We start from the raw sequence: 223,065 nt of genomic DNA, 5'->3' as shown, positions 1-223,065 counted from the left end.
CGGCGAGGCGCGCGGTGTGCCCTTTGCGACTGTGGACGCCGTCCTCGCGGACGGAGAGTACGGTCCTGATCTCGGCGACCAGCGTACGCGCTATTTCGAGGCTTCCTTCTTCAAACGGTTCCACCGCGACAACACCGATGCGGCGGCGCTCGATGCATTCCAGCAGGATGTTTACCATGGCGTGATAGGCGTCCACCGCCGTAAGCACATGACCGGATTCGATCGGCTATGCGCCGTGATGGATCATGCCTCGCTTATGCCGGCGGCCATCGGGGGCAAGCTCGCACGGGTGCCCGTCCGACAAGGCGTGTGTCACCACCTCGCCAACGAGGGGACGATGAAGTGGATGCCATGAGGCTCGACGGGTTCGGCCGGCTCTACAACTCGCTGCTAGAGACGGGTATCCGCGCGGTGGTCGTCCTTGAGCATTTGCGGCCGGTGGGGGCCGACCTACCTGAGATGATCCTGTTCGACCATGTCGTCGTCCACACGGGGGACCACGGCGGTCCCGAAAGCCTCCACCCTCCAGTACCGGAGCGGCAAGGAGAACTGCTCATACGCCGACGCCTGATCCAGCAGAGCCTGCAGCTAATGCAACAATGTCATCTCGTCGGAGAGACCCATGATGCCGATGGGATCTCGTATCATGCTACCGACGAGGCCGCCGCTTACGTCGAGCTCCTTGAGACGCCCTATTCGGAACACCTGAAGCGCTGCTCCGCGTGGATCCGCGACGAGGTGGATCGCCACAGCAAGGACGGGTTCAAGGATCGGCTGCGCGAACGGATCGGTCATTGGGCCGAGGCGTTCGGCGCGGTCGAGGGACCGGCGCAGCGAGCCTGATTATGTCCTCTCGCCGGTTCCTCCTGCGCCGGATGGCCTTCACCGGCAGCGCCGTCCCCGTGTCGGATCTCGACTTCGTGCCTGGGATCAACCTCGTTTGGGGTGCCTCAAGCGCCGGCAAGTCCTTCGTCCTGGCGGCCCTCGATTTCATGCTGGGCGCCGGATCCCTGCCCGAGATCCGATTCCTCAATGGTTACGAGCGCGGTTGGCTCACCCTCGATTTGCCGACCAGCGGCCGCGTTACGCTCGCGCGCGCGGTCTCCGGCGGCCATTTCGACCTGTACGATGGTGACGTTGACCCGCGAGATCCGGGGCAGCCTATTCGAACCCTTTCGGCAGATCATAAGGCCACGAGGAACCTCAGCATATCCGCTTTCCTGCTCGGCGAGCTTGGCATCGGGGACAAGCTGATTGACCGGACCCTCAACGCCGAGAAGAACACCTTCACCTTTCGCCACTTCGCTCCCTACGTCCTGACGGACGAGACAAGCATGATGGCCGAACGAAGCCCCACCGAGATCGACCCGCGTGCCGGCGATACGTTCAACAAGAACGTCTTCAAGTTCCTTCTCACCGGGATCGACGGTTCCTCGACGGTGACGATGGAGAAGTCCGAAACTCAGCGGAGGGGAAACGCCGGCAAGCTCGAACTCATCGTGGAGCTTCTGGCGGCCGCGGAGGAGGAATTGGCACAGGGGTGGCCCGACGCATCGAGCCTTGAGGGACAGGAAGAGCGTATCGAGGAGGCGATCAAGGCAGTCTCGGCGGAGGCGGCTACCAGGCAGGATAGACTCGACTCGCTCCGATCCGAACGGCGGGAGGCCATGGAAGCGGTCGCCAGCCTGGAAGATAGGCTTACCGAGATCACGCTGACGCTCGGACGCTTCGACCTGCTTGCCGCGGTCTACGCAAGCGACGTCGCCCGGCTGGCTTCCCTCGCCGAGGGCGGGGCGGCGCTGCTCGCTGGCTCCCGTCGCCCGTGCCCGCACTGCGGCGCCGATCCAGAGCATCAGCGCCATAGCCACGGCCTTGACGAGATTGGGCGGACGCACGTGGCCGTCGAGGCGGAGATCGCGAAGATCAGGTCGGAGCAGGACGAACTCCGGCGCACGGTCGCGGACCTGCTCGGGAGGCAAGATACTCTCGGCGCGTCCCTTTCGGGGTGGAATGCCGAGGTTGGAAAGATCGATAGGGCCATCGAGGCCGAGCTGCCTCTGGAGAGCTCGATCCGTTTCTCCTACGAGCGACACGATCGAGAGCGAGAACGGATCCGTCGTGGATTGTCCGTGCAGCGTCGCATCGACGACCTTCAGGCACGCAAGAGGGAGATCGAGGCCTTCAAGCCAACCAGCCTGCCTCGCGGAAGCGTCGTACCGGGGGTCAGCGGGAGCGTCGGCGACGAGTTCGCGGCTGATGTGCAGACCATCCTTAGGGCTTGGCAGTTTCCTGGGCCGCCGAGGGTGTCATTCGACAGCAAGAAGCACGACATCCTGCTCAACGGCGAGAACCGCCGCGGGAACGGCAAGGGGGTTCGCGGCCTGATGCAGGCGGCGTTCAAGATCGGGGTCCTAGTCTACTGCCGTCGGCACGGCCTTCCTCATCCGGGCATCATCGCGCTCGACAGCCCCCTGTTGAGCTTCCGGGATCCCCACACGTCGAAATACGGGGAGCTGTCTGAGGACGAGCGGGTGCTCAGCGAGACGCAGCTCAAGCATCGTTTCTACGACTACCTGATCCGTACGGCCGGCAGCGTCCAGTACGTCATCATCGAGAATGACGCCCCCCCTATCGATCTGGGACCCGATGCGAGGATCACGATCTTCGCCGGCGAAAGGGGTGTGGGAGACCGGAAGGGCTTCTTCCGCGTATAGGCCAGGCAATGGACTGTCGGGTCCCTGTCGTGGCCGATCCGGAGGGATCGGGGCAAGCTCCTCTCCACGAACGAAGGGGATGACCGATGAGCGAGACGGACACCGACCAAATCGACCGCTTGCTGACCAGCCGTGAGATCGGGGCCGTCGTCGCGGCCCTTCGCGACGACCGCGGCTGGACGCAGGAGACGCTGGCGGAAATCGCCAGGGTGACCGTCCGCACGGTGCAGAGGGTCGAACGCGGTGAACCGAGCAGCACCGACACGCGGAGGGCGTTGGCGGGCGCGCTCGAATTCCAGGACCTCGACGCATTCAACATGCCCTGGCCCTTGCCGAACTACGAACGGATCAGGGCGGAGCACGAGCGTCTCCTGCGTGAGACGGTCGAGGTCGAGATCAAGCCCGTCGCCAACGGGCGTCACCTACGGGAGTTCGCTGAGGCGGCCGAAGGCTGGCAGCACTCTCAACTCGTCGACATGACACCCTCCGCGGATGCCGCGCTGGCGACGCTGCGGGACTATTTCCAGGACTACGGCGATGTCCACGACTGCTACAGCGAAACCCAGAAGCTCGGCGTCAACGCCGATTTTCAGGAGCTGATCGATACCTTGGCCGCCGAAGGCATCGGTCTTTGTGCCGGGACGCGTCGGGTCCGCATCGGCGGCTTCGCCGACGACGGCGCGATCCTGGCAACATTTGTTCACCTTGTGGCGAGCTCGCTCGACGATCTGCCGAAGGCAATCCGGGTGCAACGCCACATGTCGACGAAGTGGTAGCCCTTGGTAGGTCCAGGCAAGGGCATAAATGTACGCCGATCCTTTCGACGAGGGGCCTCAAACGTACACTCGCGACTATGACGGCGCTTCTGATCGGCTACGCCCGCTGCTCGACCGACAAGCAGGACCTCGCGGCCCAGCGCACCGCGCTGAAGGCGCTCGGCGTCGCGCCTGAGCGCATCTAAACCGACCATGGATTGAGCGGGACCAATCGCGCGCGGCCGGGTATCGACCAAGCCCTGGCGGCCGCCCGCGCCGGCGACACGCTAGGGCGTCTCTGCAAAGGGTTCACAGGCCGCGGGATCGGCCCCATGTGGGCCTGATGCGACGCTTTGAACTGACTGACGCGCAGTGGGAGCAGATCGCCCCGCTGCTGCCTCCGCAGAAGCCGCGCACGGGCCGGCCCGCCGAGGATCACCGCCAAGTGCTCAACGGCATGCTCTGGATCCTGCGTACCGGTGCTCCCTGGGAGGACCTGCCGGCCCGCTACGGGGCGGTCGGAACCGTGTCGAGCCGGTTCTACCGCTGGCGCAAGGCCGGCGTGTTCGACCGGGTGCTGCAGCGCCTGCAGGCGCAGGCGGACGCCCGCGGCGCCCTGGACTGGGATCTGCACCTCGTGGACGCCACGGTGGTGCGCGCCCACCAGCACGCCGCCGGGGCACGCCGGTCCGGCGCCATCGGGGGGTGAGGCGACCGTCGAGGGCGTGGGCGAAGCGCTCGGGCGCAGCCAGGGCGGGTTCTCCACCAAGCTGCATCTGCGCGCCGAGGGCGGCGGCAAGCCGATCGCGGCGGTGCTGACGGCCGGCGAAAGGCACGAGCAGTTCGCACTGGACGCCTTGATGGACAAGGGCGCGGTGCCGCGCTCAGGGCGAGGCCGCCCGCGCCTGCGGCCCCGTAGGACGGCAGGGGACCGGGGTTACTCCAGTCCGCCGGCGCGTTGTCGCCTCAGGCAGCGTCGGATCGAGCCGGTCATCCCGACCCGCAAGGACCAGCCGCGTCAGCCCGACTTTGACAAGGCCGCGTACCGCGAGCGCAACAAGGTCGAGCGGCTGATCAACCGAACGACCCGACCGCCGGGAACCCCGTATTCACGCGGGCTTGCCTCGGGGCCCGGGCGGACTCAGACTCCCGGGCATGCCGATGAGCGTTCACGATGCCCTGGAGGCCTGGAGCGAGGGCCGCCTCTCCACGGAGCGGACCCTGGAGCTGACTGGGTGCGCCGACGTCGACGAGCTCCTGCGTGCGTGCGATTCCAGCGACGTCCCGCGCCCCCGCGACGAGACCGCCATCGAGGCGAAGGCCGTCGCGGCGTGCCGGGACCCCTCCGCCGCCCGCTGGAGCGTCGAAGACGGTACGGGCTGCTCCAGCCGCGTCGAGCTTCGCGTCAGCGTCCTCGTGGGCACGCAGCGGTCCACGATCATCGTGGCCGACCCGATCACCGGGCGCGCCCATTTCCACGAGGTCGTCCCGCATGGGAGCGAGACCGCCACCGCCGCCGAGGCCGTCCGGGCCCTGATCGGGGCCCGCGTGGATCTCAAGCCAGCGCTGGAACCGGGGGGCGTCCCCGAACCGCTTGGAGAGCGCGGCAAGTAGCTCCGGAGAGGGGGCGGGGCGGGTCACGCCGCCCTCCTGCCGACAGGCTGGCCCAACGATCTGCCGACGTAGAACAAGCCGGTAATCGCCATGACGGAGGGGTAGTCTTCCAGCTTCCATGGCCCGCTTCGCTTGGCGGGGTCCAACACGGTCCCATCGCCCAGCATGACCACGAGGTGGCCACCAGGACCGCCGGCATCCACGAGACACAGATGAACCGGTGCCCATGGGCGCGGGGGCCACGCCGATCGCGGCTGGTTCGTCAGCTGGTCGGTTCTGTAGGCATGCTGGACCGCGTATCCCTGTAGGGCCAGGAATTCGGCCCATACGTCCGAGGTCAGCCCCCTGCCGACGTCGCCGATCTCGGACCTGACGTCCTCGTACGAGCGGCCAAGGACCGTGGCTAAGCACGCCACGGCGCACCCGAAGCGATCCTCCTGCTGGACCGCCTTGACCTCGCGCATCATCCAGAGGTGCCTTGCGCGCCTGTTCATCGCAGTCCTCTCCTCTTGGCCTCGATCGCCCGCCGGCACACCACGGAGCATTCCCGGATCCCGGCGATCCGGTCCTGGCAGTCGTCCAGGCAGCGGCTGTAAGTCTCCAGGATCCGGGCGAACGTCGGCGCGTCGGGGTCCTGCGGCAGGTACGGCTCGACGGATTCGCGGGCCCGGGCGGGCGCGGGGACGTGGCGGCGGGTCACGCAGGCCTCCGCGATCCGAACAGGGGGCCGCCCAGACCACGACGCGGCTGGACCGGCGCCGCCTTTGCCGCCATAACGCGACGGCCCTCCGCGTAGGCGTGCTCGATCATGCCCAGGTCGTACGGGCAGTGCGGATTGAGGTCGCGCCAAGCCGGACGTCCAGAGACGCGACGGCGACCGGCTTCGTAGTGGGCCCGGGCCGCCGCTTCGTGCTCGGGGGAGTCGGCAATCGGGAAGGCAGCCTCGCTCATCGTCCCCCTCCGTCGGCCATCACGTCGGCCAGGGCCACGATCCTCGCGGCGATCTCGTCGAGGGCGATCTGCTTGAAGGCCTGGTCACCCACCTCGGCCCTGAGACGCCGAAGCTCCTTGCTCTGCTCGCCCAGGATCACCGTGGCGCGCACGGATTCGGTGTAGTCCCGCGGGGCGAGGAGCCGGCCGATCCACGGGTGCACCGTGCCGTTGAGGATCGCCGTCATGCGGAGGGTCCGCTCGTCGTCCTGCGTGAGGAGGTAGCGCTGGCGCGGGGTCACGACCTGGACGTCCCGTCCATGGCCGCCTGGGCCGCACTGGCCACACGCGTCATGGCGAGCGCCGCCTCGGCCAGTCTTTCTCCGAGCGGGCATCGCGAGAACGTCGCGATGGCTTCCTCGTCCTCAACCCCGTCGAATACCTCGACGAGGTGGCAGACCTCGGCATCCTGATCCTTGAGCTGAGTCCAGTTGGTCAGACGGTAGGCCACGGGGTCTCTCCTCACTCTGCGCCGGGATGCGCATGGACCTGGCCCCCGCCATCGGCGAGGGCGTTCACCTGATGCCCGCGGGTCCCAGCCTCGCGCAGGCCCGATGCCGACAGCCGAACCCGCAGCGGCCCGGCGCTCTCGACGAGGAGCAGGGTGCAGAGGCGAAGCCACGTATCGGTGTTGAAGGGCAGCCGCCGGCCGGAGGCGATCACGGCACCGGTGCTGTCGACCGCGCCCTCGCCGCCGGCGTCGCGCAGGGCCCTGATCGCGGCCCGCTGGGAGTCCGTGAGCGTCACGGTCAGGCCTGCCGGGCCGGCGCCGCCATTTCGCCAGTCTCCAGGGCGTGCTCGATTGCCCTCTTCAGACTGTCGAAATTTGGCTTGCCCTCAGGGGACGCCACTTCCACGGTGATGACCGGGAGGCGATCGGACGGGGCGTCTTCGAGCGCCGCGTTGGCAGCCTCGATGAAGGCCTTCGCAGCCTCACGGGCGCTGGCCAGCAACAACGTCACGAGACTGTTTACGGACTCAGCCCGGTCTGTGCCGTCGCAGTCCATGCTGTCGTGCACTTCGATGCGCTGCCGTTGTCCGCTCATGGTGCCGACTGTGGCAATTGCCGACGAAAGCACCTTATGATCGTAGTACCCCTCGTCGCGCTGAACGACGCACGGTCCTGGGGCGACCTCGATCAGGAACCACCTGAATTCTTGCCTCATGAATCCCTCCGTCATTTGGAGGTATTCAACACCCTCAGCACGCGATACCGATGATGCAAGCTCGCAACACTATGCCGACACCGTGGGATTTCTTTTCCACAGGGTGGACCTATAGGCAGGATGGCTTAGTTTGATTGGCACGCCCCGCCGTGAGGCCGGGGATGAGCCGTCATCGAAGACGACATGGTGAAAGCCTAAGAGCCTGGGCCGCAAGGCCTGGGATGACCCGCTCGCTCGCGAGCGTTGACTGCCCGTAATCACCCCCGGCCCTCGTGCCGAGGATGGACCGCCCCGGCGCTTCGACGCCAACGAAGCTTACCCGCCCCGCCAACGCGGGGATCACCCATCTTAGTCCTCGTGCATACCCCGTGTTGAGTGCCTCGCCCCGGCGGGGATGACCCGTACAACCGCAGGGTCTCACCCTGTGATGGACGCCTCGCACGTTCGCGGGGATGACCCATCGGTCTCGTGAACCCCTGCGTTCACGCACGTTCCCCGCCCCGGCGGGGATTACCCATCAGGACTTCCGGTTTCGAACGGTAGCCACGGCCCCGCCCATGCGTGGGGGATGACCCGAGGGACGACTCCGGGTTGGCCAACCGCATACGGCCCCGCACCATCGCGGGGATGACCCATCGTCCAGCGTGGACTTGCGCAGGACCTGCCAACCCCGCCCATGCGTCGGGGATGCCCTTCGGGGCTCCGGCTTCGGCAGCCGGTGTTTCCTCCCTATACTGAGCGGGCCTCGACAGTCGTCGGGGCCCGCTTTTTGTCACCTGCAGGTTACATTTGTCCGTCCAAGCGGACTTTTGTAACCCACAGGTGACTCGTGTCCGTTTTATCCGACATTCCGTCCAGGGAAATCTTCACCATCCCGGCGATCTGCTATTGCCTGGGCGACGGCAAGGACTCAGTATCCGGTCCATGACCCAGCGCCTCTTGAAACGCGTAGCCCGAAAAGCCTGAGCCCCGCCGCTCGGCAGCCTTCGCTCGCTCCGTTTCCAGACCGCTGAGACCTTCCCATGCCGATCACCGCCGACCAGCGCATCGCCGTCGCGCGCGCCCTGCTGCACAAGCCGACCCGCGTCACGGGCCCCCAGGAGCCCACGCATCCGCTCCCGCTGAGCTGCCTCCTCGCCGGCGGCGAGTGGAAGGGGTGGGACGTCCGCGTCGACGTCCCGGAGCGCGCCCGCCTGTTCCTGGAGGGCTCCCACGTGTCGACGCGCTCCCGGAAGCGCGTCGAGGCGCTGCTGAAGAACGTGGACATCAAGAGCCTCAAGGCGGCCGAATCCGCGCTGATGGCCGACCACACGCATACCGATCGGATCCCCACGTGGCACGCCCTCGAATGCAGGGACCTGGCGCGGGTGCTCGTCCTCGCCCGGGCGGAACTCGGCGACCCGCAGGCCTGCGCCGAGGCTTCTGGGCTCGCGCTGAATTACGCCAGGGACAAGATCGTTATGCGCGACCCGGGGGCGTGGTTTTTCATCCGGTCGGCGCTGTGGTGGGCCTACGGGAGCCGGAGCGACGCGGCCGATATCGAGTACGTCCCGGCCCCACGGTACGCCGATCTCTCCGCGGACTCCGAGCTTCTCCGGCCGCTCGCCGAGCTGCTCGGCGACATGCATGCGGCCCAGCAGCAAGTCGATACCGAGGAGGACCTCCTGCGCGGGGGCGCTGGCGCGCAGGGCGGCTCCGATCTGCCGCCCGCGCAGCCGGGTGACCCCTTCGATCCGCTCGACCTCGGTGACTGGGGAGGCGTGCCGGCCCCGGCACCCGGGCCGACGCTCACAGTGTTCCCGCGGCTCGACCACCTGCCCAAGCCATCATCCGGCGCTCGCGACCGTGGGGACTCCCCTCGCGCCCTCGTCGAGGACCTGGCGGGGCGGCCCCTGCCGCTCGTCCCCGCGCCTGACCCCTCGGCGTTCCGGCGTGCGTTCCTGGACGCCGTCCCGTGGGCCGACGAAATCGCGGACATCTACGCTAACGACCTCGTCGGGGCGCGGTTCGCGGCGTTCCGCCCCCGCATCCTCCTCGGGCCGCCGGGCCAGGGCAAGACGGCCGGGGCGAAGCTGCTCGTTCGCCTCGTGGGGCTGGAGGCCACGGTCTTCTCTGGCGCCGGCGTCACGGACGGAGGGGCTTTCGCGGGTACGTCCCGGCAATGGGGGACGTGGCGCCTGTCCACGCCCGCCCAAGCAATCCTGAGAGCCAAGAAGGCGAACGCGGGGATCATCGTCGATGAAATCGAGAAGTCGACCGATATTCGTCGGTGGGGCAGGCTCGATGAAACGCTCCTGCCTTTCCTTGAGCATCACACGGCTAAGGCGATGCACGACCCCGCGCTGGAGGCTCCGGTCGATTGTTCCGCGGTCAGCTACATCCTCACCGCGAACGGCCTCGATGGCGTCTCGCCTCCGCTCGTAGACCGCTGCCAGATCGTCCGCTGGCAGGGCCCCCGGCGGGACGATCTGCCGTTCCTGGCCCGCGCCTTCATCCGGGAGATCCGGGCGGAGCGGGGGCTCGACGAGAGCTGGATTCCCGATCTCGACGGGGGCGAACTCGATGCCCTGGACTGGTGGCGGGGCGGGTCGATGAGGCCGCTGCGCCGCGCCGTCGAGGCGGTCCTCGCCTCCCGTGATGCCTACACCCCCAGCCACTGAGGACCACCCCCATGTCACGCATCGAGGATGAATTCCTGCTCGTGGCCAAGGGCGCCCTGAGGCAGCGGGAAGGGTACGAGAGCATCCGCGTTACCGCGATCCGGCCGTCAAGGAATGGTCCGGTCGTCGCCTATCAGCATGATCCGATCGGTCCCCCGCCGCCCACGAGTTCGGGCGAGCCCTCGCAGGAGCCGCCGGCCGACACGATCCTCGATGGCGTCGCGCGCGTGCTCCAGGTCCGGTGGCGCGGCGGCCCGCCGATCACGATGAAGGCGGAGGACGAGGCGTGGCGGGCGCCGCTGCACCGCGTCTTTCCAAGACTCTTCGATGTCGGCGGCCCCCATAGCTGGTCCGGCTGGAGGTTCATTTGGCTTGCCGCCGCCGAGTGGATTACCGATATCGGGGTTCCTGCGGACTGGGAGTGCGGTCAGACGAAGGAAAAGTTTGGATCGCTGCGATGGTATGTCTACGGAAATCTCACCCGCAGACACCAAAACGTCATTAGGACTGCCGAAATTATCTCTGGACATACTTGTGAATATTGCGGTGCGCCCGGTAGACTACGCAAGGGTGGGTGGGCCAAGGTTTGCTGCGACACGCATGCCAAGGGGCGGGGGGAGGTTTCCTGTGACTGACATCTACCGCAACCTCACCCACCGTTGCTGGTCCGTCCGCGAGGGCGGCCGCGTCGTCGCGCACGTCTCGGCCGCGGCCCTCGCGGAGGTCACGCTGCACGCTTCCGAGCCGTCGCGCCTCCGGTTCCTCCGTACGGGTCACCGGACGGTCCACGCTTGGGCGCGTGGCGTCCTCGTCGATGCCGCCGGCCCCGTCGATGCGGTCCGCCTCCACTACCGGCCGGCCACCGCGCCCGGCTTCCGCACGCCCTCCGGGGCCCTCGTCCGAAAATCGCGCCTCATGCGCTTCGAGTCGGACGGCACGGCATGGGCAGCGGGAGGTTGGGATGACACGGATTTGGATACTCAGCGACATCCATGAGGACGTCTATCCGTTCGTGTGGCCGACGCCGCCCGAGCATGATGTCCTCGTCGTCGCCGGCGACTACTGCGAGAAGCTCCCCCAGGCACTAGCCAGGATCCGGGACACGGCGCCGACGGACCGACCGATCGTCTACACGCCCGGCAATCATGATTGCTGGCGCACGAAGTGGCCCCGCGATCTGGGGCCAGCCCGGGTCCAGGCGGAGTTTCGCGGCATCCATCTGCTGGCCGAGGGCGAGAGCATCGAGCTCGACGGGACGCGGATCATCGGGGCGACGCTCTGGACGGACTTCGCAGTCGAACCGCGGCTGACCGCGCTCGCCCGCTCCGACTACGACCAGGGCCTCATGAGGGACCGCCAGCGGATCACGAGCACGCATGGCGGGTACGGTCGATGGCTGTCCCGCGACGCGATCACGGAGCACCGGAAGCACAGGGCCGCGATCAGGGACCGACTCGCGGTCCCCTTCGACGGGCCGACCGTCGTCGTCACGCATCATGCCCCCCATCCGCACAGCCTGCGGGGCGGGGGCTGGTCGGAGCCGCTCGACGGCGCCTACGCCTCGGACCTTTCGGACCTATTCGCCGGGGCCGACGCGCCGGCGCTGTGGGTGCATGGCCACGTCCACGAGAGCCGGGATTACCGGAGTGGCGGGACCCGGATCGTGTGCAACCCGCGCGGCTACGGGACCGAAAATACGGAGTTCGACGCGCGCCTGACGGTGACGCTGTGAAAGGCGCGGGTCTCGCCCTGGCGATCGCAGCGGCCGGTGTCGCCTCCACCCCGGGGATGGGCCCCGGCAAGTGGCTTGCCGTCGTCCGGCAGGTCGCCCCGGACGGGGCTGTCACCGGCCGCCTCACGTTCGAGCGGACACCGGCAGGCACGCGCTGGTCGCTCCGCTGCTACGATACCCGCGGCGGCCGGGCCGACGTGCACGCCTACGATGGCGTCGCGCCGGCCGAAGACGAATGGGTCATGGGGACGACCGCGGGAGGCCATTTCACCTTGGCCCTGAGGGGCGAGCCCCTGTTCGCGGCTTGGCTCGACGGCTGCCCGGGGATGGCCGAACCCGAGGCGATCGTCCGCGCGCCGGGCTCTCGGTGACCCTGTTGAACATAAGGGCCCCGATCAGGGCCCAAACCGTTATATCTTGAACATAAGGCCCCGGCCGCGACGCTATCTTGCACGAGAGAACCGGAATCACGCGCTATCTTGAACGAGTGGCGTCAGGCGGCCTTCACGACCGGCATCGTGGCCGCATCGTACGCCTTCAGGATCCGGATCGTCTCGGGGCTCCGGAGCCTGCCGTCCAGGAACGTCCCCGCGTCGATCGCGTCGAGCAGGATGGCGCACGTCGCCCGGATGTGGGCGAGATGGCTCACGCCGCTCTGCTCGTCCGCGTCCTCGCCGGCAGCCCACAGGGTCAGGTGCCGCTCGATGGCGCCGACGTACGTCTCGGCGTCGATCGGGTCCTTGCGCCAGTTGTGGCGTCCGTAGGCCTTGGCCGGGCAATCCGCCCCGAGACCGAGGACGGCCGCCTCCTGCACGAGGGCCACACGCGGGATCAATTCCAGCGGCAGCTTGCGCATGCCGGCGGTGCGCTTGGGGTTCTCACTTGGCATAGAACGCCCCAATCATGTCCTCTCCGGAGAGCCAGCCGCGGGTGCGATACCGATCCTCAGCCAGCTTCTCGGGGCAGCCCTGGCTAGCGATGTCCTCCAGGGTCGTCTCGCCGGCGTACGGATCGACGCGCTCGGCCTGCATGCAGGCCTCCAGCATGAAGTCCTGGTGGTAGAGCGTGAAGGCCGTCCAGCCCTCCGGGGGGCCGGCCTCCATGCTCGCGATCAGGTAGGAGCCCGGGGTGTGCTGGCCGATCGGCTGGACATACCACACGGGGATCTTGGCCTCGTGAGCCCAGGCGATCTCCTGGCGGATCCCGCGGGACTTCTCCCATCCCGGCAGCATCATCACGACGACGTGCTGGCAGGCCAGCAGCATGGCCCGGTCCCGCTCCATCCACTCGGCGTGGGTGAGCTTGGACCCGCCGACGGCCTCCATGCCGTAGGTGTCCGCGATCGGCGAGTAGACCGCCATGACCGTGGCCGCCTGGAGGGCCGAGGCCGCCCGGCAGGCGTCACGCCAAGCCGCTTCCTTCGTCGGGTACACCGTGAAGGGGGAGGCCATGTAGATCCGGTGGCCCGGGAACTTGGGCAGGGCGTCCCGCAGGACGGCGTTGTCGAAGCGGATCATCAGGCGTGCCCCTCGGGCTGCGCGTCGAGGATGGCCTCGCGGGCGCGCGAAACCTCCCCGTACGACCGGTGGTAGGTGATCGTCTGGAGCGAGCGCCCAGACAGGAATCCGGCCCCGTGGTGCCACGCATCCTGCGCGACCGGGGCCTGGTGCGATTCGGCCACCACCGCGCCGGCCTCGAAGCCGAGGAGGCGCTTGTGGTGGATGTGGAACCCGTGGGCGTAGCGGAACCGGGTCAGCCCCCAGTCCTCGGACCGGCGGGCGGCCATGACGCCCGGCAGGTCCTGGAGCTTCGTCTCGTGGCCGTGCGTCGCGGCCAGCATGACGCGGCCGAACCGGGCGTACCAGAACAGGCTCGGGTCCAGGTCGACGGCGACGCGCGGTTCGTTGCGGTACCAGGCGTAGAGGAAGTGGGCGATCGCGACGGCGCAGTGCTCGTCATGGTTGCCCTTCAGGATTCGGACCACGACCCGCTGGTGCCGGCGCAGCATGGCGTCGACCGTGCGGACCGTGAGGCGGCTCGCGACGTCGAACACCTTTGGGTAGCGCCCGTCCACGTCGAGCTGGTTGCCCGAGCGCGCCGTGCGGTTGTCCTGGTTGTCGGCGTGCATGAGGTCGCCGCCGCCCAGCACCACGCCGAGGTCCGAGGCCGGGGACCGCTCCACGACGTTCTCGACGGCGCGGCCGATGACCTCCTCGGCGATCTTCAGGTCCCAGTCCGTGCCGGTCTCGCGGCCCCAGGAGTGGGCCCCGATATGCCAGTCCGCGAGGGGCAGCAGGGTCAGCAGGTCGGCCGACGCGGCCGCCCGCGCCGGGATCGGCTCGTGGCGGGTCTGGTAGCCCTCGAACGCGCCCTTGATCGCCTCGACGACGTCGAGCGGATTCACGCCCTCGCGGGTCTTCACCCACTCCTGCGTGACCCGCCCGGATGCGTCCCGGAGCTGGGACACGCCCTTGACCACGTGGCCGGCCGGGATCTCGCCCTTGGCCCCGGGGGCCTTGGCCTGGGTCACGTATTCTCGGACGACCTCGCCCTCCTTGCCGTAGACCGCCGTGGTGCGTTTGATCGCGTACCCCGGCAGGACCGGCTCGGTGCCGAGAAGCCCCCGCTCGGAAGCGAAAGCCAGTTGGGTATCATTTACCCGCACGCCATCTGTGAGCTTCTTGAACCGCTCGCCGATCGAGGATCGGGCCATCCCGAGGGCCCTGGCGGCGGCCCCAACGTTGCCGGCGGACCGGACGGCGGCGAGGATCTCGGCATCGGTGACCTTGGCGGCGGGCATCAGGCGGCCTTCCGTGCGGGCTTGGACCAGGTCTCGCCGGCGGCCTTCATGCGGCGGCCCTCGTCGGCGACCCGGTGAATGAAGAGGCGGCCGATCCCGGTGTACCGGCGCAGGGCCACGCCCACGCCGTCGCGATCGACGAGGTCGGCGACCTTCCGGGGATCCACCTCGGTCAGGATCTCCGCGTAGCGGGTGGCTGGCTTGGCCATCAGAACCTCCAGACGGGCATGGGGCCCCAGACTTCCTTGGCGAGCTCGGCCCCGAGCATCGGGATCCCGGCGGCCATGGCCCACCACCAGACGGTGAGGCGGATCGGTGTCAGCGGATCCATGCGGGCTTCCCCTTGGCGGCGGGCGTCTCGACCCGGGGGGCCGGCCCCTCGGACGGCAGCGGATCGCGGGTCGGGCAGGTGAAGCCCGGGACGAGCTGGCCGCCCCCGAACGCCAGGGACAGGCAGACCCGCACGGCGATCGGGAGGGCGGCGGGCATCAGGTGCGCCTCCGCTGGACGGGGCGGTCGATCGTGGAGATCGCCAGGCGGCTGCCGACGGTGCGGATCGCCTCGGCGAGGTCCTCCGGCGAGTACCGGGGGGCGACCTTCTTTGTGGGCGACCTGGACCGCAGGAGCGCGATCTGGGCGCGGTAGAGGTCCTGGTCGACGACGGCGGTCATTTGCCCCGCTCCACGGAGAAGATTGCTCCGTCGAGGCGATCGAGCCGCTTCTCCACACGGTTCTCGAACCGCTCGATCCTGCTGCGGATCAGGTCGTTGTCCCGCTGCGCTCCGGTCAGGAGGCCGCTGACTTCCTGGCGGGGGACCACCGCGGTCTTCAGTTCGCGGATGTCCTCCTGCTGGCGCGCCATGGTGGCCGCGAGGGGGGCCTGCCAAGCGGTGCCGACGTAGGCCGTGAGCGTCACCATCAGGCCGACGAGCCCGAGGAGGAGCTGCCATTGAGGCTGCCCCGCCTTGTCGAGCTTCGAGCTGAGGCGGTCGACGGCGGTTACGACGTGGCCGATGGACTGCTCCAGCCCGTCGACGCGCTCGTCGAGCCGGGCGAGCCTCTCCTCGGTCCTGGGGGCGGTGGCGGTCACGAGAGCCTCACGGTCGGTACGCAGGCCGCAGGTGCCGTGGGCCGGATGACGGTGCCGTAGACGACCAGCGAGAGGCCGAGGGCGGCGAGGAGGACGGGGGCGAGGAAGCCGCGCTGGCGAGTCACGTCGGCGAGCTCGCGCCGGCGCCACTTGGCGCGGCGGTATTCGAGGTCGGCGATGAGGCGTTCGCGCTCGCGCAGCTGTTCGATCACGACGCGGGTGTCTCCGCGGCGGGGAGCTCGGCCGGGGCCACCGGCGGGGCCGGCTGCGGCTCGGACAGGCAGGCCCGGACGGTGTCGAGCTTGCGCCGGCAGTCCTCGCCGGCCTGCGCCAGGTCGACGACGTAGGGGGCCACGGCCTTCATCTTGGCCGTCGGGGCGGGCGGGGCCGGCTCGGGCGAGCAGGACAGGAGGCTCGGGGCGATCGCCGGGCGCACGAACTGGACGCGGTCGACGTAGACCGTGTCCGTCTGGCAGCCGGCGAGGCAGGCCCCGAGGGCGATGAGGGCGGCGAGGCGGATCACTTGCGCTTCCTCGTGTGCTTGGCGCCGAGGGACTCCAGCGCGGCCCGCAGGCTCGCCGGCTGCCCCGCGTCGTCGCCGAGCGGCTCGCCGCGCAGCACCCGGTGGACGGAGTCGTTGACCAGGGGGGCGGACTCGCCGGGCTTGGCCGCCAGCTCCCTGCGGAGGTCGGCGAGCTCGGCCTGGGCGGCGAGGCGGCCCTGCTCGGCGGCCTGGCGGGCAAGCTCGAACCGGTCGGCGTCGTCGCGGGAACGCTCGGCGTCGGCGGCGTAGGCGAGCGCCTGCGCCTCGTTGTCGGCCGCGAGCTGCTTCGCGGTCTTGGCGTTGACCTGCGCGGTGGCCGCGACGTGTTTGGTCTCGTCCTCGGCGCGGTTGGCCCGCTCGACGGCGACCGAGGCCTCGGACCGGTCGTACCGGATTCCCGCGCCGAAGATGGCCGCCAAGACCGCGAACAGCACGAAGCCGCCCGAGAAGTAGCAACCGACCGGCCCGAGGGCGACCTTGATGAAGGCGCCCATGGTCAGGCCTCCTTCTTGAGGAAGGCGGCGTACAGGACGACGGCCCCGGCAGCTTGCGAGACGGTCGTGCAGATCGCGTTGAGGAGCCCCGGTGCCGGCCCGCACGCCAGGGAGATCAGGAAGGCCGCCACCGACACGCGGAGGGCACGATCGATGAGGGTGCGGTCGCCAGACCCGAAGAGCATCCAGCCGGCGATGCAGATCAGCGCGGCGATCTGGGAGTAGTCCATCACGAGTGCACTCCGGCGAGGGCGGCCGGGAGGGCCACCAGGTGGGAGGGGGCCGACGGCAGCTCGTCGTGGAAGGCGAACGGGTCGGACGGGTCGAGCTTGAGGGGCTCCGGGGCCGGGGCAACGGGATCCGGCTCAGGCGCGTCTGCAACCGGGGCCGCCTCCGTGGCAAGTACGGTTTCGGCGACCTGCGGGGCGACCTCCGCGGCCGGCTCGACCGCCGCCGGCTGGATCTTCAAGCCGGCTGGAACCTCGACGATGGTCGCCTGGGGCTCGTCAGCCGCCGGGATCGTGGCGGGCGCCACGAACGCCGCCGGGTGCGCGTCGAGGGCGTCGGCGAGTTGCTTGGCCTTGCGGGTCGCCCACCACCGGTAGGCGAAGCCGCCGGCCGCCGCGAGGCCGCCCACGGCCGTGACCACGCCGACGAACGTCCCCACCGACGGCAAGGTGTTGGCCAGCGGGTTGAGGGCCGTGGTGACCTGGTCGACGAGGGTGGCGAACACGCCGCCGCCGGTGACCGCGTCGGCGACCGCCGGGGACGGTGCGGACTTGGCATCCGAGATGTGCGCCCGGACGTCCATGCCGGCGAAGTAGGTCGGCTGGTTCGCGTAGGCGCCGGCGACGTGCTCAATGGCGAGCTTCTGGAGCTGGTCGACGCGCGAGTACCAGCCGCGGCCGTAGCGGCGGAAGCGCTTGAGTGCCGCCAGGAAGGCCTTGCGCCGCGCCAGGGTGTCTACGATCAGCTGCTCCTGATCCGGATAGGCCCGGATCGCGGCAACCGTGGCGGCGCCCATGACGCCGTCGACCCGGACGGTGCCGAGTGCGCGCTGGACCCACTTGATCGACTGGACGGGGCCCGAGTGGACCGAGCCGTCGAACAGGACGAAGTCGATGCCGGACGGCAGGTCGTCGCCGCGCACCTTGTCCCAATACTGGGTGTCGTAGATCGCGCTCCGCTCGGCCGGGGCGATGGCGAACACGTCGCACAGCGGCAGGCCGTGGCTGAGGCGCCAGCCGTCGTAGACGTGCTGGGTCACCCCGTAGGCGGTGCGGCCGCCGGGATCCTTCGGATCGTCGACCTTCCCGCCCTCGAAGACGAGGACCTTCGCGAGGGCAAGCTCGAAATCGGTCTTCATTGCGGCCTCTGCGAAACGGGGGGCGTGAAGTGCGGGTAGCCGGCGACGATCCGGGCGGCGTCCTCGGTCGAGAGGAGCCGGGTCACGGGACCGGCCGACGGGACCGGCACGGGATTGAAGGGGGCCTGCCGGCGGCGCGCGGCGAGTTTTCGGTCGCTCAGGGCGCCGAGCGCGAGGAGGGCCAGCAGGCCGAGGGCGGAGAGGGCGCGCATCAGTCGTGCGCCCTGATGTGGGCCTCGTTCAGGGCCCGGAGCCTGTCCCGGGCCGAACGGAGAAGGGCGAGCCTGGCGCGCTGGTAGGCGCCGGCGAAGTTCTCGGTGGCCGTGAAGGTCTCGATGACCTCGGCCGCCATGAACATCATGTAGAGTCGATCGCCATCGACCTGTGCGGCGTGGACGGTGGCGACGAGGGTGCACTTGCCGCCCTCGCCGAACCGGGGCTCCTCCTCGCGGATCTGGCCTAGGCTGAAATCGAGGCGCATCAGGACGCGAGCCTCCCGTTGTGCGGGGGCTCGAAGGCCATCGCGAGGTAGGGGTCGACCCGCAGGCCGGAGCAGAACACCAGGAGGCGGCGCAGGGTCAGCGCCTCATGTTTGCCCTAGCGAATCGAGGATACGTCGAGGCGGGTGTGCTTGGCCCTTACCTCGCTGTCGCCGATGGCGACGCGGATCTGCTCGTTGGTCCGATGGCGGGCCTTCAGCTCGCACCGGAGGGCGTAGACGAGCCTCCGGCACATCTCGCCCTCGTGGGGCGTCATGCGGTACTTGCCGCGCGCTCCACGGCCCAGCTTGGGCGGGGCGGCAGAATCAACGTCGATGTGCGGATCCAGTTCCATGTCAAGGATGGAACCGTTGCACTAGGATTCGCGCAAGCGGGCGCCCCCCGGATTAGTCCGGCCTATGTCGCTTTGTCCCAAATCGAGGGGGCATTCGAAGGTGGACTAGGCCGCCGGCCTACCGGCCCGCCAAGTCCACAGGCTACCGTTTGTATGTGTCGTCCCCGGGTGGCAGCATCATGCCCAATACCCGCGCGCACGGATTCGTCCGGACGAAAGACGGGGTCTTCGCAGTGCCCTTGAAACACCACTGAACCCCGAATCCACTCTGGCAGGGATCCATGATCGACAAAGCCGATCCTTTCGTCGTCGCTATCCAGACAACCTTCCAGGACCGCTTCCCGGGTGCGACCATCGCCCCCCAGGAGGACGAGCGCGTCGTCGAGAGGCGGCTGCAGGACCTGCCCGTCGCCCGGGCGCCATGGTCGTCCTCGGCGCTCCGGGTCCACCGCCTCGGCTGGACCGTCTTCCCCCAGACCCGCGACGAGCGCCGCGCGCCCGGTAGCCCCTACGGCCACATGGTCAGGCACGGCGTCTGGCAGGAGCGCAAGCAGACGCTGACCGACGTCGCGGACATGCTCGGGGATTCGCGGATCGCCAACCACAACGTGGCGATCGCGCTGGGCGAGATCCCCGGGGTCTTCGTCCTCGACCTCGACATCACGGACCCCGCGATCTCGGGGGCCTTCCTCACCTTCGCGCTGCGCCGCCTCGGACAGGGATTCGTGCGCAGCTACTGGCAGAACTCGGGCAAGCTCGGCCTGATCTACAGGATGGATCCGGGCGACCCGATCCGAGAGAGCCGCCGCCTGCCGGTCCTCGATCCCGACGGAGGGGCGACGAAGCACGTCGTCGAGGTCCTGGCCAAGGGCAAGGCCTACACCATCCTCGGGACCCACTACCGCGCCGGCTCGGTCTTCCGGTACCGCAACATCACCCCGGCGGCCAACGGCCCCGAATACGCCGCGATGGTCTCGGCCGCGCAGCTCCAGGCCTTCCTGGAGGACGCGGCGCAGGAGGTCTGCCTCCTCGGGGCGCTCAAGCGCTACGGCGGCCGCGACGTCGTGTTCCACGAGGGCGCCATCGAGGCCCTCGTGGTCGAGGCCGGCAACCTGGTGGTGCCCGGTAGCGTCACCCAGGTCCGGAACGTGACCTTCAATGCGGAGGGCAAGGTCGTCGACGGCCGCGAGGCCTTCCTGACGAGCCGCGCCTTCGCCTACTGCATCAGGAATCCCGGTCTGGCCGCGACCCCGCAGGGACGCCACGCGCTCGCCGGGCGCCTCGCGCAGGAGGCCCACGATCGCTGGGACGGCCTTGGCGACCACCATCGCACCTGGCACGGCGGCCACGGCGACACGGACGTCCTGTGCTGCGCGCGGGCCCGCATCGAGTCCGCGGCTCGCACCGCCGCGAACCGCCCCGATTTCGTCCAGCGGGTCGGCCGGGACGAGACCGGTCGCCTGTCCCTGGTCCAGCGGGCCGCGATCGCGGCCCCGAAGGACGTGGGCGACCTGGCGTGGCTGACCGACGACGAGAAGTCCTCGGTCCTGCTGCGCGGGGTGTCGGTGGACGGGCAGGCCGAGAAGCGGCTCGCCCGGGCGATCGTCACCGACCAGCGGATCCGCGACCGCGAGCAGGAACGGGTGTCCGCCACGAACCGCATGGCGATCGACCGATTCGTCGGCCAGACCCGCGAGCGCCACGCCGACCCGTCGGCCGACGTCCCCGCCGTCATCCTGCTCAAGGCCCCGACCGGCGCCGGCAAGACCTCGCTGGCCGTCGAGGTGATCGCCGAGGACGTCGCGCGCCATGGCGCCTGCGGGCCGCGCCTGTTCCTCCTGCCCTCCTACAACAACATCGACGAGGTCGAGCGCCGGGCCCGCAAGGGGCGCAAGGCGGCCCCGGGCGCCGATTACGCCGCCATGGCCCAGGCCGCCGCCAACGAGGCGCGGCGCCACGGCCTGAAGGTCGAGGTCCTCACGGGCAAGGAGCGCGGCGGCTGCAGGATGGCGGCGCAGCTGTCCTTCCTGCGGGCGCAGGGCCAGCCGGCCTCAGCCCTGTGCCACCACAAGGAGCGCCTCCACGTCCCGCTCGCCGACAAGGACGCCGACCCGGTCTACGACGAGACCTGGTGCACCCACCATCCGGACGCCGGCGGCGATTGCCCGGTGATCCTCGCCCGCCGCCGGCTCGCCGACGCCGACCTGATCTTCGCACCGACCGTGTTCCTGACGAACCAGCTCCCCGAGGGTCTCGCGAAGGTCGTCACCGGTCTGGTGGTCGACGAGCGCTGCGCCTTCGAGATGATCCGGTACGCGGTCATGCCCCTGTCCGCCTTGGACCCGGGCAACAGGGGCGCGCCCATCCTGACGGCGAAGGAGAAGGCGGAGGGCGTCGACGCCGAGGGCATGGCGATCGAGCGCGACCACGTCGCCATCGAGGCCCGGCGCATCCTCCTGGCTGGGGGCGACGTCGCGCAGGCGTTCCACGGGGACGAGAAGCTGTCCGGGATGGTCGAGTCGGCGATCACGGTGTGCGGCCGCGGCCAGCGGTCGACCGGGATCAAGCCGAACGTCACGGTCGAGCAGCTCAAGGAGATCTTCACCGTGCCGGAGCGGGCCGGGATCCGCGAGGAGCACCGGTTCTGGAGCCTTGTCCGCGACAGGATCCAGGCCCTGCGGGACGACGCCCGCGGCCGCGAGCTCGTCGAGGCGAAGCTCCTGCCGGCCGAGGGGCGGACCTGGCGCGCCAAGGGGGCCCGTGACCACCGGGTGCAGATCCTCGACAAGGACGCCGTGGCGGGGATCGACGATCATGTGGTCCGCCTGTCCTGGATGGACGAGCCGAATTTGAAGGGCCATCCCACGCTGCTCCTGGATGCCTCCGCCGATCCGGAGATCATCGGCAAGTGCTGGAGCGGGCGCCCCGTCGAGGAGATCCGGGTCGACGCCTACCTCCACATGCGCACCGTGGTCTGCCTCGACGGCGAGTACGCCTCGACCGGCCTGGACGTCGGGCTGGCGCGCGACGACGAGAGGGCCGGGCGCATCGCCCACCAGATCGATCGGGTCCGACGGGTCGAGACGGCGCTGGCCGGCATCTACGGCGCGGGGCGCATCGCCACCTTCGCGGCCAAGCGCGTGCGGCGGGCCATGAGGCTGGCGCACGGCGAGGGCGAGAACGTCGATCAGGGCCATTTCGGCGCGGTCCGCGGCCTCGACTTCGCGAAGGACCACAAGGCGATTCTGACCGTGGGGCGCCTCGAATTCCCGAGCTGGGTCTACGACGCATGGGCGGCGGCCCTGACCTACGACGACGACGTGCCCGAGGAGCCGTTCGACCGGTGGGGCAACGGCCTGGCGACCGAGGGTGGCAAGATCGAGATGCCGACCGTGAAGCGGACCCTCCCGCTGCGCGACGGCCGGGACCTGACCTACGATGTCCGGGAGCTGCCGGGACGTTGGGGAAGGGCCGTCCAAAAGCAGATGCGGGAGGAGGAGCTGCTGCAATGCGCGGGGCGCCTGCGCCCGGTCTACCGCGACGGCGAGCCCCCGGTCTGGGTGGCCATGTCGAGCATCGTCCCCGAGGGGATCGTGGTCGACGCCGTGACGACGGGGGCGACCCTCGCCGACCTCAAGGGCGCCGCGAAGGTGCACGAGGCGGTCCGCCGCGTCGGCATCCTCGACAAGGACCTGATCCGGAACGCGGCCCCGGACCTCGCCGGCGACCTGTCGCGGGCCCTTGGCCTGTCCGGCATCGCCCTGGAGGGGAACCGGGCAGCGGCCGGCCTGGGCCTCGACCTGTACAGCGTGACGGTCGACGGGGAGACCCGGGAGATCTACGTCCCGGCGTCGTCGCCCGATCCGATCTCGACGGCGGTGGAGGCCTACGATCGGGCGGGCAAGCGCGTCGCCTCGATCCGGCTGGTGGCCAAGGGCGCGACCCCGGTCCCGTCGCAGCGGCGGGCCCCCGACGGTATCGACGAGGAGATCGGCCACCGGGACGAGCGGCGGGCGGCCGAGGACGCGGCGCGGGCCGCGGCGAGGGCCCTGTCGCCGGCGGAGCTCTCCCAGGACCCGGCGGAGATCTTCGCGAATTGCCCGCCCGAGCGGCTCCCCCCGAGGAAGCCGGTCTACCGGGACATCGGCACCGACGTGGTCCTGATCGGGGCCGGCTTCACGCCCGAGAAGGCGAACGAGATCGGCCGGCGCGAGGCCGCCGCGCGCGCGGAGCTTCGAGCGCGGCCACGGTCCCGGCCAGGTCCAGATCCTGTCCGAGCAGGGTCTCGGCCAGCCTGACCCGGCGGCGGCGGGCCCTCTCCTCCAGAGGGAGCCTGCCGCGGGATTGCCTCTGCCTCGGCTGCGCGGCCATCCGCGCGACGACGACCTTCACCGCCGTGGCCTCGCCACGGCGGTTGCGCAATAGCGCGCCGTCCCACCGGATTCCCGCCGTCGCCAGGTCCGTCGCGACGGCCTTGACCACGGAGGCCTCCAGGACCGCCGGCCAAGGCGCGTCGTGGACGCCCAGCGCCATGGGGGCCTGTTCGATGGGGATGTCCATGGCCAGGGCCCCCGTGCGGGTCCCATGGGCATTCCAGGCCTCGGGCAGCCTCTCCGGTGCGGCGAGCCAGGCGCAGGCCCGGAGGTAGGCCAAAGGGGCGTAGCGCCCCCTCATCCGCGAGACGGCCTCGCTGTCCCACCAGACGACCTCGTTCGACGAATCGGTGCCCGCGTCGCCGTAGACGTGGGCGGCGTAGGCGAGCCGGGCCTCCACGAGGACCTTGGTCGACATCGAGGACAGGGTCCTCCACCCCGAGTAACCTGTGGTCCGCATGAGGTCCGGGACCGGTGCCCAGCCGGCCACGCAGGCCTTCAGCTGGGCGGCCCGGGACAGGGCCCCGAACATCTCGGGCCCCGACATGCAGAGGTCCTCGCGCAGGGCGGGCCACGAGAGGTGGATCGCCTCCATCTGGCTGCCGGCGCCGGCGAGCTCGTCGAAGGCGAGGCGGTCGCAGCGGCGCGCGAAGGCCTCCTCGGGATCGTCGGCGATCGCCGCGAAGCGGGATAGGACGCCGAGCAACAGGTGCACGGCGCCGGAGGTCACGTCGCGGCTGCCGCGGGGGCCTATCGGGAGGGCGAGACGGGTCGCGATCTCGCGGGAAATCGGGAGGATCCTAGGCATGGATCCATGAAACACCCCGGGAACGATAACATCAAACGCTGGAACAACGACTTACCCGGATCGGCTCACCAATTTGAGGGGGGACTATAGGGGGGAGCCATATCCTATGGAGATATCAGGGGGGTCCTAGGGGTTTCCAGGGCTACCGTCGCGCCGCGCAAGCGCGACGCTCCGTCCGCGAAAGCCGAGCTAGCCGTGGGAAGGGTTGTCGTAGGGCGCTTCGCGCTGAAGGAATAGGGGCAGGTGGCCGACGGCCCCGCCGACGCCCCCGGGAACCCCGGATTCCTGCCCGCCTGGGCCGGTCGATGGGTTCGGCGCTGTCCTGGGACCTCCGGGCCGCAAGACGCGGCTGTACGGGGCGCTAATGCGGTCGGGCCGGATTTGAGGTTTTCATCCCCGGGGCGGATCCTGCGTATCGACACGGAGGATTACCCATGGCCGAGGACCTGCTGCCCCTGACCAAGGCCGAGCGCGACGCCAAGGCGGCGCGTGCCGGTGCCCTGCGCTGCGCCAAGTGGCGCCGGCGCGTGAAGGAGCGGTCCGCCGTGGACGAGGCGCTGGTCGACGCCTTTCTCGCACTGCACCGGGAGCGCCGGCAGGGGACCGAGACCGCGCCGATCACCCTGGGGGACGTGATGCGCCGGGGCCGCAGCCGGCTCGTGGCCTTCGGCGCGGATCCCACCGCCGCGGTCGCGGCCATCGCCCGTCGCCTTCAACCGGAAAATCCGATCGCCGCGGCCTCGGATCAGCTTGACGGCGTTTGCGGTAATCGTTCCGGGGCCCTAAACTGATTCGTACCAGACCTTGGACTGTCGGTCGTTCGCGAGCGTGGTGTCTTCGGCTTGGGCAATGCGAAACTGGCCCGTCGTCGAGTCATCAGGCTCCGACGGGCCGCCTTTTCGTGAGAGGCGGCCATGCCCGGTTTCAACGTCAAGCTCGACCTGGAGAAGGCGGTCAGGGATGCCGCCGAGGCCTTCGAGACCCTGGGGTCCGGCGGGGCCTTCGCCCGCGCCGTGGCGTACTCCCTGAACGGCGTCGTCATGGACGGCGTGGGCCGCTTCCGCGATCACATGCCCCAGATCTGGAAGTACGCGAACGCCTTCACCAAGCGCGGCCTCTGGTACGACATCGACCCGAACCTCCTCGACCGGATCCAGAACGCCGGCGAGGCATCGGCCTCGGTCCTCATCCTGCCCCAGCAATCGATCTGGCTGAAGTACAGCTTCGGTGAGGGCCCCAACGTCCGCGAGCCCGGCGACGTCGGCATCGAGGCGTGGTTCGGCGACCAGACGACGGTGAAGATCCCGGTCGTCCAGAACATCCAGCACACGGTCGGCGGCCACATCCTGCCGGGCGGAAAGCTCGCCCCGGAAGACGCGCGGCGGATCGCCCAGCTCGCCGCGGCCGGCTACTCGCGTAACACCAGCATGTCGACGCGCGGCTCGGCGAGCTGGGGGGCCTTCGAGCTCAAGGACGGCGACCCGCAGGCGAATCGGTCGTTCTATCGCGGCCCCGGCATCTACGCCCGCCCGCCCCGCGGCCGCGCGGACCAGGCGCGCAAGCGGACCGTCAAGGCGATGAAGGAGGGGCGGCGCGGCAAGCCCACGACCCAGTTCCAGGACGCGTCCGGCCGCAACCGCACCGTGCCGAAGGTGGTCAACCTGGACACTCCGAGGTTGCTGTTCCTCAGCAAGCCGGACGCCACATACGAATCCGTCGCGACCCCGTCCTGGGACGCGGACATGAAGGCGGCGGCCGAGACCATGTCCGATCGGATGATGGTGGAGCTGGCCAAGCAGATCGACCACGCGCTGGGGAAGATCCGATGACCATGCGATCCGCCGTGGACAGGATCCCGGACCCGATCTACCCGGCCACGCCGATGATCGTCGAGCACACCACCCTCGATGAGCTCTCCCGCGTGTTCCTCGCGCACGTCCGCGCCGCTGGCCTGTTGGAGTCGAGCGAGACGGTCCGGGCTGCCCATGGCGAGCTCATGGAGATCGCCACCCTGACGAAGCTCTCCACGTGGGGCGAGGTCCTCCGCCTGGACGGCGCGGAGATCCTGCTCGCCCGGGCGCTCCAGGACCTGGGGATCGCCGGGGTGAGCCTGCCCGACGACCGCGTGCTCCACTGAAACGGCGCGACCGCGACGACGACTTCGTGCAGGTCACCCTGCTGCTCGCCCTCGCGGTCGTTGTGGTGCTGATGGTGGCGATGGTCCGCCAGGCGCACGCGGATGTGGGCCCCGATCAGGGCCCAACCGTCACTCGTCCCGGATCCCCAGGAGCTTCTTGAGCCCGGACTGAATCTCGACCGTGGCCGTGGTGCTGCCGCGGTCGAATCCAGATTTCCACGCGCCGATCGCGATCTCGACCTCTCGCCTGCTGGCATTGGGCGGCATGACGACCAAAGGTCGGGAATGGTATATGAGGGCCTCTTTGTCGTAGACCGCGACGCAGGCGACCCGCTCCGCGATCGTCGATCCCGACCTGATCACCGCCCAGATCTTGAAGCCCGGAATATCGCCGATCTCGCGCACCGCGGCGCGGATCATGCCGTGTTCCTGGGTCTTCGCGAGCTCCTTGCGGTAATGCTCGATCGTGGTCGGAATCCGCGCGCGCCGCGCGCGTCGAGGTCTCGGTGTGGGGCTGGGGCCGGTTCGGGGAATGCTGGCTGATCGGCCACTTCGTCCTCGACCAGCACATCCCGTTCTCGCCCCAGAGCCGGTCCGCGCTGAAGGCCATCATCAAGCGACCGTGGCGGAAGCGGAGCGGGAAGGTCCTCCACTCGGGGGCGGCCTTCTTCGACGCCGGCGACGGCAACATGATCAACGAGGTCATCGACTTCTGCGCCGACCCGGACCTCGCCCGCTGGAACGTCTTCCCGGTGCGCGGCGCGCCCGAAATGACCGGCAAGCGCAAGCCGGTGCTGGGCGAGCGGGACGGCCTGACCAAGGACGGTAAGAAGTTCCTCTGGATCGGCACCCAGGGCGTGAAGGACACCCTCGACCGGTCCCTGCGCACGAGCGAGCCGGGACCGGGATTCGTGCATTTCCCGCACGCGATGGCCGAGAACCCGGTGCTCGCCCGCTATTTCGATGACATGCTGGCGGAGGCCCCGAAGAAGGACCCCCGCACCGGCCTGTACCACTGGGTACGCAAGAGCACGGTGTTCACCGGCGAGGCGTGGGACTGCTTCGTCTACGCCTACGCCGCCCTGGAATGGGTCAAGCGCCGGTACCCGAGCGTCGCGCTGGAGCTGATCCGCAGGACACCCGAGGACGCGCCGCCGCGGCTGCGCTACGATGGCCGGGACCTCTCGGCCATGTCCGACCTCAGCCAGGAGCTCGGCATCATCTCGCGCCCCGGACAGGCCCTGGAGCATCGCCAGCCGATCATGCCGCGCCCCGCGGCGCCGGTCGCGCCCCGGCCCGCGGCGCCTCGCCCCATGATCTCGACGCGCAGCACCTTCGGCGGGGCGCGCTAGGCGCTTTGCCCGTGGCATTGGCCCGCGCGAGGGGCGGCAATGGGGCTCTCCGCGGAGTTGCCCTGTGCCAATCCCCTACGGCTACACGCGAGGCAACACGGCTGCCCGCATCGCCTACCTCAAGGAATCGATCGAGGCGATCGAGGACGGCTATACGGCCGGCTCCGACGTCATCGAGTACCCGAACGCGGGCCGCCTTGAGCAGCTGAAGCGCGCCGATGCCGAGGGCCGGCTGCGCCAGCTCTACACGCAGTACGCCAAGCTCATCGGCGACAAGGACCTGCTCGCCGAGGTCCAGACCGGTCCCCGATTCGTTCGGGTCGTCGGGACCCCGAACTACGTCCCCGGCTTCTATAGCCCATTCGGGTTCGGCTGGGGGCGGTGCCGCTGATGGCCCGTCGCCAGGCCCCCCGCAGCGCGGCTCCCGCGCCCGTCGACACCAAGAAGTCGATGATCACCCGGGCGGTGGACACCCTGTTCAAGGGGGCCCGCCAGGGGATCGCGCAGGCGCGCGCCAGCTTCCCTTGGGCCGGCCGCTACGCCACGCCCGTCGAGGCGCTCGACCCCAAGTTCAAGATGCCGGCGGTCGGCTCGATGGGGCCGCTGGAGAACGCCCGCTACGCCCGCCAGACCATCAACCTGGCGCGCCACGCCTACAAGAACGATGCGAACATCGCGCGCGGCTTGGCGCTGGTCCTGTCCACGATCATCGGGACGGGGCCCCTACCGACCTCGAAGTTCCCGGAGCTGCAGCGGATCATCCGCCAGCACCTGCCCGACATCCACAACCGCGGATCCATGTCGTGGGGCGGCCTCATGCTGGCCGCCGCCACCATGGAGAAGGTGGACGGAGAGGCGTTCTTCCAGGTCCGGCCGCGCGCCCTCTCGGACGGCCTGACGCTCCCGTTCCAGCTGGAGCTGATCGAGGCCGAGCAGGTCGACCACACCAAGACCCTGATCGGCGAGAACGGCAACCGGATCTTCACCGGCATCGAGGTGAACGGGATCGACGTCCCGACGGCCTACTGGAAGTATCCGGTCCACCCACTCGACGGCATGGCGCTCTCGCTGAACGGCGGCGCCAACATCCCGACCCCGGTCCCGGCGAGCAAGATCTTCCACCTCAGGAAGCCGGTCCGTCCGAACTCGATGCGCGGCGACTCGGCGCTCGCGCCGGTGCTGGTGCGGCTGTTCCAGCTGCACAATTACGAGTTCGCAGAGGCGACCCGCAAGCACGTCTCGACCCTCGTCACGGGCTGGATCACCCGCCCCGCCGGCGAGGAGGGACAGGCCTGGCCGGGCGAGTACCAGAACCCGGATGCTGCTGCGATCGCCGCCTCGCAGCAGGCCGCCAAGAGCGAGATCCAGCTTGAGGCCGGCATCCTCACCGAGCTTCCGGCCGGCACCGAGATCAAGTGGAACAACCCGCCGGACACGGGCCAGAGCTACGAGCCCTACGTCCGGTTCGCCCTCCAGTACATCGCCGCCGCCGTCGGCGCGACCTACGAGGATTTCACGGGCGACTGGAGGGGCACCACCGACCGCACCTGGCGCGCCGCGCAGGTCGCCCTGCGCCAGTTCGCCGACACCGAACGCGACCGGATCGAGACGCAGCTCCTGCGCCCGCTCTACCGCATGATGGTGGACATGGTGGTGTCCCTGAAGCTGTGGACGCCCCCGGCCGGCACCAAGGACTGGGAGCTCTACGAGCACCGCTGGCGCTGGGTCGCCGCCAAAAACCCGAACCAGTACCAGGAGGGCAACGCCCTCCTGCTTCAGGTCCAGGCTGGCCTCATGTCGCGCGACGCGGCGATCGAGGCGATGGGCGAGGATCCGGTCGAGGTCGACGCGCAGAACGCGGAGTCGAAGGCGCGCTCCGAGGCGATGAATCTCTACTACTCGGCCTTCCTGCCGCCGCCCCCCGGCGGCGCGGCGGGCCTCGGTCCCTTCCTCACCGGCATCATCGGCGGGATCGTCGAGGCGCAGGTCAAGGAGCGCCTGGAGCAGCAGCTCAAGGACGTCGGCGGCACGGCCATGCCGAATCCCGAGCCCGAAAACCCCGACACGCCCGGGTCGCCGACCGCGACCCGGTCCCGATCCGCCTCGACGGCGTCCTGATCGACACCACCCCGGACGGCTATCCGCTCCGGGCGGTGGTCCGCGAGGAGACCGTCCAGGAAGAGGTCGCCAAGCGGATCGACTGGGTGACCAAGACGGTGGTGACCTACGCGGTCGCGGACCTGCCAAGGGCCCCGAAGCGCGGCGACCACGTGTTCCTCGACGGCGTCGAGCTGGCGGTGGCGATCGCGTTCGAATACCGCGCCGGCAACGTCGACTGCTACCTCGCCGCGACCAGGAACGGCTGATCCGCCCGGTCGCTTTGCCCGTGGCATTGGCCCGCCCCGGAGGGGACGCTCGCTCCATCGAGGAGTGAGATCCCCTTGCACGACCGGCAGGCGATCAGGAATGCGGTGGCGGACCGCCTGCGCTCGCAGGTGGGTTCGCTCGTGCCCGGCGGCATCCATGCCGGCCGGGCGGCGGGCATCGTCGCCGACGGCGAGCTCGCCGCGATCTTCGTCGACGTGATGCGGTCGAAGGGCGAGCTCTTCTCCGAGCAGGCCAGCTCGCTGCTCCGCAGCTACTTCGTCCACGTCATCATCGTCGGGGACGGCCCCGAGCCGGACCTCGCCGATCCCGGCGAGCCGTCCTGCTGCGACGCGCTCGACGACCTCGCGGTCGCCGTCGAGGGCGCCCTGAAGCGCAACGACGTGCTCGGGCCCCGGCCGGTCCTCGGGCTGCGCCCGGCCGAATTCGGATTCGTCGACGACACCCTGACCGCCCTGCCGGGCGGCAAGGGCGCGATCGCCCACCTCACCCTCCGCTTCATCATCACGCTCGTCCAGGAGGACGGCGCACCCGTCAGGAGCTGACCATGCCCGCCGTTTTCCGCGCAGCATCCGCGAACCTCAAGAAGCTTCTCTCCGGCCAGGCGCTGTTCCAGCCCCAGGGCCAGAACGCCGCCCGCAACCTCGGCGACTGCGAATTCCAGCGCAACGTCAAGACCGAGCACGTCGACCTGACCTCGAACGAGGTGCCGGAGAAGCCGATCCTGGCCCGCGTCACCACCTCGGTGAACGAGGACTTCAAGCTCACCTGCATGAGCTTCGGCCCCGTCGTCCAGGCCCTGTCGTACATGGCCCCCGTCGGCGAGACCTATACCCAGGCCGCGGTCAACGCCGGCGTGGTCAACATCCCGGCCACCGCGAAGTCCGGCGACATCTTCGACTGCGTGGATCCGAACACGGGCGCCAAGGTCTACGGCGTGATCTTCACGAACGTCGACTACAGCCACTACAACTACGACCCGCTGTCCGGCCGCGTCGAGGTCCTCGTGTCCCCGGGTGCCGCGGACCAGGTCGACTTCACGGCCCCCGCCGTCACGGCCGACATGGGCCGCGCCTTCTTCCGCGTGCTCCAGTTTCGCGAGATCCGCGGCAAGCTGATCATCCGCGAGAACAACCTCTGGGGTCCGAACCAGGACCACGTCTACCCGCTCGTGTCGTTCCGGATGAACGGTTCGCAGAACCTCATCGACAACGGCAAGGAGCCGACCAAGGTCGAGATCGACGGCCTCATCGAGTTCGACGTCACGCAGCCCGTCGGCAAGGAGCGCGGCTACGTCGTCGACCTGCCGACCGCCTGACCGAATCCGGGGGTGGCGCAGGCCGCCCCCTCACGCCTTCATCCACCGTAGCGGAGGGGAACCGCTTCCATGTCCGACAAGCTCACCAAGGCCCAGGCCGAAGACCTGTATTCGTACGTCGACGAGCTCGACTACGAGCCCTTCGAACTCATGCCCGCCCGGGGCGACCAGCCCGCCAAGGTGGTCCAGTTCCGCGGCGCCACCGCCGGCGAATATTTCCAGGGCATCGTCAAGCGGTTCCCGGTCGTCGAGGCCGAGTACGTCGACGGCATCAAGCTCGGCGTGAGCCAGGCCAAGGCCGCCGCCGAGAAGGAGGCGCGCGAGATCGCCGCCGGCCGCGGCAAGATCGGGTACCGGCCCCCGGCCGACCCGGTGGCCCCGGAGTCCGGTCTCATGCAGTTCGACCTCGTGGCGTTCGCCGAGAGGGAGATCGCCCACGGCGTCGAGGTGAAGGCCGCCCTCATCGCGATCTGCGTCGACCGGGCCGGCGACCGCGCCTTCGAGGCGCACATCGTCAAGCACCCGCGCTTCGCCGCGTTCGCCGGGGCCTGCGACCGCAAGACGAAGGGGGCGCGCCCTTTGGATTTTTCCGGCGCCGTGACGGAGATCTTCCTGGGCGAGATGGGTCCGGTGAGCCCCGACGACGAGCCGACGGAGACGACTTCGGCCTCGACCGAAACCTCCTCGTCGCAATCGTAAAGGCCGTCAGGCTCCTGAAGATCCTCGGCTACGCCGGGGATCCCTGGAAGCTGACGATCAACAAGCTGTTCTTCGACCTGATGCTCCTCCGGGAGGACCGGAGGCGGGAGAGGGTCAGCGACACGGTCGCGATGCGGTGGGCGACCCTGGAGGGGGTCAAGCCGGAAGAGTTCCAGGAATTCCTGGACACCATGCCCTGATAGGAGTCCCCGCCGGTGGCGATGCGCCGCGAGATAGCCGACCTGAGGACGACCTTCTCGGTCGGCGGCGTGGGGGACGTCGTCGCCGGCGCGAAGGCGGCCGTCGCCGGCATCCTGTCGATGGTCGATGCGCAGGGGAAGCTCGGGCGCTCCGCGTCCGGCGTCGCCGCTGCGCAGGCCGCGGCCCAGGCCGAGATCGAGCGCTCCGCCCGCGCCGCCGAGGCCGCCCGGGGCCGCCTGGACAAGGCCCGCGTCTTCAACGAGCAGGTGGTCAAGGTCGGTCGCCAGGCCGAGTCCGAGGCCGCCTCCCGCGGCGCCGCGCGCGTCGCGCAGGTTCGCGAGGAAGGCCCCGCCCGCCTGCAGGCGTTCCGCGAGGCGATCAAGAAGGCCCGCGAGGAGCGCGGCGCCGTCGCCCGGGCCACCGCCACCTTCCTGCGCGAGACCGAGGCGCTGAAGCGCAACCCCACGGTCTTCGCAGCCCGCGAGAAGGCCCGCGCCGACGAGCAGGCCTCGATCGAGGCGGTCAAGTTCGCCGAGGAGGCCTACTGGAAGGAGAAGGAGATCCAGCGCCGGCGGGTCGAGGACGCCAAGCGCGCCGCGGCCGACCGGGTCAGGATCGTCAAGGACCAGACCGCCACCGACGCGGCCGAGGGCAAGCGCCGCCTCCAGGACGAGGAGCGGGCCGAGAAGGCGCGCGTCGCCCGCGAGGCGGTGTCCGCCAAGTCCCAGATCGACGCCCTGAACCGGGTCGAGCAGGCCCGGACCCGCGCCGACGCCATGGGCCGCGATAACGGCGACGTGGGCCGGTTCGACCGCAACGTCCGCGCCGCCCAGCGCGACCCCGAGCGGTTCGAGGCCCTGGTGGCCCGCCGCCGCGCCGCCCACCGCCAGGCCATCGAGGAGATGCGCCGCACCTCCGAGCAGGCGCTGATCAACATCGCCCGCGCATCGGCCGACGAGGTCCGGTCCGTGCAGGCCTCCGAGGAGCAGCGCGTCCGCGCCGCCGAGGCCGCGGCCCAGCGGATGGGCCACGCCGCCGACGAGGTCGCCCGCGCCTGGATCAAGGCCGAGCGCCTCATCCAGCGCGCCGCGGGTCAGACCGAGAAGGAGCGCGAGCGCGCCGCCGCGGCGGAGATGCGGGTCCAGCAGGACTACGCGCGCCTCGTCATGCGGTTCGAGCGCGACCGCGAGCGCGAGGCCACCCGGACCGCCAACCTCCAGGCCCGGGCCGCCGATCGCGCCGCGCGGGAATCCGTCCGGGCCGCGCAGCGGCGGGCCCGGGCCGAGGAGCGCGCCGGCCGCGAGGCCGTGCGCATGGCCGAGCTGGCGCAGCGGGCGAACGAGCGCGCCGCGCGGGCCTCCGAGCAGGCCTGGGAGCGCAACATGCGGGCCCTGTCCGCCTTCCAGCGGAACCTGCCCAAGCTCGGCCTGCCCGGCATCGGCAACCTGGCGAAGGCCCTGTCGACCAAGGGCATCCTGCCCATCCTCGGGAACGCGCTCGGCGTGCCATTCCGGTTCGCCCTCGGGGTGGCCGGCGTGCCGGTGCTGCGCTCGTTCGCGGTCGAGATGGGCCGCATGACCCGCCGCCTGGCGGGCGGGGCGGCGCACATCGCCATCGCGCCCCTGAAGGGCATCGCCCGGGTCGTCGGGCACGTCGGTGGTGGCCTTGTGCGGCTCGGCCTGGGGGCCGTGCGCGTCGGGTACAGGATCACCCGCTGGCTCGGCTCGCACGCGATCTCGGTCCTGCACCGGCTCGGTTCGGCCGCCGTCTCCACGGCGCGCAAGGTGGCCGGCATCGCGAAGAACCATGAGCGACGACTCACCCCTGGGCGGAGGCCCGATGGAGCAGGCCGCCGCGATCCAGGCGGCGAACCGGACGCGCCCCGGGATCGAGCCGCGGCTGGGCTCCGGCTTCAACCTCGACGGTCCCGCCAGGCCGCTGCAGTCCATCGACGGGAACCAGGCCGCGAACCCGGGCCAGCTCGTCAACTACAGCTATTCCCCGCCGCTGCCCAAGCTCGGAGCGCTGAACCCCGACAACTCTTCGACGAACCCGGCGCAACCGTACCACGACGGCTTCCAGCAGCTCCTCATGATCGGCCAGGTGCAGATCGGCTGGAAGTGGCAGACGTCGTCCGGCGGCGGCTCCGGGGGCCCGACGTTCAATTCGACGCCGAAGGACTCGAAGACCGGCACGCTGCTGGGCGGCGTCGATCCGAACTCCCCGAACAACAACCCGCCCGTCCACTTCGTCGACGACCTCCCCGCAGGCTTCGCAGGATAACCCGCCGTGCTGCCCCCCATCACCCTCCTCGCCAACAAGGGCGCGCCGCTTACGGCCCAGGAAGCCGACGGCAACATCGCCAACCTCGACTCGCGCGTCACCACGATCGAGCAGGAAGGCCTCACCGCGACCGGGATCCAGGTCATCACCTTCGATCCGGTCGCGAACACCCTGCTCGTGACCCTGACCGACGGCACGACCTACGGCCCCTACGCGCTGCCCTCGGCACCGTTCACGGCGCGCGGGGACTGGGTCGCCGGCACCGCCTACCGGGCCAACGACCTCGTCTCGTTCAATGGCGGCTCGTACCTCGCGATGATCGCCCACACCGCCGGCACGGACTTCCCGACCGACAAGGCCGCGGGCAAGTGGATGACGATCGCGCTCCAGGGCCAGCCGGGGAAGGACTTCTTCACCTTCCAGGGCCCCTACGACGACACGGTCCAGTACAACGTCGGCGACGGCGTGCTGTGGACCGACCCCGCCTACACGTACGCCGGGCCGCAGCTCTACCGGCTGAACGTCGCGATGCCGGCCGGCACGAAGCCGAACGCAACGGGGCCCAGCTCGGTCCCCGGTTATGCGGGCACGCCGTATTGGTTCATGGTCAGCGTGCCGCCCCAGACCGTCGAGGTGAATTTCTACAGCGCAATCGTCCTCGCCAACGTCCCGCCCGGCGCGATCCTGTTCCGGCGGCGGTTCGCCAGGGCCACGCGGTTCCTGCAGAGCTTCAGCGGCTACGCCGTCCTCGACACCGCGCCCAAGAACGACCTCACCCTGCAGGTCTTCCAGAACACGACGCAGATCGGCATCGCCTTCTGGGCGGCCGGGTCGAAGGTGGGGTCGATCGGCCTGTTCAACGCGACGCCGATCATCTTCGCGAAGAACGACCTCCTCCTGATCGCCACGCCGCCCTCCGGGAGCTCGGGGACGGCCGCGGACCCCAACGCCACGGGGCCGGATATCGGGATCGTCGGCTCCCTCGCGTAGCGCGTGCGCACGTCGTGCGCTCTGCGCACATTTTCCGGAGAAACGCGATTCATTCCCTGGACCGCGTTACCTCTCCGCGTGTCGACACGGCCCCGCGGCGGCGACACCGTGTCGAACATTTTCGAGAAACGCGATGCGATGGATAGGAGTAACGGGGGGAGCGCCCAGGCCCTCTCGGACATCCCTGCGTAGCGATCCGTTAACCCCGTCCACAGGCGGCGCTTGACCGGGATTCCCGCGTCCGAATCAATGGGGTCCACGGGTAACGCGAACTCGCGGAGCGGGACATGGGCATCGGGATGGATCTGGCGGTCGACCTGGGCCGCACCGCAACCCGGGGCGCCGCGATGATGGAGGCTCTCCGGGCCGGCGTGGAGGCCTCCGCGGCGCGTCGCGAGGAGCGTCGCCAGGCCGGCGTCGTGTCGGTGCAGGTCCTCGCCGCCTGCCTGAAGGATGCCCGGAAGACCGAGGGCCAGGCCATCGCCGCCGCCCAGACCCTGGAGGCCGAGAACGCGGAGCTCCGCGCCGAGCTCCAGGCGATGTGGGAGGCCCTGCAGACCTCCAGCGACCGCGCCGCCCGGGCCGAGGCCGCGGTGATCGAGGCCGCCAAGATCGCCCGGGCCCGCCGCCTCCACGCATAGAAAAGGCCCCGGGTCGCCCCGGGGCCTGACGGATTCCCGAGCCCCGGTCCCGCGGTCACATCCGCATGGCCGGGGCTTCGTGCACGTAGGCCTCGGGCGGCACCGCGTACCGCCGCGCCAGCGAGACGCCCAGGGCCTCGTCGGCCCTCTCCGCCTCGCGCCGGTCCCCGCGCTTGCGCGCCGCCGCGGCCTGCGCCTCGCACATCGCGTCGATCCTCAGCTCCCTAAGGGCGGTCTCCAGGGGCAGGCCCTCCTGTGCGTACCGCGCCTGGACCTCATCGCGCGAGTAGATCCGCGGCACGCCCGGGATCATCCGGTCGTTGCGGAAGTGCGCTTCCAGCTGCCCGACCGAGAACCGCGCCAGGCCCTGCCGATCGTCCTCGCTCATGTCGGCGAGCCAGAAGCGAACGGAGTCGGGCAGCTTCGCCTCCCGCTCCCCGATCCGCCCGGCGATCAGGTCGAGCATCCTCTCCGAGACGAACGGCGCCCGCTTGAAGGACGGCTTGGCCTCGGGGGCCTTCGGCACGATCGGGCCGGTATCGGCCGCCACGGCGGCGTCGGCGATGTCGCCCGGCCCCGGGGCCCGCGCACCCAGCAATCCCGCGACGGCGGCGCCGGGGACGGCCGCGACGTGCTCGGCCACGTCGATCGCATCGTGGGCGACCTCCAGGGCCCCCTCGTAGACGTCCTCCGCGACCTCGGCCGCGGCGGCGGCGCCGCCCTTGAGCCGCTGGGCCAACCGCTTCAGCGACCGGGCCATCCTCCGGAACGCCCGGGCGAGAAATTTCCAAAAAGCACCCACGACACCCTCCACCGAACCGGGGCGACGGCGCCGCCCCCGATGGATCGATTGAAGGACTCGCGGACGCAATCGACAAACGCCGGGATTCGCCACGGACGCGAATGTCCGGACCAAACCCGGGAGTGCCAAAGTCGCGCAAGCGTGTGCGGAGTGGTGCGACATTCAGGTGCGACCACGGTAATTTACACGCGCGGAGAGATTGGCAGAAGCCTCGGTGATTGCAGGGGAATTTCCGTTTTCCGACACGACCGAAAATAGCGAGAAACGCGTTACCTCAGCGACTTAGCGCAAGATTTTCGCGGAAAGCTCGATTCGCCGACTGGCCAAACCCTCCGGTCGTTGTATCCTCACGCTCGGAATAACGAGACGAAGATCACCGTCACGTTACGAGTGTCTGAGGGTTTCCAGTGGCCTGCCAAATCCCCGAATCGGTCCTGCGCGCGGCGCTCGCCGGCGGCGCCACGTACGCCGCGATCGCCCGTGCGCACGGCGAGGATCCAGCCGCGGTCCGGGCCCGGGCCATCGCCCTGAAACTGTCGAGGAGCCGTACGCAGGGCCGGCTGCCCCCGGAGCCGATCCTGCGGATCGCCCTCGGCATGGACGGCGTCTCGCAGGCGCGCCTCGCCCGCGCGTGGGGCGTCCACCCGGACTCGGTCTCCCGCGCCGCCCGCCGCCTCAAGGCATCCGAGGGCGGCCGGTGAGCAAGCGCCCCATCCCCCGATCGGAGGTCATCATCCGCATCCGGGCCGCCTGCGTGGCGGCCGGCGGCCAGTCGCGCTTCGCGGCGGCCTGCGGGGTGAAGGCTCCGTACCTCTCCGAGGTCCTCTCGGGCGTGAAGCCCCCGGGGCCCGCGGTGCTCGCCGCTATCGGCCTGCGCAAGGCCGATCAGCCCCCCGTCTACATCCCCGTCGAGAGGGAAGGGACTCGCAATGCCCAAAAAACGTGACCGCGACAGCGTGGACGAAAAGGTCCTCGCCCCGCTCAACCCAGTGAAATTGTACCGCCTGTCCGTCAGCCACTCCTTCGACGCGGTGTGCGAGCTCCACGCCATGCGGAGCCGCGACGTCCTGTCAAAGGCCGTGACCGAGGGGCGCCGCATCGTGAAGGGCAGTCCCACGGTGCGGTCGCGCCGCTCCGCCGAGGAGATCGCCGCCATCGTCGGCGCCGTCTTCCGCGAGGGCGGCATCACCGACGCGGCCCGCGCCCTCGGGCTCACCATCACCCAAGTCAGCCGGGCGCTCCAGGTGGCCGGCGTCACCGACTACCCGCGCGTCGGCCGGGCCGAATCCGCCCGGCGCCTGCGCGCCGTCCAGCGCCGCAACGCCTTCGAGAGGGGGAACCCGTGAAGAACGTAAAGACCATCATCGCCGGCATCGCCGGAACACCGGCCCGCGCCTTCACGAGCGGCATCGGCCTCGTGGCCGCGACCATCGCCTTCTCGGGCTATGGCCTGCCGATGGCCTACGGCCTCATGGCCCTGGCGATCTGCTGCGTCACGGGTTTCGTGGTCGCCGCCTTCCTCTTCATCATCGCCTCGATCTGCGGTGCGACGGACCCCGAGTACAGCCTCAACGCCAACGCCCAGGAAGGGAAGGACCAGCCGTGAGCCAAGCCGACATGCTCCCCCCGGGTCCGGACCCGCAGTCCCCCTCCGAGGCCGTCGAACGGATGGGGCGCGAGATGCTGCGCCTCAACGCCGTAGACGCCTACTACCACACGCTCTGTGCCGCCCAGAGCGCCATCGGTGAGTATCGCCAGACCCTGGAGGACACGCTCCTCCCCGAGGTCACGGATCGCCTCCTCAACGCGCCGCGCGAGCAGCTCTACGGCACGTCGCTCTACGCCGTGCTGCTGGAGACCGCGACCGGTACGCAGATCAATCTTGAGGCGTACCCGCACCTGCGCGACCTGCGGCACATCGTCGACGACGGGGTGTCATTCGTCGTCCTCGACTGCGAGACGACCGGCCTCCACCCGCTCAACGGCGACCGGATCGTCTCGATAACCGGCCGGGCCTACCGGGCCGGCAAGCGCGACGGGAAGGTCTTCGTCGAGCCGACCGGCCACTCGGCGAGCTTCATCGTCGACCCCGGCCGCGCCTCGACACCGCAGGCCCTGGCGGTCCACCGCCTCGGCCCGAACGAGCTGCGCGGCAAGCCGCGGTTCGAGGACATCTGCACGCCCTTCCGCCGCTTCCTCATCGGGGCGGGGTGGTACGAGCATCGCCACATGGACGGGACGCCGGCGATCTTCGCCCACAACGCGCCCTTCGACATGGCCTTCCTCGACATGGAGTGCGAGCGCGCCGGCGGGTCCAGGCCGTCGTTTCAGCACGGCACGTTCGACACGAAGGCCCTGTCGAAGCTCCTCTGGCCGGGGGCGCCATCGAGCCTGGACGCCCTGTGCGAGCGGTTCGGCGTCGATCGCGGCGACCGCGATGCGAGGCACGAATCCGGCCACGACGTCGAGCTCCTCGCCAAGGTCCTGCCCCACCTCCTGGAGGAGGCCCTGCGGCGGGAGCCGGACGGCCTCAACGACTGGGGGTATCCGATCACCTGCGTCGTAATTTAACGACCGGACACTTGAACGCGCCTCCTACGGTGGTACATTCCACACCGTTGGAGGGCGTACACATGACGATTCGAAAGCGGCCGGCGAGGCACGACCCTGACAATCCCCTGGTCACGCTCGTCAGCCTGTCCAAGGCACTGGAGATGCCGCAGGTCATGGACCTGCTGAAGAAGGTGCTTCCTCAGCCGGACTACGACGTCGCCGGCATGATCGAGACCCTGAACCGGATCTCCAATGTTGTCGGGTCGGACAGGGAGCTGGAGGCGAGGTTCTGGCCCAAGCACGTGGAGATTGATGACATGGCCAGCGCGCCGAATCCCGAGAACGTCAAGCCGATACCGCTTCGCGAGCTGGTCTCCGACGAGGAGCGTCGCCGCCGCCGCGACATGGTCGTGAAGGTTGGGAGATGTCTCTACGGCGAGGCGTGGCAGACCCCGCTCGCCCGGGCCCTGTCCGAGGCGGGCGGCCGGCCCATGACGCAGAACAGGATTGCCCATTGGCTTCACGACGGCGTGCAGGCACGCCCGGTCCCCGGCTGGATCATGCCGGCGCTCCGGGCCGTCGCCGAGGCCCGCATCGAGGAGCTGCTGCGCAACGTCGCCGAGGTCCGCGAGCTCTACGCCGCCGAGGACAGGGGTGAGGTGTCCGCCGCCTAGCGCGGCGACTTCCCCCGGGCCCGGAGCCGCTCCTCCGGCTCGGCCTTCTCCTGGCCGCACCGGTGGAGGATCTGCGCCAGCGAGACCGGCGCCATCCCCCACGAATCGACGCCCACGTCGCAGCTCTGCGTCGTCCCCGGCAGCAGGCCGTGGGTGTGGCCGAAGAGCTGGATCGTGTCGCCGAAGGACCCGCGCCATGCCCTGAGGGGGTAGTGGCAAAGGACCAGGGACACCCCGTGGTCCGAGATCTCGACCAGCTTCTCGACCTGGGCCCACGGCAGCGCGAGCGTCGCCGGGCCGTCGTGGTTGCCCTTCACGAGCCGCTTCGTCCCGTTGAGCCGCTCGAAGATCGCGGCGAGCCGCTCGCGCTTCGGCCCCATCGCGAAGTCGCCCAGATGCCAGACCGTATCGCTCGGCTGGACCCTGGCGTTCCATGACTTAATGAGCGCCTCATCCATCTCGGCCGCGTCGGCGTAGGGGCGCTCGCACATCCGAATGATGCCGCGGTGGCCGAAGTGCGTGTCGGCCGTAAAGAACATAGCCATGGTGGTGGTCCGGAAATCGAGCGCGGCCGCGGGTCTCCCGGCGGCGGGTGGCTGGCCGGTCAGGCCGGCAAGCGTTTCGATTTGCGGAGGGTCTTCATGGGCGGGATTCTGCCCGCGGCGCCGAATCAGCGCAAGGCGTGATCCGTCAAAGGGTTAAGGGCTTTGCGTTGTATCCCCGTTGTATCCACCCATTTTCGGGGTGCGTCGGGGCGGGTGAGGATGCCGCCGTAAGCCGTTGCGCTGTAAGGGGAAAGCTTTGGAGCGGGCGATCGGGATCGAACCGACGACATTCAGCTTGGGAAGCTGACGTTCTACCACTGAACTACGCCCGCCGACATGGTCTGCACGGAAACGGTCTGTCGCGGAGCGCGAACTCCGAACGGCGCCGTGCGCCCATGTACGGCCATGGTCTAGCAGTTCGACGGCGACGGCGTCAAACGGGTCCGTCGTCCCCGGCCCCGATCCGCGGACGGTCGGACCGGGACCTGGCGCAGCGCCGTGGCCGGATCGGCGGAACGCCGCGGCGCGCGGGCCGTTTCGCTCGACGGAGCGTGCGTCGCGCCCGACCGAGACCCTGCTGACATCATGTGTGGAATCTGCGGCGAGATCTGTTTCGACAGGCCGGCGGACCCCGCCGCCGTCGACGCGATGATGGGATGCCTGCAACCGCGCGGGCCGGACGCCGCGGGGCTTCTCGGTTCCGGCCGGGTCGTCTTCGGCCATCGCAGGCTCAAGATCATCGACCTGTCCGAGGCCGGCCAGCAACCCATGGTCGATCCGGCGCTCGGGCTCGCGATCGTGTTCAACGGCTGCATCTACAATTTCCGCGCGCTGCGCGCCGAACTCGAGGCGGCGGGCTACAGCTTCTTCTCGGCCAGCGACACAGAGGTGGTGCTCAAGGCCTATCATGCCTGGGGCCGTGCCTGCGTCGAGCGCTTCGCCGGCATGTTCGCGTTCGCCATCCTGGAGCGGGAATCCGGGCGGGTCGTGCTGGCGCGCGACCGGCTGGGCGTGAAGCCGCTCTACTACAGCGAGACGAAAACCCGGTTCCGCTTCGCCTCGTCGCTCCCGGCCCTGCTCGCGGCCGGCGACGTCGATACCGCGATCGATCCGGTCGCCCTCCACCATTACATGAGCTGGCACGCGGGCGTGCCGGCCCCGCTCACCATTCTCAAGGGTGTGCGCAAGCTGGCACCGGCGACGATCCTGACGATCGAGCAGGACGGGACGCAGCACGCGTCGACCTACTGGACACTCGCGATCGGACCCCGCGAGGCCGACCGCGGCCGGACCGAGGCGGACTGGCGCGAGGCCGTTCTCGATGCCCTGGGCACCGCCGTCGAGCGCAGGCAGGTCGCCGACGTCCCGACGGGCGTCCTGCTCTCGGGTGGCCTGGACAGCTCGCTGCTCGTGGCCCTGCTCGCGCGGAGCGGGCAGCAGGGCCTGAAGACCTTCTCGGTAGGCTTCGACGCGGTGAACGGCGTCGAGGGCGACGAGTTCAAGTACTCGGATATCGTCGCCGAGACCTTCGCCACGGACCACACGAAGCTGGCGGTCGACGGCTCCCGGACGCTGGAAGCGCTGCCCGCGGCGATCGCGGCGATGTCGGAACCGCAGATGAGCCACGACGCGGTGGCCTTCCTCCTGCTCTCGCAGGAGGTCGCCAAGCACGTGACGGTGATCCAGAGCGGGCAGGGCGCCGACGAGGTGTTCGGCGGCTATCACTGGTACCCCAAGCTGATGGGCTCGACCGACCCGGTCGCCGATTACGCGAAAGCGTATTTCGACCGCGACCACGCCGAGATGCGCGAGGCTCTGACGCCCGACATGCTGGGGGGCGATCACAGCACCGACTACATCGCCGCCTTCTTCGCGAAGTCGCGGAGCGCCAGCGCCATCGACAAGACGCTGCAGCTCGACCAGGAGGTCATGATGGTCGACGACCCGGTCAAGCGGGTCGACAACATGACGATGGCCTGCGGCCTCGAGGCGCGGGTGCCGTTCCTCGACCACGACCTCGTCGAGCTGGCGGCCCGCATCCCGGCGGAGCTCAAGGTCCGGGACGGCGGCAAGTACATCCTGAAGGAAGCCGCGCGGGCGGTTGTCCCGGCCGAGGTGATCGACCGCAAGAAGGGGTATTTCCCCGTGCCCGCCCTGAAGCACATCCGCGGCCCGTTCCTCGACTACGTCCGCGAGATCCTCGACCGGCCCGAGGCGCGCGCGCGCGGCATCTTCAACCGCGCCTACGTCGATCACCTGCTCGCCGATCCCGACGGCACGCTGACGCCCAAGGGCAACTCGAAGCTCTGGCAGGTGGCCCTTCTGGAGAGCTGGCTCCAGACCCACGGCGTCTGAGACGGGCCGCGGCACGGCTTTCGCGACAGATCGTGATCGACCGCGCGCTCAAGGTGCCGCGCTTTGTCCACGATCGTCCCGGATCAGCCGGCCGACAGACACCCGGAGAAGCCCGTCGATGTGCCGCTGGATCGCCTATGCGGGACGCACCATCCCGCTGGAGCACTACGTCACCGAGCCGTCCCACAGCCTCGTCTCGCAGAGCATCGCGGCGCTCGAATCGACCGCGGCGACCAACGGCGACGGGTTCGGCCTCGGCTGGTACGGCGATCACCCGGAGCCGGGCCGGTACCGCGAGGTCCAGCCCGCCTGGTCGGACGACAACCTCCGCTACCTGTGCCGGCACCTGCGTTCGCACCTGTTCTTCGCGCACGTGCGCGCCGCGACCGGGACGCCGATCACCCGGCCGAACTGTCATCCCTTCGCTTGCGGCCCGTGGCTGTTCGTGCACAACGGCTATATCGGCGACTGGAGCCGCCTGCGGCGGCCGGTCGAGGCGCTGATCCCCGACGAGCTCTACCCGTCGCGCGCCGGCACCACCGATTCCGAGGCGATCTTCCTGGGATTGCTGGGCTGCGGCCTGATGGGCCCGGGGTCGCGCCGCGATCCGGTCGACGCGACGGCGCGCGCGCTCGCGCGGCTCACGGACCTCGCCGGAGCGCATCCGTTCCGGTTCACGGCGGCGCTGGCGGACGGCCGCGATCTCTACGCGTTCCGGTTCGCCGCGAACGACAAGGCGAACTCGCTCTATTACCGCGCCTCGGAGGACGGCGTGGTGGTCGCCTCGGAGCCGCTCGACCGGGACCACGGCGCCTGGACGACGGTCGCCGAGAACAGCGTCCTCGTCGCGCGGCGGGACGCGCCGGTGGAGATCCTGTCGCTGGCGCAGTTCGGCCTGGCCGCGCCGCCGGTCGAAGACTCGGTCCGCCGGCTGCGCGCCTGAGCGACGGCCCTCAGGCGACGCGGGAGAGGCTGCTGCTCTGCGAACCCTCCGCGCTGCGGGCGGAATCGTAGGCACGATTGCGCAGGGCGGTCTCGCTCGGGAGCTGGTCGATCACGTTGCCGGACGACGGATCGACCACCTGGAACACGATCGAGCTCGTGTCCGGGTCCTGGATGTAGCGCGCCTTGCCGCCGTTCGTGCCGATGTCGAGCTTCACCGCGGGCTCGAGCGGCTTGGCGGGGGTCTTGGGCTCGGGCGCCTGCTGGGTCACGGCGGCGGCGGCCGTCGCTCCGAGCGCGTCGAGGCCCTGCGGCCCCGGCGTCGTGGATGTCAGCGTTCGGATCTCCATCGCCGGTCTCCTGCGATCCTGTGATCGAAGGATTGAGGCGCGGTCCTGCCTAATCGTTCCTTAATGGCGCCTGCCGGTCCACCGGATGCTGGCGCGCGATCGGAGACGCGATGAACATCGCGTTACCGCCGCGACACAAATCCGTGCTGCTTTTTCACTGACGCCGACTCGGCCGCTGTCCCGCTCGTCTTCCGGGGACGGGGCCGCGATCCGAACAGCGCTACGTGGAGCACGCCCTGTCCAGGATGCCGGCGATGCTCGTCCTGGCGGGGACGGCGGCGCTCGGCGCGCCGGGCGATCCGGGAACGCCCGCGCAGTTCATCCGCGCGCACCGCTGCGCGATCGCGGCGCGGCTCGTCGCGATCCACGGACGCGGGCCGATCAAGGTCTCCCGCGACCGCTTCATCGTCGTCGCGCTGCGCGGGCAGTCGCAGCGCCCGGTCCAGTGCATCGTCCAGGATCGGGATACGCGGATGCTGTGCGAGGCCGCGTCGACCGCCTACTGGCCGCCCGAGGGGAGCCACTTGAGGCTGGATGCGCCCGCCCGGGCGACATGCTCGGTATCGAGGTCCCGTACGGCGGCACGCCCGGGTCCTGAGTGGACCGGGCGTGCCGTCACCTCACTCGGCGGCGTCGACGTAGAGCTTGCCGCCCTCGGCCAGGAACTCCTGCGACTTCGCCCGCATGCCGGCTTCGGCCTCGGCCTTCGACATCGCGGGCGCCGCGCCCACGACCTCGCCGGCCTCCTCCATCGCCAGCACCTCGGCGCGCAGGTCCTGCGTGATCTTCATCGAGCAGAATTTCGGCCCGCACATCGAGCAGAAATGCGCGACCTTGTGGGCATCCTTCGGCAGGGTCTCGTCGTGGAAGCGCCGCGCCGTATCCGGGTCGAGGCCCAGGTTGAACTGGTCCTCCCAGCGGAAGTCGAACCGGGCGCGGCTGAGCGCGTCGTCCCGGAGCTGCGCGGCGGGATGCCCCTTGGCGAGGTCGGCGGCGTGGGCGGCGATCTTGTAGGTGATGACGCCGGTCTTCACGTCGTCCCGGTCGGGCAGGCCGAGATGCTCCTTCGGCGTGACGTAGCAGAGCATCGCGGTGCCGAACCAGCCGATCATCGCGGCGCCGATGCCCGAGGTGATGTGGTCGTAGCCGGGCGCGATGTCGGTGGTCAGCGGGCCGAGGGTGTAGAACGGCGCCTCGCCGCACTCCTTCAGCTGCTTCTCCATGTTGACCTTGATCTTGTGCATCGGCACGTGGCCGGGGCCCTCGATCATCACCTGGCAGCCCTTGTCCCAGGCGACTTTGGTCAGCTCGCCCAGCGTCTCCAGCTCGCCGAACTGGGCGGCGTCGTTGGCGTCGGCGATCGAGCCCGGGCGCAGGCCGTCGCCCAGCGAGAACGAGACGTCGTAGGCCCGCATGATGTCGCAGATCTCGTCGAACCGCTCGTAGAGGAACGATTCCCGGTGCCCGGCGAGGCACCAGCGGGCCATGATCGAGCCGCCGCGCGAGACGATGCCGGTGACGCGCCGGGCGGTCAGCGGCACGTGGGCGAGCCGCACGCCGGCATGGATGGTGAAGTAGTCGATGCCCTGCTCGGCCTGCTCGATCAGCGTGTCCTTGAAGACCTCCCAGTCGAGCTTCAGCGGGTCGCCGCCGACCTTCTCCAGCGCCTGGTAGATCGGCACCGTGCCGATCGGAACCGGGCTGTTGCGGATGATCCACGAGCGGATATTGTGGATGTTGCGGCCGGTGGACAGGTCCATGACCGTGTCGGCGCCCCAGCGGATCGACCAGACGAGCTTCTCGACCTCGTCGGCCGCCGAGGAGGTCACGGCCGAGTTGCCGATATTGGCGTTGATCTTGACCAGGAAGTTCCGGCCGATCGCCATCGGCTCCAGCTCGGTGTGGTTGATGTTGGCCGGGATGATCGCCCGGCCGCGGGCGATCTCGTCGCGCACGAATTCCGGGGTGATGAAGGGCGGGACCGAGGCCCCGAAGCTCTGGCCGTCGGCGAGCGCGGCCTCGGCGCCCGCGAGCATCGCCTCGCGGCAGACGTTCTCGCGATGGGCGACGTAGATCATCTCCTCGGTGATGATCCCCGCGCGGGCGAACTCGTACTGGGTCACCATCTGGCCCGGGGCCGCCTTGCGGACGGTCCGCTCGGCCGGGCAGGGGGCCACGAGCTTGTCGCCCGCGAAACCGTTATCCTCGGGCTTCACCGCGCGCGGGGCGACGGACGCGTAGCCGCGCGCCGCGATCCAGGGCTCGCGCACGCCGGGGAGGCCGGCATTGAGGTCGATGCGGGCATCGGTCTCCGTGTAGGGGCCCGACGGGTCGTAGACCCGCACCGGTTCCTCCTTCGGATCGGAGAGGACGATCTCGCGGTAGGGTACGCGGATGTCCGGCCGCCCGGCCGGGCTCGCGTAGGCCTTGCGCGATCCGGTCACCGGACCCGTGGTCACGGTCTCGGGGCTGCCTTTCACGTCCTTCGGGAGAACGGGTGCGTTCATCGTGGGCCTCTCCTCGTGCTGGAGCGGTCCGGTCCACGCGATGGCCGAGATGAGATGAGGTCGCGCGAGAGGCGACCGCAGGTTCCCGTCCCTCCGCCGGTATGAGCCGGATCAGGTTCAAGGGTCAGGGCAGCGTGCCCAATCTCAGCCCTCTGCAGGGCCCCCCTCGGAACGGTTCCAGACTCGGGCTCGCGGACGGCTTTGTCAATGCTGACCCGTCGCCCTAGAAAACACATCCCGGAAACCGTTCGTCCGAACGCCCTCGCTCTCCCAGACCGCATGCGCCTCCTCGCCGGCCTCCTGCTCGCCGCGCTCCTGCTCTGCGGCCTGGCCTGCGCCGCGCTCGCGCTCGGGCAGCGGCGGTTCCTCTACCCGGGCGCCTTCGGTCCGCAGAACCCGTGGACGAACCCGCCCGGCCTCGCGACGATCACGGTCGCGACCCCCGACGGCGAGAGCCTGCACGGTCTGTGGCGGCCGCCGCGGCCGGGCTGCGGCGTCGTCGTCAGCTTCCACGGCAACGGGTCGCGCCCCGAGCCGCACGCGGCGCGATTCGCCGCGGGGCCCTGGCGGGCGGGCGGCTGGGGTGTGCTCTCCGTGGCCTATCGCGGCTATCCCGGCTCGACCGGGAGTCCGAGCGAGGACGGGCTGATCCGCGACGGGCTGGCGGCCGTCGAGGCCGCGCGGGCGCGGGCGCCCGGCGCGCCGATCCTGCTCCACGGCCATTCCCTCGGGGCCGCCGTGGCCGTGGCCGTCGCCGAGCGGGTGCCGGCGATCGGGCTGTACCTGGAGGCGCCCTTCGACTCGATGACCCACACCGTGCGGCTGCATGTCCCGCTAGCCCCGATCTGGCTCCTGCGCGACACGTACCGCTCGGACCTGCGCATCCGCGGTGGGACGGCGCCCGTGTTGATCGTGCAGGGCCGCGACGACACGGTCGTGCCGGCCAAGCTGGCGCGGAACCTCGCCGAGGCGGCCGGCCCCCGGGCCCAAATCGACGTGGTCCCGGGGGACCACGTCTCCATCCTCGGGATCCGGGATCGCGAGGCCGAGGCGCTGTTCGGGTCGCGCGTCGGTCCGGCCTGCCCGCAGCCGGCGGACCAGCAGGGGTAGGAGAGGGAGGCTCGCGTGGTCGGACGGCGCTCGCAGCGCTGGAGCGCCGAGGATCCGGACGCGCCGGGCGTTCCGGGCCCGCCGGACCCGGTCTGTCCCCTCTGCGAGCGCCCGATCCCGCGCCGCGCCCGCTCCAGCCTCCATCACCTCACGCCGAAGCTCAAGGGCGGGACCCATCGCGGAACGGTCCGGCTGCACCAGATCTGCCACTCGGCGATCCACGCCCGCTACAGCGAGGCGGAGATCGCCAAGCGCCTCGCGGACGTCGAGGCGCTGCGCGCCGATCCGGAGATCGCGCGCTTCCTCGTCTGGGTCCGCGGCAAGCCCGACGATTTCCACGCGGCGACGCGCATGACCCGCGCGCGGCGGTCGGCGCGGCGCAGCAACTGACCGGCCGGCGTTTACCGCGCGTTCGTCCTATCCGCAGGTGGCCGCCGCCCCGTTCCTTGCCGTCAACCCGAACCGGTCCAGGATCACCCCGATCGCGAGGGGTGGGTCGATGGCCGGGGTCGGTGATACGGGAGATCGGCTCGCCTGGGTCGATATCGCCAAGGGGATCTGCATCCTCCTGGTCGTCATGATGCATTCGGTCGTCGGCACCGGCGAGGCCATGGGCGGCGAGGGCTTCCTCCACCCGGTCGTCGCCTTCGCGAAGCCGTTCCGGATCCCGGACTTCTTCCTGCTCTCCGGCCTGTTCGTCGGACGGGTGATCGACCGCGACTGGCGGCTGTTCTCCGACCGCCGGGTCGTCCACTTCGCCTATTTCTACCTGCTCTGGCTGGTGATCCAGTCGGTTGCCAGATGCGGCAAGATCGTCGGGGATGCCGGGCCCGCGGCCTTCGCGGCGCACCTCGCCCACGCGCTGATCGAGCCCTATTCCAGCCTCTGGTTCATCTACCTGCTGGCGGTGTTCTCGGTGGTCACCAAGGCCCTGCGTCGCGTGCCCGGCGGCGTGCTCCTCGCCGGCGCCGCCCTGCTGCAGATCGCCGACATCCGCAGCGAGTCGACCCTGATCGAGGAATTCTGCGCCCGTTACGTCTTCTTCGTCGCGGGTTACCTGTTCGCCGGCCGGATCTTCGCGCTCGCCGACGCGGCGCGCCGCCGCGTCCCGCTCGCCCTGTGCGGACTCGCCGCCTGGGCATTCCTCGAGGGCTGGCTCGCGCTGACCCCGTCGGGCCTGCCGGACCATCCGACCCTCGCCAGCCTGCCGCTGGTGAGCCTCGCCCTCGGCGCCGCCGGTGCCCTCGCGATCGTGGTGGCGGCCTCCCTGATCGGCCGCGCCGGCGGCCCGGTCGCGGAGGCTGTCCGGACCTGCGGCCAGCGCTCGATCGTGATCTACCTCGCCTTCTCGCTGCCCATGGCCGCGACCCGGGAGGTCCTCGTGCGCACCGGCGCGATCGGCGATATCGGCCTCGCGAGCCTCGCGGTCATGACGATGGCGGTCGTTCTGCCCTTGGCACTGGAGCGGCTGGTCCGCGGGACGGCGCTCGACCTGCTGTTCGTGCGGCCGCGCCGGTTCCGGCTGGTGGCGTCCGGACCCCGCCCGCGCCCGGCCCTGCAGGCGACCTGAGAGGGGCTCAGCCGTCGAAGGCGATGCCGATCCGCCGGCTGCGTCGCCACGCCACGGTGGCCGGGCGCGGTTCGGCGCCGGCGCTGACCCGCAGTGGGAAGCGGTCCGGCACGGCCTGATCGTCCTCGACCTCGATCTGCGCACCCACGTTCGTGGCGTCCCAGACCAGGCAGCTCACCTCGCCGCCGTCGAGCAGCACCGCGCCGAAGGTGAAAGCGTTCTTCCGGAAAGCGCCGCGGCGATTCTCCGTCATCAGCTCCTCCGTCCGGTCCCGCGGCTCCGCGGATAGGGCTCCGCGGAGTCGGACGATGCCGGATGGCGGTTAACAGGGCAAATACGTTCCCGCGTCTGCCCTGCTCGACCGAGATCAATACTCGTCCGGATCGCCGCGGTAGCGGCGCGGGCCCGGACCGTAATCGTCGTCGTAGGGGCGGCGCACCGGCGGGCGGTCGTAGTCGCGGCGGTCGCGGTAGGCGTCGCGTCGGTCATCGTACCCGTCGTTGCGGTAGCCGCCGCCGTAGCCCCCGCCGCCGTAGCCCCCGCCGCCGTAGCCCCCGCCGCCGTAGCCCCCGCCGCCGTAGCCCCCGCCGCCGTAGCCTCCGCCGCCGCCGTAGCCGCCACCGCCGCCCGCGTTGATGCGCGGGGCGTACCAGCAGCTCTTCGCCTGGCCCGGTGCCGGATCGCCGAAGGTCTGGGTGTTGCAAGGCACGACGCCGCCCTGCGGGAAGGGCCGGCCGTTCGTCCGGCCGGGCACGCCGTAATAGACATTGGTGGGGTAGGGCATCCGGCAGACGCCGCCCTCCTGCGCACAACCGACCAGGTTCACCGTGTCGAGCTGATAGGCCTGGGCCGGGGCGGGCGCGAGCGCGCCGCCTCCCAGGGTGATGGCCCCGAAGGCCAGAGCGATCCGAATCTGCACGTCCCCGATTCCCCCCGTGGTTCGCGGTCCGCGTGCCGAATAATCCGGTCGGCGGCTTCCGGCCAGCGGCCGCGCTCGCTATGGCGTCGCACGAGGACGCGCGCGGGCCGGTCCGCGGCCGGCGCGTCGGTGATCGGGCGGAACGCCCCGTCTCGGACGGGAGAGGGCGCCCCGGGAGGCCTTGATGAGGGATGCGTCCGCGCAGGAGCTTCTGCTGCTCAGCGCGTTGCAGGAATGCCGGATCCAGCTCGACGCGGCGCGCAGGGACGAGGCGGCCCGCGCCGCCGTCCGGGACGAGCTCCAGGCCGCGCTCAGCCGCGAGGCCGCTCTCGCGGCGGCGATCGTGGAGGAGCGCGAGCGGACGGAGGCCGTCCGCCTCGTGCTTCAGGCGCTGCTGATGAGCGTCCGACGGTTCGGCCTGCGCCGGCGCCTGTTCCGGGCGCGCATCGCGCGGCTCGGCCGCGAGACGCCGGATGCCGGTCCGCAGGCTGCCCGCCACCCCGTGTTGCTCGCCGAGGCCCGCCGGGTGCTCGGCAAGCCGGCCGCCGAGCCCTCGGCCGAGCCGTGACGCCGGTCGCCGCCTGACCGCCGCGCGGGGCGGCTCCTCACGGGACGGCGCCCGCGTCGGCGGGCGCCGCGGACGCGACGATCAGGACTACGAGAACGCCGAGTGGCAGGACGATGCTGCCGAAGGCGAGATGCGCGATCCCGTAGGCTCCGCAGAGCGCGCCCGCGGCGAAGGCCGCGATCGCCGGGAGCACGCGCAGGAACCGCTTCCGGGTCTGCTCGCGCTGTTCGCCGCTGCCCAGGGCGAGGTCCGTCGCGTCGATGACGGCCTGGCTGACGCTGACGGTCATGACCGTCGTGGGCGCGAGATGGCCGAGGGACAGGCGTCCGACGGCGTTCTGCAGGCCCATGGCCGCGACCGCGAGCATGCCGACGGTGATGGAGGCGGCGCCGTCCGCCGCGCCGAGGGGTGACCAAACGGTGCCGCACAGGCCGAACCCCGCGAGCAGGGCCACCTCGACGGCGAGGAGCCAGGGCAGGGGATCGACTCCCCGCCGCTCCAGCACCAGGGCCAGAACCCGGGCTCCCGCCACCGCCCCGACGAAGACGGGCAGCGCCAGGAGCTTGGCCACCACGCCGCTCGAGCTCGCGACGAGCTCGGCGCCGATCAGGACGAAGTTACCGGTGACGTGGGCGGTGAACAGGCCGGTCAGGGCGATGAAGGCGGCCGCGTCGACGAAGCCTGCGACGAACGCCAGGGCGGCGCCCGCCGTGGGTCCGCTCCCCGGATTCTGCGACCGCGCGGGACGGGTCATCGTCTCAGTCGGCGAAGGGTGCCGCCATCGTGCCGACCGGCATCCGCGGGTTGGCGAAGTAGTCCGGCCAGCGGTCGCAGAGGTACAGGATCACGACCAGCACGGTGGCGGTCGCCAGCAGGGAGGCGAGCACCTCCGTGACCTGTACGGCCCACCGTCCGAGTGTCGGAATCGCCACGAGGCCGCCGACGAAGAGTGTGGTCACGATCACGGGTGCGGACATCGAACGAGGCTCCGCGGCGCGGCCCGGGGACGGGTCCATCTCGAACCCTAACGCCGCGCGAGCCCGCGGCGTTACCGATATCGGTTATCGTGAACCATGATAGGCAACCTGAACATCGAGCTGCTGCGCTCGTTCCTGGCGGTCGTCGAGAGCAGCAGCTTCACGGCCGCGGCCCAGGCGCTCGGCCTCCGGCAATCCACCGTGAGCGGGCACATCACGCGGCTGGAGCAGGCTCTCGGTCGGCCGCTCCTGACGCGGGACACGCACCGGGTCGCTCCGACGCCGGACGGCCAGGCCATGATCGGCTTCGCCCGCGAGGTGGTGGACGCGCAGGACCGGCTGCGCGCCTTCTTCTCGCCGGGCGGCCTGCGCGGCCGCATCCGTCTCGGCGTCTCCGAGGACTACACCCTGTCGACCCTGGCGCAGGTGCTGGCCCGCTTCGCCGGTCGGCACGACGCGGTCGATCTCCAGATCACGGTCGGGCTGAGCCGCACCCTCTACCAGGGCTACGACGCGGGCGAGCTCGACGTGATCTTCTGCAAGCGCCGGCGCGGCGATCCGCGCGGAACCTTGGCCTGGACCGAGGACCTGATCTGGACGGGCCGGCCCGGCTTCGTCCCGGATCCGGCCAAGCCCTTGCCCCTTGTGCTCTACCCGCCGCCCTCGATGACCCGCACGCTGGCGCTCGACGCCCTCGAGAGGTGGGCCGGTCCTGGCGGGTGGTATGCACGAGCGGCAGCCTGATGGGCTTGCGGGCCGCCGTCGAGGCCGGCCTGGGCATCGCGCCGCACTCGGCCAAGGTCATGCCGCCAGGTCTCGCGGCGATCCCCGAGGCGGTCGGCCTGCCTCCGCTCGGCGCGGTCGAGTTCGTCGTATTGGGCCCGGGGCGCCAGCACGCGGCGGCGACCGCGCTGCAGGAGACGATCCTGGCGAGCACGGGCGAGCTTCAGGGCGCCGCGCACTAGCTGCGCGCCGCGGCGCGGCGCGGCGTCCGGCTTCGATCCGGCCGGTCCGGCGCGGTCCTTAACGGAATGGCCAGCCTTTTTCCGCACCGTACCGCGAAGCGGTCACTAACGGTTTCGACAAGGACGGCCGGCGGCGCCGGCCTCCGTGTCGTTTCCGGACGGGGCGCGAAACCGCCGCATTTGGCGTGCGGAGACCGTCCTGCGGTGCGCCGGACAGACGCGCGTCGTCGCGGAACATTCGAAGACGGGATGCATGGCCAAGGGTCGGGGCAGGATTGAGCCGAACTTCGACGTGCCCGAGGGGCGCGCGCGGGATCGCGGCGAACTCGACCTGCGCCTGACTCGGGAAGACCGGCCGGGAGCAGGAGACGGCGTGGCGAAGCGATCGGGCGGCGGAGCGCGGCAGCCGAACAAGGCGCCGGCGCGGACCACGGGGCGGGCGAAGGCCTCGGGTCGCGGACGACGTCGGCGTTCCTGGCTCGGCCGCATCGTCTACGGCACCGTCGTCCTCGGCCTCTGGGGGGTGATCGGGCTCGCCGGGCTCATCGCCTACCACGCGTCGCAACTGCCGCCGATCGACCAGCTCGCGGTGCCGAAGCGGCCGCCCAACATCGCCATCCTGGCGAGCGACGGCTCGCTGCTCGCCAATCGCGGCGAGACCGGCGGCCGTGTGGTGTCGATCAAGGAGCTGCCGCCCTACCTGCCGCGCGCCTTCGTGGCGATCGAGGATCGGCGCTTCTACCAGCATTTCGGCGTGGATCCCGTCGGCATCGTCCGGGCCATCGGCCAGAACCTGACCCGTCGCGGCGTGGCGCAGGGCGGCTCGACCCTGACCCAGCAGCTCGCCAAGAACCTGTTCCTGACCCCGGAGCGCTCGGCCTCGCGCAAGATCCAGGAGGCGATCCTCGCGCTCTGGCTCGAGCACAAGTACACCAAGGACGAGATCCTCGAACTCTACCTGAACCGCGTCTATTTCGGCGCCGGCGCCTACGGCGTCGAGGCGGCGGCGCAGCGCTATTTCGGCAAGCCCGCCAAGGAGGTGAGCCTCGCGCAGGCCGCGATGCTCGGCGGGCTCGTGCAGGCGCCCTCGCGCCTCGCCCCGAACCGCAACCTGCCGGCCGCCCAGGCCCGCGCCGCCCAGGTCCTCGCCGCCATGCAGGAGCTGGGCTTCGCGTCGGCGCAGGACGTCAAGGTGGCGCTCGCCCAGCCGGCGAAGCCCGCCAACGCCCGCGGCGGCGGGTCGGCCAACTACGTCGCCGACCTCGTGATGGACGTGCTCGACGATTACGTCGGCAAGTTCGACACCGACATCACGGTCCAGACCACCGTCGATCCCAGCCTCCAGGCGGCGGCCGAGAAGGCGCTGACCGACGAGCTCAACGCGAAGGGGACGCGCTACAACGTCAGCCAGGGCGCCCTGGTCTCGATGCGGCCCGACGGCGCCATCCGCGCCCTGATCGGCGGCCGCGACTACGCGCAGAGCCAGTTCAACCGGGCCACGACCGCCAAGCGTCAGCCCGGCTCCTCGTTCAAGCCGTTCGTCTACCTCGCGGCCGTGGAGCACGGCGCCACGCCCGACACGGTCCGGGAGGACGCGCCGATCCGGATCGGCAACTGGGCGCCGGAGAACTACTCCCACCGCTACGAGGGCCCCGTCACGCTGCGGACGGCGCTCGCCCAGTCGCTCAACACGGTCGCGGTGCGCCTCGGCCAGGAGGTCGGGCCGAAGACCGTGGTCCAGACCGCCCAGCGCCTCGGCATCACCTCGCCGCTCCAGGCCAACGGGTCCATCGCCCTCGGTACGTCCGAGGTCACGCTCCTGGAGATGGTCGGCGCCTACGGGGCCTTCGCCAACGGCGGCATCGGCGTGATCCCGTACGTCGTCACCGCCGTGAAGAGCCAGGACGGGAAGGTGCTCTACAAGCGCTCCGACAACGGTCTGGGCCGGGTCATCGACGCCAACGCCGACGGCATGATGAACGCCATGATGCACGAGACCTTCGTGAGCGGCACCGGCAAGAAGGCCGACATCCCCGGCTGGGACCTCGCGGGGAAGAGCGGCACCACGCAGGATTACCGCGACGCGTGGTTCATGGGCTTCTCGGGCAGCCTCGTGACCGGGGTCTGGCTCGGCAACGACGACGGCGAGCTCACCAAGAAGGTCACCGGCGGCAACCTGCCGGCGGAGATCTGGAAGACCTACATGACCCAGGCGCTGAAGGGGCAGACGCCGGTCCCGCTCCCGGGCCTGAATCGCTGGCGCCGGCAGCCGGAGACGACCGCCTCGGTGGCGAGCGCCGCCCCGGCCGGCCCGGGCGGGCTCCTCGGTCAGATCCTCGGCGAGCCGGAGGCGCCGGCGCCGCGCCAGGCCGCGCCGGCACGGCGCGCCCAGAAGGATGACCGCAACTTCATCGAGAAGCTGTTCGGCATCGGGGACTGACGCGCCGCGCCTGGCCAGGATCGCGCAAGGGCGCGCGTCGCGGGCGGGTGGCCGCCCGCGACGCGCGCCGTCCTGTATCGACCCGACGACGGCGGAGTTCCGAACCGCGGCGCGCGCGCCGCGCCGGCACTGACAGGGGTACGGGCCTCTATTTGTATAGGCAGCGATTTGGCGCTTCTTAATGCTGCTAATAACCGCTTTTTCAATCTTCGCGGACGTAAGATCGGGTCAACAGTAAGTCCGTGAACCGCAATGGCGCGGCCGGCGGCAGCCCGAACGAGTCCATGCTCCTGCGCGCGACCGCCACAGCGATCCGAGCCCATCTCGACGATCGCGCCTCGCGCCTGATCGCGGTGGGCGGCACGTGCCTGCTGGTCTGCCTGGCCCTGCTCGGCGTCTATCTCTGCCTCGATCTGCGCGACGTCGCCTGGCACAACGCGCGCCGCAACGCGTCGAACCTGCTGGCGGTCATCGAGGAGGGCGTCGGCCACAGCCTGCGGGTCTACGATCTCTCCCTGCAGAACTCCGCGCGCCTCGCGAGCCGCACCGACATCGGGGCCCTGGAGCCGGAGATCCGGCGCTTGGCGCTGTTCGACACGGCGGTGGCGGGGTCCGGGCTCGGTCCGATCGCCGTCACGGACGCGGCCGGCGATGTCCGTCTGACCAGTGATCCGTCCGTTCACGCCCGGCCCAACCTGCGCGCGCTGCCGGAATTCGAGTTCCACCGGTCGAACCCCGATGGCGGCCTGATCCTGTCCGGCCCGACCGTGTCGCGGCTGACCGGGGAGCCGATCATCCGCATGACCCGCCGGATCCGGACGCCGGACGGTTCGTTCGCCGGGATCGTCTCGGGATCGATCAAGCTCGCGCATTTCCAGGCCTTGTTCGAGCGTCTGCACTTCGACGACGGCATCGCCCTGAACGTCTTCCACCGGGACGGAACGCTCCTGATCCGGGCGCCGGCCCTCCCGCAGGCGCTCGGCCTGAGCATCAGCGCGAGCACGGGCTACAAGATGTACCGGGCCACGCCGCGCGGCGAGTTCCAGGGGCGCTCGTTCCTGGACGGCGTCGAGCGGGTCTACAGCTTCGCCGACCTCGGCGACCTGCGGCTGATCGTGACCGTGGCGACGGATGTCGACAGCATCCGCGGCGTCTGGATCTACAAGGCCGCGATCGTCGGCGTCCTGATCCTGTGCCTCTGCGGCCTGTCCTTCGGCCTGACGGTCCTGCTGCACCGGGAGGTGGGGCGCCATGTGGCCGCCGAGGCCTCCACCCGCGAGGCGAACGCCGCGCTCGCCGTGCTCGCGCGGACCGACGGCCTGACCGGCCTGCCGAACCGGCGCAGCTACGACGAGCACTTCGCCGTGGAGTGGAAGCGGGCCGTCCAGCTCCGGACACCCCTGGCGCTGATGATCGTCGATGCCGACCACTTCAAGCAGTTCAACGACCGCTTCGGCCACCAGCGCGGCGACGAGGTGCTGAGGGCGGTGGCGGACTGCCTGCAGCGGACCCTCGATACCGCCGGGCTCAGCTTCCGGATCGGCGGCGAGGAGTTCGTCGCCCTGCTGCCGGGCCTCGACGCGACGGCCGCCAGCGTCGCGGCGGAGCGCATCCGCCGCGCCGTGGTGAACCTCCGCATCCCCCACGCCCCGGAGGTCGGGGGCAGCGCCACGGTGAGCATCGGCGTCGCCAGCGCAGATCCCGGCGGCGGCGATCCGCCCGAGGGCCTGTTCCCGGCGGCGGACGCGGCCCTCTACGCGGCCAAGAAGGCCGGCCGCAACCGCGTCCGGGCCGCCGCGCCGGCCGATCCCGTGACCCTGGCGCTGCGGGCCTGAGCCGGCCCGCTCTCAGAGCATCGGCAGCATCCGGGGGCGCGGACCCCGTGGGAAATGCGCGTCGATCAGGGCGATCTCGGCCGCGCCGAGGTGCAGGTCCGCCGCGCCGGCATTCGCAACGGCCCGGTCCGGGCGACCGGTCTTGGGGATCGTGAACGTGCCCGGCAGCCGGGTCAGGTAGGCGAGGGCCACCGCGTAGGGCGTCGTGCCGTGGTTCTGCGCGATGCCCGCCAGCACGCGGCCGCCGGCGCTGGCCGGATCGGGGAAATCGCCGCTGCCGAAGGGCGAGTAGCCCACCATCGCGACGCCGTGCTTCTCGCACCAGGGATGCACGGCGTGCTCGATGGCCCGCTCGTTCAGGTGGTAGAGGACCTGATTGCACGCGATCCGGTCCGGCCCCGCGATGGCGAGGGCGCGGTCGAGATCCTCGACGTCGAAGTTGCTGACGCCCCAGGACAGGATCTTGCCCGCCCGGCGCAGGTCCTCGAAGCCGGCGATCGTCTCCTCGAGCGGGTGCTGGCCCGGCCAGTGCAGCAGGTAGCAGTCCAGCCGGTCCGTCCGCAGACGCCGGAGCGACGCCTCGCAGGCCCGCGCGACGCCCCGGCGCGTCGCGTTGCCCGGCACCACCTTCGAGACGAGGAACACCTCCTCGCGGCAATCCGCGACGGCGGCGGCGACGATCGCCTCCGCGTCGCCGTACATCTCCGCGGTGTCGATATGGGTCATGCCGGCGTCGATCCCGGCCCGCAGTGCCCGGATCGCGTCCGCGCGATCCGAACTGTCGATGTGCCACGTGCCCTGGCCGATGACCGGCACAGAGACGCGCGTCGCGCCGAAGCTCCTGGCGTACATGGCAGCGCTCCCTCTTCGCTGTCACAGGGGTTGCAGGCGGCGGTCCGGTCGTGTCCCGGGCCGCCGGCGTATCACGGCTCGGCCGTGCAACAACCCGGCACGCCTTACTCGCGCCATCTTGGGGCGTTGAGCAATGGCATGCGGCCTCCCGCGGCGCTAAACTTTGGGCCCATACCCGAAGTCCGGCGGCGCGGGCTTGCCGAGCCTGCGCTGCCCCGCGCAGCGCCGCCGCGCAGGGCCACGCGACACCCGGACCCGCGCACGGTCCGTCGGCTGGCCCTGCTGGAGATGCGTCGATGCTGCCGGCCCACCGGATATTCTGGGGTCTGATCCTGCTGGCGGCGGCCGGCGCGGGGTTGCTCTACAACATCATCTTCGCGGCCGGAGCCTCGCCGCTCGCCGGATTCACCTACGGCCTCTGCATGGGCGCCACGGTGCTGGCCTTCGACCGCGGGCTGATCCTGGCCGGGCTGCAGGCGCGGATCCGCCGGCTGCCGGCCTGGCTCTACGTGCTGGCCGCGGAACTCGCCTACGTGCTGATGATCATGGCGGGCAACGCGCTGGGCGGCCTGGTCGTCTGGGCGTTCGCCCTGACACCGGACGACCTCACGACCGCGACCCGCATGACGGCGCGGGTCCTGGCCTACGCCCTGGCGGTGTCGGGCCTGCTGGTCTTCGTCATCCGGATGCGCGACCTGATCGGCGGCGAGGTGTTCGTGAACTTCATGATCGGCCGCTACCACAAGCCGGTGGCGGAGGAGCGGGTCTTCCTGTTCCTCGACGTCGTCGGCTCCACGGCCTTCGCGGAGACTCACGGCGACCTCCGCGCGCAGGAATATCTCAGCGCGGTGTTCGCGACGCTCGCCGAGCCGGTGCGGCGCAACGGCGGCTCGGTGGACGACTACGTCGGCGATCTCGCCATGGTGACGTGGCCGATGGCCCGCGGCCTGAAGGACGCGCGCTGCGTGACCTGCGTGTTCGAGGTGCTCGACCGGATCGAGGCGGACGCCGCGGCCTGGCAAGCCCGGTTCGGCACGGTGCCGCGGCTGCGGGCGGCCCTGCACGGCGGCTCGGTGGTCACGGCCGAAGTCGGGGTCGACCGCCACAAGATCGCGTATTTCGGCGACGCCGTGAACGTGACCTCGCGCATCGAGGCCCTGTGCCGCCCCCTCGGCGTCGGCATCCTGATCTCGCAGGATCTCCTCAACCGCCTGCCGCGCCTGCCGGCCGGGGTGCGGGCGCGGTCCCTCGGCGCCCACGCGCTCCGCGGCCGCGGTGCGCCGCTGTCCGTCGCGACGCTGGAGCGCGGGCCCGCCGAGACCGCACCGGTGGCGGACCTGCCGCCCCGGCGCGCCGCGGTCGCCCGCTGATGTCCGGGTCGAGCACCGCGCGGGCGAACGCCCTGATCGCCGTGAAGATGGCGCTGCGCTTCGGGCTGCCGCTGATCGGACTCGTCGTCTTCGGCCGCGCCATCGTGCTGTCGGTGGGCGGCGATATCGAGCACGGGCAGTTCGCCCTGGGCGTGCTCCTCATCCTGGCAGGCTTCACCTCGAAGCTGGTACCCCGCCCATGAGTGTCGCACCGCGCCCGCCGATCTACCTCGACGCCGACGCCTGCCCGGTCAAGGACGAGACCTACCGGGTCGCCGAACGCTACGGCCTGACCGTCCACGTCGTCGCCAACAGCGTGCTGAACCTTCCGCGCGAGCCCTGGATCGAGCGGGTGGTCGTCGGCCCGGAACTCGATGCCGCCGACGACTGGATCGCCGCGCGGGCCGGGCCCGGGAGCATCGTGCTCACCGCCGACGTCCCGCTGGCCGCGCGCTGCGTGAAGGCCGGGGCCACGGTCCTGGCGTTCACCGGCAAGCCGTTCAGCGAGGCCGGGATCGGTCTCGCCCTCGCCACCCGCGACTTGATGCAATCGTTGCGCGAAGCCGGCACCATCACGGGCGGGCCGAAGCCCTTCTCGCGCGCCGATCGGTCGGCCTTCCTGTCAGCCCTCGACCGGGCGGTGAACCGGATCCTTCGCGAGCGGCCGAAGCCGGTCTGAGCGCCTGTTCCGGGATCGAGGGCTTCCTGGCCCGACGGCCTTCAGGCCTCGGCCGCCGGGACGAGGGCCTTGAGCGCCTCGTTGATGCGGTCCTGCCAGCCCGGCCCGTCCTTCTGGAAATGGGCGAGCACGGCGCTGTCGAGGCGCAGGCTCACCACTTCCCGCGAGCCCGGGATCGCAGCCGGCCGCGGCGCCGCCTGCGGCGGCGGGGCGGCGGGCTTCGGACTGGTGGCGGCCCGGAACGCCGCCTCGGCTGCCGCGCGCGGGTCGCTGAAGCGGCGGCGATTGCGGTCTTCGGCCATCGACCTCTAGCCCTTCGCGGTCGTCTTCTTCGGCGCGGCCTTCTTCGCGCTGCCCTTGGCGGCCGCCTTGGCTTCCTTCTCGGCCGCCTTGGCCTGCGCGTCCGCGGCCTCCTTGGCGAGCCGGAGCGAGCGCAGCCGCACGGTCCGCTCGTCCATCGCCTTGATGGCCGCGTGGTGCTCCGCCATCGCCTGGGCGCCCTCACGAGCCATGCGCTCCGCCCGTTCCGCGCGCTCGGCGCGGTTCTCGGCGCGGGTCTTGGCTTCCGCCTCCGCGTCGCGGGTGGCATTCACCTCGTCGAGGTCGTACTCAGTGTCGTCGCTCATCCTGTCCCTTTCACCCCGGCTCGACGGATCCGACCCGGCGCAGCCTGCGCGGGACGGGGTCTGAGCGGGTCCGGCCTGTTCGAGGGGCGGAGGGCAAGGCCGGATCGGCGCCCTCCCGCATCGCCGTCAGGCGCGCGGGGAGGGCAGGTTGACGAAGGCTTTAGCATGCCCGCGCGGCCGATGGCGAATCCGGATCGCCGGCCGGGACGGACGGCGCACACTATTCGTACGCGTCCGCTGGACGATCCGGACCGCGCCCATGTTCAGCCGAGTGGAATCGGGCCCGATCGTCGCCCGATCAACGCACGCGGAAGTTGAGCGGAATGGAGATCGAGAGGCTCGACTGCGTCACGCCCGCGGGTGCGGCCGGCATGGAGCCGCGCACCGCCGCGAGGGCGGCGCTGTCGATCTGGCCGATCCCGCTGGAGCGGGCCACGCCCGCTCCCGTCACCTGACCCGAGCGCATCACGGTGAACCGCACCACCGCGGTCCCGCCGCCGGAGCCGACGGCCGCGTTCACGTTCATCCGGCTGTGGATCGTCGCGCTGATCGCGCCCTGCCACTGCCGCATGGCGCTCGGATCGTTGCCCGCGGCGGCCCGGCCGGCCGCGTTCTCGCGCGAGGCCGACGCCGAACTCCGCTCGGCGCCCGCCCGGGCCTTGGCCTCGCGGGCCTTGGCCTCGCGCGCGGCCTTGGCCTTCGCCTCGCGGATCTCCTCCAGGCGCTCCTGCCGGGCCTCCTCGCGCTTCTGCTCGCGGAGCTTCTCCTCCCGGATCTTGCGCAGCTTGGCTTCCCGTTCCGCCTTCAGCTTGGCCGGATCGGGCGTCGGCTTCGGCGGCTCCACGGACTTCGCGACCTCCGTGGGCGGCGGTGCCAGCGGCTCGGCGGCCTCGGACGCGGAGGTGATGACCTGGCTCTGCGCCTCGACGGGCTGAGCCTCCTGCGGCATCTCGACCGCCTGGGTGTCCTCCGGCTTCACCTCGGTCATCTCGGTCGGCGGCGGCTGGACGGCCTCGTCCGGCGGCGCGTCCACCGGCTTCGTCTCCGGAGGGGCCTCCTGGCTCATCTGCTGCTCCGCCGGCGCCTCGGTGGCCGCGTCGGTCATGAGCGGCGCGAGGTCGACGGTGATCTGCTGCTCGCCGGGCGGTGCGGGCGGGGAGAGCCGCAGGAACATCACCGCGGCGAGCACGCAGGCGTGCAGGCCCAGGGCAACCAGGAAGGCGGCGAGCAGCCCGGACGGGCGGCGCTCGCCGAGACCGGCCGGCATATCCGTCGACGTGTAGGTGCTCATCGGGTCAGCGCGCGGTCCCTGCGGGGGCGGCGGCGGGCGAGGCCGGAGCGGCGCCGCCGGGCGACTGCGCGATCAGCGACACCTTGGTGAAGCCGGCCTGCCCGACGAGGCCCATGACCTCCATGACCTTGCCGTAGGGCACGTCGCGGTCGCCGCGCACGAGGATGACCTGGTCCTTGTCGGCGGCGGCCATCTCGCGCAGGCGCGGCACGATGCTCTCCATCGTGAACACCTCCTTGGCGATGGACGGGTTGCCGTCCTTGTCGACCGTCACCTCGGCGGGCTTCTTCGACTGCGCGACCTTGGGGGCCGCGGTCTTCGGCAGCTGGACCGGAACGCCGGTGGTCATCAGCGGCGCGGCGACCATGAAGATGATCAGCAGCACGAGCATCACGTCGACCATCGGGGTGACGTTGATGTCGGACATCGGCACGTCGTCGAGGTCGTCGTCGTCGTTCGCGCGAATGGATCCCATCGCCATGGGGCGTCTCCGGTACCTTTACGTTCGGCTCTCTGGGGGCGGGCGCCGGTCGCTCTACTCGGCGGCCGCGCGGTGGGCGCCGGCGCGGTCGCGCGCGAGGCGGTTGCCCAGGACCGAGATGTAGGACGAGAAGGTGCTCTGGATGCCGCTCACGTCGCTCGCGAGCTTGTTGTAGGCCATCACCGCCGGGATCGCGACGACGAGACCGATCGCGGTCGCGAACAGGGCTTCCGCGATGCCCGGCGCCACCACGGCGAGCGAGGTGTCCTGGCTGCGGGCGATGGACGAGAACGAGTTCATGATGCCCCAGACGGTGCCGAACAGCCCGACGAACGGGGCCGTGGAGCCCGAGGTCGCCAGCAGCGACAGGCCGGTGCGCAGGCGCTTCACCTCGATGGTGAGGGCGCCCTTCATCGCCCGCTCGATGCGGTCGCGGCGCTCGGCCCGGGTCTCGGAGGAATCCTGATCGCGCCACGCGTCGATCGCCGCCTTCACCACGTGGCCGGCGATGCCGCGATGCTCGCCGTCGAGGCTGCCGCCGGAGCGGACCAAGTTCGCGAAGGCCTTGGCCTGGCGCCGCGCGGCGGCGAGCCGGATCACCTTCTCGAACACCACCGTCCAGCAGGCGATCGAGGCGATCACCAGCAGGATCATCACGCCCTTCACGATCGGGTCGGCCTGCAGGAACAGGCCGAGGAACGAGAAGTCGTGGGCCGCCTCGATCGGGGCTTGTGTCGGGTCCATCGCGGGCTCCTGGCGTCCTGGTCTCACGCGGCCTTGCGCCGCCATCGTCTCGGGGTGCGGCGAAAGCCGCAGGCCGCCCGGCGGCCCTCGCCGCCGGGCGGTTTGGTCTCGTCGACCGTCACACCACCTGCATCAGCGGTCGAACGGGAGGCCGGCCTTGCTGTCGGTCTCGGTCCGCTCGAGGCAGGCCTCGCGGCCGGCGTCGCCGCCGTCGCAGGTCAGAACGTCGTTCAGGAGGACGCGACCGACCTTGTTGCAGGCGATGCCGGGGAAATCGAAGATCTTCACGGTGGTCTTCTTCGGCGGCAGCGGACCGAGCTCGACGGCCACCCGCTTCTGCGCGACGCCCTCGGGGTCGAACGCGAAGAGATCCACCTTGTAGGACTTGAGGCCGGACCCCTTGTTGTCGATCACCATGGTGATCCGGCAGGCCTCGCCCGCGGTCTCGACCTTGTTGAGCTGCAGCTTGATCGGCGCCTTCTCGGACGCGTCCTGCGCCAGGGCCGACACGACGAAGAGCGCCGAGAGCGCGAAGCAGGCCGCCGTGTCGAGGGCGATGCGCCCGATCCGACGGCGGTACAGGGGAGCGCGCAGGGCAAGCACCGTGACCAAATCCTCTTCGAGTTTGCGCCGGCCGCCGGCTTTCGCCGCGCGGACCGGGTTGGCGGGGAGCGGGATCAGTGCAGCACCGTTCCGGCGGGGCAGGTGGCCGGGGCGAGGCGCTCGGCCGCCGCGTCCAGCGGCCCGACCGCGGCGCGGACCGCCGCCACGAGGCGCGGCGCCGCGTCCTGGCCGGTGATCTCGGCCGCGGCCGCCTCGAGATCCGCCCAGAGTCGCTGGCGGCCCCGGTTGATCAGCTTCACCAGCGCGCATTCGTGGCCGGTCACGCGGCAGCAGCTCGCCGGCATGAATGACCAGTCGCCGTCGCGCTCCGCGCGCAGCGCCCGGATGATCGCGACCACGCAGGCGACGAAGCGGCAGCCCTCCGTCGGGCCGAGCAGCTGCTCGGCACCGTCGAAGGCCGCATTCCAGCAGGCGACGTCGCTGGTCATGTAGCCGGCCGCCACGAAACGGGCCACCGACAGGGCCAGGATATCGGCCTCGTCGCCGCACACGTCGGCGACGCGCCGCATCGCCGCATGGTCCGACGGGGTCATGGGCGTGCTCACGGCTCCGGTGCCTCGCGTCGCGTAAAAAGATCGCGGCGATCAATCTCGGAAGCCGGATCGTCGCCTGTCGCGGCAGTATCCAGGCCCGCTGTCCGGATCAAGGCCCGAAGAGAAAATCAGAGCAGTTCCAAACTGTTAGAAGAAAGCGTGGCTGTTCGGGCCTTTGCCTATCGATCCCGCAAATTTTTGCCTAAACATCCCGGATATACGCGCTGCACAGGCGTCCGGCGAAACCGGCCTCCTCCCTTGATGGCCCGGAAGGCCTTGGCCATATCTCCGTGTTGCCGGCGTCGTCGCGTCCGGCGGAGCGCTGCCTCGAGCGGGCTCCTGTCGACGAGGTGCTCAGGCATCCCGGGATTGCGGCAGATCCCGGGGTCGGAGGCTTCGCTTTCTGGATGATGGCCGCGATGACCCGATCCTCGCCCTTCGGGCACCCGTTCCTGCTCGGCTTCGACGAGATCGAGCAGGCCCTCGACCGGGTCTCCAAGGCCGCCAACGACGGCTACCCGCCCTACAACATCGAGCGTCTGCCCCGCACCGAGAGCGAGCCCGAGCGCCTCCGGATCACCCTGGCGGTGGCCGGCTTCACCCGCGATCAGCTGGACGTGATGCTGGAGGAGAGCCAGCTCGTCGTGCGCGGCCGGCAGGTGGACGAGCGCGAGCGGCACTTCCTCCACCGCGGCATCGCGGCGCGCCAGTTCCAGCGGGCCTTCCTGCTCGCGGACGGCATGGAGGTCCTCGGCGCCGACCTCGCCAACGGCCTCCTGTCGATCGACCTGGTCCGGCCGGAGCCGGACCGCATCGTGCGCAAGATCGATATCGGGGCCCGCGGCTGAGGCCGACCGATTGATTGGCCGGCGCGGATCCCCACATCAGGGTCGAGCCGCCGGTGCCTTCAGGATCGGCGGTGGACGCTCTGCCACCCCAGGAGGGCTTGATGACCGTTCTGAACCCGTCTCCCCTGACCCCCGCCGATCTCGACCCGGCGGAGTTCCAGCCCGCCGATCTCGCGGCGCTGGGCGAGGGGCACATCGCCTACGTCCGGCCGATCCGGTCCGACGAGGTCCGCCGCTTCTTCCCGCAGGCTCCCGAGCTGACGCCCGGCCTCGACCTGTTCGCCCTGCTGTCGGCGAGCGGCGCCCCGATCATGCTCGCCGATTCGCGGGATGTCGTCCTGGCCAACGCCGCGGCGCACGACCTGCAGCCCGTCAGCCTGCACTGACCGGCCCGACCCGGGGCCCGGTCAGGCGATCTCGGCCACCGCCGCCACGAGCCGCGCGATATCCCGCGGCCGCGACAGGCGGTGGTCGCCGTCGGCGATCAGCGTCAGCACCGTCCCCTCGGCCGGCAGGCGGTCGACTGTCTTCAAGGCGTGGGTGTAGGGGACGTCGGTGTCCCGCATGCCCTGGAGGATATGCACCGGGCAGGCCGGGTCCACCGGGCCGCCCAGCATGCAGTGACGGCGGCCGTCGTCGATGAGGGCCCGCGTGATCGGGTCCGGCTCCGGCGCGTAGTCGCTGGGCTTCCTGAGGACGCCGTCCCGGATCAGCATCGCGCGGGCCGCCGCGCTGAGACGGTTCCAGATCAGCTCCTCCGTGAAGTCCAGGGCCGGCGCGATCAGCACCAGCCCCGCCGTCGCCTGCCCGCGGGCAACACGGTCGCGGGCCGCCAGGCAGGCGATCCAGCCGCCCATCGACGAGCCGACGAGGACCGGTGCCTCCGTCACGTAGGCCGCGAGGACGGCCTGCGCGTCCTCGAGCCAGGACGAGATGGTGCAGTCCGTGAAGGTCCCACCCGAGGCGCCGTGCGCGGCGTAGTCGAACCGGATGAGCGTCCGGCCCGTCCGCGCCGCCCAGGCATCCAGGGCCGTCGCCTTGGTGGCGGTCATGTCGGAGCGAAACCCGCCGAGCCAGACCACGGGCGGCCCGCCGCCCGCGCGCACCCGCACGGCGATGCGGCGGGCCGCGTCGCCCGTGCCGACGGTGAGGAACTCGGGGGCGGTATCCGTCATCGATCTCTCCGATATCCCTGTCTGAACGTGGAAGAAGTCCGGTCCTGAACGGTTCGGCTTCAACTCTCGTTTACCGGACCGTAAAGCCCGGCGGCGATGCTGGATCAATGGCAGCGAGCATTTGGCAGATACCGGTCGGGGGCCTTCGCGTCCTCGCCGAGGGCCCGCGAACGGGCGACGGAACCCACGCCCTGTCGGGCTTCCCGGCGGAAGTCGGGGCGCTGGCGGGGGCACGCATCCTGCAGATCATCCCCGAACTCGACGCGGGGGGCGCGGAGCGCACCGCGGTCGATGTCGCGGGCGGCCTCGCCGCCGTGGGCGCTCGCGCCCTGGTGGCGACGGAGGGCGGACGTCTCGTCGGCGAGTTGCAAGCCAAGGGTGGGCACTGGCTGCGCTTCCCGGCCGCGTCGAAGAATCCGGCCTCGATGGCGGTGAACGTCCTGCGGCTGATGGCGCTCTGCCGCCGCGAGAAGGTGCAGATCATCCACGCTCGCTCCCGCGCGCCCGCCTGGGTCGCCCTCGGGGCGGCGCGCCGGCTCGGGCTGCCATTCGTGACCACCTATCACGGCAGCTATTCCGGCCGGACCGGCGTGAAGGTGCTCTACAACTCGGTGATGGCCCGCGGCGACGTGGTCATCGCGAACTCGCACTACACCGCGGACCTGATCCACCGGCTGCATGCCGAGCAGGCCGGCGACCGCGTGCGGGTCATCCACCGGGGCACGGACCTCGCGGTGTTCAACCCGGTGGCGGTCGGCGCCGCCCGGGTGGAGGCGCTGCGCCGGAGCTGGGGCGTCGCGCCCCACGAGCGCGTGATCCTGCTGGCCGCCCGCCTCACGGCCTGGAAGGGCCATCGCGTGCTGATCGAGGCCGCCGCGCAGATGCGCGACCGCGGCGTTCCCGACCTGGCCGTGGTGCTGGCGGGGGATCCGCAGGGCCGCGCCGCCTACGAGCGCGAGCTCGACGCGCTGATCGCCGCGCGCGGCCTCGGGGGCATCGTCCGCCGGGTCGGGCACTGCACCGACATGCCGGCGGCCTTCCGCGCGGCCTCGGTGGTGGCGGTGCCGTCCGTGGAGCCCGAGGCCTTCGGGCGCTCGGCCGTGGAGGCGCAGGCGCTCGGCGCCCCGGTGGTCGTCTCGGACCTCGGCGCCGTGCCGGAAACGGTGCTGGCACCGCCCGAGACCCCCGCGGGCCAGCGCACCGGATGGCGCGTGCCGCCCGGCGACGCGGCCGCGCTCGCCGCCGCCCTCACCGAGGCGCTCTCCCTCGGCGCGAGCGCCCGCGACGCCCTCGGGCGGCGGAGCCGCGCGCATGTCGAGGCGCACTTCTCCCTCGAGCGGATGGTCGGCGACACGCTGGCGGTCTATGCCGGGCTGCTCGGTCGGTCGGCCTGACGGCGGCACCGGTCCCGGCCTCGAATCGCGACGCGGCGGCCGAATATTTGCGCCGCCGCGCGGCTGGGCGGTTGACTCTGGGCGCTGTTCCACCAACGTTGTATGTCCGGATGAAACCGGGACGGCAGGCGGTCAGGAGATCCTCCTGGGGATCCGCCGTTTCGCCGTTGCAGCAGGAGACCTAAGCCATTCGTAGACCGATGAGAGCCATGCCGGCCCCGCAGAAGGACGGGCCGCGCGCGAACCGCGACATTCGCGGTGTGCGGGAAGTGCAGCTGATCGACGATACCGGGCAGAACCGCGGCGTCGTCCCCTTCTTCGACGCCCTGAACCTGGCCGAGGAAGTCGGTCTCGATCTCGTGGAGATCGCGCCGAATTCCGTGCCGCCCGTCTGCAAGCTGCTCGATTACGGGCGCTTCCGCTTCAACGAGCAGAAGAAGCAGAACGAGGCCCGCAAGCGGCAGAAGACCGTCGAGGTGAAGGAGATCAAGCTCCGTCCCGGCATCGACAAGCACGACTACGACACCAAGATGAAGTCGGTTCACCGCTTCTTCGAGGAGGGCGACAAGGTCAAGGTGACCCTGCGCTTCCGCGGTCGTGAGATGGCTCACCAGGATATCGGTCTGCGCCTCCTGGAGCGCGTGAAGAGCGAGACCGCCGAGATCGCCAAGGTCGAGAGCGAGCCGATGCTCGAAGGCCGGCAGATGATCATGATCCTCGCGCCGCGCTGAGCGGCCCGGATCCAGGGACGCGAGACTTGCGCCGCCTCCTCACAGGGGCGGCGTTGTCTTTTCAGCGCTTCCGATCGGCGCCGCCGCGGATTATGGGCAGGTTATGGCCCTCGCCCCCGACGAGATCGAACGCTACGCCCGCCACCTCGTCCTGGCCGAGGTCGGCGGTCCCGGTCAGGCCCGGATCAAGGCCGCCCGGATCCTCGTCGTCGGGGCGGGCGGGCTCGGCGCGCCGCTGATCCAGTACCTCGCCGCCGCGGGGATCGGCACGATCGGCCTCGTCGACGACGACACGGTCTCCCTGTCGAACCTGCAGCGGCAGGTGATCCACGGGACGCCGGATCTCGGCCGGCCGAAGGTCGAGAGCGCGGCCGACGCGGTGGCGCGCCTCAACCCGCACGTGACGGTCGTCCGGCACCCGTTCCGGATCGACGCGGGCAACGCCGTCGACCTCATCGCCGGCTACGACCTCGTGGCCGACGGATCCGACAACTTCGCCACGCGCTACGCGGTGTCGGACGCCTGCTTCCGGGCGGGGCGCCCGCTGGTGACGGCGGCGCTGGGCCGCTTCGACGGCACGCTGACCACGATCCGCGCGCACGAGACCGGGGCCGACGGGACTCCGAACCCGACCTATCGCTGCCTCTTCCCGAACCCGCCTCCGCCCGGCAGCGTGCCCGCCTGTGCGGAGGCCGGCGTGCTCGGCGCGCTCGCCGGCGTCATGGGCTCGCTGATGGCCATGGAGGTGATCCGCGCCGTGGCGGGCTTCGGCGAGCCGCTGGTCGGGCGCCTCCTCATGGTCGACGCCCGCGCGATGCGGTTCGAGACCCTGACCTACGGCTGGGATCCCGAGAACCCGCTCAGCGGCAGCGGCGCCTCAGCCGCCTAGCGGCTCCGGCGGCATCCACGGTCCCTCCGCCTCCGCCTTGCCGAGGCAGCACTTCTTGAACTTCTTCCCCGAGCCGCACGGGCAGGGGTCGTTGCGGCCGACATCCTTGAACGGGTTGCGCTGCGGCTCGCCCGCACCCTCCTCGGCCCAGTCGAGCGCTTCGACCGGATCGTCGAGGTAGCCGTACTGGTAGGGGCCGAGCCGGTCGCGGTCGTCCGGCTTGGTCTCCGCCTTGCGCAGGGCCTCCTTGAACCACCCGGCGTCGCTGACCTCGTCGGTGAGCCGTCCGTCGGCGCGGGCCGCGGCCGCGCGCGGCGCGAGGTCCCGGAAGCCGAGATGCGCGATCGTCTCTTCCCAGCCGACCCAGGCGGGACCGTCCTCCACGGCGGCCTGCGCGTCGTCGAACCGGACCAGCAGGTCGTGCATCGCCGTCCGGTCGATCCGCCCCTCCAGGGTCAGGAAGGTGCAGGCGCACATCAGCGCCATGCGCGCGTAATCGTCGACCGTGCTGTCCAGGATCAGCCGGAACAGCGGCTGCGGATCGCCGTCGAACAGGCTCGCCACGACACGGGCGAGGGTGGCCGTGACGGCATCGCCCAGCACGGCGTCGAGGGTCTCCTCGTCGTGCCGGAGCAGCCTGAGGAGCGGCGCCAGGGCGCGCGTGTCCCGGGCATGGGCCATGACGTGCAGGCCCCAGAACAGGAGGTTCGTCTCCTCCGGCGCCAGCTCGCGCCCGTCGGCGGCCGCCTCCAGCAGCGGCAGGGTCGCCTCCGCGACGGCGGCCGGGTAGTTGAGGGCCTCCCGCAGCGCCGCCTTCGGCCGGTACTCGGCCGCCGCGAGGTCGTCGATGAGCATCGCGATCCGGTCCATGGCGGCGCCTCAGGCCCGGAGGGTCGCGCCCGTCTTGCGGGAGACCTCGGCGACGATCCTGGCGCTCACCGCCTCGATCTCCGCGTCGGTCAGGGTCCGCTCGACGGGCTGGAGGCGCACCGCGATCGCCACCGACTTGGCGCCGTCCGGCACGCCCGGCCCCTCGTAGAGGTCGAACACGTCGACGCCGGTCACGAGCTTGCGCTCGGCGTTCTGGGCGGCCTTGACGATGTCGCCCGCCGGGACGTCGCGGCCGACCACGAAGGCGAAGTCCCGCGACAGCGGCTGGAATTCCGACAGCGCCAGGGCGGCCTTGGCCTTGGTCGGCTTGAGCTTGGGCAGGGGCAGGGCGTCGAGGACGATCTCGAAGGCGACGAGGGTCCCCTTCAGGTCCAGCGCCTGCAGCGTCCGCGGATGCACCTCGCCGAACCAGCCGATCTCGGTCTTCGGGCCGAAGCGCAGCGTGCCCGAGCGGCCGGGATGCAGCCAGGACGGGCCGCCCGCCGTGATCTGGAGGCCGCCCGTCGGCACGCCGAGGCTGCCGAGCAGGGCGAGGGCGTCCGCCTTGGCGTCGAAGGCGTCGACGGTCGCGGCCTTGCCGTCCCAGTGCCGCCCGGCGCCGGCCAGGGTCGCCCCGCCGCGGCGGACCGCCGCCGCGCGGATGGTCTGGCCCTCCGGCTCGTCCGAGGCGAAGCACTGGCCGACCTCGAACAGGGCGGCGTCCGGGTAGCCGCGGTCGGCGTTGCGCTGGGCCGCGCGCAGGAGGCCCGGCACCAGGCTCGGCCGCATGTCGGACAGCTCCGAGGCGATCGGGTTGGCCAGGATCAGGTCGGCGCCGCCGCCGCCGAACAGGACGGCGTCGTCGTGCGGGACAAACGACCACGTGACCGCCTCCATGAGGCCGCGGCTCGCCAGGGCGCGCTTGGCCAGGCGGGTCCGCTTCTGCATGACGGTGAGCAGAGGCCGGCCCATCCCGGCGAGGGGCGGCAGGGGCTCGGCCTCGATCCGGTCGAGCCCGGCGATGCGGACGACCTCCTCGACGAGGTCGGCCTTGCCCTCGACGTCGGGCCGCCAGGACGGCGGCCGCACTGTCACCCGGTCCCCGGCGCCGGAGACGTGGAAGCCCAGCGTCTCGAGGATCTGCTGCATCTCGGCGCGCGGGACGTCGAGGCCGGCGAGGCGGCGGACCTCGGTCCAGGGGAAGTCGATGACGTGCTCGGATTCGGGCGGCGCCCCGGCGACCCGCGCCTCGGTCGGCGTGCCGCCGCAGAGATCGACCACGAGCCGGGTCGCGAGGTCGAGGCCGGGGAGCGTGAAGGCCGGATCGACGCCCCGCTCGAAGCGGTAGCGCGCGTCGGTGATGATGCCGAGGCGGCGGCCCGACTGGGCGATGTTGGTCGGGTCCCACAGGGCCGACTCGATCAGCACGTCCGTGGTGCCGGCGTCGCAGCCCGACGCCTCGCCGCCCATGATGCCGGCGATGGATTCGACGCCGTTCGCGTCGGCGATCACCACCGTATCGTCGGTGAGGGCGTGGGTCCGGCCGTCCAGGGCGCGCAGGCTCTCGCCCTCCCGCGCCCGCCGGACGGTCAGCGCGCCGGCGACCTTGGCGGCGTCGAAGACATGGAGCGGCCGGCCGCGGTCGAACGTGACGTAGTTGGTGATGTCGACGAGGCTGTTGATCGGCCGCAGGCCGATAGCGCGCAGGCGCGCCTGCATCCAGGCCGGCGACGGGCCGTTCCTGACGCCGCGCACCAGCCGCAGGGCGAACAGCGGGGCGAGGTGGCGGTCGGCCGGATCGAGGGCCAGCGCGACCTCGACCGGGCAGGGGCCCTCGCCGCGCACGCCCGGCAGGGTCTCGCGCTTGAGCGTGCCGATGCCGGCGGCGGCGAGGTCGCGGGCGATGCCGTGGACCGAGGCGCAGTCCGGCCGGTTCGGCGTCAGGTTGATCTCGATGACCGGATCGTCGAGCCCGGCATAGAGCGCGTAGGCCTGTCCGACCGGCGCGTCAGTCGGGAGCTCCATGATGCCGTCGTGGTCGTCGCCGAGGCCGAGCTCGGCGCCCGAGCACAGCATCCCGCGGCTCTCGACGCCGCGGATCGTGCCCACCGACAGGGTGATGTTCTTGCCCGGGACGTAGGTGCCCGGCGGCGCGAAGACCGAGACGAGGTCGGCCCGGGCGTTCGGGGCGCCGCAGACCACCTGCACAGGCGCGCCCGCGCCGGTATCGACGGTGCAGACCCGGAGCCGGTCGGCGTTCGGGTGCTGCTCGGCCTTCAGGATCCGGGCGATCACGTAGGGCTTGAGCGCGGCGGCCTTGTCCTCGATGCCCTCCACCTCCAGGCCGATCCGCGTGAGCGTCTCGGCGACGGTGTCGAGGGAAGCCTCGGTGTCGAGGTGGTCCTTGAGCCAGGCGAGGGTGAATTTCATGATGGACCTTCGAGAGCCCGGTATCGGCTCGACCGTCGGAGGAACAGGATCGCGGGGCCGTCACCGGGGCCGGAGGGCCGCGGCTCGGCCGGGGCGGCTCAGGCCGTGAGGCCGCCCACGAGGCTCGGCACGTCGAGCGGGCGGAAGCCGTAATGGTCGAGCCAGCGGACGTCGGCCTCGAAGAACGGCCGCAGGTCCGGCATGCCGTATTTGAGCATGGCGATTCGGTCGATCCCGACGCCGAAGGCGAAGCCCTGCACGGCGTCCGGGTCGAGCCCGCAATTGCGCAGCACGTTCGGGTGGACCATCCCGCAGCCCAGGATCTCCAGCCAGTCGTCGCCCTCGCCGAAGCGGATCTCGCCGCCCTTGCGCGAGCACTGGATGTCGACCTCCGCGGAGGGCTCGGTGAAGGGGAAGAAGGACGGGCGGAAGCGCATCTTCACGCCGTCCACCTCGAAGAACGCCTTGCAGAACTCCTCCAGCACCCATTTCAGGTTGGCGATGTTGGCGCTCGTGTCGATCACCAGCCCCTCGACCTGATGGAACATCGGCGTGTGGGTCTGGTCGGAATCGTGCCGGTAGGTCCGGCCCGGGATGATCACGCGGATCGGCGGCGTCTGCGCCCGCATGGTCCGCACCTGCACGGGCGAGGTGTGGGTGCGCAGCACCTTGCGCTTCCCGTCGCGGTCCGGCGCCAGGAAGAAGGTGTCGTGCATCTCGCGGGCCGGGTGGCCGGGCGGAAAGTTGAGCGCCGTGAAGTTCAGCTCGTCCGTCTCGATGTCCGGACCCTCGGCGACCGCGAAGCCCATGTCGGCGAAGATCGCGGTGATCTCGTCGATCACCTGGGAGATCGGGTGGATCCGGCCGCGCACCTCGGGGGCCTCGCGGACCGGCAGGGTCACGTCGACCCGCTCGGAGGCGAGCCGGGCCTCCAGGGCGGCCTCAGCCAGCTCGGTCTTGCGCGCGGTGACGGCGCCCTGGACCCGGTCGCGCAGGCCGTTGATCAGGGGCCCGCGCTCCTTCCGCTCCTCCGGCGTCATCGCGCCGAGCGTCTTCAGCAGGTCCGAGACGCTGCCCTTCTTGCCCAACGCGGCGACGCGGACCGCGTCGAGGGCCGCCTCGTCGGACGCCGCGCCCACCTGGGCCAGGAGATCGCGTTCGAGGGTGTCGAGATCGGTCATCGCTGTCTTCGAGCAGGGTTGGCGGAGTCGGCCGTCGGGCCGTGCTCTCGCGCGTTGCGGGCGCCGGCGCAAGCGCGGGGCGCGGGACCTCGTAAACGACGAAGGCGCGGCTCCTCAGGGGAACCGCGCCTTCCGTCCGTCTCGCCTCAGGCCTGGATCAGGCGGCCTTGGCGGTGTTCTGCGGCAGCGCGGCCTTCGCCTTCTCGACGACGGCGGCGAAGCTCGCCGGCTCGTGGATCGCCAGCTCCGACAGCGCCTTGCGGTCGACGACGATGCCGGACTTGGCCAGGCCGTCGATGAAGCGCGAGTAGGTCAGGCCGTGCTCGCGGACCGCCGCGTTGAGGCGCTGGATCCAGAGGGCGCGGAACGTGCGCTTCTTGTTCTTGCGGTCGCGGTAGGCATACTGCATGCCCTTCTCGACCGCCTGCTTGGCGATGCGGATCGTATTCTTGCGCCGGCCGTAGTAGCCCTTGGCGGCCTTCAGAACCTTCTTGTGCTTCGCGTGACTGGTCACGCCGCGCTTGACGCGGGCCATCGGTTATCTCCTGGATTCGACGAAAGACAGTGGCAACGGGTGTTGAAGGACTTACCGCGCGTTCGGCAGGAAGTACTTCTTCACGTTGGCGGCATCGCCCTCGAACAGGGTCGTGGTGCCGCGCAGGTTGCGGATCTGCTTGGTCGTCCGCTTGATCATCCCGTGGCGCTTGCCGGCCTGGGCGTACATCACCTTGCCGGTGCCGGTGATCTTGAAGCGCTTCTTCGCGCCCGATTTCGTCTTCAACTTGGGCATTTGGCTCTCCGTTGCGCGAAATGATCTCGGACCGATCCGGGAGGATCGGATGAGGTTCGCGCGCTGATGCTTCTGGTGGAGCAGCACGAGCCGCCACGGCAGCCCTATCGGCCGGGCGGTTCGACGCGGGGCGGCTTATGACAGAAAGCTGACGCGGCGGCAACGCCCGCGGATCGGAGCACGAGATCGAGATCAGACGGAACGCGTCGCCGGGCTTCGGCGTATCGAGCCCGGAGACCGAGCTTCTCTGCAGGACACCCGCTCCGGCGAATCGGCGACGGCGGGGCAGCGGCCGTTTCACCCGTGCTGATTCGGGGGAATTCGGGGACGGCTTGCGCGCCGCACAAAACGGCGGGGGACAGCAGGTGCGCCAGGAACCATAACCTTAGCCGTCGGTTTCATTCATGTCCCGCTCAGGCCGGCAGGGTTAGACCCCCCGTCAAATTGGCCAACCAGGAGACACTTCGTGCGCATTGCCCAGATCGCTCCGTTGTCGGAGGCCGTCCCTCCGAAGTTCTACGGCGGCACCGAGCGCGTCGTCAGCTGGATTACAGAGGAACTGGTTCGCCAGGGCCACGAAGTCACGCTGTTCGCGAGCGGTGACTCCGAGACGACTGCCAAGCTCGCGGCCTGCACGCCCGAGGGCCTGCGCCTTCTCGGCTACCGGGATCACACGGCCAGCCACCTGGCGATGCTGCATCAGGTGCACCGCCGCGCGCACGAGTTCGACATCCTGCACTTCCACATCGACCTGCTTCAGTACCCGATGTTCGAGGATCTGAACCACAAGTGCATCACCACGATGCACGGTCGCCTCGACGTGCCGGACTTCATGCCGGTCTACCGCACCTTCACGGGCATGCCGCTGGTCTCGATCTCCGACAACCAGCGCCTGCCCATGCCGCCGACCTCCAACTGGCTGGCGACGATCCATCACGGCCTGCCGGCCGAGAACTGCCCGTACTACCCGGAGGCCAAGGGCGGCTACCTCGCCTTCCTCGGCCGGATCTCGCCCGAGAAGCGGCCCGACCGCGCGATCGAGATGGCGATCCGCTCCGGCACGCCCCTCAAGATCGCCGCCAAGGTCGACAAGGCCGATCAGGATTACTGGGACGAGGTCATCGAGCCGATGATCCACCACCCGCTGATCGAGTACATCGGCGAGATCAACGAGGAGCAGAAGAAGGACTTCCTCGGCAACGCCCTGGCTCTCGCCTTCCCGATCGACTGGCCGGAGCCCTTCGGCCTCGTGATGATCGAGGCGATGTCGGCCGGCACCCCGGTGATCGCGTTCCGGAACGGCTCCGTGCCGGAGGTCATCAAGGACGGCGTCGGCGGCGTGCTCTGCGATAACATGGACGACGCCGTGGCCGCTGTCGCCAAGGTGAAGGCGATGAGCCGCGCCGGCGTGCGCCGCCACTTTGAGAGCGCCTTCACCGCCGAGTGCATGGTCAAGAAGTACGTGGCCGCCTACGAGGAGCTGCTCGCCCACGGCGCGGACGTGATCAAGCTGCCGAAGTCCGGGTTCATGCCGCAGTACGGCGAGGTCAACGGTTCCGCGCGGCCGGCGATCCCGGTCGCCGCCATGCCGGCCTGAAAACCGGCACCGGGCTTGCGAGGCGGGTCCGGCTCGGCCTAGCGTCTTAAAGGCGACTCATCCGTAGGGTGAACAAGGGCTGCTGCATCGAAGGGATGCAGCAGCCCTCTCGATTCGCACCCCTCACTTGCACCCGGAGATGCCCTGCATGGCGGCGGACAACACGGCAGCGGCCCACGATGCGAAGGCCCGGACCGCGGCGAGCGCCGGAAGCGTGGCGCACGGATTCCAAGACGCGGACGACGTCCTCCCGACCTACCACATCGAGGCGCAGACCTCCCTGGTCGAGCGGCCGCTGCGCTCGCTGAAGTTCGGCGAGGCCTTCGGCGTCCTCGATTCCTACGGCGACATCGGCGTCCAGCCCGGGCCGGAAGGCCTCTATTTCCAAGACACGCGCTACCTCTCGCGCCTGGAGGTGACGGTCGAGGGCCAGCGCCCGCTGATGCTCTCCTCAGTGATGCAGGACGATAACGGCGCGCTCAGCGTCGACATGACGACGCCCGACATCCGCATCGACGCCCACGACGAGACCTCGATCCCCCGCGAGACGATCGCGATCGAGCGCACCAAGTTCCTGTTCCGCGGCGCTTGCTACGACCGGATCGGCCTGCGCTCGTACGATTCGAAGCACCGGCGCCTGCGCATCGCCGTCACCTTCGACGCAGATTTCCGCGACCTCTTCGAGGTCCGCGGGACCGACCGTCAGGAGCGCGGCAAGCGCGGCGTCCTGGTGGCGAGCGACCGCGAGGTGCAGTTCCGCTACGTCGGCCTGGACGAGATCGTCCGGACGACGTCCCTGCATTTCGGCCCGAAGCCCGATTCGATCGAGCCCGGCAAGGTGGCGTTCGACGTGTCACTCCCGCCGGGCGGCCGGACCTCCCTTTTCATCCGGGTGACCTTCGAGGCGCACCGGGCCTTCACCAAGCCGCCGACCGACACGATGGTCGGCGAGGACGCGGCCGCCCGGCTCACGCTGGCGGCCAATGCCGGCGGCGCCCGGCGCGAGCCGAAGGATCTCGGTGAGGGGACGATCTTCGCGCGCGCCTACCGCGATTCGCGGCGCGACCTGCGCGCGCTGACCGCCGGCATCACCACAATCATCTCGTCGAACGACCAGTTCAACGAGGGCCTGTGCCGGGCAACCGCCGACCTCTACATGCTCGCGAGCCGCACCCCGGAGGGCATCTACCCGTTCGCCGGCATCCCCTGGTACTCCACGGTGTTCGGGCGCGACGGCATCATCACCGCGATGATGGCCCTGTGGATCGACCCGAAATTCGCCCGGGGGGTCCTGCGCTACCTCGCCTCGACGCAGGCCAAGGCGGTCGATCCGGCCGCCGACGCCCAGCCCGGCAAGGTCCTGCACGAGACCCGCCGCGGCGAGATGGCGATGCTCGGCGAGGTGCCGTTCCGGCACTATTACGGCACCATCGACGGCACGCCGCTCTTCGTGATGCTGGCCTGGGAGTACTACGCGGTCACGGGCGACCTCGAGACCGTGCGGGCGATCTGGCCGGCCCTCGAACTGGCGCTCGAATGGATGGACCGCTACGGCGACCGCGACGGTGATGGGTTCGTCGAGTACGCCCGCGACACCGACAAGGGCCTCGAGAACCAGGGCTGGAAGGACAGCCACGACTCGATCTTCCACGCCGACGGCCACCTGGCCAAGGGCCCGATCGCTCTCTGCGAGGTACAGGGCTACGTCTACGCGGCCAAGAACGGCATGGCGAAGCTCGCGGCGCTCCTCGGCCACGACCCGATGGCCCAGCGGCTCACCCAGGAGGCCGCGAGCCTGCGCGAGCGGTTCGACGCGGCTTTCTGGAACGAGGAGATCGGCACCTACGCGCTGGCGCTCGACGGCGCGAAGAAGCAGTGCGCGGTCCGCTCCTCCAATGCCGGCCACGCCCTGTTCACCGGCATCGCCAAGCCGGAGCGGGCGGCGCGGGTCGCCGAGACGCTGCTGTGCAAGGACGGCTTCAACGGCTGGGGCGTGCGCACGATCGCCAAGGGCGAGGCGCGCTACAACCCGATGTCCTACCACAACGGCTCGATCTGGCCGCACGACAACGCGCTGATCGCGATGGGTCTCGCGCGCTACGACCGCAAGCACGAGGCCGCGCGCATCTTCCAGGGGATGTTCGACACCTCGCTCTACCAGGACCAGAAGCGGCTGCCGGAGCTGTTCTGCGGCTTCATGCGCCGCAAGCAGCGCGGCCCGGTCTCGTACCCGGTCGCCTGCAGCCCGCAGGCCTGGGCGGCGGCGGCGCCGTTCGCGTTCCTGGCGGCCTGCCTCGGCCTCGAACTGGACCACGAGCGCAACCGCGTCCGGCTCAAGAACCCGATCCTGCCGGGCTTCCTCGACGGGGTGACGCTCTACAACGTGAAGCTCGGCGGCTCGCGCCTGGACATCCGCTTCCAGCGCTACGACGACGACGTCACCGTCTCGGTGCAGCGCCGCCACGGCGACGTGCAGGTCGTGGTCACCAAGTAGGGCCCGGGTCGGGAGTTCCGGGGCGGCCCGCTTCGGGTTAAGCGGGCCGCGCGGCACCTCGCGCCGCCGAGGACGGGTTCATGCCGGCTGACCATCACGCCCCCGACGCGGCCCTGCGCCTCGCGCAGGACCTGATCCGCTGCCCGTCCGTGACACCGGAAGATCGGGGCGCCCTCGACGTGGTCGCCGACGCGCTCCGGCCGGCCGGCTTCGCGATCGAGCGGCCGGTCTTCGCGGAGCCCGGCTATCCCGATACGCCGAACCTCTACGCCCGCATCGGGCAGAACGGTCCGTGCCTCGTCTTTGCCGGCCACACCGACGTCGTGCCGGAGGGCGAGGGCGCCTGGCGCCACGATCCCTTCGCGGGCGCCGTGGCCGACGGGATGCTGTACGGCCGGGGCGCGGCCGACATGAAGGGCGGCGTCGCCTGCATGCTCGCGGCGACCCTCGCCTTCCTCGACCGGCGCGGGGCCGATTTCGGCGGCTCCATCGCGTTCCTGATCACCGGCGACGAGGAGGGACCCGCGGTCAACGGCACCGTGAAGCTCCTCGACTGGGCGCGGCGCCGGGGCGAGCGGTTCGACCACTGCGTCCTCGGGGAGCCGACCAACCCAGGCCGGCTCGGCGAGATGATCAAGATCGGCCGGCGCGGGTCGCTGACCGGCAAGCTCACTGTGCTCGGACGGCAGGGCCACGTCGCCTACCCGCACAAGGCCGAGAACCCGATTCCCGGCCTGCTGCGCCTCGCCTCGGCGCTGATCGCCGAGCCTCTGGATCGTGGGACCGCGCATTTCGACGCCTCGAACCTCGAATTCACCACGGTCGACGTCGGCAATCCAGCCACCAACGTGATCCCGTCGACCGCCCGGGCAACCTTCAACGTCCGCTTCAACGACGACTGGACGGCCGAGAGCCTGGGCGCCGAGATCCGCCGGCGCCTGGAGCAGGCGGCCGGGAACGCGGTCCGCTTCACCCTCGACCTCCAGCCCTCGAACGCGCCGGCCTTCCTGACGCGGCCGGACGCCTTCGTGACGCTCGTCGCCGAGGCGATCCGGGCCGAGACCGGTCTGACGCCGACGCTCTCCACCACCGGCGGCACGTCGGACGCGCGCTTCATCAAGGATGCCTGCCCGGTGATCGAGTTCGGCCTCGTCGGCGAGACGATGCACCAGGTCGACGAATGCGTGGCGGTCGCCGACCTCGAGCGGCTGACCGCGATCTACGGGCGCGTGCTCGACGCCTATTTCCCGGGATCGTAGTCGACGCCCACGAAGGTCAGCCCCGCGGCCGGGGCCAGCGGCCCGCAGCGGCTTTTGTCGCCCGAGGCGAGGATCTCGGCCACGTCGTCCGCGGCGAGGCGACGGCAGCCGGCGAGCATCAGCGTGCCGACCATCGCCCGCACCTGATGGTGCAGGAAGGAGCGCGCCGCGGTCGCCACCACGATCTCGTCGTGGAGCGCCATCGGCGCGCGGGCGACGTCGAGCTGCTCCAGCGTGCGGATCGGGCTGTTCGCCTGGCATTCAGCGGCCCGGAAGGCCGAGAAGTCGTGGCGGCCGACGAGGCGCTGGGCGGCGTCGTGCATCAGGTCCGCGTCGAGGGGCCACGGCACGTGCCAGACATGGGCCCGCGTCAGCGCCGCGGGGCTGCGCCGGTTGAGGATGCGGTAGCGATAGTGCCGGCGGATCGCCGAGTGGCGGGCGTCGAAGCTGTCCGGCACGGTCTCGGCGGACAGGATCGCCACCGGCTGCGGCCGCAGATGGGCGTTCAGGGCGTCCCGGACCGTGTCGGTCCGCCAGTCCTTGGCGAGGTCGAGATGGGCGACCTGATGGATCGCGTGCACGCCGGCATCGGTCCGGCCCGCGCAGGTGAGCCGGACATTCTCGCCGGAGAAGCGCGTGACGGCCGCCTCGATCGCGCCCTGAACCGTGGGATCGTCGGCCTGCCGCTGCCAGCCGCAGAAGGGGCCGCCGTCGTACTCGATGACGAGCTTGTAGCGGGGCATCAGCCGAGGCGGGCGCCGGGCGTCAGCCGGGCGCCGCGGACGAACTCGGCCCCCGTCGCGCTGCCGCCCTTGCCGGCGCGGCGCAGCTCCATGAGGCGCACCGCGCCGCTGCCGCAGGCGACTGTGCCCTCGGTATCGCGCAGCGTGCCCGGCGCGCCCGCGCCCGAACCTGCGCTCTCGGCGAGGGCGGCGCGCAGCACTTTCACCCGCTCGGGTCCCTTGCCGAGATCGATCTCGCAGAACGCTCCGGGGAAGGGCGACAGCCCGTTGATCCGGTTCGCGACCTCAGCCGCCGGTCGGGACCAGTCGATCCGCGCCTCGTCGTTGGTAATCTTGTGCGCGTAGACGACGCCGTCCTCCGGCTGCGGCGTGAAGGTCAGCGTGCCCGCGTCGAGCGCCGCGAGGGCCCGCGCCATCAGGTCGGCGCCGAGCGGCATCAGGGCGTCGTGCAGCGCGCCCGCCGTCATGCCCGGCGCGATCGGCAGCCGGGCCTCCAGCGCCACCGGGCCGGTGTCGAGGCCCGCCTCCATCCGCATCACGCCGACGCCGCTCTCGGCATCGCCCGCCATCACGGCGCGCTGGATCGGCGCCGCCCCGCGCCAGCGCGGCAGCAGGGAGCCGTGCAGGTTGAGGCAGCCGTGCTTCGGCGCGTCGAGGATCGCCTGCGGCAGCAGCATCCCGTAGGCCACCACCACGGCGACGTCGGCCCGGTGCGCCGCGAAGGTCTCGGCGGCTTCGGGCGTGCGGAGCGTCGCGGGTGTCAGGACCGGAGCGCCGAGCGTGTCGGCCAGCGCGTGGACCGGCGAGGGGCGCAGGCTCATGCCGCGGCCGGCCCGGGCGGGCGCGCGGGTATAGACCGCCGCGATGTCGTGCCCGTCCTGCGCGAGCCGGGCGAGCGTCGGCACCGCGAAGTCCGGCGTGCCCATGAAGACGACGCGCATGGCCGGATCAGGCCGCGTCGCGCTTGGCCGCCTTGGTGAACTTCTTGATCACCCGGTCGCGCTTCAGCTTCGACAGGTGGTCGATGAACAGCACGCCGTTCAGGTGGTCGATCTCGTGCTGGATGCAGGTCGAGAGCAGGCCGTCGGCCTCGATCTCCCGCTCCGTGCCGTCGAGGTCGCGGAACTTCACCCGCACCCGGTCCGGCCGCTCGACCTCGGCGTAGTAGTCCGGGATCGACAGGCAGCCCTCGTCGTAGACCCGCTTCTCCTCCGAGGACCAGACGATCTCGGGATTGATGAACACCCGCGCGTCGCGGACGCCTTCCTCCTTCGACGTGTCGATCGTGACGACGCGCTTCGGCACGCCGATCTGGATCGCCGCGAGCCCGACGCCGGGGGCGTCGTACATCGTCTCGAACATGTCGGCGACGAGGGTGCGGATCTCGGCGGTGATCGGCCCGACCGGCTCGGAGCCCAGGCGCAGGACAGGATCGGGAAGGATGACGAGCGGGCGGATGGTCATGGCAGGAACCGGCAGGGAAGGCGCCGGGACGGGTCCGGGCTCTCCGTCGAATAGGATGCGGCCGTGGACCGGTCAAATACCGGTTGGTGCCCCGTCGCCGACCCTCAGAACGCCGTCCGGCTGCGGATCGCCGCCGACAGCGTGCCCTCGTCGAGGTAGTCGAGCTCGCCGCCGACCGGCACGCCGTGGGCGAGGCGCGTGACCTTCACGTCGCAGTGCCGGATCGACTCCGTGACGTAGTGGGCGGTGGTCTGGCCGTCGACCGTGGCGTTGAGCGCCAAGATGACCTCGGTGACCTCGGGCCGGGCCACGCGCTCCACGAGACTCGCGAGGTTCAGGTGCTCCGGCCGGACGCCGTCCAGCGCCGAGAGGACGCCGCCGAGCACGTGGTAGCGCGCCTTCACGGCCCCGGAGCGCTCCAGGGCCCAGAGGTCGGACACGTCCTCCACCACCACGAGCGTCGTCGGATCGCGCTCGGCGTCGCGGCAGATCGTGCACGGGTCCGAGGTGTCGACGTTCCCGCAGCTCGTGCACACGACGATGCGGTCGGCCGCCACCCGCATCGCGTCGGCGAGGGGCCCGAGCAAAGTGTCGCGCTTCTTGATGAGCTGGAGGGCGGCCCGCCGCGCCGAGCGCGGTCCGAGGCCCGGCATGCGGGCGAGGAGCTGGATCAGGCGCTCGATCTCGGGGCCGGCGACGGCTTGGGGCATCGTGCCTCTGGGGCGAGGAAGGGGCTTCGGATCCGGACGGGCATAGACGGCGGCGGGCGCCGCGCAAGGGTCCGGGGACGGGTGAGTACCCGCTTGTGTGGTATATGGGTATTCCGAAGCCGCTCCGCCGGTGGCATTATGCTGCCCGACGAACGGAACTGCTTACAGACTTGGGTTCCTGAGTCCACGACTGTGGTCTAACCTGTTTGTACACGTTGCGGGCTCCCGGCGGGGCCCCTTATGACAGCGAAGCTTCGCCACCTACTCGAGAGTGGGGAGGCGAGCGGCCGGGAACGGAGATCCTGCGTGCGGCGGTCCTGTACGACCGCACGGACGTCTCCCGGGCAAGCCCGGACGGCGGTGCCGTCCGGTTCAGTCGCGTCGACGGTCGAACAGGGGCCCGGGAGATACGATCTTGACCAACATCGGTGATCACAACGCGGCCCACGGCGCCGAGGCGGCCGGCTTCCGCGACCTCAAGGCCGTCCACTGGAACTTCGAGGCCCCGCGCCTCTACGAGGAGGCCCTGTCCCGCAAGGAGGCGCAGCTCGCCCGCGGGGGCGCGATCGTCGCCACCACCGGCAGCCATACCGGCCGCTCGCCCAAGGACAAGTTCGTGGTCCGCGACGCCGGCACCGAGAACGAGGTCTGGTGGGACAACAACGGCGCCATCACGCCCGAGCAGTTCGAGACCCTGCGCCAGGACTTCCTGAAGCACGCCGAGGGCAGGGAGCTGTTCGCCCAGGACCTCTACGGCGGTGCCGATCCGGCCTACCGGGTGAAGGCGCGGGTGTTCACCGAGTTCGCGTGGCACTCGCTGTTCATCCGCAACCTGCTCATCCGGCCGGACCGCTCCGAGATCGCGTCCTACGTGCCGGACATGACGATCATCGACCTGCCGAGCTTCCAGGCGGATCCCGCCCGGCACGGCTGCCGGTCGAAGACCGTGATCGCCATCGACTTCTCGAAGAAGCTCGTGCTGATCGGCGGCTCCGCCTACGCGGGCGAGATGAAGAAGTCGGTCTTCACCTACCTGAACTACATCCTGCCGGGGCAGGGCGTGATGCCGATGCACTGCTCGGCCAACGCGGCGCTCGACGCCGAGGGCGGCTCGGCGATCTTCTTCGGCCTGTCCGGGACCGGCAAGACGACGCTGTCGAACGATTCCTCCCGCCAGCTGCTCGGCGACGACGAGCACGGCTGGTCGAATTCCGGGATCTTCAACTTCGAGGGCGGCTGCTACGCCAAGACGATCCGTCTCTCGCGCAACGCCGAGCCGGAGATCTACGCCACCACCGAGCGCTTCGGCACGGTGATGGAGAACGTGATCATCGACCCGGTCACCCGCGTGCCGGACTTCGACGACGCGTCGCTCACCGAGAACACACGCTGCGCCTACCCGCTGGACTTCATCGCCAACGCGAGCGCCACGGGCCGGGCCGGGCATCCGAAGAACATCGTGATGCTGACCTGCGACGCCTTCGGGGTGATGCCGCCGATCGCCAAGCTCACCGGCGCCGAGGCGATGTACCACTTCCTCTCGGGCTACACCGCCAAGGTGGCCGGCACCGAGCGCGGCCTGACCGGGCCGGAGGCGACCTTCTCGACCTGCTTCGGCGCGCCGTTCATGCCGCGGCACCCGAGCACCTACGGCAACCTGCTGCGCGACCTCATCGCCAAGCACAGCGTCGATTGCTGGCTGGTCAACACCGGCTGGACCGGCGGCGGCGTCGGCACCGGCCGGCGGATGCCGATCCGCGTGACGCGCCGCCTGCTGAGCGCCGCCCTCGACGGCTCGCTGGCGCAGGCCGAGTTCCGGCGTGACCCGTATTTCGGCTTCGCAGTGCCGGTCTCGGTTCCGGGCGTCGAGCCGCACATCCTGACCCCGGTGAAGACCTGGGCCAACAAGGGTGCCTTCGTGGAGACGGCCGCGCGGCTGGTGAAGATGTTCGACGACAACTTCAAGCGGTTCGAGGACCATGTCGACGCCGACGTGCGCTCTGCCGGGCCGACCGCGCAGGCGATCGCGGCCTGAAGATCGGACGGGCGGCTCGCAGGGCCGCCCGTTCTTCCCCGTCCTCGCGAGCGCGACGAAGCAGTCCAGGGCAGTGCGTCCTCGACGAGCGCGGCGCTGCCGGATCGCTCCGCCGCACTCGCGAAGACGACGGTTTCGATCGTTCCGTCGGACCTGCAGATTAGAAGGGCAGCTTCATGCCCGGCGGCAGCGGCAGGCCCTTCGTCAGCTCGGCCATGCGCTCCTGCATGGTCGCCTCGGCCTTGCCGCGGGCGTCGTTGCAGGCGGCCACGATCAGGTCCTCCAGGATCTCGCGCTCGTCCGCCACCATCAGCGACGGGTCGATGCTGACGCCCTTCATCTGGCCCTTGGCGGTCATGGTGACCCGGACGGAGCCGCCGCCGGAGGCGCCGCTCACCTCGATCTCATCCATCTCGGACTGCAGGTTGGCCATCTTCTCCTGCATGGCCTGAGCCTGCTTCATGATGCCCATCAGGTCGCGCATGCGGCTCTCTTTCCGTTTCCTCGTCTGATCTGGGTATGGCCCGGCCCGGGCGCCACCGTGCGCCGCGTCAGGCGTCGTCGTCCTCGACCTCGCCGACCCGCGCGGCATCGCCTTCCCCGAGGATCTCCTGCTCGGCGGAGGGCAGGGCCTCGGGCGCGGTCTCGCGCACGTCGACGATCTCGGCCCCGGGGAAGCGCGTCAGCACCTCGCGCACGAAGGGGTCGGCGGCGGCATTCTCCCGGCGGGTCTCGGTGGCGGCCCGGGCCGCCGCGTCGAGGGTCGGGGCGCCCTCGTCCTTCGACAGGGCCACCACCCAGCGCCGCCCGGTCCACCGCTCGATGGCGGCGGCGATGTCGTTGGCGAGGCTCGACCGGCCGCCGGAGGCGAGGCGGAACTCCATCCGCCCCTCCTCGAAGTGCACCAGGTGGACGTCGCGCTCGAGGGCGGTCCGCAGCAGGATGTCCCGGTTGGCGTCCGCCAGCGCGATCAGGTCCTCGAACCGTCCGAGGCGCGGCGTCGGCGGTGCCACGGGCGCCGGTCTCGGCGCCGGCGCAGCGACGGGCGCGCTCATGGCGACGCTCGCGGTCGCGTTCACGGCGACGGGCGCGGCCACGGGTGCCGTGACCGGGGCGGTGTCCGCGGCTGCCGTGCGGGGTGCCGCGGCGAGCGCGGCGGAGCCGCCGCCGCGCAGGTCGGGGATCGGCGGAAGCGGCGGCCGGGCCGACACGGCCGGGGCCTCGTCCGCGGGGGCCGCGGCCGCCTCGGCCCTGAGCTGGCGCAGCGCCTCGTCGGGGGTCGGCAGATCGGCCGCGTAGGCGAGGCGCACGATCGCCATCTCGGCCGCCGCGAGCGGCCGGGGCGCGGCCTGGACCTCGGGAATCGCCTTCAGCAGGATCTGCCACGCCCGCGACAGGGCGCGGATCGAGAGCTTGTCGGCGAACGCGGCCCCGCGGACGCGCTCCGTCTCGCTGAGCGTCGGGTCCGCGGCCGCCTCCGGCACCACCTTGAGCCGGGTGACGAGATGCGTGAAGGCCGCTAGATCCGAGAGCACCACCGACGGGTCCGCGCCGGAATCGTACTGCGCCCGCAGTTCCGCGAAGGCGGCCGGGACCGACCCGCGCATCACCGCCTCGAACAGGTCGAGGATCCGGGCGCGATCGGCGAGGCCCAGCATGTCGCGGACGCTCTGCGCGGTGATCGTGCCGGCGCCGTGGGCGATCGCCTGGTCGAGCAACGAGAGCGCGTCGCGCACGGACCCTTCCGCGGCCCGCACGATGGCCCCCAGCGCCTCGTCCTCGACGATGACCCCCTCGGCCGCGCAGACCTTCGCGAGATGGGCGTGCAGGGTCGGCGCCTCGACGCGGCGCAGGTCGAATCGCTGGCAGCGGGACAGGATCGTCACCGGGACCTTGCGGATCTCCGTGGTGGCGAACACGAACTTCGCGTGCGGCGGCGGCTCCTCCAGCGTCTTCAGGAAGGCGTTGAACGCCTTCTCGGAGAGCATGTGGACCTCGTCGACGATGTAGACCTTGTAGCGCGCCGAGACCGGCCCGTAGCGGATGCCGTCGATGATCGCCCGGACGTCGTCGATACCGGTATGCGAGGCGGCGTCCATCTCCAGCACGTCCATGTGCCGGGATTCCATGATCGCCGCGCAGTGGAGGCCGAGTTCCGGCATCGACACGGTCGGGCCGGTGTCGGGCTGTCCGGCGCGGGCGTAGTTGAGGCCGCGGGCCAGGATGCGCGCCGTCGTGGTCTTGCCGACGCCGCGAACGCCGGTGAGCATCCAGGCCTGCGGGATGCGGTTGGCCGCGAACCCGTTGGCGAGGGTCCGCACCATCGCGTCCTGGCCGATCAGGTCGCCGAAATTGGTCGGGCGATACTTTCGGGCGAGCACCCGGTAGGGCGTCGCCGCGGCGGGGGGCGCTGGAAACCCGGGCAGGCCCGGCTCGTCGTCAGGCGTGCCGGTCGTAGCGTCCATGCCGTGTCTGGGTCTGGCTGCCGCGCGCCGTGGAATGAGGTGGGAGGCTGGACGAAGACCCGCTCGGTCTCGTTAGGGCTGCTTCCTTCCGGACCTGACCCGGTTGGCGAGTGAAACGTCCCTCGCCAACCCCCCGCCGGCTATATGGCCGGGCCTCGCTCTGAACGCAAGCGCTGCCTCTCGGCGCCGCCTACTCGGCCTTGCGCTTGACGATCGCCAGGGTCTTCGGATCGAGCTTCAGGTCGAACTGCTTGCCGCTCGCGTCGATCGCGTCGTCGACCTCGATCATGCCGTCGTCGAGCTCGATCTCCTTCCACTTGGTGAAGCCCTCCTGCTTGAGCATGGCTTCGACCTTCGCCTGCTGGTCCGGCGGGAGCTTCTCGTCGGCGCGGGCGGCGAGGCTGCTGCCGGCGATCAGGGTCAGGGCGAGAAGGGTCGTGGTCAGGCGCATGGCTGTCTCCGATCCGGCCATTGTGTCCGGCTGTGAACAGGCCGGCGGCAGCGGAGTTCCATGGCGGCGATGCCCTTGAGCCGCTCCCGGATCTGCCGCACATCTGGGCCGTACCGGAACGCGGCGGCGAGGACTTGGCACCGATGGTCACCCGCGTCGCCACCGTGGCCTTCGAGGGCATCGAGGCGCGGGCGGTGGACGTGCAGGTCCAGATCGTCCCGGGCTCTGTGGTCTTCACCGTCGTCGGTCTGCCCGACAAGGCGGTGGCGGAATCGCGCGAGCGGGTCCGCGGCGCGCTGATCGCCTCCGGACTGGCACTGCCCGCCAAGCGCATCACGGTGAATCTCGCTCCGGCGGATCTTCCCAAGGAAGGCTCGCACTTCGACCTGCCGATCGCGCTGGGCGTCATGGCGGCGATCGGCGCGATCCCGGCCGACGCGCTCGCCGGCTACTGCGTCCTCGGCGAACTCGCCCTCGACGGCAGCATCACGGCGGTCAGCGGCGTGCTGCCGGCCGCCGTGGCGGCCGGTGCCCGGGGGCTCGGGCTCATCTGCCCGGCCGCCACCGGGCCGGAGGCGGCCTGGGCCGGGGGCGACCTCGACGTGCTCGCGCCGCGCTCGCTGATCCAGCTCGCCAACCACTTCAAGGGCAGCCAGGTCATGGCGCGGCCGGAGCCCGCCGTCGCCGCGCCGACCGGGCCGCTTCCGGACCTCGCCGACATCCGGGGGCAGGAGGGTGCCAAGCGCGCCCTCGAGATCGCGGCGGCCGGCGGCCACAACCTGCTGATGAACGGTCCGCCGGGCTCGGGCAAATCCATGCTCGCGGCCCGTCTGCCGTCGATCCTGCCGCCGCTCACGCCGCGCGAGCTGCTCGACATCTCCATGATCCAGTCGGTGGCGGGCGCGCTGAAGGGCGGCGCCCTCTCCAGCCGCCGCCCGTTCCGGCAGCCGCACCATTCCGCCTCGATGGCGGCGCTCGTGGGTGGCGGGCTCGGCGCCCGGCCCGGGGAGGTCTCCCTCGCCCATGGCGGGGTGCTGTTCCTGGACGAGCTGCCCGAATTCGCCCCGCAGGTGCTCGACAGCCTGCGCCAGCCGATGGAATCCGGGGCGGTGATGATCGCCCGGGCCAACCACCGGGTCACCTACCCGGCGCGCTTCCAGCTGGTCGCGGCGATGAACCCGTGCCGCTGCGGCCAGGGACTCGAACCGGGCTACGCCTGCCGGCGCGGGCCGAACGCGCGCTGCATGGCGCAGTACCAGTCGCGGATCTCCGGACCGTTGCTCGACCGCATCGACCTGCGCGTCGAGGTGCCGGCGGTCACGGCCGCCGACCTAATCCTGCCGGCGCCGGCCGAGGGCTCCCGCGAGGCGGCCGCGCGCGTGTCGGCCGCCCGCGCCCTCCAGGGCGCGCGCTACGCCGCGCGCGGTCTGCCGGATTCCACCACCAACGCGACCTGTCCGGCGACGCTGATCTCGGACGTCGCGAGCCCCGACGCCGACGGGACGGCGCTGATCCGTCAGGCGGCCGAGAGCATGCGCCTCTCCGCCCGCGGCTTCCACCGGACGCTGCGCGTCGCCCGGACCCTCGCCGATCTCGACGGCGAGGCCCAGGTCCGCCGGCTCCACCTCGCGGAGGCCCTGTCGTACCGGGGCCGCGGCGACGGCGCGGCGGCCGCCGCGTGAGTGCCGTCTCGGACGGTCCGGCCGACCTGACGGTCACGATCGGCCAGCACAGCAGCGCCGGCCGCAAGGCGGCCAACCAGGACTTCAACGGCGCCCTGGTCCCGGTCCAGCCGGCCCTCGGCCTGAAGGGCATCGCGGTGGCCCTCGCCGACGGGATCAGCAGCAGCGCCGCCGGGGCCGCGGCGAGCGAGACCGCGGTCAAGAGCTTCCTCAGCGACTACTACGCCACGCCCGACACGTGGTCGGTGAAGACCTCGGCGCAGCGCGTGATCGCGGCGACCAATTCCTGGCTCTTCGCCGAGACCCGGCGCGGCGCCGACCCGAACGACCTCGACCGGGGTCACGTCACGACCTTCGACGCCCTCGTGCTGAAATCGCGCGCGGCCCACCTCTTCCACGTCGGTGATGGCCGGATCTGGCGCGTCTCCGGCAGGTCCCTCGAGCAGCTCACCGAGGACCACCGCGTGGTGGTCTCCCCCGCGGAATCCTATCTCGGCCGGGCGCTCGGGGCGCAGGCCCGCCTGGAGATCGACTACCACGCCGTCGGCATCGCGGCGGGCGACACCTTCGTGCTGACGACCGACGGCGTGCACGAGCATGTCCGGCCCCGCGACATCGTGGCGGCGATCGCGGCGGCCGAGACCCTGGACGCCGCCGCGCGGACGATCGTGGAGATGGCCCTGGCGGCCGGCAGCCCGGACAACCTGACGATCCAGATCGTGCGGGTCGAGACGGTGCCGGCCGGCGAGCCGGCGGACCTGCTCGGCGAGGCCGAGGGGCTGGACCCGGCGCCGCTGCTCGATCCGCCCGCGGAGCTCGACGGCTTCCGGCTGCTGCGGATCCTGCACTCCGGTCCGCGCAGCCGCGTCTACCTCGCGGTGGACGCCGAGACCGGCGCCCAGGTCGCCCTGAAGGTGCTGTCCCTCGACCTGCGGGACGACCCGGCGCAGCGGAAGCGCTTCGTGATGGAGGAGTGGATCGCGCGCCGGATCGACAGTCCTCACGTGCTCAAGGCCCATTCCCGGGCCGGCCAGCGCAGCCACCTCTACACGGTGATGCGCTACGTCGAGGGCCAGACGCTGACCCAGTGGATGCGCGACCACGCGGCGCCAGAACTGGAGGCGGTGCGGGCGCTCGTCGAGCAGCTCGCCCGGGGCGTGCAGGCCTTCCACCGGCGGGAGATGCTCCACCAGGACCTGCGGCCCGACAACGTCCTGATCGACGCGGCGGGGACCGTCCAGGTCATCGATTTCGGCGCGACGCAGGTCGCCGGCGTGGTCGAGGGCGACCCGCGGATCGACCCGTCGGAGATCCTGGGCACGGTGCAGTACACGGCGCCCGAGTGCTTCCTCGGCGCCCCGGCGACCGTCCGGTCGGACGTCTTCGCGGTCGGCGTGATCACCTACCAGATGCTGACGGGGCGGCTGCCCTACGGCGACGCGGTGCCCCGGGCGCGGACGCGCGCGGCGCAGCGGCGGCTGCGCTACGCGTCGGCGCTCACCGTACGCCCGCTGCTGCCCGTCTGGGTCGACGAAGCGCTGCGCAGGGCCGTTCATCCCGATCCGGAACGGCGCTACACGGCCCTGTCGGCCTTCGTCCACGACCTGCGCCACCCCAACCCGGCCTTCACGGACGGCCGGCGGGCGTCGCTTCTGGAGCGCGACCCGCTGCTGTTCTGGCGCCTGCTGTCGCTGGTGCTCGGGCTCATCGCGCTGGCGCTCGCGGCGATCCTGGTCGCCGGCCCGCGTCGGTGAGCCCCGGCGCGCGCCTCAGGGATCCAGTTCGGGATAGCGGCGGAAGATGCCGTCCTCGTTGAACGGGATCCGGCGCTCGCTGGCGAGGTAGGCGGCGAGCCGCGGGCGGCGCGCCACGGTCTCGTGGAGCGCCGCCACCTGCGGCGTCCTCCGAAGGGCCGCGGCGGTGGCCCTGGGGAAGGCGTAGAGCAGGCCGTCGACGAGCTGGAACAGCGACAGGTCGGCGTAGCAGAGATTCGCGCCGACGAGCCGGCCGCCGCCGTTCGCCGCCAGCACGCGCTCGAAATAGCCGAGGTATTTCGGGATGCGCTCGTCCCGGAACTCGGCCGCCCGGCGCAGCGCCTCGGGCTTCTGATCCGCGTAGTACAGGCCGACGCCGACGGGATGGTGGGTGTCGTGCGCCTCGTCGACCGCGTCCGCGACGGTGAGCTGGAGCTGGTGGGTCCAGATCCGGTCGCTCTCCGAAGCGCCCACGAGGCCGAGGCGCGGCCCCAGATAGAGCAGGATCGCGGCGCTCTGCCCGACGACGACGTCGCCGTCGCGCAGGAAGGGCGGAGCCAGGGGCGGCCGCGGATCGGCCGGGTCGGACAGGCGGTCGAGCATCGGTCCGATGCCGCCCGAATCGTCGTCCTGGCGGGCCACGTCGACGTAGTCGGCGCCGGCTTCCTCGAGCGCGAGGCGGACGAACTCGCCGCGCCCCTGGATCATCGGCCAGTAATGGAGTTCGTAGGGCATCGCCGCCTCCGGGTCGGGGAAGGCGCGGCGGGCCCGGTCGGTTCCCGCTCAGTTGTTCTCGGCCGGCTCCTCGGCCGAGGCCTTCTCGACCGGCGGCTCGGCGCTGGCGACGGCCTTGCGCGCGAACATCGGCTGGAGGCGCTCGGCGAGCTGCTGGTCCAGGTGCTTGACGTAGGCACCCTTGAAGTAGCGCTCGCCGGTCTTCGCCCCGTAGAGGCTGTCGTGGGCCTGGATCATCGCGGCGACCTCCGGGCGGCAGAGGAAGCCGGTGATGCCGACGGCCTCGTACCAGCGGCCGGCGCGCGCCTCGGCGGTGGCCTTCGGGTTCGACAGCACCGTCTCGGCGAAGCACGCGGTGGCGGCCTGCCGCAGCGGCCCCAGCACCTTCTCGGCCTCGGCGGCGTTCACCTTCGGGGCGGCCGGGTGCCGGTGAGGCCGCGCCTCGGCAGCCGAGACGAGCGCGAGGACGGCGAAGGTGGCGAGGATCGAAGTCTTCATACGGGCGGCCTCGTCGGGTGTCCGAACCGTGTTCAGCTCTCGCTCATGATTGCGTCGGGATCGGGGCTGGCGGCTCGGTCCGGACGCCCGATTCCGGGCAAGATCCGGGCTGTTTCGCGACGGCCACAGCCGGGCTCAGCCGCGCCGCTCCGCGTTCCAGTGTCCCCGGCAGGCGAGGGCTCCGGACGCGACCCAGGTTCCGGCACCGAACCCGTCCGAGCCCAGCCGCCCCCGCACGTCGGCGGTCGCGGCGCCGTTCGAGATCGTGCCGCGGATCGCGCCGTTCCGGGCGACGCCGCCCTCGACCGTGAAGGCGGTCCCGATGAAGCGGGCCCGCCCGCGCTCGATCCGCACCGGGTAGCGATAGGCGCGGTCGCAGGTCCCCGCCTCGGTGATGATCTCGACGCTCCACGTGCCGTCGAAACGGTCGGGCTGGGCGGCCGGGCGCGGGGCGGCCGCGGCGGGCAGCGTGCCAACGAGGAGCAGGGCGACGGCGAGGCGGGGCGTCATGCGAGTCCGGGGTGCCGAGGGCTTCGGAGAGGCCGGCGCCCCGTCAGCGCGACGTCTGCGGCGCCGGTGTCCGCATGGCCGCGCGGAGCGCCGCGTTGAGGAGGGCGAGCAGGTCGCAGCCGACATGCAGGAAGGCGGCCACGCCCGCCTGCTTCAGCGGCTCGGCCAGGTCCGTCGGCTTCCCGGCGAGGTAGACCGGTCCGGCGCCGGCCTCGGCGAGCGCCTTCGCCGTCTCGACCGCGCGCTCGGCGTAGATCCCGTCGGTGGAGCAGATGCAGGCGAGGCTGGCGCCGGACTCCCGGAACGCCGCCGCCGCCGACTCGGCGTCGGGGAAGCCCTCGTTCGAGAGGGACTCGAGTCCGCCGGCCGCGAAGGCGTTGGCCGCGAAGGTCGCCCGGGCGTTGAAGGCCGCCACCGGGCCGAGATTGGCCAGGAACACGACCGGTCTGCGCCCGGTCTTGGCGAGGAAGGCGTCCGAGGCGTCCCGGAGGGCCTCGTAGGGCTCCGCGAGGCGCTGGGACGGCAGCGCGTCGCAGGCGACCGCGGAACCCGCACCGAAGTTGGAGCCGCGCCCCGCCGCCACGGGCGGCACGTCGAGAACCGTGACCTGCTTCTCGGGGAGGTTCGGGAACTCGCTCGCACCCGTGAGCGGCTCGCGGCGGGTCGCCACCGCCTTGGCGCGGGCCTCGCGGGTCACCTCGATCCGCCGCTGGAGCTTGCCGACGCTGAGCGAGGCCACGATGCCGCCCTCGGCCTCGATCGCCTGGAACGCCGCCCAGCCCGCGTCGGCGAGCTCGGCCGTCAGGGCCTCGAAACCGCCGGCGCCCGCGGCGGGGTCGCTGACGCGCGCGAGATGCGACTCCTCGATGAGCACGATCTGGCTGTTGCGCGCCACGCGCCGGGCGAAGGCGTCGGGCAGGCCGAGCGCCTGCGTGTAGGGCAGGACCGCGACGCTGTCGGCGCCGCCCATGCCGGCCGAGGCCGCCGCCATGCCGGTGCGGAGGATGTTCACGAACGGGTCGCGCTTGGTCATCATCCGCCACGCCGTCTCGGCGTGGAGCCGCAGCGGCTTCGGGTCCAGGCCGCAGGCCTGCTCCACCCGCGCCCAGAGGCGCCGCACGGCGCGGAACTTGGCGACGGTGACGAACTCGTCGGCATCGGCCGCCAGCAGCATCGCGACGCGGTCGCGGGCGCTCGCGAGATCGTGACCGGAGGCCTCCAGGGCGCGCAGGTAGGCGACGGCGGTGGCGAGCACAGCACCGAGCTCTGCCGCCTCGCCCGCGCCGCCCTCGTGGTAGGGCCGGCCGTCGGCCAGGAAAGCTCGGCCGCGGAAACCCGCGGCCTCCAGCTCGGCCACGGTCTCGGCGAGGCGGGGGGCGATGTCCGTCCAGACGGCCCCGAGGCTGCCGGTGGCCGCCAGGACGCCCACGGGATCGAGCCCGAGATCCAGATCGTAGGTCGAGAGATCCTCGCCGCGGCGCTCCGCCAGCGCCTTGACCAGCCGGGCCACCTCCAGGCCGCGGCCCCCGGCGTCGATCCGCAGGGCGATCAGCGGCAGCATCACGCCCTTCAGCGCGGCGTCGAGCTCCTCGACGCTCGCCGCCGTCAGACCGTAGCCGCGGGCGCCCGGCGCGCCCGCGAAGGCGAGCACGAGGGCATCGGCCCCGCCTTCGAGGTCGGTGAGCGCCTGCGCGTTGGCGGTGCCGAGGTCGGGATGGTCGACACGCTGGGCGATCCGCCAGGGCCCGGGCTCGCGCACCGGCTGCGCCGCCGGCTCGGCCGGTCCGTAGAGGGGTTCGATCCGCAGGCCGTCTGCCGTGCGCGACACCAGCCGCTTCTCGAAATCGGCCCCCTTCAGGACGCCTTCGACGAGGCCGAGCCAGCGGGCTCGGTCCGCGGGCTCGAAGAGGTCGGCGAGCGGTCTGTCTTCCATCGGTACGTCCCAGGGCGCGGCGTCTTCTGCACCGCTTTCATGCGTTTGCCTCGCACGCCGCCCCGCCGCTGGCAATCGCCCGATGGTTGAGGAAAGCTCAAGCCGCCGATCACCGATTTTTGAGGGCGGCGGCCGAGGCGAAGCGAGGAGCGCCCGTCAATCCGGATCGTCGCGCCGGGGCGCCGCCGGCGAGGCGGATGGGCCGTCGCGTGTACAGGGGCGCGGCGCCCCCGCGTCAGCCGAGGATGATCAGGCCGGCGAAGCCGAGGGCGCCGACGATGATCCGCCACCACGCGAACAGCCAGAAGCCGTGACGGGAGACGTAGTCGAGGAGAAATCGCACCACGAACAGCGCCGAGACGAACGACACGATGAAGCCGATCACGATCAGGCCGACATCGTTGCCCGAAAGGTACTTGTAGTTGTCGAGCAGGTCCTTGGCAAAGGCGCCCGCCATGGTTGGCATCGCGAGGTAGAACGAGAACTCGGTAGCCGAGCGCTTGTCGGCGCCCATCAGCATCGCGCCCACGATCGTGGCGCCCGAGCGCGAGACGCCGGGGATCATCGCCAGGCACTGGAAGATGCCGATCTTCAGGTCCATCGGCAGCGTGAAGTCGTAGACGTCGGTCTTCTTCACCTCGAGGTCGGTGTCGTCGATGACGAGGAGAACCAGGCCGCCGGCCACGAGGGTCGCGCAGACGATCCACGGGTTGAACAGGTAGGCCTTGATCAGCTTCGAGAAGAGACCGCCGATGATCGCCGCCGGCAGGAACGCCACCAGGATGCCGAGCACGAAGCGACGGGCCTTCGGATCGGACGGGAGGGCGGTGGCGATCCCGAGGAGGCGGCGGAAATACACCAGCAGGATCGCCAGGATGGCGCCGAGCTGGATCAGCACCTCGAAGGTGTTGTTGGGCGAGTGGAAGCCGATGAAGTGCCCCACCAGCAGCTGGTGGCCGGTGGAGGAGACCGGGATGAACTCGGTCGCCCCCTCCACCAGGGCGAGCAGCACTGCCTTGCCGATGCTTGCGGGATCCATCGCGACGCCTTGATGCCGCGCGCGCGGCGGCCCCCGTCGGGCCGCCGCCTGCCACGCGAAATGGTTGTACCCGAGGCTTCGCCGATCAGGGTTGACGGGCAGTTACCGGGCCGGGCCGCGCGTGTTAAGGGCTCGGCAACGGTCGGGCAATAACGCTCGGTCCGAAGTCCTGCGCGCCGAAGACCTGCGCATCAGGACCCACGACGAGCGCGGGACCGGCCGCGCTGGCAGACCGAACGTCCCGCACGGCCTCGATGGCGACCCTCTACCATTTCCCCTTCTGCGCGAATTCCCGATTCATCCGTCTCGTGCTCGCCGAGATGGGCATGGAGCCGACGCTGTTCGAAGAACGGCCCTGGGAACGGCGCGACGACTTCCTGCTGATCAACCCGGCGGGCGTCACGCCCGTGCTGCTGGAGCAGAACGGGCTCGTGGTCCCCGGTGCGGGCGTCATCGCCGAGTACCTCGACGAGACCCGCGGCCTCGGCCTCTCCGGCCGGCGGATGCTGCCGGAGGACACGGTCGAGCGCGTCGAGGTCCGGCGGCTGCTCGACTGGTTCCTGGTGAAGTTCGAGTCCGAGGTGACCGCCTACCTCGTGAACGAGAAGATCTCGAAGCGCTTCATGTCGGCCAACGAGGGCGGCGGCCCGCCCGACATGAACGCGATCCGCGCGGCGCGCTCCAACGTGCGCTACCACCTCAAATACATCGGCTACCTGATCGCGCGGCGGCGCTGGATCGCCGGCGACAACCTGACCTATGCGGATCTCGCGGCGGCGGCCCATCTCTCCTGCGTCGACTACCTGGGCGACGTGCCCTGGGACGAGGACGAGATGGCGCGAAACTGGTACGCCCGGGTCAAGTCGCGGCCCTCGTTCCGCGCCCTGCTCGCCGACCGTGTGCCCGGCATGGCGCCGGCAGCCCACTACGCGGATCTGGATTTCTGAACGCGCGACGGACTTATCACGGCGCCGACCTGCGCCGCCTCGTCGAGGCCCGGGCCCGGACGCTCGGGTTCTGCGGCCTGCGCGTGACCCGTCCCGACCGGCTCCCCGACCTGCCGGGCCGCCTGTCCGCCTGGCTCGCCGAGGGCGCGCAGGGCACCATGGACTGGATGGCGGAGCGGGCCGACCAGCGGGCCAGCCCGATCGCGCTCTGGCCGGGGGTGCGCAGCATCCTGGTCCTGGCGATGAGCTACCGGCCGGAGCACGATCCCCTCGACCTCGTGGGACGCCGCGACCGCGGTGCCGTCGCCGCCTACGCGCAGCGGCGGGATTATCACGAGGTTTTGAAGGGGCGCCTGAAAGAGTTGGGCGGGTACCTGTCGGCCAAGGGCGACGTGCGGGTGAAGGTGTTCTGCGACACCGCCCCCGTCATGGAGAAGACCCTCGCGGAGGCGGCCGGCCTCGGCTGGCAGGGCAAGCACACGGTGCTGATCTCCCGCGGGCACGGCAACTGGCTGCTCCTCGGCGCGATCTACACGAGCGCGGAGTTCGAGCCCGATGCGCCGGAGCGCGACCATTGCGGTTCCTGCCGCGCCTGCCTGGACGTCTGCCCCACCGACGCCTTCCCGGCGCCCTACCGGCTCGATGCCCGCCGCTGCATCTCGTACCTCACGATCGAGCATGCCGGGCCGATCCCGGCGGCGTTCCGGGCGGCGATCGGCAACCGGGTCTTCGGCTGCGACGATTGCCTGGCCGTCTGCCCCTGGAACAAGTTCGCCCGCACCGCGGCGGAGAGCCGGCTCGCCGCGCGCGCGGAGCTGGCGTCCCCGGCGCTCGCGGATCTCGCGGAACTCGACGACGCGGCGTTCCGCGCCTTCTTCGCCGGCACGCCGGTGAAGCGTACGGGGCGCGACCGCTTCCTGCGCAACGTCATGATCGCGATCGGCAATTCGGGTGACCCGTCGCTGGCGGAGGCGGCCGTCGCGCGGCTGCGCGACCCGTCCCCGCTGGTGCGCGGCATGGCGGTCTGGGCCTGCGGCCGGCTGCTGGAGCCGGAGACCGTGCGCGCGCTCCGTCGGCAGCAGGGCGAGCGCGAGACGGACGCCCACGTGCGCGACGAGTGGCGGGCCGCGACCGGCTTGACGGGATCGCGGACGGACGAGACATCCGCCGCATGAATCTCTTCGTCTTCGGGCTCGGTTTCACGGGCCGCCACTTCGCCGCGCGGGCACGGGCGCGCTTCGAGACCGTCCGCGCGACCGTCACCGACCCCGCGGCCGCCGACCGCATCGCGGCGGAGACGTCCTTCGCCATGCGCGCCTTCGGGCCGGAGGCCGACGATCCCCGGATCGCCGCGGACCTCGCCGACACGGACGTGCTCCTGGTCTCGGCGCCCCCCGGCGAGGCCGGCGACCCGGTGCTCGCCCGCTACGCCGACGCCGTCGCGGCGAGCCGGATCCGCTGGATCGGGTACCTGTCGACCATCGGCGTCTACGGCGACCAGGGCGGCGCCTGGACCGACGAGGCCACGCCGGCGACCCCGCGCAGCGCCCGGTCCAAGGTGCGCCTCGACGCTGAGGCGGCGTGGCTGGCGCTCGGCGCCGCGACCGGCAAGGCCGTCCAGATCTTCCGGCTCTCGGGCATCTACGGACCCGGGCGCAACCCGATCGTGAAGCTGCGCGAGGGTCGCTCGCAGCGCATCGTGAAGGCCGGGCAGGTCTTCAACCGCATCCACGTCGACGACATCGCCACGACGCTGCTCGCCTCGATCGACCGGCCGCGGCCGGGAGCGATCTACAACGTCACCGACGACGAGCCGGCCGCGCCCCAGACCGTGACCGAGCACGCCGCGGCCCTCACCGGCCTGCCGCTCCCGCCCGCCATCGATTTCGAGACCGCCGACCTGTCGCCGATGGCGCGCAGCTTCTACGGCGAGAACAAGCGCGTCCGGAATCGGCTGATCCGCGACGAGCTCGGCGTCGCGCTCGCCTACCCGACCTACCGCGAGGGTCTCGCCGCCCTCAAGGACCAGCCCTGATCAGGCTTCGAGGTGGCGCGGCCGGACGAGGCGGCGGAGCAGGCCGTCGCGGGGGCCGACCATCATCGAGGCCACGTAGAGCGCGCCGGCCGCCAGCACGATGGCCGGCCCGCTCGGCACGTCGTACCGGTACGACAGGCTGAGCCCCGACACGCTGGCCAGGGCGGCGATCAGCATCGAGACAGGGATCAGCCCGGCCAGGTCGCGCGCCCAGAACCGGGCCGCCACCGCCGGCAGCAGCATCAGCCCCACGGCCAGCAGCGTGCCGAGAGCCTGGAAGCCGCCCACGAGGTTGACCACCACCAGCGCCAGAAAGGCGAGGTGGACCGGGCCGCCGCTGCGGCTGACGCTCCGCAGGAACAGCGGGTCGACGCATTCCATCACGAGCGGTCGGTAGATCAGGGCGAGGGCCAGCAGGGTCAGCGTGCTGATGCCGCCGAGCAGCCAGAGGGCGGCGTCGTCCAGCGCCAGGACCGAGCCGAACAGGAAGTGCATGAGGTCGATCTGCGAGCCGCGCAGGGAGACCAGCAGCACGCCGGCCGCGAGCGAGATGAGGTAGAAGGCCGCGAGGTTCGCGTCCTCCCGCACGACCGTCGCCCGAGTGACGGCGCCGGCGAGCAGGGCGACCGCGAGCCCGGCGACGAGGCCGCCCAGCGTCATCGCCGGAAGGGACAGGCCGGCGACCAGGAAGCCGATAGCGGCCCCGGGCAGGATCGCGTGGCTCATGGCGTCGCTCATCAGGCTCATGCGGCGCAGCGTCAGGAACACGCCGATGGGCGGCGCCGACACCGACAGCGCGAGACAGCCCGCCAGGGCCCGACGCATGAAGCCGAACTCCACAAACGGCGCGAACAGGGATCCGAGCGGATCGATCACGCGGCATCCTCGTGGTGATGATGGTTCGCGCTGCCGTGCGCGTGCGCCGGGGCCGCGACCGCCCGCGGCCCGGCGCAGATCGCCGCGCCCTCGTCCCAAGCCTCGGACAGGTTGCGGGCACGGGCGAGGTTCTCGGCCGTCAGGACCCGCGCGGTCGGACCCCAGGCGACCGGCTCTCGGGCGAGGAGCAGCGTCGTCGGGAAATGCGCGCGGACCTGCTGGAGGTCGTGGAGGGCGGCGACCACGGTCCGCCCCTCGGAATGCCACGCGCGGATGAGCGCCAGGAGGTCGTCCACCGTCCGCGCGTCGATGCCGGTGAACGGCTCGTCGAGGAGCACGACCGGGCAGTCCTGCAGGATCAGCCGGGCGAACAGCGCGCGCCGGAACTGCCCGCCCGACAGGGTGCCGATCGGCCGCGCCGCGAAGCCGTCGAGGCCGACCGTGGCCAGCGCCGCCTGAATGGCCGGGCGACTCCGGGTGAGGCTGCGCCACGCCCCCGCGCGGCGCCAGAGGCCCATGCCGGCGAGATCCATCACCGTGAGCGGGAAGCTCCGGTCGATCTCGTCGACCTGCGGCATGTAGGCGAGGGCGCCCGCGCGCTCGATGCGGCCGTCCAGGCAGCGGATCTCGCCGGCCATGCCCTTGAGGAGCGTCGACTTGCCGGCCCCGTTCGGCCCGACGAGGGCGAGCAGGTCACCGGCCCGCACGGATCCGTCGAGGTGGTGGACCGCGGGATGCCGGTCGTAACCGAGGGTGAGACCGACGAGGCGGATCGGATCCGGTATCGGGCCGCTCATGTGGCGAGCGCCCAGGCGATGGTCAGCCAGACCAGCGCGGAGAGCAGCGCGGCGAGCGCCAGCCGCAGGCCGATCCCGCTCTGGAACAGCGATCGCCGCGCCGCGTGTCTCGGGCTGGGAATGGTCGGCACGGAGTCCTCGTCGCGCGCTCACGCCGGCGCGGGCACCGCGCGGGGCTACTGGTGCGGTGCTGGGCGGCGGTGATACACTGTAACAAACCCGTGGGACAACCTGCGGATCACGTCTGGAGCAATCATGCACCGTCACGAGGGTCACGACGCGTGCCACGCCGGCACCGGTGACATGCTCGCGCGGGCCGAGGCCCTGTGTCGCGAGCGCGGTCTTCAGTTCACGCCCCTGCGCCGGGAGGTGCTGGAGGCCGTGGCCGAGGCCGGGAAGGCTCAGGGCGCCTACGACATCGCCGAGCGACTGAGCGCGCCGGGCAAGCGCGTTGCGCCGGTCTCGGTCTACCGCGCCCTCGACTTCCTCATGGAGCAGGGGCTGGTCCATCGGATCGCGAGCCGCAACGCCTTCATCCCGTGCGCGCACGGCCACGCGCCCGGTGAGGGCGTCATCTTCCTGATCTGCCGCATCTGCGGGGGCGTCGACGAGGCCTCGTCGGAGGAGGTCGAGGGCAGTCTCGGGCGCACGCTCGAGCGTGCCGGGTTCACGCCGAGCCACAGCATCTTGGAGGTCGAGGGCGATTGCGGCGCCTGCCGGGAGCGGAAGCAGGCCCTCTGAGGCGCACCGCCCGGGCTGCGAGGCCCGGCCGGCCGCGCCGTGTACACCGGCGCGCCGGACGATCGCCGGCTGCCGGTCAGAAGGCGTTCTGGTAGGCGCGGCGCGAGACGACCGTCTGCATCATGATCTGGATGTCGAACCAGATCGACCAGTTGTCGATGTAGTGCAGGTCGCAGGCGACGCGCCGCTCCATGGCCAAGTCGGTCTGCGTCTCGCCGCGGTAGCCGTTGACCTGGGCCCAGCCGGTGATGCCGGGCTTCACGTTGTGTCGGCGGGCGTAGAGGGCGATCCGGCGCTCGAAGCTGCGGTCATGCGCCAGCGCGTGCGGGCGCGGACCGACCAGCGACATCTCCCCGCGCAGGACGTTGATGAGCTGGGGCAGCTCGTCGAGATTCGTCCGCCGCAGGATGGCGCCGATCCGGGTGATCCGGCTGTCGTTGCGGGTCGCCTGCCGGAAGGCGGCGTTCGGGTCCGCCCGCATCGACCGGAACTTGAACACGCCGAACGGCTGCTGATTGAATCCGTAGCGCTTCTGCCGGAAGAAGACCGGGCCGGGGCTGTCGAGCTTGATCGCCACCGCGATCGCGGCGAGCAGCGGCGACAGCGACACGAGGGCGATGGTCGCCACCGTCAGGTCGAGGGCGCGCTTGAGCATGACCTCACCCACGTTGAGCGGCCGGCGGCCGATGTTGATCCCCGAGACGCCGCCGACTCGGGCGACCTGCAGGTCGGGGAACCGGTCGAGGACCGCGCCGGGACGCAGGTGCAGGGCCGAGGGCACCCGCAGGAACGCGTCGATGCAGCGCTCGACCTCCGCGGTGTCGGCCCACGGCACCAGGACGAAGACGTCGTCCGGCCGCAGGAAGCGGACGACGGAGACGGCGAGGTCGAGGTCTTCCTGCAGCTGGTCGTGGCGCGTGGCCGCGTCCGCGCCGGGATCGACCCGCCGCAGGTAGCTCGTCCCGATGATCCGCGAGCCGAGCTGGTCGACCTCCTTGCCGGCGTAGAAGCGCGCGATGTCCTCCTCGTAGCCTACGAGGTGGATCCGGCTGGCGGTGGCCGAGCCGGCGCTCAGCCGCTCGCGCACGAGCCGCCGCACCGCGGCCCGCGCTCCGATCAGGACCGGCAGGCCGGCGGCGAAGATCCCGAGCGAGACGAGCCGCGAGTAATCGTTGGTCGTCTTCGTCATGAAGCTGACGACGAGCACGGCGGCCCAGGCGATCAGCCAGAGGGAGGCCACGCGCTGGATGCCGGGCTTCTGCGCCATCACGTTTTCGAGGCTGTACTCCTCGCGGAGCACGTTTGTGGCGACGATCACCAAGGCGAGCAGCGCCGACAGCCGCAGGCCGCGGACGAGACCCGCCCAGACCGTGCTGTCCTGCGCGATGGCGTGGTAGGCGCATTCGAGGCCCAGCGTCACCGCCACGATCGCCGCCATGTCGGTGACCGCGAGCCCCGCGGAGAGGGCGATGCGCGCCAGCGCACGACCGCGGCGCGGCAGCAGGGCCGACCACACGTTGCGGCGGCGCTCCGCCGAGGTCGGCAGCGCCTGAAACGTCTCCGGAAGCCGATCGTGAAACATCTGACCCGCAACGTCCCGTCTTAGTCGGACTCTGTACCAGTCTGAGACACGAAAGGTTTCAGCGCCGCCTGGTGACGGTGACGGAGCAAGCCGCGGGCCCCGCGGGTTCACGATCGCAGTCACGAAGGAAGGCTGCGACCTAGGGCGAGCCTCCGGACGTTGCAATACATGATTAATGCTGAGTGACTGTTCGGCGCATCCGGCAGGGGCCAGACTTGGTAGGGAACCATTTTCGCCGGAGCTATTTCAATTCACGCGGGTTTCTTAACTCACGGTTTCAACCGCGTCGGTGCCCGCGTGCGACCCCGGCCACGGGAGGGCCGGGGTCGGTCTCGCTCAGACGGCGTCGGCGTCCTGGCGGGCGTCGGCGGAGCCGCCGACCGTCTGGATCGTCTCGAAACCTTCGAATTGCGGGTGGCCGAGATACAGGGGCTTGGTCGACGGGACGCGACCGTGCGCCTTGCGGAATTGCTCGGACCGGGTCCAGGCCTCGAAATCCGCGCGCGATCGCCAGATCGTGTGGGAGGCGTACAGCACGTGATCCTCGTGCTCGGGCCCGCGCAGCAGGTGGAATTCCACGAAGCCGGGCATCTCGCCGAGGTGGCTGTCGCGTCCGAGCCAGACGGCCTCGAAATCCGCCGTCGCGTCCTTAACGACCTTGAAGCGATTCATCGCGATGAACATGCGTGTCTCCTGCGCGGTACCGAACCTACATGCCTCGGTGCTCGTAAGGGGAACGCCCGCGCGGCGACAAGGCGCACCCATAAAAGCAGCCGAGACCTCAGCGTCGACATTTGAGCAACAATGTTGCAAAGATGTGTGGGCTTAAACTAGAAGATGTAATCTTCGACTTGCGAAGCTTGACAACTTGGTGTCCTACTGCGCCGCGGTTCAGCTGTGTCGGGATCAGGGCTATAGCCGGATAGCGGCACGGAGTACCGGTAGCCTGGCGTGCAGGACATGCGACGAAGGGGCGGACGGTGAAGCGGCGCGACGGCGAGGCGAAGACACCGCGTCTGCAGGAGGATGCAGCCCACGCCATGGAGAAAGAGACCTCCGGCCAGACGATGCCGAAGCAGACGACCGACGTCGATCGCCTGGTCGGCATCCGGATCACCGCCCTGCGCAAGGCCCGCGGCATGAGTCAGACCGCTCTGGGCAACGCGGTCGGCGTGACCTTCCAGCAGGTGCAGAAATACGAGAAGGGCCAGAATCGCGTCGGTGCCGGCCGGTTGCGCGAGATCGCGCGCCTCCTCGAGGTTCCGGTCTCCGCGTTCTTCGAGGAGAGCGAGCCGCGCGAGAACGCCCAGGAGGACGTGTTCGGCTTCCTCAGCGCCCACGGCGCCATCGAGCTGCTGCGCGCCTACGCTCAGATCGAGGACGAGCAGATGCGCCGCGACGTGCTCGCGCTGGTCCGCAGCGCCGCCCGCCTCGCGCAGAACCGCGCGCCGACGACGGACCCGGCCTGACAGGCCCGGCAGGCCGGCGTCACGGCGGATCGGTCGCGATCAGGTGGAAGAAGCTGCCGGTGACGGGTCCGACCCGGTGCCCGGCCAGTCCCAGATCGACACCTTCGGCATCCGTCACGCGGGCGAGCGCCGCTGCCTCCGGCGCGATCGGCGACAGTTCGCTGGCATAGTGGAACTCGTGTCCGACGAGGCGCGTGCCCGCGCCGCCGAGCACGCCGGACCCGCACAGCCGCGCGACGCGGTAGCCGAGATGCAGCTTGCGCCGGTGATACGAGGTCGCGACCGGCAGCAGGCCCGCCATGGGATGGGTGGCGCCGTCGGCATCCTGGAGCGTCTGCCCGAGGACCATGTAGCCACCGCACTCGCCGTGGACGGGCCGGGTCCGCGCGAAGCGGCGCAGCCCGTCCAGGAAGCGGGTCGCGCCGGCGATCGGGCCCGCGTGCAGTTCCGGATAGCCGCCCGGCAGCCAGCAGACGTCGCACTCCTCGGGCGGTCCCTCGTCGGCCAAGGGCGAGAACGGCACGAGCTCGGCGCCGGCCATCCGCCAGCCGGTCTCGAGATGCGGGTAGAGGAAGCTGAACGCCGCGTCCCGGGCGACCGCCACGCGCTGCCCGGGCGGCCGGGGCAGCTGGCCGCCGGAGGCCGGCACGGCGCCGCCCGCGCAGGCCGTGACGGCGTCGAGGTCGATGCCGGCCTCGGCGAGGTCGGCGAGCCGGTCCAGACGGGCGGCGAGATCCGCGGTCTCGCCGGCCTGCACGAGCCCCAGGTGGCGTTCGGGCAGGACCAGCTGCGCGTCGCGCATCAGCGCGCCGAGCACCGGCAGCCCGGCACGCTCCATGCCGGCCTCCACGAGGCGCCGGTGCCGGGCGCTCGCCACCTTGTTGAGGATCACGCCGGCGATCCGGATGCGGGGATCGTAGAGGGAGCAGCCGAGCGCCACGGCGGCGGCCGACTGGGCCGCACCCGACACGTCCACCACGAGCAGCACCGGCCAGCCGTAGCGCGCGGCGATATCGGCGTTCGCCCCGGTGCGGTTCTCGGCCGCCCGGACACCGTCGAACAGGCCCATCGACCCCTCGGCGATCACCAGATCGGCCGCCGCCGTCGCGCCCGCCAGGGCGTCGAGGAGGGGTGGCGCCATCGCGAAGCTGTCGAGGTTGAAGCTCGGATGGCCGGTCGCGGCCTGGTGAAAGGCCGGATCGATGTAGTCGGGACCGCACTTCGCGCCGCGCACCCGCAGGCCGCGCCGGGTGAGGGCGCGCATCAGCGCGAGGGTGACGGTCGTCTTGCCGGAACTGGAGCGCGGCGCCGCGACGAGGAGGCCGGGGGCGCTCACGAGCGGCTCCCCACCGTGCCGCCGGGTCGGTAGCGCCGGTCGTAGTCGGGCGCGTAGAGCGCGCTCTCGCGAAAATCCGCGGCGCCGAGCGCCGGTCCGACCAGGATCAGGGCTGTGCGCTCCAGGCCGGCCGCCGCGACCAGCCCGGGCAGCCCGGCGAGATCGCCGACGAGGGCCCGCTCGTCCGGCCAGGACGCCCGGAACACCGCCGCCGCCGGGCAGGACGGGCCGTAGAAGGGGATCAACTCGGCGGCGACCGCCTCGACCACGTGGATCGACAGGTGGATCGCCAGGGTCGCGCCGGTGGCCGCGTAGGCCGCGAGGGTCTCCCGCTCGGGCATGGCGCTCGCCCGACCGGAGGTGCGGGTCAGGACCACGCTCTGCGCCACGCCCGGGACGGTCAGTTCCCGGCGCAGCAGCGCGGCCGCGGCCGCGAAGGCGGGGACGCCGGGCGTCACCGTGTAGGGAATGGCGAGCGCGTCGAGCCGGCGCATCTGCTCGGCCAGGGCGCTCCAGATCGACAGGTCGCCGGAATGCAGGCGCGCCACGTCCTGGCCGGCCGCGTGCGCCGTCCGGATCTCCGCCACGATGGCGTCGAGGTCGAGGGGGGCCGTGTCGACGATCCGGGCGCCGGGGGGGCACCAGCTCAGGATCTCGGGGGCGACGAGCGACCCGGCGTAGAGGCAGACCGGGCAGGCCGCGATGCGGTCGCGCCCGCGCACCGTGATCAGGTCGGCCGCGCCGGGGCCGGCGCCGATGAAATGGACGGTCATGGTTCCCGTGTCGTGTCGTATCGGACGGCCAGGGCGCAAGTGGCGCCGCGGCTCGCGATTCGGGGCAGGGCGAGCCGGCTCCTGTCCCCCGCCCCGGCGAGGGCCGCCGCCTCGGCGAGCGAGCCGACGCCACGCAGGTGCTCGATCCGCGCCGAGCGGGTGACGATCTCGGCGTCGCGCGCCTCCAGCGCGGCGGCGGGGACGGGATGCGGTGCCAGGCCGAACCGGGCCGCCGCCGCGCGGATCGCCGGGTCCGAGGCCCGATCGGCCGCGGTGGCCACGGCCGCGAGGCTCGAGCGCGCGGCTCCGGCCAGGGCGAGGGCGCGCTCGATCAGTCCCGCGATTTCCTCAGCATCGGTTTCCCGGCGGAAGCCGATGCCGGCGACCAGGGCTCCGGTCACGGCTTGGTCCAGGCCCACTGGGTCACCGGCATGGCGGGGCGCCAGCCGTGCATCCCCCCGACCGGGCTCGCCCGCTCCACGCCGTAGCGGCGCAGCGTTCCGCCGTGCGCCGCGAAGGCGGCGAGCAGCGCGGCCTCGCCCTCGAGGGTCACGGCGTTGGCCACGCAGCGACCGCCGCTCCGCAGCGCCGCCAGCGCCGTCGGCAGGATTCCGGGCTCCGAGACCCCGCCGCCGATGAACACCGCGTCCGGCGCGGGCAGGCCGGCGAGCGCGCCGGGGGCCGTGCCGGTGATGACGGCGAGGTCCGGCGCGCCGAGCGCGGCGGCGTTGCGCCGGATCCGCTCGGCGCGGTCCGGTCTCCCCTCGATCGCCGTGGCGCGCAGGGTCGCGTGGCGCAGCATCCACTCGATCGCGATCGAGCCGGCGCCCGCACCGACATCCCAGAGATGCTGTCCCGGATGCGGGCGCAGGGCCGAGAGGGTCAAAGCCCGGATCTCGGCCTTGGTGAGCTGTCCGTCATTCTCGAACAGGTCGTCGTCGAGGCCCGGCGCGAGGGGCAGGGCGCGGCCGGCACCCGCCACCGCGAGCGCGACGGTGTTCAGCGGGTCGACGCCGGCGCCGTCGAACGCGTCGGCGCGGGCCGTGCGGACGCGCTCGCGCGGGCCGCCCATCGCCTCCAGCACCGTCAGCGTCGACGCGCCGAAGCCGCGGTCGCGCAGCAGGGCGGCGAGCGCGCCGGGCGTCGTGCCGTCCCACGACAGGACGAGCAGCCGCGCCCCCGGCTGGATATGCGGGACGATCCGTGTCAGCGCCCGACCGTGAAGCGTGACCAGCGCGCACTCGGCGAGCGGCCAGCCGAGCCGGGCGCAGGCGAGGCTGAAGGCGGACGGCTGCGGGAAGGCGCGGATCTCGTCCGCCGGCACCAGCCGGGCGATTTCGGCGCCGATGCCGTAATGGAACGGGTCGCCCGTGGCGAGGATGCAGGTCGGCCGGCCGCGCCGCGCGACGATCTCCGGATAGGCCTCGTGGATCGGGCTCGGCCAGGGCCGCGTCTCCGCGTCGAGCGGCCCCGCGAGGGCGAGGTGGCGCCGGCCGCCATAGACCACTCGAGCGGCGCCGAGCGCGGCGGCGGCGGACGGCGTCAGCCCGGCCCGCCCGTCCTCGCCGATCCCGACGATCGACAGCCACGGGACGCTCGACAGGCGATCAGCGCTCATGGACAAGACGCCCATGAACACGCCGCCCTCCACCGCCGGCACGCTGCGGGTCCTGATCCTCGGCGGGACCGGCGAGGCGAGCGCCCTGGTCCGGTCGCTCGCCGGCCGGGCGGATCGCGCCGTGACGCTCTCGCTGGCAGGCCGGACCGCGGCGCCGAAGCCCGAGCCGGTGCCGACCCGGATCGGCGGGTTCGGCGGCGCCGAGGGTCTCGCCCGCTACCTGCGGACCGAGGCGATCACCCGCCTGATCGACGCGACCCACCCGTTCGCCGCGCAGATGTCGACCAACGCCGCGCGCGCGGCGGCCCTGACGGGGGTGCCGCTCCTCGCGATCCGCCGGCCCGCCTGGAGCCGCGAGCGCGGCGACGACTGGATCGAGGTCGACGGGATGGCGGAGGCGGTCGCCGCCCTCGGCGCGGAACCCCGGCGCGTGTTCCTGACGATCGGTCGGCAGGAGGCCGGGGCCTTCGCGGCGGCGCCCCAGCACAGCTATCTGGCCCGGACGGTCGAGCCGCTGGCCGGGATCCTGCCGGTGCCGCATCTCACCGCCCTGGAGGCGCGCGGGCCCTTCGACGCCGCGTCCGAGGCGGCCCTGATGCGGGCGAACCGGATCGAGATCGTGGTCAGCAAGAACGCCGGCGGCGCGGCGACCTACGGCAAGATCGCGGCGGCGCGGAGCCTCGGCCTCCCGGTCGTGATGGTGCGCCGGCCGGCCAAGCCCGACGTGCCCCGCGTCGCGGACGAAGCGGACGCGCGCCGCTGGCTGGACGCAAGCGATCACGCCGGTCCCTCGACCTTGCGGGCGGTGTAGACGAACGGCGCCCGGCCGGCGCGCGGGATCAGCCGCGTCGTCGAGGCGCCCAGGATCACCATCGTGGCCATGTCGGCCGCCACCGCGGGCGCCTCCGCGAGGGTCGCGACCCGGATCGCCTCGTCCGGCCGGCTGACGGCGCGGGCGAACATGACGGGCGTGTCGGGCGCCCGGATCCCGGCCGCGATCTCCAGCGCCGCCCCGAGCTGCCAGGGCCGGGCGGTGGAGATCGGGTTGTAGAGCGCGACCACGAAATCCGCGCGCAGCACCGCCTCCAGCCGCGCGGTCACCACCGGCCAGGGCTTCAGGTTGTCCGAGAGCGAGAGCGCGCAGAAATCCCCGCCGAGCGGCGCGCCGAGCCGGGCCGCGGCGGCGAGCATCGCGGTGATGCCGGGCTCCACCGTGATGGCGAGGTCGCGCCAGCCGGGCTCGCCGTACTCGACCGCCTCGAACACCGCCGCCGCCATGGCGAAGACGCCGGGATCGCCGCCGGAGACGACCGCGACCCGGCGCCCGGACGCTGCGAGCTGCAGCGCGTGGCGCGCCCGGTCGACCTCCACCCGGTTGTCGCTGGCGTGCCGGACGAGGCCGGGGCGCTCGGGCACGCGGGCCACGTAGGGGAAGTAGCCGACGACGTCCTCCGCCGCGTCCAGCGCCCGGCGGGCCGACTCGGTCAGCAGGGCCGCGTCGCCCGGCCCGAGGCCGACGACGGTGAGGCTCCCGCTCACGGCCGGCGGCCCTCTCCGGGCAGGAGCACCATCGAGAAGTAGGGCGCGTCGTCGTCGGCCTTGTCGGCCAGCATCACGACCCGCTCGCCCGCCATCGTTCCGCGCTCCACGTAGACCGCGCGCGCGAGCAGCCCGGCGGCCGACAGGGCGGCCCGCACCTTCGGAAGGTGGCGCCCGAGCTTCATCACCACGGCCGCGTCCGTGCCGCGCAGGCGCTCGGTCAGCGCGTCGAGCGACAGGGTCGCCGGCAGGACGGTGAGGACGTCGTCGCCCCAGGTGATCGGCGTGCCGGCCCGGGTCCAGCAGCCCGACATGCCGGTGACGCCCGGAACGACCTCCACGGGGAAGCGGTCCTTCAGGCGCCGCCACAGGTGCATGAACGAGCCGTAGAAGAAGGGGTCGCCCTCCGACAGGATCGCGACGTCCCGCCCGGCACCCAGGTGATCGGCGAGCTGCCCGGCCGCGTCGTCGTAGAAGCCGGCCAGCGCCGCCACGTAGTCCGGGTGCTCGGGGTGGATCTCGGTCGTGTAGGGATAGGCGAGGGCCATCTCGCGGGCGGGATCGCGCAGGATCGCGTCCGCGATCGTGCGGGCGTTGCCGCGCCGGCCGCGCTTGCAGAAATGCACCAGCACCGGCGCGCGCATCAGGATGCGCTGCGCCTTCACGGTCAGCAGCTCCGGATCGCCCGGGCCCATCCCGACGCCGTAGAGCGTGCCCGTCACGGCGGCCGCGGGGATTTCCTCGGTCGGGCCGTCGAGGCGTTCGAAACCGTCCATCACTCGACCTCGCTGGCGAGCGCGTTGACCGCCGCGGCCGTCATGGCGCTGCCGCCGCGCCGCCCGTGCACGACCACGAACGGCACGCGGCCGTCCCGCGCCAGGGCCTCCTTCGACTCCGCCGCGCCGACGAAGCCCACCGGGATGCCGATCACCGCGGCGGGCGGCGCCACGCCGGCATCGAGCAGTTCCAAAAGGCGGAACAGGGCGGTCGGGGCGTTGCCCACCGCCACGACGCTGCCCGGGAGATGCTCCCGCCACAGCTCCATGGCGGCCGCGGAGCGGGTCGTGCCGAGGCTCTTGGCGAGATCGGGCACGCGCGGGTCACCGAGCGTGCAGATCACCCTGTTGTCGGCGGGCAGGCGAGCCCGGGTGACGCCGTCGGCGACCATGCGGACGTCGCACAGGATCGGCGCGCCGGCCTTCAGAGCCGCGACCCCGGCCTCGGCGAAATCGGGCGCCATCTCCACGTCGGTCGGCAGGTCGGTCATGCCGCAGGCGTGGATCATGCGCACGACGACGCGCTCGGCGGCGCCCGACCAACGCCCGAGATCCGCCTCGGCGCGGATCATCGCGAAGGAGCGCGCGTAGATCGCGCCGCCGTCGCGGATGTAGTCGTAGCGGGACGGGGACTCGTGGGCCGCGGCCGGCTCCGATCCTGTCTGGCGCAGGGCGTTCTGGCTCGCGCTCATGCCGGTCTCCTGGTCCTCCCGCATGCCGAAGGGGTGATCTCCGGCGCGAAGGCGGCGGAAAGCCCGTCGATCTCGGCCCTTCCTAGCCGCTCCAGCACGGCCTCGATAGGGAGATCCATCGCCGGCTCATCGCCGGGCGCCCCCCCGATCACCACGCCGTAGCGCCCGTCCCGGCCGACGAGGGTCAGGTCGGCCGGGCCCGGCCGCGCGCAGCCCTTGGCGCAGCCCGAGACGTGCGCGGCGCGGCCCGCGCCCGCCAGCGGGCCGAACGCCGCCGCGAGGCGCGCCGCGTCCGTCAGCGTGGGGGTCGATCCGGAGGCGCAGCCCGGAGCCCCCGTGCAGGCCGCGATCGCGCGCCGCGGATCGTCCGGGACGACGATGAACTCCGACGCGAGCGCCGCCGTCGCGGCCGCCGCCGCGTCGAAGGCGGTGGCCGGCACCAGCAGCACGAAGCCGCGCGTGGGGGAGAGGCGGATCGCGTCCGTGCCGACCGCCGTCGCCGCGGCGGCGACCCGGTCGAGGGCATCGGCGGTGCAGCGCCCGAACGGCGCGTCGATGGCGACGCCCCGGAGATCCGATCCGCGCGCCGGACGTGCCGGCTCCCGTTCCGGTGCGAAGCCGCGGCGCGTGTAAGCCGGTCCGATCGGGGGCGCCGGCCTGCCCGAGCGAAGAGCCTCGGTCAGCGCGGCCAGCTCGTCGTCCGCCAGGTCGCGCATCCGGCGCCGGCCCGTCCCCGCGAAGGCGCCGAGCAGGGCCGCCACGTGGCCAGGCGCCGCGTCCTCCGTGCAGGTCAGGAGCGTCCGCGAGGTCTCACCGCGCGCGACCGCGATCGCGACGACGCCCGGCCCCTCGGCGACGGCGCAGAGATCCGCCTCCGGCACCGCCCGGCCGGGGCGGCCCTCGACGACGACGAGGGTCTTGGCCGGAAGTCCGGGTGTCGCGAGCCCGGCAGCCTCGATGGCGGCGGCCAGGGCCGGCACGTCGATCGTCTCGTCCGGATCGTGACCCGCCAGCGGGCTCGTGAGCGTCAGGCGCTGGGGGCCGCCGTCGGCGCGCGCGTCGCCGAGGCCCCGGGCCGCGAGCCAGGCGGCGAGCGGAACGCGCGTCGCCTCGGAGACCCCGCGGATCTGGAGATTGGCCCGCGCGGTGAGATCCAGATGGCCGTTCCCGAAGCGCCGCGCCCCGTCCGCCACCGCGCGGGCCTGATCCAGGGTCAGGATTCCGAGCGGCGGGTGCACGCGCGCGAGCAGGCCGTCGCCCGTCGGCATGGGCTTGGCCAGGCCCGGGCACCAGCCCCGGCGGGCGGGCGCCTCGGGCGGGACGCGCCGATGCGGGGCGGCGCTCACTCGGCGGCCTCGCGCATCAGGGCGTCGGCCGGGAGGGCGTTGCGACGGCTGTGCCAGAGGCCGCGATCCCGCGCCTCGTCGAACCGTTCGAGGATCGCCCTGGCCGCGGCGGGATTGGCGGCGCGCAGGCGCTCGAACACCTCGGCATCGGCGACCCAGGCCGCGTAGAGCGCCTCGAAGCCGGCATCCGTCACCGCGTCGCTCGCGGCGGCCAGGACGAAGACCGCGTCGAGCCCCTGGGCGAGCTCCTGCGCCCCCCTGTAGCCGTGGCGCAGCTGGGCCGCGATCCAGCGGGGATCCGCGAGGCGCCCGCGAATCAGGCGGGCGGCGTCCTCCCGGGCCGTCCGCGCCTTCGGCCGCTCCGGCACCGACACGTCGAGGCTGTAGAGCGCGGGATTCGCGCCCTCCAGGGCCGCGGCCGCCGCGAAACCGCCCATCGCGTCGACCGCGGCGTCGCCGTCGAACAGGTCGCGCTCGGCCACGTCGAAGGCGTGAAGATAGGCGTCGGCCGCCGCGACGCGGGCGGCGAAATCGGCGTCCGGGCCGTTGCGGTCGCCGTAGGCGTGACCGCTGGCGGCCAGATAGGCGCGGCCGAGGTCGGCGCGGCCCTCCCAGGCGCCGTCGAGGGCGGTGGCGGCGGTGCCGGCGCCGTAGCGGCCGGGCGCGGCCCCGTAGACGCGCGCGGCGCCGTCGCCCCGCCGCCGCGCCGCCGCCAGGGGATTCTCGTCGTCGGCCTCGTCCCGCTCAGCCACGGCGCGGGCGGCGCGGTCGAGGAGCGCCAGCGTGTCGGGGAAGGTGTCGCGGAACGCGCCGGAAACCCGGACGGTGACGTCGATCCGCGGCCGGTCCAGCATCGCGAGGGGCAGGATCTCGAAGCCGGTGACGCGGGTGCTGGCGTGGTCCCAGACCGGCCGCACGCCCATCAGGGCGAGGGCGTGGGCCACGTCCTCGCCGCCGGTGCGCAGGGTCGGCGAGGCCCAGAGATCCATGACGATCCGGGCCGGATAGGCGCCCTCGTCCTGAAGGTAGCGGGTCACCACGGCGGCGGCGGCCTTCTCGCCGAGGAGCGCGGCGGCGCGGCTCGGGATGGCCCGCGGGTCGAGGGTCGCGAGGTTGCGCCCGGTCGGGATCACGTCGGCCCGCCCGCGGGACGGCGAGCCGGAGGGGCCCGGACGGACGAACCGCCCGTCGAGGGCGGCGAGAAGGCCGGCGCGCTCGGAGTCCGCGCTCGCCGCGACGGGCTCCGCAGCCCCGTGCGGCGCGCGGGCGAAGACGTGCAGGCCGTCGCGGAACACGGTCTCGCCGAGATCGCAGAGATGCGCGTCGAGCCGCGTCAGCGCCTCGTCCATCGGCGTGTCCGCGCCGATCCCGGCACCGTCCAGCAGACCGGCCGCCCCGGCCTCCTCCAGGATGGCCCGGGCGATGAGGTCGGCGCGGCGGGGGTCGAGCACGCTGGCCGCCGAATACTCCTCCACCAGCTCGCGGAGCCGGGCCGCCTCGGGTGTCAGCGCGTGGACGGCGGTGTCGGGCGTCAGGTGCCCGAGCGCGACCCCGCCGAGACGGCGCTTGAGCGGCGCGGCCTCGCCCGGGTCGTCGACGATGAACGGGTAGATCACCGGCAGCCCGCCCACGCAGAGCGCCGGGAAGCAGTCGGGCGACAGGGCCACGGCCTTGCCCGGCAGCCACTCCGCGGTGCCGTGCGTGCCGAGCTGCACCAGGGCGTCGAAACCCTGCCGCAGGCCGAGATGGAACGCCAGGTAGGCGTGGGTCGGCGCCCGCTCGAGGTCGTGGTAGCCGGTCTTGCGATCGGGATCGCGGCCGCGGTCGGGCTGGAGGAGGACCGCGAGGTTGCCGTCCCGGACGATCCGGAAGCGGAAGGCGCCGTCGACGCAGGCCGGGTCCGCCTCGGCCTCGCCCCAGCTGGCGGTGACGGCGGCGCGGACGTCCTCGGTGAGCGAGCGCCACCACGCCGCGTAGGCCGCGAGCGGCACCCGGAACTGGGCCGCGCCCTCCGTGAGTGCCGCCATCAGCGCTCCCGCCTCCGGCAGCGCGCCCGCCGCGTAGCCGGCGGCCGCGAGGTCGGCGCTGATCGCGCGGGCGCTCGCGGGCGTGTCGAGGCCGACCGCGAACCCGGCCCGGCCGCCGCGGGCGGGATAGTCGGACAGGACCAGGGCGACGCGCCGCGCCGCGCGCGGCAGGGCGGCCAGCCGCAGCCATCCCGCGGCCCGGTCGGCGAGCGCGGCGATGCCGGCCTCGTAGGGCACGGCGCGGCGCTCGGCGAAGCCGGCGATCTCGGCGCTCTCCTCCTTGAACGAGATCGGGAAGCCCGAGAGCCGGCCGTCGAATTCCGGCAGCGCGACCTGCATGGCGAGATCGGCCGCGCCCAGTCCGCGGGCGGAGGCCGCCCAGGCCGCGCGCGGCGAGCCCACCGTGAAGGCCTGGAGGACCGGGCAGTCGGCGGCGTCGAGGACGAAGTCGGTCTCGTCCTCGCGGGCCGAGAAGGCGGTGGCGGCGATCACGAGGTCGGGCCGGCGCGCGCGCACGGCCGCGGCGACCGCGGCGGCGGCCTGCGGCTCCTTCAGGCTGGACACCGCCATCGGCAGCACGCCGATCCCGCGGGCCCGCAGGGCGGCGGCGAGGGCGGCGAACGGGCCGGTATCGCCGCCGAGCACGGCGGAGCGGTAGATCAGGAGGAGCGCGACGGGCTCGGCGGCGATCCGCGCACCGGCGAGCGGGACCGCGGTCCCGGCCGCGGCGAGGGCCGTCTCGAGGGGCAGGACCCCGCAGCCGGGGCACCACGGAAAGCCGCGCGGGAGCGGCTGCGGCGGCTCGACCCGGCCGTCGCCGCCGAGGCGGATCGCCAAGCTCCGCAGCATCCGCCGCAGGTTGTCGGGCCCGCCGGCGCGGAAATAGGCGTCGAGCTGCCCGGCGAGGTCGGGATCAGTGGAGAACGCCGCGAGGCGCGGATCCGGCCGGTCGTCGCCCGGCAGGACCGCCAGCACGACGCCGTGCGCCCGCGCGGCCTCGGCGCAACGCTCGATCCCGTAGCGCCAGTAGTCGAGCCCGCCCAGGCAGCGGATCACCACGACCTTGGCGCGCGCCACGACCCGCTCGACGTAGAGGTCGACCGAGAGCGGATGCCGCAGCTTGGCGAGCTTCGCGAGCCGAAGGCTCGGCAGCCCGGGCTCCGCGGCGTGGGCCTGCCCGACCGAAGCGAGGTCGCTGTCGGTGAACGACAGCACCACGAGGTCGCCGGGCTCCTGCCCGAGATCCACGGCCGCCTCGCCCTCGTCGAGGGACACGGCATCGATGCGCACGAGATGCACCGCGGCGGCCCCTAGAGCGAGTCCGGGCGGGCGTGCGCGACCGGCCTCATCCCGCGAGGGCCGCCGCGACGGCGTCCTTGTCGAAGCCCTTCAGGCCGATCACCACCAGCGTCCCGTCGCGGGCTTCCCCGGCCCGCCAGGGGCGGTCGAAATGATGGGTGACGCGCCGGCCGACACCCTGCACCACGAGGCGCATGGGCTTGCCCTCGACCTCGGCGAAGCCCTTGATGCGCAGGACGCCGGCGGCTTCGGCCGCCGCCTCGACCCGGGCCGCGAGATCTCCCGCGGTCACCGCCGGGCGGACCGGCAGCGCCACCGTCTCGAAATCGTCGTGGTCGTGGTCCTCGCCCTCGCCGTGATGCGAGGGGCGGGCGTCGAGATCGTCCTCGGCGGCCGCGCCGAGGCCGAGCAGCACCCGCGGGTCGATGGCGCCATTCTCGGTCTCGACGACCTTCACGGCGCGGGGCAGGTGCCCCTCGACCTCGGCGCGGACCCGCGCCCGGGTCGCGGCGTCGATCAGGTCGGCCTTGTTGACCACCACGAGGTCGGCGCAGAGGAGCTGGTCCTCGAAAACCTCCTCCAGGGGATTGTCGTGGTCGACCGACTGGTCGGCGGCCCGCTGGGCCGCCAGGGCCTCCGGATCCTCTGCGAAGGCGCCCGAGGCCACCGCCGGGCCGTCGACCACGGCGACCACGCCGTCGACGGTCACCCGCGAGCGGATCGCCGGCCACTGGAACGCCTGGACGAGCGGCTTCGGCAGCGCGAGACCCGAGGTCTCGATCAGGATGTGCTCCGGCGGCTCGGCGCGGCCGAGCAGGGTCTCCAGCGCGGGAACGAAATCGTCCGCGACCGTGCAGCAGATGCAGCCGTTCGGCAGCTCGACGATGGCGTCCTCGGTGCAGCCCTCGACGCCGCAGGCCGCCAGGAACGACTTGTCGAAGCCGATGTCGCCGAACTCGTTCACCAGGATGGCGAGGCGGCGCCCCTTGGCGTTCTCGACCACGTGGCGGACGAGGGTCGTCTTGCCGGCCCCGAGGAAGCCGGTGACGATGGTGCAGGGGATCTTGTTCACGAGGGTCATTCCGCGGCCTCCAGGGTGCCGGCGGGGACCGGGCGGGGTTCTGGGAAAGGGGGGATGCGGGCGATCACGCCCTTGCGGAACGCCTCCGGACGCTCGCGCCAGGGCACGATGCCGTCCGGGGTCGCCGCGTAGGCCGCGAGCCCGCCGAGGATGATCTCGGCCGAGGCGGCCGGATCCATGTCGCCGTAGACGTAGGTCCAGCGGTCGGGCGCGGCGACCGCCACGGTGCAGGGCCGCTTGCAGACCGACAGGCACTCCACCGCCTCGACCCGCAGATCCGGCGTGCCGCCGCTCCGCGCCCGGAGCGCCTCCAGCAGGCGGGCCCCGGCGCGGGGGCCGTCCGGGTCGTCGTCCGAGCGGCGGCAGGTGGTGCAGACGTAGAGAATGGTCTCAGGCACGGGCCGCTCCCCGATCCGCGCCGCGGGCGAAGGCCTGCCACGCCCAGCCGAGTCCCAGCCCGATCAGGATCCAGAACACGAAGCTGATGGCCAGCGACCGCGCGGCGAACTGCGCGGCCAGCGCGGCCGGAAGCTCCGACGCGGCCTCCGGCGCCTGCGGGGCGCCGACCGCGTGCGGGGCGATGATCAGGACGAGCCCCCCGAGGATGGTGATCAGCGCGCGGCGGATCGTGATCAGGTAGAGCCCCATCCCGGTCGCCGCGGCGGTCATCACCCACCACGCCTGGCGTGTCGCGAGCGGGGCCGCCGCGCTGCCGGGCAGTTCCGGCGGCAGGCCGAGGCCCGGCGCGAGGGCGACGCTGGCGAAGCCCGCCACCGCGAAGGCGAGCCCGACCTGTGGCGTGGGTTCGCGGCCGCAGGCGAGCATCACCGCGCCGAGCAGCAGCGCGTAGCCGACGCCGCCGACGAGGGTCGCGAGCCCGGTGAAGGCCATCCGCGGCAGGCCGGGGCCGGGCTGCCATTCCGGCGCGGCGTCGGGCGCGGCGTGGTCGTGCCCGGCATGGGCCAGCACGATCGGGAGCGCCCTGATCGGGAGCGTCTCGGCGGCCTGACGCGGCGCCTCCTGCTGCTCGTAGCGCTCGGCCGCGACGATCAGCGGCGAGGTCAGCGTGAGTTCGAGGCCCGTCACGACGGCAGCCGCGAAGAAGCCGGCGGCGAGGGCCGCCGACAGGAGCCGGATGATCATCCCTGTTCCGGGGACGTCAGTGGCAGGGGAAGTTCTGGGTGTGTCGGAAATCGTGCGCCGCGTTGTGGAGCGCGATCGCCGGCGAGAAGCCCGCCATGAACAGCAGGCCGAGGCCCAGCACGGCCGCGAGCGCGACGGCGATCGGGCGCTCCGACGCGCGGGTGCCGGCGGCGACGGGGGCGAGGGTTTGGGTCGTCATCAGCAGTGTCTCCAGCCGCCCCACCGGCGGCATTGCGGGATCCTGTCGTGACGGCAGGTCTCCTGGCTCGCGGCTCGGCGCGCCCGCCGCCTTCCCGGATCGCTCCGGTGGCGCTTGGCGGGCGCTCGCCGCTCACAGTTGCGGGGGCAGCCGCGGAATCGGGGCCTCGGACCCCTCACCGCATTCCCTTTTCACCCCGTCGCCGGGGCACCGTCACCCGGTCGTTGTAGACGCATGACCGCCGGGACACAACGGAGCGACGCCGGATCGCGGCCGATTCCCGCGCCGCGCCGCGGCACGGACGGGCTTGACGGCCGCGCCCCGGAGCAGGCACCGCCGCACCCGACACCCGCCCGGCGCGGGCGGTAAGCTCCCGGAGACCCGATGGCCCTGACAGACGATCCGACCCCGGTCCTCGTCGATCTGGCGGCCGGCCGAGACCCGCGGATCGTATCGGACGCGGGTACGAGGTGGCTCGAAGTCGATCTCGGCGGCCGTTTCCCGATCCACTCCGTCGCCCTGCGACCGGGGGGAGGGGTGGTCCCTCCGGAACCCGGCGACGTCGCCGTGGCGGTCTCGCAGGACGGCGCGACGTGGATCGAGCCGGACCTCGCCGGCTGGAGCGCGACCCCGGACGCCCTCGTGGCCGCCATCGTCCCCGACGAGCGGGCCTGGGCGCGCGCGGTGCGGGTCGCCGCGCCGGAGCCGGCCCGGATCGTCCCCGTTGCCGTCCGCGCCGAAGAGGCCGCCGTCGACCTGATCGCCCTCCGGGCGATGCTCGGCCTCGACGTGACGCTCCTGAACGAGAAGCCCGGGGCCAACGTCTACGTCACCTACAATCTCCATTCGGCGCCCGACCGCGCGAGCCGCGCCCTCGTCGGCCTGTCGCTGTTCGAGAACGGCGCCTTCGGCAACTGCCTCGTCCAGTACATCATCGCGGTGTCGGTCGCGAAGGCGCTCAACCTGAAATACATCAAGGTCCCCAAGGTCGACCGCAGCAAGGTGATCTTCCTGACCGAGCGGCTGACCTGCGACGGCATCACCTTCATCCCGCCGGACGAACCGCTGCCGCCGGACGGCTACTTCCTGTCGGGTCTGTACTTCGACCCGACGCAGTTCGAGCGCGTGACCGCGCTGCGGGGACCGACGGATTCGCGCGCGATCGTGCAGAGCGTGATCCGGCCGCTGTTCAACGGCCTGCCCAGGACCTTCCCGGCCAAGCCCGACGACCAGCTCCTGATCCACATCCGCTCGGGCGACATCTTCAGCACCTGGGTCGATCCGCACTACCCGCAGCCGCCCCTCGCGTTCTACCGGATGGTCATCGACCGGCTGCTGGCCGAGGGCCGGATCCGCTCGGTCAAGCTCGTCTTCGAGAACAGGCTGAACCCGGTCATCGCCGAGGTGGAGGCCTACGCGGCGCGACGCGGCCTGCCGGTGGAGATCCAGAGCGAGTCGCTGATCTCCGACGTCGCGGCCCTGGTGAACGGCCGCTACCTCGTGTTCGGGCTGGGAACCTTCGGACCGGGGATCTGCCACCTCTCGGACCACGTCGAGCAGGTCTTCTATTTCGCGTCGAACTGGCCGCAGGGCTTCCAGTCGATCCCCACCATCGGGAAGGTGGTCGAGGTCCGCGATCTCGAGGGCCGCTACATGAAGGTCGGGGAGTGGCAGAATACCGACGCGCAGCGCCGGACGATGGTCGATTACCCGGCCGAGGCCCTCGCCTTCGACGACGCGTGAACGGCCAGGCGGGCGGGGGGCGTCACGGCGCGGTCCTGAGATGCTCGGCGGGGGCGCCGGCCGGACGGGTCGGGCCGGCGTCGCGCACCTTCAGGGCGTCCGTGTACATCCGCTCGACGTCCGCCCTGAACGCGGCGCGCGAGTCCGGGCGCGTGTAGAACATGTGCCCGCCCGGATAGACCGCGAGGCTCAGGCGTCCGGCCGCGTAGGCGGGGACCTGCGCGAGCAGGAGCTTCGAGGCGAAGTAGGGCGTCACCAGGTCGGTGTAGCCGTGCGCCACGAGGACGCGCAGGTGCCCGTCGAGCGCGAGGTCGCCCTTGAGGTTCGACAGGACCTCCGGGGCCTGCCGGCCCGAGCCCCAGCTCCAGCCGCGATTGACCGCGTTGTTCAGGAGCTCGTAGCGCATGTTGGTCACCGGCCACTTCAGCGCGCGCGCGTAGAGGTCGAGCATCGCGCTGGTCAGCGGCGCCTGGAGGGCCGTGAGCTGGGGGTCCTCGAAGCTCGACTGGGCGGCGTCCGGGTTCGGGTCCCAGCCGGTGATGCCGGTGTCGTAGGCGCTGGTCACGCGGCCCTCGGCGCGGTCGATCTCGCGCTGGACGCTGCGGGTGGAGAGGCGCGCCGCCTGCGCGCGCACCAGGGCTGGGTCGAGGCCGACCAGGGGCGCGACCTTCTCGGTCATCCGGGCGACGGCGGCCGTATCGCTCGGGCCCTTCAGCAGATCGCTCAGGTACGGACCCGTGGCGTACGCCTCCGCGTCGCCGAGAAGGGTGGGCGTCGGCACCGTGCCGGCCCGCTCCAGGGCGCCGGCCGCCAGCGAGGGCAGCTTTAGCACGTAGCCCCACGGGTTGGCCCGCGGCGTCTCCAGCCACGCGAAATCGAGCACCGGCGAGAGCAGCACCATGCCGGAGAGGCCAACGCCGATCTCCTCCTGGAGCTTCTCGGCGATCAGCGGGCCGCGGAATCCGCCGTAGCTCTCGCCGACGAAGAATTTCGGGCTCGCCATCCGGTCGTTGACGCGCAGGTAGCGGGCGATGGTCGCCGCCAGGGTCGAGGCGTCCGAATCGATCGACCAGTAGGCCTTGCCGTTCCCGTCCGCGGCCCGGCTGTAGCCGGTGCCCACGGGGTCCATGAAGACGAGGTCGGTGAAGCCCAGCCACGTCCCGTCGTTGGGCGTCAGCGTCACCGGCTGCGACGGGCTGATGCTGTCGCCGCCGACCGGCAGCCGCCAGGGCCCGATCGCCCCGATGTTGAGATAGGCCGACGCGGCGCCCGGGCCGCCGTTGACCGCGAAGGTGACGGGCCGCTCGCGGCCGGCCTGCGGCGCCATCGTGTAGGCGACGTAGGCGATCTCGGCCTGGAGCTTTCCCGCCTCGTCGACGAGGGGCAGGCTGCCGGCCGTGGCGGTGAAGTCGAGGGTCCGGCCGTCCGGCAGCGTGACGCTCTGCCTCGTCGTCGAATCGGGCGGGAGGCGGCGCCCCTCCGGGCCGCGCGGCGCCGGCTTGCTCTCCGCGGGATGCGGATGCGGCGCGTCCTGGGCCAGGGTGCCGGCGGGTGCGGCGACAGCCAGGGTGAGGGCGAGCGCGGCGCGCGCGAGACGTCCGTGGAGGGGCACCATCAAGCCTTCTTGTTCCAGCGTCCGGTATCGTCCTGCTGCCAGTAGGCCACCGCGTGGCCGGCGTCCTTGGCCTGTTTCCACTGCTCGCGGGCGCGCAGGAGGGCGTCCTGATCGGTCCCGTCGAACAGGATGCAGATCCGCTCGTACTGCCCGGCGTCGGGCGGCAGGTCGGCGCCCTCCACGAGGAAGCGGATCGAGGCCGTGTTGGGATTCACGTCCCGGAGCGTGAGCACCACCGGCTGACTCGCGGCGTCGGGCTCGCGGTCGGTGCCGTGCGGCAGGAAGCTCTCGTCGGAATAGGTCCAGAGGTGGTCGTCGAGCGCCTGCAGCCGTTCCTCGCTGGCCGCCTGGATCGCGGCCTGCCAGCCGCGGTCCAGCGAGCGCTCGACGAGGTTCGGCAGCACCTTCTCCAGGGGCTGCCGCTGCATGTGGTAGAAGAGGATCTCGGTCACGGCACCGAGGATATAGGGCCGCGGGGCGCCGCGCGAGCAGCGGCGCGCCGCCGCGGCCTCAGACCAGGCGGCTCTGCTCGATCGCGGCGCCGACGAACCCCTTGAACAGCGGGTGCGGCTCGAACGGGCGCGACTTCAGCTCCGGGTGGAACTGCACGCCGATGAACCACGGGTGCCCGACATGCTCCACGGTCTCGGGCAGCAGGCCGTCGGGCGAGACGCCGGAGAAGCGCAGGCCCTTGGCCTCCAGCCGCTCGCGATAGGCCATGTTGACCTCGTAGCGGTGGCGGTGCCGCTCCGAGATCTGCTCGGACCCGTAGATCTGGGCGATCTTCGACTCGGGGTCGAGCTTCGCCTCGTAGGCGCCGAGCCGCATCGTGCCGCCGAGGTCGCCGGCCGCGGCGCGCCGCTCCAGCTCGTTGCCGCGCAGCCACTCGGTGAGCAGGCCGACCACCGGCTCGGCGGTCTCGCCGAACTCCGTCGAATTCGCCTCCGGCATCCCGGCCAGCGAGCGGGCGGCCTCGATCACCGCCATCTGCATGCCGAAGCAGATGCCGAGGTAGGGGATGCGCTTCTCGCGGGCGTAGCGGGCCGCGCGGATCTTGCCCTCGGCCCCGCGCTGGCCGAAGCCGCCCGGGACCAGGATCCCGTTGAGACCCTCGAGGAAGGGCGCCGGATCCTCGCGCTCGAACACCTCGGCCTCGATCCACTCGAGGTTGACCTTCACCCGGTGGCTGATGCCGCCGTGGGTCAGCGCCTCGGTCAGCGACTTGTAGGCGTCCTTCAGCCCCGTGTACTTACCCACGATGGCGATCGAGACCTCGCCCTCGGGATTGCGCACGCGCTCCGCGATGGTCTGCCAGCGGCCGAGATCCGGCTCCTCGCCGTGCTCTAGGCCGAAATGGCCGAGCACCTCGCGGTCCAGGCCGGCGGTCCGGTAGGAGAGCGGCACCTCGTAGATCGAGGCCACGTCGAGCGCCTCGATCACCGCGGTCTGGCGGACGTTGCAGAACAGCGCGAGCTTGCGCCGCTCGTCCATCGGGATCGGCCGGTCGCAGCGGCAGAGCAGGATGTCGGGCTGGATGCCGATCGAGCGCAACTCCTTCACGGAGTGCTGCGTCGGCTTGGTCTTCAGCTCGCCGGCGGACGGGATGTAGGGCAGCAGCGTCAGGTGGACGTAGCAGCAGGTGCCCCGCGGCAGTTCCTGGCCAAGCTGCCGGATCGCCTCGAAGAACGGCAGGCCCTCGATGTCGCCGACCGTGCCGCCGATCTCCACCAGCACGAAATCGAAGCTGTCGTTGCCGTCGAGGACGAAGTCCTTGATCGCGTTGGTGACGTGCGGGATCACCTGAATCGTGGCGCCGAGGTAGTCGCCGCGCCGCTCCTTGGCGATGATGTCCTGGTAGATGCGGCCCGTGGTGATGTTGTCCGCCCGGCTCGCCGGGACGCCGGTGAAGCGCTCGTAATGCCCGAGGTCGAGGTCGGTCTCGGCGCCGTCGTCGGTGACGAACACCTCGCCGTGCTGCGTCGGGCTCATCGTGCCCGGATCGACGTTGAGGTAAGGGTCGAGCTTGCGCATCCGGACCCGGTAGCCGCGGGCCTGAAGGACCGCCGCCAGGGCCGCCGAGGCGAGGCCCTTGCCGAGAGAGGAAACCACGCCGCCGGTGATGAAAACGTACCGCGTCATGGGCCTCGGTCCATAAAGAAGCTGCTGGCATTTGCCAAACGGCGGAGGCCCCGGCCGGTGCATGGGCTGGGGATCGCGCGACGCATGGCGTGGACCGGCCGAGCGCCGGTCCGTCGGGACAAGGGTCGGACGCTGCGCCGCCCGCGGCGCGCGCCGTCAGCGCGACTGCGGCGCTTCCGGAACCGCCGGCTGCGCGGGGGCCGGGGCCGGCTGGGCCGGAGCGTTCGCGGGCGCCCGGTCCTGTTGCTGGCGCAGCGTGTCGAGCAGGTTGTCGGCACCGGTCGGCTGCTTGGCCGGCTGGCCGGACGTCTGCGGCGCGCCGGTGTCGAGGATCGACTTGGGCGCCGCCGAGCGATGCGACAGGATGGCGAGGACCATGCTGGTCGTGAAGAACAGGGCCGCCAGGATCGCGGTGGCCCGCGTCAGGGCGTTGGCCTGACCGCGGCCGGTCATGAATCCGCCGACGCCGCCACCGCCGCCACCGCCGAGCCCGAGGCCACCCTCGGAGCGCTGGAGCAGCACGACGCCGATCAGCGCGAGCACGATGATGAGGTGGACGACGATCAGGACGGTCTGCATCGGTGTTCCGGAGTCTTCTTCAGCGCCGCGCGCCGGCAGCGGGCACCGGAAGACGAACGCACGAGGGCCGGGGCCCGCGATCGTTCACGAACCTCCCGGGCACGGGGGCGTGCGGCGAGAGCTTCGGGGGCGACGCTTCGGGCGGACCGGCCGGAATTCGGCGACGACATACACCACCGGTCGCCCGTCGCCAACCTGACGCGAGCGGCCGGCTGTCCGCTTCGACCCTCGCCTTCGGCCGCGCATCGTGCTCTCTGTCGGGGAAGGGCGGCCTACCGAACGCGCCGCTCGGTCCGGGAGGCTAGCCATGTCCGTGTCCCGCCGCGCGGCGCTCGCCGCCGCCATCGCCGTGCCCGTCCTGATTTGCTCGGGCCCGGGCTCCGCGGGCGGATCCGATGCCGCTCAGGGCGCCGCCGTGGAACAGGCGGTCGACGCCCTCACCAGGGCCCTTCTGTCGGCGGACGGGCCGGCCCTCGACGCCCTGGTCCTCGACGGGCTGAGCTACGGCCATTCCAGCGGTCAGGTGCAGGACAAGACGGCCTTCATCGAGACGCTGACCAGCAGGCGCTCGGCCTTCCCAAACATCACCCTGTCGGACCGGTCCGTCTCGGTGGTCGGCGACGACGCGATCGCGCGCCACATCTTCACCGGCGAGGTGGTCTCGGGCGGCAAGACGTCACCGGTGCATATCGGCGTGATGCAGGTCTGGCACAGCGACGGCGGCCGCTGGCGGCTGCTCGCCCGGCAGGCCTTCAAGATCTGACAACCCGGGCGCGCGAGCGCCGCACCCGGGCCTAACGGCGGCTGCGCGCTCAGGCGTAGGCGGCGCAGATCCCCAGGAAATCTTCCGCCACGAGGCTGGCGCCGCCCACGAGCGCGCCGTCGACGTTGTCCACCGACAGGAGTTCCTTGGCGTTCCCGGGCTTCACCGAGCCGCCGTAGAGGATGCGGATCTTCTGCGCCTCGTCGCCCACCAGCTTGTCGAGCATCTCCCGGAGGGAGGCGTGGACCTCGGCGATGTCGCGCGGCGTCGGCGTCCTCCCCGAGCCGATCGCCCAGACCGGCTCGTAGGCGATCACCGTGTCGGCCGCGGTCGCGCCCTTCGGCAGGCCGATGGCGAGCTGGGCGCGGACGATGTCGAGGGCGCGCCCCTGCTCGCGCTCCTCGATCGTCTCGCCGACGCAGATGATCCCGCACAGGCCCGCGCGCCGGGCGCCCAGCGCCTTCGCGTGGACCCCGTCGTCGGTCTCGTGGTGGTAGGCCCGGCGCTCGGAATGGCCGACGATCACGTACTTGGCGCCGAGGTCGGCGAGCATCTCGGCCGAGATCGAGCCCGTGAAGGCGCCGCTCGGGCGGGCATGCAGGTTCTGGCCGCCGATCGCGATCGGCGATCCGGCCGCTGCCGCCACGCAGGATCCGATCAGCGTCGCGGGCGGGCAGATCAGCACGTCGATGCGGGACGCGAGGTCCGGCGACAGCCCGTCGCGAATCGCTTCGACCACCTGGATGGATGACCGGGTCCCGTTCATCTTCCAGTTGCCGGCGACAAGCGGCCTGCGCCCAGACTGCGTCATTCCTGCCCTCGCTCCGTCGCGGCGTTTCCGAAGTTGCCGCGGCCTACCAGAGCGAGCTTGAGCGTGCAAACGGCCCGGCGTGCCCGAGCCTTTGCCTGTGGACGCGAATGGTCTATCGCGGTCGGCTCTCAGGGACAGCGCCGGCCCGGTGACGGGGCGGCTGCCGAAGGTACTCGATCACAGACCATGCTTCAGGGCATCCGCAACGCCAGCCAGCACTGGCTCGGCAAGATCGTCTTGACGATCATCTTCACGCTGCTGATCGCCGGTGTCGGCATCTTCGGGGTCGAGGAGTTCTTCCGCGGCGGCGCGAGCAACAAGGTGGCCACGGTCGGCAGCACGCCGATCACCGCCGAGCAGGTGCGCCAAGCCTACCAGAACCAGCTCCAGCGCTATCAGACGCAGCTGAAGCGTCCGCTCACGCCCGATCAGGCGCGGATGCTCGGTCTGGACCGGCAGGTGATGTCGCAGCTGATCACCGAGGCCGCCCTCGATCATAAGACCCACGATCTCGGCCTCGCCGTGCCGGATACCTCGGTGATCAAGGCGATCCACGAGGAGAAGAGCTTCCAGAACCAGCAGGGTCAGTTCGAGCCGCAGCTCTTCTACCAGACCCTGCAGCGCGCCGGCCTCAACGAGGGCCTGTTCGTGCGCGAGCAGCGCTCGGTGATCGCCCGCCTTCAGCTGGCCGAGGCCGTGTCGTCGGACCTGCACGTGCCGCTCGCCATGCGCGAAGCCGTTCACCGCTACACCACCGAGCGCCGCGCGGCCGCCTACCTGATGCTGACCCCTTCGGTGGCCGGCCAGATCCCCGATCCGACGGACGACGAGCTCAAGACTTGGTACGAGGCCAACAAGTCCGGCTTCCGGGCGCCGGAATTCCGGTCGGTCAACCTCCTCGTGGTCGAGCCCGAGGCGATGGCGAAGCCCGACGCGATCACGGAGGCCGACGCCCGCGCCGCCTACGCGCTGAACAAGGACCGCTACGGCACGCCCGAGAAGCGCACCATCCAGCAGATCGTGTTCCCCGACGCGGCCGCCGCCGAGGCGGCCCGCAAGGCGATTACGGACGGCTCCAAGACCTTCGACGCGGTGGCGGCCGAGCGCGGCACCGACGAGAAGGACCTGACCCTCGGCACGCTGACCAAGAGCGAGCTGTTCGACAAGGCCGTCGCCGACGCCGCCTTCGCGCTGCCGGAGGGCGGCGTGAGCCAGCCGGTCCAGGGCCGGTTCGGCACGGTGCTGCTGCGCGTGACCAAGATCGAGGCCGGGACGGTGAAGCCGTTCGAGGCGGTGGAGGGAGAGATCCGCAAGGCCCTCGCCCTGGCCCGTGCCCGCGACGCCATGGAGACCACCCGCGACGCGATTGAGGACCAGCGCGCCGGCGCCAAGCCCCTCGCCGACATCGCCGCGGAGCGCGGCCTCAAGATCGTCACCGTGAAGGCCGTGGACGCCAACGGCAAGGCACCGGACGGACAGCGGGTTACCGACATTCCCGATGCGGAGACCACCCTGCCGGCCCTGTTCCGCGCCGAGATCGGCGGCGACAACGAGCCCCTGCGGACCAAGACCGGCGGCTACGTCTGGTACGACGTGACCGGGATCGACGCCGCCCACGACAAGCCCCTCGATCAGGTCAAGGACGGCGTGAAGGCTGGCTGGACCGCGACAGAGATCGCCAAGCGCCTTCAGGCCAAGGGTCGCGAGCTCGTCGAGAAGATCAACAAGGGCGAGACCATGGAGGCGGCCGCCCAGGAGGTCGGCGTCAACCTGCAGGAGGCGCAGGATCTCGCGCGCAACCAGGCCAAGGACATGCTCACGGCGGACGTCGTGAACCTGATCTTCGCGACCCCGGTCGGCAAGGCCGGCACGGCGGCCGCGGGCGATTCGCGCGCGGTCTTCAAGGTCATGGCGGCGACGGTGCCCGCCTTCGTGGCCGATAGCCCGAGCGACAAGCAGATCACGCAGAGCTTCCAGGCGGCGCTCGCCGACGACGTGCTGTCCCAGTACATCAGCGAGGTCCAGAAGAACGCGGGCGTGAAGGTCGACCCGGCGGCCCTGCGGCGCGCCATCGGCGGCGAGTACTGAGGCATGGCCGAAGCGCCCGATTACGCGGCCTTCGCGGCGCGCTACGAGGCCGGGCAGCCGAGCCTCGTGGCGGTGAGCCTCGTCGCGGACCTCGAGACGCCGGTCGCGGCGTTCCTCAAGCTGCGCGCCGGCCATTCCGGACCGGCCTTCCTGCTCGAATCGGTCGAGGGCGGCGCCGTCCGCGGCCGGTACTCGATGATCGGCCTCGATCCGGACCTGATCTGGCGCTGCCGGGAGGGCGCGCCCGCGATCGCGCGCGGGGCAGACCTCACGCGGTTCGAGCCGGATTCCCGGGCGCCGCTCGCGAGCCTGCGGGCCCTGATCGCCGAGAGCGCCATCGGCGAGTCGGATGGCCAGGACCTGCCGCCGATGGCCGCCGGCCTGTTCGGCTATCTCGGCTACGACATGGTCCGCGCCATGGAGCGGCTGCCGGAGCCGAACCCGGACCCGCTCGGCGTGCCGGACGCGATCCTGGTGCGCCCCCGGGTGATGGTGGTCTTCGACTCCATCCGCGACGTCATCACCGTCGTGTCGCCGGTCCGGCCCGCCCCACGCGTCGCGGCCCGGGCCGCCTACGAGGACGCGCTGCAGCGCGTCGACCGGGTCGCCGCCGCCCTCGAGGGGCCGCTGCCGATCGAGGCGCGGGTCGACCTGTCGGCGGTCGCCCATCCCGAGCCGGTCTCGAACACGCCGCCGGACGACTTCTTCGCCATGGTGGCGCGCGCCAAGGAGTACATCGTCGCGGGCGACGTGTTCCAGGTGGTGCTGTCCCAGCGCTTCTCGGCGCCGTTCACGCTGCCGGCCTTCAGCCTGTACCGCTCGCTGCGGCGGACGAACCCGGCGCCGTTCCTGTGCTACCTCGATTTCGAGGATTTCCAGATCGTCTGCTCCTCGCCGGAGATCCTGGTGCGGGTGCGGGACGGGGTGGTCACGGTCCGCCCGATCGCCGGCACGCGCCGCCGCGGCGCGACCCCGGCCGAGGATGCCGCCCTGGCCGAGGAACTGCTCGCCGATCCGAAGGAGCGGGCCGAGCACCTGATGCTCCTCGATCTCGGCCGCAACGACGCCGGGCGGGTGTCGCGGATCGGCAGCGTCCGGGTGACCGACTCGTTCTTCATCGAGCGCTACAGCCAGGTCATGCACATCGTGTCGAACGTCGAGGGTGACCTCGACCCGCGCCACGACCCCCTGGAGGCTCTGGCCGCGGGATTTCCGGCCGGCACGGTCTCGGGTGCCCCGAAGGTGCGGGCCATGGAGATCATCGACGAGCTGGAGCGCGAGAAGCGCGGGCCGTACGCGGGCTGCATCGGCTACTTCGGCGCGCGTGGCGAGATGGACACCTGCATCGTCCTGCGCACCGCGGTGGTGAAGGACGGGACGATGCACGTCCAGGCCGGGGCGGGGATCGTCTACGATTCGGACTCGGCCTCCGAGCAGCAGGAATGCGTCAACAAGGCCAAGGCGCTGTTCCGAGCCGCCGAGGAGGCGGTACGGTTCGCCGCGCAGGCGAAGCGCGGGCAATAGGGAGGACGCGCGGCGGCGCCGGAGCCGCCGCCGTCCGACGCCGACGGTTGACCGCGCGGGTGCGAGCGGTCACATCGCCTGCATGCCCGAGCGTGCCGCCGCGATGCCCAACGTCCTCGTCATCGACAACTACGATTCCTTCACGTGGAATCTCGTGCACCTGATCGGGCCGCTCTGCGGCGCGGTCGAGGTCGCGCGCAACGACGCGCTCACGATCGCCGATATCCGCGCCAGGGCGCCCGACGCGATCGTGCTGTCGCCCGGGCCGTGCACGCCGACGGAGGCGGGGATCTGCCTCGACGTGGTCCGCGACCTGTCCGAGGAGATCCCGATCTTCGGCGTGTGCCTCGGCCTCCAGGCGATCGGCCAGGCCTTCGGCGGTGACGTCGTGCGGGCGCCCCTGCCGCTCCACGGCAAGGTCTCGACCATCCGGCACGGCGCGCGCGGCCTGTTCCGCGGCCTCAACGACAGCTTCGAGGCGACCCGCTACCACTCCCTGGTGGTCGACCGCGCGACCTGCCCGACGGCCCTGCGGGTCACCGCCGAGGCGGACGGCCTGATCATGGGCCTGGAGCACGCCGACCGGCCGCTCCACGGCGTCCAGTTCCACCCCGAGAGCATCCGGTCGCAGCACGGCGCGGAGATCGTGAAGAACTTCCTGGATCTCGCCGCCGCCTGGAACACGGCGCGTGACAGGACGCGCGCCGACGTGCATTGACGCCGGGGGCCGGGGCGGCCCTCCGTAAGAACCCATGGACAGCTTCAGACCCCATCTCGCGAAGGTCGCCGGGGGCCTCGCCCTCGACCGCGCCGAGGCCCGCGCCGCCTTCGACGACCTGCTGTCGGGCGAGGTCACGCCGGTCCAGGCCGGCGCCTTCCTGACCGCCCTCAAGGTGCGCGGCGAGAGCGTCGAGGAGATCGTCGGCGCGGCCGAGGCCATGCGGGCGCGCATGACGCGCGTCGCGGCGCCGGAGAACGCCGTCGACGTCGTCGGCACCGGCGGTGACCATTCCGGCAGCGTGAACGTCTCGACCCTGGCGGCGATCGTCGTGGCCGCCTGCGGCGTGCCGGTGGCGAAGCACGGGAACCGCGCGGCGACCTCGCGCTCCGGCGCCGCCGACGTGCTCGCGGCCCTGGGCGTCCGGCTCGGGCTCGACCCCGCCGCGCAGGCCCGCTGCCTCGACGAGGCCGGCCTCTGCTTCCTGTTCGCGCAGGCCCACCACCCGGCGATGCGCCACGTCGCGGCGGTCCGGTCCGAGCTGCCCGTGCGGACGATCTTCAACCTGCTCGGCCCGCTGAGCAACCCGGCCGGCGTGGGCTACCAGCTCTTCGGCGTCGCCCAGGCGGCCCTCGCGGAGCCGCTGACGCGGGTCCTGGCCGAACTCGGCAGCCGCCGGGTCTGGACCGTCCACGGATCCGATGGGCTCGACGAGATCACCGTCACCGGCCCGACGCAGGTCGTCGCCCTCGAGGAAGGCCGGTTGTCACACTTCACCATCGACCCGCGCGAATTCGGGCTGGCGCTGCGCGCGCCCGAGGAGCTGCGCGGCGGCGACCCGGCCGACAACGCGCGGTCCCTGGAGGCCGTCCTGGCGGGTGCGCGGAACGCCTATCGGGACATCGCGGTCCTCAACGCCGGGGCGGCGCTCGTGGTCGCGGGGGCCGCGCAGGCCCTGGCGGACGGCGTCGCGCAGGCGCAGGATGCCGTCGATTCCGGGGCCGCCCGGGCGACGCTCGCCCGCCTCGTCCGGGCCTCGAACGACCACTCCAACGGGCAGGAGGGCCGATGAGCTCGCTGACGCACGAGGCGACCCCGGAGACCGGCGCCGGGACCCCGACCGAGCGGCCGAACGTCCTCGCCCGCATCGAGGCCTACAAGCGCCGCGAGATCGCCGAGGCGAAGCTGCGCGTGCCGCTCGCCAAGCTGGAGCGGAAGGTCGCTCAGGCGGAGCCGGTGCGCGGATTCGCGGCGGCGATCCGGACCCATCTAGCCGCGGATCGCCCGGCGCTCATCGCCGAGGTGAAGAAGGCCTCGCCGTCGAAGGGCCTGATCCGCGCCGATTTCGATCCGGCGACCCTCGCCGCCGCCTACGAGGCCGGCGGCGCCACCTGCCTGTCGGTGCTGACCGACGAGCCCTCGTTCCAGGGTCGTCCCGAGTACCTGACGGCGGCGCGCGCGGCCTGCGGGCTGCCGGTGCTGCGCAAGGACTTCCTGTTCGAGCCCTATCAGGTCTACGAGGCCCGGGCCTGGGGCGCCGACTGCATCCTCGTCATCATGGCCTGCCTCGACGACGACGAGGCCGAGGCCCTGGTCGAGACGGCGCACCTCCTCGGGATGGATGTCCTGGTCGAGGTGCACGACGAGGCCGAACTCGCGCGGGCAATCACCCTCGGCACGGCGCTGATCGGTATCAACAATCGGAACCTCAAGACCTTCGAGGTCTCGTTCGAGACCGCGATCCGGCTGGCGCCGGGGATCCCGGCGGACCGGATCGCCGTGGCCGAGAGCGGGATCGGCGACCACGCCGACGTGGCGCGGCTGCGGGACAACGGCCTCGGCGTGGTCTTGGTCGGCGAGAGCCTGATGCGGCAGCCGGACGTCGCGGCAGCGGCCCGCGCCCTGCTGTTCGGCGACGCGGGGGCCACGGGCGGCAAGCCGCGGAAGAAGGCGTAAGGCATGCGACCGGGCTCGACGCTGACCCATCTCGACACCAGCGGCGCGGCCAACATGGTCGACGTCACCGACAAGCCCGCCACCGACCGGACCGCCCGGGCGGAAGGCCAGATCGTGATGAGGCCCGAGACGCTGGCGCTGATCCGCGAGGGCGACGCCAAGAAGGGCGACGTGATCGGCACGGCCCGGCTCGCCGGCATCATGGCGGCCAAGCGCACCCACGAGCTGATCCCGCTCTGTCACCCGCTCCTGCTGTCGAAGGTGCGGGTCGAGTGCGAGCCCGACGACGCGCTCCCGGGCCTGCGCATCGCCGCCGAGGTCCGTGTCCAGGGCCCGACCGGCGTCGAGATGGAGGCGCTCACCGCCGTCTCGGTGGCCTGCCTGACGGTCTACGACATGGTGAAGGCGGTCGATCGCGGCATGCGGATCGAGGGGATCCGGCTGACCGCAAAGGATGGCGGCCGCTCGGGCGCCTACCGGGCACCGGCGGAATGAGCGGCCTGATCCCGGTCGCGGAGGCGCTGGCCCGGGTGCTCGCGAGCGTCGCCGCGCCGGTCGAGGCCGAGACCGTCCCGCTGGCTCGGGCCGGCGGCCGGACGCTCGCGGCCGACGTCGTCGCCTCGCGGACCCAGCCGCCATTTCCGGCCTCGGCCATGGACGGCTACGCCGTGCGTAGCGCCGACGCCGCAATGGTCGGGGCGACCCTGCGGCTCATCGGCACCAGCGCGGCCGGCCACGGCTTCCCGGGGCGCATCGGCGCGGGTGAGGCGGTCCGGATCTTCACCGGCGCGCCGGTTCCGGAGGGCGCGGACGCGATCCTCATCCAGGAGGACGCCGCCGCCGAGGCGGGCGCGGTGCGGGTCCTGGAGCCCGTGGAGCCGGCACGGTTCATTCGCCGGGCCGGCCTCGACTTCACCGCGGGCCAGACCCTGATCCCGGCCGGCACGAGCCTCGACGCGCGGCGCCTCGCGCTCGCCGCGGCGGCCGGTCATCCGCGGCTCCCGGTCCGTCGCCGGCCGCGCGTCGCGATCCTCGCCACCGGCGACGAGCTGGTGGAGCCGGGCGCGACGCCGGGCTGGGACCAGATCGTCGCCTCGAACAGCCTCGCGCTCGGCGCACTCGCCGCGGAGGCGGGCGCCGACATCGTCGATCTCGGCATCGCCGGGGACGACCACGACGCCCTGGCGGACGCGTTCCGTCGCGCCCGCGCGGCGCGGGCCGACCTGCTGGTCACCCTCGGAGGAGCCTCCGTGGGCGACCACGATCTGGTACAGGCCGCGCTCGCCAAGGAGGGGTTGGAGCTCGGCTTCTGGCGGGTCGCCCTCCGGCCGGGCAAGCCGCTGATGCACGGCCGTCTCGGCGACATGCTGGTGATCGGGCTGCCGGGCAATCCGGTCTCGTCCATCGTGTGCGGGCTGCTGTTCGTGGTGCCGGCGATCCGCGCGCTCCAGGGCGATCCGCGGGCGGGCGCCGACCGGAGCGAGCCGGCCACGCTCGGCCGCGACATGCCGGAGAATGACGGGCGGGCCGACTACATGCGGGCGAGCCTCGCCCTCGAGCCCGGCCGGCTGCCGGTCGCGACCGCCGAGCAGCGCCAGGATTCGTCGATGCTCGCCGTCCTCGGCCGGTCCGAGGCCCTGCTGCTCCGCGCCCCGCACGCGCCGGCCGCGCGCGCCGGCGATCCCTGCCGGATCATCCGCCTCGATCGCCGCCTGCTCTGATCGTCAGGGCACCACGCGCCAGGCCTTGAGCGGGCCGGGCACGTCCAGCGGCAAGAGGCGCGCGCTCCGGGCCGCGCCCTCGGCGAGTCGCGTGGCGTAAGCCGTCTCCGCCTGCAGATTCTCGGCCGGCCGTGCCGGGCAGGCCACGAGGTAGCGAACGTGGAACGCCGTGAGCACCCGGTCGAGGTCGGCCTCTGTGCCGCCCAATCCCACGATGGCCGCCGTGAGGCCGGGAATGGCGCGGTGATAGGGCGCGGCGACGATGCTGTGCGGGGTCCGGAGAAGGATCGACGGCCCCATGAAGATCGGTGCGAGCACGGTGCCTTCCGGCAGGCGCGCCAGGGGGCGGACGGCGGCGTCGTCGAGGCAGGCGGTGGTCTCGGCCGCGTCGGGCGCGGTGCGCAGGCCGGGCGCCAGGATCTCCGCCAGGAGCGCGGGGATCATCCAGAGGCTGCTGATCATCGCGGCCCCGAGGAGCGCGGCGGGCCAGCGCCGTTCCCCGGCCGGCAGGGCTTTCCGCGCCAGCGCTCGATCGAGGATTACCCCCGCCACCAGCGGCACGAAGCCGGAGACGATGTACAATCCGCGGAACTGCGCGATGCCGAGGATCAGTCCCGGCCACAGGAACAGCGCGACCACCGACCAGGCCCGGCGGTCGGGCCCGCGCCACGCCATCCCGGTGGCCGTGAGCGCCGCGAGGAACACCACGGGGTAGAAGACCAGCGCTTCCCACTGGCCGCGGGCCACGAACTTTGCCAACGGCGCCATCTCGTTGACCGTGAGCAGCCAGTGGATCCTCACCAGGGCCGGCATGTCGGGGAACGGGCCGTCGAGGCAGGACGGGAAGGCGGCGGCGAACCCGGCCAGCAGGATGGTCCCCGCCATTCCCGCCAGGGTGAGGCGCGCCGATACGGTCGCGAGGCGCTCGCCCGCGGCGGCGGCTGCGGCGACGAGGCCGAGGCCGCCCAGGGTGAGCCAGAGCCAGGGCGGCGAGAGCGCGTCGCAATGGGTGCCCCCCCACTGCGAGGGGGCCGTCTGGAGGGCGAACAGCACGGGCGCGGCCAGGCCGAGGCCCAGGCCGAAGCCCGCCAGCGACGGCAGGGCCGAGCGTCCGCGCAGGCACCACTCACCCGTGAGAAAGAGGGCCGCCAGCGCGACGAAGGGCAGGCCCTCGAGGCCGATCGCCAGCGAGCCCGCCGCCAGGATCCCGCCGATCAGGCCGGGTCGCAAACCCCCGCGGATCATGCAGAAGGCGAGACCGAGGATCGAGAGGATCTGCAGGTTGTGATGATCGACCCGCCCCGCCTGGAACTGGATCGTCACACCGAAAGTCTGCGTGGCCGCGATCACGGCCAGGAGTGCGGCCTCGCTGCCGAAGCTGTGCCGGACTCCGCGATACAGCAGCCAGCCGTAGAGCCCGAAGAGCAGCATCGGCCAGAGTGCGGCCGTCAGGCCCTCGGCGAGCGCGGGGCCCGTCAGGGGCGTGAGCACCAGGATCAGGCCGGCGATGGGCGCGTCGACGAGGCGCGACCAGTGGCCCGGCACGCCGCCCGGAGGCAGGAAGCGGTACTGGACGTTGTCGTACCAGCCCTGGCCGGCCAGCAGGTCGCGGACTTCAACGAGGCGCATGGCGTCGTCGGTATCCGGGACGCGCAGGTGGTGGATCGTCTCCCACACCGCGTGGGGGGCGTTCATCGTCGCGATGCAGAGGCCGGCGAGGACCCACAGCAGCGTGCGGGCCTCGATCCGCCCGCGCGGTCGGGAGAGAGGGAGCGCCGGAGCCGGCATGGTTGGATCACCCGGACGTGCGGTCGATGCCCGCGCCGGCATGCTCGCGCAATTCGGCTTAACGCGCGGTCAAAGGGAGGCGGACGGGCGGTCCAGCCGCCGGTCTGCCCCGCCGGCGCCAGCGATTCCTTAACCACGACCGGGCATGCTGGCGACCGGTCGGCGTCCTGCGCGTCGCGCGCCGCACCAATCGCCGGAGCATGGGATGAGCCACCACACCGAGACGCTGGTGATCGGCGCGGGGCCCGCGGGTCTGACCGCCGCCTACCTGCTGTCGAAGAAGGGCCGCTCCGTCACCGTCCTGGAGCGCGATCCGGCGCAGGTGGGCGGGATCTCGCGCACCGTCTCGCACAACGGCTACCTGTTCGATATCGGCGGCCACCGGTTCTTCTCGAAGTCCCAGGCCGTGGTCGATCTCTGGGACGAGATCCTCCCCGACGACTTCATCGAGCGCCCGCGCCTGTCGCGGATCTACTATCGCGGCCGGTACTACGCCTACCCGCTCAAGGCCTTCGAGGCGCTGCGCAACCTGGGCGTCCTCACCAGCGCGGCCTGCGTCGCCTCCTACCTCTACGCCCGCCTGCGGCCGGTCGCGGAGCCCAAGACCTTCCACGCCTGGGTCCGCAACCAGTTCGGCGAGCGCCTGTTCTCGATCTTCTTCAAGACCTACACCGAGAAGGTGTGGGGCATGTCGTGCGACGCGATCTCGGCCGACTGGGCGGCCCAGCGCATCAAGGGGCTCGACCTCGGTGCGGCGATCCGCGACGGCATCAAGCGGTCGCTGGGCCTGCGCAAGGCGCCGAAGGCCGGCGGTCCGGTCATCAAGACGCTCATCGAGTCGTTCCGCTATCCGCGCCGCGGCCCCGGCATGATGTGGGAGGCGGCGGCCGCCAAGATCCGCGCCCAGGGCGGTCAGCTGAAGCTCGACCGCAGCGTCGACTCCCTCAGCTACGATGCCCACACCGGCATCTGGACGGTGGCGGCCCGCCGCTCGGACGGCAGCCGCGAGACCTTCACCGCCCGCAACGTCGTCTCGTCCGCGCCGGTCCGCGAGCTGGTCGACGCGATCCGCCCGCGGCCGCTCAGCACCTTCAACGCCCGGGCGCTGAAGTACCGCGACTTCCTGACGGTGGCGCTCATCGCCAAGTCCGACAAGAACTTCCCGGACAACTGGATCTACATCCACGACCCGTCGGTGAAGGTCGGTCGCGTGCAGAACTTCCGCTCCTGGTCGCCCGAGATGGTGCCGGACGCGGACCACACCTGCCTGGGTCTGGAGTATTTCTGCTTCGAGGGCGACGGCTTGTGGAACGCCGACGATTCCGAGCTGGTGGAGCTCGCCAAGCGCGAGATCGGGCAGATCGGCCTGATCGACCCGGCCGACGTCGTCGATGCCTGCGTGGTCCGCCAGCCGAAGGCCTACCCGGTCTACGACGAGGAGTATGCCGGCCACGTGGTCACCGTGCGGCGGGAGCTGGAGCGGGATTTCCCGAGCCTGCACCTCGTGGGCCGCAATGGCATGCACAAGTACAACAACCAGGACCACGCGATGATGACCGCGATGCTGACCGTGGAGAACATCCTCTGCGGCCGGCGCCGGCACGATGTCTGGCGGGTGAACGAGGACGCCGAGTACACCGAGTCCGGCGTGTCGGGCTCCGACCTCGCCCTGGGCAGCGAGCGCCTCGTGCCGCGCAAGGTGGCCTGACGCGCGACAGCGCCCCGGCCGCGTCACCGGCGCGGCTTGCCGGTCCATCCCGCGCCTCTATCGTTCCCTCCCGGTAATGCCCTGGTCCAAGGGCTGCCGGGAGGATTCTTTCGATGCGATCTCTGCTTCTCGCCGCGCTCTTCGCGGGCGTGGCCCTGCCGGCGGCGGTGCTCCCCGTCCTGGCGCAGGGCGCCGCCCCTGCCGAGACCAAGGCGAAGACCGACGACCTCGAGAAGCTCGAGGGCTTCCACAGCACCGACACCCAGGCCGCCGCGGAGATCCCGCAGACCGGCCGCCGCGCCGACGCGATCCGCAAGACCCTGTCGAAGATCAAGCTGCCGGAGGGCTTCAAGATCGATCTCTACGCCGTGGTACCGGACGCCCGCGCCATCGCGGTCGGCCCCAATGCCGGGGTGCTGTTCGTCGGCACGCGCAAGAGCAAGATCTACACGGTCACCGACCGCGACAAGGACCGGGTCGCCGACGAGGTCCGCCCCTTCGCGCCGGGCATCACGTTCAAGATCCCGAACGGCGTCTGCTTCTCGAAGGACGGCGTGCTCACCGTGGTCGAGCAGAACCGCGTCCTGGCCTTCCCGGCCGCCGAGTTCTTCTACGAGAACCCGGACGTCGCCGCCGGCGTGCTGGTCAAGCAGGGCCAGCTGATCCCGGCCTCCGAGGAGAGCTTCAACCACACCGCCCGGGTCTGCCGGGTCGGGCCGGATGGCAAGACCTACATCGCGCTCGGCCAGCCCTACAACGTGCCGCCCGCCGAGAAGATGGACCTCTACAAGAAGACCGGTATCGGCGGCATCATCCGCATCGACGCCGACGGCAAGAACCGCGAGGTCTACGCGACCGGCATCCGCAACTCGGTCGGGATGGACTTCAACACCGACAAGTCGCTGTGGTTCACCGACAACCAGGTCGACGGCATGGGCGACGACAAGCCGCCGGGCGAGCTGAACCGCTCCACCAAGGCGGGCGAGAATTTCGGCTTCCCGTGGTTCGGCGGCGGCTCGGTCCGCACGGTCGAGTACAAGGATCAGACCCCGCCGACCGACGCCGTCGCTCCGCAGGCCGAGCTGCCGCCGCACGCGGCCGATCTCGGCATGACCTTCTACAACGGCAAGCAGTTCCCGGCGTCGTACAAGGGCGGGATCTTCATCGCCGAGCACGGCTCGTGGAACCGCACCGAGCCGGTGGGCGCCCGGGTGATGTTCGCCAAGCTCGGCGCCGACGGGAAGGTCGAGTCGGTCAAGCCGTTCGCAGAAGGGTGGCTCACCGGCGACGGCGAGTATCTCGGCCGCCCGGTGGACGTGGCGGTGATGCTCGACGGCTCGCTGCTCGTCTCGGACGATTCCGCCGGGGCGATCTACCGGATCTCCTACGAGAAGTAGCCTCTTGTGACCTGGCGCCTCTCCGCTCGTGAGGCGCCAGGTCGAGGGCGCGCGCGTCCCGTTCCGACGCGAGCGGGCAAGTCTTCACTGATCCCAGAGTTCGAGCTCGCCCGATGATCCGTTTGCTTCTCGTCCTGACCGCCACCCTCGTTCCGCTCTCGGCGCAGGCCGGCGACGCGACCGCGGGCAAGAAGCGGGCGACCGCCTGCCAGACCTGTCATGGGATGGACGGGCTCTCGAAGCTGCCGGAGGCGCCGAACCTCGCCGGGCAGGTCGAGCCCTACCTCGTGAAGGCACTCACCGAGTACCGCGACGGCAAGCGGCAGAACGAGATCATGAACGTGGTCGCGAAGGAGCTGTCGGACGCCGATATCGCCAACCTGGCGGCGTACTATTCCGGCATCCAGATCGACGTGCTGCCGCCGGGCTAGGCGGCACCCCCGTCACTGCGAGCGGAGCGAAGCGATCCGGTTGCGCCAAGCAAACCGACGTCGCGCTAGCCTGGATCGCTTCGCTCCGCTGGCGACGCCGCGGATCAATCGTCCATCTTCAGGGCGGCGATGAACGCCTCCTGGGGGATCTCGACGCGCCCGAACTGGCGCATCTTCTTCTTGCCTTCCTTCTGCTTGTCGAGAAGCTTGCGCTTGCGCGAGATGTCGCCGCCGTAGCACTTGGCGGTGACGTCCTTCGACAGGGCCTTGATCGTCTCGCGGGCGATGATCTTGCCGCCGATCGCCGCCTGGACGGGAATCTGGAACAGGTGGCGCGGGATCAGGTCCTTCAGCTTCTCGCACATGGCCCGGCCGCGCGACTCGGCGCGGGTGCGGTGGACCAGCATCGAGAGGGCGTCCACCGGCTCGGCATTCACCAGGATCGACATCTTCACGAGGTCGCCCTCGCGGTAGTCCGACACGTGGTAGTCGAAGGAGGCGTAGCCCTTCGAGATCGACTTGAGCCGGTCGTAGAAGTCGAACACCACCTCGTTCAGCGGCAGGTCGTAGACGACCATGGCGCGCTTGCCGACGTAATTGAGGTCGATCTGGACGCCGCGCCGGTCTTGGCAGAGCTTGAGCACGCCGCCGAGATACTCGTCCGGCGTCAGGATCGTGGCGCGGATCCAGGGCTCCTCGACCGTCTCGATCTTCATGACGTCCGGCATGTCGGCCGGATTGTGCAACTCCTTGATCTCGCCGTCGCGCATCTTGAGCCGGTAGACCACCGACGGCGCCGTGGAGATCAGGTCGAGGTTGAATTCGCGCTCCAGCCGCTCCTGGATGATCTCCAAGTGCAGGAGCCCGAGGAAGCCGCAGCGGAAGCCGAAGCCGAGCGCGGCCGAACTCTCCATCTCGTACGAGAACGAAGCGTCGTTGAGCCGGAGCTTGCCCATGGCCGAGCGCAGGTTCTCGAACTCTGCCGCGTCCACGGGGAACAGGCCGCAGAACACCACTGCCTGAACTTCCTTGAAGCCCGGCAGCATCTCGGTGGTTTGGCGCTTGTCCTCGGTGATCGTGTCGCCGACGCGGGTGTCGGCCACCTCCTTGATCGAGCCGGTGAAGAAGCCGACCTCGCCCGGGCCCAGCGCATCGATGTCGGCCATCTTCGGCCGGAACACGCCGATCCGGTCGACGCCGTAGACCGCGTCGGCGCCCATCATGCGGATGGTCATGCCCTTCTTGAGGGTGCCGTCGATGATCCGCACCAGCACCACGACGCCGAGATAGGCGTCGTACCAGCTGTCCACGAGGAGCGCCTTCAGGGGCGCGTCGCGGTTGCCCTTCGGCGGCGGCAGGCGCGTGACGATCGCCTCCAGCACCGCCTCGATGTTGAGGCCGGTCTTGGCCGAGATCGGCACGGCGTCGGAAGCGTCGAGGCCGATCACCTCCTCGATCTGCTCCTTCACCCGGTCTGGCTCGGCGGCCGGCAGATCGACCTTGTTGAGGACCGGGACGATCTCGTGATTGGCGTCGAGCGCCTGGTAGACGTTGGCGAGCGTCTGCGCCTCGACACCCTGGGAGGCGTCGACCACCAGCAGCGAGCCCTCGCAGGCGGCGAGCGAGCGCGAGACCTCGTAGGCGAAGTCCACGTGGCCGGGCGTGTCCATCAGGTTCAGGACGTAGTCCTTGCCGTCCTGCGCCTTGTACTCCAGGCGCACGGTCTGCGCCTTGATGGTGATGCCGCGCTCCTTCTCGATGTCCATCGAGTCGAGCATCTGCTCGGACATGTCCCGCAAGGCCACGGTCCCGGTGGCCTGGATCAGCCGGTCGGCCAAGGTCGATTTGCCGTGGTCGATATGCGCGACGATCGAGAAGTTGCGGATGGTGTCGATCGGGGCTGTCATCGGCATTCCGTTGGGGCGCGCGCCGGCGCGCACCGTCTGACGTCGGGACGTGTTCGGATAAAGCGGCTCCCGCGCGAGATAGCAGCGCGGCGGGGAGGCGCCAAGCGCGGCCTGAGCGCCCGGGCGGACGCGCAGCCCGACGCGAAGCACCGGCGGCGGCATTCGGCACCGCGGGCAGGACCCGGAACACTGTCGGTGACAGGCCTGCGCCGCCGGCGGGTCCTCCCGGCGGCGACATAAAAGCAACGGGGGCCGGAACGGGCCGGCCCCCGGGTCACGATCGTGTCTGGCGCCGAGGAGCGATCTGGCTCAGCGACCGCGGTCGCGGATCAGTCGCTCGATCTCGGCCTCGCCGTGGGAGCGCGCCTTGGCCTCGGTCGGATGCTTCCGGTCCGAACGCTGGTGCAGCTTGCCGTGCTTGCGGATGCTCCACTGGAACAGGGAGCCGCTCTCGCCGACCGGCTCCACGTCGAGGCTGAAGGGGTAGGTATCTGTCTGGGTATCGCTCATGGGGCCGATATGGGGCGGTCAGCGACCTTTCGCCATGCCTGATCGGCAAGTCCTTGCGCGTTTACGCGTCCGCACCGGTCGCGCGCGCCCGCGCGGCCATGGCAACGAGGCTTTTGCGCAGCGCACCCATGTCGGTGACGCGCTCCGGATAGGGGACCCGCACGGTGCGGTCGGCGGCCATCAGGTCCATGCCCTCGGGGTCCAGGCCGGTGAGCCGCCAGGGCAGATCGGCTGCGCCGCCGGCGCCGGCGGCGTAGAGCGCCAGCGCGTCCGCGTGATCGGCGTTCATGTGCTCGACCGCGCCGCGCTCGCCCGCCACGATGGCCTGCGCGTCCGAGAGGTCGAGGAGGAGCTGGTCGCGGGTCAGGGTCGCGGCCTTGGCGAAGCCGCCGTTGAGGTGGCCGGCCTCGGGCGCCAGGGCGAAGAAGCCGAAATCCGGGAAGTCGGCGTAGAGCTTGGCCTTGGGGTGGCGAGCCAGGAACCGCTCCCGCGCCCGCGCCTCGACGGTCTGGACGGCGCGGCCCACCACGGTCAGCCGGGGATGGGCGAGGGGATCGCCCTTGCCACCCTGCGAGAACAGCAGCGAGCAGCGCGGGTCGGCCAGCAGGTTGCGGGTGTGGGCCGACAGCCGCGACAGCAGCATCAGCGGCGTGCCGTCCGCGTCGGTGGCGGTCGTGACGAGGGAGGCGAAGGGCGTCCCGTCCGGGTCGAGGGTCGCGAGCGCCCCGGACCGGACGCTGCGCAGGAGCGTGCGCGACAGGCCGATCGCGTCGAACGGGGCCGCCTCGGCCGGCAGCGGACGGGCCGGTCCGCCCGCACCCGGACCCGTGTCGATCGTCTCGCCCATGCGCGATTCCTCCCCCCACCCGAGCGGCCGCCCGGTTTCGCCGCCACGTTAGCGGCGCAACGGGGGCGGCGCGAGGCGCCGCGACCGCGTCAGATGGGCCGGAGGAGGAGCGATGGGCGCCGGTGTTACGGCCAAGCTATGACCGCCGCTCGCTTTTTCCGATCGGCCGTACTAAAGCACCTGTCCCTTTGCGCGTGCCGGGTTGCGCCCAAACTGCCCGGTTCGCGTTTTTGTCTGCCCCCTCGGGGCCGGGACGTGGCGCGGCCTGTGCGAAGAGCCGGGACCGCGCCTGAGCCCGTTCAGTCAGGGACCGCGCATGCCGACCATCGCCCTCGTCGACGACGACCGGAACATCCTCACCTCTGTGTCGATCGCGCTTGAGACCGAAGGCTACCGCATTCAGACCTACACGGACGGCGCCTCCGCGCTGGACGGTCTGCGCCATTCCCCGCCCGATCTCGCGATCTTCGATATCAAGATGCCGCGCATGGACGGGATGGAGCTTCTCCGACGCCTGCGGCAGAAATCGGACCTTCCCGTGATCTTTCTGACGTCGAAGGACGAGGAGATCGACGAGCTGTTCGGCCTCAAGATGGGCGCGGACGACTTCATCCATAAGCCGTTCTCGCAGCGCCTGCTGGTGGAGCGGGTGAAGGCGGTGCTCCGGCGCTTCGCCAAGGAGGCCCCCGGCGGCACGCCCCGCGGCGAGGCCGAGGTCGCGGCCCGGTCGCTCGAGCGCGGCGCGCTGATGATGGATCCCGAGCGGCACACCTGCACGTGGAAGGGCGAGCCGGTGACCCTGACGGTCACGGAGTTCCTGATTCTCCAGGCCCTCGCGCAGCGCCCCGGCGTGGTGAAGAGCCGCAACGCCCTCATGGATGCCGCCTACGACGATCAGGTCTACGTCGATGACCGGACGATCGACAGCCACATCAAGCGGTTGCGGAAGAAGTTCAAGGTCACAGACCAGAGCTTCGACATGATCGAGACGCTCTACGGCGTCGGCTATCGATTCAAGGAGGCGTGATCTCCAGGATCCGCCCCGTGACCGTCCGTACTCAGACCCAGACCGAGGATGCCGCGCCCCGCGCCTCCCTGGCCCAGACCCTGTCCCGACCGCTCGGCTGGCCCCGCGCCGTGTGGGAGGCGATCGGCCAGCGCGCCTCGTCGAGCCTGACGCGCCGCATCGTCGTCCTCAATCTCGTCGGGTTGATCGCGCTCCTCGTCGGATTCCTGTACCTCAATCAGTTTCGCCAGGGCCTGATCCAGGCCCGGATCCAGAGTCTCGCCATCCAGGGCGAGATCATCGCTGGGGCGATCGCCGCCTCGGCGTCCGTGGACACCGACACGATCCGCATCGACCCCGACAAGCTGCTGCAGCAGCAGGCCGGCGAGGCGGCGGAGGAGGAATCGCAGCCGCTCGCCTTCTCGCTCAACCCCGAGAAGGTGGCGCCGCTCCTGTCGCGGCTCGTGACGCCGACGGGCAACCGCGCCCGTGTCTACGACCAGGAGGGCGGCCTCCTGTTCGACACCCGCACCCTGTTCAAGCGCGGCGATGCCAGCCGGCCCGACCCGTTGGAGCCGAAGCCCCACAAGCCCGGGATGCTCGAATCCGCCTTCGAGGCGATCCAGTCCAAGCTCGGCGGCCTGTTCCGCAGCCGGACCGAGACCGCCGAGGAGACCGGGCCGGTGAACGGCCACTCGCTGCGCGAGGTCCAGGCGGCGCTCGGTGGCAATCGCGGCAGCCTCGTCCGCCGGAACAAGCTCGGCGAGACCACCGTCTCGGTGGCGGTGCCGATTCACCGGGCCGGCTCGGTCCGCGGCGCCCTGCTGATCTCGACCCAGGGCGACGCAATCGACCGTGTCATCGCCTCGGAGCGGTTCGGCCTGCTCCAGGTGTTCCTCGTCGCGTCGGCGGTGATGGTGGTGCTGTCGTTCCTGCTGGCGGGCGCGATCGCGGGACCGGTGCGCCGCCTCGCGGAGGCCGCCGAGAAGGTCCGCATGGGCATCAAGACCCGCGAGGAGATCCCGGACTTCACCGAGCGCACCGACGAGATCGGCCACCTGTCCGGCGCCCTCCGGGACATGACACAGGCCCTCTACCGGCGGATCGACGCCATCGAGAGCTTCGCGGCGGATGTCAGCCACGAGCTGAAGAACCCGCTGACCTCGCTTCGCAGCGCGGTGGAGACGCTGCCGCTCGCCCGGAACGACGAGTCCCGCGGCCGGCTGATGGCGATCATCCAGCACGACGTGAAGCGCCTCGACCGCCTGATCAGCGACATCGCCGACGCCTCGCGCCTCGACGCGGAGCTGGCGCGCGCCGAAGCGCGCCGGGTCGATCTCCGGCGGCTGCTCACCACGGTCGTGTCGGTCGCCAACGAGCGGCGGCGCCCCAAGGATTGCCTGATCCAGCTCGACGTCGAGGCGACGGGCTCCGAGCAGGACGCGCCGTTCACGATCATCGGCCACGACAGCCGGCTCGGGCAGGTGGTCAACAACCTGCTCGACAATGCCAGGTCATTCTCACCGACCGACGCGAAGGTCCGGGTCGTGCTGCGCCGGGTGCGCGGCGAGGTCGAGATGATCTGCGAGGACGAGGGTCCGGGTATCCCGGAGCACGCGCTGGAGCGGATCTTCGAGCGCTTCTACACCGACCGGCCGGAGCAGGGCTTCGGCCAGAACTCGGGCCTCGGCCTGTCGATCTCCCGGCAGATCGTCCAGGCCCACCGCGGCACGATCCGCGCCGAGAACCGGCCGGGCGCTCCCGACGAGGACGGCGAGCCGACGGTGCGCGGCGCCCGGTTCGTCGTGCGCCTGCCGGCGGCGCCGCGGCAGCTCCACGCCTGATGGTCACCCTGCACGGCGCCTGCATCGCGCTGCGCGGGGCCGGCATCCTGATTCGCGGTCCATCGGGCGCGGGCAAGTCCAGTCTCGCGCTCCTGCTCGCCGCCGCGCCGGACGGGGCCTTCGTGGCCGACGATCGGGTCGTCTGCGCGATTCGCGACGGGCGGGTCACGGCCGCTGCCCATCCCGCGCTCAACGGACGCGTGGAGGTCCGCGGCCAGGGGATCCTGTCGGCGGTCGATCTGGGGCTCGACGTACGGCCGGAGGCGGTGCTGCACCTCGCCGTCGATCTGGTGGAGACGGCGTCGCGCCTGCCGGATCCGCCGGCCGACGCCGACATCCTGGGGGCCGCTGTGCCGCGCCTCGTCCTCGACCGAGGCGTCCGCGCGGCCGGCCTCGCGCCGCTCCTCGTCCGTGCGGCGCTGCGAAAACCGCGGCCGTGACTTCGCAGCCGCACAGGCGGCTCGATTCGCCCAAGACTGGTATCCCCCATGGCGCACACGCGGCGACCGTGGCATGATCGTGGGAATGTCCGGGCAAAAAAGTCGCGTTCGCCTTGTGGGGGGCTGTGCGATGCACAACATGGCGGCACACACAGGACGTTGGAACACGTGTCGATGATTGGCATGGTGCTCGTCACCCACGGACTCCTGGCGACCGAGTTCAAGGCCGCGCTGGAGCACGTGGTCGGCCCGCAGGATCAGATCGAGACGATCACGATCGGGCCGGAGGACGATATGGAACTGCGACGCCGGGACATCATGTCCGCGGTCTGTCGTGTGAATACCGGGGACGGTGTGGTGGTGCTGACCGACATGTTCGGCGGCACCCCGTCGAACCTCGCGCTCTCCTGCATGAACGGCGGTTCGGTGGAGGTCGTGGCGGGGATCAACCTGCCGATGCTGATCAAGCTGGCCAGCGTCCGCGACGAGGAGAAGCTCGGCGACGCCGTGCTCCACGCCCAGGAAGCGGGCCGCAAATACATCAACGTCGCCTCGCGGGTCCTGGCGGGGAAGTAAGTCTCCGCGATCAGGCTTCCACAACGGCCGTCGGCGGAGCGGAGCGCCGGGCGCTCACGGTGATACCCACCGACGCCGCGATCACCAGCGCGATCGCGAGCCACTGGACCGCGCTGATTCGCTCTCCCAGCAGCACGAGTCCCGCGCAGGCCGCCACGGCCGGCTCCAGGCTCATCAGCACGCCGAAGCTCTTCCGGTCGAGCCGGCGCAGGGCGACCATCTCCAGCGAGTAGGGCAGGGCGCTCGACATCAGCGCCACCGCGAAGCCCGCGGCCAGGAGACCGGGCGCCAGCAGGGCCGGACCGGCCTCCGCCACGCCGAACGGCGCCACGACGAGGGCCGCCGTGAGCATGCCGAGGGATACGGCCTGCCCACCGTCGATGCGCCCGGCGCGCTGCCCGAACAGGATGTAGAGCGCCCAGCACAGGGCGGCGCCGAGATCGAGCGCGATGCCGATCGGGTCGAGGCCGTCCGGGTTGGCGATCGGCAGCAGCAGCGCGAGCCCGGCGATCGCCACGCCGATCCACAGGAAATCCGAGCGCCGCCGCGACGCGATCAGCGCGACCGCCAGCGGCCCGACGAACTCGATGGCCACGGCCGGCCCGAGGGGCAGCCGCGCTAGGGCGAGGTAGAACAGGAGGTTCATCAGCCCGAGGGCGGTCCCGTAGAGGGCGATCCAGCCGGCCTCGCGCGCCGGGAGGCTGCGCCGCCACGGCCGCCAGATCGCGATCAGGATCAGGGCGGAGAAGCCGACCCGCAGGGCGGAGGTCCCGGCCGCGCCGACCGCCGGGAACAGGCTCTTGGCAAAGGTCGCGCCGCACTGGAGCGAGACCATGCCGGTGACCAGCGCCGCCACGGAGAGCACCGTATCCCCGAGGCCGAACCTGATCCGTGACACGCGACGACCATCCTCAGGACCGGGCCAGGGCGCTCGCTTAGCAGATGCCGCGGCCGCCGCGGCCTACGCCGGGCCTCATGGCTCACGCCAGCCCCGCGCGGGGCTCGCCACGCCGGGCTCGCACCGGCCGCCGATGCGCGACGGTGCAGCGATCTGCCCTCACAGGATGAAGCGGCTCAGATCCGCGTTCGACGCCAGATCCTGCACCCGCTCGCGCACGTAGGCCGCGTCGATCGGCACCGTCTCGCCCGACCGGTCGGTGGCGGTGAAGGAGATCTCGTCGATCACCCGCTCCAGAACCGTCTGGAGCCGACGCGCGCCGATATTCTCCACCGAGGAATTCACCTCCACGGCGACCCGCGCGAGGGCGTCGACCGCGTCGTCCGTGAAGGTCAGGGTGACGCCCTCGGTCTCCATCAGCGCGACGGTCTGCTTGAGCAGGCTCGCCTCGGTGGCGGTCAGGATCTGCTTGAAGTCGTCCACCGTGAGAGGCTGCAGTTCCACCCGGATCGGGAGGCGGCCCTGCAGCTCGGGCAGGAGGTCTGCCGGCTTCGAGACGTGGAAGGCGCCCGAGGCGATGAACAGCACGTGGTCCGTCTTCACCGGCCCGTGCTTCGTGGCCACGGTGGTGCCCTCGATCAGCGGCAGCAGGTCACGCTGCACGCCCTCGCGCGAGACGTCGCCGGACGAGCGGCCCTCGCGGGCGCAGATCTTGTCGATCTCGTCGAGGAAGACGATGCCGTTGTTCTCGACCTCGCGGATCGCCTCGCGGACCAGCGCCTCGTCGTCGACGAGCTTGTCGGATTCCTCGGCCATCAGCGGCGCGTAGGCGTCCCGCACCAGGATCCGCCGCGGCTTCCCGCGCTGGCCGCCGAGCGCTTTGCCGAGCATGTCGCCGATGTTGATCGCGCCCATGGAGGCGCCCGGAACGCCGGGAATCTCGAACATCGGCATGCCGGCGGGGGCGCTGGAGGTCAGCTCCAGTTCGACTTCCTTGTCGTCGAGCTCGCTGTTGCGGAGCTTGCGCCGGAAGCTGTCGCGGGTGGCCTGGCTCGCCGTCGGGCCGACCAGCGCGTCGAGGATCCGGTTCTCGGCGGCGGCCTCGGCCTTGGCCTTCACGCCCTCGCGCTTGGCCTGCCGGGTCAGGCCGATCGCCACCTCGACGAGGTCGCGGACGATCTGCTCGACGTCGCGGCCGACATAGCCGACCTCGGTGAACTTGGTGGCCTCGACCTTGAGGAACGGCGCGTTGGCGAGCCGGGCGAGGCGGCGGGCGATCTCGGTCTTGCCGCACCCGGTCGGCCCGATCATCAGGATGTTCTTGGGCGCGACTTCCTCGCGGAGCGGACCTGTGAGCTGCTGGCGCCGCCAGCGGTTGCGCAGCGCGATCGCCACGGCGCGCTTGGCGTCGTGTTGCCCGACGATGAACCGATCGAGTTCGGACACGATCTCGCGGGGAGAGAACGTCGTCACCGCTTTGCCATCCCTGTTCCCGGCCCGAAATCGGCCCCGCGCCGGGAATGGGGTCGCGCGCGGTCCCGCGCAAGGGGCCGCGCGTCGGCCGGTCGCCGCCTCAGTGCGCTGCCGGGACCGCCGCGGCGTCGCCCTTGTCGTGCTGGCCGAACCGCTCGACCAGGGTCGCACTGGCCTCGTTCAGGCCGACGACCGCGACGTCGCGGCCACGGGCGCGAGCCTTGAGGACGACCCGGTCGAGGGCCCCGATGGCGGAGATGTCCCAGAAATGCGCCGCGTGGACGTCGATGACGAGGCGCTCGACCGGCTCCAGCACGTCGATCGCCTCCGAGAACGTGCCCGCCGAGGCGAAGAACACCTGCCCGGTGATGGTGTAGGTCCGGGTGCGGCCGTCGGCCGAGAGGGCCGACGTGATCCGGTTGAGCCGGGCGACCTTGCCGGCGAAGAACACGCCGGAGAGCAGCACGCCGACAAGCACGCCGACGGCGAGATCCTTCGTGGCGACCACGACCAGGACGGTCACCAGCATCACCGCCGAGGAGGGCAGCGGGTTGGTGCGCAGCCGCAGGAGGGAGCGCCACGAGAAGGTGTTGATCGAGACCATGATCATCACGGCCGTCAGAGCCGCCACCGGCACGACGGCGAGCAGGTCCTGCAGCGCCACGAGGAGCACCAGCAGGAACGCCCCCGCGACCAGCGTCGAGAGACGGCCGCGGGCGCCCGAGGAAACGTTGATCACCGACTGGCCGATCATCGCGCAGCCGCCCATGCCGCCGAACACCGCCGACGCCATGTTGGCGATGCCCTGACCCACGCACTCGCGGTTCTTGTCGCTGCCGGTGTCGGTCATGTCGTCGACGATCTGCGCGGTGAGCAGGCTCTCCAGCAGGCCGACGGCCGCGAGCGTGGCCGCGTAGGGCAGCAGGATTCGCAGGGTCTCCAGGCTGAGGGGCACATCCGGCAGGGCGAAGCTCGGCAGCGCGGAGGGCAGGGCGCCGAGATGGGCGACCGTGCGCACGTCGAGGTGGAACATCGCGGTGATCGCCGTCAGCACCGCGATCGCGACGAGCGGCGCGGGGATCGCGCGGGTGATCCGCGGGAACCCGTAGATGATCGCCAGACCCAGGGCGATCAGCCCGTAGGTCGCGGGCGTCACGCCGGTGAGCTCGGGCATCTGCGCCAGGAAGATGAGGATGGCGAGCGCGTTGACGAACCCGGTCATCACCGATTGCGAGACGAAGCGCATCAGCCGGCCCAGCCGGAGGAAGCCGGCCAGGATCTGGATCAGGCCCATCAGGATCGTCGCGGCGAAGAGGTACTGGACACCGTGTTCGCGCACGAGGTCGACCATCACCACCGCGGTGGCGGCGGTGGCGGCCGAGATCATCGCCGGCCGCCCGCCCGCGAAGGCGATGGTGCAGGCGATGACCACGGAGGCGTAGAGGCCGACCTTCGGGTCGACTCCGGCGATGACCGAGAAGCCGATGGCCTCGGGGATCAGCGCCAGGGCGACGACGATCCCCGACAGGGCGTCGCCGCGCAGGTTGGAGGTCCACGACCGGACATATCCGGCGTTTCGGGTCACGGGTGTCGACATCGATGAATCCGCACGAGCGGCGCCCCCGCGTCGCTGGCGGGTCGAGGCGCGTCTCGAATGCGTGGTCCGGCGGATCGGCGGCCGGAAGAGCCACCCGGGCTTTCACCGGGTCCTTGCGAATGCGCCGACCCTAGGGGGCCGGGCACCGCAATGCAACAACGCTCAGGAAAACGGCCCGCGACGCCGTCCCCGTCGCCACTGGCGCCGCTCCGCATTCCCGCCCTGGCGGAACCGTCGGTCCGGTCCGCTCAGGCCGCGCGCACCTGCGCCACGAAGCCCGCCACCTCGCCGCCGAGCCCGTTCGAGCGGCGGGCGATATCGGCGGCGGCGTCGAGGACCTCCGCGGCGCTGACGCCGGTCTCCCGGGCCGCACCCAGGACCAGCGCCATCGTGTCGGTGACGGCGCGGGTGCCGCTGGCGGCCTCCGAGACGCTGCGGGCGATCTCCTGGGTGGCCAGCTGCTGCTCCTCGACGGCGGCCGCCACACCGAGGGCGATGCCGTGGACCTGCTCGATCGTGCCGCCGATCTCCTCGATCGCCGCGACGGCGTCGTGGGTCGCGGTCCGCATGGCGGCGATCTGCCCGGCGATCTCCTCGGTGGCCTTGGCGGTCTGCGTCGCGAGGTCCTTCACCTCGGTGGCGACCACCGCGAAGCCGCGCCCGGCCTCGCCGGCCCGCGCCGCCTCGATCGTGGCGTTGAGGGCCAGCAGGTTGGTCTGGCCGGCGATGGTGGAGATCAGGGAGACGACCTGCCCGATGCCGTCGGCGCTGCGGGCGAGGGCCTGGACGCTCGCCCGGGTCCGCCGCGTCGCCTCGACGGCGCTCTCGGCGGCCGTCGAGGTCTGGGTCACCTGGACGCCGATCTCGCTGGCGGTGGCGGCCAGCTCCTCGGTGGCGGCGGCGACGGCCTCGACGTTGTGGGCCGTGGTCTCGGCCGCGCGCGTGACCGACTGCGACTGCGTGCCGGCGTGCTCGGCGTTGCCCGCCATGGTCGCGGCGGCGCGCTCCAGCCCGGCCGCGGCACCGGCGAGGTGCTCGACCAGGCCGCCGATGCTGCCCTGGAAGCGCTCGGCCAGCCAGGCCATCTCGGTGCGCTTGCGCGTCGCCGTATCGGCCTGCATCCGCTCGTGCTCGTGCCGCAGGGTCTCGGCCTCCCGCATCGTGTCACTGAAGACCTGCATGCTCGTCCAGATCGCGCCGATCTCGTCGCGTCCCGGCTTGACGGCGGGCAGGGTGAGGTCGCCGCGCGAGAGGCGCTGGATCGCGTCCGAGACCGCCCGCAGCGGCCGGGCGATCTGTCGCTGGCCGATGAGCAGTCCGAGGGCGCAGCAGATCACGGTCCCGACCAGGGCGAGGCCGAGGAGCAGGAGCGTGCGCGCCTCGAACAGCGCCTGGGTGTCGGCCTTGATCGCCGTCATCTCGGCCCGGCCCTGTTTCACCAGGGCGTCGATGCTCGCCTGGAAGGCCTTGCGGTTCGCCCGGTTGGCGTCGTTGAACCCGAGCTCGGCGGCCGCCTTGGGGCCGGTCGTGTCGCCCGCCTCCGCGAGGGCGCTCCGGAGGGCGCGGAACGCGTCGGCGTTGCGCACCATGGTCTCGAAGAGCGGCCGCTCGGCCTCGGTCACCCGCGGCGCCCAGTCGGCCCGCAGCGCATCCATCTCGGCGAGACCTTTGCGGATCCCGGCGGTGTACTTGGCGGCCTCCGCCCGGTCGGCGGAGGCGTAGACGCCGCGCGAGTCCATGGTGACTTCGGCGGCGAGGCGGTTGAAGTTGGCCGCGTCGAGCGCCCGGACCGAGGCGCTCTCGACGCTCGCCAGCGAGCGCTCGAAGCTCTTCAGCGTCGCGACGCTGACCCCCGCCACGACCAGCGTCGTCAGGCTGCAGGCGCCGACGAAGCTCAGGAGTTTTCCGCCGATTTTCATTGCTATCCAACCGTCGAGGCGCGATTGGCGTCAAAATGCAGGTTATTCGTCAAGACGTAGTAAACTGAGACGATCCGGAATTATTTGTCCTGGCTCGATACTGGAGCGCCCGTGACGCATGGGGCCGGCGCGGCGCGTGCCGCGCCCAACCCGGTCAGGCCGCCCGGACGGTGTCGAGGAAGCGGCTGACCTCGGCGGTCAGGTGTTCGGATTGCCGCGACAGCTCGGAGGCCGCGTCGAGGACCTGGCCGGCGGCGACGCCGGTCTCATCGGCGGCGCCGGCGACGCCGGAGATGTTGCTCGTCACCTCGCCGGCGCCGATCGCCGCCTGGGAGACGTTGCGGACGATCTCCTGGGTCGCCGCACCCTGCTGCTCGACCGCGGCGGCGATCGAGGTCGCCACGCCGCTGATCTCGCGGATCCGGTCGGTGATGCCGGCGATCGACGTGACCGCCTGCCCGGTCGAGGCCTGGATCTGAGCGATCTGGCCGGCGATCTCGTGCGTCGCCTTGGCGGTCTGCTCGGCCAGCGCCTTGACCTCGGAGGCCACCACCGCGAAGCCCTTGCCGGCGGCCCCGGCCCGGGCCGCCTCGATGGTGGCGTTGAGCGCCAGCAGGTTGGTCTGGCCGGCGATGTTGGAGATCAACCCGACCACGTCGCCGATCCGCGACACGGAATTGCTCAGCTCTTGGACGAGGGCGCCGGTCTGATCGGCATCGGAGACGGCCCGCTGCGCCAGGAGCGCCGAACCGTCCACCTGCCGGCCGATCTCCTGCACCGACGAGCCGAGCTCCTCGGCCGCGGCCGCGACGGTGTTGACGTTCGAGGCGGCTTCCTCGGCGGCTGCCGCAACCGTGTTCGACTGGCTCGACGTCTGGGACGCCGTCGCCGACATGGTCCGGGCGGTCGCCTGCAGCTCGGTGGCCGAGGATGAGACCATGCCGACGATCCCGCCGACCGCCCGGTCGAAGCCGTCGGCGAGCTCGATCATGGTCCGGCGCCGCTCGGCCGCGGCGGCCGCGTCGGCGACGCGCTTCATCTCGGCCTCCTCGGCGGCCTTCTTGGCGACCATCGCCTTGATGCCGTCCACGGCGCGCCCGACGGCGCCGATCTCGTCGCCTCGGGCGGCCTCCTCGATCTCGGCCTCGATCTCGCCCCGGGCCATGCGCTGCAGCACCGCCACGAGACGGCCGAGGGGCCGGGTCAGCATCGCGAAGACGAGGAAGGCCAGCAGCACCGCGATGACGACGCTGGCGAGGCTGCCGAGGAGGCTCGCGAGGTAGGCGGCGCCGAAGGAGCGCGCCTGCTCGTCGCTCCGGGCCGTCAGGAGGTCGCGTTCGGCCTTCTCGGCCTCGCCGATCTTGGCGCGCAGCGCGTCCATGGACGCCTTGCCGGCGCCGCTCGCCTCGATCTGCCGGGCCTTGTCGAGGTTTCCGGCCTCGACGAGGGCGATCTCCTTCGCGGCGATGTCCTTCGACCACGTCTCCGCCGAGCCGCGCACGGCCTCCAGGCGCGCCTGCTGGGCGGCATTGTCCGCGGTGAGCGACCTGGCGCTCTCGAGGGAAACCTTGAAGGACTTCTGGCCGGCGTGGAGCGGCTCCAGAAATTTCGGGTCGCCCGCGATCAGGTATCCGCGCAGTCCGGTCTCCTGATTGACCATCGCCTGCGTGAGGCCGTCGAGGGCCGAGATGACCTGATACGAGTGCTCCGTCAGATGATTGACGCGCTCGATCGAAGAAAGATGAGTGTATCCGATGACGCTGATCCCGACCGTGACCGCCGCCAAGGTGCCGAAAGCGGCAGTCAGTTTCGTTACGATCCGGACGTCATTGATCGAGCGCATAGTCAGTCCTCAGGGTCCCATTCGGGAATTCGGTTCTCGTTCCCTGCGGTCAGTAATAATTTATACGATGTAAATTTTGTCTTACTTTGGGCATTAACGCCGTAGACAGCTCTGACGAAAGGTGTTGAGAGCGCGCCGCCCGCGATCAAATTTCTGTGCGCGCCCGGCGTTCTTCTGTCGTCGGCGGTTACAACCTCAGATGAGTGTTGACCGGTCAAGGTCTTCGTCGGCGCTACGGTCGCATTACCGGTACAGACGGGTGGCGGCAGACCCGAAAATCGGTGCAGGACCGTATTCGCGCGCGGTGCAGCTCGCGCGGAAGCTGTGGTGCGCTGCCGTCAGCCGGACGCGCGCCGTGCTGTGCTGCTGAGCTTCGAGCGCCAGCGACGGCAGGCGGGCGCGGCGAGGAACGCCTTGCGCGCGCGACGCCGCGGCGAGGACGGTCGGGCCGGCGCGACCCGGCCCCGCGGAGCCCGGTCTCAGGCGTCCAGCGCCTCGATGACGAGGTTGCCGTTGGTATAGACGCAGATCTCGGCGGCGATCGCCATGGCCCGCCGGACGATCGCCTCAGCGTCGAGGTCGCCCTCCTCCAGCGCCCTGGCGGCCGCTAGGGCGTAATTGCCGCCGGAGCCGATGGCCATGACGCCGCTCTCGGGCTCCAGCACGTCGCCGGAACCCGACAGGAGCAGGCTGACTTCGCGGTCGGCGACGAGCATCATCGCCTCGAGGCGACGTAGGTAGCGGTCCGTCCGCCAGTCCTTGGTCAGTTCCACGCAGGCCCGGGTCAGCTGGCCGGGGTACTGCTCCAGCTTCGCTTCGAGGCGCTCGAACAGCGTGAAGGCGTCCGCGGTGGCGCCGGCGAAGCCGCCGATCACCGCGCCCTTGGCGAGGCGCCGGACCTTGCGGGCGTTCCCCTTCACGATGGTCTGGCCGAGGCTGACCTGACCGTCGCCGCCGATGACGACGCGACCGCCCTTGCGGACCATCAGGATGGTGGTCGCGTGCATCTGGGGGACGGCGCCCCGGTCGTCGTACCTGAATGCGTCCTGGCTCAAGATTCGGCTCCGCTCTCGATCGCGCCGAGATGGGGAGCATCGCCGGCCGAGTCCAGCCGGTCCGGGACCCGGGCGCCTACTCGGCGACCGCCTGGGCGCTGCGCAGCGGGCCGGCATCCTGCAGGATCGACTGCGCGGCGGCCTCGGCCAAGAGTGCGTAGCCGCGATCGGCCATGTGCAGGCCGTCGGCGGCGAAGAGCTGCTTGGTCGTCAGCTTACCCTCGCGGACCCAACCGTGCATCAGGTCGGCCCGCCGGATCACCGGCACGTCGAGCTCGTCGCCGATGCTGCGCACGGCGTCGCGGAAGCGGGAGGCGCCCGGCGTGGATTCGAGCTTCGGGCACCATTGCGGCTCCATCAGCACCACGTCGATGCCGGCATCCCGGATCCGGCGGATCGCCGACACGGTGGCCTCGCGGAAATGCTCCAGCGAGACACCGCGCAGAGGGTCGTTGCTGCCGGTCTGCCAGATGACGAGCTGGGGCTCGGCCGCGATGACGTCGCGGTCGAGCCGCGCCAGCATGTCGTCGACGTGCTCGCCGCCGATGCCGCGATTGATGACCGCGACGTCCAGCCCGTGCAGCTTCTTGCGGAGGTCGATCTGGAGGCGGGCCGGGTAGGCGTTGGCCGGGCTCGAGGCACCCACGCCCTCCGTCGAGGATGATCCGAAGGCCACGATCTTGAGCGGGGCGCCGATGGCAATCTGGCGGGCGACGTGCGGCAGGTCCGGGCTGTCGCCCAGGTCGAAGCCCAGCATATCCAGGGATTCGGGGAGCAGGTCCGCGTAGGCGAGCACCGCGGTCGGCAGAACCAAGAGGGCGCCCAACAAACCGAGGCGGCGCAGCATCCTGCGGGCGGGAAAGACAGTGTTCAGCGACTTGGACACGGGACCGACGGCTCCGGCTCTCGTGAGCGGTAGATACAATCTGACACAGGGCCCTGAAAAGAGCGGTTCCAGGCAGAGTTTGAAAACACACTGAATTCGTAACACAAAATTAGGCGTTAGTTGGGAGCGGCGGCCTTGCGCGAGGATTCCCGGCAACATCGACCGGCCCATCGGCGCCGCCTGTCGCGGCGACCGCGCTTTCGAGCGCCTCCCGGCCGACTCGGCATGAACCATGCGACCGCTTCGAAACGCGTCTCCGAGAGGGCGGCGGAGCGCGCGGTCGGGCGACGCGGCGCGTCCCCCGACCGGCCGCGGGCTCCACGCGCCGTCCCATGGTCGATTGCTTGCGCATCGCGATCCTCACGCACTCGACCGACCCGCGCGGCGGCGTGGTCCACGCTCTGGCGCTCGGGGAGGCCCTGGGCAGGCTGGGCCACGAGGCGGTCGTCCACGCGCCCGATCCGACCGGCGGCGGCTTCTTCCGCGCGGCGCAGTGTCCGGTGATCTCGGTCGCGGCCAAGCCGGCCGCGGGGTCCGACGCGGCGCTGGTCGGCGCCCGGATCGCCGATTACCTCGCGCATTTCTCGACCCCCGCCGCCTGCGACTTCGACGTCTTCCATGCCCAATGCCGCGTCAGCGGGAACGCGCTCGCGACCCTGACCCGCCGCCGGCTCATCCCGGGCTTCGTGCGCACGGTCCACCGCATCGACACGTTCACCGATCCGCGGCTGGCGCAGTGGGAGGAGCGCGCGATCCTCGATGCCGGGCGCCTGCTCTGTGTCAGCCGGACCTGGGCGGCGACGCTGGCCGCCGAGTACGGCGCGCGGGCCGACGTGGTCGGGACCGGCGTGGACGCGGCCGCCTTCACGCCCGATCCCGGGCCGGAGGACGACGCGCTCCGTCGCCGCCTCGGCCTCGGCGGCGGCCCGGTCTTCCTCGGTGTCGGCGGCTTCGAGGCGCGCAAGAACGCGCTGGCGATCATCGAGGCCTTCGCGGCCCTGCGCCGGAGCTTGCCCGGCGCGCAGCTCGTCGTGGCCGGCGGCGCGTCGTCCCTCGATCATGCCGGGTACGAGGCCCGGTGCTGCGCCGCCCTCGAGCGCGAGGGGCTCGAGGTCGGCCCCGGCCGGCCGGTGATCCGCACCGGCGCCGTGGCGCAGGCGGACATGCCGGCCCTCTACCGGCTCGCCGACACCCTGGTCTTCCCCTCGCTGGTGGAGGGCTACGGCCTGTGCGTGCTGGAAGCCATGGCCTGCGGCACGCCGGTGATTGTGTCGGGAAGACCGCCCTTCACCGAGTACATCGCCCCGGGGGAAGCCCTGTCGGTGAATCCGGAGGACACAGAGGCCATCGCGGCCGCCATGCGGGCGAGCCTGGACCCGAGCCGGCGGGCGCGACTGCGCAACGCCGGCCGCGAGGTCGCCCGGGCGCATGTCTGGGACGCCTGCGCGGCGCGCCACCTCCCGACCTACGCGGAACTCGCGCCCGGGGACGCGCCGTTGATGGCGGCGGCCACGGGGGCTGCGGCCTGGAACACGCTGCGGGTCCCGCGCGATGCCTGAGATGCGCTTCCATATCCGGTGGCCGGACGGGACCCGCGAGGCCTGCTACTCGCCGTCGCTGGTGATCAAGGACCACCTCGCGGTCGGGCAGGACTACCCCCTCGACGAGTTCGTCGCCCTGAGCCGTCTGGCCCTCGGCATCGCCAGCGATCGCGTCCGCGCTCGCTACGGCTTCCCCTGCGGCCGCGCGCAGGCGCAGCTCGCCCGGATCGAGGAGGGGGCCCGCCGCCAGGAGCCCGGGACCGTCCACGTCGAGGCCTTCGAGGACTAGCCCGGGCCCGCCGCGTCGCCTTGCGGCGAGCCGACGCAGCGCGGGCGACGGCCGCGCCGGGTTGTTCGCAGGACCGATGGCGGAGGCGAAGGCGATGATGACCCGGATTGCGACGGCCCTGGTCCTGGCCGCGTCGCCGGTCGCGGCTCAGACGCGACCGTCCAGCACGACGATGACCTGCCAGCAGACGATCCGCCTCATCCAGGCCCGCGGCGCTCTCGTCCTCGGGACCGGCGGCATGACCTACGACCGGTTCGTCCGCGACCGCTCGTTCTGCGAGCCCACCGAGATCGCGCGGCGGGCCTTCCGGCCGACCCGCGACAACCCGAACTGCCTGATCGGGTACACGTGCTACGAGCCCGGTCGCGGCGATTGGTTCGGCGCGGATGACTAGAGCCGGCGCTGACCGCGCTGGCGCGCGCCTTTCCCTCGTCGAGGAGACACCGGCTCAAGGGCGCCTCGGGTGCGAGTGTGCCGCGGTGCGGAGATTCCCGGCCCCGTCACGAATGGGACGCGCCGTCCTGGGCGCCGCGTCGGCCCGCGTCCGGGCCCGCGCGCCCGGTCTCGAGGGCGACGATGACCCGGCGATCTCCCGCCCGTCGGGTGAACCCCGTGGCGTCGAGATGCTCCAGCAGCGGGATGGAGAATTTGCGCGAGATCCCGAGGGTCGCGCCGGCCTCCCGGGCCAGGAAACCGGTCTCGGCCGTCCGCGCCGTCGGGAAGGCGTCGATCAGGCGGGTCTTGGCGCTGTCCACCGCCTCCCGGTGGAACAGCACGGCGCGGCGCTGGACCCGGTCGACGGCGCGGATCACCGTGCCGGCCCCCACGAGGTAGGTCAATGCCTCGCGGCGGCGCACGTCACGGCCGATGGCCTCGGCCTCGTCGGGCGGGTTGAGGCCGGCGCGGCGGAAGACCTGCTCCAGCCGGCGGGCGGCCTCGCTCTCGTTGCGGGCGGGGTCGAATTCGGCCCGTCGCCACAGGGCTGCCGCCTGGGCGACTGCGCCGGCGGCCGCGAGGTCGCGCAGGACGGCGCCGGTCACCGCCTCGGGCAGCGCCAGGGCGCGCGACAGGCGCTCGAGGGCGATGCCGTGCTCCATCGGGTAGTCGCGGTGGTGGTGCGCCAGGGCTGCCAGCGTGCCGGTACGCAGCGCCTCGAAGGCCGCGGCCCCGACGAAGCGGTCGCCGATCGCCCGGGCGCCGCCTTCGGAGAGCACCTGCCGGGCCCGGTCCGGCGCCACACCGGCGATCCGGGCGAGGTCGATGAGCGGCGCTCCGGCCGCGCCGAGCTGCCCGAGGCGGACCGTGATCGCGTCGGCGGGACCGCCCGCCGCCAGGGCGGCCAGGTCGGCCATGACCCGGGGATCGTGGCGCCGCCGGCGGCGGCTCGCCGGATCGAGGATCCGACCGCCCGCCACCGTGACGGAGGGCGAATCGAGCCGCAGCACGAACGGCTCCCGCGCCGGCACCGCCACCGGCTCGCCGAGATGGAGCTGCGCCCGGGTGCTGGCCCCGGGCTCCAGGGCGTCGCGGTCGAGCAGCCGCAGCCGCGCCTCGACCTCGGTGGTCCCGAACAGCAGGCGACAGGCCGTGCCGCCCGCCAGCGCGTCCGACAGGCTCGCGGCCGCGGTGATCGCCACGTCGAGCCACGGGCTCGGCGCGAGCTGGCCCGGCAGCGACAGCGCCTGCCCGCGGGCGATCTGGTCGAGGTCGATCCCGCGCAGGGCGACCGCCGTGCGCCGCCCCGGCTCGGCACGCTCCACCGCGCGCCCGTGGATCTGCAGGCCGCGCACGGTCGCGGTGCGGCCGCCGGGGGCGATCTCGACGGTGTCGCCGACCGCGAGCGGCCCGCGCCGCAGCGTCCCGGTCACGACGGTGCCGAAACCCGGCCGGGAGAAGACCCGGTCCACCGGCAGGTAGGGGAAGCCGTCGTCGCGGCCGGGCTCCGTCTCGGCCAGAAGCGCCGAGAGGGCGGCCGCGAGCTCCGGCAGGCCGTCGCCCGTCACGGTCGAGGTCGCGATGACCGGTCCGGCCTCGATCCCGGCCCGGGCGGCCGCGGCGGCGATCTCGGCGGCGCGGGCCGCTACGGTCTCGGGTGTCGCGAGGTCCGCCTTAGTCAGCGCCAGCACGCCGCGGCGCACGCCGATCAGGGACGCGATCTCGAGATGCTCGACCGTCTGCGGCTTGATGCCCTCGTGGGCATCGACCGCCAGCAGGACGGCCCGCATCCCGGTCGCGCCGGAGATCATGGCGCGGACGAACCGCTCGTGGCCCGGCAGGTCGACGAGGTCGATCTCGCCCTGTCCGGAGGTCAGCAGCGCGAAGCCCGGCACGATGGACACACCGCGGGCGCGCTCCTCCTTGAGCCGGTCGGTCTCGACGCCGGTGAGCGCGCGGACGAGCGCCGTCTTGCCATGATCGACGTGCCCGATCACGCCGACGAGGAGTGTCTTCAAAGCAGCCACCGACCGGATCATCTCCACGGTGCCGCCGTCCACAAGGGGCGCACCGCTCGCTCGGATGGGAAATCCGCCGCGCCGGCGCGTCGTGGCGCCGTGTGCCGCCGGGCGGTCGGGGCCGGGGCTGCGTGGCAGATCGATTGTGGACAATTTGTCTTGCCACGCCGTGCCGTTCTGGGAAAGCGCGATTTTAACGCAGCGCAGCATCCATCTGCCGCGCGGAGGAGCGGCGTCGCAGCTTGACGACGGGAACGCCGCCCCCCTTTGCTGAGTCAGGTGCGTCGGACGGTCACGCCCCGATGCCGGTGTCGCGCGGCGCGATGTGGGAGCCGATGCAACCGGAGCCCATCCCTACCTCGTTAGCGGTGGCAGGCGACGAAGAGGAGCGTATGAGCGATACCGATAGTAACGCCGGGGAGGAGCCCCGCGAGGTCGAGCTGAAGCTCGACTGCGCCGGCCCGGACCTGACGGCGCTCGCGTCCCATCCCCGGCTGACGGACGCGTCGGCGACCGAGCCCGAACTGCTGGTCACGACCTACTACGACACGCCCGACCGCGCCCTCCGCGAGGCCGGTCTGACCCTGCGCGTCCGCGCCAAGGGCGGCCGCCACGTCCAGACCGTGAAGGCCGGGAGCGGCGGCGTCGGCCTGTTCGATCGGGCCGAGTGGGAGACCGAGATCGGCGGCGAGGCGCCGGAGCCAGCGGCCTGGGCCGACACGGCCGCCGAGCCGGTCCTGCGCGAGGCCGACTCGCCGCTGGAGCGACTGTTCGCCACCGTCGTGATGCGTCGGGAGATCCCGGTGATCCAGGGCGAGTCCCGCGTGCTCGTCACCCTTGACGAGGGCAGGGTCGAGACCGCCTCCGGCGACGCGCCGCTCTGCGAACTCGAGCTGGAACTCCAGTCCGGCGAGCCGGCAGACCTGTTCGCGCTGGCGCGGGAGCTGGCCGAGACCGTACCGCTGCGCCTGGGCGTGAAGGCCAAGAGCGCGGTCGGCTACGCGCTTCTCGACGGGAAAGGGCCGGGCGTCGTGAAGGCCGAGCCGGTGGAGCTGCCCGAGGGCGCGAGCGCCGGGGAGGTCTTCCGCCGGGTGGCGCGCGCCTGCCTGCGCCACATGCGCCTCAATGAGACCGCGTTCCTGGAGGGGGGACGGCCGCCCGAGGCGCTCCACCAGATCCGCGTCGCCCTGCGCCGCCTGCGCTCGGCGCTGTCGCTCTTCGGACCCATGCTGGAGACCGATCCCCGGGCCGCGGCCTTCAATGACGAGATCAAGCGCGTCACCGAGCCCTTCGGCCACGCGCGCAACCTCGACGTGTTCCTGAGCGACACGCTGCCGGACATCGCGGAGCAGCGCCCCGACGAGCCCGGCCTCGACGCGTTGCGCGCTCGCGCGGAGGCGGAGCGCGCCACCGCGTACGACGCGGTGTCGGCGACCCTGGAGAACCCGCAGTGGCGCGCGCTCATCATCGACTTCGCCGGCTGGGTCGAGGCGGGGTCGTGGGCAGCCGGGCCGGACGCGGCCGTCGACGGACGGCACTTCGCCGCGCAGGTCCTCGACAAGGCGCGGGCGCGCCTGAAGAAGCGCGGCCGAGGCCTCCGGCACCTCGATCCGCACACGCGGCACCGGGCGCGGATCGCCGCCAAGAAGCTCCGATACGGCGCGGAGTTCTTCGCCGGTCTCTACCGGAAGAAGAAGGCTGTCCGCCGGCAGGAGAAGTTCGGTGCCGTGCTCTCCGACCTGCAGGACCATCTCGGCGCGCTCAACGATCTGGAGACGGCCCGGACGATGACCGAGAGCCTGTCGGGGCCGCCGATGCCGGGTCCGGACGATCCTGGGGCACAGAAATTGCTGGACGCGGCCGCGGACGCGCGGTCCGAGCTCCTCGACGTCAAGCCCTTCTGGCGCTGAGGCTTTTCGTGCCGCCGGTCGGGCCGGAACCCGGCCGGTGCGGCGGCGTTCGCCGGACAACGATCGGCCCGTCCGGGGCAGGGAGCGCGGATGGCCCACGCCTACAGGTTCGGCATCGAGGAGGAGTTCTTCCTGGCCGATGCCCGCACGCGCGGCACACCGCGCGCCGGCCTCCGCGCCTTCCACGCCGCCGTGCGGGCCCGCCTCGACGATGCCGAGCGCGAGCAGCTCCAGTGCCAGGTGGAGGTGGCCTCGCCGCCGACCGCCGACCTCGCGGAGGCGCGGGCGCATCTCGCGGGCCTGCGCGCGAGCCTCGCGGAGATCGGCGGCGAGCGGGGCATCCTGACCTTCGCGGCGGGCACGCATCCGACCGCCCGGTGGCGCGACCAGCGGCCCACCGACAAGGCGCGCTATCACGGCATCATGGCCGACCTCCGGATGCTCGGCCGGCGCAACCTCGTCTGCGGCCTCCACGTCCACGTGGAGGTGCCGGATCCCGCGGCACGGATCGGGCTGATCAACCGGCTGCTGCCCTACCTGCCGGTGCTGCTCGCGCTCTCGACCGGGTCACCGTTCTGGCAGGGGCAGCAGACCGGTCTCGCCGGCTACCGGATGCGCGCCTACGCCGAGCTGCCGCGCACCGGCGTGCCCGAGCTGTTCGCCGATGCCGACGACTACGCCCGCTACGTCGACGTGATGACCCGCTCGGGTGCCATCGCGGATGCCAGCTATCTCTGGTGGCACGTGCGCGCGTCCGTGAAGTACCCGACGCTGGAGCTGCGAATCGCCGACAGCTGCGCGCGCCTCGACGACGCGCTCTGCATCGCCGCACTGTTCCGCTGCCTCGTTCGCCGGGTCGTCGGGGACAGGCGGCTCAATGCCGGCCTGACCGCGGCCTCTCGCGGCTTCGTCCTGGAGAATCTCTGGCGGGCCGAGTGCGACGGCGTCCGCGCGACGCTCATCGACGAGGCGCGGGTCCGAGCCGTGCCGGTCGCCGCAGCGGTCGAGGGCCTGCTCGCCGACATCGCCGAGGATGCCGATGCCCTGGGCTGCGGCGCGGCCTGCGCGCACGCGTCGCGGATCGTCGCGGAGGGGACGAGCGCCGACCGGCAGATGGCCGTCTTCGCGGCCGCGCGCCGGTCGGGCGCGCGGGAGCGCGCGGCGCTGTCGGCAGTGGTCGATCATCTCGCGGCGGAGACCGCCGCCGGCTCGAAGTCCGGGCCTGGGGGGCACCCGAACATCGCTCCGGCGGCGTGACGACGGGCGCGGACACGGCTGAGGGGGGATCGTCGAGGCCGCGGTCCGTCGGCCGCGCTCGAGGACGCGGTCGCCCACACGAGTCGCATGGCCATGTTGCCGAAGGATGTCTGGCCGCTGGTTTCGCCCGCGTATATGGCCGGTCGCGCGGCGACGGGTTCCCTCCGTGTCGTCCTCTGCTATCCCTCGCGTCCCAGCAGCTACCCCGACTCCGCGGCCGAACCTCCGGAATGAGCCTCCTGCGCGACCTCTTCGGCCATGTCGGCCGTACCGTGACGGCCTATGCCGGTGACAAGGCGCTGATGCTCGCGGCGGTCTCGGCCGCCGCCAACGTCATCGTGGCCGACGGCGAGGTCGCGGGCCCGGAATTCGACGCGGCCCTGCACGGCCTGAAGGCCGACCCGGTCCTGATGAAGGGTTACGACGCGCTGATGCTGGAGACGGAGCTCTACGAGGGCATCGCCCGGGCCCGCACCCGGCTCGGCCGGGCCGAGAACCTGCGCCACGTCGCGGCGGTCGCCGAGCGACCCGCGAACCAGCGCGAGAACGTCTTCCTGATCGCCGCGGACGTCGCCGACCAGGACGGGATCAGCAACATCGAGGCGGGCGCCCTCGGCGAGATCGCCGTCGCCCTCCGGGTCGACGCGATCGCTCTGCTGCGCGCCAACCCGGTGCGGCGACCGCCGGCCTGACCGGGTCGGTTGGCATCGCGGTTGCTCGCCGCGGGAATTGTGAGGTGGGAGCGCTGCCAAGGGGCTGGCGCCCCATAACGTTTGCGTCGCACGGCGACCCGCCGTGAAAGGAACCGGCATGGCCGAGATGAGCCTCAGCAAGACCCACAACCTGCGCGCCAACGGTGCGCGCCTCTGGGCGACGATCCTGGAGACCGCGGAATTCGGCGGCACGCCGGCCGGCGGCATCAACCGCCTGACGCTCTCGGCCGAGGACGGCCAGGTCCGCGACTGGTTCCGGGAGGCCTGCGAGGCGGCCGGGCTGACCGTGTCGGTCGACGCCCTGGGCACGCAGTACGCCCTGCGGCCGGGCCGGGACATGAGCCGGAAGCCGATCGCCTTCGGCTCGCACCTCGACACCCAGCCGACCGGCGGCAAGTTCGACGGCGTCCTGGGCGTCCTGGCGGGGCTGGAGGTGATGCGCAGCCTGAACGATGCCGGGATCGAGACCGAGGCGCCGCTCCTCGTGGTCAACTGGACCAACGAGGAGGGCTCGCGCTTCGCCCCCGCCATGATGGCCTCGGCGGCCTACGCGGGCGACTTCACCACGGACGAGATCCTGGCCAAGCGCGACGCCGCCGGCACCACCGTGGCGGAGGCCCTCGACGCCATCGGCTATCGCGGCGTCGAGGCCGTGGGCACCCGGGAGATCGGCGCCTTCGTCGAGCTGCACATCGAGCAGGGTCCGATCCTGGAGGCCGAGGGCAAGACCATCGGCGTGGTCGAGGGCGGCCAGGGTATCATGTGGTTCGACGGCGTGATCACCGGCTTCGAGAGCCACGCCGGGACGACGCCGATGCCGCGCCGCCGCGACGCGCTGCTCGCGCTCTCGGAATTCGCCCTGGCCGCTGAGCGGATCGCGCTGGGCCACGCGCCCTCCGCGGTGGCGACGATCGGCGAGGCCGCGATCCTGGCGCCCTCCCGGAACGTCGTGCCGGGCCGGGTCGCCTTCACGGTGGACGTGCGCGACCCGCGTTCCGAGACCCTGGACGCGATGGAGGCGGCGCTCGGTGAGGCGGCGGCCGAGATCGCGGCGCGGCGCCACCTGGAGATCGCGCTGACCCGGATCTGGCGGAAGGAGCCGGTGCCGTTCGACCCCGCCGTCGTGGCGGCAATCGACGCGTCCGCCGAGAGCCTGGGGCATCCGCGCCGCCGGATCATCTCGGGCGCCGGCCACGACGCCTGCAACCTCGCCGCGAAGGTTCCGGCCGCGATGATCTTCGTGCCGTGCAAGGACGGGGTGAGCCACAACGAGTCGGAATCCGCCACGCAAGGCGACTGCGCGGCCGGCGCCGACGTGCTGCTGCAGACCGTGCTCCGCCTCGCCAACGCGCCGGGCGCCTGAGCCGCCCTGCCGTCACGGCGGTGCCCCGCGCGCGGCACCACCCGCGCGGAGGTGTACCGCGGCGGAAAATCCCGTAAGGACCGCTCCATGAGCGCGCGATCCTACCGCGACGCCAGGGGCCGGCCGCTCGTCGCGGTCACCGGCCTCGGCGTCGTCTCCTCCCTCGGTCAGGGACAGGCCGACACCTGGGCGGCCATGACCGAGGGCCGGTCGGGTATCCACGCCATCGCGCGGTTCCCGACCGACAACCTGCGCACGCGCATCGCCGGGACGGTGGACTTCCTCGACACCGACCCCCTCGTCGCGCCGCTCCTGTCCGAGCGGTTCGCCGCCGTCGCCGCCGAGGAGGCGGTGGCGCAGGCCGGGATCGGCGCCAGGGGCGATTTCCCGGGCGCCCTGTTCATCGCGGTCCCACCGGTCGAGATGGAGTGGCCCCAGCGCCAGGCCCTGGCCGAGGCCGCGGGCGGCGACGGTCCGGTCGACTACGCCGGTCTCCTGCGGGCGGCGGCGACGCGCCGCTTCGATCCCTGGCACGACCTGTTCATCTTCGGCACGGTCGCCGACCGCATCGCCGACCGCTTCGGCACGAAGGGCTCCCCGATCTCGCTCTCGACCGCCTGCTCGTCGGGGGCCACGGCGATCCAGCTCGGCGTCGAGGCGATCCGGCGCGGCGAGACCGCGGCGGCGCTCTGCATCGGCACGGACGGCTCGGTGAACCCGGAATCGCTGATCCGCTTCTCGCTGCTCTCCGCGCTCTCGACCCGCAACGACGACCCCGCCACCGCCTCGAAGCCGTTCTCGAAGGACCGGGACGGGTTCGTCATGGGCGAGGGCGCGGCCGCCCTCGTGCTCGAGGACGCCGAGGCCGCCGTCGCCCGGGGCGCCGCGATCCTCGGCTACGTCCTCGGCTGCGGCGAGAAGGGCGACGGCTTCCACCGCACCCGCTCCAGCCCCGACGGCGCCCCGATCATCGCGGCGATCCGGGCGAGCCTGGACGATGCCGGCGTGTCGGCCGAGGCGATCGACACGGTGAACGCGCACGGCACGTCGACGCCGGAGAACGACAAGATGGAGGCCCTGGGCCTCGCGGCGGTGTTCGGCGACCGCGCTGCCGCCCTGCCGGTCACCTCCAACAAGTCGATGATCGGCCACACGCTGACGGCGGCCGGCGCCATCGAGGCGGCGGTCTCGCTGCTGACGATCCGCCACGGCCGCATCCCGCCGACCATCAACCACCGGGTGCCGGACCCGACCATCGCCCTCGACATCGTGGAGACTGCCCGCGACCTGCCGGTGCGGACCGTGCTGTCGAACTCGTTCGGCTTCGGCGGCCAGAACACCTGCCTGGTCCTCGGCGCGGAGCCCGCGTGAGCGTCGCCGTCACACCGCGCCGGGTCCTCGTGACCGGCGGCGCGTCCGGGATCGGCGCCGCGATCGTCCGTGGCCTGGCGGGAGCCGGTCTCGGCGTCGACTTCACCTACCGCGCCTCGGCCGAGGCCGCGCAGGCGCTGCTGGCCGAGCTTCGGGCGACCTACCCGGACCGGCCGTTCGCGGCCCATGCCGTCGACCTCGCCGACCGGGCGGGGCTGGAGCTGTTCTGCGAGGCCGCCGAGGCGACGGGCTATTACGGCCTCGTCCACAATGCCGGCCAGTCCTGCGACGCCCTCGCGGCGATGCTCGATCAGGAGCGGGCCGAGGCCGCCATGCAGGTCAATTTCTTCTCGCTGACGCGCCTCGCCAAGACGCTGGTGCGGGAGATGACCCGCGCGCGCGCGGGCCGCATCGTGGCGATCGGGTCCGTCGCCGCCCTGCGGGCCAATGCCGGCAACGCCGCCTACGCGGCGACCAAGGGCGCGCTCATCGCGTATTGTCGGACCCTGGCGATGGAGACGGCCAAACGCGGCGTGACCGTCAACGTGATCGCCCCGGGCTTCGTCGACACCGCCATGATGGAGCGCTACGCCGCCTACCGGGACGGCATGGAGCGCCAGATTCCGATCGGCCGCTTCGGCCGGCCCGAGGATGTCGCGGCGCTGGCGGCCTTCCTGATGGGCGAGGGGGCATCCTACATCACCGGCACCGTGCTGCCCGTCGATGGCGGCCTGACCGCCATGATGGGTGTCCACCGGACCTGACGGTGGCGCCGCCGAACCGGACGACCCTGACGATGCGCGCCAGCCTCGCCCTCACCGCCGCCCTCTGCGGCGCGGCTCTCCTGGCCCCGGGCCACGCCCGGGCGGAGCCGCAGGTCTACCGGGTCTCCGGCCTGCCGCCGGGCGAGCCGCTCAGCGTCCGCGCCGAGCCGGACCCGTCCGCCGAGCAAGTCGGCGAGATCCGGACCCGCGCCCTGGTCTTCGGCTGCACCAACGACACGCCGAGCCGCACCACGTGGTGCCGGGTGAAGGCCGGACGCGCCCTGGGGTGGGCGCGGCGCCGCTACCTGGCGCCGGAGTGACGAGAGACACGATGCGAGCCCTCCAGCTTTTCGGCGACCGCGACCTGCGCCTCACCGAGATCGAGCCGCCGCCCGCGCCCGGGGCCGACGAGGTCCGGATCCGCATCCGCGCGGTCGGCCTCAACTTCATCGACGTCTGGGGCTTCCGCGGCATGGCCTTCGCCAAGCGGAAGATGCCGCTGATCGTCGGCGCGGAGGCGGCCGGGACCGTCGAGTCGGTCGGGGCGGGCGTCACCGGCCTCGTCGCGGGCGACCGGGTCGTGCCCTACGGCGCCATGACCTGCGGCCGGTGCAAGGCCTGCCGCGAGGGGCGCGACAACCTCTGCGAGGACGTGTCCGGCGTGATGGGCTTCCATCTCGACGGCTTCGCCCGGGAGCTCGTGACCATGCCGGCCCGCCTCGTCGTGAAGGTGCCGGACGGCGTCAGCGACACCGACGCCGCCTGCGCGGGCATCGCCTTCGGCACGGTCCAGCACATGCTGTTCGACAACGCCCGCCTGGAGCCCGGCGAGAGCGTCCTGGTCCATGCCGGCGGCTCGGGAATCGGCACCGCGGCGATCCGCATGGCCAAGGCGATCGGCTGCACGGTCTACACGACGGTCGGCGACGACGAGAAGGGCCGTAAGGCGGCAGAACTCGGCGCCGACCACGTCATCAACTACCGCACCGAGCGGTTCGAGGGCGAGGTCCGCCGGCTGACGAAGCGCAAGGGCGTCGACGTGGTGTTCGAGCACGTCGGCGCCGACACCTGGAACGGCTCCCTGCTCTGCCTGAAGCGCGGCGGTCGCCTCGTGACCTGCGGATCGACCTCGGGCGTCTCGGCGACGATGAACCTGATGCAGCTGTTCCAGCAGCAGTACCGCATCACCGGCTCGTTCGGCTGCTCGCTCGCGAATATCGGTCAGGCCCTCGCCAAGATGGACGCGGGTATTCGACCGGTTGTCGATACCGTGTACCCGCTGGCGGACTTCGCGCAGGGTCTGGAGCGACTCGAATCGCGCCGGGTCTTCGGCAAGATCCTCGTCAGCCTGTAGCGCCGGCCACGGCACACCGGCACGGCGCGACACCGGACCGTAGGCGGCGATCCGCATTTCGCGCCGCGACAGACTTGGCGTAAACGTCGCCGTACGGGTCGCTGGGGGGCCGCCCGTACCGTATCCCTGGAATCGATCGTGCTGCGTCTCGCCCTCCTGCTCAAACGGTCGTACCCGCGCCTCGCGGGCTTCGCGATGATTCCGGTGATCCGCGCCCTGGTACTGCTGGCGCGCGTCCTCGGGCCGGAGCGGTCCACGGCGTTCGGCGCCGCGCTGCTGCGCACCCTCGGCCCGCTCCTGCCGGCGCACCGCACCGCGATGGCGAACCTCAGGGCGGCCTTTCCCGACATGCCGGAGGCGGAGCGGAAGCGGATCGCCCTGAAGGCCTGGGACAATCTCGGGCGGACGGGGGCCGAGTACGCCCACCTCGACACCCTGTTCGATTACGATCCCGCCGCCACCGGCGCGTTGCGGACCGAGGTCACGGGGATCGAGCATTTCTACGCCCTGCGCGACGATGGCCGGCCGGGACTGATCTTCTCGGCGCACTTGGCGAATTGGGAATTGCCGGCGATCTGCGCGGCCAAGTTCGGCCTCGATGCCACCGCGGTATTCCGGCCGCCGAACAATCCCGCGGCCGCGCGCCTCGTCCAGGAGGTCCGCCGCCGGACGATGGGCGGCCTTGCCGCCTCCACGCCGGGTGCCGTGTTCGCCATGCGCGACGTGGTCGAGACCGGCGGCCACCTCGGCCAGCTGATCGACCAGCACTTCACACGCGGTGTCGTGGTGGAATTTCTCGGCCGGCCGTGCCTCGCCAACCCGCTGCTGGCCAAGCTCGCCCGCCACTATGACTGCCCGGTGCACGGCGTGCGCGTCGTGCGCCTGCCGGAGGGCCGCTTCCGCCTCGACCTGACGCCGCCCCTCGACCTGCCCAGGGCCGCCGACGGGACCGTTGACGTCGCCGGCGCGATGCAGGCGATGACGGCCGTCGTCGAGGGCTGGGTGCGGGAGAATCCGGGCCAGTGGCTGTGGATGCATCGTCGCTGGCGGCCCGATATGCTGCCCAAGCCGAGAGTTGCGCCGGCGCCACTTCAACCGAAGGTAGAGGCCTCTCAAGCCAACGTGATTTCACCTTCGGCTTCGCAGACGGTCTGATGGATCGATGACGCCCCGGCACCGCGCCCCGACCCGCGACCGCCGCGCGCTCCGCGCCGCGCTGCTTGCCTGCGCGACGCTGGCCGCGATACCGGCGCGGGCCGAGCCCGTTCGCGCCGTGGTGGAACTCTTCACCAGCCAGGGCTGCGGCGCCTGCCGGTCCGCCGACCCGGTCCTGCGCGACCTCGCCCACAAGCCCGGCGTCATCGCCCTGACCCTGCCGGTGACCTACTGGGACTACCTCGGCTGGAAGGACACGCTGGCGCTGCGTCCGCTGACCGAGCGTCAGCGCGCCTACGCGCGGGGCCGCGGGGCCCGACAGGTCTTCACGCCCCAGGTGGTGGTCGACGGCAACGGCTTCGCCGTCGGGTCCGACCGGCCGGCCCTGGAGCGCCTGATCCGCGATGCCTGCCAGCACGGCGGGCTGCCGGTGCCGGTGCGCGGGGAGACCAAGGGCGACCGGATCCTGGTGGAGGTCGGGGCGGCCCCGGAGGCCAGGACCGAGATCCGCGGCGACGTCTGGCTGGTGCCCGTGCTGCGCAGCCGCGCCATCGCGATCCAGGCCGGGGAGAATGGCGGCCGGACGGCGACCTACGTCAACGTCGTCCGCGGCATGCAGCGCCTCGGTCCCTGGACGGGCCAGCCGGCCCGCTTCGAGGTGCCCGACATCCAGGCCCGCGTCGCCGATGCGGACAGCTGGGTCGTGCTTCTCCAGGGTGCGGCCGACGGCAAGCCGGGCCGCATCTTCGGCGCCGCCAAAGGCCCGGGGCTCTAACGCCTGTACGCGCCCGCTACTCCAGCGAGATCGGGTCGATCTGCCGCCGGCCCTCGCGCCGGTGGCGCGCCCGGGACTCGTCGGCGAGCGACGCCAACTTGGCGTCGAGGCGCTCGGACAGGCGACCCACCAGCCCGATCAGCCCGTCGATCATCCGGCTGACGAGGGCGACCGTCCCGGTCACGGCTCCGACGATCCCGTTCTCGATGGCGCGACCGATTCGGCGAAGACGCTGCATGTCGACTGACTCTGGCTGGGCGGCGCCGGCGGCGCCTCGATCCGCAGCAGGTAGGGCGGGCGCTCCGGCGTGTGATGCGGCCGAAAGCGGCGCGGATCCGCGCTGCGCGGGTGGAACCTTCGCGCGGTGCGGCCGGACGGTCCGAACCGGCGGGTCGGCAGGCTCGTTGCATGGGTGTGGCTGCCCGCCGTCCCGCGCGGGCGCCCGAATTCGAGGGTCGGCCATGCGGCGACGCCCGTTCCTGTCCGGGATGCTCGCCGCCCTGTCGGTGGTCGGCCGTCCCGCCCGCGCGGCGGATGCGAGCGTCGACCTCCTCCTCGTCCTCGCGGTGGACGTGTCGCTCAGCATCAGCGAGGCCCGGTTCGATCTCGAGCGCCGCGGTTACGCCGAGGCTTTCGGTGATCCGGGCGTGCTGCGCGCCATCGGCGACGGCCCGACCGGGCGCATCGGCGTCGTGCTGTTCGACTGGGCCGGGCCCGGCGAGCAGCAGGTGGCGGTCGACTGGATGGTGATTTCCTCGGCGCGGGACGCTGCCGCCTTCGCGGCGCGCCTGCGCGCCGCGCCGCGGCCGTTCTACGGACGCACCGCCATCGGGTCGGCCATCGGTTTCGCCGCGGACCTGCTGGCCCGGGCGCCCTTCCGCGCCGACCGTCGGGTGATCGACATCTCGGGCGACGGCACCGGCAATGCCGGGCGCCCCATCGCGGAGGCCCGCGACGCGGCCGTGGCGGCCGGCATCACGGTGAACGGCATCGTCATCCTCACCGAGCCGGAGGGGATGCCGGCCTTCCTGAAGGAGCACACCAACCCGGCAGGCGGTCTCGCGGCGTATTACCGGAGCGTCGTCATCGGCGGAGAGGGCGCCTTCGTGATGACCGCCGAGAGTTTCGCGGCTTTCGGCCGCTCGCTCGTCGCCAAGCTGGTGCGCGAGATCTCCTGACCGTCACCCGATCTCAGAGGGCCGACCATCGATGCGCCTTGCCGTCCTCCAGTTCACCCACGAGACCGTGACGTTCCTTCCGAACGACACGACCCGTGACGACTTCGTCTATCCCGGCTCGCCGGCCACCGGGGCCGCGCTCCTCGCCACCGATCCCAAAGGATACATGGGCGGCTTCGTGCAGGTGGCGCAGGAGTACGTCGGCGTCGAGCTGGTGGGGATCACCTCGCCGCTCTGGCCGCGCACCGGCACCGCCTCGGGCTGGATCACCGCCGACGCCTACGCGCACTTCCTCGGGCGGATGGCGGAGGAGCTGCGGGCGCGGGGGCCGTTCGACGGCGTCTACCTCGCCCTGCACGGTGCCATGGCGGTGCGCGGCGTCCCCCGGCCGGAGGCCGACATCGCCCGGCAAGTCCGCGCCGCGGTGGGCGAGGGGGCGATCCTGGTCGGGACCTTCGACCTTCACGGCAACGAGGATGCGGCCTTCCTCGACCACGCCGACATGGCCTTCGCGGTGAAGTACTTCCCGCACTACGACGGCCACCTCCAGGGGCAGCGCGCCGCCCGGATGCTGGTGCGCGCCGTGCGCGGCGAATTCCGGCCCGCGCACCGGACCTTCAAGGTGCCCATCCTCTCGCCCACCGTGGTGCAGTGGACCGGCGCAGCGCCCTGGTCCGATCTCGTGCAGCGGGCCCTCGTCTGGGAGGCGCGCGAGCCGGACGTGTACGTCAACGTCTACTTCGGCTTCCCGTGGGGCGACGCCCCGGACGCCGGGATGACCGTGCAGGCGATCACCAATGACGACCCGGCCCTCGCCGAGCGGGTGGCGCGGGACGTGGCGGATTTCGCTTGGCGGCGGCGGCGCGCGCTCCTCGAGGCGACGCGGATCCACACGATCGCCGACGGCGTCCGCCTCGCCCGGGCGGCGGTGGCGGAGGGCGCCGCCCCTGTGGTCCTCGCCGACCACAGCGACCGGTCCGGCCGGGCGACTTGGCTGCTGCGCGAGATCCTCCGGCAGGGCCTCACCCGCACCCTGGTCGCCACCGTGGCGTCGCCCGACATCGCGGCGGCGGGGACCTTCGCGGCGGGCGACCCGTTCGACGCGCCGGTCGGCGGCGGCGGCGACCCGTCCGCGGGCGATCCGGTGCGGATCGCCGGAACCGTGCTGCGCGTGGTCGAGGCGCCGGAGCCGGGCGTCGCCGGCAGCGGCGGCGGCGGTACATGGATCTGCGTCGCGTTCGGGGCCGGCAACGTCCTCGTGCTGAGCCCGCAGCTCGCGCAGATCGTCGAGCCCGACGAGCTGTGGCGTCTCGGCCTGGAGCCGGCGGATTTCGACATCGTGGCGATCAAGTCGCGGGTGCATTTCCGGCGCGGCTTCGACGACGGCGGCTACGCCCGCACGATCCTGCTGGTGGAGCCGCCGGAACCGTTCCTCGGCACGGTGCGGCTCGATCACCTCGCCTACGCGCACATGCGGGCCGCCGACTTCTTCCCCTACGGCGATCCGCCCGGGCCCGCCCCGTCCGGGCCGTGACCGGTTCCGTGGGGACGACAGGTGGCGGCCGCCGTCACCCGCCGGTGCTCGCCCTGCACGTGCGAGGACGCTAGGTTCATCCCGCACGCGCTCGGTGAAGCGCGGCGAGGGAGAGACGGGATGCGGATTCCGGCCGACAGGCTGACCGCCTACGTGCGGGACATTTTCGTGCGCGAGGGCTGCGCCGAGCCGGAGGCCGAGCGGATCGGCCGCTTCCTGGTGGCGGCGAACCTCACCGGCCACGACAGTCACGGCGTCGTCCGTGTCACCCGCTACGTCGAGTGGCTGCGCGCGGGCGAGGTCGAGGCCGGCCGCACGCCCGAGATCGTCACCGACGCGCCGAACTTCGCCCTCGTGGACGCGCATTACGGGTTCGGGCAGACGGCCGGCCCCTTCGCCACCGATCTCGGGATCGCCAAGGCGCGGGAGAACGGCGTCGCGATCATCGCCCTGCGGCACGCCGGGCATATCGGCCGGATCGGCGAGTGGGCCGAGCGGGCGGCGGCGGCGGGGCTCGTCTCGGTGCACTTCGTCAACGTGGCGGGGAGCCTCCTCGTGGCACCCTTCGGATCCGTGGAGCGCCGATTCTCGACGGCCCCCTTCGCGGCCGGCTTCCCGGTCCCGGGGGGCGACCCGATCATCCTCGATTTCGCCACGTCGCTGGTCGCCGAGGGCAAGGTGCTCGTCGCCTCCCGGGGCGGCAAGCCGCTGCCCGAGGGCGCGCTGATCGAGCCGGGCGGCCGCCTCAGCGCCGACCCTGCGACCCTGTTCGGCCCGCTGGAGGGCGTCGAGCGCGACAACCAGCGCGGCGCCGGGGCGATCCGGGCCTTCGGCGAGCACAAGGGCTCCGGCCTCGCGCTGATGTGCGAGCTCCTCGCCGGCGCGCTCACCGGCTCCGGCACGGCCGGCCCCGGGCAGCGGCGGATCTGCAACGGCATGCTGTCGATCTACGTCACGCCGACCGCCCTCGGCACCGAGGACGCCCTCGCGGTCGAGACGCGGGCCTATCTCGACTTCTTCAAGAGCGCCAAGCCGATGCCGGGCGCCGAGGTCCTGCTGCCCGGCGAGCCGGAGCGGCGCATGCGCGCCGAGCGCCTCGCCGAGGGTGTGCCGCTGCCGGAGCCCGTCTGGGAGACCCTGCTCGCCGCCGGCCGGCCGCACGGCCTCGACGGCAACGCCTACCGCACCTGAGCCGGACGAGGGCCGGCACGACACCACGCTCGGCGGCGACCCTCGGCCCCAACGGGGGCGCCGCACGGACCGGGGACGCCATCCCCGGAAGACGGGAGGAGCCCACGATGCCTCGCCTGCGCTGGCTCATGATCGGCCTCTGCATGGCCGCCAACGCCATCAACTACATCGACCGCGCCAATCTGGCGGTCGCCGCGCCCTCCATGTCCAAGGAGCTGGGGCTCGACGCCACCGACATGGGCCTGATCCTGTCGGGCTTCTTCTGGACCTACGCGATCATGCAGCTGCCTTTCGGCTACGTGGCCGACCGGTTCGGCGCGCGGCTCTCGCTCGTGGTCGCGGTGGTCTGGTGGTCGGCCTGCACGGCGCTGACCGCGGTCGGACGGGGCTTCCTGTCGCTGCTCGGCCTGCGCATGCTGCTCGGCATCGGCGAGGCCGGGGCCTACCCGTCCTTCGCCAAGGTCGCGGCCTCGTGGTTCCCGCGCAGCGAGCGGAGCTTCGCCAGCAGTATCTTCGACAGCGGCTCGCGGGTGGGCTCGGCGCTGGCGATCCCGCTGGTGTCCTGGGTCATCGCGACGCTGGGCTGGCGGGAATCCTTCGTCGTCACCGGTGTGCTGGGCTTCGCCTGGGCTGTGTTCTGGATGTGGCTCTACCGCGAGCCCGAGAACCACCCGAAGGTCTCGCCGGAGGAGCTCGCCCGGCTCCAGGCCGCGCAGGAGCGGCCGAAGACCGTCGACGCCGCCGACGCCCAGAACCAGGTGCCGTGGCTGTCGCTGTTCCGCTACCGCACGGTCTGGGGCATGATGGCGGGATTCTTCTGCCTGAACTTCGTGATCTACTTCTTCATCACGTGGTTCCCGACCTACCTGGTCAAAGCGCGGGGCTTCTCGCTGGCGGAGCTCGGCACGCTCGGCAGCCTGCCGGCCCTGGCGTCGATCCCCGCGGGCTGGCTCGGCGGCTTCGCGTCGGACGCCCTCTACCGCCGCGGCTGGAGCCTCACGGCGGCCCGCAAGACCTGCCTCGTCGGCGGCATGCTGATGTCGTCGGTGATCACCCTGTCGATCATCGCGCCGAACGTCTACGTGGCGCTGCTGTGCTTCGCGGTCGCCTACGGCAGCCTCGCCTTCACGGCCGCGTCGATCTGGGCACTGCCCGGCGACGTGGCGCCGACCCCGGCCCACGTGGCCTCGATCGGCGGCATCCAGAACTTCGCGTCGAACGTCGCCGGGATCGTGACGACGACCTTCACGGGCGTCATGCTGACCGTCACCCAGGGCTCGTTCGTGATCCCCCTGATCGTGGCCGGCGGGTTCTGCCTGCTGGGCGCCTTCATCTACCTGTTCGTGGTCGGCGAGATCGCGCCGCTGCCGGTCCGCGACGCCCGCGCCCCGGCTCTGCGCCCCGAGGCGGCGCGGTGACGGCGAGCGGCCCGATCGAATCCGAGGAGAGACCGATGTCGACCTACCCCGTGATCACCCTTCGGCCGGCCGATGGTGTCGCCGTGGCCCGCGGCGCCATCGAGCCGGGAATGCCGGTCGCCGACGGCGTCGCGGCGGCGGAGCGGATCCCGGCCGGCCACAAGGTCGCGGTCCGGGCCCATCGCGCTGGCGAGCCGGTGACCAAGTACGGACAGATCATCGGCTTCGCCAAGGACGACATCGCGGCCGGCCGCCACGTCCACGTCCACAATCTCGGGATGGGCGAGTTCGCCCGGGACTACGCGTTCGGGGTCGACGCGAGGCCGACCCATCTGGTGACGCCGCCCGCGACCTTCCAGGGCATCCGCCGCCCCGACGGGCGCGTGGCGACGCGCAACTACGTGGGCATCCTCACCTCGGTGAATTGCAGCGCGCACGTCGCCGACCTGATCGCCGACGCGTTCCGGCGGCACCCGATCCTCGGCCTCGACCCGCTCGCTCCCTATCCCAACGTCGACGGTGTCGTGGCGCTGACCCACAAGACCGGCTGCGGCATGGCGATGGGCGAACCGCTGCGGCTCCTGCGCCGGACGCTCGCGGGCTACGCGCGGCACGTCAACTTCTCCCACATCGTGATGATCGGGCTCGGCTGCGAGGTGAACCAGATCGGCGCCTTCTTGGAGGAGCAGGGGCTCGGCGACCGGATCCGCAGCATGAACATCCAGAGCCTCGGCGGCACACGGAAGACCGTCGAGGCCGGCATCGCGTTCGTGAAGGACATCCTGGCCGAGGCGAACGTGGTCCGCCGCGAGCCGGTGCCGGCGAGCGAGCTGATCGTCGCCCTGCAATGCGGCGGCTCGGACGGCTATTCCGGAGTCTCGGCCAACCCGGCTCTGGGAATCGCCAGCGACCTCGTGGTGCGGAACGGCGGCACGGTGATCCTGTCGGAGACCACCGAGACCTACGGCGCCGAGCACCTATTCACCCGCCGCGCCGTCAGTCCGGAAGTCGGCCAGAAGCTCGTCGACCTGATGCACTGGTGGGAGGAGTACACCCGCAAGGAGGGCTCGGAGATCGACGCCAACCCGTCGCCGGGCAACAAGGCCGGCGGCCTGACGACGATCCTGGAGAAGTCGCTCGGCGCCATGGCGAAGGCCGGCAGCACCAACCTCGTGGACGTGCTGCGCTACGCCGATCCCGTCACCGCCAAGGGCTTCGTGTTTATGGACACGCCCGGCTACGACCCGGTCTCGGCGACCGGGCAGGTCGCGGGCGGGGCGAACCTCGTCTGCTTCACCACGGGACGCGGCTCCGTATTCGGCTGCAAGCCGTCGCCCTCGATCAAAATCGCCACCAACTCCGCCATGTACCGGCGGCTCGAGGAGGACATGGACGTCAATTGCGGCACGATCCTCGACGGTGAAGAGAGCGTGGAGCAGGCTGGGCGCCGGATCTTCGACCTGATCCTGCGGGTCGCCGGCGGCGAGCGGACGAAGAGCGAGCAGTTCGATTTCGGCTCGTCGGAATTCGCGCCCTGGCAGATCGGCGCGACCGTGTGAGGGGCCCGGGCGTGCGCTCCGCCGTCGTTGCGAGCGCAGCGACGGTCAGGGCGATCGCCGAGCAGGCCGCATCTCAAAGGTCCGTTCGCACCACGCCCGGGAAATCCAGGATGAAGTCCGGCCCGAAGGCCGTCACCGGCGTGTGGAAGCCCGCCGGCACCGCGCCCGAGGCGAGGCGGCGGGCGACCTCCAGGGCCGTCGCGGCCGTGAGCGTGTAGCCTTCGGGCGTCTCCATCCGGCTCGCCGCCTCCCGCCCTGCGCCGTCCCAGGCTTCCGCCAGGAAGGTGCTGCGGGCCTTCTCGCGCGCCGTTGCGGAGGGACCGGCGGGCAGCCGGTCGATGCCGCGGTTGATCAGGCGCTGCGCGGTGCCGCCCGCGACGATGCGCCGGATGCCGGCGGGCAGGCCGGCCGCCGCCGCCATGGCGGGGAAGGCCTCGAAGTAGACATCGATGTTCCGGACGCCGGTCGAGTACCACGCGCTCGACACGTCGCCCCAGCCGAGCCCGACGGTCCGGCGCGGTCCGGCGCCGAAATCGGCGGTGGACCGCGGCGGGCTCGGCAGTTCGACGATGCGCCCGTCCCGGCGCACCCGCGTGCCCCAGGCGATGCCCTCCACCATGGTGCGGGCCGTGCCGCGGCTGAAGCCGCCGAATCCGCCGATGGAGATGCGCAGGTGCGTCGCCCCGGGCAGTCGCCCGGCCACGTGGGCCGCGAGGCAGTCGCTCGGCACCACGTCGAAGCCCGCCGCCGGCAGGAAGACGATGCCGGCGGCTTTCGCCTCTGCATCCCTGGCCGCGAGAGCCTCCAGTACCGCGATCTCGCCGGTGATGTCGACGTAGTGTGCGCCCGCCGCGAGGCAGGCCTCGGCCATCGGCCGCGCGGTTCGCGAGAACGGGCCGGCCGCGTGGATCACCGCCGCCACGCCCGCGAGGGCCGCGCGCAGACCTGCGCGGTCGTCGAGGCGCGCGGACCGCATCTCCAGGCCCAGCCGGGCTGCCAGCGGCCGCAACTTGTCCGGATCGCGCCCCGCCAGGATCGGGCGCAGCCCCCGCGCGACGGCGTGCGCGGCCAGGAGCTGCCCGGTATAGCCGGTGGCGCCGTAGATCAGGATCGCGGTCATCCCGGGGTTCTGACACCGCTTCGGCCTGTGTCAAAGCGCGCGCCGCGTCGCCGCGCCGGATGCTAGGGCTGCGTCGATCCGATTGTCCCGCGGTGGGGACCGGAAACTCGCCGTCCCGCCCAAACAGGAGCCGAGGCCCGATGTACCAGCGTGATTTCCCGCTGCGCGGGCGACGAGCCCGCCGCAGGGTCGGCGGCTGGGGCGCTGTGCTCCTGAGCCTGACCGCGCCCGCCTGGGCCGCCGACGGGCCCGTGACCCTGGTGGCGTCGTCCGACGCGCGCCCCGGAATCGCCGCCATGCCGCAGATCGCCGCGCCGGCGGACGAGGCCGAGCGGCGGATCAACGCGGCGTTGAAGCGTCTCGATGCGCGGGCGCTCAAGGCCGAGCAGGCGTGCAGGGCCCAGGGCGGGAAGAACAGCTCCTGGGAGCGCTCCGTCCAGGCACCGATGCGCGGACCGCGCTTCCTGAGCTACGTCATCTCCGACAGCTGGTTCTGCGGCGGCGCGCACCCGAGCAGCAACACGATGTCGATCGTCTACGACCTCACCACCGGCGCCCCGGTGGATTGGACAACCCTGCTGCCCGCTTCCCTGACCGGGAAGCTCGCCCTGGCGGAGGGCCCGGGCGGGACCAAGATGGTGACGCTCGCGTCCGGGAAACTGCACGCCCTCTATCTCGCGGGCTATCGCCCGAAGACGGGCGATCCGAAGGCGGACGACGCGGACAAGGAGTGCCGCGAGGCCGTCGCCGAGACCTACGACGGGCAGCCGCCGGCCATGATGGCGTGGCTCGATGCCAAGGCCGGCGGCCTGGCGGTGCAATTCGACCTCGCGCACGTCGTCCAGGCCTGCGCCGATCCGGTGGTGATTCCCGTAGCAGCCCTGCGCCGGGAGGGCGCCCAGCCGCTCCTGGCCGTCGCGCTGGAGGCTGCGCACGCGCGAGCCCCCAAGTGACGGGATCGCCCCGCGCGTCTCAGGCCTCGACGCGTGTCCTGAACGGTGTAGCGTGAGGCCGCGACGGCGCGGTGTCACCGGGCCGTGTCCGAGGGGCGGCCCATGTCCGGATCCGGCGTTGTCGACGACGCAGCCGTCGGGGCCAGCGAGCCGTTCGGCCTGTTCGCGCCCGCCCTGGCGGACCGCTCGCCCCTGCGGCAGGCGGTGATCGCGGCCTGCCGGCGGCCTGAAGCGGATTGCGTGGCGGCGCTCCTCGCCGAGGCGCGCCTGCCGCCCGATGCCGCTCGGCGCGTCGCCGAGCACGCGCGGCGCCTCGTCGAGAGCCTGCGGCGGCAGGGCCGACGCGGCGGCGTCGAGGGTCTGATCCACGAATACGCGCTGTCCAGCCAGGAAGGCGTGGCGCTGATGTGCCTCGCCGAGGCGCTGCTGCGCATCCCCGACGCGGCGACGCGGGACGCGCTGATCCGCGACAAGATCGCGGGCGGCGACTGGGCGGCCCATCTCGGGCACAGTCCGTCGCCCTTCGTCAACGCGGCGACCTGGGGCCTGCTCGTGACCGGCAAGCTGACGGCGACCCGGGACGAGGCCGGCCTCTCCGCCGCGCTCACCCGGCTGATCGCCCGCGGCGGCGAGCCGGTGATCCGCAAAGGCGTCGACCTCGCCATGCGGATGATGGGCGAGCAGTTCGTGGCGGGGCGGACCATCGCCGAGGCCCTGCGGCACGCGGCGCCGCTCGAGGCGAAGGGCTTCACCTACTCGTACGACATGCTCGGCGAGGCCGCCGTGACCGCCGAGGACGCCGAGCGCTTCCGCCGCGCCTACGCGGAGGCCATCGCGGCGATCGGCGCGGCATCGGCCGGCCGCGGCGTGCTCCTCGGCCCCGGCATCTCGATCAAGCTGTCGGCGCTCCACCCCCGCTACGTCCGCGCGCAGCGTGACCGGGTCCTGGCCGAGCTCTATCCCCGCGTGCTGGACTTGGCCCGCCGCGCCATGGGCCACGGCATCGGCCTCAACATCGACGCCGAGGAGGCCGACCGCCTCGACCTGTCGCTCGACATCCTTGAGCGGCTCGCCGCCGACCCCGAACTCGCCGGCTGGGACGGGCTCGGCTTCGTGGTCCAGGCCTACGGCAAGCGCTGCCCCTTCGTCATCGACGTGCTGATCGACCTCGCCCGGCGGTGCCGGCGCCGGCTGATGGTGCGGCTCGTGAAGGGCGCCTACTGGGACAGCGAGATCAAGCGGGCGCAGGTCGACGGTCTTTCGGACTTCCCGGTCTTCACCCGGAAAGTCCACACCGACGTCTCGTACCTTGCCTGCGCGCGGCGGCTGCTCGCCGCGCCCGACGCGGTCTTCCCGCAATTTGCCACCCACAACGCCCAGACACTGGCGAGCATCGTCGCGATGGCCGGCCCGGATTTCCGGCTCGGCCAGTACGAGTTCCAGTGCCTGCACGGCATGGGCGAACCGCTCTACGAGGCCGTGATGGCCGACGCCGATCTGCAGCGGCCCTGCCGCATCTACGCACCGGTAGGCACGCACGAGACCCTGCTTGCCTACCTGGTGCGGCGCCTCCTGGAGAACGGGGCCAACACGTCCTTCGTCAACCGGGTCGCCGACGAGGCCGTGCCGGTGGCGGACCTGATCGCCGACCCGGTCGCCGCCGTCGAGGCCGCGCCGGATCCCGGCGCGCCGCACCCGCGGATCGCGGCCCCCCGGGCGCTCTACGGCCCGGCCCGCGCCAACGCGGCCGGGCTCGACCTCGCCGACGAGGTGGAGCTCGCCCGGCTGTCGGGCGGGCTGGCGGCGAGCGGACGCACCGCGTGGCGGGCGGTGCCGTCGGTCGCGGATGACGCGGCGGCCGACGAACCCGTCCACAATCCCGCCGACCACCGGGACGTCGTCGGATTCTACCAGGCGGCGACGGTCGAGACCGTGGCGGTCGCCGTGCGGCGCGCGCAGGCGGGCGCGGCCGGCTGGGCGGCGACGCCAGCCACAGAGCGCGCCGCCTGCCTGCGGCGGGCCGCCGACGCCCTCGAGACGCAGATGCCAACGCTGATCGGGCTCGTCGTGCGTGAGGCAGGCAAGACCTACGCGAGCGCCGTCGCGGAGATCCGCGAGGCGGTCGATTTCCTCCGCTACGACGCCGCCGAGGCCGAGCGGACCCTCGGGGACGCGCACGCGCCGCTCGGCCCGGTCGCCTGCATCGCGCCGTGGAATTTCCCGCTGGCGATCTTCGTCGGTCAGGTCGCGGCCGCCCTGGCGGCGGGCAACACGGTCCTGGCGAAACCCGCCGAGGAGACCCCGCTGATCGCGGCGGCTGCCGTCCGCGCGCTGCACGCGGCCGGGATCCCCGCGGAGGCGCTGCACCTCCTGCCGGGCGACGGCAGAGTCGGCGCCGCCCTGGTCGAGGATCCGCGCGTGCAGGGCGTGATGTTCACCGGATCGACGGCCGTGGCCAAGGGCATTCAGCGCGCTCTGGCGGAGCGACTGAACCGCTTCAACGAGCCGGTGCCGTTCGTTGCCGAGACCGGCGGCCAGAACGCCCTCGTGGTCGATTCCTCGGCGCTCGCCGAGCAGGTGGTGGCCGACGTGATCGCCTCGGCCTTCGATTCCGCGGGCCAGCGCTGCTCCGCGCTCCGGATCCTGTGCCTGCAGGAGGAGATCGCCGACCTGACGCTGCACATGCTGAAAGGCGCTCTCCGGGAGTTGCGAGTGGGCGATCCGCGGCGCCTCGCCGTCGATGTCGGGCCGGTCATCACCGCCGAGGCCGCCGATCGGATCATCGGCCACGTGGCGCACATGCGCGCGCGCGGCTTCCCGGTGGCGCAGTTCCCCCTGCCGCCCGAAGCCGACGCCGGGACCTTCGTGCCGCCGACCATGATCGAGATCGGGGCCGTCGCCGATGTCGAGCAGGAGGTGTTCGGGCCGGTGCTGCACGTGCTGCGCTATCGCCGCGACGCCCTCGACGCGCTCCTCGCGGCGATCGACGCGACCGGCTACGGACTTACCTTCGGGCTGCACAGCCGCATCGACGAGACCATCGACCGCGTCCTCGGCCGCGTGCGGGCCGGCAACCGCTACGTGAACCGCAACATCATCGGTGCGGTCGTCGGCGTGCAGCCCTTCGGCGGCTCCGGGCTGTCGGGGACGGGCCCGAAGGCCGGCGGCCCGCTTTCCCTCGGCCGCCTGCTGCGACGCGCGCCCGCCGCCGCCCGCGACGGGCTGGCCGCCGACGACGGGGCGCTCCGTCCCTACACGGCGTGGTTGCGGTCGCGGCACCGCCACGACCTCGCGGACCGGCTCGAATCCGTTCGCTATCCCGGCCGGGGTGCGACCGCTCTGGCCGGTCCCGTGGGGGAGCGCAACCTGTACGCGCTGCGTCCCCGGGGACGGATCGCGGCCGTCGCCGCGACCGAGACGGCGCTCCTTCTCCAGCTCGGTGCGATCCTCGGCACCGGCAACGCGGCGGTCGTCGTCGGGCCGGAGGGGCGCGGGCCGGCCCTGGGCGATCTGCCGGCGACGTGCGCGGCGCGGGTCGCCCGAGCCCCGGATCTCGGGCGCGCGAGCGATATCGACGGCGTCCTGTTCGCGGGCGACGACGCTGCCCTGAGGGCCGTGAACAGGGCCGTCGCGGCGCGCGACGGCGCGATCCTGCCGATCCAGGCCCGCTGCCCGGAGGCGCTGGCGGCCGGCGACCTCTACGATCCGGCCGGCCTGGTGGAGGAGGTCACCACCACGATCAACATCGCGGCGGCCGGCGGCAATGCCAGCCTGATGAGCGTCGGGTGAGCCCGCAACTGCCCGGTCAGGCCGACCGGCGCAGATTCCAGAACAGCGGCAGCCCGGTCAGCATGCCTTCGAGGTCCCGCCGGTAGGCGGTCGGCTGGAAATACTGGCCGCAGGGCAGGTAGGCGCCGACCTCCAGCGCCCGCGCCTGGATCCGCGCCGCCAGGGCCTTCTGGGCGTCGAGGTCCGGCGCGTCGAACCACGCGCCGCGCAGCTCCTCCAGGGGCGCGTCCGTCAGCCAGCTTGGCACGCCGGCCCGGCCGTTCCCGCGGACGGCCAGGTGGTAGGCCGGCGAGAGGTGGTCCAGCCCGCCGGAGAAGATGCCGAACATCGACCAGCCGCCCTGGTCCAGGGGCTTGGCGTTCAGGATCCGCTGGTTGACCGTGCCCCAGTCGGTGGCGACGACGTCGAGGTTCATCCCGATCTTCCGGCAGGCATCGGCCATCACCTCGCAGATCGCGTTGATCCGCGGCACGTCGGTCCCGGAGAGCAGCACGACGCGCTCGCCCTTGTAGCCCGCCGCCGCCAGAGCCCGTTTCGCGGCGGCGAGGTCGCGGGGGCCGGTCAGCGCCTCCATGCCGGCCGACGACGCCATCGGTCCGCCGGACGTGAAGATGCCGACGGGCCCGCGCCGGATCGCCGGGTCGCTGCCGGCGACGGCGTCCATCATCTCGGTCTGGTCGACGGCCGCGAGGAGCGCCCGGCTGATCGCGGGATTGTCGAAGGGCGGCAGGGTGTGGTTGAGGCGGATCTGGCCGATCAGCCCGGCGGTCTCCACCAGATCCACGCGCACGGCGGGCTGGCGGCTCAGGTCCGGCACGAGGTCGACGAGCGGCTGCTCCCACCAGTCGATCTCGCCCGAGCGCAGGGCGCCGGCCGCGGTCGCGCCGTCGGGGATCGTGCGCCACTCGACGCGGTCGAAATGCGCGATCCGCGGTCCGGCCGTGAAGCTCGGCGTGCCGTCGGCGCGCGGTCGATAGGCCTCGAACCGGCGGTAGACGTTGAGCGAACCCGGGACCCGCTCGTCGGCGGCGAAGCGGAACGGGCCGCTGCCGACCATCTCCGGCACCGGCTGCGTCGCGGGTGTCGCGCTCAGGCGCTCCGGCATGATCACCGGGACGTAGGAAGTCGGTTTGGCCAGGGCGTCCGGCAGGAGCGGGAAGGGCCGCTTCAGGCGGAACTGCACGACCGTGTCGGTGGGCGCCGTGAGTTCATCCACGGTCGCGAACAGGGCCCCGCCGTAGGCATCGCGCTGCGCCCAGCGCTTCAGGCTCGCCACGACGTCGCGGCCGAGGACCGGCGTCCCGTCGTGGAAGCGCAGGCCGTCCCGCAGGGTCAGGCGCCACGTGAGGCCGTCGGACGCGACCTCGTGCCCCGCCACCATCTGCGGTTGGGCGCGGTAGGCGGTGTCGAGGCTGTAGAGGGTGTCGAAGATCATCAGCGCGTGGGTGCGCGTGACGTAGTTGGTGGTGATGATCGGGTCGAGAAGCGCCAAGTCCGCGTAGGGCACGAACCGCAGGGTCGTCGCCGAGGCCGCGCGGACCAGTGCCGGCTTGGCGAGGGCGCCGGCCATCAGGGCTCCGGCGCCTGTCAGCAGGGTGCGTCGCTTCATCAATCGATCCCGGTCGCGGCGGCGCCCGATCTGGCCGCAAGCCGGGTTCGCGTGCAAGTGGTGCGCCACTGCCGCGCTTCGGGCGGGATCGGGCAGCCCGCCCGGGCCGGCGTCCGGACGGGTCGGCGTGATCGCGCCGCGCGGTCCCTCAGGCGGCGCGCGACCAGCGGATGTCGCCGAGGCTCTCGCGGAAGGCGAAGCGGGCGAGGTGGTCGGCCACGACGTTCTCGAGCCGGGTAAGGTTGACCGGGTCGGAGCTGTCGATGCGCATCACCAGGGCGTCGGGCTCGGCATCGAAGGTGCAGACGCGGTCCTCGCCGAAGGGCACGGTGCCGTGAACGGGGGTCGCCTCGACCTTGAACTTGTGGCTCCAGTGCCGGCAGAGCTGCTGCAGGTAGCGGCTCGCCTCGGTGGTCTGCACGCGGGCCTGAGAGGTGGGCATTCCGTCGGTCTCCAGATGGGTATGAAAACAGCCTGTCGGTGACGGTTCGTCGTTCGATCTCGCATGTGCGAGATAGGGAGGCCTCAGAGCAATTGCCATGCCTGGCGCTGACGGATCCGTCTCCGCCGTCTGTGATGAAGGTCTGTCCGAAGCGTTAGCAGCGGCTTAACGCGACGGGCCGCCCGGCCGGTTGGCGGCGCGGCGTGGCCGTCCTGCACCCGCCTGCGCGCCGAATTATGGCGCGATGCACAAATTTCCTCAGCCCGTCGGCGCGGCGCGGTCGGTCCGCACGAGGACCTTGCCGGGGTTGAGCAGGTCTTCCGGATCCAGGGCGGCCTTGAGGCGCCGCATCAGGTCGAGCCCGACCGGGTCGCCGTAGCGCGCGAGTTCCTCGCGCTTGATCAGCCCGACGCCGTGCTCGGCCGCGATGGAGCCGCCGAGCGCGTGCACGAGGTCGTGAACGATCCGGTTGAACCGACCCCACGCGGCGAGGAACTCTGCGGGCTCCATGCCGAGCGGTTGCGACAGGTTGAAGTGGATGTTGCCGTCGCCGAAATGGCCGAAGCCGCAAGGCCTCAGGCCCGGCATCTCGGCGAGGCAGGCCGCGCCCGCCCGCTCCAGGAACTCGGGCAGGCGGGAGAGCGGCACCGAGACGTCGTGCTTGATCGAGGCGCCCTCGCGGGTCTGCGCCTCGGGAACGCCTTCGCGCAGGCGCCAGAGCGCGGCGTTCTGGGCCCCGCTGGTCGCGATCGTGGCGTCGGCGATCATCCCGTCCTCCAGGGCCTGCCCGAGGGCCGACTCGAGTTCGGCCCCCGTGTCGGCATCGGGGCGGGCGGACGCGACCTCGATCAGGGCGTAGGCGCCGTGCGCGCCGTCGAGGGGCCGAACCGTGCCCGGCACGTGGCGCAGCACGATCTCGAGGGCGAAGGGCGGCAGGTACTCGAACGCCGTGAGGTCGCGGTCCATCCGCGTCCGCAGGAAGACGAACAGGTCCAGGGCCGCCCTGGCCGAGGCGAGCCCCACGAAGGCGACGCTCGTCGAGCGCGGCCGCGGGAACAGCTTCAGAACCGCCGCCGTGACGACGCCCAGCGTGCCTTCCGACCCGATGAAGAGCTGCTTCAGGTCGTAGCCGGCATTGTCCTTGCGCAGGGCCTTGAGCCCGTTCCAGACGCGCCCGTCGGCGAGGACGACCTCGAGCCCGAGGACGAGGTCGCGGGCGTTCCCGTAGGCGAGGACCGCGATGCCGCCGGCATTGGTGCTGACGCCGCCGCCGATCCGGGCGGATCCGCGCGACGCGTAGGAGAGCGGGAACAGCATGCCGGCGGCCTCGGCCGCCTCCTGCACGTCCTGCAGGATCATCCCGGCCTCCACCGTGATGGTGGCGTCCACGGGATCCACCGCGCGCAGGCGGTTCACGCGCTCCAGAGACAAAACGACGCCGCCGCGCGGCACGCCGGCGCCGGTGAGGCCGGTGTTGCCGCCGAGCGGCACCACGGCGACGCCGGCCTGCGTGCAGGCGCGGACCGCGAAGGCGACCTCCTCCGTGCTTCCCGGCCGCAGCACGGCCAGGGCCGACCCGGTGAACAGGCGTCGGCTCTCCGTCAGGTAGGGCGCCAGGCCGTCCGGGTCCGTCAGCACGTGCCGCGCGCCGAGCCCGTCCCGGAGGGCGGTCAGCAGGGTGTCGAGGTCGGCTGTCGGCGTCATCGCGTGGATTCTGTAGGCCAGAGGAGGCCGTACGCAAGCGCCGGTATGGCGCGCGCCGATGCGAACCTTACAACGGTGATGTAGGGCCCGTGCGTCGTCGCGCCGGGCCACCCGGACGATCCAACGCAGAGGCAGAGATGCTCTCCGTCATCCAGAACCCGCCCCGCATCGCGCTCCCCATCGTCGGCAGCAGCGACTTCTTCCCCGTGCGCCGCGTCTACTGCGTCGGCCGCAACTACGCCGCCCATGCCCGTGAGATGGGTGCGGACCCGGACCGTGAGCCGCCGTTCTTCTTCATGAAGCCTGCCGACGCCCTGCAGATCGTCGGCCCGGAACCCACGGCCCACGCCTACCCGCCGAAGACCGCCAACTACCATTTCGAGGTGGAGATGGTGGCGGCCCTCGCCAGCGGCGGCAGCGACATTCCGGCCGAGACCGCGCTGGAGCACGTCTACGGCTACGCCATCGGCCTCGACATGACCCGGCGCGACGTCCAGGACGAGGCCAAGAAGATGTCCCGGCCCTGGGACACCGCCAAGGCCGCCGACGGTTCGGGCCCGGTCGGCGCCCTCCACCCGGTCTCCGTCATCGGCCACCCGGCGAAGGGCGCGATCACCCTGTCGGTCGACGGCGAGATCCGCCAGAAGGGCGACCTCGCCGACATGATCTGGTCCGTCGCCGAGCAGATCGCCTACCTTTCGGGCTACTTCGTCCTACAGGCCGGCGACCTGATCTTCACCGGCACGCCCTCCGGCGTCGGTCCGGTCCAGCGCGGCCAGCGCATGGTCGCGGCGATCGACGGTCTCGGCGCCATCACCCTCGACGTCGTGTGAGCCGCGCAGCCGCATGATCCTCGATCGGCCGGTCCTGCGGCGCCTGTTTCACCTCGGGGCGCTCGCGTCCCGGGGCATGACCCTCGGCGTGCGCGGCGTCGCACTCGACGGGGCGGGGCGGGTGGCCCTGGTGCGCCACACCTACGTGAGTGGCTGGCACCTTCCTGGCGGCGGCGTCGAGCGCGGCGAGACCGCGCGCGACGCGATGGTGCGGGAGTTCCGCGAGGAGGCGGAGATCGTCCCCGAGGGAGAGCCGCGCCTGCATGGCCTCTATCGGAACGTCGCCGCCGCTCCCCGGGACCACGTCGCCCTGTTCGTCCTGCCGGCCTTCACGGTCCTGTGTCCCAAGGCGCCGGATCGGGAGATCGCCGAGTGCGCCTTCTTCCCGGTGGACGCGCTCCCCGAGGGCACAACGCGGGGGACCCGCGCCCGTCTCCGAGAGCTCCGCGAGAGCCTCCCGCCGGAGCCGAATTGGTAAATCGTCACGGTTCGCGAAAAGGGCGCTTGCGTCGCCCGGCGGAATGGTGTTTAGAGAGCCGCGCCGGGGGCCGCCGGCACGAAAGTCCGGGCGGCGCGGCACAGTGAGCGGGTGTAGCTCAGGGGTAGAGCACAACCTTGCCAAGGTTGGGGTCGAGGGTTCGAATCCCTTCGCCCGCTCCAGTTTTCCCAACCATACGAGCGACGTACAAGGCCGCAGCTCTGCGGCCTTTGTCGTTTCCGGCCGCCTTCGCGGTGCGCTCCAGGCGCGTCGGAGAGGGCACGCGGCTCGTCCCGCTCCGAGCGGGGCGATAGCCCGAGCGGTCGGTCGTCGGAACCAACTGTCATCCTGCCGGGCTGTCATCGGCAAGCCCGGACCGCCGCGCCGCGACCTCGGGGCGGCGATAGCCCATGGCAGAGCGATCATGAGAATCCGACCTACTGCGGCCACGCTCGCCCGATGAAGCACACGCCCCTCACGGCCGCTTCTCTCAGGGAGCACCCGCTGCCGCTCCCGCAAGCGGGGAGCAAGGACGCGCGCGGCAGGGCGCTCGTGGTTGCCGGCTCGGCCTCGGTCCCGGGGGCGGCCCTGCTGGCCGCCGTCGCCGCCCTGCGCGCGGGCGCCGGGAGGCTGAGGATCGCGACCGTCGCGCGCGCGGCCGCCGGCATGGGACTGATGGTGCCCGAAGCCATGGTCGTCGGATTGCCGGAGACCGCGGATGGCGCCGTCGATGTCGCGCAGGCTGCGACCAGCCTGCGGACGCTGGCGGACGGATGCGACGCCGTCCTGATCGGGCCCGGAATGCTCGGCGAGGCGCCGACCGCGGCACTCGCGGTCGAGCTGCTCGGCGCCGACGCGTCCTTCATCCTCGACGCCACCGCACTGTCCGAGCTCCGCGCCCGTGCGGGGGCCGTCAGGGCCCGCGCCGGGCGGGCGGTAGTCACGCCCCATGCCGGCGAGATGGCGCGGCTCCTGGACCGCCGCCGCGAGGCGGTGGAGGCGGATCCGCTCGAGGCGGCGCGCGCGGCAGCCGAGCTTCTGGGATCGGTCGTGGTGATGAAGGGGGCCACGACGTGGATCGTGGAGCCGCAGGGCGGGCGCTGGCTCTATGCCGGCGGTGGCATCGGCCTCGCGACGTCGGGCTCGGGCGACGTTCTGGCCGGCCTCATCGTCGGGCTCCTCGCGCGCGGCCTGCCGCCGATCTCGGCCGCTCTCTGGGGCGTGTTCCTGCACGGCGAAGCCGGCCGGCGCCTCGCCGGGGCGATCGGCCCGGTCGGCTTCCTTGCCCGGGAACTGCCGGGCGTCGTGCCGGAACTGATGCGAGAGACGATGGGCTAGGGCGCCGACTGCGGGGCGATCCGGATGTGGCGCGGTTCCACGGGCGCTGCGGACCGCCGCACGCTCGGAACAGCGCGTCCCGCCGCCGCCTTGCCCTTGGACAGTGAACGCGCGGACGGGCGACATGCAGGGCTACGCGACCTCTTTCGGCATCGGGTTCGTCGCGGGGATGCGGAGCCTGTCGGCCTGCGCCGCCCTGACCTGGGCCGCCTCTGGAGGACGGACGCGCCGCGCGCCGATCCCGGCCGGTGTCGCCGCGCGCGGGGTGGCGACGGCGGCCGCCCTGGCGGAGATGGCCGGCGACAAGATGCCGTTCGCGCCCGATCGCCGCATCCCTCCCTCCTTCGCGTTCCGACTGGCCATCGGTGCGGTCGGCGGATGGGCCCTGGCCGGGCAACGCACCTCACCCGAATTTGGGGCCCTGGCCGGCGCGGCCGGCGCGGTCGCGGGCACGCTGATCGGCCGGTCGGCACGGGGTGGCGATTCTCGTACCGCGTCCGGCCAGAGCCGCGGCTTGGCCGAGGACGCGGCCGCCGTCGTTCTCGCGGCGCTGGTGATCGCGTCGGCGGAAGGCCCGACCCGCGCGCCGCGGGTATCGCGGGCCCGCGGCACCCGGACCTGACGCGCCCGCGCGAGAGCCTGTCAGGCCGCGTCTCAGGCGGCGGCGCTCGGCGCTTCCTGCATCGCGGCGAGGGGGGCTTCGAGCCGGCAGATCAGGCCGGTCGGGGCGAAGGTGAGCCTGACCTCGCAGCCGACTTCGACGGAGAAGCTGCGCTCGATCAGCCGCGAGCCGAAGCCGCGCCGCACGGGGGGCGCGAGGATCGGCGGTCCACCCGTCTCCGACCATGTCAGGCAGAAGCGCGGCTCGGCGGCCTCGTGTACCACGTGCCAGCGGAGATCGACGCCGCCCTCCGCGGTCGAGAGCGCCCCGTACTTGGCCGCGTTGGTGGCGAGTTCGTGCAGCGCCAGCGCCAGGGCGAGCGCCGGCTTGGCGGCGAGGAGCACGCCGGGCCCGCTCACGCGGATGCGCGTCCCGGCGCCGCCCTGATGCACCGCGAGAGCGCCGTCCACCACGTCGGCGATGGGTGCCTCGGTCCAGCTCGCCCGGGTCAGGATGTCGTGCGCGCGGCCCAGCAGGATCAGGCGCGCCGAGAAGGCGTCCCGGGCCGCGTCCAGGTCGGCGGCGTTGCGGAACGTCTGGTTGGCGATGGCCTGGACCATCGCCAGCGTGTTCTTGACCCGGTGCTGCAACTCACCGGTGAGAAGGCGCTGATGCTCCTCGGCGCGCTTGCGCTCAGTGATGTCGAGCATGGCACCGATCATCCGCACGGCCTGCCCGGCCGCGTCGCGCAGCACGTAGCCGCGGTCGAGAACGTAGGCGTAGTCGCCATCCGCTTTCCGGAAGCGGTACTCCTCGGACCAGTGCTCGATGCTGTCGTCGATCACGGCGTAGATGCCGGCCGTCACGCGCGCCCGGTCTTCGGGGTGGATCTGCGCCTTCCACCACGACCCGCTCGCGCCCACCGCGTCGGCCGCGTAGCCGAACAGGGTCTGCACGGCCTCGTTCCAGAGGATGTGGTCGCTCGCCAGATCCCAGTCCCAGATCGCGTCGTTGGTCGCACGGGCCGCGAGCCGATAGCGCTCCTCCGCCTCGCGGGTCGCATTCTCGGCGCGCCGGCTCGCGGTGACGTCGCGCGTGGTGCCGATGAATCGCACCGTCCGCCCGTCCGCCGCGAAGGCTTGACCCTTAGCGGCGACCCAGCGCTCGACCCCGTCCTGCAATCCGACAACGCGAAAGGCGATGTCGTAGGTGCCGAGACCGGTCGGGTCGATGGCGCGCTGGACCGCCGCGTCGACCCAGGCGCGGTCATCCGGGTGAAGCCCGGCCAGGAAGACGTCGTAGCTCACGGGCGCGTCGGGCGGCAGGCCGAACAGGGCGCGGGTGCGCGCGTCCCAGGTCAACACGTCGGCGACGAGATCGTAGTCGAAGATCCCGGTGGCGGTGGCCTCGACGGCCAAGGCCAGCTGCTCCCTGGCCTCACGCAACTCCAGTTCGGCGCGGCGCCGGTCATGGATGTCACTGTTGCTGCCGAGCCAGCCCACGACCGCGCCGCTCGCGTCCTTCAGGGGCTCGGCCCGAATGAGGAACCAGCGGTAGGTGCCGTCGTGGCGGCGCAGGCGGGCCTCGGTGTCGTACATGACCTCCCGGCTCCGCGCCGTCTCCCACGCCTGCAGCAGGCCCGGGAGGTCGTCCGGATGGACCGGCCGGTCCCAGCCCATCGGCAGCGCCTGCTCGGGCGTCTGGCCGGTGTAGGCGTACCACCGGTCGTTGAGGTAGTTGAGGCTGCCGTCCGGATTGCCGAACCAGATTATCGCCGGGGCCAGCTCGGTCAGGACCTGGAAGCGCTCCTCGGCCAACTTGCGCTCGTGGATATCGATGGTCGTGCCGATCCAGCTGCGCCGCTCGCCGTCCCCGTCGCGGACGGGGTGGGCGCGGGAGAGGAACCAGCGGTACTGCCCGTCCGCGCGCCGCAGGGGGAACTCCACCTCGTAGAGACGCCCCGCGCCGGCCGCCGCGAGCCACGCCGCACGCGTCGCCTCCCGGTGATCGGGATGGATGACGCTCATCCAGCTCTGCTCGCCGGTCGCGCCGGCGGGTAGGCCCGTGTAATCGTACCAGTAGGCGTTGCAGTAGGTGACGCTGCCCTCCGCGTTGGCGAACCAGACGATCTGCGGGCTGACCTCGACGAGCGAGCGGTAGCGCAGCTCGCTGGCCTCCAAGGCGGCGTCGGCCGCGCGCTGCTCGGTGCGGTCACGCAGGATCTTGACGAACCCCACGAGGGCGCCGTCCTCGGATCTCAGCGGCATGATCTCGCCGCTGGCCCAGAAGCGGCTGCCGTCCTTGCGCAGATGCCAGCGCTCGTCCGGCGCGCTGCCCGACTCGAGGGATTGCCTCATCTCACGCGTCGGCCGCTCGGCGGCGCGATCCTCGTGGGTGAAGATCACCCCGATCGTGCCACCCAGCATCTCGGCTTCCGACCAGCCCAGGATGCGCTCGGCACCGGCGTTCCAGCGGGTGACGCGTCCCTCGGGATCCATCGCCACGATGGCATAGTCGGTGGCGCTGTCGAGGATGCGCGCGTGCAGCAGGCGCTGCTCGGCCTGCTCGCGCAGGGAGCGGCGCAGCTCCATCTGCGCCATCGTCTGGCGGGCGAGCCGGAGCAGGCCCGCGCGCTGCCGGTCGCTGAGCTGATGGGGCTTGGTGTCGAGGACGCAGACGGTGCCGATTGGATGACCGTCGGCGGTCTTCAGCAGCGCCCCGGCATAGAAGCGCAGCCCCGGCTCCCCCGTGACGAGCGGATTGCCCTGGAAGCGCGGGTCCCGCGTCGCGTCGGGTACGTGGAGGAAATCCTGCTGCAGGATAGCCTGGCGACAGAACGAAGTTTCGATTGGCGTCTGCCGTATGCCCAGTCCGACTTCGGCCTTGAAGAATTGCCGCCCGTCCCCGACCAAGTTGACCACCGCGATGGGAGTCCCGCACAGCTCGGCGGCCGCCTCGGCAATCTCGTCGAAATCCTGCTCACGCGGCGTGTCGACCAGGCAGTAACGGTCGAGGGCGCGCAGGCGCGCCGCTTCGTCCTCGCGTATGCGGGAGAGGTCCATCGGAATGGTAGTTTCGCACGGTCCGGATGGTTCCGTGAGAGGGGTTCTCGGGCGGCGAAAGTATGGCCGCCGGCAATAAACATCGGGCCGGCGGCATTTCCCCGCGGGATCCCGCGCCGACACGACGGGTTCGGATCGCCATATACGGCGCGGCAGCGATCGCCCGCGCGGGATCCGAATCTGGGAACATCGCGCGTCGACAACGATCATCGTCGGCGACCTCGGGACGACAGGTGACACGGACGGCATGACCGGCAGAACCTCATCTCGCGCCGAGTACCGGGCCACGCGGCAGCCTCCGATCGGGGCGGGCGCCCGCTCGACCGGGCGGAGCGCGCGCGGTCACCGAGACGTCCCGCCGGCGGCACGGTTCCGTCGTGGCTGATCCGTTCAGGTTCCTGCCGCCCGGCGGTCTGACGGGGACGGAGATCCGCGCCCGTGACTGGGCGGAAACGCCGCTCGGGCCGCCCGACGGGTGGCCGTCGGCCCTGCGCAGCGCGCTCGGACTGATGCTATCCTGCCCCACCGCGATGTTCCTGGCCTGGGGACCGGACCTGCTCTGCTTCTACAACGACGCCTACCGGCCGGTCCTCGGCTACCGCCTCGCCACGGCCCTCGGTCGTCCCTTCCGCGAGGTCTGGGCCAGCATCTGGGACGAGATCGCACCCCTGGTGTCTGCGACCCTCGCGGGCGAGAGCCAGACCCTGACCGACGTCATGCTCGACCTGTCGCGGGACGGCCGGTCCGAGCAGGGCTGGTGGTCCTTCACCTACTCGCCGGTGCTGGACGATGCCGGAGCGATCAGCGGCCTGTTCTGCGTCACCGCCGAGACCACGGCGCGCGTCCTCGGCGAGGCGCGGCTGCGCGAGAGCGAGGATCACTTCCGCCACACGGTCGAACTCAACCCGCAGGTGCCGTGGACCTGCGACCCGCAGGGCAACATCACCTCCTACTCCAAGCGCTGGCTCGACCTGACGGGACAGGCGCCCGGCGAGCCGGACGGCACGGGCTGGACCAGGGCGCTGCACCCGGATGATCTGCCGTGGACCATCACGGTGTTCACGCAGTGCCTCGCTTCGGGCGAGACGGTCGATGTCGATTACCGCATCCGCGTCGCGCGGACCGGGACTTACCGGTGGATGCGCGCCCGCGCGCAGCCGCGCCGGGCCGAGGACGGTGCCATTGTCCGCTGGTACGGCGTGGTCGAGGATATCCACGACCGCAAGCTCGCCGAGGACCGTCTGCGCGAGATGAACGCCACCCTGGAGCGGCGCGTCGCGGAGGCCCTCGCTCAGCGCAAGCTCTGGGCGGACGTGTTCGAGACCACCGACGCGCTCGTGGGCGCGCTGGATACCGAGTACCGTTTCCTCGCCGTGAACGCGGCTTACGCTGACGCGTTCGAGGCGATTTACGGCCTGCGCCCGGCCGTGGGGGCCAATCTGCTGGATCTGCTGTCCGGCTATCCCGAGCAGCGTGCCGCCGCGCAGGCGGTCTGGTCACGCGCCCTCGCGGGCGAGGAGTTCACCGTCGCGGAGGCCTTCGGCGATCCCGGCCGCAAGCGGCCCTCTTACGAGCTGAAGTTCACGACGCTGCGCGACGCGCGCGGTCGACGGATCGGCGCCTTCCAGTACGCCCAGGACATCACCGAGCGCCTGCGCCACCAGGAGCAGATCGCGCGCGCCGAGGAGGCGCTGCGCCACGCGCAGCGGATGGAGGCGGTCGGCCAGCTCACCGGCGGCGTCGCGCACGACTTCAACAACCTGCTGACCATCATCCGCTCGTCCGTCGAGTTCCTGCGCCGGCCAAATCTCGCCGAGGAGCGCCGCACCCGTTACCTGGAGGCGGTCTCCGACACGGTCGACCGCGCCGCGCGGCTGACGAACCAGCTCCTGGCCTTCGCCCGTCGCCAGCCGCTCGCGCCCGAAGTCTTCGATGTCGGGGCGCGGCTGGGCGAGATGGCCGACATGCTGAACGCCGTGACGGGCGGGCGCGTCCGGATCGTGACGGAGATCTACGACGCGCGCTGCCACGTGCGGGCCGACCCGAGCCAATTCGAGACGGCTTTGGTCAACCTCGCAATGAATGCCCGCGACGCCATGGACGGCGAGGGCACGCTGACGCTCAGGCTCACCTGCGGCGCCGCCCTGCCGCCGATCCGCGGCCATGCCGGCGCACCCGGACCGTTCGCCGCCGTCGCGGTGACGGACGAGGGGCCTGGCGTGGCGCCGGATCTGCTGGGACGGATCTTCGAGCCCTTCTTCACCACCAAGGCCGTCGGCAAGGGCACGGGGCTCGGCCTCTCACAGGTGATCGGCTTCACCAAGCAGTCGGGCGGCGACGTCGAGGTCGTGAGCCATGTCGGTCGCGGGGCGACCTTCACCCTCTACTTGCCGGAGGTCGACCCGCCGCCCGCGGCGGCGGACGACGGGGCCGTCATGGACGCGCCGGCAGGCGAGGACCGCGCGCTCTGCGTGCTGGTCGTGGAGGACAATCTCGAGGTCGGGCGCTTCTGCACGCAGCTCCTGGAAGATCTCGGCCACGCGACCGTCTGGGCCCACAACGCCGAGGCCGCGCTCGCCGAGATGGAGAAGGTGCCGTTCCGGTTCGACGCCGTCTTCTCGGACGTGGTGATGCCCGGGATGGGCGGCGTCGAGCTCGCGCGCCGGCTGCGCGCCGACCACCCCGCGCTGCCGGTCATTCTGACCACCGGCTACAGCGACGCGCTCGCGCGGGACGACGCGCACGGATTCGAGCTCGTGCGCAAACCTTACTCGGCCGAGCAGGTCGCGCGGGCGCTGCGCGACGTCCTGGCCCGGCACCGTCCAGGGTCGATCGACCGGTCCGGGGTGCAAGATCGCGCCGGGTAAGCGCGTCTCAAACGTCCTCCCCCTTCGCGAAGGCCCGCAGCGAGACGCGCGCGACTTCCCGCAGCGCCTCGCGGTCGGCGCCCGAGGAGGCCAGCACGCCCATGCCGGAGGCGACGGTCGACAGGAACCGTGCGAGGGCGACCGGATCGGCGTCCGCCGGGAGGTCACCGTCCTCCCGGGCCCGGACGAAGCGCTCGCGAAGTTCCATCTCGCTCTGCGCCCGCCGGGCTGCCAGCTCGAACGGGATGTTCTCCGAACCCGCCCCGCAGGCGAGCCCGCCCTGGACCAGGAGGCAGCCGGGCGGGTTCGCCGGATCGGTGTGGCTCTCGGCGATGCTGCTCAGGAAGCGCTCGGCCACGTCGTGCGCGGTCTCGCCCGCCAGGACGAAGCGCATGTGCTCGGAACGACGCTGCGCGTATCGGTCGAGGGCGGCCTTGAGCAGCCCCTCCTTGCTGCCGAAGGCCGCGTAGAGACTCGGAGGCTTGATGCCCATCGCCTTCGTCAGCATCGCGAGGCTCGCGCCGTCGTAGCCGTGGCGCCAGAACACCTCCATCGCCTCGTCGAGGGCCTTGTCCGTGTCGAAGGACCGGGGGCGCCCCATCACCATTGCCTCTGGACTCCAACTTTTATATCGAGTGGTAGATAAGTCACTTGACGCCCCGCGTCCATGCCGACATGTGTAGCGACCTGTACAGATGTCGGAGTCGCTCGTGGAACCTCAGCGTCATCCCTCTCGCGGTCCTCTCCCCGTCCGGCGCTTCGCCGCCGGCGGTCTCGCCATCGCACTTCTGGCGGGCGCTGCCTACGCTCTCGTACCGGGGACGCTGATCCGAGGAACCGCGGCCATCGCCGCGACGCCACCGGCCGAGGTGGCGATGCCGGCCGCGGTCGCGACCGTCGAGCCGCGCGACGTCATCCTCTGGGACGAGTTCTCGGGGCGCCTGGAAGCGGTCGAACGCATCGACGTGCGCGCCCGGGTCGGCGGTGCGATCCTGGCCACGCATTTCGCCGAAGGCGAGCTGGTCAAGGCCGGGGACCTGCTGGTGACCATCGACCCCGCGCCCTACGCGGCCGAGGTCCAGAGGCTCGAGGCCCAGGTCGCGGGCGCCGAGGCGCGCGTCGGCCTGACGGCGAGCGACCTCGAGCGTGGGCAGAAGCTGTCGGATCAGCACATCGTTACGGCACGCGACCTCGACGTCCGGGCCAACGCGTTCAAGGAGGCTCGGGCGAGCCTCGACGCGGCGAAGGCGGCGCTGGAGGCCGCGCGCCTCAACCTCGGCTACACGCAGGTGCGGGCTGCGGTGAGCGGCCGCGTCGGCCGCCGCGAGATCACGCCGGGCAACCTCGTGGCGACGGGCGCGGCGGCCGCCGTGCTGACCACGCTGGTCTCGGTCGATCCCGTCTACGCCAGCTTCGACGCCGACGAGGGCGTGGTCCTGAAGGCGCTGGCCTCGGTCGCCGAGCCGGGCGGCCGGCGCGGCAAGCTCGGCCGCATCCCCGTCGAGATGGCGACCGCCGACGGCGCGCGCGCCAGCGGGCATCTCCAGTTCATCGACAACAAGGTCGATGCGCGCAGCGGCACGGTCCGCGTGCGCGCGACCTTCTCCAACGGTGACGGCCGCCTGATCCCGGGCCAGTTCGCGCGGATGCGCCTCGGTCAGGCCGCTCCGGAACGCCTCGTCCTCGTCGACGAACGGGCCGTCGGCACCGATCAGGACAAGAAGTTCGTGCTCGCGGTAGGGGCGGACAACCGGGCCGAGTTCCGCGCCGTGACCCTCGGTCGAGCCGTCGACGGACTCCGCGTGGTCACCTCCGGCCTGTCGGGCGGCGAGCGCATCGTGGTCAACGGCCTGCAGCGCGTCCGTCCCGGGACGCTCCTGAGCCCCGAGCCCGTGGCGATGGGAGCGCGGCCGCAGGACAGCGGGTCCGGACCGCGCAAGCTCGCCCAGCGCTGACGGAAGCCGCTCGGGCGCGCCTCCCTTCCCCCGAGTCAGATCCCCGACGCGACGATGACGGCGGCCGCCTACGGCCGCCGGGACGCCCCTGCCTCGAGCCCTCGGAGGGCGGCATGAATCTCTCCAAGTTCTTCATCGACCGCCCGATCTTCGCGGGCGTGCTCTCGATGCTCATCTTCATCGGCGGCCTGCTCTCGCTCTTCGCGATGCCGATCTCCGAGTACCCGGACGTGGTCCCGCCCTCCGTGGTCGTCCGCGCCACCTTCCCGGGCGCCAATCCCAAGGTGATCGTCGAGACCGTGGCGACGCCGATCGAGGAGCAGATCAACGGCGTCGAAGGCATGCTCTACATGTCGAGCCAGGCCACGACCGACGGCATCATGACCCTGACCGTCACCTTCCGGCTGGGGACCGATCCCGACAAGGCGCAGCAGCTCGTCCAGAACCGCGTCTCGCAGGCCGAGCCGCGCCTGCCGGCCGTGGTGCGCCAGCTGGGCATCGTCACGGTGAAGAGCTCCCCCGACCTAACGATGGTCGTGCATCTCGTGTCGCCGAACGGGCGCTACGACATGACCTACCTGCGCAACTACGCGGTGCTGAACATCAAGGACCGCCTGGCCCGGCTCGACGGCGTCGGCCAGGTCCAGCTCTTCGGCTCCGGCGACTACGCGATGCGGATCTGGCTCGACCCGCAGAAGGTGGCCGAGCACGGCCTGTCCGCGCGCGACGTCGTGCGCGAGATCCAGGCCCAGAACGTGGAGGCCGCGGCCGGCGTGATCGGCGCGTCGCCGGCCGTCCCGGGCCTCGACCTGCAGCTCTCGCTCAACGCCGAGGGACGCCTGAGCAGCGAGGAGCAGTTCGGCGACATCGTGGTCAAGACCGGCACCGACGGCGCGATCACCCGCCTGCGCGACGTCGCGCGGATCGAGCTCGGCGCCTCCGACTACGCCCTGCGCTCGCTCCTCGACAACAAGTCGGCGGTGGCGATCCCGATCTCCCAATCGCCGGGCTCGAACGCGATCCAGATCTCGGACGAGGTCCGCCGCACCATGGCGGAGATCAAGCGGACCATGCCGGAGGGCGTCGATTACCAGATCGTCTACGACCCGACGCAGTTCGTGCGCGCCTCCATCGAGGCCGTGATCCACACGCTGCTGGAGGCCATCGCCCTCGTCGTGCTGGTGGTGATCCTGTTCCTGCAGACGTGGCGGGCGTCGATCATCCCGCTGCTCGCCGTGCCGGTCTCCATTGTCGGCACCTTCGCGGTGATGCACGTCTTCGGATTCTCGATCAACGCGCTGAGCCTGTTCGGCCTGGTGCTCGCCATCGGCATCGTCGTCGACGACGCGATCGTGGTGGTCGAGAACGTCGAGCGCAATATCGAGAGCGGCCTGTCCCCGCGGGAGGCCAGCTACCAGGCCATGCGCGAGGTCTCGGGCCCGATCATCGCCATCGCCCTCGTGCTCGTCGCTGTCTTCGTGCCGCTGGCCTTCATCAGCGGGCTGACCGGCCAGTTCTACAAGCAGTTCGCCCTGACCATCGCGATCTCGACGGTGATCTCGGCGATCAACTCGCTGACCCTCTCGCCGGCGCTGTCGGCGCTGCTGCTGAAGGACCACCACGCGCCGAAGGATCGCCTGACCCGCGTCCTCGACCGGCTCCTCGGGTGGTTCTTCCGCCGGTTCAACCGCGCCTTCGGGCGGGCCTCGGACGGCTACGGCCGCGGCGTCGGCTTCGCGGTGTCGCGCAAGACCGTGATGATGGTCCTATACGTCCTGCTGGTCGGACTGACCGGCGGCCTGTTCCGCCAGATCCCGGGCGGCTTCGTGCCCGGGCAGGACAAGCAGTACCTCGTGGGCTTCGCGCAGCTGCCCGACGGCGCGACCCTCGACCGGACGGAGGAGGTCATCCGCCGCATGAGCGAGATCGCCCTCAAGGAGCCCGGCGTCGAGAGCGCCGTCGCCTTCCCGGGCCTCTCGATCAACGGCTTCACCAACAGTTCCAACTCGGGGATCGTGTTCTCGACGCTGAAGCCGTTCGACGAGCGCAAGGACCCGTCCCTCAACGGGGCGGCGATCGCGCAGTCGCTGAACAAGAAGTATGCCGCGATCCCCGAGGCCTTCATCGCGATGTTCCCGCCGCCGCCGGTCAACGGCCTCGGGACGATCGGCGGCTTCAAGCTGCAGATCGAGGACCGCGCCGGCCTCGGCTACGAGGCGCTGAACGACGCCACCAAGGCGTTCATGGCCAAGGCCGCCCAGGCACCGGAACTCGTCGGTCTGTTCTCGAGCTTCCAGATGAACGTGCCGCAGCTCTTCGCCGACATCGACCGGACGAAGGCACGTCAGCTCAACATCCCGGTGACGGACGTCTTCGACACGCTGCAGATCTATCTCGGCTCGCTCTACGTGAACGACTTCAACAAGTTCGGCCGCACCTACTCGGTGCGCGTCCAGGCCGACGCCCCGTTCCGGGCCCGATCTGACGACGTCGGCCTCCTGAAGGTCCGGGCCGGTTCGGGCGAGATGGTGCCGCTCTCCGCCCTGCTGCGCGTCCGCCAGAGCGCCGGACCGGAGCGGGCCATGCGCTACAACGGCTTCCTGTCCGCCGACATCAACGCCGGCGCGGCGCCCGGATACTCGTCGGGCCAGGCCCAGGCGGCTGCGACGCGGATCGCGGCCGAGACGCTGCCGCGGGGCTTCGCCTTCGAGTGGACGGATCTCACGTACCAGGAGTTCATCGCGGGCAATTCCGGGATCTGGGTCTTCCCGCTGGCGCTGCTCCTGGTCTTCCTCGTGCTCGCCGCGCAGTACGAGAGCCTCGCCCTGCCGCTCGCCATCCTGCTGATCGTGCCGATGGGCCTGCTCGCCGCCATGTTCGGCGTGTGGCTGTCGGCGGGCGACAACAACGTGTTCACGCAGATCGGCCTGATCGTGCTCGTCGGGCTCTCGGCCAAGAACGCCATCCTGATCGTGGAATTCGCGCGCGAGCTCGAGTTCGCCGGGCGGACCCCGCTCCAGGCGGCGATCGAGGCGAGCCGCCTCCGGCTGCGGCCGATCCTCATGACGTCGATGGCCTTCATCATGGGCGTGCTGCCGCTGGTCACCGCGACCGGCGCCGGATCGGAGATGCGCCGCGCGATGGGCGTCGCGGTGTTCTCCGGCATGATCGGCGTGACCGCCTTCGGGCTGTTCCTGACGCCGGTCTTCTACGTGCTGCTGCGTCGTCTGAGCGGCAACAGGCCGCTCAAGCACCACGGCACTCCCGCAGGGACGACCGCGCCGGTCCCGGCGGCTCCCGATCACGGCCTTCCGTCAGGCGCGCCGCTGCCACAGGCCTGACAGGGCCCGCCACGCCGGCGCCAGCACGAATGTCGTCAGCGGGATCAGGGCTCCGCCGACGACCAGCCCGATCACGCCCGACACCGTCGCGGTGACGAGCCACGCGACGAGGCCCGCGGCGAACGGCACGCGCGCCGCAGCGGCCTCCGCCATCGCGTGGGCGGCGTGGGCCGGCGCCGACAGGCCGTAGGCCTCGAGCCCGTGCATGAGGATCCCGCCGCCGACCCAAATCATCGCCGCCGTCCCGATGATCGCCAGGATCGTGAGCAGGATCGGCATGCCCCTGACCACGCCGCGGCCGAGCCCGCGGATGAGATTTCCGACCGGCGGGCCGGCGGTGCTGCGGGCGAGGGCGAGACCGGCATCGTCGGCCTTCACGATCAGCGCGACCACACCGTAGACGCCCGCGGTGATGCCGACGGCGACGATGGCCAGCACCGCCGCGCGCATCCAGAAGCTGCCCTCCGGCAGCGTCGCGAGGGTGATGGCCATGATCTCGGCCGAGAGGATGAAGTCGGTCTTGATGGCGCTCGCCACGCGGCGGTCTTCGCGGGCCTGATCGCCGCCGGCGCCACCCTCCTGGTCCGCCTCGTCGCCGTGCCCGTGATGGGCGAACACGGCCTCGTAGACCTTCTCGGCGCCCTCGAAGCTCAGGTACGCGCCGCCCAGCATGAGGAGCGGCGTGATCGCCCAGGGGGCGAAGGCGCTGAGCGCCAGGGCACCCGGCAGCAAGAAGAGGATCTTGTTGCGCAGCGACCCGAGGGCGATCCGGCCGACGATCGGCAGTTCGCGCTCCGCGGCGAAGCCGACGACGTAGCGCGGCGTCACGGCCGCGTCGTCGATGACGACGCCGGCGGCCTTGGTGCCGGCCCGCGCCGCTTGGCCGGCGACGTCGTCGAGGGAGGCCGCCGCGGCCCTGACCATGAAGGCAACATCGTCCAGCAGGGCGATCAATCCGACGCTCACCCGTCTCCCCTCATCCGTGACCGGTCCGCCAGAGAGACGATCCGCGGGAGGATTTGATCCCTGACGGATGAAATTCGGCGCGCCCGACCTTCGGCGGGACGATCCTGCCGACGCTCGCTCGGGCCTAGCGGAGCGCCAGGGCGTCGAGCCATCCGTGCGCGGCGGCGTAGCGGATGATCTCCGCGCGCGTGCGCAGGCCCAGCTTCTCGGCGGCCCGCGCCTTGTAGGTCTCGATGGACTTGACGCTGAGATCGAAGCGCCGCGCGATCTCCTTGTTGCTGAATCCCTGCGCGATCAGCCGGAGCACGTCGGTCTCGCGCGGGCTCAGGGCCTCGGCCGACGGCTCGGTGTCCCCGCCCTGAGTCGGGGTCGCGGGATGCGCCATGGCGTGGCTCGCCACCGAGGGGTCGAGGTAGATCCCGCCCGCCGCGACGGCGCGGACCGCGCGGAGCAGGTCCTCCGCGGCCGAGCGCTTGAGGAGGTAGCCCCGGGCCCCCGCCTTGAGCAACGGCTGGACGTAGGCCGCGTCCTCGTGGACCGTCAGCACCAGCACGCGCGTCCGCGGGCACGACCCGGCGACGCGCTCGGTGAGCTCCAGGCCGTTGAGACCCGGCATCGAGACGTCGACCACGGCGACGTCCGGGTCCGCGGCGTGGATCATCGGCAGCGCCTCGCTGCCGCTGGTGGCCTCGCCGACCAGCTCGATCTCCGGGTCGGCGTTCAGGAGCGTCCGGATCCCCGCGAGGACGATGGGGTGGTCGTCGGCCAGGGCGACGCGGATGCGGTCCGTCATTCGCTTCTCCTCAGGTCTCGGGATGGTGCGGGATCGGGATGGTGACGAACAACGTCGTGCCGATGCCCGGAGACGATTCCAGCGTGAGGGTCCCGCTCAGGAGCGACAGCCGCTCGCGGATGCCCGACAGGCCGAGCCGCAACTTGGCCGGCGTCTCGCCGCTGGCGCGCTCGCGCAGGTCCTCGGTGACGAAGCCGATGCCGTCATCCTCGATGACGACCCGCATCTCGCCCGGACGCTTCTCCAGCGAGACGCTGACGCTCGCGGCCCGGGCGTGCTTGAGGACGTTCGTGAGTGCCTCCTGCACGATCCGGTAGACGGCGGTCTCGATCGCGGCCGGCAGCCGGGTCGCCTCGCTCAGGAATTCCAGATCCGCGCGGATCCCGTGCCGCTGGCTCCAGTCGCGCAGCAGGGTGGCCAGAGCCTCGCGCAGGCCGAGATCGTCGAGGGCGGTCGGCCGCAGGTCGACGGCGGCCCGGTGGATGTCGCGACCGATCTCGCCGGCGAGGGATTGCAGCCACTCCACCTGCCGGCCAGCCTCGGCCGTGGCCCCGCGTGCCAGGAGCCGCTCCATGCTCTTGAGGCCCAGCGACAGGCCGGTCACCGTCTGGCCGACCTGGTCGTGCAGTTCGCGGGCGATCCGGCGCTGCTCGTTCTCCTGGGCCTCGCCGAGGCGGCGCAGCAGCGCGAAGCGCTCGGCCTCCGCGCGCTTGCGCGGCTCGATGTCCGACACCACGCCGTAGATCAGCCCGGCCGGAGTATGCTCGTGGAGCTGCGGCACGCGGCCGGCGACCCGCACCCAGCGCGGGTCCCCATCACCCTGGATCACGCGGAACTCGACGTCGAGCGGGGTGTCCTCGGCGAGGCTCCGGTGCAGGGCCTCGCTCAGGCGCCCGCGATCCTCGGGATCGACAGCCTGCAGGACGGTGTCGGCGTCCACATCGCTGTCGCGCCCCTCCGCGGCCGCCGTCCACCCGAGGAGATCGGCTGCGCGGGCCGAGCCGGTGACCCGGTGCGCGACCGTGTCCCAGCGCAGCGTGCCGAGTTCCGCGGCCTCGGCGGCCACGGCGCCCTGCTCCTCGCTGGAGCGGAGGGCGAGGGAGAACCGGGCTTGCTCGCCCGCCCTGCGCTGCGCCATGTCTCGGCCTACCAGTCCCACCAGTGCGAGGGCGAGGCCGATGCTGACGAAGCTGCCGCCGCCCAGCACGACGTAGGACCGCGACACCGGCGCGTTGAGCGTCGCGACCGGCATGCCGAAATGCACTGACCAGCCGCCGGTATGCTTCAACGTCCGGTAGACCACCTCGACATTCGCGCCTTCCAGCGTCGGTCCGGTGTAGAAGCCGTTCGGGGCGTGCCGGATGGCCGCCTGGAGCGCCGGGTTCGCCGGGTGGCCGAGTTCCTCCACCTCGGCCCGGGTTCGGGCGATCGTATTGCCCTCCGCGTCCACGATGGTGCCGACCCAGCCCTCGGGGGCGCCGGCGTCGCGCAGGATCGAACTCACCGCATTGGTGGCGAGCCGGATCGACAGGACGTAGCGCAGCGTGCCGTCGCGGATCACCGGCACGCGCAGGGCCACGAGGCGCTTGCCCGAGATCGATCCGGCCGGGCCGATCCCGCCGATCACGGGCTGCCGCGTGCGCACCACCGCGTCGAAGCTCGTCCGGTCCGAGGTCGGTCCGAGTTCCTCCTCGAGGGAGCGGAGCAGGTTGACGATCTGGGCGCCGTCCGGTCGGGCGAGCTCCACCGTCTCCCAGAGGGGGTGCGCCTGCCTGAGCCGCTCGGCCTCGGCGTAGAAGGCCGCGAGGTCCGGCCGGTCGAGGGTCGCGGAGGCCGCCTCGGCCTCAAGGACAGCGATCTGGGCAGCGATGTCGGAGGCGACGCGCTCGGCGACCCGGGTCGCGCTGGCGACGGCGGCGTTTCGGGCGAGGTCGCGCTGCTGCTGCGCCATCAGCGTCGCGACCCAGCCGCTCAGCAGCAGGACGGGAATCGCGGCCGCGAGGGCGAGGGCGACGAAGGTGCGGCGGCTGCCGCGGCTGAGCTGGGGCTCGGGCCCCCGGATGGCTTCGCGGGGTCGGACGGTCATGCGTCCGTGTGCGGGCACGCTGCGCGTCGGTCCGCACCTGCCGCCCATCGCTCGGACGGCCTGACCACCCTACCGCGCCGTCCCGAGCGCATCGTCGCCCGCCTCCCCAATCACCGCATCGCCTTGGAAGTCCCCCGCTCTCGTACGGGAAAGTCGCCCCGCCGTCAGGCCGGGGATGCGGGGTCGGACGCGGCATTGCCGTCGCAGAGGGTCGATCCGGGCAGCATCCGGGCCGGGTGCGGCATCCGCGTCGCCACCGCCCACGATGAGCCGTCGTAGCCCTCGAACCAGGCCCGGCGCTCGCGCGACTCGCCTGGATACGGACAGGCATCGCGGGGCCGACCGACGGAGCGCGCGCGGGCGCCCTGTTTGACGATGTCCATGAGCATGGGCGCTGATCTCTCCGGCTGCTCGGGAGCATGTCCCGCCCGGTCAGAAGCGCCGAGATCGAACAGCCGAGCAAGCTGTTTCGAACCGGGATATCGCTCACACCGACGCGTGTCGGGCTTATCCCGACACGCGTCGGAACGATGAACGGTTGACCATTGCACGAAAGTGGCACCGGACCTTGAGGTACTTGCGCCGATCCATCCGAATGCCGCGCGGAAGGCTATCAGATCCTCGCGTCGTCAAGCGCGAGGAAGACCGGGCGCGGCTCGGCGCAGGACGCTGTCCGGAAAGCCGCGATGGCCCGGCCTCGCGGACCGGACGGCCAGCCTAGTAGTAGGCGCAGCCGTAGCCGGCCGGTGCGTAGCGGTAGCCGTAAGGCCGCCCGTAGGCCGCCTCGTAGAGACCGGGGCGGGCGGCGCCCGCCGCGAGGCCCAGGCCGGCGCCGGTCGCGAAACCCAACCCGCGGTGACTGCCCCAGCCACCGTAGCGATACGCGTAGGGCCGGTAACCGTAGCCGGCGGGGCGGAAGTGGACGCCGCGGTATCCGCGATACCCACGGTGCCGCCGGTAGTGCCGGTGGAGACGGTGATGCCGATGGCGGTGCAAACCGTGGCGTCGCCCCCTCCAGGCACCGTGGCCGAGATGGTGGGGCCCATGATGGAAGCCGCGGCCGTGGGGCCGCGCCTCACTCGACGGCGCGAACAGGACGAGGCTGGACAGCGCCGTGAGGGCGATCGCAAGACGTTTCATGGGTCTGCTCCAGAGACGGTGAAGGACGTCCGCGCGGATCGGACCCGATGCCGGATCCGGACGCGCGGCGCGGTCTGTCGGGGTGGCGATGCCGGCCGCCATCGCCGGCCACCGCTCGTCCCCTGAGGGGGCCGTCGGCGGGTCGCCGCCGGTCGCTGCCCCGCACCCTCATCTGTGCCGTCGCGGGCCGATCAGCAGTCGGAGAGATCGGCATTCGTGTCAGGGTCGGCCCGACATGCCCGGGCGCCCGGCCTGGATTAGCTTGGCCGTGGGCATTCGCGCTCGCGCCAGAGGGGGACGGCATGAGGAAGGCGTTGGGGCTGCCGGTGCAGCGGGCGCGATCTTGGTACCGGCGCTACGGACGCCTGGGGGAAGCGCAGACATCGCGACCCGTCGTTTCGGGCCCGCACGTCGCCCGCGGACGGATGCTGGAGGACTGGGCGCGGCTGGGGGGCGGTCTACTCACACCCGAATCCGCCGATGCACCGCCTGCGGAGAGCCGCGCGCCGACCGAGCGGCGGTCCTCCGCCGCCTCGATCAGTCCGACGGGCTGAAGACGGCGTCGCCCACGAAAATCATCTCGTGGTCGATCTCGGGGGGATTCTTCTGGGAGCCGTAGGCGAAGAACAGGCGCCGGGTCCGGCCATCCGCTGTGATCAGGGTGAGCGTGTGGCGATCGAGGGCGTAGTGGCCGCCCTCCGGCGCGCGCCGACGGCCGATCGCCGTGCCGACCCCGGTGCTGGCCCCGGAATTCGTCGCGCCGACCGAGCCGCCGCGGCCGTAGCTCCCGTCCGCGTGGAAATCGTAGCGGCTCTCCACGGCGATCGCCACGTCGCCCCCCAGGGCGGTGTTGCCGCCGCCCGACAGCCGCCGGTACGCCCGCGCCACGCGCTCGCCCGAAGCGGCCGGGAAGGCCCGGAAGAAGCTGCCGTCGCCGAGGGCGTAGTCGCTGGCACGGCCGCGCCCGTCCGTCAGCACGAAGCCGGCCCCCTTGGCGGTCCACCGCCCGAACCGCTTGGGTCGGGCGCCCCGCTCGGCGGCGAGGTCCACGTCTTCCAGCGCGGTGTCGTCGATCTCGTAGTAGGTGCCGTCGCGCAGGAAGATCAGCGGCTCGAAATCGATCGTCATGAGACCACCGACGCCGAATCCCGTGGTCGACCGGAAGTACACGCCCTCGACCGAATCCCAGTTGGCCGCGTGGCGCGGGGGTTCGGGCGCGGCCGGCGCGGCCGGGCTCTCCGCGGCCGACGGCGGCTTCGGGCCCGCGCGTCCGGCCCGGTCCTTCGGCACCAGCCCGTCGTCAGTCAGCGCCAGGGTCCGCAGCGTCGCGACCGGGATGAACTCCTTGGACAGGCCCGCGAGGAAGCGCGGCAGCACGCCGAGCCGCTTGGCCGCCTGCCAGCCGGCATGGTGGAGCACGGCACGCAGCTTGACCTGCTCGGCGAAAGCTGCGCGCGCGGCCGGCTGGGACAGGGGCGGCCGCTCCGCCATCGGGGCCACGAACCGGCTCCGGATCGCCCGCAGGGCCGACGGGCTCGGCTCGATTGTCGCGTCGTTGGCGACCATCCATTGCAGGGCGATGAAGGCAGTGAGCACGTCGCCCGCATCGTCCGGCCGCAGGGGCGTCCCGTCGAGGAAGCCGCGGAAGACGGAGTCGTAATCGTGCCGGGCGAGTTCCCGCGCCGTCTCGTCCGCGGCGATCGGGTTCGCCGCGCGCTGGTCGCGCACCGCCCGTACCACCGTGGCGGCCCTCAGGTCGGGCGTGGAGGCGTAGGGCAGGGCCGGACCCTGCGCCTCGGCCGCCTGCGCCCGTGCCGACGTCGCTGACGCGGCTATCGCCACGCTCGACAGCGGGACGGCTGACAACCCGAGGCCGAACAGCGCGGCCGCGCGCCAAATCGCATGTCGCATCATCGCCGCCGCCACGCCTTGAGGAGCATCAGCAGGCCCTGCAGCCCGGTGAGCAATAGTGTCAGGGCCATGAAGGGCAGGAATGGGATCAGCAGCCAGCCCGTCATCGTCAGCGTGTAGAGCAGGTCGCCGATATCGTGTCCGGCTACCGGGCACGGGTGCGTGCCCGCCTCGTTCACCGTGCATCCGGTCAGGCTCGTCAGCGTGAGGCCGAGGGCGAAGGGCAGGACCGGCAGCCACGTGATCAGCAACAGGATGAGGATCACGCGCCGGCGTCGCCGGGACGGGCTCGGCCGCGCCGTGCTGTGGATGTTCATCGGTCAGAGTCCTGCACACAGGCGCCGGTCCGCGAGGCATGCGGAGGCCGGTCGCGCGACGCATCCTGCGCGGGCCCGGGGCGGCCGCGTCTCGCCGCGCCGCTCATGGCTGGCGGCGGTAGAGGCCGCGGAAGGAGACGTTGAGCCCTCCGCAGGCGAGGTTGTCGTCGACGATCAGCCAGGGGCCGACCCGGCGCAGCCAGACCTTGCAGTCGGAGGCGTCCCCGGTCTCGACGGGCAGCGCCCCGCTCTCGCCGACCGCGAAGCTCGCCGCGTCGCCCTGCGGCGCGACCGTGCCGGCGAATTCGCCGATATGGACCCCGCCGCGGCGTACCCGCTCCGGGTCGCCGGCACCCCATGTCGCGTCCCCCGCGAAAGTGAGCATCCCCGGCTTGTCGACCGGCTTGTCGCCCGGCGTGAAGCGGATGCGCGCCTCCGGCCGGGTCCAGGTGCCGAGCCAATCCGCCGGTGCGACGGTGCCCGACGGCTCGACGGCGACAGCTTCGGCCGGGAGCCAGCCGGACCGGCCCATATCGTCGCCCGCGCCACGATAGTGGGCGCAGACATAGGCGCCGCGCCGCTCGCCGAGAATGACGGGATCGGCGGTCACCAGGTAGGCGCGCTCGCGGCAGGCGGCGCTCGGGTCCGGGCAGTTGGCGCGGGCGAGTCCGTCCTTGACGAAAGCCGTGCGCCCCGGGGCGGTGATCCGTCCGAAGATCGGGGGCGGACCTGAGGCCAGCGACGGTGGCCGCCGGCACTCGTTCTCTTCCGCATGTGCCGGCCCCGCGAGCAGCGCGAGGGTGGCGAGCAGGATCGAGGGAGCGAGGGGCGAGAGACGCATCGGGCAAGCGCTTTCGATTTCGGGCCGGAGATCGGTCAGCGCATCGCCACCGAAGCGGCGACGCGGTCGGCCCGGTCCAGGGCGTCGGTGCGACCGGCGTCGGCGAAGCCCAGAACCCGCAGGTAGCGCTTGCCGTCGAACACCATCGTCTGCGTCACGCCGAGGGCGCGGCCGCTCTTGGTGTCGGTTTCGGTTCCGCGCAGCCGCACGACTACCGCCCCGCCGCGGCTGGACCGCGCCTCGTCGGTGACCTTCACGTCGGCGAAGTCCTTCTGCGACGCGAGCAGCCGGCGGGCGACCGCGACCTCCGCGCCCGATGGGACCGGCGCCTGACCGAGCGACGGCGCGACGACGATCACCGGCTGCTCGCGCTCGGGATCGACGTCTTTGGGGCCCTCGGTGAGGAGCAGGCTGCTGCCCGCGAAGACCGCGGCCGGACGGTAGCCCGCCATGTCGCCGACCGTGTAGGGCAGCGCCGCGACCTGATCGGTCAGGCCCGCCTTCGGCCGGAACGCGATGGTGCGGAGGGCCGCCTCGACGGCCGCGGCGGGCACCTGCCGGGCCGCCTTCTCGGGCACCTGCACGGTGACGAGCCCGGTCCCCGGGGCACCGCGCACGACGGCGACCCACTTCGCGTAGGTGAGGCCGTTGGCGGGCTGGGTGCCGCGCAGGACGAAGCCCTCGCCGCCCGCGACCGGCAGCGTCTCCGCCCCGCCCTTCACCCGGAAGCCCGTGGCGGCCAGCGCCTCGGGCGTGAACCGGCCGTTGATCTGGTCCCAAGCTTCCGGCGGCATCTCGACCAGGATGATCGAGGCGCCGGCCGGATGCTCGAAGCCGGCGAAGCGCCGGCTCACGCTCATCCCGGCCGGCGGCGTGAGGCCGAGGGCGCCGGCGGCCGGAAAGACCGGATCGGCGCAAGCCTCCGGGGCCGGTCCCGCGATCGCCAGCGGCGCCACGACCAAGCCGACCAGCAATTCGCGCCGCGCCGGTCGGCGCGGGCCAAGACGGGAGAGGACGCCGCGCAGGCGCTCGCGAACCGACATGGTCAACCTCCAGGTCAGGGGGGACGAAGGGGCGCGACGGTGAGACCGGCTACCGCGTCGCCACGCGGCTGATGACGAAGGTGTTGCCCGAGAACTGGACCTGCCCCGGCGCGCTCATGTGCTCCAGCATCAGGCGCAGGTTCCGGCCGAGCCGGGTGGAATCGGAGCGGGTCTCGTACCAGTACTCGGTGCTGGCCCCGCTCGCGCGCACCGGACGGTGGTGCTCGTAGCAGCGGAAGGCCGCCATGTACTCCTCGGCCGCCTGGACCTCCTGGTTCGAGAAGCCGTTCAGACGGACGACGTAGGCGCTGGGCAGGCCCCCGCAGCCCTCTGCGCCGGGCGCCGCCGTTACGGCGCCGCCGATTGGCGCGGGGTCGGGCGGCGCGGCGCCGGCATCGGCCCCGCGGCGGGGCGCGATGACGCCGTCGAGCTTCGCGGCGAGCGCGGCCGCGACGTCGGCGGCCACGGTCTTCGCCTCGGCGCCGACGCGCTCGAGCAGGCACTCGCGATCGCAGCCCTGGGGCAGGGGCGGCAGCTGGAGCCCGGCCACCTCGAACGACCCGAGCGACTGGCCGGTGCGGACGTTGAGGAGGCGGCCGGGGATACGGATCTCCGGCCTGACGATATCCGAGTAGGCGGATTTCGACGCCGACGCGTAGATCTGGAACACCGCCACCACGTCGAGAGGCGGGTTCTGGACCGCGCGGGCCACCTCGATCAGCTCGGCATCCCGACGGCGCACCCGGTTGGCCTGGGTGAAGCCCATCGCCACGGCGGTCTCGTCGTAGACGTTGTAGCCGCGCAGGTTCATCGTCTCGGACAGTTCGTGAATCACCCGCTGGAAGATGCGGTTGCCCCGCGGCACCGCGTCCTCGTCGGCGTCCTCGCCCATCACGACGATGTTGGGTTTGGTCTGTGCCCGGGCCGGTGCCGCGTAGGTGGATCCGAAAGCCAGGACGGCGAGGCAGGCAGCGCGGAACGCCGTGGTGCGGACGAGGGGCATCGGGATCCTCCAGGACATCGCGGGTCTCTCGGTGATCGGAGCGCGGGTGAGGGGGGCGGGCTTCATTCAGCGCATGGACGCGGCGTCGGCGCCGCGCCGAAATCGTCGAGGTCGAGATCAGTCCGCAGGCGCGGATCGGCCGAGTCCGTGCAGGTGTGATCCGCCACCGGAAGGACGAAGCGCAGGGCGCCGCTGCGGGCGGGCGCGATCAGGCTGACCTCCACCCTGCGGTTCACCCGTGACAGGGGCGCGTCGGGATCCTTCGGTCGCGCGGGTCCCCAGCCGTGGACGCGCAGGCGCTCCGGCGCGAGGCCGTAGGTCTCGACGAGATGCGCCTTCACGGCGCGGGCCCTGGCCAGGGAGAGGCGGCGATTGTAGGCGCGGCCGCCGGCGGCGTCGGTGTGACCGGCGATCAGGAAGGCGTGACCGGCCAGGGGCTGGGCGCGCAGGGCCTCACCGAGCGGTTCGAGCTGGATCCGGGCTTCCGGCGTCAGGCGGGCGCTGTCGTAGGCGAAGAATACGGTGAGATCGACCGCCCGTGCCGGAACGACCCGCACCGCGGGGCCGCCGTCGTCGGGGCTGATCGTCAGCGGACGCGCGGGTGCGCCCGGATCGCCGTCCGCGAACGGCGCCAGCGACCGGATGATCGCGGTGGCGCTCGGATTCGTGGCCCGCGCCTCCTCGGCCTGCGCCCGGTCCGCGACCGGGTCCGGCGGCGGGGCCGCCGCGTCCGGTTGTGCGGCCCGGGCACCCGGCACCTCGGTGAGCGGGTTCGCCCGGGCGGGCACGACCAGAGCGAGGCCGATGGCGAGCAACAGGCCCGAGCGGCCGAGGCGCGTCCGCGCGGCGCGTGGCAGATCGTGGGTCCGCATCGCTTCCCTCTCCGAATGCCGGGCCTCGCTGCGGCCCCTCTCACCCCGTTCATGGTCGACCCAGAGCGATTTCCGTCGCGAGGCGGAGCGGTTTTCGACGACGGCGCTCAGCGCCCCCGCAGGATGGCGTTCATCCCGGCCGGATCGAGCGGTCCGTCGGTCGCCGGCCTGGGCTGCGGCGCCGGGCCGGGTGCAGGCGGGACCGGCCTGCCCCCCGGATCGACGGCGGCGACCGGTCGCCCCTGGGCCGCCGCGATCCGCGCGAGGATCGGGCTCCGGCCCAGGATGGCGGAGAGCCGGGTCGCACTGTTGAAGCTCGTCGGATCCTTCGGATCGAGGCCGCCCTCCTTGTGGAGCGCGATGCCGGCGACGGACGCCTCGAACATCAGCGACCCGGAAGAGCCGCCGAGGGTGTCGCAGCGGTGGCGCAGGTCCGGACCCTCCGCCTGATCCTTCACGGCGAAGCAGCGGAAGCGGCTCATCACCTTCGGACGCCCGAGGGGATGGTGGATGACCAGCATCGAGCGGTTGGCCGTCACAGGCTCGCCCGAGAGCCGCGCGGCGCCGTAGGTCGCGGTCGGATTGCCGGCGACCCGGGCGAGGGCGAAGTCGAGGCGCGCATCGTACTCGACGGGTTTCGGGTCGATCTCGAACCGTCGGGAGCCCTTCCCGTCAAGGGTCAGGTAATCCATCAGGATCGACGCTTTGACCGGGTGCAGGTCGCCCGATTGCGGCAGGCAGTGGTGGTTGGTCAGCACGTAGTCGCCCGGCAGGAGCGTCCCCGTGCAGGAGGCACCGACCTGCTGACCGGTGCGGCCGTTCTGGAGCACGATGTCGACGCGGCCGATCGGCCGAGCGAGCGCCGCGAGGCCGTCCTTCGGGTCGAGTTCGCTGACCGGCTCGAAGGCGCCCTTGTTCTGGTCGACATAGGCCGCCGCGTCGCCGGTCGTCTGACGCAGGGGCAGCTGCGCCCGGCCGTAATCGGCGGGATCGAAGCCGACGCTCTGCGCCCGCGCGGCGTCGCCGCGGCCGAGCACGATCAGCGCGCAGGCTGTTCCCAGCAGGAGAGGGCCTTTCCGGCGGATCGAGATCATCCTCTCCCTCCTCGCGGTGCGGGGCTCCGGCCGGTGCTCGCGGCGTCGATCGACAGCATTCGGGACACGTCGGGCTCCCATCAGCGCGTCAGGGCGTGGACCAGACGGCCGGCCGACGCGGGGCCCCCGGCCTCCGGAACGGCCTGGACCGTGTAGACGAGGTTCTGCCGCGCGCCCTCGCGCAGGAAGTAGCCGAGAGTGCCGTCCGCCAGCCGGATGGCGGGAAGGGCGGCGTCGCGCAGTTCCGCCCCGACCTGCACGCGCAGACCCGGCTCCGCACCGATGGCGAGCCCGCACAGATCCGGCGTGAGCCGGCTCGCGGCCAAGCGATCGCCCGCCTCCGCCCGCACCGGACGCCGCTCGGGCGGATCAGCCCCGAAGGCCACGCGCCGGCAGGAGGAGCCCGCCGGGGCACGCAGCTCCGCGACGTGGACCCGCTGCGCGATCCGGGCTTCGGTCCCGGCCGGCGTCTCGTCGGGAACGGCCGGCGCGTCGCGCCGCGGGTCGCCCTCGGGGCCGGGCCTCGTGGCCCCGAGAGCGAGCACACCGGCGAGGCCGGCCGCCGCGACGGCGCCGGCCGGCAGCGCCAGACGTCGCCATCGCGGCGGCGGCGAGGCGGCGGCTTGCTGCGGTCGCTGAGGGGCCGCCAGCCCGGCCAGGGCCGCGGGCACGCTGTCCGATGGCAGGAGCCTCACGTCTCGGCCGAGGTCGCGCAGGGCGGCCTCGGCCTCGGCGCGCTGCGGCCCCTCGGGCAGGAGGACGGCCAGCGCGGCGCCCGGAGCCTCGGCGATCAGCGAGGTGCAGCGCGCGATCTTGTCGAGCAGCGCGTAGTCGCCGGGCAGGACCGAGAGGTCGAGATCGACCGCGCCGGTCGCCCAGAGGATGAGGTCGGCCTCTGCCGGTGTCGCGGCCAGCGGGTGGCCGCTCTCGACGAGGCCGTGCGCCAGGCACACCGGGACTTCCCAGGAGCGTCCGGCATCGAAGGAGCCCGACAGCCGCAACTCGTGGGGCTCGGGCGGGCGGCCCATCCATCGGGCGAGCGGGCCGCCGGCACCGCAGAGCCGCGCGTAATCGGCCGACCAGGGTAGCGGCCGGTAGTCGCCGTCCGCGAAGGCAGCCGGGGCCGGAAGGCCGGGGCGCGGCCTGAGCGCGCGCAGTACCAGCGGTCCGCGGGTCGTGGGCACCACGACGAGGATGGCCGGACGCGTCATGCCCGAGCCGGCCCTCCGGACCCGGACGGGCCCGGACGGGTCCGCCTCCTGTCCCACCGGTTCGTCAAAGCAGGAACACCGCGCAGGCCGGGTCGCGCAGCATGCGGCCGAGGAGGGCCGCATCCGGCACGGCAGGGTCGAGGGCGAGCACGACCGCGCCCTCGGTCGCCGCGCCGAGGTCGAGCCGTGCCGTCTCGTCGTCGAGCCACGCCTCGATCACCCGCGGCATCTGCCCGGCCTCGCCGCGCAGGACGAGGAGCGGCGGCGCGCCGTCCGCGGCCTCCAGGATCTCCAGCGCGTAGGCGCCGACCCGGCGTCGGACGATCGCGCCGTCCGAGGCGGCCGCGGCGAGCGGCGCGTGGGCCAGCGCCACCGCGCCGAGCATCGTCCTGTAGCGGCGGCCGGTCGTGGGGTCGCTGCGGATCGCCCGTACCGTCGCGAGGTCGACGGGGCCGTGGGGCGCCCGGGTCGCGTGGGCCCAGAGCCTCGCGTGGTCCGGCCGGGCGCTCGCCTCTGCATCGCGCAAGCCATCGCGCACGAGCGCGCGGGCCGCGTGGATCTCGGCGAGGAGCCGCGCCGCATCGCTCACGCGGCGGCCTCCCTGGCATAGGCCGCCGCGAACGCGACCGCGAAGATGCCGCGATCCGCCGGGAACAGCGCGTCCAGCGGCCGTTGGTGGGCGAGGCCGTCGAGCGACCGGTTCAGGTCGGCCGCCGCCTCGGCGAGGCGCAGCAAGGCTGGCTCCGCGGCGGCGAAGCCTGCCGAGAGACCCTCCCGATCGTCGAAGCCGGCGCGGCGGACGCGGTGCAGGTCCGCCTCGGCGGCCTCCAGCGCGGATCGGACCGCCTCGGGCAGCGCGTCGCGGTCGGCGATCCGGAGCGCCGCCGCGATGCGGAGCATCCGGGTGAGATGGGCAGCGAGCAGTCCCGCGCGCGCGCGCAACGCGCCGTAGCTCTCGGCCTCCAGACAGCTCGCGCGCTCGGCGATGTCGGCGCCGCCTCCGCCGCGGCGGAGGCGGTTGGCGATGCCGGACTGAACCCGGCCGAAGCTCACGGCCCTGAGCGTCGTCAGCGGGCGGGTGCGGTGGTAGGGCTCGAGGCGCAGGAAGTCGGTCAGATCCTCTCGCTCGGCGCCGGTGAGGATCTTCGGGCCCTGCGGCCAGTCCGCCAGGAGGGTCGCCAGCGCCGCGGCGGGCTCGGCGGCCGCGAGATCGCCCAGTGCCGCGTCCAGCCTCTCGTCCCAGCCCTCGTGAGCGTCGAGGGCCGCGGGCGTCGAGAGGGCCTCGAGACCGTCGAGAAGGTGGCCGGCCGCCTCGAAGGTCACGAAATGCTCCGCGACCGTACGGAAGCCCGGCCGCTCGCCCGTCGCCATCTCGGTGCACCAGAAATCCAGGATGTCGTCGTCCGTGACGGACCGGCGCCCGCCCAGGAAGGTCAGCAGCGCCCGGAAGCGCCGTTCCAGCGGCGCCAGCGGCAGATGGGCGGTCCGGTAGGCGGCGAGATGCCGGGCCAGGCGCTTGGCCAGGATGGCCGCGCTGTCGGGGTCAGGCGCGGCGGCGAGTTCGTCGAGCCAGCTCGCCACGGTGGCGAACTGCGCCAGATCCTCGGCGGTGAGCACGAACTCGGCGAGCGCGAGGAGCCGGGCGAGCCCGGCCCAGCTGGTGGACCAAGCGGTGCCGAGCACGGGTCCGCGGTCGTCGACGGCCGGGCCGTCGCCGAACCGCGCCGCGAGGGCGGCCGGTCGCGCGAGGCCCGGATCGAGGGCGAGGGTGATGAGATCGCGCCCGTCGCGGGCGCCGGTCGCCCCGGCCAGAGCCGCGAGGGCGTGGGCGAGGTCCCACACGGGCTTGTCGCGGTTCGGTCGCACGGCACCGGTGACCACGCGGGCGAGCCAGGCACGGTCGGCGCGGGAGAGATCGCGGCCGTCGCCGACATTGGCGAGGTCGGCCGCGCAGCGCTCGTCGTATCCGCCCGTCATGCGCCTCCCGGTCGCGGGCTGCCACGCAACCCCTTGGGATCGTTCGATTCGCCTTATGGTTACCTCGCGACCGGCCATCCGTCGACCTCCGGCAGCCATCCGGGCGCCACCCGTCCGATCTGTGCGAACCAGACGCTGTTCTGAGTCCGTCGCTCCGCCTCAGCGGACCACGATGCGCGCGGTGGCCTCGGTGACCCCGGGGGTGGCCCGGATCCGGTCGAGGAGGTCCAGCACGTCCGGTGGCTGGAGAAGGCGCGCCTCGCCGGCCGCGCCCGGCGCCGCCGCCAGCCACCGCGCGGCGAGTTCCGGCGGCAGGCCGCCCGGCACGCCGAAGCAGGCGAACAGGTTCTCGAACGCTTCCCCCGCCACGATCTCGTCGAGGCCGTAGCCGCGCGGGTAGCGCCGCGACTCTCCCGGTGTGAGGGCCAGCTGCGAGGCGGCGTTGTCGCGCACCGGAAGGGCGACGAAGGCGGTCTCGTCGGGCGCGACCACCCAGCAGTACAGGTTCTGCGCGACCCGGGACTCGATGCGCATCTCCAGGCGCTGACCGGCCGCGAACGGCGTGGCGGCGGCCGCCACCGAGAGGCGGCCGGCATCCGTGCGCGCCGTGGCGGCGAGGTGGTCGAGAAAGGGCCGCGGGACGGGATCGCAGCCGAGGCCCTCCGTGGCGATGCGGCGTTGCCCCGTCGGGGCCAGCACGGCGCCGTCGCGCTGGAACTCGACCTCCAGCCAGGATTGCCGGTCGTGATCGGTGCGGAAGCGGCCGCGCGCCGTGATGGGGCCCGCGCACCCTGTGCCGGGCGGCCGGCGGCGCACGTCGAGGCGCGCGCCGCGGAGCACGCGGTTGGCCGACCGGGCCTCCGCGTCGAGAGCGATGACGAGGCGGTCCGTGAGGGCGCCCGCGCAGGTCGAATGGCCACCCTCCGCCACGAACGGGCAGACTTCGACGGCGGCGGCGCTCGGTACGGCCTGCGCCAGGGCCTTCACCGCGCCGTCGAAGACAGCGTCGACGTCGGCCACGCCGGCACCGACGTGGATTGGTACAACCAGAGGCTCGCTCGTCGCCTTGCAGGCGGCGCTCTGCGTCACGGCCTGGAGCCGGATAGAGGCGGTCTCGCCGGCCCGACGGGGCTCGACCAGGAACACGGCGGCGTCCCCCGCGAAGGCCGACCGGATCTGCGCCTCCGCCTCCGCGCCCGACAGGCCCGTCGTGCCCTCGCGCAGGGCCTTGATCCGCACCACGTCGGCCGCCGCCGCGAGCCTGACCCGACCCGTTGCCTGGAGCCGGGTCTCGACGGCGAGGCGCACCTCCTCGGACTGCTCGCGCGACAACGCCGTCTGGCCGGGCTCGACTCCCACGACCGCGAGCGTGAAGTCCGGACGGCCCGCACAGGCCGCCACCGCGTCGAGGAACGGTGTCAGCGCCTGCGTGGCGGGATCGGCGCGCGCCGCCGCCGGGGCGAGCAGTAGCGCGGCGAGGAGGAGGCGCCTCATTCGGTCTCGTTGGCCCGAGCGTACTGGTCGAGGGCGCGGACGAAGACGGGGTTGAAGCGACCGTCGAGGGCGCCGGTGTAGTAGTCCGCGTCCTTGATCGCGCGCTGCACCGAGCGGATCGTCTCGGGCTTCAGCTTCTGGGCGGCGGTGTCGGTGGCCGAGACCGAGGCGGCGCCGAGTTCCCCGTGCTTGAGGGCGCGCATCACCATGTCGGCGGAGCGCACACCGGGGAAGTACCGCCCGAAGCCGTTGTCGATCAGCGTCGCCATCGTGGCCATGGCGACCGGGTCGCCCCGGTCCGCCGCCTGCCGGAAGAGGTCGAAGCCCTGGCGCAGGTCCTTCGGGAAGCCGTAGGCGCCCGTCGCGTAGTGCGGCACGAGCTTGCTGATCGAGGCGACGTCGCCCCCGGCCACGGCGCGGCGATACAGGGCGACCGCCTGCGCCTCGTCCTTCGGGATGCCGTTGCCGTATTCCAGCATCCGGGCCGCGTTGGCGAGCGCGACCACATTCCCGCCTTCGCCCGCCTGCCGGTAGAGGCGGAACGCCTCGGCCTGCTGGCGCTTCACGCCCTGGCCGTTCTCGTAGAGGGCGGCGAGGTTGTTCAGCGCCGACACGCTCCCGGCCTTGGCAGCGCGGTCGTAGGCGGCGAAGGCCTCCTTGTAGCGGTCGGCCCGGTCGTAGGCGCGGCCGAGCTGGTAGGAGAGGCGGCGCAGGTCCGGATAGGCGGCCGCAGCCCCGCGGCAAGCGTCGATCGCGGCTGCCGGCTCGATCCGGCCGAGCTTCACGCCGGTGACCCCACTCGGACGATCGGGATCGTCCGTGCCGGCGGCGAGCTCGTCGCATCGTTTGACGCGCGGATCGGCACTCGGATTCTTGCCGCCGAGATAGCCCTCCGCGAGGCTGCGATAGGCGCAGACCTCGCCGCAGGAGTCGAGATAGGCCTGATACCGCCGCTGGGTCCCGAACCTGGCCCAATTCTCCTGGTCGATCGCCGCCGCGTCCCGGCGCCGTCCGGCCAGGAGCCTGTCCATGGCCTGAGGCCGGTACAGGCAGGTCTCGCCGCAGGCGCCGATATAGGCCTCGAACGCCTCCCGGGTGCCGAGCGTTTCGGCCCGCCGCCAAGCCGCCTCGTCCCGGATGGCAGCGACGCCCTGCGCGACGGCCGCCACCGGCAGCGAGGCCTTGAGGACGATCGGGGCCTCGTCGATCTCGGGCACCTGCTCGCGGCCCGACGCGCGGCGGGCGGCGTCCTCCACCTCGCGGCGGAGGTAGCGCTTCAGCTCCGTCCACTGCACGAGCCCGTCGCCGTCGCCCTGCTGGTCTCGGGCGTCGGCGAGACCCGACACGCCCATCAGGAACCGGCTGGTCAGCAGGCCGAGCCTGTTCGCCTCGTCCCAGTTGGCGGGCGTCGCGCCCGAAGTCGCGACCAGCCGCACGATGCCGCCCTCCGCCTTGGGACGGGCGGGCGCGAAGCCGGGCGCTGACACCGCCAGGAGGCTCTCGCCCTTGCGCCCGGTCTCGCCGGTAAAGCAGGCATCGACCATCACGACGAGCTGGTGGTCCGGGCCGATCTTGCGCTTCACGAGCTCGAGGTTGCGGTACAGGGTTTCCAGCGAATACCCGCTCTCGCCCTGGTTCGGATTGCCGTCTTCCGGCAGCAGGAACGGCTGCTTGGTGGTCAGATCCGGGACTCCGTGGCCGGAATAGTAGACGAAGACGTTCGAGCGGCCCTCGCGCACGCTGCGCCAGAGACGGCCGGATTGCGGATTGCGCTCGGTGCCGAAGACTTGGTTGAACTCGTTGAGCGTCGCGTCCTTCAGCAGGAAGACGTTACCTTCGCGGTATCCGAGACGCTCGATCAGGTAGGCGCGGATCGCCTCGGCATCGTTGTGGGCGTAGTCGACCGGCACCGTCTGCTTGTAGCTGCGGTTGCCGATCACCACCGCGACGGCGTCGGCATTGTCGGCGAAGGCTGCGGGATCGGCGGCTGCCCGGGCCGGCGCGACCGGGGCTAGGGAATTTATCCCGAGCAGGATGATCGCGGTGCGGGCGGCCCGCCGCAGCGCGGATACCGGGTTGGCTCTCGGCAAGCGCGTCCTCCTGTCCGGGTCGCGGCCCGGATTCACCGTCCTCGAAGCGGGGCGCGCCCGGTCGGCACGCGCGACAGGGTTATCCGCTGGGGGATCGGGAAACAATCTCACGCGTCGGACGCGTCCGGCGAATGCAGTCCTCGCGGCCGCGCGACCGACGTCCAGGACACGGTTGCGGGCGGTGGGGGCGCAGCTCAGCCCCAGCCCAGATACGCGACGATCAGGCTGAGGGCGGCGAGGTGGAGCGGCGAGAGGGCGGTCAGCATCGCCTCGCTCCTCACGGCAGGTAGAGGCCGCGGCCGCAGCGGCGCGCGCGCCGCGCCTCGAAGTAGCCGGTGTAGCGATTGTAGACCTCGACCGTGCGGTAGACGCAGTAGCGGCCTGAGTTGCGGCCGTTGAAGTAGACGCCGCCGCTGTCGAGATCGACGCCGATAAACTCCTGATTTCCGCGCTGCGGCGCCGCGTCCTGGGCGCGGGCGGGACCCGCGGCGCACAGGAGGCTGGCGGCGAGCACGAGCATCTTCGTCTTGGTCACGTCAGTTCTCCCTGATCGGGCGGTGGATCGTCCGCCTCGTCAGAGGCATGGGCCGGCCAGACGCGGTTTCGCGCGGCCTGCACGGTCAGCGGGGAGGTTTCTCACGCGACAGCCGCGCCGAGACCGTCATCGATCGTTCGGCGATCGTTCGGAGCCGGTGGCATTCGCCCGTGCCGGAACGGGCAGGGTCAACGACGGCGAATGTTCATCGCCCGGCCGGATCCTCAGCGAATTACTGAACCGGTAACACTATTTCCGCCGTTTCGTTGACCTATGACTCGATCTGGGTCAATGCAACGTGGATCGATCCGCAGATTACGGCTCGGAGGCCGGCGGTTGTTGTTGGCACAGTTTCTTCGACGGGAACCATGATCATGAATACTATCGTCGCGGGGGCGCTGCCGGGCACGGGGGCGGCCATACCGGGAGCGGTGGCCCGGCATCCTGAACCGGCCATCTGACCCGCTGACGGGCTTCCGCTGGCGACTGCCCGGCCTCGATCCACCACACCTGCGCGATCGCGCGCGGGCTGCAGAGCTCCTCTCGGCGCCGATAAGGTTCTCACGCGGTGTCGATGCGGCGACGCGATCTCTCCGGGGCCGACATGCGCCAGGCGTTTCAGGATCCTCCTCAGGCAGCCCGCCCATCCGTCCGCCCGCGGGGGCGTTACACCCGAACGGCTTCCGCTCTCCTGAGCGTCGAGATCGCGGGCGCTGCGCTGCTCGGCCCGGCCACGCCGGCGCGAGCGGTCGATGGGCCGAGCTACGAGGATGACCGACGCGGCATCTTCCTGCCTTTCCTCAACGCCCCGCAACCCGGTGGCGCCATCACCCGCTCGCCGCGCCTCGGACTGTCGTTCGGCGGCGCGGCTCGTCCGGTGCTCGTGGATACGGGTTCGACGGGCATCGTGGTCTCGGCCAGTCGCATTCCGGGCAACGAAGCCCTGCCGAGCGAGCCCGGGCGCCTGACCTACTCGAGTTCCGGTCGGATCATGGTCGGACGCTGGGTGCGGGTGCCGGTGACCCTCGTCGGCCGCGACGGCGCGAGCGTGGTCACGCAACCCATACGGGTCCTCGCCGTCGACCGGATCGACTGCACCGTTCGCGCGCGCGAGTGCACGCCTCAGGAGGCGCCGGCCCACGTGGCGATGATGGGGATCGGATTCGGCCGGGAGGACGACAGCCAGACCGAGAGCACGCCGGACACCAACCCGCTCCTCAACGCGGACCTGCCGGGACCCGGCGGGGTGCACCGCGGCTACGTTCTGACCCGGCGGGGCGTGCATGTCGGCCTGACGCGCGCCAACACCCGCGGACGCTACCGCTTCGTGAAACTCGATCCGCACCCGCACGTGCCGGGAGACTGGCTCGGCGTTCCCGCCTGCATCGCCGTCGACGACCGTGAACCCGCCGCTTGCGGCCGGGCGCTCCTCGACACCGGCGTAACCGGCATGTTCCTGACGCTGCCGCCCGCGCAGGTCGCCGACAGCCTCCGGGCCGATGCGGCCGATCGCGCGGTCCTTCGCCCGGGAACGCGCCTGAGCTTCCGGTTCGGCGACGCGGCCGGCTACGCGATCACGGTCGGCGATCGCGCCGCGCCGCTCGCGCCCGAGCGCATCATCCTCAACACGACGCGCCCGCAGCCCTTCGTCAATACGGGGCTGCACGTCCTGAACGGCTTCGACGTCCTCTACGACGCCGACCGCGGGTATTACGGATTCCGGGCACGCGACTCGGGCGCGGCGTCGGAGGAACCATGATCGGCCCCCGGCCCCCGTGTCTC

Annotated in this window: 219 protein-coding genes, 2 tRNA genes, 1 other RNA gene, 3 pseudogenes, 2 riboswitches and 1 other annotated feature (1 of these 228 cut by a window edge); of the genes and pseudogenes, 104 read left to right on the top strand and 121 right to left on the bottom strand. The window is 71.8% G+C overall.

Annotation, left to right across the window (positions count from 1 at the left end):
* The 7 genes and pseudogenes from J3A75_RS21715 to J3A75_RS21685 form a co-directional block, all read left to right on the top strand.
* Window positions 1–355 carry the end of an ABC-three component system protein gene (locus tag J3A75_RS21715; protein ID WP_063110595.1) on the top strand. Its footprint begins 659 nt before the window's first position, so only the last 355 of its 1,014 coding nucleotides appear in the window; its start codon lies off the left edge, out of view; its stop codon occupies window positions 353–355.
* Window positions 352–843 (top strand): ABC-three component system middle component 2, encoded by a 492-nt coding sequence (locus J3A75_RS21710; RefSeq protein ID WP_063110594.1) that lies wholly within the window; start codon window positions 352–354, stop codon window positions 841–843. Before J3A75_RS21715 ends, J3A75_RS21710 begins: the two co-directional genes overlap by 4 nt.
* Before the next feature lie 2 nt (window positions 844–845).
* Window positions 846–2,714: a hypothetical protein gene (locus J3A75_RS21705; RefSeq protein ID WP_063110593.1), complete on the top strand. Its 1,869-nt coding sequence runs from the start codon at window positions 846–848 to the stop codon at window positions 2,712–2,714.
* Between the two features lie 86 nt (window positions 2,715–2,800).
* Window positions 2,801–3,490, top strand: a complete 690-nt coding sequence (locus J3A75_RS21700) for a helix-turn-helix domain-containing protein (RefSeq protein WP_063110592.1) — start codon at window positions 2,801–2,803, stop codon at window positions 3,488–3,490.
* Between the two features lie 77 nt (window positions 3,491–3,567).
* Window positions 3,568–3,675 (top strand): recombinase family protein, encoded by a 108-nt coding sequence (locus J3A75_RS36625; RefSeq protein WP_245364408.1) that lies wholly within the window; start codon window positions 3,568–3,570, stop codon window positions 3,673–3,675.
* A 137-nt stretch (window positions 3,676–3,812) separates the two neighbouring features.
* Window positions 3,813–4,551: pseudogene (locus J3A75_RS21690) on the top strand (IS5-like element ISMra2 family transposase); the annotation flags it as partial.
* 79 nt (window positions 4,552–4,630) lie between these two features.
* Window positions 4,631–5,083 carry a hypothetical protein gene (locus tag J3A75_RS21685; protein WP_209650968.1) on the top strand — a complete coding sequence of 151 codons (453 nt, stop codon included), beginning with the start codon at window positions 4,631–4,633 and terminating at the stop codon, window positions 5,081–5,083.
* 23 nt (window positions 5,084–5,106) lie between these two features.
* Here J3A75_RS21685 and J3A75_RS21680 read toward each other — a convergent pair whose 3' ends face one another.
* Genes J3A75_RS21680 through J3A75_RS21650 form a run of 7 tightly spaced genes read right to left on the bottom strand, consistent with a single transcriptional unit; the run spans window position 5,107 to window position 7,239 of the window.
* Window positions 5,107–5,577 (bottom strand): hypothetical protein, encoded by a 471-nt coding sequence (locus J3A75_RS21680; RefSeq protein ID WP_063110590.1) that lies wholly within the window; start codon window positions 5,575–5,577, stop codon window positions 5,107–5,109.
* Complete coding sequence (locus J3A75_RS21675; RefSeq protein WP_063110589.1) at window positions 5,574–5,783, bottom strand: hypothetical protein; 210 nt, start codon at window positions 5,781–5,783, stop codon at window positions 5,574–5,576. The genes J3A75_RS21680 and J3A75_RS21675 overlap by 4 nt, the downstream gene beginning before the upstream one ends.
* Window positions 5,780–6,034, bottom strand: coding sequence for a hypothetical protein (locus J3A75_RS21670; protein ID WP_209650739.1), 255 nt, complete (start codon window positions 6,032–6,034; stop codon window positions 5,780–5,782). The genes J3A75_RS21675 and J3A75_RS21670 overlap by 4 nt, the downstream gene beginning before the upstream one ends.
* On the bottom strand, window positions 6,031–6,315 hold the full coding sequence (locus J3A75_RS21665) for a hypothetical protein (RefSeq protein WP_063110588.1): 285 nt from the start codon (window positions 6,313–6,315) through the stop codon (window positions 6,031–6,033). Before J3A75_RS21665 ends, J3A75_RS21670 begins: the two co-directional genes overlap by 4 nt.
* On the bottom strand, window positions 6,312–6,524 hold the full coding sequence (locus tag J3A75_RS21660) for a hypothetical protein (RefSeq protein WP_063110587.1): 213 nt from the start codon (window positions 6,522–6,524) through the stop codon (window positions 6,312–6,314). Before J3A75_RS21660 ends, J3A75_RS21665 begins: the two co-directional genes overlap by 4 nt.
* A gap of 11 nt (window positions 6,525–6,535) precedes the next feature.
* Entirely contained in the window at window positions 6,536–6,820 is a 285-nt protein-coding gene (locus J3A75_RS21655) for a hypothetical protein (protein ID WP_063110586.1), read from the bottom strand.
* 2 nt (window positions 6,821–6,822) lie between these two features.
* Entirely contained in the window at window positions 6,823–7,239 is a 417-nt protein-coding gene (locus J3A75_RS21650; protein WP_209650738.1) for a hypothetical protein, read from the bottom strand.
* A gap of 1,022 nt (window positions 7,240–8,261) precedes the next feature.
* On the opposite strand from J3A75_RS21650, the gene J3A75_RS21645 reads away from it, so the two are divergent.
* The 4 genes from J3A75_RS21645 (at window position 8,262) to J3A75_RS21630 (ending at window position 12,002) form a co-directional block, all read left to right on the top strand.
* A complete protein-coding gene (locus tag J3A75_RS21645; RefSeq protein ID WP_209650737.1) occupies window positions 8,262–9,899 on the top strand; it encodes an AAA family ATPase in 1,638 nt (545 codons plus the stop codon).
* An 11-nt stretch (window positions 9,900–9,910) separates the two neighbouring features.
* Entirely contained in the window at window positions 9,911–10,534 is a 624-nt protein-coding gene (locus J3A75_RS21640) for a hypothetical protein (protein ID WP_209650736.1), read from the top strand.
* Window positions 10,535–10,860: 326 nt separating this feature from the next.
* Entirely contained in the window at window positions 10,861–11,631 is a 771-nt protein-coding gene (locus J3A75_RS21635; protein ID WP_063110583.1) for a metallophosphoesterase, read from the top strand.
* Window positions 11,628–12,002, top strand: coding sequence for a hypothetical protein (locus J3A75_RS21630; protein ID WP_063110582.1), 375 nt, complete (start codon window positions 11,628–11,630; stop codon window positions 12,000–12,002). The genes J3A75_RS21635 and J3A75_RS21630 overlap by 4 nt, the downstream gene beginning before the upstream one ends.
* A 122-nt stretch (window positions 12,003–12,124) precedes the next feature.
* Here J3A75_RS21630 and J3A75_RS21625 read toward each other — a convergent pair whose 3' ends face one another.
* The 16 genes from J3A75_RS21625 to J3A75_RS21555 form a co-directional block, all read right to left on the bottom strand.
* Entirely contained in the window at window positions 12,125–12,520 is a 396-nt protein-coding gene (locus J3A75_RS21625) for a dATP/dGTP diphosphohydrolase domain-containing protein (RefSeq protein ID WP_209650735.1), read from the bottom strand.
* Window positions 12,510–13,148, bottom strand: coding sequence for a DUF1937 family protein (locus tag J3A75_RS21620; protein WP_063110580.1), 639 nt, complete (start codon window positions 13,146–13,148; stop codon window positions 12,510–12,512). Before J3A75_RS21620 ends, J3A75_RS21625 begins: the two co-directional genes overlap by 11 nt.
* Window positions 13,148–14,431 carry a hypothetical protein gene (locus J3A75_RS36620; RefSeq protein ID WP_063110579.1) on the bottom strand — a complete coding sequence of 428 codons (1,284 nt, stop codon included), beginning with the start codon at window positions 14,429–14,431 and terminating at the stop codon, window positions 13,148–13,150. Before J3A75_RS36620 ends, J3A75_RS21620 begins: the two co-directional genes overlap by 1 nt.
* Window positions 14,431–14,640: a hypothetical protein gene (locus J3A75_RS21610; RefSeq protein WP_063110578.1), complete on the bottom strand. Its 210-nt coding sequence runs from the start codon at window positions 14,638–14,640 to the stop codon at window positions 14,431–14,433. Before J3A75_RS21610 ends, J3A75_RS36620 begins: the two co-directional genes overlap by 1 nt.
* On the bottom strand, window positions 14,640–14,762 hold the full coding sequence (locus J3A75_RS37075) for a hypothetical protein (protein ID WP_281068120.1): 123 nt from the start codon (window positions 14,760–14,762) through the stop codon (window positions 14,640–14,642). Before J3A75_RS37075 ends, J3A75_RS21610 begins: the two co-directional genes overlap by 1 nt.
* Window positions 14,750–14,920, bottom strand: a complete 171-nt coding sequence (locus J3A75_RS21605) for a hypothetical protein (protein ID WP_209650734.1) — start codon at window positions 14,918–14,920, stop codon at window positions 14,750–14,752. The genes J3A75_RS37075 and J3A75_RS21605 overlap by 13 nt, the downstream gene beginning before the upstream one ends.
* On the bottom strand, window positions 14,920–15,102 hold the full coding sequence (locus tag J3A75_RS21600) for a hypothetical protein (protein ID WP_063110577.1): 183 nt from the start codon (window positions 15,100–15,102) through the stop codon (window positions 14,920–14,922). The genes J3A75_RS21605 and J3A75_RS21600 overlap by 1 nt, the downstream gene beginning before the upstream one ends.
* Window positions 15,099–15,521 (bottom strand): hypothetical protein, encoded by a 423-nt coding sequence (locus tag J3A75_RS21595; RefSeq protein WP_063110576.1) that lies wholly within the window; start codon window positions 15,519–15,521, stop codon window positions 15,099–15,101. The genes J3A75_RS21600 and J3A75_RS21595 overlap by 4 nt, the downstream gene beginning before the upstream one ends.
* Window positions 15,518–15,733: a hypothetical protein gene (locus J3A75_RS21590; protein ID WP_063110575.1), complete on the bottom strand. Its 216-nt coding sequence runs from the start codon at window positions 15,731–15,733 to the stop codon at window positions 15,518–15,520. The genes J3A75_RS21595 and J3A75_RS21590 overlap by 4 nt, the downstream gene beginning before the upstream one ends.
* Window positions 15,730–16,044, bottom strand: coding sequence for a hypothetical protein (locus J3A75_RS21585; RefSeq protein ID WP_063110574.1), 315 nt, complete (start codon window positions 16,042–16,044; stop codon window positions 15,730–15,732). The genes J3A75_RS21590 and J3A75_RS21585 overlap by 4 nt, the downstream gene beginning before the upstream one ends.
* Complete coding sequence (locus J3A75_RS21580; RefSeq protein ID WP_063110573.1) at window positions 16,041–16,559, bottom strand: hypothetical protein; 519 nt, start codon at window positions 16,557–16,559, stop codon at window positions 16,041–16,043. The genes J3A75_RS21585 and J3A75_RS21580 overlap by 4 nt, the downstream gene beginning before the upstream one ends.
* A 2-nt stretch (window positions 16,560–16,561) precedes the next feature.
* Window positions 16,562–16,789: a hypothetical protein gene (locus J3A75_RS21575; RefSeq protein WP_063110572.1), complete on the bottom strand. Its 228-nt coding sequence runs from the start codon at window positions 16,787–16,789 to the stop codon at window positions 16,562–16,564.
* On the bottom strand, window positions 16,789–17,925 hold the full coding sequence (locus J3A75_RS21570; protein ID WP_063110571.1) for a glycoside hydrolase family 108 protein: 1,137 nt from the start codon (window positions 17,923–17,925) through the stop codon (window positions 16,789–16,791). Before J3A75_RS21570 ends, J3A75_RS21575 begins: the two co-directional genes overlap by 1 nt.
* Window positions 17,922–18,137, bottom strand: coding sequence for a hypothetical protein (locus J3A75_RS21565; protein ID WP_063110570.1), 216 nt, complete (start codon window positions 18,135–18,137; stop codon window positions 17,922–17,924). The genes J3A75_RS21570 and J3A75_RS21565 overlap by 4 nt, the downstream gene beginning before the upstream one ends.
* On the bottom strand, window positions 18,137–18,406 hold the full coding sequence (locus J3A75_RS21560) for a hypothetical protein (protein WP_063110569.1): 270 nt from the start codon (window positions 18,404–18,406) through the stop codon (window positions 18,137–18,139). The genes J3A75_RS21565 and J3A75_RS21560 overlap by 1 nt, the downstream gene beginning before the upstream one ends.
* Before the next feature lie 116 nt (window positions 18,407–18,522).
* The gene (locus J3A75_RS21555) at window positions 18,523–18,759 is read right to left on the bottom strand and encodes a hypothetical protein (RefSeq protein WP_209650733.1); all 237 of its coding nucleotides are present in this window, start codon (window positions 18,757–18,759) and stop codon (window positions 18,523–18,525) included.
* 281 nt (window positions 18,760–19,040) lie between these two features.
* Here J3A75_RS21555 and J3A75_RS21550 point away from each other — a divergent pair, with 281 nt between their 5' ends.
* The 4 genes from J3A75_RS21550 (at window position 19,041) to J3A75_RS21535 (ending at window position 26,077) form a co-directional block, all read left to right on the top strand.
* Window positions 19,041–23,057 carry a hypothetical protein gene (locus J3A75_RS21550; RefSeq protein WP_209650732.1) on the top strand — a complete coding sequence of 1,339 codons (4,017 nt, stop codon included), beginning with the start codon at window positions 19,041–19,043 and terminating at the stop codon, window positions 23,055–23,057.
* A gap of 1,317 nt (window positions 23,058–24,374) precedes the next feature.
* Window positions 24,375–24,731, top strand: a complete 357-nt coding sequence (locus J3A75_RS21545; protein ID WP_063110567.1) for a hypothetical protein — start codon at window positions 24,375–24,377, stop codon at window positions 24,729–24,731.
* Window positions 24,732–24,854: 123 nt separating this feature from the next.
* Window positions 24,855–25,769 carry a hypothetical protein gene (locus J3A75_RS21540; protein WP_063110566.1) on the top strand — a complete coding sequence of 305 codons (915 nt, stop codon included), beginning with the start codon at window positions 24,855–24,857 and terminating at the stop codon, window positions 25,767–25,769.
* On the top strand, window positions 25,766–26,077 hold the full coding sequence (locus J3A75_RS21535) for a hypothetical protein (protein WP_209650731.1): 312 nt from the start codon (window positions 25,766–25,768) through the stop codon (window positions 26,075–26,077). The genes J3A75_RS21540 and J3A75_RS21535 overlap by 4 nt, the downstream gene beginning before the upstream one ends.
* Before the next feature lie 129 nt (window positions 26,078–26,206).
* Here the strand turns inward: J3A75_RS21535 and J3A75_RS21530 are convergent, their stop codons facing one another.
* A complete protein-coding gene (locus J3A75_RS21530; protein WP_063110564.1) occupies window positions 26,207–26,497 on the bottom strand; it encodes a hypothetical protein in 291 nt (96 codons plus the stop codon).
* 80 nt (window positions 26,498–26,577) lie between these two features.
* Between J3A75_RS21530 and J3A75_RS21525 the strand changes: the two are divergent.
* The 6 genes and pseudogenes from J3A75_RS21525 to J3A75_RS21500 form a co-directional block, all read left to right on the top strand.
* Window positions 26,578–27,429, top strand: a pseudogene (locus J3A75_RS21525) (terminase gpA endonuclease subunit); the annotation flags it as partial.
* 64 nt (window positions 27,430–27,493) lie between these two features.
* Complete coding sequence (locus J3A75_RS21520; RefSeq protein WP_063110562.1) at window positions 27,494–27,820, top strand: hypothetical protein; 327 nt, start codon at window positions 27,494–27,496, stop codon at window positions 27,818–27,820.
* Entirely contained in the window at window positions 27,820–29,547 is a 1,728-nt protein-coding gene (locus J3A75_RS21515; protein WP_209650730.1) for a phage portal protein, read from the top strand. Before J3A75_RS21520 ends, J3A75_RS21515 begins: the two co-directional genes overlap by 1 nt.
* A gap of 35 nt (window positions 29,548–29,582) precedes the next feature.
* Window positions 29,583–29,795, top strand: a complete 213-nt coding sequence (locus tag J3A75_RS21510) for a hypothetical protein (RefSeq protein ID WP_063110560.1) — start codon at window positions 29,583–29,585, stop codon at window positions 29,793–29,795.
* A 75-nt stretch (window positions 29,796–29,870) separates the two neighbouring features.
* Window positions 29,871–30,359, top strand: coding sequence for a hypothetical protein (locus J3A75_RS21505; protein ID WP_063110559.1), 489 nt, complete (start codon window positions 29,871–29,873; stop codon window positions 30,357–30,359).
* Window positions 30,360–30,361: 2 nt separating this feature from the next.
* The gene (locus J3A75_RS21500; RefSeq protein ID WP_063110558.1) at window positions 30,362–31,132 is read left to right on the top strand and encodes a hypothetical protein; all 771 of its coding nucleotides are present in this window, start codon (window positions 30,362–30,364) and stop codon (window positions 31,130–31,132) included.
* 131 nt (window positions 31,133–31,263) lie between these two features.
* Here the strand turns inward: J3A75_RS21500 and J3A75_RS21495 are convergent, their stop codons facing one another.
* Complete coding sequence (locus tag J3A75_RS21495; RefSeq protein WP_209650729.1) at window positions 31,264–33,840, bottom strand: hypothetical protein; 2,577 nt, start codon at window positions 33,838–33,840, stop codon at window positions 31,264–31,266.
* Between J3A75_RS21495 and J3A75_RS21490 the strand changes: the two genes are divergently transcribed.
* The 3 genes from J3A75_RS21490 (at window position 33,839) to J3A75_RS21480 (ending at window position 35,946) form a co-directional block, all read left to right on the top strand.
* Entirely contained in the window at window positions 33,839–34,315 is a 477-nt protein-coding gene (locus tag J3A75_RS21490) for a hypothetical protein (protein ID WP_209650728.1), read from the top strand. The two genes, J3A75_RS21495 and J3A75_RS21490, sit on opposite strands and share 2 nt — an antisense overlap.
* Before the next feature lie 6 nt (window positions 34,316–34,321).
* A complete protein-coding gene (locus J3A75_RS21485; protein WP_209650727.1) occupies window positions 34,322–35,305 on the top strand; it encodes a carbohydrate-binding protein in 984 nt (327 codons plus the stop codon).
* Between the two features lie 287 nt (window positions 35,306–35,592).
* Window positions 35,593–35,946: a hypothetical protein gene (locus tag J3A75_RS21480; RefSeq protein WP_063110551.1), complete on the top strand. Its 354-nt coding sequence runs from the start codon at window positions 35,593–35,595 to the stop codon at window positions 35,944–35,946.
* Between the two features lie 55 nt (window positions 35,947–36,001).
* On the opposite strand, the gene J3A75_RS21475 is transcribed toward J3A75_RS21480, so the two are convergent.
* Entirely contained in the window at window positions 36,002–36,706 is a 705-nt protein-coding gene (locus J3A75_RS21475; protein ID WP_063110550.1) for a hypothetical protein, read from the bottom strand.
* Window positions 36,707–37,155: 449 nt separating this feature from the next.
* Here J3A75_RS21475 and J3A75_RS21470 point away from each other — a divergent pair, with 449 nt between their 5' ends.
* The 6 genes from J3A75_RS21470 to J3A75_RS21445 all read left to right on the top strand — a co-directional run bounded on the left by J3A75_RS21470 (window position 37,156) and on the right by J3A75_RS21445 (window position 39,975).
* Complete coding sequence (locus J3A75_RS21470) at window positions 37,156–37,449, top strand: hypothetical protein (protein ID WP_063110549.1); 294 nt, start codon at window positions 37,156–37,158, stop codon at window positions 37,447–37,449.
* Window positions 37,446–37,694 carry a transcriptional regulator gene (locus J3A75_RS21465; RefSeq protein ID WP_063110548.1) on the top strand — a complete coding sequence of 83 codons (249 nt, stop codon included), beginning with the start codon at window positions 37,446–37,448 and terminating at the stop codon, window positions 37,692–37,694. The genes J3A75_RS21470 and J3A75_RS21465 overlap by 4 nt, the downstream gene beginning before the upstream one ends.
* A 10-nt stretch (window positions 37,695–37,704) precedes the next feature.
* The gene (locus tag J3A75_RS21460) at window positions 37,705–38,094 is read left to right on the top strand and encodes a hypothetical protein (protein ID WP_209650726.1); all 390 of its coding nucleotides are present in this window, start codon (window positions 37,705–37,707) and stop codon (window positions 38,092–38,094) included.
* A complete protein-coding gene (locus tag J3A75_RS21455) occupies window positions 38,091–38,354 on the top strand; it encodes a hypothetical protein (protein WP_063110546.1) in 264 nt (87 codons plus the stop codon). The genes J3A75_RS21460 and J3A75_RS21455 overlap by 4 nt, the downstream gene beginning before the upstream one ends.
* Entirely contained in the window at window positions 38,351–39,319 is a 969-nt protein-coding gene (locus J3A75_RS21450) for an exonuclease domain-containing protein (protein WP_209650725.1), read from the top strand. The genes J3A75_RS21455 and J3A75_RS21450 overlap by 4 nt, the downstream gene beginning before the upstream one ends.
* Before the next feature lie 62 nt (window positions 39,320–39,381).
* Window positions 39,382–39,975 carry a hypothetical protein gene (locus tag J3A75_RS21445; protein WP_063110544.1) on the top strand — a complete coding sequence of 198 codons (594 nt, stop codon included), beginning with the start codon at window positions 39,382–39,384 and terminating at the stop codon, window positions 39,973–39,975.
* Here the strand turns inward: J3A75_RS21445 and J3A75_RS21440 are convergent.
* Together J3A75_RS21440 and J3A75_RS21435 are read right to left on the bottom strand one after the other, a co-directional pair.
* Window positions 39,972–40,520 (bottom strand): metallophosphoesterase family protein, encoded by a 549-nt coding sequence (locus J3A75_RS21440; protein ID WP_209650724.1) that lies wholly within the window; start codon window positions 40,518–40,520, stop codon window positions 39,972–39,974. The genes J3A75_RS21445 and J3A75_RS21440 overlap by 4 nt on opposite strands.
* Before the next feature lie 257 nt (window positions 40,521–40,777).
* Window positions 40,778–40,852: transfer RNA gene (locus J3A75_RS21435), tRNA-Gly, on the bottom strand.
* A gap of 253 nt (window positions 40,853–41,105) precedes the next feature.
* On the opposite strand from J3A75_RS21435, the gene J3A75_RS21430 reads away from it, so the two are divergent.
* A complete protein-coding gene (locus J3A75_RS21430; RefSeq protein WP_053621063.1) occupies window positions 41,106–42,875 on the top strand; it encodes an N-acetylglutaminylglutamine amidotransferase in 1,770 nt (589 codons plus the stop codon).
* Between the two features lie 118 nt (window positions 42,876–42,993).
* Window positions 42,994–43,818, top strand: a complete 825-nt coding sequence (locus tag J3A75_RS21425; RefSeq protein ID WP_209650723.1) for a class II glutamine amidotransferase — start codon at window positions 42,994–42,996, stop codon at window positions 43,816–43,818.
* 10 nt (window positions 43,819–43,828) lie between these two features.
* On the opposite strand, the gene J3A75_RS21420 is transcribed toward J3A75_RS21425, so the two are convergent.
* Together J3A75_RS21420 and thiC are read right to left on the bottom strand one after the other, a co-directional pair.
* Window positions 43,829–44,167, bottom strand: a complete 339-nt coding sequence (locus J3A75_RS21420; protein ID WP_012320132.1) for a flagellar protein FlaG — start codon at window positions 44,165–44,167, stop codon at window positions 43,829–43,831.
* A gap of 620 nt (window positions 44,168–44,787) precedes the next feature.
* Window positions 44,788–46,674, bottom strand: coding sequence for a phosphomethylpyrimidine synthase ThiC (thiC, locus tag J3A75_RS21415; protein ID WP_012320131.1), 1,887 nt, complete (start codon window positions 46,672–46,674; stop codon window positions 44,788–44,790).
* A gap of 71 nt (window positions 46,675–46,745) precedes the next feature.
* A riboswitch (TPP riboswitch) is annotated at window positions 46,746–46,851 on the bottom strand.
* 102 nt (window positions 46,852–46,953) lie between these two features.
* On the opposite strand from thiC, the gene J3A75_RS21410 reads away from it, so the two are divergent.
* From J3A75_RS21410 to J3A75_RS21400, 3 genes are all read left to right on the top strand, one after another.
* On the top strand, window positions 46,954–47,784 hold the full coding sequence (locus tag J3A75_RS21410; RefSeq protein WP_209650722.1) for an alpha/beta hydrolase: 831 nt from the start codon (window positions 46,954–46,956) through the stop codon (window positions 47,782–47,784).
* Window positions 47,785–47,799: 15 nt separating this feature from the next.
* Entirely contained in the window at window positions 47,800–48,174 is a 375-nt protein-coding gene (locus J3A75_RS21405; RefSeq protein WP_029357731.1) for a restriction endonuclease, read from the top strand.
* Between the two features lie 109 nt (window positions 48,175–48,283).
* Window positions 48,284–49,354: an acyltransferase family protein gene (locus tag J3A75_RS21400; protein ID WP_070999862.1), complete on the top strand. Its 1,071-nt coding sequence runs from the start codon at window positions 48,284–48,286 to the stop codon at window positions 49,352–49,354.
* A 7-nt stretch (window positions 49,355–49,361) separates the two neighbouring features.
* On the opposite strand, the gene J3A75_RS21395 is transcribed toward J3A75_RS21400, so the two are convergent.
* Window positions 49,362–49,607, bottom strand: a complete 246-nt coding sequence (locus J3A75_RS21395) for a pilus assembly protein PilZ (RefSeq protein ID WP_070999861.1) — start codon at window positions 49,605–49,607, stop codon at window positions 49,362–49,364.
* 114 nt (window positions 49,608–49,721) lie between these two features.
* The gene (locus J3A75_RS21390) at window positions 49,722–50,273 is read right to left on the bottom strand and encodes a hypothetical protein (protein ID WP_070999860.1); all 552 of its coding nucleotides are present in this window, start codon (window positions 50,271–50,273) and stop codon (window positions 49,722–49,724) included.
* A gap of 184 nt (window positions 50,274–50,457) precedes the next feature.
* Between J3A75_RS21390 and J3A75_RS21385 the strand changes: the two genes are divergently transcribed.
* Complete coding sequence (locus tag J3A75_RS21385) at window positions 50,458–50,841, top strand: hypothetical protein (RefSeq protein WP_012320125.1); 384 nt, start codon at window positions 50,458–50,460, stop codon at window positions 50,839–50,841.
* Between the two features lie 37 nt (window positions 50,842–50,878).
* Here J3A75_RS21385 and J3A75_RS21380 read toward each other — a convergent pair whose 3' ends face one another.
* Together J3A75_RS21380 and J3A75_RS21375 are read right to left on the bottom strand one after the other, a co-directional pair.
* Complete coding sequence (locus J3A75_RS21380; RefSeq protein WP_070999859.1) at window positions 50,879–51,595, bottom strand: YoaK family protein; 717 nt, start codon at window positions 51,593–51,595, stop codon at window positions 50,879–50,881.
* Window positions 51,596–51,599: 4 nt separating this feature from the next.
* Complete coding sequence (locus J3A75_RS21375; protein WP_012320123.1) at window positions 51,600–51,818, bottom strand: hypothetical protein; 219 nt, start codon at window positions 51,816–51,818, stop codon at window positions 51,600–51,602.
* 96 nt (window positions 51,819–51,914) lie between these two features.
* Between J3A75_RS21375 and J3A75_RS21370 the strand changes: the two are divergent.
* The 3 genes and pseudogenes from J3A75_RS21370 to J3A75_RS21360 all read left to right on the top strand — a co-directional run bounded on the left by J3A75_RS21370 (window position 51,915) and on the right by J3A75_RS21360 (window position 57,058).
* A pseudogene (locus J3A75_RS21370) lies at window positions 51,915–52,783 on the top strand (LysR family transcriptional regulator).
* A gap of 253 nt (window positions 52,784–53,036) precedes the next feature.
* Entirely contained in the window at window positions 53,037–55,223 is a 2,187-nt protein-coding gene (locus J3A75_RS21365; protein WP_012320121.1) for a transglycosylase domain-containing protein, read from the top strand.
* 242 nt (window positions 55,224–55,465) lie between these two features.
* Window positions 55,466–57,058: a sensor domain-containing diguanylate cyclase gene (locus J3A75_RS21360; protein ID WP_312892701.1), complete on the top strand. Its 1,593-nt coding sequence runs from the start codon at window positions 55,466–55,468 to the stop codon at window positions 57,056–57,058.
* A 12-nt stretch (window positions 57,059–57,070) separates the two neighbouring features.
* Here the strand turns inward: J3A75_RS21360 and J3A75_RS21355 are convergent, their stop codons facing one another.
* Window positions 57,071–57,910: an aldo/keto reductase gene (locus tag J3A75_RS21355; protein WP_070999858.1), complete on the bottom strand. Its 840-nt coding sequence runs from the start codon at window positions 57,908–57,910 to the stop codon at window positions 57,071–57,073.
* 296 nt (window positions 57,911–58,206) lie between these two features.
* Here J3A75_RS21355 and J3A75_RS21350 point away from each other — a divergent pair, with 296 nt between their 5' ends.
* From J3A75_RS21350 to J3A75_RS21340, 3 genes are read left to right on the top strand one after another with little or no spacing between them, the layout of a single operon-like run.
* On the top strand, window positions 58,207–59,280 hold the full coding sequence (locus J3A75_RS21350) for an adenylate/guanylate cyclase domain-containing protein (protein ID WP_024829488.1): 1,074 nt from the start codon (window positions 58,207–58,209) through the stop codon (window positions 59,278–59,280).
* Window positions 59,280–59,483: a hypothetical protein gene (locus J3A75_RS21345; RefSeq protein WP_012320117.1), complete on the top strand. Its 204-nt coding sequence runs from the start codon at window positions 59,280–59,282 to the stop codon at window positions 59,481–59,483. Before J3A75_RS21350 ends, J3A75_RS21345 begins: the two co-directional genes overlap by 1 nt.
* A complete protein-coding gene (locus tag J3A75_RS21340; RefSeq protein WP_012320116.1) occupies window positions 59,480–59,959 on the top strand; it encodes a YaiI/YqxD family protein in 480 nt (159 codons plus the stop codon). The genes J3A75_RS21345 and J3A75_RS21340 overlap by 4 nt, the downstream gene beginning before the upstream one ends.
* Before the next feature lie 41 nt (window positions 59,960–60,000).
* Here J3A75_RS21340 and J3A75_RS21335 read toward each other — a convergent pair whose 3' ends face one another.
* The 7 genes from J3A75_RS21335 to J3A75_RS21305 all read right to left on the bottom strand — a co-directional run bounded on the left by J3A75_RS21335 (window position 60,001) and on the right by J3A75_RS21305 (window position 64,258).
* Complete coding sequence (locus J3A75_RS21335; RefSeq protein ID WP_012320115.1) at window positions 60,001–60,261, bottom strand: BrnA antitoxin family protein; 261 nt, start codon at window positions 60,259–60,261, stop codon at window positions 60,001–60,003.
* 6 nt (window positions 60,262–60,267) lie between these two features.
* Window positions 60,268–60,585, bottom strand: coding sequence for a hypothetical protein (locus tag J3A75_RS21330; RefSeq protein ID WP_012320114.1), 318 nt, complete (start codon window positions 60,583–60,585; stop codon window positions 60,268–60,270).
* 298 nt (window positions 60,586–60,883) lie between these two features.
* The gene (locus J3A75_RS21325) at window positions 60,884–61,876 is read right to left on the bottom strand and encodes an energy transducer TonB (protein ID WP_209650721.1); all 993 of its coding nucleotides are present in this window, start codon (window positions 61,874–61,876) and stop codon (window positions 60,884–60,886) included.
* A gap of 4 nt (window positions 61,877–61,880) precedes the next feature.
* Entirely contained in the window at window positions 61,881–62,357 is a 477-nt protein-coding gene (locus tag J3A75_RS21320; RefSeq protein ID WP_012320112.1) for an ExbD/TolR family protein, read from the bottom strand.
* A 54-nt stretch (window positions 62,358–62,411) separates the two neighbouring features.
* Window positions 62,412–63,101 carry a MotA/TolQ/ExbB proton channel family protein gene (locus tag J3A75_RS21315; protein WP_012320111.1) on the bottom strand — a complete coding sequence of 230 codons (690 nt, stop codon included), beginning with the start codon at window positions 63,099–63,101 and terminating at the stop codon, window positions 62,412–62,414.
* A gap of 132 nt (window positions 63,102–63,233) precedes the next feature.
* Complete coding sequence (locus tag J3A75_RS21310; RefSeq protein ID WP_029357739.1) at window positions 63,234–63,704, bottom strand: hypothetical protein; 471 nt, start codon at window positions 63,702–63,704, stop codon at window positions 63,234–63,236.
* A 74-nt stretch (window positions 63,705–63,778) separates the two neighbouring features.
* Complete coding sequence (locus J3A75_RS21305; protein ID WP_012320109.1) at window positions 63,779–64,258, bottom strand: hypothetical protein; 480 nt, start codon at window positions 64,256–64,258, stop codon at window positions 63,779–63,781.
* 419 nt (window positions 64,259–64,677) lie between these two features.
* Here J3A75_RS21305 and J3A75_RS21300 point away from each other — a divergent pair, with 419 nt between their 5' ends.
* Complete coding sequence (locus J3A75_RS21300; RefSeq protein WP_012320108.1) at window positions 64,678–65,106, top strand: Hsp20 family protein; 429 nt, start codon at window positions 64,678–64,680, stop codon at window positions 65,104–65,106.
* A 101-nt stretch (window positions 65,107–65,207) separates the two neighbouring features.
* On the top strand, window positions 65,208–65,492 hold the full coding sequence (locus tag J3A75_RS21295; RefSeq protein WP_024829492.1) for a DUF1150 family protein: 285 nt from the start codon (window positions 65,208–65,210) through the stop codon (window positions 65,490–65,492).
* Between the two features lie 21 nt (window positions 65,493–65,513).
* Here J3A75_RS21295 and J3A75_RS21290 read toward each other — a convergent pair whose 3' ends face one another.
* Window positions 65,514–66,281 carry an alpha/beta hydrolase gene (locus J3A75_RS21290; RefSeq protein ID WP_029357740.1) on the bottom strand — a complete coding sequence of 256 codons (768 nt, stop codon included), beginning with the start codon at window positions 66,279–66,281 and terminating at the stop codon, window positions 65,514–65,516.
* Window positions 66,282–66,388: 107 nt separating this feature from the next.
* Between J3A75_RS21290 and J3A75_RS21285 the strand changes: the two genes are divergently transcribed.
* The 3 genes from J3A75_RS21285 to J3A75_RS21275 all read left to right on the top strand — a co-directional run bounded on the left by J3A75_RS21285 (window position 66,389) and on the right by J3A75_RS21275 (window position 69,295).
* The gene (locus J3A75_RS21285; RefSeq protein ID WP_012320105.1) at window positions 66,389–67,675 is read left to right on the top strand and encodes a glycosyltransferase family 4 protein; all 1,287 of its coding nucleotides are present in this window, start codon (window positions 66,389–66,391) and stop codon (window positions 67,673–67,675) included.
* A gap of 209 nt (window positions 67,676–67,884) precedes the next feature.
* On the top strand, window positions 67,885–68,406 hold the full coding sequence (gene infC / locus J3A75_RS21280; protein ID WP_012320104.1) for a translation initiation factor IF-3: 522 nt from the start codon (window positions 67,885–67,887) through the stop codon (window positions 68,404–68,406).
* Between the two features lie 103 nt (window positions 68,407–68,509).
* Window positions 68,510–69,295, top strand: coding sequence for a HesA/MoeB/ThiF family protein (locus J3A75_RS21275; RefSeq protein WP_012320103.1), 786 nt, complete (start codon window positions 68,510–68,512; stop codon window positions 69,293–69,295).
* On the opposite strand, the gene J3A75_RS21270 is transcribed toward J3A75_RS21275, so the two are convergent.
* From J3A75_RS21270 to rpmI, 5 genes are all read right to left on the bottom strand, one after another.
* A complete protein-coding gene (locus J3A75_RS21270; protein WP_070999856.1) occupies window positions 69,284–70,165 on the bottom strand; it encodes a DUF1186 domain-containing protein in 882 nt (293 codons plus the stop codon). The genes J3A75_RS21275 and J3A75_RS21270 overlap by 12 nt on opposite strands.
* A 9-nt stretch (window positions 70,166–70,174) precedes the next feature.
* A complete protein-coding gene (gene pheT / locus J3A75_RS21265) occupies window positions 70,175–72,595 on the bottom strand; it encodes a phenylalanine--tRNA ligase subunit beta (protein ID WP_070999855.1) in 2,421 nt (806 codons plus the stop codon).
* A 98-nt stretch (window positions 72,596–72,693) separates the two neighbouring features.
* Window positions 72,694–73,776 (bottom strand): phenylalanine--tRNA ligase subunit alpha, encoded by a 1,083-nt coding sequence (gene pheS / locus J3A75_RS21260; protein ID WP_043074041.1) that lies wholly within the window; start codon window positions 73,774–73,776, stop codon window positions 72,694–72,696.
* Between the two features lie 157 nt (window positions 73,777–73,933).
* Window positions 73,934–74,311, bottom strand: a complete 378-nt coding sequence (gene rplT, locus J3A75_RS21255; RefSeq protein WP_012320099.1) for a 50S ribosomal protein L20 — start codon at window positions 74,309–74,311, stop codon at window positions 73,934–73,936.
* Between the two features lie 51 nt (window positions 74,312–74,362).
* The gene (rpmI, locus tag J3A75_RS21250) at window positions 74,363–74,566 is read right to left on the bottom strand and encodes a 50S ribosomal protein L35 (RefSeq protein WP_007561407.1); all 204 of its coding nucleotides are present in this window, start codon (window positions 74,564–74,566) and stop codon (window positions 74,363–74,365) included.
* Between the two features lie 466 nt (window positions 74,567–75,032).
* Between rpmI and J3A75_RS21245 the strand changes: the two genes are divergently transcribed.
* From J3A75_RS21245 to dapE, 3 genes are all read left to right on the top strand, one after another.
* Window positions 75,033–76,163, top strand: coding sequence for a glycosyltransferase family 4 protein (locus J3A75_RS21245; RefSeq protein ID WP_070999854.1), 1,131 nt, complete (start codon window positions 75,033–75,035; stop codon window positions 76,161–76,163).
* A 148-nt stretch (window positions 76,164–76,311) separates the two neighbouring features.
* The gene (locus J3A75_RS21240; RefSeq protein ID WP_070999853.1) at window positions 76,312–78,657 is read left to right on the top strand and encodes an amylo-alpha-1,6-glucosidase; all 2,346 of its coding nucleotides are present in this window, start codon (window positions 76,312–76,314) and stop codon (window positions 78,655–78,657) included.
* Window positions 78,658–78,737: 80 nt separating this feature from the next.
* Window positions 78,738–79,916 (top strand): succinyl-diaminopimelate desuccinylase, encoded by a 1,179-nt coding sequence (dapE, locus tag J3A75_RS21235; protein WP_012320096.1) that lies wholly within the window; start codon window positions 78,738–78,740, stop codon window positions 79,914–79,916.
* On the opposite strand, the gene truA is transcribed toward dapE, so the two are convergent.
* The 4 genes from truA to recR all read right to left on the bottom strand — a co-directional run bounded on the left by truA (window position 79,898) and on the right by recR (window position 82,833).
* Entirely contained in the window at window positions 79,898–80,659 is a 762-nt protein-coding gene (truA, locus tag J3A75_RS21230) for a tRNA pseudouridine(38-40) synthase TruA (RefSeq protein WP_024829498.1), read from the bottom strand. The two genes, dapE and truA, sit on opposite strands and share 19 nt — an antisense overlap.
* Entirely contained in the window at window positions 80,659–81,600 is a 942-nt protein-coding gene (gene fmt / locus J3A75_RS21225; RefSeq protein WP_053621077.1) for a methionyl-tRNA formyltransferase, read from the bottom strand. Before fmt ends, truA begins: the two co-directional genes overlap by 1 nt.
* A gap of 7 nt (window positions 81,601–81,607) precedes the next feature.
* Complete coding sequence (def, locus tag J3A75_RS21220) at window positions 81,608–82,123, bottom strand: peptide deformylase (protein ID WP_012320093.1); 516 nt, start codon at window positions 82,121–82,123, stop codon at window positions 81,608–81,610.
* A 104-nt stretch (window positions 82,124–82,227) separates the two neighbouring features.
* Window positions 82,228–82,833, bottom strand: coding sequence for a recombination mediator RecR (recR, locus tag J3A75_RS21215; RefSeq protein WP_012320092.1), 606 nt, complete (start codon window positions 82,831–82,833; stop codon window positions 82,228–82,230).
* A gap of 415 nt (window positions 82,834–83,248) precedes the next feature.
* Between recR and J3A75_RS21210 the strand changes: the two genes are divergently transcribed.
* The gene (locus J3A75_RS21210) at window positions 83,249–84,868 is read left to right on the top strand and encodes a phosphoenolpyruvate carboxykinase (RefSeq protein WP_012320091.1); all 1,620 of its coding nucleotides are present in this window, start codon (window positions 83,249–83,251) and stop codon (window positions 84,866–84,868) included.
* A 160-nt stretch (window positions 84,869–85,028) separates the two neighbouring features.
* On the opposite strand, the gene J3A75_RS21205 is transcribed toward J3A75_RS21210, so the two are convergent.
* From J3A75_RS21205 to J3A75_RS21190, 4 genes are all read right to left on the bottom strand, one after another.
* Window positions 85,029–85,352, bottom strand: a complete 324-nt coding sequence (locus J3A75_RS21205; protein WP_012320090.1) for a YbaB/EbfC family nucleoid-associated protein — start codon at window positions 85,350–85,352, stop codon at window positions 85,029–85,031.
* Window positions 85,353–85,419: 67 nt separating this feature from the next.
* Complete coding sequence (locus tag J3A75_RS21200) at window positions 85,420–87,333, bottom strand: DNA polymerase III subunit gamma/tau (RefSeq protein ID WP_070999852.1); 1,914 nt, start codon at window positions 87,331–87,333, stop codon at window positions 85,420–85,422.
* Between the two features lie 37 nt (window positions 87,334–87,370).
* An RNA gene (gene ffs / locus J3A75_RS21195) (signal recognition particle sRNA small type) lies at window positions 87,371–87,469 on the bottom strand.
* Between the two features lie 54 nt (window positions 87,470–87,523).
* Entirely contained in the window at window positions 87,524–87,784 is a 261-nt protein-coding gene (locus J3A75_RS21190; protein ID WP_012320088.1) for a PepSY domain-containing protein, read from the bottom strand.
* A gap of 143 nt (window positions 87,785–87,927) precedes the next feature.
* Here J3A75_RS21190 and J3A75_RS21185 point away from each other — a divergent pair, with 143 nt between their 5' ends.
* On the top strand, window positions 87,928–89,466 hold the full coding sequence (locus J3A75_RS21185) for a YifB family Mg chelatase-like AAA ATPase (RefSeq protein ID WP_070999851.1): 1,539 nt from the start codon (window positions 87,928–87,930) through the stop codon (window positions 89,464–89,466).
* Window positions 89,463–91,220 carry a bifunctional protein-serine/threonine kinase/phosphatase gene (locus J3A75_RS21180; protein WP_209650720.1) on the top strand — a complete coding sequence of 586 codons (1,758 nt, stop codon included), beginning with the start codon at window positions 89,463–89,465 and terminating at the stop codon, window positions 91,218–91,220. Before J3A75_RS21185 ends, J3A75_RS21180 begins: the two co-directional genes overlap by 4 nt.
* A gap of 15 nt (window positions 91,221–91,235) precedes the next feature.
* On the opposite strand, the gene J3A75_RS21175 is transcribed toward J3A75_RS21180, so the two are convergent.
* The 5 genes from J3A75_RS21175 to J3A75_RS21155 all read right to left on the bottom strand — a co-directional run bounded on the left by J3A75_RS21175 (window position 91,236) and on the right by J3A75_RS21155 (window position 95,935).
* Complete coding sequence (locus tag J3A75_RS21175; protein ID WP_053621081.1) at window positions 91,236–91,955, bottom strand: glutathione S-transferase family protein; 720 nt, start codon at window positions 91,953–91,955, stop codon at window positions 91,236–91,238.
* A gap of 48 nt (window positions 91,956–92,003) precedes the next feature.
* A complete protein-coding gene (locus J3A75_RS21170; RefSeq protein ID WP_012320084.1) occupies window positions 92,004–92,453 on the bottom strand; it encodes a hypothetical protein in 450 nt (149 codons plus the stop codon).
* A gap of 135 nt (window positions 92,454–92,588) precedes the next feature.
* Entirely contained in the window at window positions 92,589–92,963 is a 375-nt protein-coding gene (locus J3A75_RS21165; RefSeq protein ID WP_012320083.1) for a hypothetical protein, read from the bottom strand.
* Window positions 92,964–93,006: 43 nt separating this feature from the next.
* Window positions 93,007–94,896, bottom strand: coding sequence for a methylmalonyl-CoA mutase family protein (locus J3A75_RS21160; RefSeq protein ID WP_209650719.1), 1,890 nt, complete (start codon window positions 94,894–94,896; stop codon window positions 93,007–93,009).
* 235 nt (window positions 94,897–95,131) lie between these two features.
* Window positions 95,132–95,935 carry an undecaprenyl-diphosphate phosphatase gene (locus J3A75_RS21155; protein WP_012320081.1) on the bottom strand — a complete coding sequence of 268 codons (804 nt, stop codon included), beginning with the start codon at window positions 95,933–95,935 and terminating at the stop codon, window positions 95,132–95,134.
* A gap of 254 nt (window positions 95,936–96,189) precedes the next feature.
* Between J3A75_RS21155 and J3A75_RS21150 the strand changes: the two genes are divergently transcribed.
* The 3 genes from J3A75_RS21150 to J3A75_RS21140 are packed head-to-tail and all read left to right on the top strand — an operon-like array spanning window position 96,190 to window position 98,917.
* Complete coding sequence (locus tag J3A75_RS21150; RefSeq protein WP_012320080.1) at window positions 96,190–96,882, top strand: glutathione S-transferase family protein; 693 nt, start codon at window positions 96,190–96,192, stop codon at window positions 96,880–96,882.
* Between the two features lie 29 nt (window positions 96,883–96,911).
* Window positions 96,912–98,057 carry a tRNA epoxyqueuosine(34) reductase QueG gene (gene queG, locus J3A75_RS21145; protein ID WP_209650944.1) on the top strand — a complete coding sequence of 382 codons (1,146 nt, stop codon included), beginning with the start codon at window positions 96,912–96,914 and terminating at the stop codon, window positions 98,055–98,057.
* Complete coding sequence (locus tag J3A75_RS21140; protein WP_063111281.1) at window positions 98,054–98,917, top strand: SDR family oxidoreductase; 864 nt, start codon at window positions 98,054–98,056, stop codon at window positions 98,915–98,917. Before queG ends, J3A75_RS21140 begins: the two co-directional genes overlap by 4 nt.
* Here J3A75_RS21140 and J3A75_RS21135 read toward each other — a convergent pair whose 3' ends face one another.
* From J3A75_RS21135 to J3A75_RS37070, 3 genes are read right to left on the bottom strand one after another with little or no spacing between them, the layout of a single operon-like run.
* Window positions 98,918–99,742, bottom strand: coding sequence for a metal ABC transporter permease (locus tag J3A75_RS21135; protein ID WP_043074057.1), 825 nt, complete (start codon window positions 99,740–99,742; stop codon window positions 98,918–98,920).
* 47 nt (window positions 99,743–99,789) lie between these two features.
* Window positions 99,790–100,590 (bottom strand): metal ABC transporter ATP-binding protein, encoded by an 801-nt coding sequence (locus J3A75_RS21130; protein ID WP_070999847.1) that lies wholly within the window; start codon window positions 100,588–100,590, stop codon window positions 99,790–99,792.
* Window positions 100,587–100,721: a hypothetical protein gene (locus J3A75_RS37070; RefSeq protein ID WP_020094646.1), complete on the bottom strand. Its 135-nt coding sequence runs from the start codon at window positions 100,719–100,721 to the stop codon at window positions 100,587–100,589. Before J3A75_RS37070 ends, J3A75_RS21130 begins: the two co-directional genes overlap by 4 nt.
* A 124-nt stretch (window positions 100,722–100,845) precedes the next feature.
* On the opposite strand from J3A75_RS37070, the gene J3A75_RS21125 reads away from it, so the two are divergent.
* Window positions 100,846–101,331, top strand: coding sequence for a transcriptional repressor (locus J3A75_RS21125; protein WP_012320075.1), 486 nt, complete (start codon window positions 100,846–100,848; stop codon window positions 101,329–101,331).
* Window positions 101,332–101,407: 76 nt separating this feature from the next.
* Here J3A75_RS21125 and J3A75_RS21120 read toward each other — a convergent pair whose 3' ends face one another.
* Together J3A75_RS21120 and J3A75_RS21115 are read right to left on the bottom strand one after the other, a co-directional pair.
* Window positions 101,408–102,913, bottom strand: a complete 1,506-nt coding sequence (locus tag J3A75_RS21120; protein ID WP_070999846.1) for an undecaprenyl-phosphate glucose phosphotransferase — start codon at window positions 102,911–102,913, stop codon at window positions 101,408–101,410.
* Between the two features lie 336 nt (window positions 102,914–103,249).
* The gene (locus tag J3A75_RS21115) at window positions 103,250–103,597 is read right to left on the bottom strand and encodes an antibiotic biosynthesis monooxygenase family protein (RefSeq protein WP_012320073.1); all 348 of its coding nucleotides are present in this window, start codon (window positions 103,595–103,597) and stop codon (window positions 103,250–103,252) included.
* Between the two features lie 356 nt (window positions 103,598–103,953).
* On the opposite strand from J3A75_RS21115, the gene J3A75_RS21110 reads away from it, so the two are divergent.
* Window positions 103,954–104,382, top strand: a complete 429-nt coding sequence (locus J3A75_RS21110; protein WP_081437813.1) for a helix-turn-helix domain-containing protein — start codon at window positions 103,954–103,956, stop codon at window positions 104,380–104,382.
* 19 nt (window positions 104,383–104,401) lie between these two features.
* On the opposite strand, the gene J3A75_RS21105 is transcribed toward J3A75_RS21110, so the two are convergent.
* From J3A75_RS21105 to cbiE, 4 genes are read right to left on the bottom strand one after another with little or no spacing between them, the layout of a single operon-like run.
* A complete protein-coding gene (locus J3A75_RS21105; RefSeq protein ID WP_070999845.1) occupies window positions 104,402–105,718 on the bottom strand; it encodes a cobyrinate a,c-diamide synthase in 1,317 nt (438 codons plus the stop codon).
* A complete protein-coding gene (gene cobM, locus J3A75_RS21100; protein ID WP_012320070.1) occupies window positions 105,715–106,491 on the bottom strand; it encodes a precorrin-4 C(11)-methyltransferase in 777 nt (258 codons plus the stop codon). Before cobM ends, J3A75_RS21105 begins: the two co-directional genes overlap by 4 nt.
* Window positions 106,488–106,910 carry a cobalamin biosynthesis protein gene (locus tag J3A75_RS21095; RefSeq protein WP_024829512.1) on the bottom strand — a complete coding sequence of 141 codons (423 nt, stop codon included), beginning with the start codon at window positions 106,908–106,910 and terminating at the stop codon, window positions 106,488–106,490. The genes cobM and J3A75_RS21095 overlap by 4 nt, the downstream gene beginning before the upstream one ends.
* Window positions 106,889–108,109, bottom strand: coding sequence for a precorrin-6y C5,15-methyltransferase (decarboxylating) subunit CbiE (gene cbiE, locus J3A75_RS21090; RefSeq protein ID WP_070999844.1), 1,221 nt, complete (start codon window positions 108,107–108,109; stop codon window positions 106,889–106,891). The genes J3A75_RS21095 and cbiE overlap by 22 nt, the downstream gene beginning before the upstream one ends.
* On the opposite strand from cbiE, the gene J3A75_RS21085 reads away from it, so the two are divergent.
* Window positions 108,108–108,920: a cobalt-precorrin-6A reductase gene (locus tag J3A75_RS21085; RefSeq protein ID WP_058606745.1), complete on the top strand. Its 813-nt coding sequence runs from the start codon at window positions 108,108–108,110 to the stop codon at window positions 108,918–108,920. The genes cbiE and J3A75_RS21085 overlap by 2 nt on opposite strands.
* On the opposite strand, the gene cobJ is transcribed toward J3A75_RS21085, so the two are convergent.
* From cobJ to J3A75_RS21040, 9 genes are read right to left on the bottom strand one after another with little or no spacing between them, the layout of a single operon-like run.
* Window positions 108,887–109,648 carry a precorrin-3B C(17)-methyltransferase gene (cobJ, locus tag J3A75_RS21080; protein WP_024829515.1) on the bottom strand — a complete coding sequence of 254 codons (762 nt, stop codon included), beginning with the start codon at window positions 109,646–109,648 and terminating at the stop codon, window positions 108,887–108,889. The genes J3A75_RS21085 and cobJ overlap by 34 nt on opposite strands.
* The gene (locus J3A75_RS21075; protein ID WP_012320065.1) at window positions 109,645–110,424 is read right to left on the bottom strand and encodes a precorrin-2 C(20)-methyltransferase; all 780 of its coding nucleotides are present in this window, start codon (window positions 110,422–110,424) and stop codon (window positions 109,645–109,647) included. The genes cobJ and J3A75_RS21075 overlap by 4 nt, the downstream gene beginning before the upstream one ends.
* A complete protein-coding gene (locus tag J3A75_RS21070) occupies window positions 110,424–111,116 on the bottom strand; it encodes a precorrin-8X methylmutase (RefSeq protein ID WP_012320064.1) in 693 nt (230 codons plus the stop codon). The genes J3A75_RS21075 and J3A75_RS21070 overlap by 1 nt, the downstream gene beginning before the upstream one ends.
* Window positions 111,113–112,462: a precorrin-3B synthase gene (cobG, locus tag J3A75_RS21065; RefSeq protein WP_070999843.1), complete on the bottom strand. Its 1,350-nt coding sequence runs from the start codon at window positions 112,460–112,462 to the stop codon at window positions 111,113–111,115. The genes J3A75_RS21070 and cobG overlap by 4 nt, the downstream gene beginning before the upstream one ends.
* On the bottom strand, window positions 112,459–115,788 hold the full coding sequence (gene cobN, locus J3A75_RS21060; protein ID WP_209650718.1) for a cobaltochelatase subunit CobN: 3,330 nt from the start codon (window positions 115,786–115,788) through the stop codon (window positions 112,459–112,461). Before cobN ends, cobG begins: the two co-directional genes overlap by 4 nt.
* Before the next feature lie 46 nt (window positions 115,789–115,834).
* Window positions 115,835–116,869: a cobalamin biosynthesis protein CobW gene (cobW, locus tag J3A75_RS21055; protein ID WP_012320061.1), complete on the bottom strand. Its 1,035-nt coding sequence runs from the start codon at window positions 116,867–116,869 to the stop codon at window positions 115,835–115,837.
* Window positions 116,866–117,267: a DUF1636 domain-containing protein gene (locus J3A75_RS21050; RefSeq protein ID WP_012320060.1), complete on the bottom strand. Its 402-nt coding sequence runs from the start codon at window positions 117,265–117,267 to the stop codon at window positions 116,866–116,868. Before J3A75_RS21050 ends, cobW begins: the two co-directional genes overlap by 4 nt.
* Entirely contained in the window at window positions 117,260–118,012 is a 753-nt protein-coding gene (locus J3A75_RS21045) for a CbtA family protein (protein ID WP_012320059.1), read from the bottom strand. The genes J3A75_RS21050 and J3A75_RS21045 overlap by 8 nt, the downstream gene beginning before the upstream one ends.
* Window positions 118,013–118,028: 16 nt before the next feature.
* Window positions 118,029–118,211 (bottom strand): CbtB domain-containing protein, encoded by a 183-nt coding sequence (locus J3A75_RS21040; protein WP_024829520.1) that lies wholly within the window; start codon window positions 118,209–118,211, stop codon window positions 118,029–118,031.
* A gap of 34 nt (window positions 118,212–118,245) precedes the next feature.
* Window positions 118,246–118,441: riboswitch (cobalamin riboswitch) on the bottom strand.
* Between the two features lie 154 nt (window positions 118,442–118,595).
* Here J3A75_RS21040 and J3A75_RS21035 point away from each other — a divergent pair.
* Complete coding sequence (locus J3A75_RS21035) at window positions 118,596–119,954, top strand: hypothetical protein (RefSeq protein WP_012320057.1); 1,359 nt, start codon at window positions 118,596–118,598, stop codon at window positions 119,952–119,954.
* 22 nt (window positions 119,955–119,976) lie between these two features.
* Here the strand turns inward: J3A75_RS21035 and J3A75_RS21030 are convergent, their stop codons facing one another.
* The 4 genes from J3A75_RS21030 to secG form a co-directional block, all read right to left on the bottom strand.
* Window positions 119,977–121,569 carry a S10 family peptidase gene (locus J3A75_RS21030; RefSeq protein ID WP_070999841.1) on the bottom strand — a complete coding sequence of 531 codons (1,593 nt, stop codon included), beginning with the start codon at window positions 121,567–121,569 and terminating at the stop codon, window positions 119,977–119,979.
* Window positions 121,569–122,021 (bottom strand): DNA polymerase III subunit chi, encoded by a 453-nt coding sequence (locus tag J3A75_RS21025; RefSeq protein WP_012320055.1) that lies wholly within the window; start codon window positions 122,019–122,021, stop codon window positions 121,569–121,571. Before J3A75_RS21025 ends, J3A75_RS21030 begins: the two co-directional genes overlap by 1 nt.
* A 58-nt stretch (window positions 122,022–122,079) precedes the next feature.
* Window positions 122,080–123,708 (bottom strand): CTP synthase, encoded by a 1,629-nt coding sequence (locus J3A75_RS21020; protein WP_012320054.1) that lies wholly within the window; start codon window positions 123,706–123,708, stop codon window positions 122,080–122,082.
* 156 nt (window positions 123,709–123,864) lie between these two features.
* Window positions 123,865–124,287 carry a preprotein translocase subunit SecG gene (gene secG / locus J3A75_RS21015; protein WP_012320053.1) on the bottom strand — a complete coding sequence of 141 codons (423 nt, stop codon included), beginning with the start codon at window positions 124,285–124,287 and terminating at the stop codon, window positions 123,865–123,867.
* Window positions 124,288–124,594: 307 nt separating this feature from the next.
* Here secG and J3A75_RS21010 point away from each other — a divergent pair, with 307 nt between their 5' ends.
* Window positions 124,595–125,050, top strand: coding sequence for a nuclear transport factor 2 family protein (locus tag J3A75_RS21010; RefSeq protein ID WP_209650717.1), 456 nt, complete (start codon window positions 124,595–124,597; stop codon window positions 125,048–125,050).
* A gap of 49 nt (window positions 125,051–125,099) precedes the next feature.
* Here the strand turns inward: J3A75_RS21010 and tpiA are convergent, their stop codons facing one another.
* Complete coding sequence (gene tpiA, locus J3A75_RS21005; RefSeq protein WP_012320051.1) at window positions 125,100–125,861, bottom strand: triose-phosphate isomerase; 762 nt, start codon at window positions 125,859–125,861, stop codon at window positions 125,100–125,102.
* A gap of 186 nt (window positions 125,862–126,047) precedes the next feature.
* On the opposite strand from tpiA, the gene J3A75_RS21000 reads away from it, so the two are divergent.
* The 7 genes from J3A75_RS21000 to glp all read left to right on the top strand — a co-directional run bounded on the left by J3A75_RS21000 (window position 126,048) and on the right by glp (window position 133,868).
* Window positions 126,048–127,949 (top strand): peptidylprolyl isomerase, encoded by a 1,902-nt coding sequence (locus tag J3A75_RS21000; protein WP_209650716.1) that lies wholly within the window; start codon window positions 126,048–126,050, stop codon window positions 127,947–127,949.
* Between the two features lie 3 nt (window positions 127,950–127,952).
* A complete protein-coding gene (gene trpE, locus J3A75_RS20995) occupies window positions 127,953–129,473 on the top strand; it encodes an anthranilate synthase component I (RefSeq protein ID WP_024829524.1) in 1,521 nt (506 codons plus the stop codon).
* A 103-nt stretch (window positions 129,474–129,576) separates the two neighbouring features.
* A complete protein-coding gene (locus J3A75_RS20990; RefSeq protein WP_012320048.1) occupies window positions 129,577–130,191 on the top strand; it encodes an anthranilate synthase component II in 615 nt (204 codons plus the stop codon).
* 34 nt (window positions 130,192–130,225) lie between these two features.
* Window positions 130,226–131,263 (top strand): anthranilate phosphoribosyltransferase, encoded by a 1,038-nt coding sequence (gene trpD / locus J3A75_RS20985; protein WP_024829525.1) that lies wholly within the window; start codon window positions 130,226–130,228, stop codon window positions 131,261–131,263.
* Entirely contained in the window at window positions 131,260–132,147 is an 888-nt protein-coding gene (trpC, locus tag J3A75_RS20980) for an indole-3-glycerol phosphate synthase TrpC (RefSeq protein ID WP_043074027.1), read from the top strand. Before trpD ends, trpC begins: the two co-directional genes overlap by 4 nt.
* A gap of 3 nt (window positions 132,148–132,150) precedes the next feature.
* A complete protein-coding gene (gene moaC, locus J3A75_RS20975; protein ID WP_024829527.1) occupies window positions 132,151–132,642 on the top strand; it encodes a cyclic pyranopterin monophosphate synthase MoaC in 492 nt (163 codons plus the stop codon).
* A complete protein-coding gene (gene glp, locus J3A75_RS20970; protein WP_012320044.1) occupies window positions 132,639–133,868 on the top strand; it encodes a gephyrin-like molybdotransferase Glp in 1,230 nt (409 codons plus the stop codon). Before moaC ends, glp begins: the two co-directional genes overlap by 4 nt.
* A 3-nt stretch (window positions 133,869–133,871) precedes the next feature.
* Here the strand turns inward: glp and J3A75_RS20965 are convergent, their stop codons facing one another.
* Window positions 133,872–135,656 (bottom strand): hypothetical protein, encoded by a 1,785-nt coding sequence (locus tag J3A75_RS20965; protein ID WP_059408410.1) that lies wholly within the window; start codon window positions 135,654–135,656, stop codon window positions 133,872–133,874.
* Between the two features lie 205 nt (window positions 135,657–135,861).
* On the opposite strand from J3A75_RS20965, the gene J3A75_RS20960 reads away from it, so the two are divergent.
* From J3A75_RS20960 to J3A75_RS20950, 3 genes are all read left to right on the top strand, one after another.
* Complete coding sequence (locus J3A75_RS20960; RefSeq protein WP_070999838.1) at window positions 135,862–137,364, top strand: NAD(P)/FAD-dependent oxidoreductase; 1,503 nt, start codon at window positions 135,862–135,864, stop codon at window positions 137,362–137,364.
* Between the two features lie 113 nt (window positions 137,365–137,477).
* Window positions 137,478–138,761 carry a PQQ-dependent sugar dehydrogenase gene (locus J3A75_RS20955; RefSeq protein WP_043074025.1) on the top strand — a complete coding sequence of 428 codons (1,284 nt, stop codon included), beginning with the start codon at window positions 137,478–137,480 and terminating at the stop codon, window positions 138,759–138,761.
* 113 nt (window positions 138,762–138,874) lie between these two features.
* Window positions 138,875–139,192: a c-type cytochrome gene (locus tag J3A75_RS20950; protein WP_012320040.1), complete on the top strand. Its 318-nt coding sequence runs from the start codon at window positions 138,875–138,877 to the stop codon at window positions 139,190–139,192.
* 104 nt (window positions 139,193–139,296) lie between these two features.
* On the opposite strand, the gene lepA is transcribed toward J3A75_RS20950, so the two are convergent.
* The 3 genes from lepA to J3A75_RS20935 all read right to left on the bottom strand — a co-directional run bounded on the left by lepA (window position 139,297) and on the right by J3A75_RS20935 (window position 142,456).
* Window positions 139,297–141,099 carry a translation elongation factor 4 gene (lepA, locus tag J3A75_RS20945; RefSeq protein WP_012320039.1) on the bottom strand — a complete coding sequence of 601 codons (1,803 nt, stop codon included), beginning with the start codon at window positions 141,097–141,099 and terminating at the stop codon, window positions 139,297–139,299.
* A 309-nt stretch (window positions 141,100–141,408) separates the two neighbouring features.
* Window positions 141,409–141,609, bottom strand: a complete 201-nt coding sequence (locus J3A75_RS20940) for a hypothetical protein (RefSeq protein WP_010682254.1) — start codon at window positions 141,607–141,609, stop codon at window positions 141,409–141,411.
* A gap of 61 nt (window positions 141,610–141,670) precedes the next feature.
* Window positions 141,671–142,456 (bottom strand): HugZ family protein, encoded by a 786-nt coding sequence (locus J3A75_RS20935; RefSeq protein WP_012320038.1) that lies wholly within the window; start codon window positions 142,454–142,456, stop codon window positions 141,671–141,673.
* Between the two features lie 316 nt (window positions 142,457–142,772).
* Between J3A75_RS20935 and J3A75_RS20930 the strand changes: the two genes are divergently transcribed.
* The 4 genes from J3A75_RS20930 (at window position 142,773) to J3A75_RS20915 (ending at window position 146,322) form a co-directional block, all read left to right on the top strand.
* Entirely contained in the window at window positions 142,773–143,483 is a 711-nt protein-coding gene (locus J3A75_RS20930) for a response regulator transcription factor (RefSeq protein ID WP_012320037.1), read from the top strand.
* A 68-nt stretch (window positions 143,484–143,551) separates the two neighbouring features.
* Complete coding sequence (locus J3A75_RS20925) at window positions 143,552–145,306, top strand: stimulus-sensing domain-containing protein (RefSeq protein WP_085985354.1); 1,755 nt, start codon at window positions 143,552–143,554, stop codon at window positions 145,304–145,306.
* Window positions 145,306–145,746 carry an HPr kinase/phosphorylase gene (locus J3A75_RS20920; protein ID WP_024829533.1) on the top strand — a complete coding sequence of 147 codons (441 nt, stop codon included), beginning with the start codon at window positions 145,306–145,308 and terminating at the stop codon, window positions 145,744–145,746. Before J3A75_RS20925 ends, J3A75_RS20920 begins: the two co-directional genes overlap by 1 nt.
* A gap of 174 nt (window positions 145,747–145,920) precedes the next feature.
* A complete protein-coding gene (locus tag J3A75_RS20915) occupies window positions 145,921–146,322 on the top strand; it encodes a PTS sugar transporter subunit IIA (protein ID WP_010682249.1) in 402 nt (133 codons plus the stop codon).
* A gap of 10 nt (window positions 146,323–146,332) precedes the next feature.
* On the opposite strand, the gene J3A75_RS20910 is transcribed toward J3A75_RS20915, so the two are convergent.
* From J3A75_RS20910 to J3A75_RS20880, 7 genes are all read right to left on the bottom strand, one after another.
* Window positions 146,333–147,220 carry an EamA family transporter gene (locus J3A75_RS20910; protein ID WP_070999837.1) on the bottom strand — a complete coding sequence of 296 codons (888 nt, stop codon included), beginning with the start codon at window positions 147,218–147,220 and terminating at the stop codon, window positions 146,333–146,335.
* 159 nt (window positions 147,221–147,379) lie between these two features.
* Complete coding sequence (gene hslU / locus J3A75_RS20905; protein ID WP_012320033.1) at window positions 147,380–148,693, bottom strand: ATP-dependent protease ATPase subunit HslU; 1,314 nt, start codon at window positions 148,691–148,693, stop codon at window positions 147,380–147,382.
* A 100-nt stretch (window positions 148,694–148,793) separates the two neighbouring features.
* Window positions 148,794–150,290, bottom strand: coding sequence for a SulP family inorganic anion transporter (locus J3A75_RS20900; RefSeq protein WP_012320032.1), 1,497 nt, complete (start codon window positions 150,288–150,290; stop codon window positions 148,794–148,796).
* 60 nt (window positions 150,291–150,350) lie between these two features.
* Window positions 150,351–150,406, bottom strand: a sequence feature (sul1 is cis-regulatory element that is thought to sense ions involved in sulfur or methionine metabolism; They are found in Alphaproteobacteria).
* A 132-nt stretch (window positions 150,407–150,538) separates the two neighbouring features.
* Window positions 150,539–152,209, bottom strand: coding sequence for a methyl-accepting chemotaxis protein (locus J3A75_RS20895; protein ID WP_209650715.1), 1,671 nt, complete (start codon window positions 152,207–152,209; stop codon window positions 150,539–150,541).
* Between the two features lie 154 nt (window positions 152,210–152,363).
* Window positions 152,364–154,052 carry a methyl-accepting chemotaxis protein gene (locus tag J3A75_RS20890; protein ID WP_012320030.1) on the bottom strand — a complete coding sequence of 563 codons (1,689 nt, stop codon included), beginning with the start codon at window positions 154,050–154,052 and terminating at the stop codon, window positions 152,364–152,366.
* A 479-nt stretch (window positions 154,053–154,531) separates the two neighbouring features.
* A complete protein-coding gene (gene hslV / locus J3A75_RS20885; RefSeq protein WP_024829538.1) occupies window positions 154,532–155,059 on the bottom strand; it encodes an ATP-dependent protease subunit HslV in 528 nt (175 codons plus the stop codon).
* A gap of 124 nt (window positions 155,060–155,183) precedes the next feature.
* A complete protein-coding gene (locus J3A75_RS20880; RefSeq protein ID WP_012320028.1) occupies window positions 155,184–155,993 on the bottom strand; it encodes an SGNH/GDSL hydrolase family protein in 810 nt (269 codons plus the stop codon).
* A gap of 332 nt (window positions 155,994–156,325) precedes the next feature.
* On the opposite strand from J3A75_RS20880, the gene J3A75_RS20875 reads away from it, so the two are divergent.
* The 3 genes from J3A75_RS20875 (at window position 156,326) to J3A75_RS20865 (ending at window position 158,217) form a co-directional block, all read left to right on the top strand.
* Complete coding sequence (locus J3A75_RS20875; protein ID WP_012320027.1) at window positions 156,326–157,552, top strand: MSMEG_0565 family glycosyltransferase; 1,227 nt, start codon at window positions 156,326–156,328, stop codon at window positions 157,550–157,552.
* Window positions 157,545–157,823: an MSMEG_0570 family nitrogen starvation response protein gene (locus tag J3A75_RS20870; protein ID WP_024829540.1), complete on the top strand. Its 279-nt coding sequence runs from the start codon at window positions 157,545–157,547 to the stop codon at window positions 157,821–157,823. Before J3A75_RS20875 ends, J3A75_RS20870 begins: the two co-directional genes overlap by 8 nt.
* A 94-nt stretch (window positions 157,824–157,917) precedes the next feature.
* Window positions 157,918–158,217, top strand: coding sequence for a hypothetical protein (locus J3A75_RS20865; RefSeq protein WP_012320025.1), 300 nt, complete (start codon window positions 157,918–157,920; stop codon window positions 158,215–158,217).
* 106 nt (window positions 158,218–158,323) lie between these two features.
* Here J3A75_RS20865 and selB read toward each other — a convergent pair whose 3' ends face one another.
* Entirely contained in the window at window positions 158,324–160,297 is a 1,974-nt protein-coding gene (gene selB, locus J3A75_RS20860) for a selenocysteine-specific translation elongation factor (protein WP_071000702.1), read from the bottom strand.
* 371 nt (window positions 160,298–160,668) lie between these two features.
* Between selB and J3A75_RS20855 the strand changes: the two genes are divergently transcribed.
* The 10 genes from J3A75_RS20855 to J3A75_RS20810 all read left to right on the top strand — a co-directional run bounded on the left by J3A75_RS20855 (window position 160,669) and on the right by J3A75_RS20810 (window position 170,938).
* Window positions 160,669–162,186, top strand: coding sequence for a CYTH and CHAD domain-containing protein (locus J3A75_RS20855; RefSeq protein ID WP_070999836.1), 1,518 nt, complete (start codon window positions 160,669–160,671; stop codon window positions 162,184–162,186).
* Window positions 162,187–162,276: 90 nt separating this feature from the next.
* Window positions 162,277–163,443 (top strand): carboxylate-amine ligase, encoded by a 1,167-nt coding sequence (locus J3A75_RS20850; RefSeq protein WP_029357799.1) that lies wholly within the window; start codon window positions 162,277–162,279, stop codon window positions 163,441–163,443.
* Between the two features lie 230 nt (window positions 163,444–163,673).
* Window positions 163,674–164,135 (top strand): tellurite resistance TerB family protein, encoded by a 462-nt coding sequence (locus J3A75_RS20845; RefSeq protein WP_024829545.1) that lies wholly within the window; start codon window positions 163,674–163,676, stop codon window positions 164,133–164,135.
* Window positions 164,136–164,253: 118 nt separating this feature from the next.
* Entirely contained in the window at window positions 164,254–165,519 is a 1,266-nt protein-coding gene (locus J3A75_RS20840; protein WP_012320020.1) for a Zn-dependent hydrolase, read from the top strand.
* Window positions 165,520–165,606: 87 nt separating this feature from the next.
* Window positions 165,607–166,890, top strand: a complete 1,284-nt coding sequence (locus J3A75_RS20835; protein ID WP_070999835.1) for a beta-ketoacyl-ACP synthase — start codon at window positions 165,607–165,609, stop codon at window positions 166,888–166,890.
* Window positions 166,887–167,654: an SDR family NAD(P)-dependent oxidoreductase gene (locus J3A75_RS20830; protein ID WP_070999834.1), complete on the top strand. Its 768-nt coding sequence runs from the start codon at window positions 166,887–166,889 to the stop codon at window positions 167,652–167,654. The genes J3A75_RS20835 and J3A75_RS20830 overlap by 4 nt, the downstream gene beginning before the upstream one ends.
* A 2-nt stretch (window positions 167,655–167,656) precedes the next feature.
* Entirely contained in the window at window positions 167,657–167,974 is a 318-nt protein-coding gene (locus tag J3A75_RS20825; RefSeq protein WP_012320017.1) for an SH3 domain-containing protein, read from the top strand.
* Window positions 167,975–167,985: 11 nt separating this feature from the next.
* Window positions 167,986–169,008: a zinc-binding dehydrogenase gene (locus tag J3A75_RS20820; protein ID WP_012320016.1), complete on the top strand. Its 1,023-nt coding sequence runs from the start codon at window positions 167,986–167,988 to the stop codon at window positions 169,006–169,008.
* A 138-nt stretch (window positions 169,009–169,146) separates the two neighbouring features.
* On the top strand, window positions 169,147–170,163 hold the full coding sequence (locus tag J3A75_RS20815) for a lipid A biosynthesis lauroyl acyltransferase (RefSeq protein ID WP_012320015.1): 1,017 nt from the start codon (window positions 169,147–169,149) through the stop codon (window positions 170,161–170,163).
* Window positions 170,164–170,170: 7 nt separating this feature from the next.
* A complete protein-coding gene (locus tag J3A75_RS20810; RefSeq protein ID WP_012320014.1) occupies window positions 170,171–170,938 on the top strand; it encodes a DUF1223 domain-containing protein in 768 nt (255 codons plus the stop codon).
* A gap of 16 nt (window positions 170,939–170,954) precedes the next feature.
* Here the strand turns inward: J3A75_RS20810 and J3A75_RS20805 are convergent, their stop codons facing one another.
* The gene (locus J3A75_RS20805) at window positions 170,955–171,176 is read right to left on the bottom strand and encodes a hypothetical protein (RefSeq protein WP_024829553.1); all 222 of its coding nucleotides are present in this window, start codon (window positions 171,174–171,176) and stop codon (window positions 170,955–170,957) included.
* 223 nt (window positions 171,177–171,399) lie between these two features.
* Here J3A75_RS20805 and J3A75_RS20800 point away from each other — a divergent pair, with 223 nt between their 5' ends.
* The 5 genes from J3A75_RS20800 to J3A75_RS20780 all read left to right on the top strand — a co-directional run bounded on the left by J3A75_RS20800 (window position 171,400) and on the right by J3A75_RS20780 (window position 177,818).
* On the top strand, window positions 171,400–172,116 hold the full coding sequence (locus tag J3A75_RS20800) for a DUF1194 domain-containing protein (protein WP_012320012.1): 717 nt from the start codon (window positions 171,400–171,402) through the stop codon (window positions 172,114–172,116).
* 31 nt (window positions 172,117–172,147) lie between these two features.
* Window positions 172,148–173,650, top strand: a complete 1,503-nt coding sequence (locus J3A75_RS20795; protein ID WP_070999833.1) for a M81 family metallopeptidase — start codon at window positions 172,148–172,150, stop codon at window positions 173,648–173,650.
* Window positions 173,651–173,770: 120 nt separating this feature from the next.
* Window positions 173,771–174,841 (top strand): malate/lactate/ureidoglycolate dehydrogenase, encoded by a 1,071-nt coding sequence (locus J3A75_RS20790; protein WP_070999832.1) that lies wholly within the window; start codon window positions 173,771–173,773, stop codon window positions 174,839–174,841.
* Between the two features lie 107 nt (window positions 174,842–174,948).
* A complete protein-coding gene (locus J3A75_RS20785) occupies window positions 174,949–176,259 on the top strand; it encodes an MFS transporter (protein WP_024829556.1) in 1,311 nt (436 codons plus the stop codon).
* A 35-nt stretch (window positions 176,260–176,294) separates the two neighbouring features.
* Window positions 176,295–177,818, top strand: a complete 1,524-nt coding sequence (locus tag J3A75_RS20780; RefSeq protein ID WP_012320008.1) for a UxaA family hydrolase — start codon at window positions 176,295–176,297, stop codon at window positions 177,816–177,818.
* 73 nt (window positions 177,819–177,891) lie between these two features.
* Here the strand turns inward: J3A75_RS20780 and J3A75_RS20775 are convergent, their stop codons facing one another.
* Window positions 177,892–178,938: a saccharopine dehydrogenase family protein gene (locus J3A75_RS20775; RefSeq protein WP_024829557.1), complete on the bottom strand. Its 1,047-nt coding sequence runs from the start codon at window positions 178,936–178,938 to the stop codon at window positions 177,892–177,894.
* Between the two features lie 140 nt (window positions 178,939–179,078).
* Here J3A75_RS20775 and J3A75_RS20770 point away from each other — a divergent pair, with 140 nt between their 5' ends.
* A complete protein-coding gene (locus J3A75_RS20770) occupies window positions 179,079–179,891 on the top strand; it encodes a hypothetical protein (RefSeq protein WP_024829558.1) in 813 nt (270 codons plus the stop codon).
* A gap of 102 nt (window positions 179,892–179,993) precedes the next feature.
* A complete protein-coding gene (gene putA, locus J3A75_RS20765) occupies window positions 179,994–183,680 on the top strand; it encodes a trifunctional transcriptional regulator/proline dehydrogenase/L-glutamate gamma-semialdehyde dehydrogenase (RefSeq protein ID WP_209650714.1) in 3,687 nt (1,228 codons plus the stop codon).
* Between the two features lie 16 nt (window positions 183,681–183,696).
* On the opposite strand, the gene J3A75_RS20760 is transcribed toward putA, so the two are convergent.
* The 3 genes from J3A75_RS20760 to J3A75_RS20750 all read right to left on the bottom strand — a co-directional run bounded on the left by J3A75_RS20760 (window position 183,697) and on the right by J3A75_RS20750 (window position 187,435).
* Window positions 183,697–185,289, bottom strand: coding sequence for an ABC transporter substrate-binding protein (locus tag J3A75_RS20760; protein WP_012320004.1), 1,593 nt, complete (start codon window positions 185,287–185,289; stop codon window positions 183,697–183,699).
* Between the two features lie 148 nt (window positions 185,290–185,437).
* Complete coding sequence (locus J3A75_RS20755; RefSeq protein WP_012320003.1) at window positions 185,438–185,731, bottom strand: DUF2218 domain-containing protein; 294 nt, start codon at window positions 185,729–185,731, stop codon at window positions 185,438–185,440.
* Between the two features lie 258 nt (window positions 185,732–185,989).
* Window positions 185,990–187,435: an FAD-binding oxidoreductase gene (locus J3A75_RS20750; RefSeq protein WP_070999830.1), complete on the bottom strand. Its 1,446-nt coding sequence runs from the start codon at window positions 187,433–187,435 to the stop codon at window positions 185,990–185,992.
* Window positions 187,436–187,572: 137 nt separating this feature from the next.
* Between J3A75_RS20750 and J3A75_RS20745 the strand changes: the two genes are divergently transcribed.
* From J3A75_RS20745 to J3A75_RS20725, 5 genes are all read left to right on the top strand, one after another.
* Window positions 187,573–188,268 (top strand): fumarylacetoacetate hydrolase family protein, encoded by a 696-nt coding sequence (locus J3A75_RS20745; protein WP_070999829.1) that lies wholly within the window; start codon window positions 187,573–187,575, stop codon window positions 188,266–188,268.
* Between the two features lie 13 nt (window positions 188,269–188,281).
* Window positions 188,282–188,746: an NUDIX domain-containing protein gene (locus J3A75_RS20740; RefSeq protein WP_012320000.1), complete on the top strand. Its 465-nt coding sequence runs from the start codon at window positions 188,282–188,284 to the stop codon at window positions 188,744–188,746.
* A gap of 107 nt (window positions 188,747–188,853) precedes the next feature.
* Window positions 188,854–188,928: transfer RNA gene (locus J3A75_RS20735), tRNA-Gly, on the top strand.
* Between the two features lie 277 nt (window positions 188,929–189,205).
* A complete protein-coding gene (locus tag J3A75_RS20730; RefSeq protein WP_070999828.1) occupies window positions 189,206–190,084 on the top strand; it encodes an NAD(P)H-hydrate dehydratase in 879 nt (292 codons plus the stop codon).
* 124 nt (window positions 190,085–190,208) lie between these two features.
* On the top strand, window positions 190,209–190,706 hold the full coding sequence (locus J3A75_RS20725) for a hypothetical protein (RefSeq protein WP_071000701.1): 498 nt from the start codon (window positions 190,209–190,211) through the stop codon (window positions 190,704–190,706).
* A 32-nt stretch (window positions 190,707–190,738) separates the two neighbouring features.
* Here the strand turns inward: J3A75_RS20725 and J3A75_RS20720 are convergent, their stop codons facing one another.
* On the bottom strand, window positions 190,739–193,747 hold the full coding sequence (locus J3A75_RS20720) for a PAS domain S-box protein (protein WP_070999827.1): 3,009 nt from the start codon (window positions 193,745–193,747) through the stop codon (window positions 190,739–190,741).
* Between the two features lie 377 nt (window positions 193,748–194,124).
* On the opposite strand from J3A75_RS20720, the gene J3A75_RS20715 reads away from it, so the two are divergent.
* Window positions 194,125–196,614: a PAS domain-containing protein gene (locus tag J3A75_RS20715; protein ID WP_070999826.1), complete on the top strand. Its 2,490-nt coding sequence runs from the start codon at window positions 194,125–194,127 to the stop codon at window positions 196,612–196,614.
* A gap of 7 nt (window positions 196,615–196,621) precedes the next feature.
* On the opposite strand, the gene J3A75_RS20710 is transcribed toward J3A75_RS20715, so the two are convergent.
* The gene (locus tag J3A75_RS20710; RefSeq protein WP_012319995.1) at window positions 196,622–197,221 is read right to left on the bottom strand and encodes a TetR/AcrR family transcriptional regulator; all 600 of its coding nucleotides are present in this window, start codon (window positions 197,219–197,221) and stop codon (window positions 196,622–196,624) included.
* Window positions 197,222–197,309: 88 nt separating this feature from the next.
* On the opposite strand from J3A75_RS20710, the gene J3A75_RS20705 reads away from it, so the two are divergent.
* Together J3A75_RS20705 and J3A75_RS20700 are read left to right on the top strand one after the other, a co-directional pair.
* Window positions 197,310–198,569 (top strand): efflux RND transporter periplasmic adaptor subunit, encoded by a 1,260-nt coding sequence (locus J3A75_RS20705; protein WP_024829565.1) that lies wholly within the window; start codon window positions 197,310–197,312, stop codon window positions 198,567–198,569.
* 113 nt (window positions 198,570–198,682) lie between these two features.
* On the top strand, window positions 198,683–201,910 hold the full coding sequence (locus J3A75_RS20700) for an efflux RND transporter permease subunit (protein WP_070999825.1): 3,228 nt from the start codon (window positions 198,683–198,685) through the stop codon (window positions 201,908–201,910).
* On the opposite strand, the gene J3A75_RS20695 is transcribed toward J3A75_RS20700, so the two are convergent.
* From J3A75_RS20695 to J3A75_RS20610, 18 genes are all read right to left on the bottom strand, one after another.
* A complete protein-coding gene (locus J3A75_RS20695; RefSeq protein WP_209650713.1) occupies window positions 201,884–202,876 on the bottom strand; it encodes a DUF808 domain-containing protein in 993 nt (330 codons plus the stop codon). The two genes, J3A75_RS20700 and J3A75_RS20695, sit on opposite strands and share 27 nt — an antisense overlap.
* Window positions 202,877–203,000: 124 nt before the next feature.
* The gene (locus tag J3A75_RS20690; protein WP_012319991.1) at window positions 203,001–203,669 is read right to left on the bottom strand and encodes a response regulator transcription factor; all 669 of its coding nucleotides are present in this window, start codon (window positions 203,667–203,669) and stop codon (window positions 203,001–203,003) included.
* A gap of 10 nt (window positions 203,670–203,679) precedes the next feature.
* On the bottom strand, window positions 203,680–205,755 hold the full coding sequence (locus J3A75_RS20685) for an ATP-binding protein (protein ID WP_070999824.1): 2,076 nt from the start codon (window positions 205,753–205,755) through the stop codon (window positions 203,680–203,682).
* A gap of 164 nt (window positions 205,756–205,919) precedes the next feature.
* Window positions 205,920–206,144 carry an Rmf/CrpP family protein gene (locus tag J3A75_RS20680; protein ID WP_012319989.1) on the bottom strand — a complete coding sequence of 75 codons (225 nt, stop codon included), beginning with the start codon at window positions 206,142–206,144 and terminating at the stop codon, window positions 205,920–205,922.
* A gap of 328 nt (window positions 206,145–206,472) precedes the next feature.
* Window positions 206,473–206,895 (bottom strand): hypothetical protein, encoded by a 423-nt coding sequence (locus J3A75_RS20675; protein ID WP_209650712.1) that lies wholly within the window; start codon window positions 206,893–206,895, stop codon window positions 206,473–206,475.
* A 537-nt stretch (window positions 206,896–207,432) separates the two neighbouring features.
* Window positions 207,433–208,809, bottom strand: coding sequence for a hypothetical protein (locus tag J3A75_RS20670; RefSeq protein WP_071000700.1), 1,377 nt, complete (start codon window positions 208,807–208,809; stop codon window positions 207,433–207,435).
* Window positions 208,806–209,123 carry a hypothetical protein gene (locus J3A75_RS20665; protein WP_059409804.1) on the bottom strand — a complete coding sequence of 106 codons (318 nt, stop codon included), beginning with the start codon at window positions 209,121–209,123 and terminating at the stop codon, window positions 208,806–208,808. Before J3A75_RS20665 ends, J3A75_RS20670 begins: the two co-directional genes overlap by 4 nt.
* 103 nt (window positions 209,124–209,226) lie before the next feature.
* Window positions 209,227–209,964, bottom strand: coding sequence for a hypothetical protein (locus J3A75_RS20660; protein ID WP_070999823.1), 738 nt, complete (start codon window positions 209,962–209,964; stop codon window positions 209,227–209,229).
* Between the two features lie 35 nt (window positions 209,965–209,999).
* A complete protein-coding gene (locus tag J3A75_RS20655; protein ID WP_209650711.1) occupies window positions 210,000–211,007 on the bottom strand; it encodes a hypothetical protein in 1,008 nt (335 codons plus the stop codon).
* A gap of 49 nt (window positions 211,008–211,056) precedes the next feature.
* Window positions 211,057–212,028 carry a hypothetical protein gene (locus J3A75_RS20650; RefSeq protein ID WP_245295793.1) on the bottom strand — a complete coding sequence of 324 codons (972 nt, stop codon included), beginning with the start codon at window positions 212,026–212,028 and terminating at the stop codon, window positions 211,057–211,059.
* Window positions 212,029–212,072: 44 nt separating this feature from the next.
* Entirely contained in the window at window positions 212,073–212,882 is an 810-nt protein-coding gene (locus J3A75_RS20645; protein ID WP_012319982.1) for an OmpA family protein, read from the bottom strand.
* Window positions 212,883–212,989: 107 nt separating this feature from the next.
* Window positions 212,990–213,976 carry a trypsin-like serine peptidase gene (locus J3A75_RS20640; protein ID WP_070999821.1) on the bottom strand — a complete coding sequence of 329 codons (987 nt, stop codon included), beginning with the start codon at window positions 213,974–213,976 and terminating at the stop codon, window positions 212,990–212,992.
* An 80-nt stretch (window positions 213,977–214,056) separates the two neighbouring features.
* On the bottom strand, window positions 214,057–215,187 hold the full coding sequence (locus J3A75_RS20635) for a hypothetical protein (RefSeq protein ID WP_070999820.1): 1,131 nt from the start codon (window positions 215,185–215,187) through the stop codon (window positions 214,057–214,059).
* A 64-nt stretch (window positions 215,188–215,251) separates the two neighbouring features.
* Window positions 215,252–215,776, bottom strand: a complete 525-nt coding sequence (locus J3A75_RS20630) for a hypothetical protein (protein WP_070999819.1) — start codon at window positions 215,774–215,776, stop codon at window positions 215,252–215,254.
* On the bottom strand, window positions 215,773–217,164 hold the full coding sequence (locus tag J3A75_RS20625; protein ID WP_070999818.1) for a hypothetical protein: 1,392 nt from the start codon (window positions 217,162–217,164) through the stop codon (window positions 215,773–215,775). Before J3A75_RS20625 ends, J3A75_RS20630 begins: the two co-directional genes overlap by 4 nt.
* Before the next feature lie 159 nt (window positions 217,165–217,323).
* Complete coding sequence (locus J3A75_RS20620) at window positions 217,324–218,658, bottom strand: hypothetical protein (protein WP_029359812.1); 1,335 nt, start codon at window positions 218,656–218,658, stop codon at window positions 217,324–217,326.
* Window positions 218,655–220,748 carry a caspase family protein gene (locus J3A75_RS20615; protein WP_070999817.1) on the bottom strand — a complete coding sequence of 698 codons (2,094 nt, stop codon included), beginning with the start codon at window positions 220,746–220,748 and terminating at the stop codon, window positions 218,655–218,657. The genes J3A75_RS20620 and J3A75_RS20615 overlap by 4 nt, the downstream gene beginning before the upstream one ends.
* A gap of 277 nt (window positions 220,749–221,025) precedes the next feature.
* Window positions 221,026–221,283: a hypothetical protein gene (locus J3A75_RS20610; RefSeq protein ID WP_083374365.1), complete on the bottom strand. Its 258-nt coding sequence runs from the start codon at window positions 221,281–221,283 to the stop codon at window positions 221,026–221,028.
* A gap of 883 nt (window positions 221,284–222,166) precedes the next feature.
* Between J3A75_RS20610 and J3A75_RS20605 the strand changes: the two genes are divergently transcribed.
* The gene (locus tag J3A75_RS20605) at window positions 222,167–223,042 is read left to right on the top strand and encodes a hypothetical protein (protein WP_245295792.1); all 876 of its coding nucleotides are present in this window, start codon (window positions 222,167–222,169) and stop codon (window positions 223,040–223,042) included.
* Window positions 223,043–223,065 lie beyond the last annotated feature (23 nt).

Source organism: Methylobacterium sp. PvP105, from assembly GCF_017876975.1.
Lineage (GTDB): Bacteria > Pseudomonadota > Alphaproteobacteria > Rhizobiales > Beijerinckiaceae > Methylobacterium > Methylobacterium radiotolerans.
Note: the sequence above shows the minus strand (reverse complement) of the source record. Positions and strands in the feature narration are given on the sequence as shown.

Bases quoted from the DNA above. Each gene is read 5' to 3' on its own strand.
- J3A75_RS20870 (WP_024829540.1), top strand. From the start codon at position 157,545: ATGCCTGAGATGCGCTTCCATATCCGGTGGCCGGACGGGACCCGCGAG.
- J3A75_RS20810 (WP_012320014.1), top strand. From the start codon at position 170,171: ATGACGCCCCGGCACCGCGCCCCGACCCGCGACCGCCGCGCGCTCCGC.
- secG (WP_012320053.1), bottom strand. From the start codon at position 124,287: ATGCAGACCGTCCTGATCGTCGTCCACCTCATCATCGTGCTCGCGCTG.
- J3A75_RS21165 (WP_012320083.1), bottom strand. From the start codon at position 92,963: ATGACGCCCCGCCTCGCCGTCGCCCTGCTCCTCGTTGGCACGCTGCCC.
- J3A75_RS20690 (WP_012319991.1), bottom strand. From the start codon at position 203,669: ATGACGGACCGCATCCGCGTCGCCCTGGCCGACGACCACCCCATCGTC.
- J3A75_RS20780 (WP_012320008.1), top strand. From the start codon at position 176,295: ATGTCGACCTACCCCGTGATCACCCTTCGGCCGGCCGATGGTGTCGCC.
- J3A75_RS21070 (WP_012320064.1), bottom strand. From the start codon at position 111,116: ATGAGCGCGAGCCAGAACGCCCTGCGCCAGACAGGATCGGAGCCGGCC.
- J3A75_RS21700 (WP_063110592.1), top strand. From the start codon at position 2,801: ATGAGCGAGACGGACACCGACCAAATCGACCGCTTGCTGACCAGCCGT.
- J3A75_RS20835 (WP_070999835.1), top strand. From the start codon at position 165,607: ATGAGCGCGCGATCCTACCGCGACGCCAGGGGCCGGCCGCTCGTCGCG.
- J3A75_RS20795 (WP_070999833.1), top strand. From the start codon at position 172,148: ATGCGCCTTGCCGTCCTCCAGTTCACCCACGAGACCGTGACGTTCCTT.
- J3A75_RS21270 (WP_070999856.1), bottom strand. From the start codon at position 70,165: ATGGACCGGATCGCGATGCTCATCGACGACCTCGCGGCGGCCGAGTAC.
- J3A75_RS20950 (WP_012320040.1), top strand. From the start codon at position 138,875: ATGATCCGTTTGCTTCTCGTCCTGACCGCCACCCTCGTTCCGCTCTCG.
- J3A75_RS20875 (WP_012320027.1), top strand. From the start codon at position 156,326: ATGGTCGATTGCTTGCGCATCGCGATCCTCACGCACTCGACCGACCCG.
- J3A75_RS21160 (WP_209650719.1), bottom strand. From the start codon at position 94,896: ATGGAAGACAGACCGCTCGCCGACCTCTTCGAGCCCGCGGACCGAGCC.
- J3A75_RS20620 (WP_029359812.1), bottom strand. From the start codon at position 218,658: ATGAGGCGCCTCCTCCTCGCCGCGCTACTGCTCGCCCCGGCGGCGGCG.
- infC (WP_012320104.1), top strand. From the start codon at position 67,885: ATGCCGGCCCCGCAGAAGGACGGGCCGCGCGCGAACCGCGACATTCGC.
- pheT (WP_070999855.1), bottom strand. From the start codon at position 72,595: ATGAAATTCACCCTCGCCTGGCTCAAGGACCACCTCGACACCGAGGCT.
- J3A75_RS20845 (WP_024829545.1), top strand. From the start codon at position 163,674: ATGAGCCTCCTGCGCGACCTCTTCGGCCATGTCGGCCGTACCGTGACG.
- cobW (WP_012320061.1), bottom strand. From the start codon at position 116,869: ATGACCCTCGTGAACAAGATCCCCTGCACCATCGTCACCGGCTTCCTC.
- J3A75_RS20730 (WP_070999828.1), top strand. From the start codon at position 189,206: ATGAAGCACACGCCCCTCACGGCCGCTTCTCTCAGGGAGCACCCGCTG.
- J3A75_RS20940 (WP_010682254.1), bottom strand. From the start codon at position 141,609: ATGAGCGATACCCAGACAGATACCTACCCCTTCAGCCTCGACGTGGAG.
- cobM (WP_012320070.1), bottom strand. From the start codon at position 106,491: ATGACCGTCCATTTCATCGGCGCCGGCCCCGGCGCGGCCGACCTGATC.
- J3A75_RS21320 (WP_012320112.1), bottom strand. From the start codon at position 62,357: ATGGCGATGGGATCCATTCGCGCGAACGACGACGACGACCTCGACGAC.
- J3A75_RS21275 (WP_012320103.1), top strand. From the start codon at position 68,510: ATGGCCCTCGCCCCCGACGAGATCGAACGCTACGCCCGCCACCTCGTC.
- J3A75_RS20665 (WP_059409804.1), bottom strand. From the start codon at position 209,123: ATGAACATCCACAGCACGGCGCGGCCGAGCCCGTCCCGGCGACGCCGG.
- J3A75_RS20805 (WP_024829553.1), bottom strand. From the start codon at position 171,176: ATGCAGCGTCTTCGCCGAATCGGTCGCGCCATCGAGAACGGGATCGTC.
- J3A75_RS21605 (WP_209650734.1), bottom strand. From the start codon at position 14,920: ATGCCCGCCGCCCTCCCGATCGCCGTGCGGGTCTGCCTGTCCCTGGCG.
- J3A75_RS21120 (WP_070999846.1), bottom strand. From the start codon at position 102,913: ATGTTTCACGATCGGCTTCCGGAGACGTTTCAGGCGCTGCCGACCTCG.
- trpE (WP_024829524.1), top strand. From the start codon at position 127,953: ATGGCCGAAGCGCCCGATTACGCGGCCTTCGCGGCGCGCTACGAGGCC.
- J3A75_RS21330 (WP_012320114.1), bottom strand. From the start codon at position 60,585: ATGAGCGACGACACTGAGTACGACCTCGACGAGGTGAATGCCACCCGC.
- J3A75_RS21570 (WP_063110571.1), bottom strand. From the start codon at position 17,925: ATGAAGACCGATTTCGAGCTTGCCCTCGCGAAGGTCCTCGTCTTCGAG.
- J3A75_RS21200 (WP_070999852.1), bottom strand. From the start codon at position 87,333: ATGGACGCTACGACCGGCACGCCTGACGACGAGCCGGGCCTGCCCGGG.
- J3A75_RS20670 (WP_071000700.1), bottom strand. From the start codon at position 208,809: ATGATGCGACATGCGATTTGGCGCGCGGCCGCGCTGTTCGGCCTCGGG.
- J3A75_RS21425 (WP_209650723.1), top strand. From the start codon at position 42,994: ATGTGCCGCTGGATCGCCTATGCGGGACGCACCATCCCGCTGGAGCAC.
- J3A75_RS37075 (WP_281068120.1), bottom strand. From the start codon at position 14,762: ATGGATCCGCTGACACCGATCCGCCTCACCGTCTGGTGGTGGGCCATG.
- J3A75_RS21420 (WP_012320132.1), bottom strand. From the start codon at position 44,167: ATGGAGATCCGAACGCTGACATCCACGACGCCGGGGCCGCAGGGCCTC.
- J3A75_RS21475 (WP_063110550.1), bottom strand. From the start codon at position 36,706: ATGGCCCGGTCGCTGAAGCGGTTGGCCCAGCGGCTCAAGGGCGGCGCC.
- fmt (WP_053621077.1), bottom strand. From the start codon at position 81,600: ATGCGCGTCGTCTTCATGGGCACGCCGGACTTCGCGGTGCCGACGCTC.
- J3A75_RS20625 (WP_070999818.1), bottom strand. From the start codon at position 217,164: ATGACGGGCGGATACGACGAGCGCTGCGCGGCCGACCTCGCCAATGTC.
- J3A75_RS21540 (WP_063110566.1), top strand. From the start codon at position 24,855: ATGCCCGGTTTCAACGTCAAGCTCGACCTGGAGAAGGCGGTCAGGGAT.
- J3A75_RS20855 (WP_070999836.1), top strand. From the start codon at position 160,669: ATGAGCGATACCGATAGTAACGCCGGGGAGGAGCCCCGCGAGGTCGAG.
- J3A75_RS20990 (WP_012320048.1), top strand. From the start codon at position 129,577: ATGCCCAACGTCCTCGTCATCGACAACTACGATTCCTTCACGTGGAAT.
- truA (WP_024829498.1), bottom strand. From the start codon at position 80,659: ATGCCCCGCTACAAGCTCGTCATCGAGTACGACGGCGGCCCCTTCTGC.
- J3A75_RS21400 (WP_070999862.1), top strand. From the start codon at position 48,284: ATGGCCGGGGTCGGTGATACGGGAGATCGGCTCGCCTGGGTCGATATC.
- J3A75_RS20850 (WP_029357799.1), top strand. From the start codon at position 162,277: ATGGCCCACGCCTACAGGTTCGGCATCGAGGAGGAGTTCTTCCTGGCC.
- J3A75_RS21670 (WP_209650739.1), bottom strand. From the start codon at position 6,034: ATGAGCGAGGCTGCCTTCCCGATTGCCGACTCCCCCGAGCACGAAGCG.
- J3A75_RS21020 (WP_012320054.1), bottom strand. From the start codon at position 123,708: ATGACGCGGTACGTTTTCATCACCGGCGGCGTGGTTTCCTCTCTCGGC.
- J3A75_RS20655 (WP_209650711.1), bottom strand. From the start codon at position 211,007: ATGTCGGTTCGCGAGCGCCTGCGCGGCGTCCTCTCCCGTCTTGGCCCG.
- J3A75_RS20740 (WP_012320000.1), top strand. From the start codon at position 188,282: ATGATCCTCGATCGGCCGGTCCTGCGGCGCCTGTTTCACCTCGGGGCG.
- J3A75_RS20920 (WP_024829533.1), top strand. From the start codon at position 145,306: ATGGTCACCCTGCACGGCGCCTGCATCGCGCTGCGCGGGGCCGGCATC.
- J3A75_RS20965 (WP_059408410.1), bottom strand. From the start codon at position 135,656: ATGCCGGCTCCGGCGCTCCCTCTCTCCCGACCGCGCGGGCGGATCGAG.
- J3A75_RS20685 (WP_070999824.1), bottom strand. From the start codon at position 205,755: ATGACCGTCCGACCCCGCGAAGCCATCCGGGGGCCCGAGCCCCAGCTC.
- J3A75_RS21600 (WP_063110577.1), bottom strand. From the start codon at position 15,102: ATGACCGCCGTCGTCGACCAGGACCTCTACCGCGCCCAGATCGCGCTC.
- J3A75_RS21115 (WP_012320073.1), bottom strand. From the start codon at position 103,597: ATGTTCATCGCGATGAATCGCTTCAAGGTCGTTAAGGACGCGACGGCG.
- putA (WP_209650714.1), top strand. From the start codon at position 179,994: ATGTCCGGATCCGGCGTTGTCGACGACGCAGCCGTCGGGGCCAGCGAG.
- J3A75_RS21515 (WP_209650730.1), top strand. From the start codon at position 27,820: ATGGCCCGTCGCCAGGCCCCCCGCAGCGCGGCTCCCGCGCCCGTCGAC.
- glp (WP_012320044.1), top strand. From the start codon at position 132,639: ATGAGCGGCCTGATCCCGGTCGCGGAGGCGCTGGCCCGGGTGCTCGCG.
- J3A75_RS21085 (WP_058606745.1), top strand. From the start codon at position 108,108: ATGGACAAGACGCCCATGAACACGCCGCCCTCCACCGCCGGCACGCTG.
- J3A75_RS21385 (WP_012320125.1), top strand. From the start codon at position 50,458: ATGAGGGATGCGTCCGCGCAGGAGCTTCTGCTGCTCAGCGCGTTGCAG.
- J3A75_RS21345 (WP_012320117.1), top strand. From the start codon at position 59,280: ATGTCCGGGTCGAGCACCGCGCGGGCGAACGCCCTGATCGCCGTGAAG.
- J3A75_RS21030 (WP_070999841.1), bottom strand. From the start codon at position 121,569: ATGGTGCCCCTCCACGGACGTCTCGCGCGCGCCGCGCTCGCCCTCACC.
- J3A75_RS21185 (WP_070999851.1), top strand. From the start codon at position 87,928: ATGGTCACCCGCGTCGCCACCGTGGCCTTCGAGGGCATCGAGGCGCGG.
- tpiA (WP_012320051.1), bottom strand. From the start codon at position 125,861: ATGACGCAGTCTGGGCGCAGGCCGCTTGTCGCCGGCAACTGGAAGATG.
- J3A75_RS21445 (WP_063110544.1), top strand. From the start codon at position 39,382: ATGACGATTCGAAAGCGGCCGGCGAGGCACGACCCTGACAATCCCCTG.
- J3A75_RS20755 (WP_012320003.1), bottom strand. From the start codon at position 185,731: ATGCCCACCTCTCAGGCCCGCGTGCAGACCACCGAGGCGAGCCGCTAC.
- J3A75_RS21410 (WP_209650722.1), top strand. From the start codon at position 46,954: ATGCGCCTCCTCGCCGGCCTCCTGCTCGCCGCGCTCCTGCTCTGCGGC.
- J3A75_RS21550 (WP_209650732.1), top strand. From the start codon at position 19,041: ATGATCGACAAAGCCGATCCTTTCGTCGTCGCTATCCAGACAACCTTC.
- J3A75_RS21575 (WP_063110572.1), bottom strand. From the start codon at position 16,789: ATGGACTACTCCCAGATCGCCGCGCTGATCTGCATCGCCGGCTGGATG.
- J3A75_RS20895 (WP_209650715.1), bottom strand. From the start codon at position 152,209: ATGAAAATCGGCGGAAAACTCCTGAGCTTCGTCGGCGCCTGCAGCCTG.
- J3A75_RS20640 (WP_070999821.1), bottom strand. From the start codon at position 213,976: ATGATCTCGATCCGCCGGAAAGGCCCTCTCCTGCTGGGAACAGCCTGC.
- J3A75_RS21555 (WP_209650733.1), bottom strand. From the start codon at position 18,759: ATGGAACTGGATCCGCACATCGACGTTGATTCTGCCGCCCCGCCCAAG.
- J3A75_RS20725 (WP_071000701.1), top strand. From the start codon at position 190,209: ATGCAGGGCTACGCGACCTCTTTCGGCATCGGGTTCGTCGCGGGGATG.
- J3A75_RS21300 (WP_012320108.1), top strand. From the start codon at position 64,678: ATGACCCGATCCTCGCCCTTCGGGCACCCGTTCCTGCTCGGCTTCGAC.
- thiC (WP_012320131.1), bottom strand. From the start codon at position 46,674: ATGAACGCACCCGTTCTCCCGAAGGACGTGAAAGGCAGCCCCGAGACC.
- J3A75_RS21650 (WP_209650738.1), bottom strand. From the start codon at position 7,239: ATGAGGCAAGAATTCAGGTGGTTCCTGATCGAGGTCGCCCCAGGACCG.
- J3A75_RS21285 (WP_012320105.1), top strand. From the start codon at position 66,389: ATGGCAGCGAGCATTTGGCAGATACCGGTCGGGGGCCTTCGCGTCCTC.
- J3A75_RS20820 (WP_012320016.1), top strand. From the start codon at position 167,986: ATGCGAGCCCTCCAGCTTTTCGGCGACCGCGACCTGCGCCTCACCGAG.
- J3A75_RS20800 (WP_012320012.1), top strand. From the start codon at position 171,400: ATGCGGCGACGCCCGTTCCTGTCCGGGATGCTCGCCGCCCTGTCGGTG.
- J3A75_RS21635 (WP_063110583.1), top strand. From the start codon at position 10,861: ATGACACGGATTTGGATACTCAGCGACATCCATGAGGACGTCTATCCG.
- selB (WP_071000702.1), bottom strand. From the start codon at position 160,297: ATGATCCGGTCGGTGGCTGCTTTGAAGACACTCCTCGTCGGCGTGATC.
- J3A75_RS21110 (WP_081437813.1), top strand. From the start codon at position 103,954: ATGGAGAAAGAGACCTCCGGCCAGACGATGCCGAAGCAGACGACCGAC.
- J3A75_RS20645 (WP_012319982.1), bottom strand. From the start codon at position 212,882: ATGCGGACCCACGATCTGCCACGCGCCGCGCGGACGCGCCTCGGCCGC.
- J3A75_RS21335 (WP_012320115.1), bottom strand. From the start codon at position 60,261: ATGGCCGAAGACCGCAATCGCCGCCGCTTCAGCGACCCGCGCGCGGCA.
- J3A75_RS21500 (WP_063110558.1), top strand. From the start codon at position 30,362: ATGCCCGCCGTTTTCCGCGCAGCATCCGCGAACCTCAAGAAGCTTCTC.
- J3A75_RS21035 (WP_012320057.1), top strand. From the start codon at position 118,596: ATGGCCCTGACAGACGATCCGACCCCGGTCCTCGTCGATCTGGCGGCC.
- J3A75_RS21045 (WP_012320059.1), bottom strand. From the start codon at position 118,012: ATGATCATCCGGCTCCTGTCGGCGGCCCTCGCCGCCGGCTTCTTCGCG.
- lepA (WP_012320039.1), bottom strand. From the start codon at position 141,099: ATGACAGCCCCGATCGACACCATCCGCAACTTCTCGATCGTCGCGCAT.
- J3A75_RS21440 (WP_209650724.1), bottom strand. From the start codon at position 40,520: ATGGCTATGTTCTTTACGGCCGACACGCACTTCGGCCACCGCGGCATC.
- J3A75_RS20720 (WP_070999827.1), bottom strand. From the start codon at position 193,747: ATGGACCTCTCCCGCATACGCGAGGACGAAGCGGCGCGCCTGCGCGCC.
- J3A75_RS20770 (WP_024829558.1), top strand. From the start codon at position 179,079: ATGTACCAGCGTGATTTCCCGCTGCGCGGGCGACGAGCCCGCCGCAGG.
- J3A75_RS20660 (WP_070999823.1), bottom strand. From the start codon at position 209,964: ATGCGTCTCTCGCCCCTCGCTCCCTCGATCCTGCTCGCCACCCTCGCG.
- J3A75_RS21375 (WP_012320123.1), bottom strand. From the start codon at position 51,818: ATGTCCGCACCCGTGATCGTGACCACACTCTTCGTCGGCGGCCTCGTG.
- J3A75_RS21610 (WP_063110578.1), bottom strand. From the start codon at position 14,640: ATGGCCAAGCCAGCCACCCGCTACGCGGAGATCCTGACCGAGGTGGAT.
- J3A75_RS20865 (WP_012320025.1), top strand. From the start codon at position 157,918: ATGATGACCCGGATTGCGACGGCCCTGGTCCTGGCCGCGTCGCCGGTC.
- J3A75_RS21380 (WP_070999859.1), bottom strand. From the start codon at position 51,595: ATGACCCGTCCCGCGCGGTCGCAGAATCCGGGGAGCGGACCCACGGCG.
- J3A75_RS20790 (WP_070999832.1), top strand. From the start codon at position 173,771: ATGCGGATTCCGGCCGACAGGCTGACCGCCTACGTGCGGGACATTTTC.
- pheS (WP_043074041.1), bottom strand. From the start codon at position 73,776: ATGACCGATCTCGACACCCTCGAACGCGATCTCCTGGCCCAGGTGGGC.
- cbiE (WP_070999844.1), bottom strand. From the start codon at position 108,109: ATGAGCGCTGATCGCCTGTCGAGCGTCCCGTGGCTGTCGATCGTCGGG.
- J3A75_RS21305 (WP_012320109.1), bottom strand. From the start codon at position 64,258: ATGACCCCGTCGGACCATGCGGCGATGCGGCGCGTCGCCGACGTGTGC.
- J3A75_RS21680 (WP_063110590.1), bottom strand. From the start codon at position 5,577: ATGAACAGGCGCGCAAGGCACCTCTGGATGATGCGCGAGGTCAAGGCG.
- J3A75_RS21565 (WP_063110570.1), bottom strand. From the start codon at position 18,137: ATGCGCGCCCTCTCCGCCCTCGGCCTGCTGGCCCTCCTCGCGCTCGGC.
- rpmI (WP_007561407.1), bottom strand. From the start codon at position 74,566: ATGCCCAAGTTGAAGACGAAATCGGGCGCGAAGAAGCGCTTCAAGATC.
- J3A75_RS21155 (WP_012320081.1), bottom strand. From the start codon at position 95,935: ATGGATCCCGCAAGCATCGGCAAGGCAGTGCTGCTCGCCCTGGTGGAG.
- J3A75_RS21150 (WP_012320080.1), top strand. From the start codon at position 96,190: ATGGCGACCCTCTACCATTTCCCCTTCTGCGCGAATTCCCGATTCATC.
- J3A75_RS20900 (WP_012320032.1), bottom strand. From the start codon at position 150,290: ATGTCGACACCCGTGACCCGAAACGCCGGATATGTCCGGTCGTGGACC.
- J3A75_RS21430 (WP_053621063.1), top strand. From the start codon at position 41,106: ATGTGTGGAATCTGCGGCGAGATCTGTTTCGACAGGCCGGCGGACCCC.
- J3A75_RS21130 (WP_070999847.1), bottom strand. From the start codon at position 100,590: ATGAGCGGCCCGATACCGGATCCGATCCGCCTCGTCGGTCTCACCCTC.
- J3A75_RS20935 (WP_012320038.1), bottom strand. From the start codon at position 142,456: ATGGGCGAGACGATCGACACGGGTCCGGGTGCGGGCGGACCGGCCCGT.
- J3A75_RS21295 (WP_024829492.1), top strand. From the start codon at position 65,208: ATGACCGTTCTGAACCCGTCTCCCCTGACCCCCGCCGATCTCGACCCG.
- J3A75_RS20710 (WP_012319995.1), bottom strand. From the start codon at position 197,221: ATGGTGATGGGGCGCCCCCGGTCCTTCGACACGGACAAGGCCCTCGAC.
- J3A75_RS21340 (WP_012320116.1), top strand. From the start codon at position 59,480: ATGAGTGTCGCACCGCGCCCGCCGATCTACCTCGACGCCGACGCCTGC.
- rplT (WP_012320099.1), bottom strand. From the start codon at position 74,311: ATGGCCCGCGTCAAGCGCGGCGTGACCAGTCACGCGAAGCACAAGAAG.
- J3A75_RS21530 (WP_063110564.1), bottom strand. From the start codon at position 26,497: ATGATCCGCGCCGCGGTGCGCGAGATCGGCGATATTCCGGGCTTCAAG.
- J3A75_RS20635 (WP_070999820.1), bottom strand. From the start codon at position 215,187: ATGACGCGTCCGGCCATCCTCGTCGTGGTGCCCACGACCCGCGGACCG.
- J3A75_RS21010 (WP_209650717.1), top strand. From the start codon at position 124,595: ATGTCCGTGTCCCGCCGCGCGGCGCTCGCCGCCGCCATCGCCGTGCCC.
- J3A75_RS20930 (WP_012320037.1), top strand. From the start codon at position 142,773: ATGCCGACCATCGCCCTCGTCGACGACGACCGGAACATCCTCACCTCT.
- J3A75_RS20785 (WP_024829556.1), top strand. From the start codon at position 174,949: ATGCCTCGCCTGCGCTGGCTCATGATCGGCCTCTGCATGGCCGCCAAC.
- J3A75_RS20700 (WP_070999825.1), top strand. From the start codon at position 198,683: ATGAATCTCTCCAAGTTCTTCATCGACCGCCCGATCTTCGCGGGCGTG.
- J3A75_RS21545 (WP_063110567.1), top strand. From the start codon at position 24,375: ATGGCCGAGGACCTGCTGCCCCTGACCAAGGCCGAGCGCGACGCCAAG.
- J3A75_RS21240 (WP_070999853.1), top strand. From the start codon at position 76,312: ATGGCGGCGGACAACACGGCAGCGGCCCACGATGCGAAGGCCCGGACC.
- J3A75_RS20955 (WP_043074025.1), top strand. From the start codon at position 137,478: ATGCGATCTCTGCTTCTCGCCGCGCTCTTCGCGGGCGTGGCCCTGCCG.
- recR (WP_012320092.1), bottom strand. From the start codon at position 82,833: ATGCCCCAAGCCGTCGCCGGCCCCGAGATCGAGCGCCTGATCCAGCTC.
- J3A75_RS21365 (WP_012320121.1), top strand. From the start codon at position 53,037: ATGGCCAAGGGTCGGGGCAGGATTGAGCCGAACTTCGACGTGCCCGAG.
- J3A75_RS21125 (WP_012320075.1), top strand. From the start codon at position 100,846: ATGCACCGTCACGAGGGTCACGACGCGTGCCACGCCGGCACCGGTGAC.
- hslV (WP_024829538.1), bottom strand. From the start codon at position 155,059: ATGCACGCGACCACCATCCTGATGGTCCGCAAGGGCGGTCGCGTCGTC.
- J3A75_RS21705 (WP_063110593.1), top strand. From the start codon at position 846: ATGTCCTCTCGCCGGTTCCTCCTGCGCCGGATGGCCTTCACCGGCAGC.
- J3A75_RS20960 (WP_070999838.1), top strand. From the start codon at position 135,862: ATGAGCCACCACACCGAGACGCTGGTGATCGGCGCGGGGCCCGCGGGT.
- J3A75_RS21040 (WP_024829520.1), bottom strand. From the start codon at position 118,211: ATGACGACCCAAACCCTCGCCCCCGTCGCCGCCGGCACCCGCGCGTCG.
- J3A75_RS21325 (WP_209650721.1), bottom strand. From the start codon at position 61,876: ATGAGCACCTACACGTCGACGGATATGCCGGCCGGTCTCGGCGAGCGC.
- J3A75_RS21290 (WP_029357740.1), bottom strand. From the start codon at position 66,281: ATGACGGATACCGCCCCCGAGTTCCTCACCGTCGGCACGGGCGACGCG.
- J3A75_RS21620 (WP_063110580.1), bottom strand. From the start codon at position 13,148: ATGATCCGCTTCGACAACGCCGTCCTGCGGGACGCCCTGCCCAAGTTC.
- J3A75_RS21640 (WP_209650736.1), top strand. From the start codon at position 9,911: ATGTCACGCATCGAGGATGAATTCCTGCTCGTGGCCAAGGGCGCCCTG.
- J3A75_RS21580 (WP_063110573.1), bottom strand. From the start codon at position 16,559: ATGGGCGCCTTCATCAAGGTCGCCCTCGGGCCGGTCGGTTGCTACTTC.
- trpC (WP_043074027.1), top strand. From the start codon at position 131,260: ATGAGCTCGCTGACGCACGAGGCGACCCCGGAGACCGGCGCCGGGACC.
- J3A75_RS21710 (WP_063110594.1), top strand. From the start codon at position 352: ATGAGGCTCGACGGGTTCGGCCGGCTCTACAACTCGCTGCTAGAGACG.
- J3A75_RS36625 (WP_245364408.1), top strand. From the start codon at position 3,568: ATGACGGCGCTTCTGATCGGCTACGCCCGCTGCTCGACCGACAAGCAG.
- J3A75_RS21395 (WP_070999861.1), bottom strand. From the start codon at position 49,607: ATGACGGAGAATCGCCGCGGCGCTTTCCGGAAGAACGCTTTCACCTTC.
- J3A75_RS20890 (WP_012320030.1), bottom strand. From the start codon at position 154,052: ATGCGCTCGATCAATGACGTCCGGATCGTAACGAAACTGACTGCCGCT.
- J3A75_RS21685 (WP_209650968.1), top strand. From the start codon at position 4,631: ATGAGCGTTCACGATGCCCTGGAGGCCTGGAGCGAGGGCCGCCTCTCC.
- J3A75_RS20760 (WP_012320004.1), bottom strand. From the start codon at position 185,289: ATGAAGCGACGCACCCTGCTGACAGGCGCCGGAGCCCTGATGGCCGGC.
- dapE (WP_012320096.1), top strand. From the start codon at position 78,738: ATGCCGGCTGACCATCACGCCCCCGACGCGGCCCTGCGCCTCGCGCAG.
- J3A75_RS21495 (WP_209650729.1), bottom strand. From the start codon at position 33,840: ATGGTTCTTCGCGATGCCGGCCACCTTGCGCGCCGTGGAGACGGCGGC.
- J3A75_RS21535 (WP_209650731.1), top strand. From the start codon at position 25,766: ATGACCATGCGATCCGCCGTGGACAGGATCCCGGACCCGATCTACCCG.
- J3A75_RS36620 (WP_063110579.1), bottom strand. From the start codon at position 14,431: ATGCCCGCCGCCAAGGTCACCGATGCCGAGATCCTCGCCGCCGTCCGG.
- J3A75_RS21205 (WP_012320090.1), bottom strand. From the start codon at position 85,352: ATGCGCGACCTGATGGGCATCATGAAGCAGGCTCAGGCCATGCAGGAG.
- J3A75_RS21490 (WP_209650728.1), top strand. From the start codon at position 33,839: ATGAGCGACGACTCACCCCTGGGCGGAGGCCCGATGGAGCAGGCCGCC.
- trpD (WP_024829525.1), top strand. From the start codon at position 130,226: ATGGACAGCTTCAGACCCCATCTCGCGAAGGTCGCCGGGGGCCTCGCC.
- J3A75_RS20840 (WP_012320020.1), top strand. From the start codon at position 164,254: ATGGCCGAGATGAGCCTCAGCAAGACCCACAACCTGCGCGCCAACGGT.
- J3A75_RS20675 (WP_209650712.1), bottom strand. From the start codon at position 206,895: ATGAAACGTCTTGCGATCGCCCTCACGGCGCTGTCCAGCCTCGTCCTG.
- J3A75_RS21560 (WP_063110569.1), bottom strand. From the start codon at position 18,406: ATGCGCCTCGATTTCAGCCTAGGCCAGATCCGCGAGGAGGAGCCCCGG.
- J3A75_RS21140 (WP_063111281.1), top strand. From the start codon at position 98,054: ATGAATCTCTTCGTCTTCGGGCTCGGTTTCACGGGCCGCCACTTCGCC.
- J3A75_RS21315 (WP_012320111.1), bottom strand. From the start codon at position 63,101: ATGGACCCGACACAAGCCCCGATCGAGGCGGCCCACGACTTCTCGTTC.
- J3A75_RS20680 (WP_012319989.1), bottom strand. From the start codon at position 206,144: ATGCTCATGGACATCGTCAAACAGGGCGCCCGCGCGCGCTCCGTCGGT.
- J3A75_RS21625 (WP_209650735.1), bottom strand. From the start codon at position 12,520: ATGCCAAGTGAGAACCCCAAGCGCACCGCCGGCATGCGCAAGCTGCCG.
- J3A75_RS20745 (WP_070999829.1), top strand. From the start codon at position 187,573: ATGCTCTCCGTCATCCAGAACCCGCCCCGCATCGCGCTCCCCATCGTC.
- J3A75_RS21075 (WP_012320065.1), bottom strand. From the start codon at position 110,424: ATGGACGGTTTCGAACGCCTCGACGGCCCGACCGAGGAAATCCCCGCG.
- J3A75_RS21480 (WP_063110551.1), top strand. From the start codon at position 35,593: ATGGGCATCGGGATGGATCTGGCGGTCGACCTGGGCCGCACCGCAACC.
- J3A75_RS20650 (WP_245295793.1), bottom strand. From the start codon at position 212,028: ATGTCCTGGAGGATCCCGATGCCCCTCGTCCGCACCACGGCGTTCCGC.
- J3A75_RS20705 (WP_024829565.1), top strand. From the start codon at position 197,310: ATGTCGGAGTCGCTCGTGGAACCTCAGCGTCATCCCTCTCGCGGTCCT.
- J3A75_RS21170 (WP_012320084.1), bottom strand. From the start codon at position 92,453: ATGAAGACTTCGATCCTCGCCACCTTCGCCGTCCTCGCGCTCGTCTCG.
- J3A75_RS21350 (WP_024829488.1), top strand. From the start codon at position 58,207: ATGCTGCCGGCCCACCGGATATTCTGGGGTCTGATCCTGCTGGCGGCG.
- J3A75_RS20915 (WP_010682249.1), top strand. From the start codon at position 145,921: ATGATTGGCATGGTGCTCGTCACCCACGGACTCCTGGCGACCGAGTTC.
- J3A75_RS21135 (WP_043074057.1), bottom strand. From the start codon at position 99,742: ATGCGTCGGGCCCTGGCGGGCTGTCTCGCGCTGTCGGTGTCGGCGCCG.
- def (WP_012320093.1), bottom strand. From the start codon at position 82,123: ATGACCATCCGCCCGCTCGTCATCCTTCCCGATCCTGTCCTGCGCCTG.
- J3A75_RS21190 (WP_012320088.1), bottom strand. From the start codon at position 87,784: ATGCGCCTGACCACGACCCTTCTCGCCCTGACCCTGATCGCCGGCAGC.
- J3A75_RS20750 (WP_070999830.1), bottom strand. From the start codon at position 187,435: ATGACGCCGACAGCCGACCTCGACACCCTGCTGACCGCCCTCCGGGAC.
- J3A75_RS21355 (WP_070999858.1), bottom strand. From the start codon at position 57,910: ATGTACGCCAGGAGCTTCGGCGCGACGCGCGTCTCTGTGCCGGTCATC.
- J3A75_RS20775 (WP_024829557.1), bottom strand. From the start codon at position 178,938: ATGACCGCGATCCTGATCTACGGCGCCACCGGCTATACCGGGCAGCTC.
- J3A75_RS21645 (WP_209650737.1), top strand. From the start codon at position 8,262: ATGCCGATCACCGCCGACCAGCGCATCGCCGTCGCGCGCGCCCTGCTG.
- J3A75_RS21000 (WP_209650716.1), top strand. From the start codon at position 126,048: ATGCTTCAGGGCATCCGCAACGCCAGCCAGCACTGGCTCGGCAAGATC.
- J3A75_RS21175 (WP_053621081.1), bottom strand. From the start codon at position 91,955: ATGCCCTACGAACTCCATTACTGGCCGATGATCCAGGGGCGCGGCGAG.
- moaC (WP_024829527.1), top strand. From the start codon at position 132,151: ATGCGACCGGGCTCGACGCTGACCCATCTCGACACCAGCGGCGCGGCC.